Origin of the sequence: Pseudomonas sp. W4I3, from assembly GCF_030816195.1 — a bacterium.
Lineage (GTDB): Bacteria > Pseudomonadota > Gammaproteobacteria > Pseudomonadales > Pseudomonadaceae > Aquipseudomonas.
Window position 1 is genome coordinate 4,311,276 of the sequence record NZ_JAUSXS010000001.1, and the last position, 230,686, is coordinate 4,541,961.

General features: G+C 55.8%; 216 protein-coding genes, 1 tRNA gene and 10 pseudogenes (2 of these 227 only partly in view). 111 read left to right on the forward strand and 116 right to left on the reverse strand.

The genetic code is table 11. From position 1 onward, the window contains the following. From QF045_RS19460 to QF045_RS19495, 8 genes are all read right to left on the reverse strand, one after another. A protein-coding gene (locus tag QF045_RS19460) for a type II secretion system minor pseudopilin GspK (RefSeq protein WP_306493658.1) crosses the window boundary here: on the reverse strand, positions 1-217 show its start. It extends 485 nt beyond the left edge of the window; 217 of the gene's 702 nt are visible here — the first part of the coding sequence; its start codon is at positions 215-217; its stop codon lies beyond the left edge, outside the window. After that, a complete protein-coding gene (locus tag QF045_RS19465) occupies positions 214-822 on the reverse strand; it encodes a prepilin-type N-terminal cleavage/methylation domain-containing protein (RefSeq protein ID WP_306493659.1) in 609 nt (202 codons plus the stop codon). The genes QF045_RS19460 and QF045_RS19465 overlap by 4 nt, the downstream gene beginning before the upstream one ends. Continuing rightward, on the reverse strand, positions 819-1,151 hold the full coding sequence (locus QF045_RS19470; protein WP_306493660.1) for a type II secretion system protein: 333 nt from the start codon (positions 1,149-1,151) through the stop codon (positions 819-821). Before QF045_RS19470 ends, QF045_RS19465 begins: the two co-directional genes overlap by 4 nt. Beyond that, positions 1,148-1,573, reverse strand: a complete 426-nt coding sequence (locus QF045_RS19475) for a GspH/FimT family pseudopilin (RefSeq protein ID WP_306493661.1) — start codon at positions 1,571-1,573, stop codon at positions 1,148-1,150. The genes QF045_RS19470 and QF045_RS19475 overlap by 4 nt, the downstream gene beginning before the upstream one ends. A 7-nt stretch (positions 1,574-1,580) precedes the next feature. Next, entirely contained in the window at positions 1,581-1,991 is a 411-nt protein-coding gene (gspG, locus tag QF045_RS19480; protein WP_306493662.1) for a type II secretion system major pseudopilin GspG, read from the reverse strand. 21 nt (positions 1,992-2,012) lie between these two features. Next, on the reverse strand, positions 2,013-3,209 hold the full coding sequence (gene gspF, locus QF045_RS19485; protein ID WP_306493663.1) for a type II secretion system inner membrane protein GspF: 1,197 nt from the start codon (positions 3,207-3,209) through the stop codon (positions 2,013-2,015). Further along, on the reverse strand, positions 3,206-4,903 hold the full coding sequence (locus QF045_RS19490; protein ID WP_306493664.1) for a GspE/PulE family protein: 1,698 nt from the start codon (positions 4,901-4,903) through the stop codon (positions 3,206-3,208). The genes gspF and QF045_RS19490 overlap by 4 nt, the downstream gene beginning before the upstream one ends. A 226-nt stretch (positions 4,904-5,129) precedes the next feature. Beyond that, positions 5,130-6,170 (reverse strand): LacI family DNA-binding transcriptional regulator, encoded by a 1,041-nt coding sequence (locus QF045_RS19495; RefSeq protein ID WP_306493665.1) that lies wholly within the window; start codon positions 6,168-6,170, stop codon positions 5,130-5,132. A 208-nt stretch (positions 6,171-6,378) separates the two neighbouring features. Here QF045_RS19495 and QF045_RS19500 point away from each other — a divergent pair, with 208 nt between their 5' ends. From QF045_RS19500 to QF045_RS19510, 3 genes are all read left to right on the forward strand, one after another. After that, positions 6,379-8,571, forward strand: a complete 2,193-nt coding sequence (locus tag QF045_RS19500; RefSeq protein WP_306493666.1) for a TonB-dependent receptor — start codon at positions 6,379-6,381, stop codon at positions 8,569-8,571. 1 nt (position 8,572) lies between these two features. Continuing rightward, complete coding sequence (locus tag QF045_RS19505; RefSeq protein ID WP_306493667.1) at positions 8,573-9,916, forward strand: LLM class flavin-dependent oxidoreductase; 1,344 nt, start codon at positions 8,573-8,575, stop codon at positions 9,914-9,916. Between the two features lie 331 nt (positions 9,917-10,247). After that, positions 10,248-11,657: a site-specific integrase gene (locus QF045_RS19510; protein WP_306493668.1), complete on the forward strand. Its 1,410-nt coding sequence runs from the start codon at positions 10,248-10,250 to the stop codon at positions 11,655-11,657. 643 nt (positions 11,658-12,300) lie between these two features. Here QF045_RS19510 and QF045_RS19515 read toward each other — a convergent pair. The 3 genes and pseudogenes from QF045_RS19515 to QF045_RS19525 all read right to left on the reverse strand — a co-directional run. Continuing rightward, positions 12,301-12,750 (reverse strand): annotated as a pseudogene (locus tag QF045_RS19515) (SDR family oxidoreductase); the annotation flags it as partial. 83 nt (positions 12,751-12,833) lie between these two features. Continuing rightward, the gene (locus QF045_RS19520) at positions 12,834-14,165 is read right to left on the reverse strand and encodes an APC family permease (protein WP_256657896.1); all 1,332 of its coding nucleotides are present in this window, start codon (positions 14,163-14,165) and stop codon (positions 12,834-12,836) included. Positions 14,166-14,296: 131 nt separating this feature from the next. Next, positions 14,297-14,590, reverse strand: coding sequence for a hypothetical protein (locus QF045_RS19525; RefSeq protein WP_124403782.1), 294 nt, complete (start codon positions 14,588-14,590; stop codon positions 14,297-14,299). Between the two features lie 89 nt (positions 14,591-14,679). Between QF045_RS19525 and QF045_RS27800 the strand changes: the two are divergent. Together QF045_RS27800 and QF045_RS19530 are read left to right on the forward strand one after the other, a co-directional pair. Then, positions 14,680-14,904: pseudogene (locus QF045_RS27800) on the forward strand (beta/gamma crystallin domain-containing protein); the annotation flags it as partial. A gap of 3 nt (positions 14,905-14,907) precedes the next feature. Further along, positions 14,908-15,294 (forward strand): hypothetical protein, encoded by a 387-nt coding sequence (locus tag QF045_RS19530; RefSeq protein WP_306493669.1) that lies wholly within the window; start codon positions 14,908-14,910, stop codon positions 15,292-15,294. 744 nt (positions 15,295-16,038) lie between these two features. On the opposite strand, the gene QF045_RS19535 is transcribed toward QF045_RS19530, so the two are convergent. The 14 genes from QF045_RS19535 to QF045_RS19595 all read right to left on the reverse strand — a co-directional run bounded on the left by QF045_RS19535 (position 16,039) and on the right by QF045_RS19595 (position 33,106). Beyond that, the gene (locus QF045_RS19535) at positions 16,039-16,188 is read right to left on the reverse strand and encodes a hypothetical protein (RefSeq protein ID WP_164485249.1); all 150 of its coding nucleotides are present in this window, start codon (positions 16,186-16,188) and stop codon (positions 16,039-16,041) included. A 63-nt stretch (positions 16,189-16,251) separates the two neighbouring features. After that, positions 16,252-17,157, reverse strand: a complete 906-nt coding sequence (locus QF045_RS19540; RefSeq protein WP_124403780.1) for a cation diffusion facilitator family transporter — start codon at positions 17,155-17,157, stop codon at positions 16,252-16,254. A gap of 284 nt (positions 17,158-17,441) precedes the next feature. Then, complete coding sequence (locus QF045_RS19545; protein ID WP_306493670.1) at positions 17,442-20,012, reverse strand: fimbria/pilus outer membrane usher protein; 2,571 nt, start codon at positions 20,010-20,012, stop codon at positions 17,442-17,444. A 54-nt stretch (positions 20,013-20,066) separates the two neighbouring features. Next, positions 20,067-20,822, reverse strand: a complete 756-nt coding sequence (locus QF045_RS19550) for a molecular chaperone (RefSeq protein WP_306493671.1) — start codon at positions 20,820-20,822, stop codon at positions 20,067-20,069. A gap of 56 nt (positions 20,823-20,878) precedes the next feature. Beyond that, positions 20,879-21,463: a fimbrial protein gene (locus QF045_RS19555; protein WP_124403777.1), complete on the reverse strand. Its 585-nt coding sequence runs from the start codon at positions 21,461-21,463 to the stop codon at positions 20,879-20,881. A gap of 246 nt (positions 21,464-21,709) precedes the next feature. Next, a complete protein-coding gene (locus QF045_RS19560) occupies positions 21,710-22,183 on the reverse strand; it encodes a fimbrial protein (protein ID WP_306493672.1) in 474 nt (157 codons plus the stop codon). Next, positions 22,167-22,661 carry a hypothetical protein gene (locus QF045_RS19565; protein ID WP_306493673.1) on the reverse strand — a complete coding sequence of 165 codons (495 nt, stop codon included), beginning with the start codon at positions 22,659-22,661 and terminating at the stop codon, positions 22,167-22,169. Before QF045_RS19565 ends, QF045_RS19560 begins: the two co-directional genes overlap by 17 nt. A 98-nt stretch (positions 22,662-22,759) precedes the next feature. After that, positions 22,760-23,236 carry a fimbrial protein gene (locus QF045_RS19570; protein WP_124403775.1) on the reverse strand — a complete coding sequence of 159 codons (477 nt, stop codon included), beginning with the start codon at positions 23,234-23,236 and terminating at the stop codon, positions 22,760-22,762. A gap of 496 nt (positions 23,237-23,732) precedes the next feature. Then, positions 23,733-26,330 carry a fimbria/pilus outer membrane usher protein gene (locus QF045_RS19575; RefSeq protein ID WP_124429294.1) on the reverse strand — a complete coding sequence of 866 codons (2,598 nt, stop codon included), beginning with the start codon at positions 26,328-26,330 and terminating at the stop codon, positions 23,733-23,735. Positions 26,331-26,388: 58 nt separating this feature from the next. Then, a complete protein-coding gene (locus QF045_RS19580) occupies positions 26,389-27,132 on the reverse strand; it encodes a molecular chaperone (RefSeq protein WP_218565847.1) in 744 nt (247 codons plus the stop codon). A 48-nt stretch (positions 27,133-27,180) separates the two neighbouring features. Continuing rightward, positions 27,181-27,714 carry a fimbrial protein gene (locus QF045_RS19585; protein ID WP_124403773.1) on the reverse strand — a complete coding sequence of 178 codons (534 nt, stop codon included), beginning with the start codon at positions 27,712-27,714 and terminating at the stop codon, positions 27,181-27,183. Between the two features lie 1,810 nt (positions 27,715-29,524). Beyond that, a complete protein-coding gene (locus tag QF045_RS27805; RefSeq protein WP_373424459.1) occupies positions 29,525-30,385 on the reverse strand; it encodes a fimbrial protein in 861 nt (286 codons plus the stop codon). A gap of 741 nt (positions 30,386-31,126) precedes the next feature. Beyond that, positions 31,127-32,209, reverse strand: a complete 1,083-nt coding sequence (locus QF045_RS19590; protein ID WP_124403771.1) for a hypothetical protein — start codon at positions 32,207-32,209, stop codon at positions 31,127-31,129. A gap of 27 nt (positions 32,210-32,236) precedes the next feature. Continuing rightward, positions 32,237-33,106 carry an alpha/beta hydrolase gene (locus tag QF045_RS19595; protein ID WP_124406858.1) on the reverse strand — a complete coding sequence of 290 codons (870 nt, stop codon included), beginning with the start codon at positions 33,104-33,106 and terminating at the stop codon, positions 32,237-32,239. A gap of 175 nt (positions 33,107-33,281) precedes the next feature. Between QF045_RS19595 and QF045_RS19600 the strand changes: the two genes are divergently transcribed. Together QF045_RS19600 and QF045_RS19605 are read left to right on the forward strand one after the other, a co-directional pair. Further along, entirely contained in the window at positions 33,282-36,959 is a 3,678-nt protein-coding gene (locus tag QF045_RS19600) for an ATP-binding protein (RefSeq protein WP_306493674.1), read from the forward strand. 265 nt (positions 36,960-37,224) lie between these two features. Then, the gene (locus QF045_RS19605) at positions 37,225-37,653 is read left to right on the forward strand and encodes a response regulator transcription factor (protein WP_124362281.1); all 429 of its coding nucleotides are present in this window, start codon (positions 37,225-37,227) and stop codon (positions 37,651-37,653) included. A 124-nt stretch (positions 37,654-37,777) separates the two neighbouring features. Here the strand turns inward: QF045_RS19605 and QF045_RS19610 are convergent, their stop codons facing one another. The 30 genes from QF045_RS19610 to QF045_RS19755 form a co-directional block, all read right to left on the reverse strand. Continuing rightward, the gene (locus QF045_RS19610; RefSeq protein WP_306493675.1) at positions 37,778-39,235 is read right to left on the reverse strand and encodes a hypothetical protein; all 1,458 of its coding nucleotides are present in this window, start codon (positions 39,233-39,235) and stop codon (positions 37,778-37,780) included. A gap of 110 nt (positions 39,236-39,345) precedes the next feature. After that, complete coding sequence (locus tag QF045_RS19615) at positions 39,346-39,972, reverse strand: response regulator transcription factor (RefSeq protein WP_124362279.1); 627 nt, start codon at positions 39,970-39,972, stop codon at positions 39,346-39,348. 86 nt (positions 39,973-40,058) lie between these two features. After that, entirely contained in the window at positions 40,059-40,484 is a 426-nt protein-coding gene (locus QF045_RS19620) for a hypothetical protein (RefSeq protein ID WP_124362278.1), read from the reverse strand. Continuing rightward, positions 40,481-41,182 carry a hypothetical protein gene (locus QF045_RS19625; protein ID WP_124362277.1) on the reverse strand — a complete coding sequence of 234 codons (702 nt, stop codon included), beginning with the start codon at positions 41,180-41,182 and terminating at the stop codon, positions 40,481-40,483. The genes QF045_RS19620 and QF045_RS19625 overlap by 4 nt, the downstream gene beginning before the upstream one ends. Beyond that, positions 41,154-41,684: a secretion system protein gene (locus tag QF045_RS19630; protein WP_164484529.1), complete on the reverse strand. Its 531-nt coding sequence runs from the start codon at positions 41,682-41,684 to the stop codon at positions 41,154-41,156. Before QF045_RS19630 ends, QF045_RS19625 begins: the two co-directional genes overlap by 29 nt. Positions 41,685-41,713: 29 nt before the next feature. Next, on the reverse strand, positions 41,714-42,439 hold the full coding sequence (locus QF045_RS19635; protein WP_124362275.1) for an EscJ/YscJ/HrcJ family type III secretion inner membrane ring protein: 726 nt from the start codon (positions 42,437-42,439) through the stop codon (positions 41,714-41,716). Beyond that, the gene (sctI, locus tag QF045_RS19640; RefSeq protein WP_124362274.1) at positions 42,436-42,738 is read right to left on the reverse strand and encodes a type III secretion system inner rod subunit SctI; all 303 of its coding nucleotides are present in this window, start codon (positions 42,736-42,738) and stop codon (positions 42,436-42,438) included. The genes QF045_RS19635 and sctI overlap by 4 nt, the downstream gene beginning before the upstream one ends. Positions 42,739-42,808: 70 nt before the next feature. Continuing rightward, positions 42,809-43,072 (reverse strand): type III secretion system needle complex protein, encoded by a 264-nt coding sequence (locus QF045_RS19645; protein WP_124362273.1) that lies wholly within the window; start codon positions 43,070-43,072, stop codon positions 42,809-42,811. 20 nt (positions 43,073-43,092) lie between these two features. Beyond that, positions 43,093-44,262, reverse strand: coding sequence for a PrgH/EprH family type III secretion apparatus protein (locus QF045_RS19650; protein WP_164485246.1), 1,170 nt, complete (start codon positions 44,260-44,262; stop codon positions 43,093-43,095). 82 nt (positions 44,263-44,344) lie between these two features. After that, a complete protein-coding gene (locus QF045_RS19655) occupies positions 44,345-44,800 on the reverse strand; it encodes a transglycosylase SLT domain-containing protein (RefSeq protein ID WP_124362271.1) in 456 nt (151 codons plus the stop codon). Positions 44,801-44,948: 148 nt separating this feature from the next. Further along, positions 44,949-45,560 carry a winged helix-turn-helix domain-containing protein gene (locus tag QF045_RS19660; protein ID WP_256660166.1) on the reverse strand — a complete coding sequence of 204 codons (612 nt, stop codon included), beginning with the start codon at positions 45,558-45,560 and terminating at the stop codon, positions 44,949-44,951. Between the two features lie 237 nt (positions 45,561-45,797). Further along, a complete protein-coding gene (locus QF045_RS19665) occupies positions 45,798-46,058 on the reverse strand; it encodes a phosphopantetheine-binding protein (RefSeq protein ID WP_124362270.1) in 261 nt (86 codons plus the stop codon). A 50-nt stretch (positions 46,059-46,108) separates the two neighbouring features. Further along, positions 46,109-47,815, reverse strand: coding sequence for a hypothetical protein (locus QF045_RS19670; protein ID WP_306493676.1), 1,707 nt, complete (start codon positions 47,813-47,815; stop codon positions 46,109-46,111). A gap of 8 nt (positions 47,816-47,823) precedes the next feature. Further along, on the reverse strand, positions 47,824-48,894 hold the full coding sequence (locus tag QF045_RS19675) for an IpaD/SipD/SspD family type III secretion system needle tip protein (protein WP_124362268.1): 1,071 nt from the start codon (positions 48,892-48,894) through the stop codon (positions 47,824-47,826). Positions 48,895-48,938: 44 nt separating this feature from the next. Then, positions 48,939-50,150, reverse strand: coding sequence for an IpaC/SipC family type III secretion system effector (locus tag QF045_RS19680; RefSeq protein WP_124362267.1), 1,212 nt, complete (start codon positions 50,148-50,150; stop codon positions 48,939-48,941). A gap of 12 nt (positions 50,151-50,162) precedes the next feature. Then, complete coding sequence (gene sctE / locus QF045_RS19685) at positions 50,163-51,950, reverse strand: type III secretion system translocon subunit SctE (protein ID WP_164485245.1); 1,788 nt, start codon at positions 51,948-51,950, stop codon at positions 50,163-50,165. Then, positions 51,943-52,434 carry a type III secretion system translocator chaperone SicA gene (sicA, locus tag QF045_RS19690; RefSeq protein WP_124362265.1) on the reverse strand — a complete coding sequence of 164 codons (492 nt, stop codon included), beginning with the start codon at positions 52,432-52,434 and terminating at the stop codon, positions 51,943-51,945. The genes sctE and sicA overlap by 8 nt, the downstream gene beginning before the upstream one ends. Before the next feature lie 89 nt (positions 52,435-52,523). Beyond that, positions 52,524-53,555 carry an EscU/YscU/HrcU family type III secretion system export apparatus switch protein gene (locus QF045_RS19695; RefSeq protein ID WP_124362264.1) on the reverse strand — a complete coding sequence of 344 codons (1,032 nt, stop codon included), beginning with the start codon at positions 53,553-53,555 and terminating at the stop codon, positions 52,524-52,526. Continuing rightward, positions 53,556-54,332, reverse strand: a complete 777-nt coding sequence (gene sctT / locus QF045_RS19700; protein WP_124362263.1) for a type III secretion system export apparatus subunit SctT — start codon at positions 54,330-54,332, stop codon at positions 53,556-53,558. It lies immediately after the preceding gene. Between the two features lie 3 nt (positions 54,333-54,335). Further along, positions 54,336-54,599 carry an EscS/YscS/HrcS family type III secretion system export apparatus protein gene (locus tag QF045_RS19705; protein WP_124362262.1) on the reverse strand — a complete coding sequence of 88 codons (264 nt, stop codon included), beginning with the start codon at positions 54,597-54,599 and terminating at the stop codon, positions 54,336-54,338. An 11-nt stretch (positions 54,600-54,610) separates the two neighbouring features. Continuing rightward, positions 54,611-55,282 carry an EscR/YscR/HrcR family type III secretion system export apparatus protein gene (locus QF045_RS19710; protein ID WP_124429286.1) on the reverse strand — a complete coding sequence of 224 codons (672 nt, stop codon included), beginning with the start codon at positions 55,280-55,282 and terminating at the stop codon, positions 54,611-54,613. Beyond that, on the reverse strand, positions 55,272-56,189 hold the full coding sequence (locus QF045_RS19715) for a FliM/FliN family flagellar motor switch protein (RefSeq protein WP_124362260.1): 918 nt from the start codon (positions 56,187-56,189) through the stop codon (positions 55,272-55,274). The genes QF045_RS19710 and QF045_RS19715 overlap by 11 nt, the downstream gene beginning before the upstream one ends. Beyond that, the gene (locus QF045_RS19720) at positions 56,186-57,184 is read right to left on the reverse strand and encodes a hypothetical protein (RefSeq protein ID WP_124362259.1); all 999 of its coding nucleotides are present in this window, start codon (positions 57,182-57,184) and stop codon (positions 56,186-56,188) included. Before QF045_RS19720 ends, QF045_RS19715 begins: the two co-directional genes overlap by 4 nt. Next, a complete protein-coding gene (locus QF045_RS19725; RefSeq protein ID WP_124362258.1) occupies positions 57,172-57,627 on the reverse strand; it encodes a hypothetical protein in 456 nt (151 codons plus the stop codon). The genes QF045_RS19720 and QF045_RS19725 overlap by 13 nt, the downstream gene beginning before the upstream one ends. Positions 57,628-57,713: 86 nt before the next feature. Next, positions 57,714-59,006, reverse strand: a complete 1,293-nt coding sequence (gene sctN, locus QF045_RS19730) for a type III secretion system ATPase SctN (protein ID WP_124362257.1) — start codon at positions 59,004-59,006, stop codon at positions 57,714-57,716. Further along, positions 59,003-59,407 (reverse strand): hypothetical protein, encoded by a 405-nt coding sequence (locus tag QF045_RS19735; RefSeq protein ID WP_306493677.1) that lies wholly within the window; start codon positions 59,405-59,407, stop codon positions 59,003-59,005. Before QF045_RS19735 ends, sctN begins: the two co-directional genes overlap by 4 nt. Before the next feature lie 9 nt (positions 59,408-59,416). Then, positions 59,417-61,471, reverse strand: a complete 2,055-nt coding sequence (locus QF045_RS19740) for an EscV/YscV/HrcV family type III secretion system export apparatus protein (RefSeq protein ID WP_124429285.1) — start codon at positions 61,469-61,471, stop codon at positions 59,417-59,419. Then, positions 61,464-62,624, reverse strand: a complete 1,161-nt coding sequence (gene sctW / locus QF045_RS19745) for a type III secretion system gatekeeper subunit SctW (RefSeq protein ID WP_256660165.1) — start codon at positions 62,622-62,624, stop codon at positions 61,464-61,466. Before sctW ends, QF045_RS19740 begins: the two co-directional genes overlap by 8 nt. Continuing rightward, the gene (sctC, locus tag QF045_RS19750) at positions 62,624-64,249 is read right to left on the reverse strand and encodes a type III secretion system outer membrane ring subunit SctC (RefSeq protein ID WP_124429284.1); all 1,626 of its coding nucleotides are present in this window, start codon (positions 64,247-64,249) and stop codon (positions 62,624-62,626) included. Before sctC ends, sctW begins: the two co-directional genes overlap by 1 nt. A gap of 11 nt (positions 64,250-64,260) precedes the next feature. After that, on the reverse strand, positions 64,261-65,028 hold the full coding sequence (locus QF045_RS19755) for a helix-turn-helix domain-containing protein (RefSeq protein WP_164485244.1): 768 nt from the start codon (positions 65,026-65,028) through the stop codon (positions 64,261-64,263). A 1,005-nt stretch (positions 65,029-66,033) separates the two neighbouring features. On the opposite strand from QF045_RS19755, the gene QF045_RS19760 reads away from it, so the two are divergent. The 8 genes and pseudogenes from QF045_RS19760 to QF045_RS19795 all read left to right on the forward strand — a co-directional run bounded on the left by QF045_RS19760 (position 66,034) and on the right by QF045_RS19795 (position 74,070). Next, complete coding sequence (locus tag QF045_RS19760) at positions 66,034-67,173, forward strand: hypothetical protein (protein WP_306493678.1); 1,140 nt, start codon at positions 66,034-66,036, stop codon at positions 67,171-67,173. A gap of 1,216 nt (positions 67,174-68,389) precedes the next feature. Beyond that, positions 68,390-68,692, forward strand: coding sequence for a hypothetical protein (locus tag QF045_RS19765; protein WP_124403744.1), 303 nt, complete (start codon positions 68,390-68,392; stop codon positions 68,690-68,692). A gap of 232 nt (positions 68,693-68,924) precedes the next feature. Then, entirely contained in the window at positions 68,925-69,275 is a 351-nt protein-coding gene (locus tag QF045_RS19770; RefSeq protein WP_124362250.1) for a DUF3085 domain-containing protein, read from the forward strand. Between the two features lie 517 nt (positions 69,276-69,792). Further along, on the forward strand, positions 69,793-70,527 hold the full coding sequence (locus QF045_RS19775) for a hypothetical protein (protein WP_124429282.1): 735 nt from the start codon (positions 69,793-69,795) through the stop codon (positions 70,525-70,527). A gap of 114 nt (positions 70,528-70,641) precedes the next feature. Then, positions 70,642-70,859: pseudogene (locus QF045_RS19780) on the forward strand (AlpA family transcriptional regulator). Between the two features lie 12 nt (positions 70,860-70,871). Further along, complete coding sequence (locus QF045_RS19785) at positions 70,872-71,723, forward strand: ParA family protein (RefSeq protein WP_124406850.1); 852 nt, start codon at positions 70,872-70,874, stop codon at positions 71,721-71,723. Between the two features lie 103 nt (positions 71,724-71,826). After that, positions 71,827-72,507: pseudogene (locus QF045_RS19790) on the forward strand (ornithine cyclodeaminase); the annotation flags it as partial. Between the two features lie 147 nt (positions 72,508-72,654). After that, positions 72,655-74,070, forward strand: a pseudogene (locus QF045_RS19795) (amino acid permease). Between the two features lie 656 nt (positions 74,071-74,726). On the opposite strand, the pseudogene QF045_RS19800 reads toward QF045_RS19795, so the two are convergent. The 10 genes and pseudogenes from QF045_RS19800 to QF045_RS19840 all read right to left on the reverse strand — a co-directional run. Continuing rightward, a pseudogene (locus QF045_RS19800) lies at positions 74,727-75,459 on the reverse strand (LysR substrate-binding domain-containing protein); the annotation flags it as partial. A 26-nt stretch (positions 75,460-75,485) separates the two neighbouring features. Further along, positions 75,486-76,709: an MFS transporter gene (locus QF045_RS19805; RefSeq protein ID WP_256681673.1), complete on the reverse strand. Its 1,224-nt coding sequence runs from the start codon at positions 76,707-76,709 to the stop codon at positions 75,486-75,488. 59 nt (positions 76,710-76,768) lie between these two features. Next, entirely contained in the window at positions 76,769-77,287 is a 519-nt protein-coding gene (locus tag QF045_RS19810; protein ID WP_256660163.1) for an RraA family protein, read from the reverse strand. Between the two features lie 212 nt (positions 77,288-77,499). Then, the gene (locus QF045_RS19815) at positions 77,500-77,805 is read right to left on the reverse strand and encodes a hypothetical protein (protein WP_306493679.1); all 306 of its coding nucleotides are present in this window, start codon (positions 77,803-77,805) and stop codon (positions 77,500-77,502) included. Next, on the reverse strand, positions 77,798-77,977 hold the full coding sequence (locus QF045_RS27810; protein WP_373424491.1) for a hypothetical protein: 180 nt from the start codon (positions 77,975-77,977) through the stop codon (positions 77,798-77,800). The genes QF045_RS19815 and QF045_RS27810 overlap by 8 nt, the downstream gene beginning before the upstream one ends. Then, entirely contained in the window at positions 77,898-79,178 is a 1,281-nt protein-coding gene (locus QF045_RS19820; RefSeq protein ID WP_124362244.1) for a multidrug effflux MFS transporter, read from the reverse strand. Before QF045_RS19820 ends, QF045_RS27810 begins: the two co-directional genes overlap by 80 nt. Further along, the gene (locus tag QF045_RS19825) at positions 79,175-80,020 is read right to left on the reverse strand and encodes an alpha/beta fold hydrolase (protein ID WP_124362243.1); all 846 of its coding nucleotides are present in this window, start codon (positions 80,018-80,020) and stop codon (positions 79,175-79,177) included. Before QF045_RS19825 ends, QF045_RS19820 begins: the two co-directional genes overlap by 4 nt. A 34-nt stretch (positions 80,021-80,054) precedes the next feature. Further along, positions 80,055-81,347: an FAD-binding oxidoreductase gene (locus QF045_RS19830; protein ID WP_124362242.1), complete on the reverse strand. Its 1,293-nt coding sequence runs from the start codon at positions 81,345-81,347 to the stop codon at positions 80,055-80,057. 58 nt (positions 81,348-81,405) lie between these two features. Next, on the reverse strand, positions 81,406-81,828 hold the full coding sequence (locus tag QF045_RS19835; RefSeq protein WP_124362241.1) for a RidA family protein: 423 nt from the start codon (positions 81,826-81,828) through the stop codon (positions 81,406-81,408). A 33-nt stretch (positions 81,829-81,861) separates the two neighbouring features. Continuing rightward, positions 81,862-83,001, reverse strand: a complete 1,140-nt coding sequence (locus tag QF045_RS19840) for a tyramine oxidase subunit B (protein ID WP_124362240.1) — start codon at positions 82,999-83,001, stop codon at positions 81,862-81,864. 185 nt (positions 83,002-83,186) lie between these two features. Here QF045_RS19840 and QF045_RS19845 point away from each other — a divergent pair, with 185 nt between their 5' ends. From QF045_RS19845 to QF045_RS19870, 6 genes are all read left to right on the forward strand, one after another. After that, a complete protein-coding gene (locus tag QF045_RS19845; RefSeq protein ID WP_124365135.1) occupies positions 83,187-84,014 on the forward strand; it encodes a helix-turn-helix domain-containing protein in 828 nt (275 codons plus the stop codon). A gap of 169 nt (positions 84,015-84,183) precedes the next feature. After that, positions 84,184-84,912, forward strand: a complete 729-nt coding sequence (locus tag QF045_RS19850; RefSeq protein WP_124362239.1) for a response regulator — start codon at positions 84,184-84,186, stop codon at positions 84,910-84,912. Then, positions 84,909-86,000 carry an ATP-binding protein gene (locus tag QF045_RS19855; RefSeq protein ID WP_124362238.1) on the forward strand — a complete coding sequence of 364 codons (1,092 nt, stop codon included), beginning with the start codon at positions 84,909-84,911 and terminating at the stop codon, positions 85,998-86,000. Before QF045_RS19850 ends, QF045_RS19855 begins: the two co-directional genes overlap by 4 nt. 48 nt (positions 86,001-86,048) lie before the next feature. Then, positions 86,049-86,258: a hypothetical protein gene (locus QF045_RS19860; protein ID WP_124362237.1), complete on the forward strand. Its 210-nt coding sequence runs from the start codon at positions 86,049-86,051 to the stop codon at positions 86,256-86,258. Between the two features lie 42 nt (positions 86,259-86,300). After that, on the forward strand, positions 86,301-86,663 hold the full coding sequence (locus QF045_RS19865) for a hypothetical protein (RefSeq protein WP_124362236.1): 363 nt from the start codon (positions 86,301-86,303) through the stop codon (positions 86,661-86,663). Further along, positions 86,651-87,571, forward strand: coding sequence for an ABC transporter six-transmembrane domain-containing protein (locus QF045_RS19870; protein WP_124362235.1), 921 nt, complete (start codon positions 86,651-86,653; stop codon positions 87,569-87,571). Before QF045_RS19865 ends, QF045_RS19870 begins: the two co-directional genes overlap by 13 nt. Here QF045_RS19870 and QF045_RS19875 read toward each other — a convergent pair. The 9 genes from QF045_RS19875 to QF045_RS19915 form a co-directional block, all read right to left on the reverse strand. Beyond that, on the reverse strand, positions 87,560-88,501 hold the full coding sequence (locus tag QF045_RS19875) for a helix-turn-helix domain-containing protein (RefSeq protein WP_124362234.1): 942 nt from the start codon (positions 88,499-88,501) through the stop codon (positions 87,560-87,562). The two genes, QF045_RS19870 and QF045_RS19875, sit on opposite strands and share 12 nt — an antisense overlap. Positions 88,502-88,576: 75 nt before the next feature. Further along, positions 88,577-89,356: a 2-keto-4-pentenoate hydratase gene (locus QF045_RS19880; protein WP_124362233.1), complete on the reverse strand. Its 780-nt coding sequence runs from the start codon at positions 89,354-89,356 to the stop codon at positions 88,577-88,579. Then, positions 89,353-90,960 (reverse strand): bifunctional 3-(3-hydroxy-phenyl)propionate/3-hydroxycinnamic acid hydroxylase, encoded by a 1,608-nt coding sequence (locus QF045_RS19885; RefSeq protein WP_124403729.1) that lies wholly within the window; start codon positions 90,958-90,960, stop codon positions 89,353-89,355. The genes QF045_RS19880 and QF045_RS19885 overlap by 4 nt, the downstream gene beginning before the upstream one ends. 60 nt (positions 90,961-91,020) lie before the next feature. Next, positions 91,021-91,623, reverse strand: a complete 603-nt coding sequence (locus QF045_RS19890) for an amino acid synthesis family protein (RefSeq protein ID WP_124362231.1) — start codon at positions 91,621-91,623, stop codon at positions 91,021-91,023. Positions 91,624-91,638: 15 nt separating this feature from the next. After that, positions 91,639-92,106, reverse strand: coding sequence for a VOC family protein (locus QF045_RS19895; protein WP_124362230.1), 468 nt, complete (start codon positions 92,104-92,106; stop codon positions 91,639-91,641). An 11-nt stretch (positions 92,107-92,117) separates the two neighbouring features. Continuing rightward, positions 92,118-93,158: a YCF48-related protein gene (locus QF045_RS19900; RefSeq protein WP_124362229.1), complete on the reverse strand. Its 1,041-nt coding sequence runs from the start codon at positions 93,156-93,158 to the stop codon at positions 92,118-92,120. 12 nt (positions 93,159-93,170) lie between these two features. Beyond that, positions 93,171-93,965, reverse strand: coding sequence for an SDR family NAD(P)-dependent oxidoreductase (locus QF045_RS19905; RefSeq protein ID WP_124362228.1), 795 nt, complete (start codon positions 93,963-93,965; stop codon positions 93,171-93,173). A gap of 27 nt (positions 93,966-93,992) precedes the next feature. After that, positions 93,993-95,483 carry an aldehyde dehydrogenase family protein gene (locus tag QF045_RS19910; protein ID WP_124362227.1) on the reverse strand — a complete coding sequence of 497 codons (1,491 nt, stop codon included), beginning with the start codon at positions 95,481-95,483 and terminating at the stop codon, positions 93,993-93,995. 11 nt (positions 95,484-95,494) lie between these two features. Continuing rightward, the gene (locus tag QF045_RS19915; RefSeq protein ID WP_124362226.1) at positions 95,495-97,036 is read right to left on the reverse strand and encodes an acetolactate synthase large subunit; all 1,542 of its coding nucleotides are present in this window, start codon (positions 97,034-97,036) and stop codon (positions 95,495-95,497) included. A 291-nt stretch (positions 97,037-97,327) separates the two neighbouring features. On the opposite strand from QF045_RS19915, the gene QF045_RS19920 reads away from it, so the two are divergent. After that, entirely contained in the window at positions 97,328-98,086 is a 759-nt protein-coding gene (locus QF045_RS19920) for an IclR family transcriptional regulator (RefSeq protein WP_124362225.1), read from the forward strand. Positions 98,087-98,112: 26 nt separating this feature from the next. Here the strand turns inward: QF045_RS19920 and QF045_RS19925 are convergent, their stop codons facing one another. The 3 genes from QF045_RS19925 to QF045_RS19935 form a co-directional block, all read right to left on the reverse strand. Continuing rightward, positions 98,113-99,435 carry a hypothetical protein gene (locus tag QF045_RS19925; protein WP_306493680.1) on the reverse strand — a complete coding sequence of 441 codons (1,323 nt, stop codon included), beginning with the start codon at positions 99,433-99,435 and terminating at the stop codon, positions 98,113-98,115. 92 nt (positions 99,436-99,527) lie between these two features. Further along, positions 99,528-100,949, reverse strand: a complete 1,422-nt coding sequence (locus QF045_RS19930; protein WP_124362224.1) for an aldehyde dehydrogenase family protein — start codon at positions 100,947-100,949, stop codon at positions 99,528-99,530. Between the two features lie 97 nt (positions 100,950-101,046). Further along, positions 101,047-102,495 carry an APC family permease gene (locus QF045_RS19935; RefSeq protein WP_306493681.1) on the reverse strand — a complete coding sequence of 483 codons (1,449 nt, stop codon included), beginning with the start codon at positions 102,493-102,495 and terminating at the stop codon, positions 101,047-101,049. Positions 102,496-102,758: 263 nt separating this feature from the next. Here QF045_RS19935 and QF045_RS19940 point away from each other — a divergent pair, with 263 nt between their 5' ends. The 3 genes and pseudogenes from QF045_RS19940 to QF045_RS27820 all read left to right on the forward strand — a co-directional run bounded on the left by QF045_RS19940 (position 102,759) and on the right by QF045_RS27820 (position 106,490). Then, entirely contained in the window at positions 102,759-104,249 is a 1,491-nt protein-coding gene (locus QF045_RS19940; protein WP_124362222.1) for an MFS transporter, read from the forward strand. 375 nt (positions 104,250-104,624) lie between these two features. Further along, positions 104,625-105,632: pseudogene (locus QF045_RS27815) on the forward strand (HAMP domain-containing protein); the annotation flags it as partial. Positions 105,633-105,734: 102 nt separating this feature from the next. Then, positions 105,735-106,490 carry a methyl-accepting chemotaxis protein gene (locus QF045_RS27820; protein WP_372237495.1) on the forward strand — a complete coding sequence of 252 codons (756 nt, stop codon included), beginning with the start codon at positions 105,735-105,737 and terminating at the stop codon, positions 106,488-106,490. 66 nt (positions 106,491-106,556) lie between these two features. Here QF045_RS27820 and QF045_RS19950 read toward each other — a convergent pair. Then, positions 106,557-107,520 (reverse strand): annotated as a pseudogene (locus QF045_RS19950) (helix-turn-helix domain-containing protein). 212 nt (positions 107,521-107,732) lie between these two features. On the opposite strand from QF045_RS19950, the gene QF045_RS19955 reads away from it, so the two are divergent. The 14 genes and pseudogenes from QF045_RS19955 (at position 107,733) to QF045_RS20020 (ending at position 121,286) form a co-directional block, all read left to right on the forward strand. Further along, a complete protein-coding gene (locus tag QF045_RS19955; RefSeq protein ID WP_124362219.1) occupies positions 107,733-109,109 on the forward strand; it encodes an aspartate aminotransferase family protein in 1,377 nt (458 codons plus the stop codon). Positions 109,110-109,147: 38 nt separating this feature from the next. Beyond that, positions 109,148-110,602 (forward strand): aldehyde dehydrogenase, encoded by a 1,455-nt coding sequence (locus QF045_RS19960; protein WP_124362218.1) that lies wholly within the window; start codon positions 109,148-109,150, stop codon positions 110,600-110,602. Positions 110,603-110,700: 98 nt separating this feature from the next. Further along, positions 110,701-111,264, forward strand: coding sequence for a cytochrome b (locus QF045_RS19965; RefSeq protein WP_124362217.1), 564 nt, complete (start codon positions 110,701-110,703; stop codon positions 111,262-111,264). 317 nt (positions 111,265-111,581) lie between these two features. Next, on the forward strand, positions 111,582-112,331 hold the full coding sequence (locus QF045_RS19970) for a hypothetical protein (protein ID WP_124362216.1): 750 nt from the start codon (positions 111,582-111,584) through the stop codon (positions 112,329-112,331). Positions 112,332-112,446: 115 nt separating this feature from the next. After that, positions 112,447-112,671, forward strand: coding sequence for an AlpA family transcriptional regulator (locus QF045_RS19975; RefSeq protein ID WP_124362215.1), 225 nt, complete (start codon positions 112,447-112,449; stop codon positions 112,669-112,671). 4 nt (positions 112,672-112,675) lie between these two features. Beyond that, positions 112,676-113,521, forward strand: coding sequence for a ParA family protein (locus QF045_RS19980; RefSeq protein ID WP_124362214.1), 846 nt, complete (start codon positions 112,676-112,678; stop codon positions 113,519-113,521). 84 nt (positions 113,522-113,605) lie between these two features. Next, positions 113,606-113,815 (forward strand): hypothetical protein, encoded by a 210-nt coding sequence (locus QF045_RS19985; protein WP_124362213.1) that lies wholly within the window; start codon positions 113,606-113,608, stop codon positions 113,813-113,815. A gap of 14 nt (positions 113,816-113,829) precedes the next feature. Further along, positions 113,830-115,417 (forward strand): annotated as a pseudogene (locus QF045_RS19990) (ParB family protein). Further along, positions 115,414-115,962, forward strand: a complete 549-nt coding sequence (locus QF045_RS19995) for a DUF2857 domain-containing protein (RefSeq protein WP_124362211.1) — start codon at positions 115,414-115,416, stop codon at positions 115,960-115,962. Before QF045_RS19990 ends, QF045_RS19995 begins: the two are co-directional and overlap by 4 nt. Further along, on the forward strand, positions 115,959-117,146 hold the full coding sequence (locus QF045_RS20000) for an STY4528 family pathogenicity island replication protein (protein WP_124362210.1): 1,188 nt from the start codon (positions 115,959-115,961) through the stop codon (positions 117,144-117,146). The genes QF045_RS19995 and QF045_RS20000 overlap by 4 nt, the downstream gene beginning before the upstream one ends. A 222-nt stretch (positions 117,147-117,368) precedes the next feature. Next, complete coding sequence (locus tag QF045_RS20005) at positions 117,369-118,124, forward strand: PFL_4669 family integrating conjugative element protein (RefSeq protein WP_306493682.1); 756 nt, start codon at positions 117,369-117,371, stop codon at positions 118,122-118,124. Further along, the gene (locus tag QF045_RS20010; protein WP_306493683.1) at positions 118,121-118,636 is read left to right on the forward strand and encodes a DUF3158 family protein; all 516 of its coding nucleotides are present in this window, start codon (positions 118,121-118,123) and stop codon (positions 118,634-118,636) included. Before QF045_RS20005 ends, QF045_RS20010 begins: the two co-directional genes overlap by 4 nt. Continuing rightward, the gene (locus QF045_RS20015) at positions 118,636-119,076 is read left to right on the forward strand and encodes a single-stranded DNA-binding protein (protein ID WP_306494927.1); all 441 of its coding nucleotides are present in this window, start codon (positions 118,636-118,638) and stop codon (positions 119,074-119,076) included. Before QF045_RS20010 ends, QF045_RS20015 begins: the two co-directional genes overlap by 1 nt. Positions 119,077-119,317: 241 nt before the next feature. Next, positions 119,318-121,286, forward strand: a pseudogene (locus tag QF045_RS20020) (DNA topoisomerase III). Between the two features lie 44 nt (positions 121,287-121,330). Here QF045_RS20020 and QF045_RS20025 read toward each other — a convergent pair. After that, entirely contained in the window at positions 121,331-121,588 is a 258-nt protein-coding gene (locus QF045_RS20025) for a hypothetical protein (protein WP_306493684.1), read from the reverse strand. A 209-nt stretch (positions 121,589-121,797) separates the two neighbouring features. On the opposite strand from QF045_RS20025, the gene QF045_RS20030 reads away from it, so the two are divergent. The 12 genes from QF045_RS20030 (at position 121,798) to QF045_RS20085 (ending at position 131,330) form a co-directional block, all read left to right on the forward strand. After that, positions 121,798-122,139 (forward strand): helix-turn-helix domain-containing protein, encoded by a 342-nt coding sequence (locus tag QF045_RS20030; RefSeq protein WP_047882646.1) that lies wholly within the window; start codon positions 121,798-121,800, stop codon positions 122,137-122,139. 865 nt (positions 122,140-123,004) lie between these two features. Next, positions 123,005-123,586, forward strand: coding sequence for an STY4534 family ICE replication protein (locus QF045_RS20035; protein ID WP_306493685.1), 582 nt, complete (start codon positions 123,005-123,007; stop codon positions 123,584-123,586). Between the two features lie 70 nt (positions 123,587-123,656). Further along, positions 123,657-123,914: a hypothetical protein gene (locus QF045_RS20040; RefSeq protein ID WP_306493686.1), complete on the forward strand. Its 258-nt coding sequence runs from the start codon at positions 123,657-123,659 to the stop codon at positions 123,912-123,914. 100 nt (positions 123,915-124,014) lie between these two features. Then, complete coding sequence (locus QF045_RS20045; RefSeq protein ID WP_306493687.1) at positions 124,015-124,509, forward strand: JAB domain-containing protein; 495 nt, start codon at positions 124,015-124,017, stop codon at positions 124,507-124,509. Positions 124,510-124,561: 52 nt separating this feature from the next. Further along, complete coding sequence (locus QF045_RS20050) at positions 124,562-125,308, forward strand: ABC transporter substrate-binding protein (RefSeq protein WP_306493688.1); 747 nt, start codon at positions 124,562-124,564, stop codon at positions 125,306-125,308. A gap of 104 nt (positions 125,309-125,412) precedes the next feature. Beyond that, complete coding sequence (locus QF045_RS20055) at positions 125,413-125,955, forward strand: PilL N-terminal domain-containing protein (protein WP_306493689.1); 543 nt, start codon at positions 125,413-125,415, stop codon at positions 125,953-125,955. Next, positions 125,952-126,623, forward strand: coding sequence for a chemotaxis protein (locus QF045_RS20060; RefSeq protein WP_306493690.1), 672 nt, complete (start codon positions 125,952-125,954; stop codon positions 126,621-126,623). Before QF045_RS20055 ends, QF045_RS20060 begins: the two co-directional genes overlap by 4 nt. Positions 126,624-126,632: 9 nt before the next feature. Continuing rightward, the gene (locus tag QF045_RS20065; protein ID WP_306493691.1) at positions 126,633-127,352 is read left to right on the forward strand and encodes a TIGR03759 family integrating conjugative element protein; all 720 of its coding nucleotides are present in this window, start codon (positions 126,633-126,635) and stop codon (positions 127,350-127,352) included. Further along, on the forward strand, positions 127,334-127,882 hold the full coding sequence (locus QF045_RS20070; RefSeq protein ID WP_306493692.1) for a lytic transglycosylase: 549 nt from the start codon (positions 127,334-127,336) through the stop codon (positions 127,880-127,882). Before QF045_RS20065 ends, QF045_RS20070 begins: the two co-directional genes overlap by 19 nt. Then, a complete protein-coding gene (locus tag QF045_RS20075) occupies positions 127,879-128,394 on the forward strand; it encodes an integrating conjugative element protein (RefSeq protein ID WP_306493693.1) in 516 nt (171 codons plus the stop codon). Before QF045_RS20070 ends, QF045_RS20075 begins: the two co-directional genes overlap by 4 nt. An 8-nt stretch (positions 128,395-128,402) precedes the next feature. Further along, positions 128,403-130,508 carry a type IV conjugative transfer system coupling protein TraD gene (traD, locus tag QF045_RS20080; protein WP_306493694.1) on the forward strand — a complete coding sequence of 702 codons (2,106 nt, stop codon included), beginning with the start codon at positions 128,403-128,405 and terminating at the stop codon, positions 130,506-130,508. A gap of 90 nt (positions 130,509-130,598) precedes the next feature. Continuing rightward, positions 130,599-131,330, forward strand: a complete 732-nt coding sequence (locus QF045_RS20085; protein WP_306493695.1) for a TIGR03747 family integrating conjugative element membrane protein — start codon at positions 130,599-130,601, stop codon at positions 131,328-131,330. A 101-nt stretch (positions 131,331-131,431) separates the two neighbouring features. On the opposite strand, the gene QF045_RS20090 is transcribed toward QF045_RS20085, so the two are convergent. Both QF045_RS20090 and QF045_RS20095 read right to left on the reverse strand, forming a co-directional pair. Next, entirely contained in the window at positions 131,432-132,085 is a 654-nt protein-coding gene (locus QF045_RS20090) for a hypothetical protein (protein ID WP_306493696.1), read from the reverse strand. Between the two features lie 70 nt (positions 132,086-132,155). After that, positions 132,156-132,602 carry a hypothetical protein gene (locus tag QF045_RS20095; protein WP_306493697.1) on the reverse strand — a complete coding sequence of 149 codons (447 nt, stop codon included), beginning with the start codon at positions 132,600-132,602 and terminating at the stop codon, positions 132,156-132,158. A 209-nt stretch (positions 132,603-132,811) separates the two neighbouring features. Between QF045_RS20095 and QF045_RS20100 the strand changes: the two genes are divergently transcribed. Genes QF045_RS20100 through QF045_RS20140 form a run of 9 tightly spaced genes read left to right on the forward strand, consistent with a single transcriptional unit; the run spans position 132,812 to position 140,276 of the window. After that, entirely contained in the window at positions 132,812-133,147 is a 336-nt protein-coding gene (locus QF045_RS20100) for an RAQPRD family integrative conjugative element protein (protein ID WP_306493698.1), read from the forward strand. Then, positions 133,144-133,383 carry a TIGR03758 family integrating conjugative element protein gene (locus QF045_RS20105; protein ID WP_306493699.1) on the forward strand — a complete coding sequence of 80 codons (240 nt, stop codon included), beginning with the start codon at positions 133,144-133,146 and terminating at the stop codon, positions 133,381-133,383. Before QF045_RS20100 ends, QF045_RS20105 begins: the two co-directional genes overlap by 4 nt. Positions 133,384-133,400: 17 nt before the next feature. Next, a complete protein-coding gene (locus tag QF045_RS20110) occupies positions 133,401-133,772 on the forward strand; it encodes a TIGR03745 family integrating conjugative element membrane protein (RefSeq protein ID WP_060738069.1) in 372 nt (123 codons plus the stop codon). Between the two features lie 7 nt (positions 133,773-133,779). Further along, positions 133,780-134,193, forward strand: coding sequence for a TIGR03750 family conjugal transfer protein (locus QF045_RS20115; protein ID WP_306493700.1), 414 nt, complete (start codon positions 133,780-133,782; stop codon positions 134,191-134,193). After that, the gene (locus QF045_RS20120) at positions 134,190-134,834 is read left to right on the forward strand and encodes a PFL_4703 family integrating conjugative element protein (protein ID WP_306493701.1); all 645 of its coding nucleotides are present in this window, start codon (positions 134,190-134,192) and stop codon (positions 134,832-134,834) included. The genes QF045_RS20115 and QF045_RS20120 overlap by 4 nt, the downstream gene beginning before the upstream one ends. Then, positions 134,831-135,643 carry a TIGR03749 family integrating conjugative element protein gene (locus tag QF045_RS20125; protein ID WP_306493702.1) on the forward strand — a complete coding sequence of 271 codons (813 nt, stop codon included), beginning with the start codon at positions 134,831-134,833 and terminating at the stop codon, positions 135,641-135,643. Before QF045_RS20120 ends, QF045_RS20125 begins: the two co-directional genes overlap by 4 nt. Next, a complete protein-coding gene (locus tag QF045_RS20130; protein WP_306493703.1) occupies positions 135,633-137,150 on the forward strand; it encodes a TIGR03752 family integrating conjugative element protein in 1,518 nt (505 codons plus the stop codon). The genes QF045_RS20125 and QF045_RS20130 overlap by 11 nt, the downstream gene beginning before the upstream one ends. Then, positions 137,113-137,529: a TIGR03751 family conjugal transfer lipoprotein gene (locus QF045_RS20135; RefSeq protein WP_306493704.1), complete on the forward strand. Its 417-nt coding sequence runs from the start codon at positions 137,113-137,115 to the stop codon at positions 137,527-137,529. The genes QF045_RS20130 and QF045_RS20135 overlap by 38 nt, the downstream gene beginning before the upstream one ends. Then, the gene (locus QF045_RS20140; protein WP_306493705.1) at positions 137,529-140,276 is read left to right on the forward strand and encodes a conjugative transfer ATPase; all 2,748 of its coding nucleotides are present in this window, start codon (positions 137,529-137,531) and stop codon (positions 140,274-140,276) included. The genes QF045_RS20135 and QF045_RS20140 overlap by 1 nt, the downstream gene beginning before the upstream one ends. A gap of 24 nt (positions 140,277-140,300) precedes the next feature. Here the strand turns inward: QF045_RS20140 and QF045_RS20145 are convergent, their stop codons facing one another. The 3 genes from QF045_RS20145 to QF045_RS20155 form a co-directional block, all read right to left on the reverse strand. Next, positions 140,301-141,047: a zeta toxin family protein gene (locus tag QF045_RS20145; protein WP_306493706.1), complete on the reverse strand. Its 747-nt coding sequence runs from the start codon at positions 141,045-141,047 to the stop codon at positions 140,301-140,303. Then, positions 141,044-141,292 carry a hypothetical protein gene (locus QF045_RS20150; protein WP_306493707.1) on the reverse strand — a complete coding sequence of 83 codons (249 nt, stop codon included), beginning with the start codon at positions 141,290-141,292 and terminating at the stop codon, positions 141,044-141,046. Before QF045_RS20150 ends, QF045_RS20145 begins: the two co-directional genes overlap by 4 nt. 180 nt (positions 141,293-141,472) lie before the next feature. Further along, the gene (locus tag QF045_RS20155) at positions 141,473-141,730 is read right to left on the reverse strand and encodes a LasR-specific antiactivator QslA (protein WP_306493708.1); all 258 of its coding nucleotides are present in this window, start codon (positions 141,728-141,730) and stop codon (positions 141,473-141,475) included. Between the two features lie 158 nt (positions 141,731-141,888). Here QF045_RS20155 and QF045_RS20160 point away from each other — a divergent pair, with 158 nt between their 5' ends. The 5 genes from QF045_RS20160 to QF045_RS20180 all read left to right on the forward strand — a co-directional run bounded on the left by QF045_RS20160 (position 141,889) and on the right by QF045_RS20180 (position 146,441). Next, entirely contained in the window at positions 141,889-142,143 is a 255-nt protein-coding gene (locus tag QF045_RS20160) for a helix-turn-helix domain-containing protein (protein WP_306493709.1), read from the forward strand. 105 nt (positions 142,144-142,248) lie between these two features. Next, on the forward strand, positions 142,249-143,208 hold the full coding sequence (locus QF045_RS20165; RefSeq protein WP_306493710.1) for a TIGR03756 family integrating conjugative element protein: 960 nt from the start codon (positions 142,249-142,251) through the stop codon (positions 143,206-143,208). After that, positions 143,205-144,584: an integrating conjugative element protein gene (locus QF045_RS20170; RefSeq protein WP_306493711.1), complete on the forward strand. Its 1,380-nt coding sequence runs from the start codon at positions 143,205-143,207 to the stop codon at positions 144,582-144,584. The genes QF045_RS20165 and QF045_RS20170 overlap by 4 nt, the downstream gene beginning before the upstream one ends. Then, positions 144,581-144,889 carry a hypothetical protein gene (locus tag QF045_RS20175; RefSeq protein ID WP_306493712.1) on the forward strand — a complete coding sequence of 103 codons (309 nt, stop codon included), beginning with the start codon at positions 144,581-144,583 and terminating at the stop codon, positions 144,887-144,889. The genes QF045_RS20170 and QF045_RS20175 overlap by 4 nt, the downstream gene beginning before the upstream one ends. Positions 144,890-144,899: 10 nt before the next feature. Further along, complete coding sequence (locus tag QF045_RS20180) at positions 144,900-146,441, forward strand: conjugal transfer protein TraG N-terminal domain-containing protein (protein ID WP_306493713.1); 1,542 nt, start codon at positions 144,900-144,902, stop codon at positions 146,439-146,441. Here QF045_RS20180 and QF045_RS20185 read toward each other — a convergent pair. Next, complete coding sequence (locus QF045_RS20185) at positions 146,430-146,828, reverse strand: DUF3742 family protein (protein WP_306493714.1); 399 nt, start codon at positions 146,826-146,828, stop codon at positions 146,430-146,432. The two genes, QF045_RS20180 and QF045_RS20185, sit on opposite strands and share 12 nt — an antisense overlap. A 456-nt stretch (positions 146,829-147,284) precedes the next feature. Between QF045_RS20185 and QF045_RS20190 the strand changes: the two genes are divergently transcribed. Continuing rightward, positions 147,285-147,614, forward strand: coding sequence for a hypothetical protein (locus tag QF045_RS20190; protein ID WP_306493716.1), 330 nt, complete (start codon positions 147,285-147,287; stop codon positions 147,612-147,614). Between the two features lie 131 nt (positions 147,615-147,745). Then, a complete protein-coding gene (locus QF045_RS20195; RefSeq protein ID WP_306493718.1) occupies positions 147,746-148,705 on the forward strand; it encodes an ArdC family protein in 960 nt (319 codons plus the stop codon). 129 nt (positions 148,706-148,834) lie between these two features. On the opposite strand, the gene QF045_RS20200 is transcribed toward QF045_RS20195, so the two are convergent. Then, complete coding sequence (locus QF045_RS20200; protein WP_007901093.1) at positions 148,835-149,032, reverse strand: hypothetical protein; 198 nt, start codon at positions 149,030-149,032, stop codon at positions 148,835-148,837. A 223-nt stretch (positions 149,033-149,255) separates the two neighbouring features. Between QF045_RS20200 and mobH the strand changes: the two genes are divergently transcribed. Then, positions 149,256-150,986: a MobH family relaxase gene (mobH, locus tag QF045_RS20205; RefSeq protein ID WP_306493719.1), complete on the forward strand. Its 1,731-nt coding sequence runs from the start codon at positions 149,256-149,258 to the stop codon at positions 150,984-150,986. A 168-nt stretch (positions 150,987-151,154) separates the two neighbouring features. Here mobH and QF045_RS20210 read toward each other — a convergent pair whose 3' ends face one another. Continuing rightward, on the reverse strand, positions 151,155-153,299 hold the full coding sequence (locus QF045_RS20210; RefSeq protein WP_306493720.1) for a DEAD/DEAH box helicase: 2,145 nt from the start codon (positions 153,297-153,299) through the stop codon (positions 151,155-151,157). A gap of 6 nt (positions 153,300-153,305) precedes the next feature. Next, a complete protein-coding gene (locus tag QF045_RS20215; protein WP_306493721.1) occupies positions 153,306-154,919 on the reverse strand; it encodes a dsDNA nuclease domain-containing protein in 1,614 nt (537 codons plus the stop codon). Between the two features lie 512 nt (positions 154,920-155,431). Here QF045_RS20215 and QF045_RS20220 point away from each other — a divergent pair. From QF045_RS20220 to QF045_RS20235, 4 genes are all read left to right on the forward strand, one after another. Further along, a complete protein-coding gene (locus QF045_RS20220) occupies positions 155,432-158,098 on the forward strand; it encodes an AAA family ATPase (RefSeq protein ID WP_306493722.1) in 2,667 nt (888 codons plus the stop codon). Between the two features lie 72 nt (positions 158,099-158,170). After that, positions 158,171-158,986 (forward strand): hypothetical protein, encoded by an 816-nt coding sequence (locus QF045_RS20225; RefSeq protein WP_306493723.1) that lies wholly within the window; start codon positions 158,171-158,173, stop codon positions 158,984-158,986. Between the two features lie 5 nt (positions 158,987-158,991). Next, positions 158,992-159,789, forward strand: a complete 798-nt coding sequence (locus tag QF045_RS20230; protein WP_306493724.1) for a TIGR02391 family protein — start codon at positions 158,992-158,994, stop codon at positions 159,787-159,789. Positions 159,790-159,812: 23 nt separating this feature from the next. Beyond that, the gene (locus QF045_RS20235) at positions 159,813-161,369 is read left to right on the forward strand and encodes a hypothetical protein (protein WP_306493725.1); all 1,557 of its coding nucleotides are present in this window, start codon (positions 159,813-159,815) and stop codon (positions 161,367-161,369) included. 387 nt (positions 161,370-161,756) lie between these two features. Here the strand turns inward: QF045_RS20235 and QF045_RS20240 are convergent, their stop codons facing one another. Both QF045_RS20240 and QF045_RS20245 read right to left on the reverse strand, forming a co-directional pair. Further along, positions 161,757-162,053 carry a hypothetical protein gene (locus QF045_RS20240; RefSeq protein WP_306493726.1) on the reverse strand — a complete coding sequence of 99 codons (297 nt, stop codon included), beginning with the start codon at positions 162,051-162,053 and terminating at the stop codon, positions 161,757-161,759. A gap of 536 nt (positions 162,054-162,589) precedes the next feature. Continuing rightward, entirely contained in the window at positions 162,590-164,926 is a 2,337-nt protein-coding gene (locus QF045_RS20245) for an FdhF/YdeP family oxidoreductase (protein ID WP_306493727.1), read from the reverse strand. A 738-nt stretch (positions 164,927-165,664) separates the two neighbouring features. Between QF045_RS20245 and QF045_RS20250 the strand changes: the two genes are divergently transcribed. From QF045_RS20250 to QF045_RS20285, 8 genes are all read left to right on the forward strand, one after another. Beyond that, on the forward strand, positions 165,665-166,195 hold the full coding sequence (locus QF045_RS20250; RefSeq protein ID WP_124386572.1) for a DJ-1/PfpI family protein: 531 nt from the start codon (positions 165,665-165,667) through the stop codon (positions 166,193-166,195). 53 nt (positions 166,196-166,248) lie between these two features. Then, positions 166,249-167,001 carry an SDR family oxidoreductase gene (locus QF045_RS20255; protein ID WP_306493728.1) on the forward strand — a complete coding sequence of 251 codons (753 nt, stop codon included), beginning with the start codon at positions 166,249-166,251 and terminating at the stop codon, positions 166,999-167,001. 68 nt (positions 167,002-167,069) lie between these two features. Then, positions 167,070-167,816, forward strand: a complete 747-nt coding sequence (locus QF045_RS20260; protein ID WP_256657699.1) for an SDR family NAD(P)-dependent oxidoreductase — start codon at positions 167,070-167,072, stop codon at positions 167,814-167,816. An 87-nt stretch (positions 167,817-167,903) separates the two neighbouring features. After that, positions 167,904-168,920, forward strand: a complete 1,017-nt coding sequence (locus QF045_RS20265; RefSeq protein ID WP_124386569.1) for an alpha/beta hydrolase — start codon at positions 167,904-167,906, stop codon at positions 168,918-168,920. Between the two features lie 117 nt (positions 168,921-169,037). Beyond that, positions 169,038-169,886 (forward strand): alpha/beta fold hydrolase, encoded by an 849-nt coding sequence (locus tag QF045_RS20270; RefSeq protein ID WP_306493729.1) that lies wholly within the window; start codon positions 169,038-169,040, stop codon positions 169,884-169,886. Between the two features lie 59 nt (positions 169,887-169,945). Continuing rightward, positions 169,946-171,367 (forward strand): mechanosensitive ion channel family protein, encoded by a 1,422-nt coding sequence (locus QF045_RS20275; protein ID WP_306493730.1) that lies wholly within the window; start codon positions 169,946-169,948, stop codon positions 171,365-171,367. 97 nt (positions 171,368-171,464) lie between these two features. Next, positions 171,465-172,112, forward strand: coding sequence for a hypothetical protein (locus QF045_RS20280; protein WP_306493731.1), 648 nt, complete (start codon positions 171,465-171,467; stop codon positions 172,110-172,112). A gap of 69 nt (positions 172,113-172,181) precedes the next feature. Continuing rightward, positions 172,182-172,748 (forward strand): thioredoxin domain-containing protein, encoded by a 567-nt coding sequence (locus QF045_RS20285; protein ID WP_306493732.1) that lies wholly within the window; start codon positions 172,182-172,184, stop codon positions 172,746-172,748. Between the two features lie 21 nt (positions 172,749-172,769). On the opposite strand, the gene QF045_RS20290 is transcribed toward QF045_RS20285, so the two are convergent. Beyond that, positions 172,770-173,726 (reverse strand): LysR family transcriptional regulator, encoded by a 957-nt coding sequence (locus QF045_RS20290; RefSeq protein WP_306493733.1) that lies wholly within the window; start codon positions 173,724-173,726, stop codon positions 172,770-172,772. 99 nt (positions 173,727-173,825) lie between these two features. Here QF045_RS20290 and QF045_RS20295 point away from each other — a divergent pair, with 99 nt between their 5' ends. The 8 genes from QF045_RS20295 to QF045_RS20330 all read left to right on the forward strand — a co-directional run bounded on the left by QF045_RS20295 (position 173,826) and on the right by QF045_RS20330 (position 181,582). Continuing rightward, positions 173,826-174,584 carry an SDR family oxidoreductase gene (locus QF045_RS20295; protein ID WP_306493734.1) on the forward strand — a complete coding sequence of 253 codons (759 nt, stop codon included), beginning with the start codon at positions 173,826-173,828 and terminating at the stop codon, positions 174,582-174,584. Between the two features lie 34 nt (positions 174,585-174,618). Beyond that, on the forward strand, positions 174,619-174,879 hold the full coding sequence (locus QF045_RS20300) for a hypothetical protein (protein ID WP_306493735.1): 261 nt from the start codon (positions 174,619-174,621) through the stop codon (positions 174,877-174,879). Between the two features lie 207 nt (positions 174,880-175,086). After that, positions 175,087-175,284 (forward strand): hypothetical protein, encoded by a 198-nt coding sequence (locus QF045_RS20305; RefSeq protein ID WP_283190421.1) that lies wholly within the window; start codon positions 175,087-175,089, stop codon positions 175,282-175,284. 30 nt (positions 175,285-175,314) lie between these two features. Next, positions 175,315-176,724 carry a gamma-mobile-trio recombinase GmtY gene (gmtY, locus tag QF045_RS20310; RefSeq protein ID WP_306493736.1) on the forward strand — a complete coding sequence of 470 codons (1,410 nt, stop codon included), beginning with the start codon at positions 175,315-175,317 and terminating at the stop codon, positions 176,722-176,724. Positions 176,725-176,733: 9 nt separating this feature from the next. Further along, positions 176,734-179,331: a VPA1269 family protein gene (locus QF045_RS20315; RefSeq protein ID WP_306493737.1), complete on the forward strand. Its 2,598-nt coding sequence runs from the start codon at positions 176,734-176,736 to the stop codon at positions 179,329-179,331. After that, positions 179,328-179,987: a gamma-mobile-trio protein GmtX gene (gene gmtX / locus QF045_RS20320; protein WP_306493738.1), complete on the forward strand. Its 660-nt coding sequence runs from the start codon at positions 179,328-179,330 to the stop codon at positions 179,985-179,987. Before QF045_RS20315 ends, gmtX begins: the two co-directional genes overlap by 4 nt. A 225-nt stretch (positions 179,988-180,212) precedes the next feature. Next, the gene (locus tag QF045_RS20325; protein ID WP_306493739.1) at positions 180,213-181,091 is read left to right on the forward strand and encodes a hypothetical protein; all 879 of its coding nucleotides are present in this window, start codon (positions 180,213-180,215) and stop codon (positions 181,089-181,091) included. Positions 181,092-181,177: 86 nt separating this feature from the next. Next, positions 181,178-181,582: a hypothetical protein gene (locus tag QF045_RS20330; protein WP_306493741.1), complete on the forward strand. Its 405-nt coding sequence runs from the start codon at positions 181,178-181,180 to the stop codon at positions 181,580-181,582. Between the two features lie 151 nt (positions 181,583-181,733). Here QF045_RS20330 and QF045_RS20335 read toward each other — a convergent pair whose 3' ends face one another. After that, positions 181,734-182,450 carry a class I SAM-dependent methyltransferase gene (locus tag QF045_RS20335; RefSeq protein ID WP_306493742.1) on the reverse strand — a complete coding sequence of 239 codons (717 nt, stop codon included), beginning with the start codon at positions 182,448-182,450 and terminating at the stop codon, positions 181,734-181,736. 221 nt (positions 182,451-182,671) lie between these two features. On the opposite strand from QF045_RS20335, the gene QF045_RS20340 reads away from it, so the two are divergent. Continuing rightward, positions 182,672-183,292, forward strand: coding sequence for a tyrosine-type recombinase/integrase (locus tag QF045_RS20340; protein ID WP_306493744.1), 621 nt, complete (start codon positions 182,672-182,674; stop codon positions 183,290-183,292). Between the two features lie 881 nt (positions 183,293-184,173). Here the strand turns inward: QF045_RS20340 and mug are convergent. Both mug and QF045_RS20350 read right to left on the reverse strand, forming a co-directional pair. After that, positions 184,174-184,692: a G/U mismatch-specific DNA glycosylase gene (gene mug, locus QF045_RS20345; RefSeq protein ID WP_306493745.1), complete on the reverse strand. Its 519-nt coding sequence runs from the start codon at positions 184,690-184,692 to the stop codon at positions 184,174-184,176. Continuing rightward, positions 184,685-185,311 carry a TetR/AcrR family transcriptional regulator gene (locus QF045_RS20350; protein ID WP_306493746.1) on the reverse strand — a complete coding sequence of 209 codons (627 nt, stop codon included), beginning with the start codon at positions 185,309-185,311 and terminating at the stop codon, positions 184,685-184,687. The genes mug and QF045_RS20350 overlap by 8 nt, the downstream gene beginning before the upstream one ends. A 250-nt stretch (positions 185,312-185,561) precedes the next feature. Between QF045_RS20350 and QF045_RS20355 the strand changes: the two genes are divergently transcribed. Genes QF045_RS20355 through QF045_RS20375 form a run of 5 tightly spaced genes read left to right on the forward strand, consistent with a single transcriptional unit; the run spans position 185,562 to position 191,630 of the window. Further along, complete coding sequence (locus tag QF045_RS20355; protein ID WP_306493747.1) at positions 185,562-186,680, forward strand: HlyD family secretion protein; 1,119 nt, start codon at positions 185,562-185,564, stop codon at positions 186,678-186,680. Continuing rightward, a complete protein-coding gene (locus tag QF045_RS20360; protein WP_306493748.1) occupies positions 186,680-188,179 on the forward strand; it encodes a DHA2 family efflux MFS transporter permease subunit in 1,500 nt (499 codons plus the stop codon). The genes QF045_RS20355 and QF045_RS20360 overlap by 1 nt, the downstream gene beginning before the upstream one ends. A 19-nt stretch (positions 188,180-188,198) precedes the next feature. Beyond that, positions 188,199-189,653 (forward strand): efflux transporter outer membrane subunit, encoded by a 1,455-nt coding sequence (locus QF045_RS20365; RefSeq protein WP_306493749.1) that lies wholly within the window; start codon positions 188,199-188,201, stop codon positions 189,651-189,653. Between the two features lie 30 nt (positions 189,654-189,683). After that, a complete protein-coding gene (locus QF045_RS20370; protein ID WP_306493750.1) occupies positions 189,684-190,634 on the forward strand; it encodes an aldo/keto reductase in 951 nt (316 codons plus the stop codon). 60 nt (positions 190,635-190,694) lie between these two features. Then, positions 190,695-191,630: a LysR family transcriptional regulator gene (locus QF045_RS20375; protein WP_306493751.1), complete on the forward strand. Its 936-nt coding sequence runs from the start codon at positions 190,695-190,697 to the stop codon at positions 191,628-191,630. Between the two features lie 65 nt (positions 191,631-191,695). Here QF045_RS20375 and QF045_RS20380 read toward each other — a convergent pair whose 3' ends face one another. Continuing rightward, a complete protein-coding gene (locus tag QF045_RS20380; protein ID WP_306493752.1) occupies positions 191,696-191,968 on the reverse strand; it encodes a DUF2790 domain-containing protein in 273 nt (90 codons plus the stop codon). A gap of 721 nt (positions 191,969-192,689) precedes the next feature. Between QF045_RS20380 and QF045_RS20390 the strand changes: the two genes are divergently transcribed. Next, complete coding sequence (locus QF045_RS20390; protein ID WP_306493753.1) at positions 192,690-193,664, forward strand: alkene reductase; 975 nt, start codon at positions 192,690-192,692, stop codon at positions 193,662-193,664. A 38-nt stretch (positions 193,665-193,702) separates the two neighbouring features. On the opposite strand, the gene QF045_RS20395 is transcribed toward QF045_RS20390, so the two are convergent. Continuing rightward, on the reverse strand, positions 193,703-194,611 hold the full coding sequence (locus QF045_RS20395) for a LysR family transcriptional regulator (protein ID WP_124367008.1): 909 nt from the start codon (positions 194,609-194,611) through the stop codon (positions 193,703-193,705). A 1,151-nt stretch (positions 194,612-195,762) separates the two neighbouring features. Here QF045_RS20395 and QF045_RS20400 point away from each other — a divergent pair. The 5 genes from QF045_RS20400 to QF045_RS20420 are packed head-to-tail and all read left to right on the forward strand — an operon-like array spanning position 195,763 to position 201,080. Continuing rightward, the gene (locus tag QF045_RS20400; protein WP_306493754.1) at positions 195,763-196,452 is read left to right on the forward strand and encodes a class I SAM-dependent methyltransferase; all 690 of its coding nucleotides are present in this window, start codon (positions 195,763-195,765) and stop codon (positions 196,450-196,452) included. Positions 196,453-196,464: 12 nt separating this feature from the next. Next, positions 196,465-197,394, forward strand: a complete 930-nt coding sequence (locus QF045_RS20405; RefSeq protein ID WP_306493755.1) for a 2-oxoglutarate and iron-dependent oxygenase domain-containing protein — start codon at positions 196,465-196,467, stop codon at positions 197,392-197,394. A gap of 21 nt (positions 197,395-197,415) precedes the next feature. Continuing rightward, the gene (locus QF045_RS20410) at positions 197,416-198,783 is read left to right on the forward strand and encodes an NAD(P)-dependent oxidoreductase (protein WP_306493756.1); all 1,368 of its coding nucleotides are present in this window, start codon (positions 197,416-197,418) and stop codon (positions 198,781-198,783) included. Next, the gene (locus QF045_RS20415) at positions 198,780-199,883 is read left to right on the forward strand and encodes a mandelate racemase/muconate lactonizing enzyme family protein (protein WP_306493757.1); all 1,104 of its coding nucleotides are present in this window, start codon (positions 198,780-198,782) and stop codon (positions 199,881-199,883) included. Before QF045_RS20410 ends, QF045_RS20415 begins: the two co-directional genes overlap by 4 nt. Before the next feature lie 36 nt (positions 199,884-199,919). After that, positions 199,920-201,080, forward strand: a complete 1,161-nt coding sequence (locus QF045_RS20420) for an aromatic ring-hydroxylating dioxygenase subunit alpha (protein WP_306493758.1) — start codon at positions 199,920-199,922, stop codon at positions 201,078-201,080. On the opposite strand, the gene QF045_RS20425 is transcribed toward QF045_RS20420, so the two are convergent. Then, positions 201,063-201,968, reverse strand: coding sequence for a LysR substrate-binding domain-containing protein (locus QF045_RS20425; RefSeq protein ID WP_306493759.1), 906 nt, complete (start codon positions 201,966-201,968; stop codon positions 201,063-201,065). The genes QF045_RS20420 and QF045_RS20425 overlap by 18 nt on opposite strands. A 91-nt stretch (positions 201,969-202,059) precedes the next feature. Between QF045_RS20425 and QF045_RS20430 the strand changes: the two genes are divergently transcribed. The 5 genes from QF045_RS20430 to QF045_RS20450 all read left to right on the forward strand — a co-directional run bounded on the left by QF045_RS20430 (position 202,060) and on the right by QF045_RS20450 (position 210,263). Continuing rightward, on the forward strand, positions 202,060-202,995 hold the full coding sequence (locus QF045_RS20430) for a DMT family transporter (protein WP_306493761.1): 936 nt from the start codon (positions 202,060-202,062) through the stop codon (positions 202,993-202,995). A 37-nt stretch (positions 202,996-203,032) separates the two neighbouring features. Continuing rightward, positions 203,033-207,109, forward strand: a complete 4,077-nt coding sequence (locus QF045_RS20435) for an SDR family oxidoreductase (RefSeq protein ID WP_306493762.1) — start codon at positions 203,033-203,035, stop codon at positions 207,107-207,109. Then, complete coding sequence (locus QF045_RS20440) at positions 207,106-208,113, forward strand: NAD(P)-dependent alcohol dehydrogenase (protein ID WP_306493763.1); 1,008 nt, start codon at positions 207,106-207,108, stop codon at positions 208,111-208,113. The genes QF045_RS20435 and QF045_RS20440 overlap by 4 nt, the downstream gene beginning before the upstream one ends. Before the next feature lie 98 nt (positions 208,114-208,211). Further along, a complete protein-coding gene (gene cysC / locus QF045_RS20445; RefSeq protein WP_306494928.1) occupies positions 208,212-208,775 on the forward strand; it encodes an adenylyl-sulfate kinase in 564 nt (187 codons plus the stop codon). 27 nt (positions 208,776-208,802) lie between these two features. Further along, on the forward strand, positions 208,803-210,263 hold the full coding sequence (locus QF045_RS20450; protein WP_306493764.1) for an FAD/NAD(P)-binding protein: 1,461 nt from the start codon (positions 208,803-208,805) through the stop codon (positions 210,261-210,263). 711 nt (positions 210,264-210,974) lie between these two features. Here the strand turns inward: QF045_RS20450 and QF045_RS20455 are convergent. The 9 genes from QF045_RS20455 to thrS all read right to left on the reverse strand — a co-directional run bounded on the left by QF045_RS20455 (position 210,975) and on the right by thrS (position 218,433). Next, positions 210,975-211,051, reverse strand: a tRNA-Pro gene (locus QF045_RS20455). A 91-nt stretch (positions 211,052-211,142) separates the two neighbouring features. Then, positions 211,143-211,499, reverse strand: a complete 357-nt coding sequence (locus QF045_RS20460; protein ID WP_003174972.1) for a MerR family transcriptional regulator — start codon at positions 211,497-211,499, stop codon at positions 211,143-211,145. After that, the gene (gene ihfA, locus QF045_RS20465) at positions 211,480-211,782 is read right to left on the reverse strand and encodes an integration host factor subunit alpha (protein WP_002553164.1); all 303 of its coding nucleotides are present in this window, start codon (positions 211,780-211,782) and stop codon (positions 211,480-211,482) included. Before ihfA ends, QF045_RS20460 begins: the two co-directional genes overlap by 20 nt. Before the next feature lie 3 nt (positions 211,783-211,785). Beyond that, complete coding sequence (pheT, locus tag QF045_RS20470) at positions 211,786-214,164, reverse strand: phenylalanine--tRNA ligase subunit beta (RefSeq protein WP_306493765.1); 2,379 nt, start codon at positions 214,162-214,164, stop codon at positions 211,786-211,788. A 26-nt stretch (positions 214,165-214,190) separates the two neighbouring features. Then, complete coding sequence (gene pheS / locus QF045_RS20475; protein ID WP_306494929.1) at positions 214,191-215,264, reverse strand: phenylalanine--tRNA ligase subunit alpha; 1,074 nt, start codon at positions 215,262-215,264, stop codon at positions 214,191-214,193. A 53-nt stretch (positions 215,265-215,317) separates the two neighbouring features. Further along, complete coding sequence (gene rplT / locus QF045_RS20480) at positions 215,318-215,674, reverse strand: 50S ribosomal protein L20 (protein WP_005789679.1); 357 nt, start codon at positions 215,672-215,674, stop codon at positions 215,318-215,320. Positions 215,675-215,704: 30 nt separating this feature from the next. Further along, positions 215,705-215,899 carry a 50S ribosomal protein L35 gene (gene rpmI, locus QF045_RS20485; protein WP_002553160.1) on the reverse strand — a complete coding sequence of 65 codons (195 nt, stop codon included), beginning with the start codon at positions 215,897-215,899 and terminating at the stop codon, positions 215,705-215,707. A gap of 60 nt (positions 215,900-215,959) precedes the next feature. After that, complete coding sequence (gene infC, locus QF045_RS20490; protein ID WP_015884933.1) at positions 215,960-216,511, reverse strand: translation initiation factor IF-3; 552 nt, start codon at positions 216,509-216,511, stop codon at positions 215,960-215,962. Further along, entirely contained in the window at positions 216,511-218,433 is a 1,923-nt protein-coding gene (thrS, locus tag QF045_RS20495) for a threonine--tRNA ligase (protein WP_124387351.1), read from the reverse strand. Before thrS ends, infC begins: the two co-directional genes overlap by 1 nt. Before the next feature lie 366 nt (positions 218,434-218,799). Here thrS and QF045_RS20500 point away from each other — a divergent pair, with 366 nt between their 5' ends. Further along, the gene (locus QF045_RS20500) at positions 218,800-219,114 is read left to right on the forward strand and encodes a hypothetical protein (protein ID WP_124387352.1); all 315 of its coding nucleotides are present in this window, start codon (positions 218,800-218,802) and stop codon (positions 219,112-219,114) included. Between the two features lie 289 nt (positions 219,115-219,403). Then, positions 219,404-219,616 carry a cold-shock protein gene (locus tag QF045_RS20505; protein WP_003234260.1) on the forward strand — a complete coding sequence of 71 codons (213 nt, stop codon included), beginning with the start codon at positions 219,404-219,406 and terminating at the stop codon, positions 219,614-219,616. A 72-nt stretch (positions 219,617-219,688) separates the two neighbouring features. On the opposite strand, the gene QF045_RS20510 is transcribed toward QF045_RS20505, so the two are convergent. Both QF045_RS20510 and QF045_RS20515 read right to left on the reverse strand, forming a co-directional pair. Beyond that, positions 219,689-220,009 (reverse strand): I78 family peptidase inhibitor, encoded by a 321-nt coding sequence (locus tag QF045_RS20510; RefSeq protein ID WP_306493766.1) that lies wholly within the window; start codon positions 220,007-220,009, stop codon positions 219,689-219,691. A 144-nt stretch (positions 220,010-220,153) separates the two neighbouring features. Continuing rightward, positions 220,154-220,459, reverse strand: a complete 306-nt coding sequence (locus tag QF045_RS20515; RefSeq protein WP_306493767.1) for a hypothetical protein — start codon at positions 220,457-220,459, stop codon at positions 220,154-220,156. A 154-nt stretch (positions 220,460-220,613) separates the two neighbouring features. Between QF045_RS20515 and QF045_RS20520 the strand changes: the two genes are divergently transcribed. Further along, on the forward strand, positions 220,614-220,820 hold the full coding sequence (locus tag QF045_RS20520; protein WP_306493768.1) for a hypothetical protein: 207 nt from the start codon (positions 220,614-220,616) through the stop codon (positions 220,818-220,820). Positions 220,821-220,853: 33 nt separating this feature from the next. On the opposite strand, the gene QF045_RS20525 is transcribed toward QF045_RS20520, so the two are convergent. The 7 genes from QF045_RS20525 to QF045_RS20555 are packed head-to-tail and all read right to left on the reverse strand — an operon-like array spanning position 220,854 to position 227,821. After that, on the reverse strand, positions 220,854-221,882 hold the full coding sequence (locus tag QF045_RS20525; protein WP_306493769.1) for a nucleoside hydrolase: 1,029 nt from the start codon (positions 221,880-221,882) through the stop codon (positions 220,854-220,856). A 26-nt stretch (positions 221,883-221,908) separates the two neighbouring features. Continuing rightward, positions 221,909-222,313, reverse strand: a complete 405-nt coding sequence (gene rbsD / locus QF045_RS20530) for a D-ribose pyranase (RefSeq protein ID WP_306493770.1) — start codon at positions 222,311-222,313, stop codon at positions 221,909-221,911. Then, positions 222,310-223,227, reverse strand: coding sequence for a ribokinase (gene rbsK / locus QF045_RS20535; RefSeq protein WP_306493771.1), 918 nt, complete (start codon positions 223,225-223,227; stop codon positions 222,310-222,312). The genes rbsD and rbsK overlap by 4 nt, the downstream gene beginning before the upstream one ends. A 23-nt stretch (positions 223,228-223,250) precedes the next feature. Continuing rightward, on the reverse strand, positions 223,251-224,273 hold the full coding sequence (locus QF045_RS20540; protein WP_306493772.1) for a LacI family DNA-binding transcriptional regulator: 1,023 nt from the start codon (positions 224,271-224,273) through the stop codon (positions 223,251-223,253). Positions 224,274-224,276: 3 nt separating this feature from the next. Further along, a complete protein-coding gene (locus tag QF045_RS20545; protein ID WP_124387360.1) occupies positions 224,277-225,254 on the reverse strand; it encodes an ABC transporter permease in 978 nt (325 codons plus the stop codon). Next, positions 225,251-226,804, reverse strand: coding sequence for a sugar ABC transporter ATP-binding protein (locus QF045_RS20550; protein ID WP_306493773.1), 1,554 nt, complete (start codon positions 226,802-226,804; stop codon positions 225,251-225,253). The genes QF045_RS20545 and QF045_RS20550 overlap by 4 nt, the downstream gene beginning before the upstream one ends. 57 nt (positions 226,805-226,861) lie before the next feature. Further along, positions 226,862-227,821, reverse strand: coding sequence for a sugar ABC transporter substrate-binding protein (locus tag QF045_RS20555; RefSeq protein ID WP_306493774.1), 960 nt, complete (start codon positions 227,819-227,821; stop codon positions 226,862-226,864). A gap of 451 nt (positions 227,822-228,272) precedes the next feature. On the opposite strand from QF045_RS20555, the gene QF045_RS20560 reads away from it, so the two are divergent. From QF045_RS20560 to QF045_RS20570, 3 genes are all read left to right on the forward strand, one after another. Then, on the forward strand, positions 228,273-229,361 hold the full coding sequence (locus QF045_RS20560; RefSeq protein WP_306493775.1) for an asparaginase: 1,089 nt from the start codon (positions 228,273-228,275) through the stop codon (positions 229,359-229,361). A gap of 166 nt (positions 229,362-229,527) precedes the next feature. Beyond that, positions 229,528-229,779 carry a DUF1654 domain-containing protein gene (locus QF045_RS20565; RefSeq protein WP_306493776.1) on the forward strand — a complete coding sequence of 84 codons (252 nt, stop codon included), beginning with the start codon at positions 229,528-229,530 and terminating at the stop codon, positions 229,777-229,779. Between the two features lie 4 nt (positions 229,780-229,783). Further along, positions 229,784-230,473, forward strand: coding sequence for an endonuclease (locus QF045_RS20570; protein WP_057721559.1), 690 nt, complete (start codon positions 229,784-229,786; stop codon positions 230,471-230,473). 31 nt (positions 230,474-230,504) lie between these two features. Here the strand turns inward: QF045_RS20570 and QF045_RS20575 are convergent, their stop codons facing one another. Then, on the reverse strand, positions 230,505-230,686 hold the final stretch of the coding sequence (locus tag QF045_RS20575; RefSeq protein ID WP_306494930.1) for an SPOR domain-containing protein. 184 nt of this gene lie beyond the right edge of the window; only the last 182 of its 366 coding nucleotides appear in the window; its start codon lies beyond the right edge, outside the window; its stop codon occupies positions 230,505-230,507.

Sequence of the window (230,686 nt, forward strand, 5' to 3'; positions counted from 1 at the left end):
TCAGCGCGATAGCACGCCCGTCGGCCACCCAGTGCGGCTGCGCCATCACCATGGCGATGCCGGCCTGAGCGGCCAATTGCGTGCGGGTGTGCTGGCCCAGCCACAGCGCCTGGCGGCTTTGCAATTGCACCCAACCGGCCAGGCCGCCGAGCAGCACGCTGAGCAAGGCCAGCACCCACAGCACCAGCAGCAACGCCGCACCGCGCTGGCGCTTCATTCTTCCAGGCTGCCGCTGGAAAGGTTCAGGCGCAGCGCAATCACTTGGGTGACCCACGGCACCGGCCCGTTGACGCTGGCCGCGATGCGCACCGCATAAGGCAAGCGCCGGGGCCAGGGCCAGTCAGTGATCCAATCGGTAGGCTGGCCCAGGGGTGACAGGCCGCGGTAGCTGAACTGCAGGTGTTCAACGTGGTTGAGCAGTACCTGCGGTTCAACGCGGGCGGGGTTGATGCGCGATTCCAACTGCGCAAACTCTACCTGCAAGGCCTGGTCGACCCGCTGCAGAGTAAAGCGCTGGATACCGCCACCGAGCACACCGGGCAAGGTCGCCACAAACTGCAGGCGCTCGGGGGTGCCGCTGAAAAAACCATCAGCCTGGCTGTCGTCCTCGGTTACATCCAGGGGCAGCGCCTCGCTGATGGCGGTGCGCAAGAACTGCTGGGCGGCCCGCATTTCGTCCAGGCTGACGCTGTAGCGCTGGGCCTTGGTCACCGCACGGTTGGCGCCCAGCAGCGCCCCGCCGACCAGCACCAGCAGCACCGCCAGCAAGCTGAGCACCACGAGGATTTCCAGCAGGGTGAAGCCCTGTTCGCGGCGCTTCACAGACGTGCCTTCAAGGTGCTGAAGTGGGCCTGGTGCGGGCCTTCGCTGACGATCAGGTCGACGCGATACAGGTGCGGCGGTTGGCGGCTGAGCGTGAGTTGCCAATGGATGCCATCCAGGTCGCCTTGGCTGACGCCGCTGTCGAGGCGGCCGGCGGTTTCCTGATCGAGCACCGTGAGCGCCGCGTGGGTCAGCCGGTCGCTGCGCGCCACTTGTGCCAGGGAACGTGCGCTCTGACCAAAGGCGACCAGCAGCACCGTGCTGCACACCGCCAGCAGCGTCAGGGCGGCGAGCATCTCGAGCAGGGTGAATCCCGCCTGGCGCTTCATGGCAACGCCTTGGACTGCACGCTGCCGGTCAGCCAGCCGATATCGATACGCCAGCGCCGCGTGCCGTTGGCCAACAGCAGGTTGCCGCCCGTGGAGCTGCCGTCGGGGTAGAACTCCACCGCCGAGCCGACCTGCTCGGCGGTATGCACACTCAGTTGCAGGTCTTGCGGCCAATAGCGCGGCGCGCGGCCAGGTGCGCTGAACGCGCGGTGGGGCAGATCGAACTCGGTACGCGCCGCCTGGCCGCTGATAATCGCCGCAGCCCGGGTAGTGCGCAGTGCCTCGACCATCTGCCCGACCACACGACGCTCCTTGGCCGCTTGCAGGCCCTGGCGCAGCCCCACGCTGAGCAAGCCGGCAGCGAGGCTGATCAGCAGGATCACCACCAGCATTTCCAGCAGGGTGAAGCCACGCTGGGCCATCGGCTGCTTATTCCCAATTGCCCAGGTCGGCACTGTAACCCTCACCACCGGGCTGGCCGTCCTGGCCGTAGAAGATCAGGTCAAAGGCGCCGTGCTCACCGGGAAACCGATAGCCGAACGCGTGGCCGAACGGGTCTTTCAGTTCCGACGGTTTGGCGTACGGTCCGGCCCAACTGGAGGCCGCCGCAGGCTTGTCCACCAGCTGTTGCAGGCTGGTGGGCGGCGAGCCGACATCCAGCGCATAGCTGTCGATCTTCATGCTCAAGCCGGCGAGCTGCGCCTTGCCCGCGCCGTATTTGCCCTTGTCCACATTGCCGCCGACCTGGCGTACCACGATGGTCGCGACAATGCCCAGCAGCACGATCACGGCGAGCATTTCCAGCAGGGTAAAACCACGTTGGCGGCGTCGGGCATTCATCGTTTATAGCTCCTTGGAAGTTTATATATGGCTGGTGAGGCTCATCAGCGGCAGCATGATCGCGAGCATGATCACCGCCACCAGCACCGCCATGAACACGGTCAGGCTGGGCACCAGCGCGGCGAGCAGACGGTCGATGCCGCGCTTGGCCTCGACGTCGAAAATATCGGCGACCTTGAGCAACATGCTGTCCAGTTCACCGGCCTGTTCACCGACTTCGATCATTTGCAGGGCCAGCTCGGGCAGCAAGGGTTGCTCGCCAAACGCCCGGCCCAGGCTGCCGCCCGCCTTCACCGACTCGGCGGCCATCGCCACTTGCGCCTGCAGCGCACGGTTGCTGCAGACTTGCCGGGCAATCACCAACGCCGGCAGCAGCGCGACGCCGTTGCTGAGCAAGGTGCCGAGGGTGCGCGTCAACCGCGCCGCTTCGACCCGCTGCAACAGCGGGCCAAGCACACGCAGGCCGAGCACGCGACGGTCCCAGCGCTCGCGACGGCGTGGCTGGCGCAGGCTGATCAGCAGCGTCCACAGGATCGCGATCAATCCGGCCAGCACCAGCAGCCCATGGGCACCCAGAAACTCGCCAAGGCCCAGGATCACTTCGGTGATCAGCGGGATCGGCACGCCCAGGTCCTGGAAAATCGGTACGAATTGCGGCACCACGTATGCCAGCAACAGCGCCAGCGAGCCCAACACACCCACCACCAGGAACGCCGGGTAAATCAGCGCGTTGATCACCTCGCCACGCAGCCGCTGGCTGCGTTCCAGGTAGTCGCCGAGCTGGTGCAGGGTACGTTCCAGCGCGCCGCCGGCTTCACCGGCGCGCACCAGGCTCAGGTACAACGGCGAGAAGCTGCCGCCCTCCTGCTCCAGCGCGGCCGACAGCGGCTTGCCGGCCTTGACCTCGTCGCGGATGCGTTCGATCAAGCCGCGTACCTGGGGTGGGCCGGGTTGTTTGAGCAGTAAACCAAGGCAGCGCTCGAGGGGCTGGCCGGCGCCCAGCAGGGTCGCCAGTTGTTGCGTGAAGCTGACCAGGCCCGCACCTTTCAGCGCCCCGCGCACCGGGGTCAACAAGGGCCTGCCCGCCGTTTCGAGCTGCAACAACAGCAGGCCGCGCTTGTGCAGCGCGGCAACGGCAGCGGCGTGGTCCTTGGCCTGCAAGGTGCCGTTGTGGGCGACACCCTGGCTGTCGAGGGCGCGAAACTTGAACAGCGTCACGCGGGTTCCCCACGAGTGACGCGCAGCACTTCTTCGAGCGTGGTGATGCCCGCCAATGCCTGGCGCAAGCCCTCTTCATACAAGGTGCGCAGGCCGGCGCGGCGGGCAGCTTGCTCAAGGGTGGCGGCGTCGGCGTGGCGCATCAGCAGGCCGCGTAGTTCATCGTTCATCACCAGCAATTCGGTGAGGGCGCTGCGCCCATGGTAGTCGCCGTGGTAGAGCAGGATCGGGCGCTGGTCGGTCAGACGCTCCAGGCCATGTTCCTCGATCAACGCCGGTGGCGCTTCGAACGCCACGCGCGTGGCCGGGTCCAGGCGGCGCACCAGGCGCTGGGCCAGAATGCCGCTGACGGTGGAGGCGATCAGGTAGCTTTCCACGCCCATGTCCAGCAGCCGCGTGATGCTGGCGGCGGCGCTGTTGGTGTGCAGGGTGGACAGCACCAGATGGCCGGTGAGCGAGGACTGGATGGCGATGCGGCAGGTTTCCAGGTCACGGATTTCGCCGATCATGATCACGTCCGGGTCCTGGCGCACGATGGAGCGCAGCACACCGGCAAAGTCCAGGCCGATGGCGGGTTTTACCTGGATCTGGTTGATGCCTTCGAGCTGGTATTCGACCGGGTCTTCCACGCTGATGATCTTGCGCTCAGGGGTGTTGAGGCGCGACAACGCCGTGTAGAGCGTGGTGGTTTTGCCCGAGCCGGTCGGCCCGGTCACCAGCAGAATGCCGTGGGGCCGTTCCAGCAATTGAAGGAAGGTATCCAGGCGCTGGCCATCGAAGCCCAGGCTGGGGAAATCGAATTGCACGGTTTGGCGGTCGAGCAGACGCATCACCACCGATTCGCCGAAACTGGTGGGCACGGTGGACACGCGCAAGTCCAGCTCCTTGCCCTGGATGCGCAGCATGATGCGCCCGTCTTGGGGCAGGCGGCGCTCGGCAATGTCCAGGCGCGCCATGATCTTGACCCGTGAAATCACCGCCGCCGAAGAACTTGCCGGGGGAGCCTCGGCGTCGTGCAGAACACCGTCGATGCGGTAGCGCACCTTGAGCTGGTGTTCGAAGGGTTCGATGTGGATATCCGAAGCACGCTGTTCCACGGCGCGTTGCAGGATCAGGTTGACCAGGCGAATCACCGGCGCTTCGGACGCCATGTCCTTGAGGTGCTCGATATCTTCGACGGAGCCGCCCTGCTCGCCCAGGTTCTCCACCAGCGTGCCCATGGCGGATCGGCCCTGGCCGTAGTAGCGCTCGATCAGGCTGTCGACTTCAGTGCGTGGGCCGACGGCCAGCCAGATCGGCACCTGGCAGGCATAGGCCAGGGCCTGGAACGGATACACCTGGGAAGGGTTGGCCGACAGCACGCGCAACCCGCCATCGGCCCAACTGATGGGCACCAACTGGTAGTGGCGCAGAAAGCGCTCGGTCAACATGGGTAAAGGGTCGAGCAGCGGCGGCGCCGCATCAGCGTGCAACAGGGGCGCGTCGAGCAAGGCGGCCCAGGCGCGGGCCAATTCAGCTTCGCTGACCAGCCCCAGGCGCGAGAGCAGACCGAGCAGGTCAGCACCCTCGGTGGACAAGCGCCGGGCGCGTTCCAGGTCGACAGTCTTCAACCCGGCATGCGCCATCAGCCATGCACACACCTGCTCGGTGTGCGGGACAGGCATCTGGCAGGCATCGATAAGGGCTGACGACATAGTGGAGTGATATCTGATAAGCGAAAAGTATGGCTATTTGAAACTACCGAACAATGCCATTAGTTCGCCATTGCCCTGGCAGGAATTAGCCGGGGGTATCGACTGGAAGTTATAGCGCTAGTTCCTGAAGATGGGGAATAAAAATACAAAACATTGCTGGATGCACTGATTTAGAGCGCTGGCAGCCAATAGCCATTAGTTGCAATTAGCCATACTTATAAGTTGCTCATGCACTTTCTCGTTCAATTAACCGGCAGTGCAAAAGATTCAGGCGCTCAACTTCGCCCTCGACCGGTAATACACCCAAACTTTCCAGAACACGCGTGGCAGCTAATACCCCGATCTCCAGGGCAGGCGGCTGGAGGGTGCTGAGGCTGGGCAGCAACATCTGCGCAAACGGGTAGTCGCCAAAGCCCAGCACCGCGCAATCCTGGGGGATGCTCAGCCCCGCACGCTGCCCGGCCAGCAGACCGCCGGCGGCCAGGTTGTCATTGGCGAAAAAGATGGCGTCGGGTTTCAGGGTCTGGCTCATCAGCGCTTCCATGGCCTGTTTGCCGGCTTCGAAGGGCGCGCGGTCGGCGTCCGGGGCGAATACCCAGGGCGGCACGCCGAGTTCGGTGAGGGTCGCGATAAACCCATCGCGCCGCTCAAGCGCGCTGAAGTCCCCGGCCGCGCTGTTTTGCACGAAGGCCATGCGCCGATACCCTTTGCCATGCAAGTAATGCGCGGCCATGACGCCGACCTCGTAGTGTGAAAACCCCACCTGCAACGGCGTTCGCTGCGGCACGTAGTCCCAGGTTTCGACCACCGGGATATCCGCCTCGGCGATCATCTTTTCAGTGCCGGCACTGTGGAAGCGGCTGGTGAGGACCAATGCCGCCGGCGACCACCCGAGAAACGCACGCACCGCACTTTCTTCTTGCTCGACGCTGAAGTAGCTGGACGCCAATAACAGCTGGTAGCCGTGCCGGCTGAGGGTGTCGCTGAAGCCCTGCAGGGTGTTGGCAAAGATCGGCCCCGAGATATTCGGGATCACCATCGCCACGATCCGGCCCCGCGCAGAGGCCAGGCCACCGGCCACCAGGTTCGGCACATAGCCCAGCTGCGCGACGACCTGGGCGATACGCTCGCGGCGTTCGGGCGAAACCTGCTCCGGCTGGTTGAAATAACGCGACACGGTGATGGCCGACACCCCGGCCTGACGCGCTACGGTGTTAAGTGTGACGCGGCCGGCGCCACGGCGTTTGCGCGGTTGTGATGGGTCCACGGGATGATCCTGGGTAAAAACAAAAAGGAATATAGGGCTAGTTTTTTAGTATTTGACGCTCTAAACCAGAGCCTTCAATAATGCCGATGGTAGCGCTAACAAAGCGCGGTGTCTGCTACTCGCTCGAGCGAATGCCCACGACATCTCTACAGGCGCTGACGGTCGCAGAACCGCAGCGGACCAGGGCTTTTTTTCGAGCGGGCACTCTATGCACAACTTTCCACGGCACACATCCTTACTGCTTCTAGCCGGCCTGAGCGCCCTTCCCGCCCCCGGCGCTTACGCTGGCGACGAACAGCAACCTACGCTCGAAGCGGTGACGGTCACCGCCACCCGGCGTGAAGAGTCATTGCAGAAAGTGCCGGTGGCGGTCTCGGTGCTCGACGGCGAGCAACTGGAGCGGGACAACCGCAACGGTGTGGCGAGCATCGCGCAGCAAGTGCCGTCGCTGAATTTCCGCACCGGCGCTTCGAACAAGGACACCTCATTGTTCGTGCGCGGCGTGGGCACCATCTCCACCTCCCCTGGCGTCGAACCGACCGTGGCCACGGTGATCGACGGCGTGGTGTATGCGCGCCCCGGCCAGGCCACCCTCGACCTGCTGGACCTGGAGCGCATCGAAGTGCTGCGCGGCCCCCAAGGCACGCTGTTCGGCAAGAACGCGTCGGCCGGTGTGCTGAACATCACCAGCAAGGCGCCGACGGCCGACACCCACGGCTTTATCGATCAGTCGTTCTACAGCGGTAATGAAAGCCGCACCCGCTTCGGCATCGGTGGCAGCCTGGTACCGGAGGTGCTCAAGGGTTCGATCAGTACCCTGTTCGGCAGTTATGACGGCAACGTCGACAACCGGCACAACGGCCAGGAGGTCAACGGCTACAACCACAAAGGTATTCGCGGCAAGCTCGAGTTCACGCCCAATGACGACGTGAAGCTGACCCTGATTGCCGACTACATGCAGTCCCACGATGACGCGCCCAACGGCGTGGTCAGCAAGTCCCTGAGCCCGGCTTTCAGCAACGCCTTGAGCCCGGTGCGCGCCGCGAACGACAACCGCGACATCAACACCGATACCCGCAGTCATGTCGAAGACACCAACAAAGGTTTGTCGGCCCAACTGGACTGGAACCTGGGCGACTACACCCTGACGTCGATCACCGCCTGGCGCGGCTGGGACAACACCCAGTACCAGGACGGCGACCGCCTCGGCACGGTTACTGCTGCCTTTCCCGGCACCGCCGACAAGGGCGACCTGGCGTTCGACCAATACTCCCAGGAGTTGCGCCTGGCCTCACCCAAGGGCGAATTTCTCGAATACGTCGCTGGCCTGTTCTACATGCATGGCAAGGACGAGGAAACCTATCAACGCACCCTGACCACCAGTGCGCGCACCGACCGTGGCGTCGCCGACTACAGCACCACCAGCGACAGCTACGCGGCGTTCGGCGAGACCACCCTCAACTTCACCTCGCGCTTTCGCGGCATTGCCGGGTTGCGCTACACCCACGACGACCTGAAGTACGACCACCGTCGCGTGTCCACCTCGGCCACTACCGTCAGCGGCATTCAACCGGCCACCGCAAGTTCTGGTTCGGTGGACGAGGATGGTTGGTCCGGCAGGCTCGGTGTGCAGTACGACCTTACCGACAACGTCACCAGCTACCTCACTTACTCGCGTGGCTATAAAGGCCCGGCGTACAACGTGTTCTTCAACATGCAGCCGCGCGACACCGAGGCGCTCAAGCCGGAAACCTCCAACACCTGGGAAGCCGGGATCAAGGCCACCGCCTGGAACAATCGCCTGACCACCAACCTGGCGGTGTTCCACAGTGACTACGACAACTACCAGGCCAACTTTTTCGACACCGTCGCCGGCCAAGTGGTGACGCGCCTGATCAACGCCGGCAGCGTCAGCACCGAAGGCGTCGAGCTCGATTACGCGTTGCAGGCCACCCAGCAACTCAAGCTGTCCGGCGCCCTGGCCTATACCCGCGCGCGCATCGATGAATTCGCCTGCCCGGCAGGCGCGGCGGCCACCTGCAATGTGAATGGCAAGCCACTGCCGTACAGCCCGGACTGGAAAAGCTACGTGCGCGCCGATTACACGATCCCGCTGGACAATGGCCTGGATATCGAACTGGGCACCGACTACAACTGGCAGAGCGAAGTGCAATACGACATCAGTCAGAACCTGGACACCAAGCAAGGCGCGTACGGCATCTGGAACGCCAGCGTCGCCTTGGCCGACTACACCAACGGTTGGCGCGTGGCGCTGCTGGCGAAGAACCTCGCCGACAAATCCTACTCACCGCTGCTGGCCAGCGGCGGCAACTACATCTACCGCGCCGTACCCCGTGACGATGAGCGTTACTTCGGCGTGCAACTGCGCAAGGATTTCTAAGATGAGCCGCCAACTGAAACTCGGCGCCTTCCTGATGGCCACCGGGCACCACGTGGCCGCATGGCGCCACCCGGATGTGCCGGCCAATGCCGGGCTGGATTTCGCCCACTACAAGCACTTGGCGCAGGTAGCGCAAGCGGCAAAGTTCGACACGCTGTTCGTCGCCGACAGCATCGCCGCCGCCACCGGGGAAGTCGCCAGCCAGATGGCACGCTCGGATCATTTCGAACCGCTCACCCTGCTCTCGGCGCTCAGCGCCGTGACCGAGCATATCGGCCTGATCGCGACCGCCACCACCAGCTACAACGAGCCCTACCACGTGGCGCGCAAATTCGCCTCGCTGGACCACCTCTCCGGCGGGCGCGCAGGCTGGAACCTGGTGACCTCGGACAACGCCGCCGAGGCGCTGAATTTCGGCCGCGAGGAGCACCTGGGCCATGAAGAACGCTACAGTCGCGCGCGGGAGTTTCACCAGGTCGTGACCGGGCTGTGGGACAGCTGGGACGACGACGCCTTCGTGCGCAACAAGGCCAGCGGCCGCTACTACGACCCCGAAAAGCGTCACGTGCTCGACCACGTCGGCGAGCACTTCCGAGTCAAAGGCCCGCTGAACGTGGCGCGCTCACCCCAGGGCCAACCCGTGATCGTACAGGCCGGCTCCTCGGAGACCGGTCGAGAACTGGCCGCACAGACCGCCGAAGTGGTGTTTACCGCACAAACCTCCTTGGCCAACGCACAGGCGTTTTACAGCGACCTCAAGGCACGCCTGGGCCGCTACGGACGCACGGCGGACTCGCTGCTGATCATGCCTGGCGTGTTTGTCGTGGTCGGGCAGACCAAGACCGAGGCACAGGCCAAGTTCGAGGCCTTCCAGAACCTGGTGGAACCAGAGGTGGGCGTCGCCCTGCTGGGACGCATGCTGGGTAATTTCGACCTGTCCGGTTACCCACTCGATGGGCCGCTACCGGAACTGCCGCTGACCGAGAGCGGACAACGCAGCCGCCAGCAACTGCTGAGCGCATTGGCCCAGCGCGAACACCTGACACTGGCGCAACTGGGACGGCGGATTGCGGGCGGACGCGGTCATCACAGCTTGATCGGCACACCGGTTCAGATCGCGGATGAGATGCAGCATTGGCTTGAACAAGGCGCGGCGGATGGCTTCAATATTCTGGTGCCGCACCTGCCAGGTGGGCTGGAGGATGTGGCTCGGTGGGTAGTGCCTGAGCTGCAACGGCGTGGGTTGTTTCGACGGGAATACAGTGGCAGTACTTTGCGGGAGAATCTGGGGTTGGTTCGGCCGGGGAATCGGTTTGTGGGGGTGGGTTTGGAGAGGCTCGTTTAACGATGAGGCTCAGAATATTTCCGCGGTGCGTTTGACTTGGGGGGTCGAAATCGCAGGCACAAAAAAGCCGATCTAGTTGATCGGCTCAATTGCCTGATTTTACTCAGTGAATATGGTCGGGACGGAGTGATCCGAACACTCGACCCCTAGCACCCCATGCAGTTAAGCATTAGTCATCCATGGCTCGCGCCATTCCCCTATAGAATCCTAAAGCCCAGTAAAACAAGGCACCTTTAGCGCCTCACCCTTCCAACGACCTCTATCCTGATCTACCCTTAGCTGACGAATCAGTGGGAGTAAATGTGGGAGTAAACTTATCAGGAGGTTGATTATGGCCAAGCTCACTGCCAAGGAATTGGAAGCACTGACCGAGCAGGATGTCGGCATTATCATACGCGACGAAGGCAGCCTCGCGGGCAGAGTCTCACTCCGCAAAAAAGGTATCGCCATCCCTTTTTACTTCCAGTTTCGCTGGGCAGGGATTTACACCCGCTTCTCGTGCGGTACCTGGCCAAGCAAGTCGTTGACCGAAATCCGCAAGGAGCGCAACGAAGCGCGAGACCTTGTAGCCAAAGGGATCAATCCTAATGAGAACAAGCGCGCAGAGAAGGTCAGACTAAAAGCGGAACTGGCTGCACAACTCGCAGAAGCCGATCAGCAAAAAACTAAGGAGCTAACGCTGCTTGACCTAGCGGGAGAATGGCTTCGCGATGGCGTGGCACGAAAGGATGGTAATGCCGAGCTACGGAGAAAATTCGCGAAAGATCTTTACCCCGCCGTTGGCTCTAAAGTCCTCAGTACAGTCAGTGAACATGACTTGCGGGGCCTGGTGCGTTCCGTAATAGCTCGAGGTGCTACTCGGCAGGCCATCAGTCTTTTTTCGGATATCGTTCAGATGTTTGGATGGGCGCAGAAACGCCAGCCATGGCGAACACTGCTGGTCGACGGAAATCCAGCAGACTTGGTCGAAATCGATAAGCTTATACCCAGTGACTACCAGGAGGAGAGAACTCGGATCCTCTCTCCCACCGAACTTCAAGAATTACACCAACGCTTTCAGAAAATGACCACCGACTATGCAGCGCTACCTGCCGGCGAAAAGTACGATGGAATTCGCCCACTTAAACCAGAGTCCCAACTTGCACTTTGGATCTGTTTGGGAGCGTTATGCCGGATCGGTGAACTGCTTCAGGCCGAATGGAAAAACGTTGATCTGGAAAATGGCGTCTGGTTTATTCCCGTTGCAAACGTCAAAGGCAGCCGGAGAAAGAAGCAGGACCACCACGTGTTCCTATCTGCGTTTACAACCCACTATTTCAGCAAGCTTCGGCAGCTCACAGGACACTCTCAATGGTGCTTCCCCGCAAAGCATCATGATGGGCATGTCGATCTGAAGGTCGTCAGCAAACAGGTGGGGGACCGCCAATCACGTTTCAAAAATCGCAAGCCGCTTGCACGTCGCCGACATGATGACACCCTGGTGCTTTCCGGTGGTTTGAATGGGGAATGGACACCTCATGACTTGAGACGAACGGGTGCAACCATGATGCAAGCCTCGGGGGTAAGCCTTGATGTGATAGACCGGTGCCAGAACCACGTGCTGGCAGGTTCCCGGGTCCGCCGTCACTACTTACACCATGATTATGCTGCAGAGAAAAAAGAAGCTTGGAACCTGTTGAGCGAGAAGCTCATCGACATTTTGATCGGCCAGGATGGTTTGGGGGGACTTAAGACACAATAGGAGATGTCATCGCCTCCGCCATATTTGTACGTTAAAGCCCTGACTATTCAGGGCTTTTTCGTTTCTGGGGTTTGGCTGCAAAACCTCACAGCCCACACTCCAGCCCACACCTTGGATGAAGTCTTGCTTTTCGACCGGCGGCTAGTTTTTCGAATGCCTGTTGCCTGCAGCTACACTCCTGAGAAACGGGCTCAGGGGGTGGTTCTCGCAGAAAGCGCCGGAACGAATGTGGAGATCGCGACTTCCCATCGACGCAGCCCAACAAATTACACACAAACAAAAACGCCGCTCAGTAAGCGGCGTTTTTGTGTATTTGGAGAGGGAAACGAGACTCGTATCTGGCGTCCGACTCATTGAAATCTAAGGGGTTTCTTTTCTTTCCTGGGCAGGAAAAGACTTAATTCTGGACTTGTTTTCTGGGAGTATCAAGGCCTAGAAAGCAGGATCCCGGCTGTGCCGTTTCATCCTGTCCATCGCCATCAGGCGGACAGCATCCAAGCTGACCAGCAAGCGGACGGTACATGGTGTGATGGACAACGGTAACAGCGCTGCTAGTGCCTCTGCGGCATCGCCCCCCCCCCGTTGGCTGAGCCGCTCAACCAGAAAGTCGCCTACGTCGTCGTTATCGAATGCCTCGCTTCATTTAAAGAATAGGCTTGCCACCTGTCACGCCGTAACGTTCACCGGAGATATAACTGCCCTCATCCGACGCCAGCAGCACATAGATGGGCGAGACTTCGGCTGGCTGGCCGGGGCGCCCCAGCGGCGTATTGCCACCAAAACTCTTCACGGAGTCCTCGGTCATCGTCGATACGATCAATCGCGTCCAGATTGGCCCGGGCGCCACACTGTTGACGCGAATACCGCGCTTGCCGAGCATCTGCGCTAGGCCCGCAGTGAAGTTGGCGATCGCGCCTTTGGTCGCCGCATACGGCAACAGCGTGGGGTTGGGCGCATCGGAATTGACCGAGCTGGTGTTGATGATCGAACTGCCTTGGACCATGTGCGGCAGCGCGGCCTTGCAGATGCGAAACATCGCAGTGACGTTAACGTTAAAGGTCTTTAGCCAATCCTCGTCAGGGATGTCTTCCAGGCCGATAATTGCCTGCTGGCGGTGTTCAAGCCCTAAGGGCACTACAGGGATTTTTCAGCCGGGGATATAGATCAGATGAGTGGTTAGCCTGGGCCTACAGCCGGTGTCGCCAAGCGGTTGCATGCGTACAGCGCCATGCCCAGCAGCATCAGCGCGCCACCGCGCAGCCAGGTGTCCAGGCTTTGCTGGCTGAGCAGGATCAAGCACGAAACAATTGCCAGCACCGGCACCCAGGTCGGCACGCGAAAATGCTGTTCGGTGATGGTGTCGCGGCGCAGTACCAGCACCGCCAGGTTGGTGCTGAGGAACACGAAGAGCAGCAACAGCACGACCGTCTCGGCCAGCGCCGCGAGGGTACCCGTCAAGGTCAGGGCGATGGCCACCAGGGTGCTGGCGATGATCGCGACCCAAGGCGTACGCCGCTTGGGCAGCACGTGCGAAAGTGGCTCCGGCAACAGGCCCATGCGGGCCATGCCATAGGCCAGGCGGCTGGCCATTACCATGGTCAGCAGCGCACCGTTGGCGACCGCCACCAGCGCGATGAAGGCGAAGAGCTGGGGCGGGATGCTCAAGCCCGAGGCACGCACCACTTCGAGCAACGGCGCGGATGTGGCCGTCAGCTTGTCCATCGGCAGCACCACCGAAGCGGCGACACCGACCGCCATATATACGACGCCCGCCGTCACCAGCGCAGCAAACAGCGCACGCGGATACACTTTGCGCACGCCGCGTATTTCTTCGGCCAGGTTGGCCGACGTTTCAAAACCGACGAACGAATAGAACGCCAGCAATGCCGCGCCCAGTACGGCAAGCATCGGGTTGACTCCGGCCTTGAACTCCAGCGCGCGGCCGAGGTTGGCTTCGCCGGACTGTATGCACCAGGCCGCGGCCACCACCACCAACAGCAGCCCGGACAGTTCGACGCAGGTCATGACCATGTTGGCGCCCAGCGACTCCTTGATACCGCGCGCATTCAGAAGCGCTATCACTGCCAGGAATATCAGCGCGGCCAGGTGCGGTGACACCTCGATGAACGCCGCCAGGTAGTCGCCGGCAAACGCCAGGGACAGCCCCGCTGCGCTGGTGACGGCGGCCGCAAGCATGCTGAAGCCGACCAGGAATGAAATCAGCGGTGACTTGAATGCCCTCTCGGCGAACACCGAAGCGGCGCCAGCATGGGGGTACTTGGTCACCAGTTCCGCGTACGAGCCTGCCGTGAGCATGGCAAAAAACAACGCCACCAGCAACGGCACCCAGATCGCCCCACCCACCTCGCCGGCGATGGTGCCGGCCAGTGCATACACACCGGCGCCGAGCACATCGCCGAGGATGAACAGAAACAACATCGGCCCCGTCACGGCGCGGCGCAAGGACGGTTTGGAGGGTGCGCCTTGGGTCAGGCTGGATACGGGCATGGGCGGCTCTGGCGTGGGTTGCAATGAGCGATCATCCGGCGCGGGCCGGCTGACGCAGGGCTATCTACAATGGGAAATGCCCGCGCCGCCAAAGTTCCGTTTTCCGCTGGGAGACCAGCGCAGCGCCTCCGTCAATCGTCGTCGTGCAAATGCGCGTCAGCGCAGGGCAAGCGTCCCGATTCCCCGCCGGCAATCCGTTCCGCCTGATCGATGCCGCGTTTGAGCCCGTCGTGCACGGTCCATTCGGCGCCGGGCAGTTGCCTTGTGCGTTCGACCACGCATTGCCCCGTCGCGGTATAGACGCTGACCAACACTTCGATATCGGCGTCTTCGCGCTCCCGGGCCCTGACTTCGATATGGCAACCGTTTTCCACTTCCTGGGTAAAGCACTCTTCTTCCAGTGCCTTTTCTTGCGCTTTATCCAATTCCCTGCTAGGTTAATATCTGGAAGATTTACTCAAAAAGGAGCGTTATATGAAGGATCAAAAAAATAGCTCAATCGGCGCCACATTTTATCAACAAAAAAAATTTCAGTGGTACGCCGCATGAGTATAAAGAAAGGGAAGTAGTTTATGAGCTTCCATCGGAACTGAATGATACTTTTCTCTCTGTTAAAATTGGCAAACAAAGTCTGGTTCATGGATGGCGACACTTTCGGGACTCACAAGCTGATCAAATTTATAAAGTATGGACAGAGTCCACATCGGACATCACTGAAATTCAGGGACTTTCCAAATTTGTTGTGGCACCGAAAAATACGCAACTTCTGTCGATTAAACTAACGAACAGTTCAGAAAACACAGCGCTAGATTATGTTTTCGTCCAGACATATACCATCGATAATCCGGTAAATATTCTTGTAAATGATGATTTCCAGATTGTCGGGCTTATCCCCAATGATGGAAGAATGTATGTCACGTCTGTCATCCTGTTTGATAAAAACAAGGTTCCGATGGAAATTGGCGCAGCCTATTTTATGTATGATGCGCCGACAGATTCTCTAAATTTCATCACTTATCCTGAAACTTTCCCGGCAGGCTGGAAGCTGGTCAAACGAAAGGACTATCGCTTCGAACTTATCATCGAGAATATCAAGGAGAGCAGTAACGGCGTCGCATTTGTCCGTTAAACCTTAATCCCCTTAATCCCCCGCAAGAGAGCAGCGGATTAAGGGGTTTGTCGCATTGGACTGATCCAGTAATTGCAGATAGTTTTTTCGGTTCTCACACCGCTAGCTCTTCCGCCACCATCGGCGAGCGATAGCTCTTGTAACCGTAGCGCCTTGCGCTGTTGCAGTGCACCACATATAGGTTGATGTCTACCGGGGCCTTATACTCCGGGCTATAACCTCTCTAGGGTACCCATTCGGACTTCAAACTGCCAAAAAAGCTCAATCATGCGTTATCCCAACACTGCCCTTTTCGACACATGCGCTGCTTCAGCTTATGTGCTTGCAGTTCAGCCCTGAATTATTTGACTATTGTACTGACAGCCTTGGTGAGAATGAAACGGCACGCCCTCAGGCCGCCCTATCAATTCAACAGCCCTCCGCCTCATTTGCCAGTGCCGCATCGGCGCCCAATGAATACGCCCATCCCGCCATTCGGCCGCAAACGGATCCAAAACTACCGAGCGCGGATCCAGCGCTTACCGAGCTGGATATAGGTGACGTCCGCGAACGGTATTAGCTACGTAAACCTCACGCTCCAGCTCTGCTCAGCCACCAAAGACTCGACGTCTGAAGACTTGTGGGGCCTGCGTTGGCGGCTGGCGATCCCGACCTTCTTCATCAAGCTCAGAGCCATGGAACGCCCCACCTGATGACCTGCACCTCGCAGATCTTCAGAAAGGGAGTTACCTGGTTTTCGTACCACTAACTGGAGTTGTTCATCACCTCCGCCGGTATGATCCATAACCGCCGCTCCAGATCGAACTTGTCGGACAGCACCGACCACAGCTTGCCCGTGCGGACCCGGTCACCAGCAACATCGTAGAAGGTAAACGCACTATCGCTCAAACTCACTCGCATTCCCGCTGATTACGTCCACCTTGCAACTTGCCCACTTCAGTGACGACCACGTAGAGATCAAACAATCCACTTCCGGTCCCCCGTAAAACAAATCGTCAGCCACCGTGCCGAATCTGCGTGGCCCAATCTCGCCGAGATTTCGTCACGTAACGTATCCAGGTTCCCGACCGCTTCCACGTGATAATCAGTCGAGAGCACAATATGGATCTCGATAAATCGCGCTCGCCCATGCTTCTGTACATAAGAAACGTAATGCTCGAAGCCGTACTCGATTTTAATCGCGTCCATCACCTGTCGCACTTTGTTGTCCAATTGGTCTGGCGCCATGCCCAACACATCACGCAAGGCCGGACGCAGTATATTGAAAGCGGGAGGCAATATACTCAGTGCCAGCAAGATCAAAATCAGCGGATCGGCATATACGGCCAAATGACCATAGCCCCGTGACGTGAGCAACAACGCAGTGAGAAAGCTGACAAGCAGTCCTACCGATAACATCGCATCTACCAACCAGCTAATGTTATCGAACTGAATCAGCGTTGATTTAAGCTCACGGTTTCGATAACGGATGTAGAAAAAATAGGCGAACTCGACGACTGTAAACACTGCCGCATAGATGATCAGCATCCCTAATTCAATCTCACGACCGCCGTTGATGAATCCAGACACTCCGTTAAGAAATGCATAGATTGCGATCAAAAACAGAAAGCTGCCTTCGATCAGTAACACCATGGGTTCCAAATGCCAGAAGCCAAACTGGAACCGGTGATTACTTTCCTTGGCGATCAGTTTGGCTGTAATCAGCATTAATACTTTGATAAAGGTTGCAATCAACGAGAAAAAACCATCGAACAGGACGGATTGAGCGCCCGTAACGAAACCAGTAGCAATCCCAGCGATCGCTACTGCTAACATCATGACGGTAGATTGTTGGAGCAACGACTGCTCACTTCGGTTATTCAAGTAACTCTCTCTGTAAAATACCAATTAACTGCTGACTGCGATTACCGCTCAATAGTCTGATAACTAGCTGCGACCTGACAGATGAGCTGATAAAGCGGCGTGCCTTATACCTTCCACTTTGCGAAGTGCATAAGCACTCCGATCAAAATAATAGCACCACAAATTAAGCAACCGATAATTTCGCTTCCCATATTAACCCCCTAAACATTTAATATCTGTCGAGATGACTGATTAACACCTTCAACAAAAATAGAGACTGGCAATAACGCCTAAATTTACTCCCCTCATTTGCATGCTAACTGAACTTTATCAAATCTTGTATCGAGCTTTCGTGGTGCTAGAATATAATGTGCCTGGCAACTATCGCTTTTCCATTTTACAATCAGAGTCGATTCTTCCTGGTCAACTAAGGCAAGCGCCATACCTTTTGGATCTAGAACGCCTAGCACTTTGCCATTTTCATCCTGAACACTAGCCCCAAAGGGTATAGGGCTACCGTCTACGCTTCGAAACTCAAATTGTACTCGGCGCCCACTTTCCGCCGCGAAGCTAGCTAGTGTTATGGAACCGCGACGGGGAACCAGTTGTTGGGCGGTGGTCAGCAGCTCAGTATCCGCCCCGAGGTCACGGGCATCCAGAGTAAGCCAGTTGGTCCGATATATCTGAGCGCTGGGTACTACCGCGTAGCCGTTCCTTCCGGTGATAACCCCGGCGTGGCTGGAAAATTTTGCATTAGATACCCCAGACACCTCTGCAAGGGTAAATGTGTCGCCCACGGGTTGACCTAGATTAATTCCTCCGGCATGCGCTACTACCGAACCGGAAGCGCCAGCACTAAAAGTCTGATAATCACGACCTTGACTGTAACCAGCATTCACCCGAGCCACTGAGGTGACCGCACTCAGGCTTGCGGACCCTGAGCCCCCCCCGCTGCTGTCATGCCCTGCCTGGAGGTTGTAATAAGCATCATCTTGCCCCGGAAGATTGCCATTAAGCCCCATCTGTGTTGAATGACGCCCTTGATTGTCATAATTCAGATTGGAGCTGACACGCGACGATCGCTGTGAACTTCCCAAAGGCATAGAGATCGACAGAGCAACCTGCTTTTTATCATTTTTATAATTAGAGGCATCGTTACGGCTAAAGGAGGTGTCAATATTATAATTGATCGAGCCCCAGTTATTGCTATAGCCGACGCGAAGTTGCTGAGAACTGCCGGGTAAATTCCAGTAACGCTGTTCAGTTCCATTCAGATAAAACGATCCTCCCCTCGAGCCCAAACTCTGATTTATCGTTATATCAAAACGGTTTTTCGCACGCCCTCTGTGGTTACCGTCCATGAATCGCAGGTCGGTGACATGGTCGCCCAATGTCCGATAGTCTTCAGTCGAATAACGGTAAGTAGCTAGGGTAAAAGTCGTATTGGTAGCGGCGAGTGTTTTCGCATAGTTCAACCTGAGGCTTTGCCCTCGGTTTCGCTGCTGTCGGGTTTCACTATTTGATTGGGTGACATCTATCGCGAAGGCGCCAAGAGGCGTGTTCTGTGTGACGCCAACATTCGTTGCCCTGTAGTCCTCAGCCCACTGCACGCCCCCCACAAGGGTTGTGGCGTTGGTCAGGCCGTAGGCAAACCCTAAGGTCGCCAGTGAAGGCGCTGCGTCATCAGGATTGTTACTCGCATACTCGCCAGCGGCAGCGTTATAGCGCAGCATTCCGCGTCGTACCATCTGTGGTAGAGATGCGTAAACCTGGGTGAAACTACTGCGACTCCCATCCGCCTCGATCACGGTGATTTCAAGATCTCCATTTGATCCGCTGGGATAGATATCACTAATTTCGAATGGCCCGGGGGAAACCGTAGTGCTATATAGCAAGTAACCATTCTGGCTCACTTCAACGGTCGCGTTGGTTTGCGCAGTCCCGTGGATAACGGGCGCATAGCCCCGTTGGCTATCGGGAAGCATGGCTTCGTCTGAACTCAGTTGGATGCCGAGAAAACGCACACTGTCAAATGTTTGAGAGCTGGTGTAAGTTTCCCCCAGTGTCAATTGGCTTTTCAACGACGTGATGTCGCGCTCGGCAAAAATACGGTTGCTGGTAAAGCGCCGTTTATTTCCACTGCCATCCGACAAAGATGACTCGTTACGCAGACGCCACTGACCGATATTTAAGCCATTACGCAATCCCAAACTGTAATAGTCACTCGTGCTACCTGAGTTTTCACTGCGACGTCCACTGAATTGATAGTTTACGAAGCCAGCATTGACACCATAGTCCCAAAGGGCAGGATCAACATAGCCCCTGGCACTTCGCAGCATAGCCGCTTGAGGTATGCCAATATGCAGTTGAAGTCGAGCAGCATCGTATTCAACGCTGGCTTTGTCGATTAACTCACTCACGTCATAACAGCGGTCCGGCAGGCCCGTGTCAATCACACCATTACGCTTAAGCTTTTCCACATCCACGCCAAGTTTTTCGAGCACTTCCAGAGTCAAACAGGGTTTAGTCCTACCTGACTTATCAATGATATCAAAACGAATATCTCTGCGCCCAGTCAGAGCTCGGTTCACATAAATATCAACACGATAGGTTCCAGGCGCAACATTGTCCTGCCTGAGAAACTCGGCTAGGTCAAGCTGTTCGCCTCCGCCCTGAATAAAGGCAAGGTCGAACTCTGGAATATTTGCTTCGCTCCCCGTGGAATTAGCATAGGCCGCCCCCGGTAACGCTAAGGCAACTGCAAGAGCGAGCTTACGAAGTCTAAAACCTTTACCCGCCAAGTCGTGAGGTGCCGCCGTGTTTTCCTGCACGCGCGCGGACAGACCCGAGCGATTTTCAGCACTGATTTTTTTCATAAAAAACACAAGAACAAACCTTTCGACAGTACAACAGAACTTGGCGAATAAAAATTATTTGTCAGCCAATGTATTCGGCGTAGCGGAACTGACTTTATCTATATATAGATCAGCCGTATATGAGTTCTGTCCGCCGTAATCATTAATGACGTTGAAATTCAATTTGAGACTGGCAGCCGAAGCCATTGGATTGACTGGTATTTCTACATTCTCACTAGGGGCGACCATACGCCCCTCCCCCATTAGAAAATCATTGTAACCAGCGCCTCTCAAACTCAATCCAGTCAACGACACATGAAATCGACTTGGGTTCTCAACCTTCAGTACGGCAGTCTGAGAACGTTTATTTAACGTCCATTTAAGCTGAGTCGGTGCCTCTACCGCACTACCCGGCAACCCAGGCGGTCGAAAAAACACTTTAATCCGCTGGCGTACCGCAAGCTGCAGAACACTTTCCCCATTAGCTTTTTGTGGGATTTCCTGTACGTTCAGCCAAGCAATTGACTCTCGATCCAATGGAACTCCCTCTCCACTGTAAAGTATCCTTAGTTGTTGACGACCCTCTTTCGATAGGCGGGATAACGGTGGAGTGACCGCAAAGGATGAAATGTTAAAATCTGCTGAGTCAGACTCTAGCCAAGACTGGACCAGTACATCCTCACCACCTTGATTTAGCACAGACAACGAAGCTTCTTGATGCTTAGCGTCGAAAATCACTCGAGTGGCACCCAATGAGATGGCTGCCTGCGAATGATTGACAAAGAAGGTTAATAGAAATAATGAAAAACTAAATAGCGCCTTATTAAACACCTGATTCGCCTCCACGAAGCTACAAATGGGGAGATCATCCTCCCCATCGCAATTTTTTATTCGTAAGTCAGGGTAAAAGGCAGGGTCGCATTCCCAACACCAGCTTTAACATCATCTGATGCCCCATTAAGCGCATAAGCAGCGCGCATGCTCAGGTTAGCGGTAGCTTTCCCCTCGTCAACCTTCAGCGCTGCATCGATCGTTTCGTTGGCACTCAGGTTTAGAACTTGATTGTTGTCATTGAGAATTGCAATGGCGACACCTTTTGCCGCCTTTTCACTACTTTGCAGTTTAAGCAGGCGACCGTCAGCACTATCAATTCCAGAGCCAGAAAGCGGGTCAAACTTTACTTTTACTGTACTCAAGCCACCCACACCCGATGAACAATCAATGTCCAAGTTGATATGAGTAGCTGCAGTGACGCCCACACCGGGATCACCAACATCACTGAGTGAAACCTTCCCAAGATCTACGTTAATATTGCCATTGCTACCTGACGAACCAGCACCCGGTGCGACCGTACAGCTTGCCGCAATCAGCTCGCCAGAGAATTCAATTTTTCCACTACTTGCTGCATGCGCCACACCCACCCCACCAAGTAGAACGCAAGTTAACGCAGATACACCCCAAAGAAATTTCATAGCTTCGATCCTCGCATCCAATAAGACTGATATCAACCAAATAGCGTTATCCGCATCCAGCCGGCCAGCATGTAAATTTTTACACGCGAACGAGTGCGAGCCTATTGGAAAGCCCTGCGATCACCCTGGAAATTTCCCATGCACCTTGGGAAATTTCAGGCCGGCCTCGATTGATTAGAAATTGGCTAAATTTTTTACCTGGGGTTTCGCAATAGACTAGGAGGTCTGGACTAACCACTCTGGAGGCTACTGATAAGACATCGTGAACACTGCATTTGCATTGGCCGTACCGGATCCCGGTTTGGAAGACGCTGTGCGTTGATATTGAATATAAAACGGAATGAGATACCTACCTCCGGCGCTGCCTGTGGAACTTAAAACCTTGAATTGATTTAAAGCGCCCGCGATAGACGAGGCAGGACCTAAATTGATTGGGCTGTTGTCGCGTAAAATTTGATACCCTACACCCGTTGCATCCGAGCCGGGACTGAGCGACAGCACATTGCTAGTGTTTCCCGGGTTCTGTGCGTCGGTCATAACCATATGAACAGAAATCGAAGGATCGCAATTCATTCCAATATTAAAAGGCGTTCTGCCGGCAACCGATCCAACTTCCAGAAGGCGATTTAGCCCAATGTTTGGCATCTTGATATCAATATTGCCATCAACATCACAGGTCGACGCCTTTATGGTTGGAGCAGTGCTAATCTTGATATCCATTACGCCCTCTCTTAACCTTATCAATATAGGTCACATTGGCGGACGGAAATGCAGTTATCGTTCCAGAGCTGACGGGGCCGACTATCACGAGTTGCGCAGTCGCTTTCATGTGTTTTAATACATCCTGATTGGGTTTACAGCTAGCTCCAACACCAGAAACATCGAACGGAAGAGTACGCTGTACTGAAACTGCATCCCACGACGTCGCCCGAAAACGCACGCCAATGCCAGGATTATTAGTCTGATAAACATCCGAAAAGCCTGGAACAAGAGGGCCATTAATCGTTCCTATACTGCGCACCTCGTATGAACACTTCGCCCATACGCCCTGAGAACCAGTACTGGCTTTCCAGTTGGTGGTCGAGCCGACTTCCCTATCGCGCGCGAAAACAGCGCTATCGAGGGGAATATTTACAGCGGCAATTGATAGAGACGAGAAAGCCCCCAAAAATACCAGCGGGAGTATATAAAGATTCATCATTCAACCTTTTAGGTTTTGCCTCGCTAGAGCGAAACTTCAGTCAATTCATTCCTTTTCACCGCACAGTACTGACGCTTAATTGTGCGATTTGAATACTACTGATAAGACATGGTAAACACCGCAACGGCATTGGCCGTGCCTGTTTTCGGCCTCGAAGACGCCGTTCGTTGATATTGGATATCAAACGGAATCAGGAACCGGCCCCCGGTGCCACCTGTAGAACTTACAATCTTGAATTGATTTAAAGCGCCCGCAATAGACGAGGCATGACCGAAATTGATCGGGCTGTTGTCGCGTAGAATCTGATACCCCACACCCATTGCCTCCGAGTCGGAACTGAGCGTCAGCACATTCCCAATGTTACCCGGATTAAGTGCATCAGTGATGACCATATGAACAGCAATCGAAGAATCGCAATTCATTCCAATAGTGAAAGGCGTCCTTTCAGCGACCGCTCCGACGCTTGGGAGTCGATTTATTTCAATCCTGGGCATTGTGGCAATAATGTCGCCATCTACGTTACAGGACGATGCTTCTATAATACTTGGAAACGTGCTGATTTTCACGTTCATTGGCCCCCTCTCTTAAGAATCATAATAGCTGATGCGGGCGGTTGGAAATGACATAATAATGCCTGCACAGACCTGCCCCACCACGACGAGCTGTGCAGAAGCCCTCATATTTTTTATTATGGTGACGCAAGGTTAGCAGTCGGAGGGCCCATTCCCAGGAATATCAAATGGAAGCGCTCTTTGCTGTGAAGCTGAATACCAAGTAGTTGCTCTGAAACGGATACCTATACCGGGATTACTGGGCTGATAGGCATCTGAGTATCCAGATACAAGCGTGCCATTCACTATGCCGACATTACGCCCGCCCATGTACTGGCATAGCATCCCTACGCGCTGAGAGTTTGTGTTTTCTTTCCAGTTAGTGGTAGAACCAATCGCCTTATCCCGTGCAAAAATTGCGCTGTGAGCGGGATGCCGACATCGGCCTTGGAAATTGACGAAATAGAAAACAAGCAGACAGCGACTCATATTTAACCTTATAGTTCAACGGTAGCCATTACCTAAGCGCCACGGAGGTGCTTGATTGTTTAGTGCACAACGCGTCGACTTTTTCGAAATCCACTTTATCTTTGCGTGCTGCAGCTGACAGGGTGTACAAAACGCGACATTGACCGTCGAGCGTGTCTCCCCAACGCACTATCAGCTCACCTTTCGGCTCCGCTGCACGAATGAATGCTCGGCTCATTTGCCCAACCAAGGTCAGGCTATTGCCCTCAGCGTCCAGTACTTCGGCCCCCGTCGGCAACGCATTACCCGCCTCGTCACGCAGGTTAAGCAGAACCGGCGCCCCCTGAGTGGTTGGATATTTCAGCATCACGATTGCGCCATGACGCGGTGCGATATTCTGCGAACTCATTTCCAGCTCAACGTCCGCCGCCATACCTTTCGGGTCGATGACAACTTCATTATGACGATAAGGTATCAGGCCGCTCACCACTCCATACCCGCTGCTGCTGATTGCGCCTCCATTGCTGTTGAGCAGACTCGCGCCTTGTGCCCCCCTGGCCTCCACAATGACACGCGTTTCACCTTTGGACTGACTGAAGGTCACGCCGCCAGGATGGGCCACGATGCTGCCGGAAAGGCCGATACCGACTTGCTTGTACTCTTCCCCCTGTCCAATACTTCCCGATAGATTGGTCTTGGCCATACGGTATTGGGCATTGGCCCCCGTAGAGCTATTGCTGGCTCCGAAGGCACGATCATGCGAGCCATACACCCCATAACTAAGTTCGCTCTGCTCCCCCACAGAGCCAGACAGCCCAACCTGAGTCCCCACATCACCTTTACCCGAATAAGTCGTGGAGCTGGTGAGGTATGAGGTATGGCGATCTCTGCCAAGTGGCATCGAGAGCGTCAGCATGTACTGGGTATCGTCCTTGTTATTGCTACCCTGGGTACGGCTGGCTGAAAGACTCAGGTTTCCCCAGCTATAGCTATTGGAATACCCGGCCTGGAAGCTGGTATCGCGGCTCTTGGCGTTATTCCAGTGATTCTGCGACGACCCGCTCAGGTACAGGCTGCCGGCATCGCCAGGCAATGGCTGGTTGATGTTCACTTGAAGCCGACTGCGCTGGCGGTTAGGTGCCGGACCAGTCAGGTCTTGCGCTCGGGCATAATCGCTAAAGGACAGGTAGCCCTCGCTGGAGAAACGGTAAGCTGCCATGACGAAGTTAGTCTTGGTGCTATCGACGAGCTTGCTGTAGCTCAGTCGATAACTCCTTCCGCTAGCGGTGCTATCGAGTGGGTCAGTACCCTCATCGCTTGACTGCAGACCAGAAGCGTTGGACTGTGTGACATCGAACGCGAACGCTCCCACCGAAGTACTCAACGCCATACCGCCCTGTACCGCCAGATACTGGTCGGCGACGACGCTGCCAGTGTAGGCCGTCGCCTGGTTGGAAATGCCACGCTGATAGGTTGCCTGGACGAATGTTGGCACTTTGCGCAAGCGGTCATCACGGTATTGACCGGCAGAGACGCTGTAGCGCGAGGTCCCTGGGCGCAGCAATTGTGCCACCGAAGCAAAGGGCACAATGAAGCTGTGGATACGGCCGTCAGCCTCGGTCACCGTGACATCTAGGTCACCGGAATAGCCAGTACTGTAGAGGTCGTCGATGACAAACGGGCCGGGCGCCACGCTGGTTTCGTAAAGTATGTTGCCAGCTTGACGCACGGTCACTCGAGAGTTGCTTTGCGCCATGCCTCGGATGGAGGGCGCAAATCCACGCTGGGAATCAGGCAGCATGCGATCATCGGACGCCACTTGCACACCGGTGAAAGATACGCTGTCGAACAGCTCGGATGGCGTGTAGTAATCCCCCAGGGTAATTTGTGATTTGAGCGTGGTCAGGTCGCGCTGTGCATAGGTGCTCAGCGCGCTGTACTTACTCCGGGATTCGCCAACACTACTGCTGCGGTTGTAGCTTGCGTTGTGGCGCAGACGCCAGTCCCCCAGGTTCAAACCGCTATTGATACCCGTGTAGAACTCTGTGCTGTTGGAGCCGCGTGAATCGTTATGAAAGGCATTGCTGTTGTAGTCAACGAACGCAGCAGTCACGCCCCGGTCCCAGTCACCTGGATCAACGTAGCCTCGTGCTGCGCGGTTCAGGTAAGTCTGGGCAATGCTCAAGTCCAGGCGCAATGCCCCCAGGTCCATGTCGATATGGGCATCAGGGACCCAGAGGCCGATATCCGCGCAGTCATCGCTTTCAAGGGCGTGGCTTTCAGGCAGGCGCTTGAGGTCAATGCCCAGGCTGGAGACCTGCGCGGGAGTAAAGCAAATTCGCGACGGTTTCCCATCGCCGCCGTCACGCACCCGAATGTCCTGGCGTCCCATCCACTGCTGGTTGACGTAGACATCGAGGCGATATGAGCCTGGCATGGCCCCGTTCCCGCGTTCGAAGCGCGACATATCCAGACTTCTTTCCTGGCCTTGTAGAAAGGCCGGATTAAACAACGCGAGAGCAGCATTGCTTTCCTCGGCTTGTGCGAGGTTGTCGGGCAGAACCGCGCCGAGCGTCGTAACAAATAGCCAATGCCGGGCAGCAAAAAAACGGCCGGCATAATGCGGTGCATGAGTCGTCAAAAACATGGGATTACCTGAGCACGCGTATCGAGGTGATACCTGTCGGCACATCAGCTCGTCAATTTCAGTTCAGTGTGATGCTCTGTTCGGCGGTGGTGCCAAAATCACCGATCCAGCGGTAGAGCACCTGGCCACCAGTACTGCCGGTATGACCGGCGAGAGAAAAATCCTGCTGACTGAAGGGAGCAATCATGCCGCCGCCGGTTTCGTAGCGTTTGTCGCCCTGCTTCACTGACAGCTCACCAAACGACAGGTGATAAGGCGTCGGGTTATCACCGCGCAGGACATAGCCCTTATCGACTCGCTGCACAGACCACTTCATCCGACTCACGGAGCTACGAACATCGCCGGACAGAGCGACCGGGCGATAGAACATCTTCAGGCGTGAACGCACAGCGATTTGCATCATGTTCGCCCCAGCACTGGCACCTTGAGGAATAGGTGGGATTTCCAGGGCGTTGAACCAAAACAAGCTTTCCCTGTCCTGAGGCAGCGTTTCACCGGTGAACACAATGCGTACACTCTGGCCTTTTTGTGGGTCCAACCTGAAAATGGGTGGCGTAACGAGAAAGGGCGCGTCTGCATCTTGAAGTCGGCTCTGGGCGTCGCCACGATCAATCCAGACTTGCAGGAGCCCGGGGCTCTGGCCCTTGTTGGTCAGCTTTACGGTGACTTCTCGTTCCTTCGCGGAATAGATCACACGGGTGCCATCGATCATGACACCGGCAACAGCACTGGACATCGAGCATGCAGCAAGGAACAGCCCTGCCATCAAAGAGGGCAAGTGTCGAGCGGAGACAGGTGACATCAGGGGGTACCTCAGTGGTGCCCGAGGTGAACACCCCGGGCGAGTCGATTACTCGTAGGTCAGCATGAAATTGGCCATGACGGAAACATCACCGCCACCCGCGCTCCCCTCTTGGGAGAAGTACTGCGCGAAGTACTGCAAGCTGCCTTTTCCGTTGATATCCACGGCACGTGAAGCCTGGGAAGCATTGTCATCGGTATTGATATTGATGACGGTATGATTTTGATCGAGCAGTTGAACCTCGACGTTGGAGGCTTTGTTTACAGCGTTGTTTACCAAGTTGCCGTAGGGATTAACATTGGAATCAGGCAGAAATGCAGCAGAAACCTTGGCATCCTCCGGGCAGTCGGTCACCTGCAGCGTGAAGCCGGTACGACCGGTAGCGCTCTGAGCGCCAGCGAGCTGACTTTTGTCCACGGTCGGCAGTACAACGTTGACATTGGTGGAAGAAGCATCAAGTACGCAACTCGTTTCGATAATTCTGCCAGTGATGTTGATCTGTCCAGTCTGGGCGGCGAGAGCAAGGACGGGCAGATTTAGGCTGACAAAACAGACAGCAACAGAAAACACTTTGAAGTTCATTTATGCGGGTCTCGCAATAGACAAGTTAGAATAAACTGAGTTTTTTAGCCTTCAGATATTTAGGTGCTGCGATACCTGACAGGGCAGAAAATCTTAAACTCGGCCGTAAGCCCGTCACATCAGCACGCTCTCATTTCAAGTCAGAATTCGCTCGCCCTAGACCAGAATTTTCTCGGAGCGGGATGAATTGCTTCTAGCTCCCCACCAAAATCTGCATGCCCTCTCCGTCCGAATTGCTCTGGCTTCTAAGGTTTTGTAGGCCACATTGCCTGGTAGCCGGCGACCGGTGCCGGCCCTAAATGCGTAGACCCTGAGAGCGTTTTTTGAAATTAAGCCCCCTACATAAATTGTATATTTAGTATCAAGCCCAATACTAAGGTCCACTGAGCGCACCTGTAAGGCCTAAAACACCTGAAAATTGCAACTCTAAACTTTCTCACGCCAAAATACGGAAAACCAAACTACAACCATCACTATTTGACGTTCTATGAAAATATCCGAAAAATCAGCATATCATGCAATATCGAGCTTAACAGCCAAAACAATAGTTAATCAAAGAGTCAAAAGCGGGGACTTAAAAAAAACCATTAAAATAGTACGGAACAGCCATATAAAGCTATACAACTCCGCGAAAAAAAAACGAAGCAAGAGAATTTGTCAAACACATCCGCGAAATCCTTTATACACAAAATTCTAAGGCATTGAGGAGGAAAACCGAACTACTCAAGGATTTAGAAACATTAACGATGCGGACTCCAGCAGAAAAATCAGCCGATTATACAAGCTGTTTAATAGGGATGAAATTCAAACGGGAATACAGCTGGTCAGCGCTTCAAGCAAGAGGTCAGAAAAATTATGTTTACCACCACAATACTATACACTCCAAGTGCGCTAGGCCTGAGCAACCTGTAAAGGCACTATCCAAGCCAGCAATCGAAACCCTGCCCGCCAACGACAGCGCTGTGAACAAACGCTGTATGAGAGAAGATGATCATGCTAAGAGCATTTTTTATGATAAGGATATAAAGCTCACTCGAGAAAGACTGAACCCCACACCTAATGACACGAGCGAACATGGACCCAAAATGAGCCCGTTAGATTTTATTTACCCCGCCCCGCCCATTCCAAGAGCGCCAGTCGAATCAATGCCAGCAGCACTAAAATCGACGACCCGCTGGGATTGAAGAACCGCTGCATCCGGCTTCGAATAGCAGTATATTAGGCTGAATCAGATGGACAACTTCGTGAAATATCGAACGCCTTTATCCTTATTTCACCCCAAAAGGAAATGACTTGTCCGGATAATGTAGCAGACTTTAGCGCGCAAGGAAGTGGACTGGTATTATTGGAGGCAGATACCATTTCATTTATCCAAATCAAAGCGCCGGAAATAGGACAAGGTGAGAGGGCCTTTGGCCCTCTCACCCAATAAACGATCGGAGCCAAGCATCTAACCACCAAAGCTGGTTGCCGCCGTCGCCATGGCAGAAACTATTTCAGCGGGGCAGCAACCCTATGCCCCTCCTACAATCCGCCTCCTAACACCCCATGAACATCCTTGCTGACTGCAGCAGCAACACAGAGTGCAGAATAAAGAGCGCGGCTTAGTTTATATATGAATTTTAATTGGCTCGCCAACACCATTGCTTACTGACAAATCGCAGTAGGCACGAGTGTAGGGGGCATTACAATTTTAATCATCAACCACAACTGAGTATCGCATTCAAAGAGCACATTCAACGGCTCTATTATTGTTCGACAGCGGTTTTCTCGAAACACCTGGAGAAAAAAAGATGGCTTAGTCAAGAATTTAATCATAACTGATTATATAAGTAGACTGCGCAACAGCCCTACCCGGAATGAGATTACCGTCTCGAATATAACGAACTGACATGGGAATTAGGCCATCCGACTGAATATCGCCCAAGCCCCTTCTTTGCTTATACCTTACCAAAGAGCCGTCAAGCAACATCTGAAACCTAATCCCTTTTGCCGTCGAGCCCGCTCCTAATTCCAAAGACTCACCACTGTTAGATACATTGTTCGAGTCAGTGAATTCGGCGTATACCTTACTCGAGCTGTTACAGCTGACAGCCATAGTGAAGAATACCTCACCAAATGTTGCGCCTATGCTAGAAAGTTCAGAGCTGGTTACCGCCGGCAAAGGAACATGTATATTTGGGGTTGTAACAACGCACGTTCCGAGAATAGCACTACCAATTACTGCGCCTGGTTGGTCTGGTCCTAGCGAGACACCATCAGAATCTAGCTGTTTAGCCCGAATCCCGCCGGCATGTAAATCACCAGCCGCTACAGGACCCGCGCTGCGGACCAAATCAAAAGACACAAAGTAGTGATTAGCGGTGCGAGAATTGAAAAATCCCAGCCTTGCAGTAGTCCCATTTATTGGCTTCTCGTCGTAATAAAAAACAACTGATAGTCCACTTCCGACTTGTAGCTTTTGAGGCACCTCCAAATATGCAACCCCGTCCGCCCGACACCCCCCGTATGTAATAACCTGACGATGACTACTTAGTACAGTACCTACAGGAACATTACTCGAAAGCGCTATATCCTTTCCAAGTTTAAATTCGCCTGCACCACTTATGCTACAGGTTGCTAAGGCCTGATGTGAGAAAAAAATCAACGCTGCTAATACTATCGAACGCATCACCACAACAAACCTCTTTTAATGTACCATTATAAAACTCAAAATCGCCGAGCCTTAACATATCATCGCAACACATAATATTGCTCTCGTAAAACATGCTTGATGTGCTCTCTCACTACTAACGGCAGATATCAACAGTAAATTTTCTTACTGAATTATTCAGGGCGCCTTTTTAAACAGGCATTGCTCCTTTATGCCCTTAAAGAACGCACTAAATGACTGGAAGGCACATGGGAGCTACCCGACGCTTTACTCCAACCGGAACCAGACCTGCTCCGGCGGCAAAGTTAGGGACAACCACGCAGTCACGATGAGAAATAGGTTGGATCACACTTTTAGCCTACGGGCTCGTTCCAACTGTCTATAATTTTTTCACATCGAGATGCACCACAACATCAGACCGCTCAATGCAGCGGCAAGAATCTTCCTCGTCGGACGAGGAACTTTCTTACCTCTGAGATTCTGCACGAAAAAAACTATTTTTTGCCCTTTATGGTTCGATAACCAGTTACACATGCAGCTATTGCGGTATGACAATAGCTACCGATACAAACTCTGCAACTGTATGACGTTTGGAATTCGGCGCCACTTTTATATCTCGCTATAAGCGGATGCTATTTTAAGCCAAACCTCCGATGTATTACGGACTCTTCGTTATCCTTAGTACCACCCGCAACAAAACCAGCTCGCACTGCTTACGAAACAGTGCGAGATCCTACAAATCAATGATTGAAACGAATCTCAACTCTCCACATATAGACCCGCTTCCGGTGGAGATTTAAAGGATGACGTTTCCTTTAAAGGGACATTGCCATCATGGTGTAAATTATAGTCTGCAATAACGATCGCCAACGCGCTAACCGAATCGGCATTCATAAAGTTCACCATTACTTTGGTGTCAGCATCTTCATTATAAAGTTGCGTGAGCGTCTTTGTGTTATCTTTGGGAGCAATAGCGGAAAGAAATTCCTCACCTTCAATATGCTCTGCCACAAGCTTGGAGGATTGCTCAAAACCTCTGGCGAAATCTTTTATCTGTCTATGCAAAGGCAGTTCAGCATACTGATCATCCAAGCAAGACTTTTCACGAGAAAAATAATAGAAATCAAATTTATTACAGCAGAGATGCGCCACCTCATGCAAAAGCGCATTAACAGCGGGAATGGCGCATTTCTTAAAGAATTGTAGAGAAAACGCAATCCTTTGCTCGCCGTCTTGAACCAAGTTAATGGCGGCAGTGGGATCGGAATTGTCATACGGTTCCACAAGATAAATATCTTGCCCGCCCTCTTCCGTCATCCAAAGCAACATTGACTGCATCGCTCTGTAATTCTCCAACAGTCTCGGACGTATACTGGGATCCACTCCCCACTCAGTAAGCTTGGCATCAAATGTCGGATCATCAATACCTTTTAGAGACTCTATTACTGAAGTAACCACAGAGATCCCGTTATTAATAGTTCGCGTGAGAAATTCCCGCTTAGCCCCTTCTAGACTCTCGAAGCCTTTTGACACAACATCAAACCCAAAAGATTCGATATGTGTTTTGAATAAATCGTCTGACAATGGGTTCGATAATGGCGTGGCAAGCGCTCCGGGCGGACCTAACCAAGAGCCTGCTGATAACGATATTGAGGATAGCGCTAAAGTAACTAATCGAAAAATCGTAGCACCAACGGTCGGCGTCTTACCAGAAAAAACTAATTCGGCAGTGGTATTATGCACATCGCTTACAAGACGCAAAAATCTACGAGTATCTTCACGCCCAATCACAGTCCGCTCGTTACTCAGTAAAATCTCATTAATTGCAGCCACAGGTTCCATAGTTCTTCCTTGCTGTAGGTGTGGCGGTTAAAGATACATTCCCAGCCAGTTAATTTGATGTCTTAAAACTTTAAAATGAGTGTCACCTTCATAGACATCATAATGCCCAGCACCTTCAAGCATAATGATTGTCTTTTCAGCATGCAGCGCTTCATACAATCGGACTGCTTGATCCGGGGGATTAACAATGTCGTGTTCGGCAGCGACAACCAATACAGGCTGACGAACGCTCATGGCCATGATAACCGGTTTGTAGTTTATGATTTCCCGGACGGTTAAAAAGGGTATTTTTGTATTTAGCTGAGGATTAAACTTTTGATGCTTTTCGAAAAACACTCGAGACTGCTCATCATCCAGCACCATTAACGGAGGCACAAATAACTCCCTACCGCTTGATTCTTTCTTCTCCTGCATCCGATTTAATGTCGAAAATAGCTTACTTTCCTCTTTAATACTCATTGCGCTAGTGATTAATATTTCCCCGTCAGCAAAGGCTGTTTGGCTGATGATGCATTTGACCAGCGGGTTCTGCGCCCCAACCGTAATGACATGACAGCCACCTAGTGATGTTCCCCACAGACCAATGCGTGACGTATCAAATGACGGTTGCTGGCTTACCCAGTTAACAACGGCATGAATATCTTCTATCTGCATTTTGGTCTGAAGCCTGCCGCGCTCACCTCCACTTTCACCGAAACCTCGATAGTCAAAGGTAATGACATTGTAGCCAGCCTGAGCAAAAGCGAAAGCAAACTCAGGCAGAACAACGTTCTGGATGCCACAAAACCCATGGCACAGCACCAGAACAGGTGCCGGGATCACTGATGTGCTAGGATAAATTCGCACCGCCAATTGTTCCCCGCTGCTACTAACACTAACGCTCTCAAAACCACTCATTACACTACTCCTCAAATACTGGCCAAGTTACAATTCCCAATTCAAAAGAAAGGCATCGCTATACACACAAAACCTACAGCAATAGGCTATAGTAGTATTTCAAAAAGCGATCCTGCAACAAAGCCTCAACCATCCAAATATTCAAGTACTGTTCTACATTTGTAGAGGGGTTACCATGAAATCGATTCACCTAAGCGTGCAAATTAAAAAAAAACCAACACCAAAATACATATTCAGGAAGACGCTGTCGCTCAATATCTGTGCGGCGCTTTGGATCGCGCTATTCGCCGGGCCAGAAGCCCATGCTAGTCGTGTGGACAATTTAGAACTCTTCAGCCACACCAATGAAGATCACCAGAAGTTAAATTTAGACTACAACGGTTGGCGCTGGCTAAAGAAAAAGAAGACTTTGGTACTGGGTACGTCGCTTCCTGATTATCCGCCGTTGGACATATCAAGTTCCAATCGTGACTATGAGGGTATCACAGCAGATTACATGCAGATAATTTCTGGTTATCTTGGTGTAACCGTGGACGTTCGCCGTTACGCTACTCATATGGAAGCCGTGGAAGCACTGAAAACTGGCGAAATAGATTTATTGGGCAGCGCTAATCGAAGAGAAAAAAATAGAATAGATTTGGCACTGAGCAACAACTACCTCGATGATCGACTCGCTCTAATCGGCCGCATAGGCATTAGCCTGTCTTTCGACGATAAAGTCGCGCGTATTCGCTTGGCAATTGACTCCGACTATATTAGTGAGGCTGCGGCTCGGCGGATGTTTCCTCAAGCAAACATAGAAGTGTTCACATCGACAGAAAATGCTATCGCGGCAGTCGCCTTTGGACAAGCTGATGCATTTTTAGGGGATGCTATATCCTCTCAATACCTTATTTCGCGAAATTATTCCAGCCATCTCGATATTTTGGATATCGCCCCCCCGGCACAAGAAGGCTTCAGCTTTGCCATTAACGCTGATAACCCGCGTTTGCTGAACCTTATCAATACCGCCCTAGGGGCCGTGCCAGAACAGGTAAAAACTGAAATACAAACACGCTGGAGCGAAAAACTCTTATTCACGCTCCAGCCACTGGATTTAAGTGCAGACGAGAAAGATTGGATCAAGAAAAACCCTGTGGTAAATATAGCAGTGAGCCGGTACCTGGCACCCGTTTCATATTTCGACATCCATGGTAATTATTTTGGTATTACACGAGACTTGCTTAAGTTAATTGAGAGAAAAACGGGCTTAAAATTCAACATACAACCTCACCCCAACATTAGAGAAATGCAGGAAAGCTTAAAAGCGGGAAGAGTGCAAATCGCAACGGACCTGCCTAAAAACCAGGAAAACATGCAATCTTTTTTATTTGGACGTCCTTATTTAATCGCACCTTATGCACTTGTAGTACGCAGTCAAAGTGCATACCCAGATACGCTGGAGGCTCTGGCAGGCAGGACGTTAAGCGTTGCGCCAGGCCATGCGCTTCTGCCGATGTTACGCGAACATTACCCGCTCATTCGTTTAAAGAACGCAGAGAATAATTTTGAGGCCCTTGCTTGGGTAGAGGATGGCTCAGTAGATGCAACAATCCTACCTGCACCTATTGCCAGCTACAATTTGCGTAGCCGCGATAACTCACTGAAAATTGCATCGATTATAAACTCTGCACCTGCGACAGCGTCGCTCAGTGTACTTAAGGGGCAAGGTCAGCTTTACGCAATTCTCGATAAAACCATAAGAAGCATCCCGCCAGATGTTATTGATTCTGTTACCAACCGGTGGCGCACAAACGCAGTTATTGCGCCCCCATCATGGCGCGACTATCGTCAGATTATATTTAAATCCGTAGTTGGCACTATCACACTATTGACTATCGCATTGGGTTGGGGAATTTACTTACGTCGGCAAATCATGCAACGCAGAGCAGCCGAAAGAGAACTCAGCAATCAGCTTCACTTTATGGAAGCCCTGATAAACGGCACGCCGCATCCAATTTACGTGCGGGATTTAGAAAATCGCCTATTAATTTGCAATGACAGTTACGTAAAATCGCTTTCAAACGAGGGTGATATTGCTCGTGGTTTAAGTTCAGCAAAAACCTCATTGGAAAGGTCGGCGGCCTATGAAAAGGATTGCCAAACTGTATTGCAGACAGGCCAACCTCTTTTGCGTGATCGAGAAGTTTACATTGCTGGACGTCATCAAACTATCTATCACTGGATGCTACCTTTCTCTAACTCTGAAGGTGCCAATCAAGGCTTAATCGGAGGTTGGATAGATATAACTGAGCGGCACTTGCTTCTGGAGGAGCTCAAACAAGCCAAAAATGATGCTGATGAGGCTAATCGGACCAAAACTACATTCCTTGCGACTATGAGCCATGAAATCAGAACACCTATGAATGCGATCATAGGATTGCTGGAATTAAGCTTGAAACGCGATAAAGAAAAATATGACCGCTCATCAATAGAAGTCGCCTATCATTCCGCCCGCGGCTTGCTTGATTTAATTGGTGATATACTCGACATTGCCCGTATAGAGACAGGTCACCTTAGTCTGAATCAAGAGCGGGCCAACCTAAAGGACCTAGTAGAATCTGTTATTCGAGTATTCAGTGGACTGGCCAAGCAAAAGAACCTAACTCTAAAGTTAGACATTAACGAAAGTATAAATTACGACGTATTGGTTGACCCGCTGCGCTTTAAACAAGTACTTTCCAACTTAATCAGTAATGCGATTAAGTTTACCGAAAACGGCGGGGTCGATGTGGTTGTTCATTCTTGCTTATTAGCAGATGATCAATTACAGGTCGAATTTTCGGTCAATGACACCGGTATTGGTATATCTGCTAACGATATAGCGCGCTTATTCCAGCCATTTACCCAGATAGGTGGAACGAGACAGCACGCCCGCTCTGGTACAGGATTAGGATTAATGATTTCCCGTAATCTATGTGAAATGATGGGAGGCCAATTGGAGCTCAACAGCGAAATCGATCAGGGCACACAAGCCATTGGCCGACTGACACTGAACGTGCTCGAACCACAGCAGGAAAAGAAGGCGGAAGTATTAAACAGCTCCGCAGCCAACCCGGCTCCAATTTTAGGTGTATTAGTGGTTGACGACAACTACGCCAATCGATTGCTGTTGAGTGAACAGCTAATATACTTGGGGCACTCCGTGCATCTTGCTGAAAATGGTGCTGAAGGCCTTGCATTATGGAAACAGAAAATATTTGACGTCATCATTACCGACTGCAATATGCCAGTGATGAGCGGATATGAGCTTGCGAAAGCAATACGCGTGATTGAGAGCGCTCAAAACCGGGTGCGCTCTATCATTTTAGGATTTACTGCTAATGCTCAACGTGAGGAGCGCGAGCGGTGCATATCGGCTGGCATGGATGACTGCCTATTTAAACCAGTGGAGCTGGATACCTTAGAGCGTTTCATCAAACGCTCCGCAATAGCCATTCATGACGAAATTAATTATTCTGAATCCGATAAATTTGACTTGAATACCCTTGAGCACCTTACCGGTGGAGACCTCAACATATTAAAGCGTGTGCTGGATGGATTAATTAATAGTATCACCGATGATTTAGAGGAATTACGACGGCTTAATAAAAACAACAATCTGCGTGGCTTATCCGAGCTTGCTCATAAAATCAAGGGCAGTGCTCGCGTTGTTAAGGTTCGCAGTCTGATCAAGCACTGTGAAGCTTTGGAAGCTTCCTGTCACCTTGACCCGTCAGATTCTAATTTACCGGCCGTGGTCCTAGCCCTTGATCAGGCAATGGTAGGATTAGAACGCGATCTGATTCGCCAGAGAAAAAAACACTTTGAGTAGGTGGACTAAAGCGCCCTCTCCCGCGATGTACTCATTACGGCCGTAACACCGATCCTTGGATATAAGCGGCCAATTGTTTGCCCGCCTTACCGCTTAAAGGCACCTTAAACGTTGTATAAGCCCTGCCTACAACTGGCGCTATTATCTTTCCGCCGCGCGACACAATTAGCGCGCCTAGAATTTTCCTACTGTCTTTCAGCCCCTTCTGCCATTGCAAGTCTTACGAGTTCTTGTAGAATTCTTATTCCATCTAAGGTGTAGACGCATGATAGACTCGAACAGTGTGATAATTATTGATAAACACCCGATTGTGCGACTGGCAATCAGAGCGGTGTTAGAAAGACGAGGCATTAAAGTTCTGGCCGACGTCAGCGACGGAGTAGACGGTCTAAGACTTGCGAACCTGTATCATCCCGATCTTGTAACTTTTGATATTGGCCAAAATCAAACAGAGGGGTTAGCAATTATCAAACAAATGTCTTCGTTATCGAATGCTCCTAGCATGTTAATTTTTTGTACATATCCCGCAGTGCCTTGCGCAGAATATTGTTTACGGGCCGGCGCCTCCGGTTTTGTCAGTAAGCGCGCAGGCATACGCGACTTCCTTAACGCAATCGAAGCAATCTTCGCCGGTTACGATTATTTTCCATATTATGGCAGCGTCAAGCTTGGTCCAACCCCAGCAACGAAATAATCTAGAGTTCAGTTGACAGAGCTGGATGGGTATTACTCGCGCCCCATGCCATGAAGACAAGGTACGCGAGAAATTATGTAATGGATTACTTGGACTACATCAGCAGGACAAGCATAGGATATTCTCAGTGGTTTTTTTCTCGGTCTAACACAGACCCACCCATAGCCTTAATTTCCCCAAGCACAGCATCCAGGTTAACTCTTCCTGCATGACATTCAGCTCCAAGCTTTTCTGAGAGCTTTGCGTACCCATATATATAACTTCCTCGCGGATCGGGCATTATGGAACGTCCTCTTATTTTTTCTAGGACGGAATGATGGAATGTTTTTGAGAACCCCTCAATATCCTCTGCCACATTGGCGGAACCAAAGAAACCATTTCCACCTAAAAGTTCAAGTACTGCACGCTGTTTTTCGTGCGCAGTCAGAGTCCCCTCGGTATAAATCACGCTGAGCGGATTGTTAGGCCCCCCTTTCTCATTCTTAGCTGTGGCATCCGTATAAGGCGCAAACTCTTCAAACACTTCAACCGTAGTTGTCAATTTGCTGCACAGAGCAAGGCCGGCCTCGCTAAGCCGCCCGTTGTCAAAAAATAGAGTACCGAATTTCAGGGGATCTTCTTGTGCGCACTCCATCAACAGCCTATAAACTGCAGGCGCCACTGTGTACACAATTTTATTCGTGGGCCTAGCGAGACCGGATAGGTTGTTACGCTGTGTATCGCAAATGGCAAGAGTGTACGCCATCGCCACCATATCCTCGCATGCTGCATTATCCGGAATTGAAAGTGCACCACTTCTCAACAGGCCTTCAATGACAGTACCAAGCCCAGGTTTTCCGTCTCTACCTATATTTGGCATAAAATCGAAAGCTGTGCCGCTGGGAATAACCGCAGCCGCAACCCGGCAAAGACTTTCTTGCCCCGTAACGTCGACCCTTGCCTCTCCGGCCAAGGTCCCCAAGGCCGCAGCCGTGGCTATCTCATTCAGCCCCCAATGCAGTTGATTGCCAATGCCAGTGCCATCTTCTTGTAGTATTTGAACGTGATCATGAAAATATGCGAGAAAACCGGCTAGACGCTCGAAAGAATGCCCTTGGAAAAAATGCAGTACGTCACTCTGCATTTCTTGTGCGTGCGCCATTCGACCGCTTGAATGGGTAGCTTTGTGATAGGACAGACGCAACGCATTCAGAGCGCCATCTAATGCGCTCTGATCGAAATGACTTTGGATTTTTTCTATAGCGCGCTGCGCTTGTTCCAAGTCGATATGAGTCAGACTGGCCAGCAAATTATTTGTGAGGCTGCTGACAATTTTATGTTTATCACATTGGTCGGGCGTGACTTCGCGTACTTGTTCCAGTAAGTTCTCTAAGTGGCCCGCCATGATCGCTGATGCTTGCCTATCCGATGCACACAACGTAAGAATATTTCCAAAATGTTCGGAACAAAACTCATCTAGCTGGCGGCTGGGAATCCCTAGTACATTACGAATACTGCACGATGTTCGCACTGGCAGATCTGAAGTCGTTCTGGGAAACACGCCTACTGGCGGTGACCCGGCGACAACGTTTTTAACATTCATTTATTTTGCCTCAAGACGCCAAATGAGACCTGAAAGTATCAATAGCGTCTGAAGCAGGCTTTCAAATAGCGCTCATGACAGAGCTTTACCGCAAGCGGTTGTTTAAACGTTCATACCAGTGAATTTCTTTTCGCCAGTTCGGCCAAGCTTACAAGGCTAGAGGCGTTCAATTTTTCAAGCAAGCGTATTTTATAAGAGCTGATCGTTTTGTTGCTGATCAGTAACTCATCAGCTATTTGTTTATTCGTGTATCCCAACGCCAGATAACGAAGAACGGTGAGCTCTCGATCGGTCAGCGTACTTAACAATGTAGCCTCGTCAGATTTCCCTGCGTCATTGCGAACGTCATTGAGCGTTTGGCTAGGAAAAAAACTGTAGCCCGACAACACTGCACGCACACCAGCGAGTAGCTCCGCTGGGTCCTCCTGCTTAAACACAAAACCGGCAGCCCCAGCCCGCATGCACCTGTGGGCAAGGTAAGCAGGTTCCTGTGCACTTAGTACCAGGACTTTTGGCGGCGTTGCCAATGTCTGGATACGGGCGATTACCTCCAACCCATCGAGGTTCGGAATACCTATATCAAGCAGCACCAGGCCAGGGTTCAGCTCTCGAGCTAAACTGACACCATCGACCCCATTGTCCGCCTCCCCCACCACCTCGTGCCCGTCACGCTCCAACAACAAACGAACAGCTAATCGTAGTATCGGATGATCATCAACAATCAGTATTTTTCCCACTGTCTACACCTGATAATGGTATTAAAAGATCGACTGCGCCCGCGACCTCTGAAGTGATCAGGCGCGATGTCGTCAACATTGTGAGCTCACCATTCGGGCAGCTCTTCAGCCACCATGAATATTTGCTGCATATATTCCTGAACCATAAATTTCGTCGAAAAAACACGAGATTGAGCCTCTGTGACACTCTTATATAGCGCTGTATCTTGGAGACTATCCTCTTTAAGGCGCTGCAGGGTCAAGGCCAAAACTGCAGCCTGGGTTTCAGTGGTGCGATAAGGATGCGCTCCATCAGCCTCAAACGCGCGTAAGCACTCGTAAACTGTTGCGCCGCTCAAACCATCGTCTGCTATAGCCAATAACCTCTGGTAGAACGCTTCGAAATTAGGATCATCCAAAGAGGTTTTGGATAGCGCACCAACTTCAAGCACACGCTGATCCAGGTCAAGGATCGCTTCTTGAGCGGCGAGCACGGCCTGGCTACCAGCGGGGCGAATGGCACCAATGTTCATTCCGTGATCCCTTTATTCAAACAAATCGACTCATCCAACCCGGTAAACCGCAAAATAGCAGACCGGACCTCGCCGGAAATCCGCCCGCACTGCTCCGTCAATAGACCTAATTTCACCATCAATTCCGGGGCCAGTTCTTCGCCGATAGCCCGACCATTCAGTTCGGCAAATTGTTGGTCACAACGAAATCGGTAATATTCCCCGTCGACGAATTCGACATTCATTGTGCCACTCCAATGCAAGCGTAGACGAGCCACAAACTCCTCACCACACGCATCCAAGCGTTGAGGCAATACCACGGTCATAGCTTGGTCCGAGCTGGCGTCGGCTCTGCCCTCTTTCAGCCATCTGGCAAACATGGCCTCCAAACACTCAGGCCGGCCCAGCAAGTCTGCGACTAAATCAACAGCAGTACGATGCAAGATCACCTCTAGACGCTTCTGAAGAGCACTTGCTTGACCCACTGCATGTACGACATCTTGCGCCAGGGCGCAGACGCCCTTGTCATACCCTTGGCGAAAAGCATGCTGATGAATTGCATCCGCTTCGCACTGAGCCGCGTGGATACGGCTATTGGCTTGAGCAATCGCCTGGTCAAGAATGTCGACGGCCTGCGTTTGCTTCTGCAGATGCACTGAGGCGACCCAGACGCTATCCTCAATCAGAAGGTTATCGTGAATGGGAATAATTCTGATCATTTTGTAGAGCCAATTTAAAAATTAATAGATCAGCAGAAGGTATCGGCTGGGTTCCCTGCAGCTCGACTATTTTCTCAGGGAAGAGTAGCGGCAGCCGTGCTACCAGTGCCTCAGGCACCCACTCTCTCCACGCCAGCAATGCGGAAAGCCCACATGCCTGGACTTGGGCCACAGACACCAAAGACGTTTTTTCCTCTTCGCGGGCTTCACGAAGCTTACAGGCTGCGAAGGCCTGGGCTTGCTCAGGCAGGCATAACCAAGTCCCTCCTTGCGCCAGGTGTTGACGCAATTGCTGCGCCCCCAGAGCCAGAGCAATATGAGGCAGGCGGTGCCAATATCTCACCCAATGCGCATACACAGAATCAACCTCCGGCGTAGCCGGCATCGCATTGGGTAGTGCGTCAAGAAAAATCCCATTAAGCGCGCTCCGTTGCCGCGCAGAACTAAGATTGATTGTCCTGCTCAGACGACTTGGATGTAGGTAGGCCAAAGGATCAAACATGATATGTCTCAACCGCGGGGCAAGATCCATCACAGGTCCGCCTTAGTTTGGCGTCGCTTTACTGACCAATACCAATAAGCACTCGATAGGCCGCCTAATAAGACCATCAGAATCAGACCGCCCAGCAGGTAATTCTTATTATGATTCGTGGGTGCCGCTGAAGGCGCAAAGTGCTGAATTTCGCTTTTAGGTGAAAGCACAACTGAAATATCGTCGTAACTGACATCCGAAAAACTGTTTTTCAAAAACCGCTTGATATCACCGATCAATAGTTGTGAGTCTACACCCCGCTCATGCACGATCAGGGCAGAAAGATGTATGGGCGAAGCCTTACGGCCTCCTTCCCCGGCATCCAGGTCATAACTGACGTGCACCCTGGCCCGGACAATCTTTTCCAGTGTGGCCAATGTTTGTTCCAGGCGTTGCTCCAAGGCTGAGAACAATCTGGCTTTCTCTGCTCGGGGCGAAGCAACCAGCGAATCCTGTGGGAACATTTGTGCAACCTCAAGCCGAGGCTTGGGTGGCAGGTCATGCAATTGTAACAAGTCAACTGCAGCGGTAAAATCCAACTGGCGGACGTGGACGCTATAGCCATTCTTGCCCTGATCGACTTTGACCGCCTCAATATTGTTACGCTGCAGTACAGCGATAACAGCATTTATCTGGTGCTGATCTAATCCGTCCAGCAGATCCGCCTGACGACAGCCTACCAACCCCAAGAACACCAATCCGAGTAATAGCCACCGCAGTATCATGAGCGCATCAATGCCTCAACGGCCCCCACGGCCTTACGTGTAAGTGTACTGACCATGGAGATATCGAGATTATAATTCGCGGTTTGCTGTTGCAGTTCGAAGAGAACCTCTGGGTCGCTGAGCATTCCCGGACGCGACAAAATTGAGTTGATTGCGGATACATAGTGTTCTGCTTCCACGCTTTTTTCAGAAAAGGCCTGGATAAGCCGGCCTTCCAAAGATTCTGACGCATCACTGGCGGGGTTGTTTAAAAAGCTCACCTGTGCGCCAGGAGAAGCGATTAGTTCTAAGCCGGACATAAATACACTCTACACTTAACCAGCCCCGGTACGGGGCCCCAAGATGTGAAAAAAGGAGACCAATTAAGCACTAACGGAAGTTTTGAATAATCGCAGCATCAATATCTTTGAATACCTTTACGGTGTTCGATTGTGCGTTACGAAACAAATTATACTCCGACAACCGAGCTTGATAATCAGCAAGTAGGGAGGGATCTGAAGCATCACCCTTTAGCTTATCCAATGAAGCATCCAATGCCTTTTTAAGATCCGTCACCGACTCATCGAAATCTTGTGAAACTTCGGTCAACCAGCCGCTAGGCGCTGCCGGTTTAGGGCTATTAGTGTTTGCCATGTTTTATTACCTCAAATTTATTAAGTCGGTGCGGGAAAATACCAAGAAGACGGACTCATTTTTATATAACCTTGTGAACCTAGCTGATAGGACTTGCCTTTCAACCAATCGTCATCGAGTTCTAGCGCAAATGAAACATAACGTCCTCCCCATTGCTGATAAAACGACTCAACCAGCTCGCGTACGTTATTTAGTTCACCGTCATTCAACGCACCTCTAACCTTAAACGTGACGCCAGCCGGGTGATGCATTCGTTCAAATGGAACAGCCAAGCGCTGCAAACCATCTTTTGCCAGTGCCTCTAGCTCCAGGTCGCTGCGTCGCTCGATTTTTACTGACTGCACATAAGGCATGTCCTTTAACAAGAAAGTCCTAAGCGCCTCGCCAGCGGCCAAGTCTAAGTGAGCACGCTCCTTACTCAGAACCAGACGGGGAAATTCAGGATTACTCAGATCGAGTCGATGGAATGCTAAACCGGGGTAATGACGAAGCAACTCGCCTTCAACACGCTTTGCTTCCTCGCGTATCGACATCACATCGATGCCAGTACTATTGTTTCGCATCATGACCTGTCGCCCCCAGCTCAGCTCGCGCTCGCTTGAAGCAAACATGTAAATCTTGTCATCGCGGCCTTTAATAATTCTGTAAGGGCTGCTGACCCCGCCAACGACAGACTTCACACTCACCACTGGCGTTGGCCGGCTTTCCCACCAGAAGCAGGCGATCAATACTACGCCACTTAGTAGCATCGCAATTACGCTCTTCACCGAGAGCCTATTAGAAATTGTCCGTGCAAACGTTTCGGGCGCAGGCTCGTCAAACAAACCGTCAACCCAGTCTGCATCCAGCGGACGTAAAGCAATACGCAAACTACCTACACTGTGAATGACTTGATAAGTTAAAGATCGCTCTACTACTTCCTCACCGAATATACGCACCATGACGCCAGACTGTGCAGTTTCTTCAACAAGCACTTCAAAATTACTACTACTACCCTCCAGCGGTATATAAAATGAGTGCTCAGGAAAGGAAACGGCTGATTCATCGTTGAAAAATTCTCTTTCCATACCGACGACGAACAGGTTTTGTTTATCACGCAACTCATACTCACAGCCGCACAGCGGCCCATCCAGAACACGTAGCACGCAACCGAAGTCCGTGGTGCCTTGCTCTTTTTCGCCTAACAACATATTGCCCTTCCACCGTTTTACATCGCGCGATATGGACATAGATTAATGCCAACTCGATATTAAATCTTGATGGATAGAAGTATTATCCATCAAGATTCAAATCACTGCGCATCATGTGATAACGCTCCTGGACACGCTTGGCATAACGCTGCCGTGACGTTGCCCTAGAAGCAGAACCTCCAGCGTTGTAAGCGCCGACAGCTTCCCAGCTATAGCCAAAGCGCCCAATAAACTCTTTCAGTATTGAGGCACCCACAGCGATGCTCAAGCAGGGGTCATTTAATAGTCGGCCTTCGTCGATACCCATCTCACTGAGCCACGGTAGATGGCGACTATTGATTTGCATTAAACCAATATCCCGCGAACCATCATGGTTATGATTCAGCGCATCTGTTCGCAGCGAAGACTCGACTTGTGCTATAGCAAAAAGAAGCTCTGGTTCAATGTCGTAGGACGCTCCCACCTGTTCCCAGCAGAAAGCATCCGCCCAAGAAGGCCTTGTCAACAGTAGCAGGCCGACCAAGAGATATCGGGTCAAAGCAGCCTCCCCGCGAACCTGGCCGATTCTCGCAGGCGTCTTTGGCTGACAAGACAAACAGGACACTCTTCAAATAACCTGGATCCACCGGACAATGGTGCGGCGCTCGAATGGACTGCAAGTTCAACTTTTTTATATATTCTCATGCTTAGGCAGCACTCCGACTCGCCCCAGAAGTGAACCGTTCAATAGGCTCTGGAGCGGAGGGATTCAATCGGCGCAGTGTCAAGGTGCCGCACTGGTTGACCAGCTCTAAACACATACGTCGACCGTTCTGCAATCCACCCAGCTCATCCAGCATTTGAGTGTCGCAGATAAGTGCGGTGACAATAGACGGCGCGTGAGCGGAATCTGAACGACCACTACTGGCACCATTCGGGGTTAACTTCACAGAGTGCGCAATCGCGATCGAGTGCGTGGTTTCAGGTATGGATATAACAGGCCGAACAAACCGATAGCCTTTGCCATAGATGGTTGCGATATAACTTTTGCTATCTGACGAGCGCAGTATTTTGCGCAAGATATAAATACAACGGCTAAGAGACTCCTCCCCCACCGCCTGATGTGGCCAGATACTATCCAGCAACCTATCCTTGCTCAGCTCCCGCCCCTCAGAGGCAAGCAATAGTTCAAGGAGCCTGGATTCTTTAGGAGGCAAATGAACACACTCACTGCCTAACCAAAGACCTCTGTTTTTTCTCCAAACCCACTTCCCAAATGCCACATCTTCAGTAAAAGAAGGATTAACTATGTCAGTCACTTTTCTAACCTCGCCAGTATAATGCGCCGCCAAAACGACTACCCAAAATCGATGGAGCTATACTAGAGGCAAGAAAGGCGCCGGGTGGATAAGAAACGACCACAATAGCGCCGGAAACATCCAGTACGACACAAGAAATTTCTGACGCACTAGTAGCGCACAGGCTCATAGAATGATTGATGCTTAAGTTGCATAATTGGATTTTTTTATTATTTTAAGACGCTTTACGGCATTACTTTACGTATTTTCGTTCAGCGCGAGCGCTGTTTTAACGTGCAAATACATATCCTCCACGCTATGACTAGTCGCTACCAGCGACACATTCAAATCAATTTTAAATACCTCATTCAACTGCAAGCCTATATCAATTAAGTCTAACGAATCCGCCATAAGCTGCTCAATAATTAGTGTCTTGCTAGTTATCTTTTCTTGAGCAAGTCTGAAGTGATAGGCTAATAGTGCTCGTAGCATACTAAATACTGGATCAATTTCATTCACCCCCCGCCCTCCACCTCATATTACTGCGCTTGAACAAGCCGTGAAGTTGATCACTCAAGGAACGTGAATAATGCTTGCAGTTTTTCTATTGTTTGCCTCACGCTTTCATAGTTACGTCGCATTTTGATATTGTTATTTTCAAATGACTTCAACCCACTTTTCAGATCCAATGCAAATTTATTCATGCGGCCGCTGTTCAGCATTTGACTTAACGTCTCAAAACTGGCACTGGAAAGACTTTGGGTATCATCAAAGTTACTCAAATCTCGCTTAAGCAGGTTAACAGCATGCCGTTGGTTCTTCGTGTCAGTACTAGAAACCTGCAAAGAGTAACTCACAGCCTTGAGTATCGCAGTCAGGCTCTCGCGCGCATCGAGCATAATACTGCCGCGTTTACTAAAGTCCCGATCAGTCCAAGGTGCGTATGTTACATTTCCAAAACTCAATACACTCGCTGGCGAGTTTGGATTGAGTTTATGTCGGAGTTCAACATCATCATTTTTTTTATCGCGTTCAGGGCTGTTGAGAGTCACCCGATCAAGGGTATCATTTCGATCTCCGTCAAACTTTTCAATTAGCGCTCTAACTGAACTTTTACGATTCAACGGCGACTGTGACGGCGACGACGGCGGCGGCGGCGGCGGCGGCGGTAGCGAATTCAGCTCTGCAACATTCGTCTTATCGTTAACGTCCTGCGGCGTGTCTAGCGCATCAGTTCCAGCAGGTATTGATTCATCAGGCACGCTCTGATCTGAAGTTTTTTTATTTATGGCAGTTGGCTCATGGCTATTTGCCGCGCCTGCCAGAGCTCTCAATAAATCTGCGCTAATATTAATATTCTGCACATTTGAGTTCGTGATTCCTGGTGTGCCTGGCGCATTTTGGCCTCTTCTTTCGGGCGCGGAGGTCGAGCGATCAGTCCCAGAGCCACCGTCGCCCACCTGCTCTTTCGGCGATTTCTCAATCAGTGAACGGCGAAGATCCACCTCGGTCATTACGCACTTTACTACCTCAGATAGTGAAAAAAAATCCAGCACACCGCCAGTTTTACCCTCTGTATTCGTTCTCCTCAGACTATCCATTGTCTCAGCGGCCGCCTGGCTCATGATTTTATCTGCAGGCAACACAGTATCAGTAGGGATCGAAACCCCCCTATTTTTCAAATATGCAGAGATAGCAGGCTTACCAAAATTTTTATTAACATCAGCATAAAAACCGCTGGCTTCTTCATAACGCACCTGCTTCGCCACAGACTGTTTTAAAGCATCAAAACTTTCAACCAGCGAGGCAGACTTTGAGCCAGACGCAATAAGCGAGACTGCCCCTTTTAATTTATCTGCATTATCCTGCAAAAAGGCATTAAGCTCACTAAGTAATTTCTCGGCGACTGAAGGCATATTGGCGGCAGTCACAATTATCACCCGCTGCAAATCGTTCATTTCACGCAGCTGCGAAGCGCTAAGCTTCTGGTAACAACTATTGGCCTCGGGAGAAAAATGTGCCCGCCTGTAATTTGACGCTAACTCATCCAAAGCACCCTTCAAATTACTATGCTTTTCAAGTACTGAGTCCACTGACTCCGCGCCCACTAAATTTCTTAATTGATGTTGACGCACTGTAGCGCCAGCACCTGATGAAAATTTTACTTGTTTGTCTGTATTAACCCCTCTAGCCAACTTTCCACCGAGATAATTTTGGTTATAAGAGTTATCTCTGGGATACAGTCTGGCGATATTTGAAGGAAAAATTGATTCCATAGAGCCACCTACTTCAAATTACTCATAATCTGATTATTGGTCTGTTCGATTGCGCTAATGCTTGATGACAGCGTTTGAATAAAACTTCTCACCAAGCTTGCTGCAGAGTCCAGTTTGTTTGTGAACTGTTGAAGCGTATTTTTTAGCTCTTCCTCTTGGCTGCTAAAAGCTGTTTGCCAAGCTGAATACTTCGCTGAGTCAAACCGAAACCAGTCTCCCGGCTCCATATGACTACCGTGATTTGGCATCATGTCTATCATTTTTTTTAACGGAGTAAGATCCATCATTATTATGCATCCGCCGTCGTCATTCTCAATGATAACCCCTGAACCAAGCTCTGAGAGCCATTTCTCCGCTTCTTCGCGGCTTACGACACTTACATAGCCGTCTTCCTGAGGTGGATATAAAACACCTGTAGGTTGATCGCTATACTTTTCGATCATGGCGTCCAATGCGACCTTCATGGCACCAAATTCGATCCTCACTTCTGATTCGCCAATACCCTCGATCCAATGCGACATCTCTGCTGTAATTTTTTCATTAAAGTCAGAATAAAATTCAGCGTACTGCTCAACAATAAAGAAATAAGATGCTTGATATTCTTTATCCAACTGATCAATAAGTTCTACAATTTTATCCTCCAAAGTTTTCTCAACCTCACTGCTTCGCCCCATATCTGACGATCCTATAGAACTTAATTGCAACGCGCTATTTATCGGTTTTATATAGGCCTCAAGCCTCCCCAAATCAAAAGCACCAGAATACATTGCCTTCTTTAGATTTAACAGCGCACTGGTTTTAGACACAAATGCCTCTTCCAGCAATTCCCTCAGCTTTCGAGAGCCATCATCGTTATTTATATCAACCAATCTCAGCTTGTGCTGAAGTGCCTCGACGCTATTCGACCATAACTGTACACTGCGCAGAAGCTCGGGGCTTTTGTTCTCAGCCCGGCAGCTTTCCACTCCCCTTGTTGATTCGGCGCTAACCGCATCCGCGCGCACCGAATCGGTTTCACTTGCCCCATACACATTGGATGAGCGCGTCGAGGCCCCTGTAAAAACAGCTATATCAGACATACGTTACCTAATTTCGACCATACCAGCCGATAGTGAAGTTAAATTTAAATCTTGCTAGCAATATGATTCAAAGCAGCCACATCTGCTTTTCGATAACTATCATAAAGTTCAAGTAATTTCCTGATCAGATCGCGGCTATAGCCTTCTTCCGTACTAGACGACTGCGACAGCGAGCCCATCACCGAACTGGCCGCTTCTTTAATCATCTGATCTGCCTGCAGGGCCATGGCTTCAATCTGTAGTGCGCTGTTCATCGTCATACCCAGCACTTGCCCACTACTCATCAGCGTTTGCGCTACCAGCTTTAGCTTTTCCGCTTTGAGCATGACTTGCTGGTGCATCTGCTCCAGTTCATTAACACGCGCCTGATCATCAAGCAGGTCGCGCTTCATGATTGCTCGCTCTTCCGTTGTCGTCTGGTGCCCACTCGGCGCGAGTTGCATTTCTTCGGTGCCCGCTCCTTTGTGACGAGTTAATGATTTAAGATTATCTTGGGGATTAATTTGAAGTCCGCCGGAATCAATGGTCAGATTCTTATTTTGAATCTTCAGCCCCAGGTCATTCGCGGGCATTTTATTCTTTTTCAGCGTGACACTTTCTGTATGAATTGCTTTAGCAGAAGCGACAGCACCACCCACCGTCATCGAAAGCGACGTTGCACTGTTGGCAATGGCCGCATGAAACAGTTGTTTACCTTCTTGAACTTTGGCCGCCGCCTTTGATAGCATCTGTTCGAAAGACATGATCGCATAGGCTGATTTTTGTTTATCTTTGGCGGCCCTCGCCTCGAACTCGACAAACAATAACAGTTGATACAGCAGCGCTTGTCGCCCTGTCAGCGTCAGCGGGTCCAGGAACGCCTCAGTTTTTTCCGGTTTCTCAGTTGCGGCGCGAACGGCTTCTGCAAAATCGCTCTCGATGGATACCTCGGTTGCCTGGCTGATTTCCCCGACATTCCCGGTTTTAGGGCCGAGCTTGTCGGCCAGTCGTAAAGCCTCAGGCACCATCTCATACAATGCAATCCTGAGCTTTTGTTGCTCAGCCAGTGTGGGTAGCTCAGCGAGTCCGGCTTCCTTGATGAAGTTCAGCATTTTTTCTATTTGCGGATTTTCGACAGTTACCTGTGCACGAGAGATTACTGCATCGGAAGAAAGCGTCTCAGCGATCGCAAGACGGCTTTCGTTATGTCGGCTCGCATCAACCGCGTTGGTGTTTACAATGGGCCCTTGAGAGGCGGATCCAATATTAATAGACATAGACAAAGCTCATTAAACCGAACGGTTAATTTTATTAACGACTGAGTGCGCCACTGCGAACTGATTTTCCAGATTATCGATCGCTTTCATAAACTGACGCTGCACGTCCTGGACTGCCTCGTGGATCATTTGGATCAATTTAGTCAGCATCTGGTGAAGTTGCTCAATATCCGCGCGACTCAACTCAACTTCAGACAAGGCTTCAGCAGCCTTCATTTCACTGTGCCCCTTGACGACATTCATTGATGCCGTAGAGGTCGCGCCTACGGTTTGAACGCCCGTGCTCATACCATCAAGTATTTTCGAATATCGCTGTATTGAAGCCGCATCACTCTTGAGCCCAAAAAACTCACGCGCCTGGGTGCCGACCTTACTTACAGCTTGGCCCATGCCACGCCCGGCCCCACGTGCGAGTTGCTTGACTAGGTCCGGTACCAGCTTATCCATCAATTTGCCAAGGGCTTGCTCAATGCTCTTCTTGATGCTGCTCTGGGCTATCTTCGCCCCTACTTTGCCGGCAGCAGCGCCGCCCAGGACGACAGCGCCCACCATTGCTGCCGCAGCGAGAATGGCGCCGGTAATCATGCCGATCATCTCGGCTGCCGCCGAATCCACACCCACAGCTTTTAATAACTCGGTGATACCTTTGCCCAACGCTTGAACGATAGGGTTGAACACATGCTCCATGATTGGATTGAGTGCGGCCTCCATAAAGGAGAAGTCAAACAGTGCCTTGCTCACCATATCGCCGGCCATGAGTGCGAGCCCTACAGCTGCGACTGCCAGACTCGCGCCACCTGTGAATACCGCGCCCACGACACTAATTGCCGTAAGGATCCCACCCAATACTTTCCCCAGGCACCCCATGGCCTTTTGCATTTCTTCGGCCTTGCGTACCTCTTCCAGGTACTCGTCGGACTTTTTCTCCAGATAGGCTTGGCGTGCCTTGCTCATTGATTTGTTAAGTTCAAACTGCGCCTGGTTGTCCGCCTCGATCGCCTCCGACATGATTTGCGCAACGCTCAACATCAACTTAAGCAAGAGCCCGGTATTATTTAAGGTTTTTTCAGCGTTGGCACTGTCTGGCCCTGTCAGGCTTTGCTTTCCTTCCAGTTGCTCTTTCAGTGCTTCAGCTTCAGCCTGCTTGGCATTTGCCTTCACCAAAGCATCGTTGTGCGCCGAGGTAGCCGCTTTAACTTGACCGCTTGCCTGGCTCAGTTGCTTGGCTGCGTTATCACGCTTGGCCTGCGCCGCTGCATACAGCGGATCATCCGGATCCATTGCATCCAATTCGGCTTGCGCATGATCCAGCGCACCCTGGGCCGTTTTCTGAGCGCCGAGTGCGCTGTTCAGGTTTTTTTCAGTTTGTTCGGCATCCGTTATTGCTTCGGACGCAGCGTCCACGGCGCCTTGAAACTCCTCGGAACGCTTGGTGCTACTTTCTGCGTGCGCGGCGGCGAACGATCGCAGGATTTCCAGATTGCGCTTAAGGGTAGCCGTGGTGACCCCCTCGACAAGCTCCATGACAGCCGCGAGCACGAGCATGAAATGCTCCTGGGAACTCATGCCTTCTTTTTTTTCATTTTGTACCGGCATACGCAGCATCGGTGCAGACGGATCAAATCGGCCTTGCTCCGTGGACTGGCCCAAGACCACAGTCGCCAATTGCTGCGCCGAGTCTTGCGCCCGCCGGACAAAGTCCGGACTGGCGAAACTTGCTTTCTCGGTGTCCACACGCTGCTCCTGATTCAGGTATGCACCCACAACCCGCGTATCTCTCACCGCATTGATATTATTCATCATCATCCTCGTTAGCGCTGGTAGCTGCAGCCTGGCGCATCGCGTCCAGATAGATCTGTGCCTTTGCGCACAACTCAGCGGTTCCTCGCTCAATGACCAGTTCAAAACATCGTCGAGCCTTGCCCACTCTTCTCAAGGCAAGTTGACATTGCCCTGCATGCAGCATCGAGCTGTAATCAGCTTTGCTTTGTGCAAACACTACCGTGTACATATCCAAGGCTTTTTCGAAGCGCTTCTGCATTTGGTATACAGCGGCGAGCCCCATCCAGTAATCGGTATTGTTAAAGTTATAAATGCACAGGAACCGGAAAAACTTTTCCGCGTCTTCCAATCGTCCCTGACAGTAAAAATCATAGGCATAGCCGTAGAGGCTCTCCATTTGCCCTTCTGAAATACCATGCAGGTCCTGCAGGGTTGCGCCCTCCAGAACGGCTTGCATTACATCCGCTGCTACTTCGTCATCATCTGACATCTGCGAACTCATTTACGTAACTCCTTTGCCGGTTCGCCGGACAGGTTCATTAAGCCAAGCTCTAGCTTTTGGTTCATTCACAAATCACTCATACGGAGGGCTCAGGCGTTTTCCACCTGCTCAAGCCACAGCAACAGCCGCAGCACTTGCTCGACCTCGTCCAGTTTGATCAGGCTGTAACGCGTGTGCGTTTTGAAGATACGCCGCGCCAACGCCACATCAGCCACCACTGGCACCCCCACTTTTTCAGCGTAACGACGCACCGCCAAGGCTCGCTGATTGGTTTCCATCACGGAGATAAAAGGAATGGGCAGTACTTCTGGGTTCATATAAATACCCACCGCAATATGGGTAGGATTAGCAATGACTACCTTGGAGTTGCGTATATCTGATTTGATCTGCTCGGACAGTAACTCTCGATGCAGTTCGCGGCGCCGACCTTTCGTTTCAGGGCTGCCTTCTTGCTCCTTATGCTCATTCTTTACCGACTGCTTATCCATTCGATGTTCCTTGATGAACAGGAAATATTCGATCAACATATCCAGCAGTACGATCAGTACAATGCAGGCAAGCCATATAAGCATCAATGAAAGTAAGAGACTGCCCCATATAGCAAATAGCCCTCCAAGGGGCGCGTAGACGAGCGAAAAAATCCGATCACGTACAACCTGCCAAGTAACGCTTACCGCGACAACAAAGCTGATGAGGTATAACAGCGATTTAATCGCTTCCTTGACGGTACGCAGGCTGAATAGCTTTTTAAAACCATTTACTGGGTTGAGGGCCCCCAGGTTCAACTTCAGCGCTTCGGAGGCTAACTGGAACCCACTGAGCAATAAACTCGGCAGGCCGGACGCAAGCAAGCAAACTAGTATGATAGGCGCCACAACTTTAAACGCGTGTAAAGCAAGGTCCGTTATATAGACCGATGGGGCCAGGCTGAAACCGCTTTGAATATAGCGCCGGTAGAGCGCCATTAATTCCAGCAACGATACGCTGCCCACTAAAAAGGTAATGCCGCACAGCATCAAACAGGTAGTCACCAAGTCTTTGGACTTAAATGTCTGGCCGCGCTTTGCGGCGTCCCGTAGGCGTTTTGCTGTGGGCTTCTCGGTTTTTGAAGACGCAGACATTTAATCGACTCCCGCGTCTATCCAAGAAGCAAACCCAAGTGAATTATGAGCGAGTCGGAGAATTTCATCTGGCAAGTAAGCACCGAAATACAACAGAACCATCAATAGTGCGATACTGCCTTTAATCGTCAGCGACACTGAGAAAGCGTTCATCTGAGGTGCAAAACGCGACAACAAGCCGAGCACGACTTCACTGAGCAATAGTACGGTTACGACGGGTGCACTCAATAACAGGCTACGGGTGACCAAGCCGTCAAGCATTCCTAATACAGGCGGGAGGCCAGGCAGGCATGCCCCCAAAGGATCGCAGAGGTGATAACTTGCTTTCAACGTTTCAACCATCAGCAGCAAGCCGCCACCTTCAAGGTAAACCGCCGCTGCAAATAAATTGAAGAAGTTCGCCAGTTCTGAGGTATCCACACCATTAGCGGGGTCTACAGTACTGCTCAGCATGGCCCCGCGCTGGTTATCAATCAGACAACCGAGGGCATGCAATGCCCAGAACGGCCAGCAAAGTAAGCAGCCGAGGAGCACGCCGACGCCTGCCTCACGCAGCATCAACCCCATGTAGTGCAAGCTATCCATGGCCGGCAACTCAGCAGCGGAATACGGCCAAAGCGCAAATGCCACCAGCACAATTACAGCGTTACGAGCCACACCGGATAGCACACCGCTATTGAGGAATGGCAGCATGAAAAACACCGGGGCCAATCGTGCAAACCCAAGGGCCGCCCCGGCCAACCAGAGATGTAAATCGAAGAATAAGGGCAATACCATACATTAACCTGTATGGCGCAACGCCAAGCGGAACGCTTCACGAGAAAAGTTAAGCAACGTTTGCCCGTACCAGCCAGACAACATAAACATACATAAACTGACCGTCAGCAATTTGAAACCGAAGGGGAGCGTCTGTTCTTGCAACTGGGTCACTGTCTGGAACAAACCAACCAGCAACCCCACCACCGTCGCGGCAATCACGGGAGGGGCAGAAAGCATGAGGATCAAATAAAGCGTTTTGTTCCCGACAAACACCAAATCGTTCATTGGGCGTCTCCCTAAAAAGTCAATTCAAGATATTGACCAATCAGCCCTGTGGAAAGCAGGGTCCAGCCATCCAATGCAACGAATAGAATGAGCTTTATCGGGACCGATATAATTACCGGACTCATCATCATCATCCCCAACGCCAGCAAGATACTTGAAATTACAAGATCGACAATGACAAAGGGAAGATACAAATAAAATCCGATTTTAAAGGCACTTTTTATTTCGCTTAGCGCATAAGCTGGCAACAACGAAAATAAAGAGGCACGCGGCGCCTCGGCGTCGGCATAACCTTGCTCTCTCTCTACTCGATCCTCTCGCTCAAGCTGGGCGCGTTCAAAAAATTGCGTTAACTCAGGATCGGTGTATTTTTCCAAATAGGCACGGTATTCCTGCAGACCGGTATCGGTGAACTCGACGACTGCGTCGACGCTGTTGAAACTAACCGGGTGCTCCTGGTAATAGCTATAAGCTGACTGCACCACTGGCATCATTACGAAAAACGAGAGCAGCAACGCAACGCCGTTCAATGTCATATTTGAGGGTACTTGTTGCAACCCTAAGGCGTTACGCAGCATGACGAAAACGATCGAAAACTTTATATAGCAGGTTCCTGACGCAATCAGAAATGGCAACAGTGTCGCGAACGACAGCAGTGCAATCATTGAGATGTCATTCGACATGCTCGTTACCTTCAATAAACAACTCCATTAACTCAACGCCCAGGCTGCCATCGAGTTGAACTAATTCTCCTCGCGCCAAGCGAAGGCCATTGGCTCGCAGCTCAACACTCCGCTCAGCACCTGGCACGAGGGGCAGAATCCCTCCTTCGTTCAGTGCTTTCAGCTCGCTGAGGTCAAGTACGCTTTCTTGCAGCACAAACTCCAGGCGCACCGGTAAATGCCCCAGATCAACGACCGGATTAAGCCTGTTTTTTTCATGTGTCTTTTCGAGCGTGTGCACCTGTATTCCCTCTCCGGTTAGATCAAAGTGGCCAAGGCGACGGCCCGCCATGATGAAGTATTGCGCCTTATCGGCCAGTAACAGTACGCCGCCCTTAGCCAATCGACGCAGGATAGGCATACTCACGTCGGTATAGCCAAGTACCACACTTATAGGAAAAGATAATTTCGTTAGTCTGTGCTCAAGCGAGTTATTCATCGGTGTGAATATCTCAGGCAAGGCCGATAACCAAAGTTGACCAAATGGGGTCTGTATACTGGGTAATTTTTTAACGCCGTAGTCCGCTCCTCTTTGTATCTCGCACGAAATAACACGTTTAATCGCCAACTCATTAAACGGCAAGTCCAGCGGTTGGGGCGATGCAGCAAATAATTCAACAATACGTTCGTTAGTTACCCCCTGCGGCGCATAGCCTGCGAGGCCAGGTACTGCCGCAGCCAGCCATTCACGGGGTTCCAACAGACCACGCCAGCGGCCTTGCAGCGCCTCGGCCTCGAAATGCAAATACTGCGTAGCAGAGCACAGTGAAGCGGCCTTCAACTCATTACCAGCAGAACCCCAAAGTGCAAGTAGACGCTCGTCGTTGCGCTCTTTCGGATCGTAACGACGCAAGGACAATTGTCTCATCCGCTTTGCTCCTCGGCCGACTCTTCTTCTTCGTAGCGATGCCCGTTTCCTCCGCCCTGGCCTTGATCCTGAGTCAATCGCCAGGAGGGCTCACGCGCCGCCGGAAAGTGGTGTAATAGCTCACGATGAAGCCCTGGATCATTGCTACTGATCTGTAGCCGCATGCCGGAATCATGCTCCTGTCGTTGCACCACCACTTGGCCAAACGCTTTTGGAGAGTTGAACTCATAAACGAGTTTGCTCCCCCCTTCGATCGGTGCAGCTTCCGTTTGTATGCGCTGCTCCCCTGGGAGCTGCGTACGCGGCTGAGGCCCGACGATTTCGGAGGGAGTACTTCCAATACTCAAGTAAGCGCCTGACCGCGCAGCAGGGATCGACTGGACAAGCTCAGGTTGTGATGGGGTGTCATTAGTCGCGGTTTGCGCTGTGGCTAAGCTCCAGACGTCGAGGCCTTGGTGAATAACCACCTGGTCACCCGATGCCCGTTCCACGGGGCCATTCATTACTGGTATCGCTGCCGAAACTCGCTCATGTACTGGCTTTTCCACGGCGATCCTTTTCACCTTAGAGGCGGCAGCGCCCGCCTCTACAAAACGTTCAAGCGCTGGCCGATGAAACTTCAAGCGCGGCGCTGGGCTCTCCACCTGTTGGAACGAATCTACTGCGAACTTTGAGTGGTGAACATCTGATTCCAGTGCTTGCGTATTTGCCGGTGCTTTTATCGAGCTCAATGGACTCTTTTGTACATCGACACTCACCTGTACTTTTTGCGCCTTATCCAGCATATTTTGGTCGCCGCCCGCGAAGACAACAGGGACATGCGCCAACAGCGCTCTCAATGTTTCCGGCAGTTGATCAACTTGGTCTTTTATCAAGTCATCCTCCCTAACTGCGAACTCTAGAGCTTGGTCGAGCTGATCCGCAATAGCGTCACCCTCAACAGACAGTGGGACCACTTTAATGCTGGGGGACGGGGGGATATTTACTTCGCCCATGGGGTTAGCTCCTCCTGTTCTAGTTCATCACGGCACAATGCGGCGAGCCTACGCGCACGCTTAAGTTGCACCAGCCGATGTTGGTATTTCTGCTGCTTTTTCACACACACTAGGTACGCTTCACGGGCGTTGGCCAGTTCCGGTTCTACTATCTGCTTATCGGCCAGCAACCGAGAACGCTCTAAGGCGAGCACATGCATCTGGCGACGAATAACTGCTTGGCGGCGCTGGACCTCGAACAGCTCTCCCCTGTCCAGCCGTTTTGAGCTCGGATCATGAGAAGCTAATAACGCCTTCAAACTACATACACGCTCATCCATTTCATCTACTTGCCTTGAAAGACGCGTTATGCGCTCACTAATCCGAGCCATGTTGGCCTCGTGGCGCCGTTGGCGCTGCGCCACACCTCGCAGCAAGCGGGTCATACCATGAATATGGCTCACAGCTGCTCCTGTATCCGCCTTTCTCGGCAGCTAATACTGGGGGGTCAAGCCGCTTTAAGTCTTGATTGGATATTGATTGGGGAAAATCAACTCACCAAGCATTGCAAACTATCCAGTGTCTCGCTCCACGCACACTCTTCAGCCATAGGTTGGGACAACCATTCGCGTATTGCCTCCGAACGGTCCATGACGAAATCATTTTTAGCATCGAGCCCAGGCTTGTACTCGCCTAGATCGATCAGTATCTGCAGATCGTCAAGACGCCCGAGCATCTCCCGCAATTTCGCTGCCAAGCGCTGATGGTCTGTATCAGTAACTTGAGCCGCAACCCGACTGGCACTGCGTAATAAATCGATCGCGGGGTACTGGCCTTTTTCCGCAAGTGTACGGCTGAGGTAGATATGACCGTCGAGGATAGAGCGGATCTCCTCAGCAATAGGATCAGGTTCGTCATCGCTTTCCAGCAGTACCGTGCAAAAGGCCGTGATGCTACCGCTCTCTGTTACGCCTGGCCGTTCCAGCAGGCGCGGTAAACAATCGAATACAGAGGCTGGATAACCCCGCCGAGCGGGTGCCTCACCCGCCGCCAGTGCCAGGTCTCGCCGTGCCCTGGCATAACGTGTCATGGAGTCTTGGAACAACACTACCCTCCCCCCTTGATCGCGAAAGTATTCGGCAACGGTGGTTGCCAGCAGCGCAGCATTACAGCGATCAACGGATGCTTGATCAGAGGTTGCATAAACGACTATGCAGCGACTGCGCTTGGGTGAAAGGCGCAATGCCTCGACAAACTCCGTCACTTCACGACCTCGCTCGCCGATCAAACCGATGACGAAGACATCCGCCTGACAATGTTCAATTAACATATTCATCAAGGAAGTCTTACCCGAACCGGCGGATGCAAAAATGCCCACGCGTTGCCCGACACCGCAGGTTAAAACGCCATCGATCGTGCGTATGCCGGTTATCAGCGGTTCACGCACTGATCGGCGCTGAAAGTAAGGCGGAGGGTCAGCGTCCAGTGGTAGAAGCACGCTCTCCCTGCCGCTTGCCGGCTCCGACAGACGTTCGACAACTTGACCACTGGCATCAATGACCGTGCCCAATAATTGCGCGCTGCAATTGAGCTGGGCGCCCCCCCCCGTGGGCAATAAGATGGATTCGCGGGATAAACCTCGCGCTTCACCCAACAGGCTCAGTAAAACCGTATCCGCGCGAAAGCCTATGACTTGCGCCTTAGCGACGGACGTCTCATCCAACCAGTGTCGCCGCACCTCACAGAGCTCGCCAATAACCACATTGCGTAAACGCGCCTCTAGGATCGGCCCCGCGGCTCGTTGTGGATGAGCGCCGCAGCGCAGTATTGTGCTACGCTTCACCGACGAAGAGCTTCACTGCAATTTGTAAGACTTTCTAGGAATTGATCGAGCGCCGCGGCCATATGTTGGGGATCGCCCAATGCCATCTCACCGAGCAATACTCGCAGTTCCAACACACCATCAAGATTCAGCAGCTGTGCCTGCCGAGGACGCGCATAGTCGCAAGCACGCATCAACTCAGTCAGCAGCGCATCCGAACAGTAGGATATCTGGGAAGCAGAAAACTCACCCAGTTCAGACCAGATCCAAAAGTCATTATTTTCTGAACCAATATAAACGCTCGGCAGCCCGTCCAGCTCCAAGGCAATAGTAGAGTAACCATCAAAATTACCGATCTGGCCCCCAGTACAGCCACTATGTTCCAACGCTCCTCGTACGAGCATACCAATATCTAAATTCATGACTTATCCTTATATCTGTTGTAGAACATCAACCGACACACTGTCGGAAATTTCACCAAAGGACATAACATCTAATTCCCGATAACGCGCTTCAACAAGACGCTTAATATAGCGACGCACGTCGACAGAACAGAGAATCACCATATCCTTGTGCGGAATTTTAACTCGATCCATGGACAGCACTAGGCGATCCAACAATCCATCACTGTCGGTGGGCTCCAAGTTTAGAAAAGAACCATTTGACGTTTGCCGAATGCCCTTACGCACTACATCCTCAAAGTCTGCCGATAACATCAGGGCCCGCAACTTACCCTGCACGGTAAATTTATTACTGATGTAACGCGCTAATGCCCCACGTACGTGTTCCACTAACGTCAATACATCTTTTTCTCGAGAGGCCCAGTGGGCGATGCTTTCCAAAATGAGCTTCATATTGCGTACTGAAATACGCTCAGAGAGCAAACGCTGTAGGATTTCAGCGATTTTCTGCACGCTGGCATGCCGATAGACTTCCTTGAGCAAGTCGGGATATTTAGCTTCTAACTGGTCAAGTAATGTCTTGGTTTCCTGCACGCCAAAGAACTCGTTGACGTTGCGCGCCAAAAGCGCAACCAGGCAATGATAGGTTTCATCGTAGGCAGGCCTCAGGTCGTAACCCAGCGCGACGAGACGTGTCTTGTCTTCCATCCCCGCCCAAATCGAGACCTGCTTATTACTGTCCTGACCCACCGTAAGGTCCAGCCCCAGACCTTCAAGCTCATCAGAATGGTTAAGGACGCGCAACCGCTCAAAATGAATATCGAACTGATCTGCGCGCACCTCGTTGATCAGTACACATACCTGGTCAACGGGCATATTTTCGACACTTCGCAGGCTCAAGTCGGGGATACGCACTCCATAATCGATAAAGAACTGGCTACGTATGCGCTCTCCAAGGCGGTGCACGCGCAAGTCTTCTATTTGCGTCGGTGCGACCAAGAGAATAAGAGGAACGGTTTCACTCGCAGTGGCTTCCAAATCTTCGATCAAACCCAGTGCACCTTCCTCTCTGGCACTACCCTCTGCCGTACCCGAATCGGATGAGATACCGGTCTGCGCCTTGAGCGTAGCCCTGTGACGGAAAAAAAGTAATAACCCCAGCGCCAGTGCCAGTACGGCAAATGTCAGTGTAGGGAAACCAGGAAGCAAGCCTACAGCCAGGGCCAACACCGCAGTTACGCCGATCACAAATGGATGGCCAAGTACCTGGGCAACAATGTTTCGACCTAGATTCGCATCATCACCATTGACGCGGGTCACAATAAAGCCAGCGCTGATAGCGATGAGCAAAGCCGGTATTTGGGCGACTAATCCATCGCCGATGGTCAGCATGGTGAATGTCGAAAGCGCGGTTGAAAGGTCCATCCCCAGCTGCGCCATACCGACGGCGATACCGCCGATGAAGTTGACGAAAATGATGATTATCCCGGCGATAGCATCGCCTTTGATAAACTTCATGGCGCCGTCAAATGAGCCATACAGCTGACTTTCACGCTCCAGCACACTTCTTCGTTCGCTCGCCTCGTCAGAGGTGATTGCCCCGGCCTTAAGATCGCCGTCGATACTCATTTGCTTGCCAGGCATCGCATCAAGGGAAAACCGCGCTGCAACCTCTGCAACCCGCTCCGAACCCTTTGTAATGACGATGAACTGCACCACCGTCACAATTGAGAAAATGACGAACCCCACCACTAGGCTGTCGCCAATCACAAACTGGCCGAACGACGCAACGATATCGCCTGCGTCAGCCTGCGTGAGAATCAAGCGACTGGTGCTGATGGACAACGCCAAGCGAAACAAGGTTGTAATCAACAGCAACGAAGGGAATGTCGAGTAATTAAGAATCCTCTCAATATAGAAAGAACCCATGAACACCAAAATGGAAATGACGATATTCAAGCCAATTAGAAAGTCCACCAACGGTGTTGGCAGTGGAATGATCAACATGGCGATGATCATGATCATCAATGTCAGGATCAACAATTCCGGACGCGACTGAATATTGCGTAGCAAAGAATTAAACATAAGAGCGTAGTGCTTCCACGTTATAAACTTTCGGGCAGCAGCGCCGCCGGGCTAAGACTTCCGTTTCAAAAGCGATGCTCATCAAGACCTCAAACCGCTCTTGCAGCAAACCAGGTATCTCGTCATCCTCGTATAATGCTGGCGGCAAAAGAGAACATCCGCGTCGCACCGCCCCCAGTAAAGCCGCGCGTTGATGCGGTTCAGCCAGAATCACCGCCTCCCCTAGCACTCCATACAGCAATTCGTCCAACTCTTCGGGCGCCTGCAACAAGCCAATAAGGAACAGCAACCAGTCAGACTCGCAGCCGTTGTAACGCCTGGTTATTTCGTCTCCGAGCATCCGTCCCACGAATAGAAGATCAGCCGAGCGTAGGCATTTGAGCTGATTCAGCTTCTTCAGTAGCTCGCCAAACTCAGTTTTAGAACAGCTCGGTTCCTGAGCATCTATATCGGTTAGCAGCGCCGCCTCGATAAAATCCAGCACGATGGTACGCTGCGTATAACCATACAGCGCGATCCAATTTTCATAGTCCAAGACTGGCCCATGTTCATTTTCAAGAAACTCACGGTAGCTTTGGCGCAAAAAACCCGGCTTGAGAGCCATTGCCTTGCCAAACAGTTTTGCCTTCAACGCGCAATTGATACCCGCCCGCAGACGCTTGGGCGGCGCTTGGGCCACCAATGTTTCCAGCATCTGCTCAAGCTGTTTGCGCTGAGCCTTATCCAGATTTCGACGCCGCAATAATTCACTCAGAACCAGCGCCAGGTCGCTGTCATCAGCGAACAGGCTACGTGCTTTTTGAAGCAATAGTTCAAGCGACTGCCCGCCCGATTTGGCAATACTTAAAATCTGTTGGACCCTCGGAAGAAGGTCTTCTTCGAGTACACGCTCAAAACTATCGCTAAGACTTTCTCCTTTGCTCTCAAAGCGACGACGATTCAACAAACTGCGCATCCCTGTTGAAAGCTCATCAACGCTCTGCATAAATTTTTGCAGTTGCGCGCCTGGCGAGGTGTCCTCAATCTGGGAATCAGCTCCATTCTCGGCCGCTGCCTGAGACTGTTGCGCTTTCGCTTCTCGACTTTCTCGCTTGATATGCAGTTGCTGTTGATGCTGAGGAGAGCGCCCGGCCGAGGGTATAGAGGTAACCATCAGCGGCCTAACGCCTTCAGAAGCTTGGCATCCTCTGCACCCCAACGCCCGGAGTTCGCTGTCCCAGTCAGCACATCTCCATGTGATTCAAGAGGGGAAGTGATTTCCTTCGGTTCGATCAAAAAGACCCGAACAGTATTCGTTTGCCGGGACTGCCGATAACTAAACAAGCGCCCAATAAACGGAATAGAACCGAGCACAGGGATCCGCCCTATTTGCTCACCGCTCTCGTCTCGAGTGTAACCACCCACCAACAGGCTTTTACCAGCAGGCACACGCGCCACTGTACTAATATGGGTGCGCCCTACTGTAGGTAAAATAGCACCTTGGGTTCCGTTTTCTGCCTGCTTAACTTCATTGCCGTCTTCAATACTCAACGACATTTCGATCTGATTATCAGCAGAGAACCGTGGCAACACGCTGACCAAGGTACCGTACGTTATGTGCTGCAGCTCCACACTGCGTTCACCGATCAGCTGCGTATAGAACGTACGATTATTATCAAAGATGGCCGGCGTATTTTCCTGGGTAAGTAACACGGGACGTGAAACCACACGAGCCCGGTCTTTTCGCTCCAGTGCAAGCACCGATGCGACGAAGCTCTGACCATCTAGGGTACTGAGGGAACCTCCATTTAGGGAAACAGAGATATTCCCACCTAAGTTTGCCGAGCCCTGCCAGCTCACGCCTAACTGATCAAGATCTTCTTTTTGCAGATCAATAATCCACAACGCAAGTTCAACATGGCGTTTCTCTTCATCTAGGGCCCCTACAAGATTTTCTATAAAGCGCACTTGTTCAGGCAAGCCCTTGACCAAAAGGCTGTTATTATCTGGATAAGCCATGACACGAATATTCCCGGCCGCTAGTTCCCTTGGAATAATACGGGGCAGTTCGCTCGCGTCTTGCGGAGCTTTCTCTGCCAGCTCCTTCAGCGTAAAATCCGACAGCTTTGTTGAGCCCGGTCGGGTCGAATCCACCCCCTCAACCGCCCGCTGCTCATTACGCAACAAACCCTCAATAACGGTTGCCATACCGGGAATGACCACATTGTTGTCACGCAGCGCATACGAGCGGTCGCCGACGAATGTATTCTGCAGACGAATCACGCCAATACGCTGTCGCCCCAGTTCAAGATCCGAGCTGTTCTCATCCATCAGCTTGGCAGCTTGGCTAATCAAATCTACGTAAATGGGTGGCCCGGAAATATAAAAAGTACGTAGACCATCGCTGCGTAAAGGGAACCGCGCATCATCCAGGCCAGAACGTCGCAGAAAAGCATTGAGCTTCGTCACTGTTATATTATGCAAGGAAACAACCGCTCTCTTTGCCTCAGAGGCCTCATACAAATAGATCGATTGACCATCGTCATACCAGACCAAGCCCATTTGTCGAGACAGCTTTCCTAGCAAAACCTCAGGCTGCTTGAATACGAACTCTCCGGTAATTGTTCGGCGTGCAGCGCCTTTACTCACGACCACCGGCTTCCCCAGCTCGCCTGAGAAGGCCTCAAAAAAGGTTCGCAAATTATCTTGCCGCGCAACGTACCCGTCAGCGGCATATACACTGGTAACCGAGGTTAGAAAAAACAAAAACCCCAAGCCTAATCTAGTATGTAACTTCATTATAACACTGTTCATTTAGCTGCCAACTTGGTGATATCAGACAAGCCTCGCGGTGACACCCCAAGCAGCTCACTCATTTCCCGAGAAAAATGTGCGGAAGAAGAAAAGCCGTGATTCAAAGCAATCTCGACAAGCGTATGTTTACCTTCTGTCAAATCCATTAATGCACGGGCAAGACGCCAATCACGCAATTGGGTTTTGGTGGTTTTCCCAATAACTCGACGGCATAAGCGGCGAAAATGAGGCACTGACACCCCATAACGCTTGGCCAAACTGTGCAACTTTTCGGCACCGGTGCCACTACCCCATAAAAAGCTGACCAACCCATAGGCCTCCGTTCGGCGCAGGTAGGCCGCCAACCGCAAATAACTGTGCGAAGCACACCAACCTTGCTCTAGGTACCAAGACTCAATATCTGATTGCCAGTTGGTAATTTCCAGGGCAATAGAATTAAACGACTGCGATGTAATTACATCTTCGCCAGGCAGCACTCCCGACTGATCAATGAACAACTGCAATCGAGCCAACGTAGCGAGGCTCACAGACTGCACATGGCCTGCACCGCAAATCACCTCAAACCCGGTGCCGACCAGCAAGCCGTGCCACCCGGCGGAAAAATTGTAGTGCTCTTGGCATGCGTCCTCAGATGAAACATTGATTAGGGATATGTCTTCAGTCCCGACAGTCAAACGCCAAGCAAAAAGCCCATCTTTGACCGATGCGAAATCTGTAGGCCATGAGCTTCCCGTACGTACGGAAGAACCTTCATATATAGACATATTGATACCCATCAACCTAAGCAAACATAAGCAAACATAAGCATACTTATTAATCAGCAATAAAACTTGAGTAGATTATGATGACACCAAAAAAGTATGATGATCTAGCCAGCTCGTCCATCACTGAAACCTGCCCCCACCCCATCCGCAAGATACGAAACAATTCTTCCCCGGGGAACCTGAACACATAATTAAGAGATTACTAAATCATTGCTCGACCGCTCTCTAACCGTAGAGGCAGCTTTCACCTTGTTGCTCCTGACGGCGGCCATAAGCAACGTTAACAATACACCATCGGCCAGCTCATTAATTATTGCATGCAAATACCTGCCGCTCTATCGAGAAACCCCTATAATCGCTTCGGAAATTTCCCTTGACCCATGAGAAATTTCAACGCAGACGTCTCAGGGGAGCAGTTATCACAACTGCAACTGCAGCGGACGTATTCCACCAATAGAACAATCGCACCCCTTCCGCACACGAATAAAAAATTAGAATGGACACATGTTACGAGGAGTTAGATGTCATATTTTCCAAAGTGTGATTATGCACAGACCTGTGCTACTATGAACATGCGAGCCCACAGAAACCTCCATGCACTATATAGAAATTTCCTTGCTGAATCGAGAAGCGTCTCATACTCTTAGCGAAGGCACTACTCAAAAATTGAACCGCGTTAGAAATCCCACATCCTCAAGGATGGTTTCATTCATACGCATCATTCATGCAGGTATTAAAAACCGAGGTTTAACTAGACGCAAGAGCAATGCTAGCTGAATCGCTTTATGCAACTTTAAGTTTTTTGGCTGACACAATAGAAAATACCTGACGGAATTTACTGACCTATGCGACTTTATACTCTACCCAGGCCCCAAAACACAATTTAATGCTGCTTCGCCACAGCCAAGCATATGGACTTAACTCTATTACTGAAATATTGGAGAAATTTAAATAGTTTAGTACTTGCCTGGCTCATCAATTAACGAATCGAACAAGTGGGAATTTATGTCGCTAAGTGTCACAGATCGTATCAGCATCAAGTTTCACAACATAACGGGAGGCAACATTTCTTCAGGCAGAACGTTACGTATTGCTGAGGGCCTGAAAGAAACACAAAACATTCCCGAAAAAATCGTAAAGTTACTTTCGAGGAAAGTTGGAAAGCACCCTGAACTGAAGCAGTTTATGCCTCAAGAGGTCAATACAAATCTTGCGAAGACGCATGCACTTAGCGCTGTAGAAATATACAACAAAGGAATAACCCAAGCGAAAAATGAACTGACTGGACTGCAGAAAATGATGAATGGGCACCATGAGCATGTGCAGAAAATTTCAAATTCTATTCTTTACAACAATATAGGTATTGAATTCAGAGCTGAAGTTGGGGGGGTTTTGAATGAGTTGGGTAGTGGTTTTTCCAACATCCTTAAACTAGAAGAAAAAATCAATAACTTGAATGGGGATAAATATGCTATTAAGCAAAAAATAGCTTCGCATCAAAAAACTAAAAGCAACATAATCGACATGTATGGTGAGCGGGGCTCACTGTCGCCAGCCTGGGGTAATGCCGATAGAAGCATTTCAGCGCTTGAGGGGAAGATGTCAAGGAAAAATACCGAAATCAAGACTCTGGAAAGTAGCCTGCTAGATCACCGAGAAGTTTTAGCGCTCTCAGTTATTACGGTTGCCGAACGCAGGGAAGATCTCGTTAGTGACAATACCCAGCCACTGGTAAACTCATATAAATCAAATTTTTCGGAGCTGCAGTCTATTCCATATAAAGCCAATCTTATTGAAAAGAGTATTATTGAACTACAAAACCAACGTGAGAATGCGGTCGAACTCGCTGATAGAATCGATCATATACAGCTGTTACATATGACAAATAAAGTTATCACCGATACCAATACGATCCTAGAACTCACAAACAATAAAACTCTAAAATTAAAATCAAATATTGAAAACACTATGCAGGAGCAGCTTGCTAAGGCTAAAGAAATAAATATCGCCATTTCCGGCATTAAATCAAGCGACAAATTTAATGTATTCTCACAAGAAGCGCTGAGCTTACCGAACGTGCCAAATCACAAACCTGACACGACCTCAAGCAATCTAATTAAAAAACGAGCTGAACTAGCCAGTTAAGCCTTCGCTAGAATTGGAGTTGAAGAGGCATATCTTCTTCACTCACAAAACCGAATGATTGCACGTCGAGGTCTGAGCAGTCTGAGCTCTGTATACCACAGGATTAAGATCGTTTAGCGTCAGCCTGGTTCGCGCTCACCCATTACGCTCCTGCGGCAGGCCGGACTCAGATTGAAGGCAAAATATCTCAACTGAGAACGGCTGGCCAACTAACTAGACGTCATGTATAAAAATGCTCCTACCCGTCAGGAAATCACATACCTGAAATCAAATATTCTTCTCTCCCCGCTCGACTTAAGCTTAGAGATATTTGCAACAGGTCAATGGATAAAAACTGCTGAAGCAGATTCAATTCGGTACGGGCCAGGCTAAAACAAAGCCTCACATCAGGCATTTGCCCTAGCCAAACAATAAAAGGGACCTGATCATCTACGATAACGGGAGCTGTGATTTTTCGTACCGGCCGTTCTACCTCCTGCTCAAGCAGATGCACAAACCTGATTATCGCTAGGACATATATCCCCAGCAGTGATCAGCCCCTGAACCAATCGTCTTGACGGCGAGACAGTCCCAAAAAGAGCACTAGGAAACTCGCCAGCACGTACATGGCATGTAGCGCACAATAATTACATCGCCACAGGCAATCGCTCGCACCACTGCGTTGCCCATAGATCCAATATTCGCCAGCAAGGGCGATATCAATGCGCCCAGGGGATCCCCATGGTTGCAGACATCCTACGGCCATCCTCACCCGCCTGAGACATTTGCAGATGACCCGAGCATATGCCGGAATATGCCAATGGTCCTCTCGGCGCTGAAAGCGATTACCGGCACGCCGTATCGCATTGATAGACACGACCGCGATGAAATAGCGTTGGCCTTCGCAGCTATCACCTCATCGATAAACGCTATGTATTAGATAATTTTGGCAAAAGCCTCACGGTTCCAACACGCACCTCATGAAGAACAAACGCCATGCCAAATACGTCGTTATCCTGAAGCGGTGCGCTACCTGCTATTTGCGGTCAAGGAAACCAACCGTTCCGAACGCACAACGCAGCAGGAGTGGCGCAGTTACCTTCAACGAACAAAGTGTCCCCATTGGATTGGATACGTGCGGAGAGCCGGCCGACACCCTTCCCCCGGCGCGAGTGTGACGCTGACCGCCGCGTCGGGATATTTGCCCTGCTAAAGTACCGAGACCCAGCACCACGGAGTGTTTGCGCAGCGCCATGTGCGCTCCCCCAAGCCCCGTTTTTCCTTGGACGGCCTGAGCTTTTCCAGCTCTGTGGACGCCCTGATCCGACAGGACCGGCTCGACCCGCTACCCTATGTGCGCCGACATATCTGCGGTGATTGGGACGATGTGCGCGAAGAGCATCGACGCTACAACGGTGCGGCCGTGGCCCTCGGCGGCTACCTGCTGTCGTCCTACGCCGTCGGCGATGGATTCGACCTCCGTATCTTCACCGAATCAGCCCGGAACTTTACCGAAGTGTTCCTGCTAGATGAGTACTGACCGCCATAAACCGGTACGTCCCTCATGCGGTTTAACGGATGCCGGCTGCCACTCACCCCGACCACGCTGCCGCCATGTTCGCTGGCATCGCCAGCAACGTCCCAGGCGGTCAAAGCCTTCAAGACCGCGGTGCGTCAATGGCGTATCGGCCGCCTCATACCTTCATCCTTCCGTCAACCCAAGGGACGCCCACCCTTGCGGTAGGAGGTCCCGCTGTTGCAAGGAGACCTCCATGTCATTGTTCTTCAAAGGCAGCGATCTGAAGCCGGTGCTGGTAGAGGCCATCGCCAATCAATGCTGCATCATTTTGGTCAAGGACCAAGGTGTCTACTGGCTCGCCGAGCGGGGCGAGCGCCAAGCCGATGGACGCCAAAAAGTGATTGCCTACGCGGTCGGCTGCAATCCCGATATCGACGCGTTCGACGACTGGTGGGCGTTGGCCCGCAACGAGCTCGGCGGCGACGATTTCGGGGAATATTTCGATCCTCAGTGGGGGGCGTTCACACGCATCCTCAACGGTGAGGACGATCTTGAACTAACCGCAACATCGACCCGCCTGATGCTGTGGTCCGTCACGCCCTAATCTGACCCCGATGTCCCCACCAAACCTTGAGCCCCCGCCTGCCGGGGGCGCTGCGGTTCAGCCAGGCACCGCGCCCATTTTCGTTCTACTCCTAGGGTGCCGAATGGAGTCGTCATCCTATTCTCTTGCCTCATTCCCGTGCGCCCCGTCAGACGATGTTGCGTCCTGGTCCCCGCCACGCCCGCAGGATGATAGCTGTGGCGAGCCAGGTGACCGGCCGCTGACACGCATCGGCGCGGATTCGCGGTTGGCGTCGGTGTGGTCCTACGGCAACTTTTCCATGCGCTGCCGTTTGGAAAACCTGCACTTCCAGATGCCGCCAGGGGTATCGGCTCTTCGAGCATGTCTACCGGCCGCGTATTTGGCATTGGCCGGTATTTCGCCCCCCAAACTCCACCGTTTCGTTAGATGCTACCCGCGACGGCTGCTGGCACACGCCTCGTTTATTTCATTGTCAGCATGGCCGCCCAAACTAGGAATTGATTGATGACTTCACTTTTCATGCAAGGTATTGATCATGCGAAAACTACCTACTCCGTTAATCAAAGCCTATTACCACCCGATTGAAGCGGCAATCCGCTGGAGCAACCTGCACCGCTTCGAACCCTTGATCCTGGCCCAACTCGGAAGCCGTCTGCGCCCGACCCAGGACGACTTTCCACGCTGGCCAACGCTGTATTTGAATAGCGAGCGGCTTTACTGCGGGCTGCACAACGGTGATCTGCCCTTCGGCAAACACGGGGTCACTTGCCGGGACGTGAGCCTACTCGATGACCCGGGCCTGTGCGTATGCGAGGTGCATCTGAAGGCGTGGATGCAGCAAAACTACCCGGAAGAAAAACCGCGTTTCCTGTATGGCCCGGCCGAACGCCGTGGACTGAGTCGGGCGGCATTGCAGGAAATGTCCGCCAATCACACGGCCTTGAAAGTGCAGCTCGATATGTGCGCTGATAAAACCGCGCAGTTGAAGGAACGCAACACCCTGCTCAAACGTAGTTTAGCCGAGGTCCGGCGTTTGCCGCCGCCGGGCGAGGAACTCAGTGATCGCGGCCGCTCCGCACTGTTGAACATCATCGGCGGCCTGCTGACGGCGCTGCGCGGCAGCTCCCCCGGTGGCCAGCGTTACAGCCAGTTCGACAGTGACGCGGCGATCATCCAGACAGTCATGACCTACCACGGCGGGCGCGTGGGTATTACCGAGCGCACGATGCAAAAGCATTTCGCGGCCGCTCGCCGCAGCTTGGCCGCTTGAGCCTGCTGGCCGGTGCCGCACTTGCGGTGGGACGCGCCGTAGTTGCGGTAGCCGTCGGCTGAGGCAGGCTATTGAATACCGATCACCCTATACAAGCCTTCCGGAGTGATCACCATGACTGATAACACCTCCATAGCCTCCCACGCCGAGCGCCGGGTACTGCGCGCCGGGTGGATGTCGAGCATAAAACCGGCCTCAAGCGCGCTCACTTGTACGCTCTGATGCGTACCGGGCGCTTCCCTAAAAGCATTCCACTGGGCATCCGTGCGGTGGGCTGGGATTCGCTGGAGGTTGAACAGTGGATCGCCGAACGCCGCGCCGAGCGCAACTGAGGGGAGATGACCATGCGTGTTGTGTCCCTGATTTCCACCAAAGGCGGTGTCGGCAAGACCACCACGGCGGCTAACCTCGGCGGCTTTGTCGCCGACGCCGGCTTGCGCGTGTTGCTGCTGGATCTGGATGTGCAGCCGACCCTGTCCAGCTACTTTGCCCTGACTCGCCAAGCATGTGCCGGCGCTTATGAGTTGCTGGCCTTGAACGAGCATGACCTGCAGCGGTTGGTGTCGCGCACCAGCATTCCCGGCCTGGATCTGATCCTCTCCAACGACGAATTGGGGCAGCTCGGCACCTTGCTGTTGCATGCCCCCGATGGGCGCTTGCGGTTGCGCAACCTGTTGCCGACTTTTGAAGCGTATTACGATCTGCTGCTGATCGACACCCAGGGCGCGCGCAGTGTGCTGCTGGAGATGGCGGTGCTGGCGGCAGACCTGGCGCTGTCGTCGGTGACCCCGGAGATCCTCGCAGCGCGCGCACTGCGCCGGGGCACCTTGCAGTTGCTGGACGATATTGCGCCCTACCGTCACTTGGGCATCCAGCCGCCGCCGCTGCGGTTGTTGATCAACCGTGTGCACCCGGTCTCGGCCGATGCGCGGCAAATTCAACGGGCACTGCGCCAGGTGTTCGGCCATAGCGGCGGGGTCCAGGTGCTGCACACGGCGGTGCCGGCGATTGATGCCTATCCGCGCGCCGCTACCCAGCAGTGGCCGGTGCATCGGGTCGAATACCGTAAGCCGTCAGGCCGCGCTGCCCCCGCTGCTTTGGAAACAATGCGCGCATTGGCGGGTGAACTGTTCCCGGCCTGGATGGAGCGTTTCGCCACGGTCACTGGTCGTGGAGGACGCCCGCATGGACATTAATCGTTTGCCGCGCCGCCTGCGCCGCTTGATCTGATGGCGCTGCGCGAGGGCTGGTGGGTGCGGATCAGCCCCGACCTGCAACTGACCTTGCGCAAGCCCGGCCTCCCGCCGATCCACACCGGCACCCGCGCTCATTGGCAATGGCGCTCAGAGCGAGTTTCAGGCGCTTGCCTTCCATGAAATGCTGGGCATCAGCGAAATCCGCATCTTCGATATTGATCGCGATGCCTCACTCAAGCTGCTGCGTAACCTGGCGGCTTTCCCGACGATCAACGTGATTCACGCCGACTCCATACAGGAGGCGGTCAAGGGCGCGCACATTGTCACCACCGTGACCGCCGACAAGGCCTACGCAACGATCCTGACGCCCGAGATGATCGAGCCCGGCATGCATATCAATGCCGTCGGCGGCGACTGCCCGGGCAAGGCCGAACTGCACGCCGACATCCTGCGCAACGCCCGGGTCATCGTGGAATTTGAACCTCAAACGCGGATTGAAGGTGATATTCAGCAACTGGAGGCTGACTCGCCCGTCGTCGAGTTTTTCCAAATCGTGCAAGGCGACGTCCAGGGACGCGAGAACGATGAACAGGTGACGGTCTTCGATTCCGTGGGCTTTGCCCTTGAGGATTTCTCGTCGCTTCGCTACCTGCAGGCGATGGCGCACGAACATCAGGTCGGTCGGCACATCCACCTGGTCCCCACGCCTGAAAATATAAAGAACCTGTTCCAGATGCCGGATCAGCAGCCGGCCAAAGCCGCCCATCTGCGCACGGCCAGTTGACCTGCGAGTGACGCCCCCGGCATTTGAACTGGGGGCCGTCACTGTCCACATAAAACAACACCGTCACCCGCCATTGCCTCCTGACAATGGCGCTGGATATCCACTTTTCTGCCAAAACTCAAAAACATAAGATCAAGAGGTTTTGAAATGAAATCGAATTCATCAGAGCGGGCTGAGCAGCCTGCGCTGCAGCGCACGCTCAGCAATCGTCACATCCAGTTAATGGCCATGGGCGGCGCCATTGGCACGGGCTTGTTCATGAGCTCCGGAAAGATCATCGCCCTCTCCGGCACCTCGATCATCCTTATCTACATGATCATTGGCCTGTTCGTTTACTTCGTCATGCGTGCCATGGGCGAAATGCTGCTTTCCAACTTGAATTTCAAGACCTTTGCGGATTTCGCCGGCGCCTACCTGGGGCCCCGCGCCGCATTTTTTCTCGGCTGGTCGTATTGGCTGAGCTGGAGCGTTGCGGTGATCGGCGATGCCGTCGTGGTGGGAGGCTTTTTCCAGTACTGGTTCCCCCACCTGCCCGCCTGGATACCGGCTATCGGGATGCTCGCGACACTGTTCGCCCTGAACGTGCTGACGGTCAGGCTTTTCGGTGAAGTCGAATTCTGGTTCGCGATCATCAAGATCATCGCCGTGGTGACGCTTATCGGCGTGAGCATCGTGCTGATTGCCAGCTCGTTCGTATCCCCCAGTGGCGTTACCGCGTCCCTGGGCCACCTGGTGGATAAGCAGGCTGCATTCCCTCATGGCGTGCTGGGTTTCTTTGCCGGCTTCCAGATGGCGATATTTTCCTTTGCCGGCACCGAACTGATCGGCACCTCTGCGGCAGAAACCCGGTCTCCGGAGCGGACCCTACCCAAGGCAATCAACTCGATTCCGCTATGAATCATCCTGTTCTACGTGTTGGCATTGGGCTGCATTATTGCCGTGACGTCCTGGCAACAGGTGTCACCTGTAAAAAGTCCTTTTGTCGAACTTTTCCTCGTCGCCGGCTTTCCCGCAGCAGCCGGCATCGTTAACTTCGTGGTCCTGACATCCGCCGCGTCATCGGCCAACAGTGGCTTATTCTCCTCCAGCCGTATGCTGTTCGGGCTGGCGAATCAGGACAACGCCCCGGGTATTTTTCGGCGACTGTCGGGCAACAGTGTGCCGCTGCTGAGCCTGGCCTTCACCACCCTGTTGATGCTGGCGGGTGTACTCGTGCTGTTCATCGTTCCGGAAGTCATGACGGCATTCACCATCGTTTCCACCGTGTCAGCGATTCTGGTGATCTTCACGTGGTCGACCATCCTCGCGTCCTACATTGCCTATCGCAAAAAGCATCCTGAGCTTCACGCCAAGTCGTCTTACAAGATGCCGGGCGGCGTCCCGATGGCATGGTTCTCACTGGCTTTTTTGGGCTTCGTTCTGTGCCTGCTGGCATTAAGACCTGACACCCGCGTTGCCTTGATGGTCATGCCGGGGTGGTTCATATGGCTGGCAATTGCTTATCAGCTGACACGTAGCAGGAAGCCAAAAACCGCAGTTGAATCGGCAAGTCAATTCGGTTGAGCTGCTAACGAGGCCTCTGCGCCAATCCTGAACAGCACCCGCCGAACTGACAATGCAGATAAGCCTGCTTGCCCAGCATTGCGGTGTGTCGGTCAATAGATAGACTGAGCGACACACCGCAATCCCGAACACTCCTGGCCGCATCAAGCAAGGGAATACAACCCAGCGGTAGAAGGACCCATCCGAAAGTTGATGCACAAGGAATCGTAAAGGGCTGTGCCAGCGGTGTACTTGAATACGTACTTGAAAACCGTGGCTGGAGATGGATTTCAGTGGAATTCGGAAAACGAAAAAAGCGGCTCACGGATGCTATTTCCGTGGTACCGCACCTGAAAAAAGAGCAAAAAAAGCGACCTGTTAAGGTCGCTTTCTTTCGCTTCAAGGAGTTCAAGGGCCTCGAAGCTAAATATGGCGCAGCGGACGGGACCATTACTCACCCTCCAAATTCTTGAAAGTCTTAGGGTTTCAGAATGTAACAGTTTCTTTATGGCCTGAATTGTGTACTCATTAGCTGTCACTGTAAACAGTTCCCCTTAACCAACGCTGTCTCAGTATCGGAAGGGTTCGACAAGGTAATCCAAGAAGCAGCGCACCCGAGCTGGAACATGCGCTCCATGTGAGTCCAGATGAAAGTCGTTCCAACTTCCAGATCGCTCTTACAGGTCCGATGTTTGATGCGCAACATCCCGGTGCCTCGAAGATGTCTCCTGTTGAACTTCAGCGGCGAGCGACATCGATGCAGCTAATTTGGCGATCCACGTCAGGCACTGCTGCAGCAACGCCGACTCATCCCCTGCCCTGTAACTGACAATAATCGGCGAAGTCGCCAAAGGTTCCAACAAGGGCGAGTAGCCAATATCGTCGCGGTGCAAACGCTGCACCGAAGCCGGTACCAGGGAAATGCCAATACCCGCCGCTACTAGCCCGATGGCGGTCTGCAGTTCATTGGTCATTTGCGCCACACGGACCTTCAAGTCATGCCGGGCAGATAGCCGCAGCACATGATCGGCATAGCTGGGGCGAATATTGCCAGGATAGAGTACAAAGGGTTCGAGGGCCAATTGCTCCATGCTTACCGTCGCGCCCAGCAAGTGGTGCCCGGCGGGCAGCGCCACGACCAGGGGATCCTGATGTATAACTTTTTTGCACCACGGCGGCGTCGATGTGGATGCGCCCGAAACCGATATCGATACGCCCACTTTTCAGGGCTTCGACCTGCTGCAACATGACCATTTCCGACAGGCCCAGCTCGATACCGCCATCGCTGCGCAGGCGTCGGATAAGCTCAGGTAGCGCGCCGTACAGCGTCGACGGCGCGAATCCGATCCCCAACCAGCGCCGTTGCCCCTGAGCAATACGCCGGGTGTCATCGCAGACCCGCTCCAGCTTCTATTTCAGACTGCCCCTAGGGCACGTTACCCACGATTGGCGATTTCACGACCAATAACGATCATTAACAACAGTCCACCAGCTATGCCAAGCGTCAAAGGCGCCCCCAGGTGGGCCGCAATTAGTCCCGCAAACAGCCCCCCAATGGCCTCGAAACCGAAACGCAATGCGATGTAAAACGCAATGACTCGTCCGCGAAGTGCGCTGGGCGCGCCACTTTGCAGTTGCATATTACTGCTCACATTACTCACGGTGATCCCAAACCCGAGGACTGCCAAACACACTAACGCCAGCAGTAGATGGCCAGGCACAGCCAGCCCAAGCAAGCCCATTGCGCATAACACCGCTCCAGCCAATATAAAATGCTGCAACCTCGACGCTGAACCGCTTACCGCTAACACGACGGTCGCCAGGAAAGCGCCGGCACCTGCAGCGCCCCATAGCCACCCAAGCGTGCGAGCATCCCCCTCATAAACTGTCTTGGCTAAAATGGGCAGCAACGCGGTATAGCAGGACGCGAGGAGGTTGATAATCACGACACTGACCATCAACCGCCGAACTTCAAGCGTTCTCCAGAGATAACGCACCCCTTCTCGAAACACTTCACCTGTTGAGCCACTGGCTCTTGGGCTTGGCGTCACGCGCACTTTCATGAGCCCGATCAGCAGACACAGAAACGCCAGGGCAGTCAGTAAAAAGCAGCCTGCCTCCCCCGCCAAGGCAATCAAGGCACCGGCCAAGGGTGGCCCGACAAAGCGAGCCGCATTGATTAACATGGCGTTAAGTACGAGGGCATTGGGCAGGTCGGCCGGATCAGGAACAAAGCTTGCGATCAACGCCTGACGGAGCGGAGTCTCCACGGCATTGAGCAATCCGAGCAGCAAAGCCATGAGCGCAATAGTCAGGCCGTTCATCCATTGCCCATAGGCGAGAATCGCCAGTGCCAAGGACTGTAGAGCGAGGACGGTCTGCACGATAATCAGCAGGCGACGCTTGTCGTGCCTATCCGTCCAGGCGCCTGCCAAAGGGCCAATCAGCAGCTGTGGCGCCAGACTGAGGAAGGTAATAGCGCCGAGCAGCACCGCCGAGCCTGTCAGGTGATAGGTCAACCACGACAACGCGACTTGTTGAACCCACTTGCCTAGGGTGGAAACGGCTTGCCCTGCAAAATAGATTTGAAAATTGCGATGTGCCAGCGCCCTCACGGATGCAGGCCACTGACTACGGTGCGTGGTGTGGGGGTCAGGCAAGTCATTGCTCCTGATTGACAAGTAACAGTAATGCCCGCCCCGCACGCATCAATGGCAGATTACGGCAGCAGGCAACCTTTTTTCTTCAGCGATTCCAGTACCCAGGTACGGTCGTTGGTGCCTATAGCAATCTGCTCCATCTGCTTGCTCTCGGCGGCATGCTTGGCAGCCGCCCACTCATAGACTTCGCCGACTTGATCGAATGGCACACACAAGAGGCCGTCATCATCGCCAATAATCAGATCGCCGGGCTCAATCACCATACCATCGATCGCAATGGGCACGTTGATCTCACCCGGACCATCCTTGTAAGGGCCGCGATGTGAAATGCCTGCCGCGAACAAGGGAAAATCATCCGCGCCGATGACTGCCGAATCTCGAATCGCGCCATTGATAACGATACCCGCGACACCGCGCTTGATGGCGTAAGCAACCATCATTTCGCCGATCAAGGCATTGGATAGATCGCCCCCAGCATCGACGACCACCACATCACCCGGCTCCGCTATATCCAGTGCGTAATGCAGCATGAGGTTGTCGCCCGGACGGGCTTTGACCGCGTGCTGAGTGACGAGCATTCGCAAGTGGCCGAAGTGGGTTCCACGCAGGAGACCGCGCTGTCTGATCGTCTCGGTGCACATCTAGACTCGATGCTCGCTATTCAACTCGAGCGGATGGCTGATTGCTTCCGCCTCGCTAAAGTTGCACAAGCCTCATGTCAGCCAATACGCCTTGGCACCACCTGTACAAAATCAAGCGCTGGTATCGGTTGCGGTGGCATCAGCTTCAGTCATACCACACGCCACTCTGGCCAGGTCATCGGTGAAACGAGCCTCTGCCCTTTACCCAGACTCAGCTCTGCGACTTCGCCAGATTCAGGCCTCTCAATATCGGTGTAGTAGTAGTCACCACGCCAGAACGCGAAGAACTCCTCCTCCAGATCATCCACCCGCTCTTTGACCATGATCTGGTCGAGAACAACCGCCGCCCGCTTCAGTGCAGCGGTCGTTTGGCTGATAGGCACGCAATGGATCGCATTCGGCAACGCAGCAACGTTCCGACCGTCAGCGAAGTGATTCAGATTGCCATCATGCAAATCGGGCGATCGGCTTGCGGCGGCTCCATGTGCAGTACATCCAGCACGGTGCCGCCCAACTGGCAGCTGCAAGGCCGTCGGACACCGCGTTGTCATTCACCAACGGGACGTGCGCGGTGTTGATGAGCAACGCACCGGGTTTCGTCCGTGCAATCTCGGCAATAACGATCAGATAACGGGTATGCGGCGTCAGCAGGCATCGCCGGCGCGCACCGCGCAATGCCGTATGCCAAAAGGCAGCCAAGCCCGCAACAGCCCACCACCAGGCACATCGGCCATGGCGTGCCGTCCGCTATGCGGCTGACCCACAGGCTCGCCAGCCCCCCGAAGGCGAACTGCATTGAGATCCCCAGTGCGACGCTCGCCCCCGCCTGCGTCGGGAACATATTCATCAGGCTTGCCGTGCAATTGGCCCCCAGCAACCCGGTGACACCCATGTACAGCATTAGGCACAACACGATACTGGTCAGGCCGACCCACTGCGTGTATCCCGCGACCATTAACGCTAGCCCCGCTCCACCCGCCACAACTGCGCCAAACCCCAGCATACGTGGTGGCCCCAGGCGATTGACCCAGTGGGCATTGATAAAGCTCACCATGATGATGCCTAAAATATTTAGGCCAAACAGCGCACTGAACGTGCGCGGCGACACACCGAAGTACTCCACGTACACAAAGGGCGAAGCGGTGATAAAGGCGAACACACCGCCAAACGTCAGTGACATACATAGGATCAATGCCACTGCCCGGGGTTGACGGAGAATACTCGGATAGGCCGCAAACGCCGCTTTCACAGAGGTGCTTCGAGCCTGCGGCGACAGGCTCTCTTCTAAGCCCACGCTGACCATCAGCAGGCACAGCCCACATAGTAGGAATAGCACGGCGAATATGGTGCGCCAACCATCGATCAGTACCAGCCAGGTGCCGACCATTGGTGCGACCAGCGTCGCCATCATCGTCAGCATTTGCATCCAGGACAGCACCTTCGCGGCCTGCGCCAGGCCGTACAGATCTCTGGCCACAGTCCTGGCCAGCACCATTGCACCGGCCCCGCCAAGCGCCTGGATAAAGCGCCAGGCGATGAGTTGCTCGATGTTTGCAGCAAACAGGCAACCCAGCGTCGCCAGACCGTACAGCACCAGGCTTCCCAGCAGCAACGGGCGCCGCCCATAGCGGTCCGACAGCGGACCATAAAACAACATGCCCAGGCACAAGCCAGCGAGGAAAATGCTAATCGTATATTGCACGTGAGCAGTGCTGCTCGACAGTTCAACAGCAATCCGCGGCAGGCTGGGCAGGTAGGTATCGATAGAAAAAGGCACGAAGGCCGTCAGCGAGGCCAGCAGAGCAACCAAGCGCAAAGTGGGCTTCATTCGGAGCGCGCAAGGCTTGCAAGAAAGTCTGCAACTAGCGCATTGAATACAGCACCTTGATCGTCGTGAACATAGTGACTGGCGTCGGCGACCTCCACCGTCCGCACGTGCGAGTTGCTGGCCCTCATCGCCTGCAGCGCCGTGGGGGGCAGAAAGTCCGAGCAGCTGCCGCGAATGAACAAGCTTGGGCAATCCAGCGCGCGCACCGCTGGCCACAAATCCGTCGGTTCGATACTCAGCCGTGCCTCGGCGATCCCCTGCTGATCATGGCGCCAGGCAATCACGCCGTCACACTTTTGCATCGAATATGTCAGCCTCGACGCTAGGCCCTGCTCCGATAAGCCCGGGCGTGAAGCCTTCCAGAATGCGCGGGCCGCCTCCCAACTGTCGAAGTGCAACGGCGTCTGGCCCATCTCGCGGCGAATACGCGCAGCGCCATCGCCTTGGCTTGAGGAGCCGGGGCCAATGTCCTCGATGATTAAGCCATCCAAACGACCCGGATGTTGCCGCGCATACTCGAGAGCGTTAGCCCCACCCAATGAGTGCCCCAGCAAGACAAAACGCTGCAGATCCACATGGGCGATCAGGTCCTCAAGATCCTCAACATAAGACTGCGTGTGGTAGCTCGCGGCCGGGGCCCAGTCACTCAGCCCGCGACCGCGCTGGTCGAGGGCGTAGATGCAATAACCACCCCCCAACGCCTCGACCAACGACTCCCAGGTCTGTGCATAGGCGCGCAAGCCATGCAACAGCACCAGCGGCACGCCGCTCGGGTCGCCCCAACGTAAAAAATGCAAACGCAAGCCGGCGCGATTGGTGAAAAAGCGGCTGTCTGGGGACATGATTTTGCTCCGTGAGTGCAGGGCCTGGATCGACTTAGAAACGATCGAAGCGATAAGGGCTGGGATCGATGATGGGCGCGTGCCCGCTGACAATATCCGCCGCCAGGTGACCCGCCGCCGGTGAAGTACCAAAGCCGTGCCCGGAAAAACCGGTGGCCACGGTCAGGCCGGGAATTTGCGCGACCGGGCCTATTACCGGGTTGGAATCCGGGGTCACATCGATGGTGCCTGCCCAGGCTTGAGCGATCCGGGCTTGCTCGAATACCGGCCAGGCCGCCTTGAGGTTGTTCATCGCATCATTGTTCAGCCGCGGGTTGGCGGCGGGGTCTTGCGTGCGTACACGCTCGAACGGGCTGATGCTGTCGGCCGACCAACGCCGGGGCAGCGCCAGGTCGTTGAAAAAATACTTGCCCAGCGACACGTTCAACACGCTGCGCTGCGCACGAAATTGCGGCATGTATTGCTTGGCAAGCAACAGGTGATCGAGGGTCAGGAAGGCGTCCAGCTTGCCACGCTGGGTAATGATGAAGCCGCCGTCCTTGTGTTTGCGAAACGAAAAGTCCGGCGCGCCCACGGCAATTTCAGTAGGGCCCTGCATCGGATGGGTACGCAACACCGAGCAGGTCAAGGCCAGCGTCGGCAAGGACACACCGAGGTTGCCCAAAAAACGCCGCGACCACATACCGCCGGCGAGCAATACCTGATCGCAGCGGATCTCGCCTTTTTCAGTAACCACGCCACTGACTTTGCCGGCAGACATCTGCAGCGTACGCACCGCACATTGCTCGATGATCACCACGCCCAGGGCCATGGCCGCCTTGGCAATCGCACTGCTGGCCAGGGTCGGCTCCGCACGCGCGTCGGACGGCGTGTAGATCCCGCCGGCCCAGTCGCCCTCGCCGCCCGGCACCAATTGTTCGATCTCGCGTTTGCTCAGCAATCGAGAATCAAGGGACAGATGCTCGACCGACTTGAGCCAACCTTCATGCATGGCCATTTGCGTGTCGTTGCGGGCGACAAACATGATGCCTTCTTGCCGATAGCCCACATCCGCGCCCACCCGCTCGGGCATTTGCGCCCACAAGCGGTCTGCGGCCAGGGCCAGCGGTATATCGTGCGCGTGCCGGCTGGTCTTGCGCACCCAGCCCAGGTTTCGCGAGGACTGCTCGCCGGCAATACGGCCTTTTTCCAGCACCACCACCGGAATATTGCGTTCGGCCAGCGTCAGTGCAGCCGTCAAGCCGATGATGCCGCCGCCGATAATGACGACGCAGGTCGCAGTGGGAAACACGGTGGACGTATCCACGGGCGCAATCGTCGGGGCCATGATCAAGACTCGATAAGCAATTAAGGTCAGCCGCGCACGCGCACAGCCACGTAACGGGTTACTGCGACAGGCGAATGACGTCGACTTGCGCCTTGGAAGCGTTGCGATAAGCCGTCACTTCCAATTCCACCTTGTAGACCGTCGAGCCCAGCGGCGGGCACGTAACGGTGCTGGCCGGATCGACGCCGCGAAACTTCTCGCCGATCAAGGCCATCACCGCCGGCACATCCTTGGGGTCTTGGATGAACACGCGCGAGCACACCACATCGGCCAGGCTGGCATCGACGGCGGCCAGCGCGGTTTCGATGTTGGCGAAGACCTGGTGCGCCTGCTCGAGGACGTCTTCCGGGATCAATTTGGTTTGAGGGTTACGGCCGGCGGTGTTGGAAACATAGATCCAGTTGTCCACCACCACCAGGCGCGAATAGCTGGCTTGGTCTTCAAACGGGGAACCGGTCTTGAGCTTGATGATTTTTGTCATGTCGAAGGTCTCTTCAGTTGTATAGGAAATGGCTCAGCGCAGCTCCGGGGTTTCCCACAGATTCAGTTTCACGCCGATGCCTCTTTCGATTGCATTGCGGTACACCACGGTGCCCCAGGCCACGTCTTCCACGGGCATGCCGCCGACCGACATGATGATGATTTCTTCATCGTTCCTGCGCCCTGGGGCATCGCCGGCAATGATCTTGCCGATGTCTTCAAGCTGTTCGGGTTGCATCGTGCCTTCGGCGATCATGTCCATGAAACGCACCCCGATCACCGGCACGCAGTGGTGGGCAGGCTTGGGCAATTCTTCGAACCAGGCTTCGTAGAGGCCGGTGTTGTCCAGCACCTTGCGCACGTCGGCACGCTCCATCCCTTCATCCAGGGAGCAGGATGCCGGCATCGCCATGAAGGCCCCCGGTTTGACCCACTCGCGTTTAACGATTGGGTAGATTGAGGGGTCGCCCGTCTTACCGGAGCTACAATAAGTAACAAGGTCGGAATCACGGACCACTTCTTCGAGGCTATCGACCACTTTAATCGTGGTTACCTGGGGGTAGGTTTCCTTCACCCAGGCGATAAAATCGTTCAGGCTTTTCTCGCCTCGGCCCTTGATCTTTAACGTATCGATTTGCGGGCAAACGGCGATGAATGCGGCGAGCGTGGTCTTGCCCATCACACCCGGGCCGAGCAGACCGACCACCGTTGAATCCTTGCGGGCCAGGTGCCGCGCGCCCACGCCGGGGATCGCGCCGGTGCGATAGGCCGACAGCAGGTTGGCGGACATATGCGCCAGCGGCGCGCCGGTGTCGGGGTCGTTGAGGGTGAACATCAGAATCGAGCGGGGCAGGCCTTTTTCGCGGTTGGCAATATTGGAGCCGTACCATTTGACGCCCGCAGTGCAGAAATTGCCGCCCAGGTAGGCCGGCATCGCCATCATGCGCCGGTCAGCGGTGGGCTTGGGCATGTTCGGGAACGGCGAATCCTTCGGGAATATCACAATGGCGCCGTGGGAATCATTGTTCGGCCCGGCCATGCGATAGTCGCCGCTATACAGCAGGCCGAACATCTCTTCCATGGTGTTCACACAGGCGAGCATGTCGGTCACGCCAGCGCGGATCATGTCCTGCTCGGACAGGTAGATGAAGTCTATTTTTGTAGTAATGGACATAATTATTCTCGGACTGGAGGTAATATCGCTGCGGTAGGCGCTGCTCCCACGCTATCGACCTTGAGTATCAGCGGGCGAATTTCGGCGGTATTGTAAATTTCGGACATCACGGTGCATTCCGCGCGCACGTACTGGCGCGATAAATGCGTGATTATTCCCGGATGTCTCCACTTGAAGGTGCTATGATGGTCAACCTGTGCGCGCCGACGCTGCGGCACCACACCGCGTACGAACAACCCTGGTTCGTGCTCAACTCATCGCGGTATTCGGTAGTGCCTTCCGATCACCCGGCGATTTCGCATTTCTATGCCTTTGACGTTGCCGACTCGGCCGACCTGCTGGCGGTCCCGGATGGCTGTGTGGACATCGTGTTCGACTGTGATGCCACGCGCCCCAGCGTGAGGATTTGTGGCACGCCGTTGGAGGCGCAGCGGGTCCAGTTGCTGCAGGGTCATCATTACTTCGGCGTGCGCTTTTCGCCGGGGGTGATTCCGGGTTTCATCAACGTCTTGGCCGAGGACCTGACCGAACAGGAATGGGACCTGCTGGAAGTGTCTGCATTTGCCCAGCGCATTTTCGAGAGCATCGTCCAGGCCCCGCAGTTGCAGGAGCAAATGAAGCTGTTCAACGACTACCTGATCCCGCGCTTGATGGGCAGGACCTCAAAGCTGACGGCCATGGTCATTCAACAGGCGCTCGCCCACCGCGGCGACCTGCGCATCCAACAGCTTGAACACCTCAGTGGCTACACCAGCCGTAGCATTCATCGCCAGTTCAGCCAGGACACTGGCCTGTCACCCAAGACCTTCTGCCGGATCATCCGCTGCCAGGCGGCTCTGGAAACCCTGAATACCCAGCACGATGTATCGTTTTCGGAACTCGCCCTGGACCTGGGCTTTTCCGATCAGTCGCACTTCCTGCGCGACTTCAAGAAACTGGTCAGTACAACGCCCTGCGAATACCAACGCACAATGCTGCGAAACGCCTATAACGAGCGCATCAGCTTCGCCTGAAACCCCGCCCTCCCTTCCCTCGCCGGGAAATTAAGTTTCGGTCTCCATCATTTCTCCATAAACCCTACGCTGAACGTGCATGCTGATGAGGCATCATCCAATCCGTTGCTGAAAAACTGCGCACCGTTGCAGCATTGAGCCACGGCATAGCACATCGACCGAGCAGACCATGACTGAATCATCCCTTGCATCGAGCGCCAACCAGGCGCTGATCCTGATCGCCGAAGACGAGCCGGAGATTGCCGATATCCTCGCGGCCTATCTCAAGCGCGCCGGCTTTAAAACCGTGCATGCGCAGGACGGGCGGCGCGCGCTTGAGCTGCATCAGGCGCTCAAGCCCGATCTGGTGCTGCTCGATGTGCTGATGCCGAAGCTGGACGGCTGGATGGTGCTGGCGGAAGTTCGTCATCGCGGCAACACGCCGGTGATCATGCTGACGGCCCAGGATCAGGACATGGACAAGCTCATGGGGCTGCGCATAGGCGCCGATGACTACATCGTCAAACCCTTCAACCCGGCGGAGGTCATCGCCAGGGTCCAGGCAGTACTGCGCCGATGCGCCGATCAGGGACATGGCAGCGGCCACAGTGTGCTGCGCGTCGGCCCATTCGAGATCGACATCGACAACCATGAGGTAAGCGTGCGCATCGGCACGCAAAAACAGCCGTTGCAACTGACGGTGACCGAATTCAGGTTGCTCGCGCAGTTGGCAAAGTCGCCGCGTCGAGTGTTCAGCCGCGCCGAACTGCTGGTGCTCTGCTCACCTGAGAGCGACAGCCTGGAGCGTACGGTCGACAGCCATATCAGCAAATTGCGCCGCAAGATCGAAGACCTCGGCATGCGCGGCGTGCCGGCCAGCATCCGGGGCGTCGGCTACCGGTTCGGGAGCCAGGCATGAACGTCAGCAACAGCATGAGCCGGCAGATCATCTTGTCGATGACCGCCGTGGTGCTGTGTGTAATCGCACTCGCGGTCGTCGGCACCTACGTGTTCTATGCATTGCTTTGGACCCTGTCGCCCCCGACGCAGCTGGAGCTGGAGGCGGATGAATGGTTGCCCAGTGGCGTAGAATGGGCCTGGATGAGCTTGATTACCTGCGTCAGCCTGGGCGTCGGCGTGGCGGTGGCCGTCAAATTGTCCCGACGCATTCTCATGCCGCTGAACTCGGTGGCGGCCAGTCTGCGCAGCCTGGCCGACGGCGACCTGGATGCACGGGCAGTGGCGCCAGACGTTTCTCCGGGCGAAGCTGCCCGCCTGGTGAATGACTTCAATAGCATGGCGAACCGATTGAAACGCATGGCCGAAGAACAAGCCTTCTGGAACGCCGCGATTGCCCATGAACTGCGCACCCCGCTGACCATCCTGCGCGGCCGTCTGCAAGGCCTGGCCGAGGGTGTATTCAAGCCTGACACTTCGCAGTTCTATAGTCTCCTCAGCCAGGTCGAAGGGTTGACGCGCCTGGTTGAAGATCTGCGCGTGGTGGGCATGGGGGATAACGGCTACCTGAAGCTGGAAATCAAGCATGTCGAGCTGGCCGACGCGCTGGAGGCCGAAGCGCGGTTGTTCGAACCCAGCCTGAACAGTGCCGGTTTCGTCCTGCTGCTGGACCTGCGCAAGGGCCCCGTGCACTGCGATCCCGCCCGCATCCGCCAGGCCTTGCTGGCACTGCTGGACAACATCCGCCGGCATGCCACGCCGGGCAACGTCAGCGTTCAGCTCGGCAGTGACGAGCGCGGCAATTTCCTGAGGGTCGCGGATGAGGGTCCGGGTGTCGACGAGCCGTTCGCCGCCCTTATTTTCGATGCGTTTCAGCGTGGCGACAGTTCGCGTTCCCGCGCCCAGGGCGGCAGTGGCCTGGGCCTGGCCGTGGTGCGTTCGATCGCGCTGGCCCATGGCGGCGCCGTGGCCTGTCGAACACTTGTAAATGGCGGCACTTTATTTGAACTCAGTTGGCCAACGGCAACCCTTTTGAATATCGAACCCTGACAACCTTGAAGCGAAGTTTGCTCTATTAACACCCACCAAGGTGATGGCATGCGTCTCCGTATCTCTTTATTCAAAAGAGCAATTAAATATCGCCACTTTGCCTTACTGGACCTACAAGGACGTTGTATCGCATTCATGAGTTGCGAAGAAATCCCCAACAGAGGTGAATGGATGGAAGTCGAAGCAGTCAATCTCGCCTGGCTCAATCAAACGCTGCCAGGCCTTGAACGCCGGGCAGCGATCAGCCACACCGTGTAATGCCTGGCACCCTTGTTTAACGTTCCAACGTGGATAACTGTTATGCCGACACTGCATTCAGCGCGGATGCCTATCGCCCTTAAACAACTGGAAGCGTCACTGACGCTCTACACATTCAAACTCAAAAAGGTGCAGCGCTTCTGTATTCCCCTGCAAAAGTACGCGCCTTCTTGTGTCTTGGCCCTGTGGCTGTTGGGCGTATGTGCATCGCTGATAACCCAATCCTATTATCACTGGCTGCTGACAGCGCCGACCATCTGCATCCTGATCACCCTGGAAATCATCATCGAAGAAGTCCAGATCGATCTGTTGTTGATGACCGACGAAGCGCGTCATCGGCTCGGCATCTCCCGCGACTTTCATCAACGCGCAACGCGCGACACAGGTGCACCATGGCATCCGTAACACCGCCGATTCTGCTCGAAGAAAGTAAAAAACTGGGACAGCAATCTGCCAGCCAGACCCTCAAGGCCATCGCCAGGGCCTATCCCGGTAAATTGTTCGGCACCTTATCGTTGGTCGCACTGGAAAATGCGCTGCTGCTGGCCTACCCGCTGTTCGCCGGGTTTGCCGTGGACTCGATCATCCGCGGCGATGCCGCCAGTGCATTGTGGTATGCCGCCGTGGTATTGGGCTTCTGGGTGGTTGGCGCGGCGCGGCGGGCGCTGGATACGCGCACCTTTACGCGCATCTACGCCGACCTTGCGGTACCGGTAATTCTCAACCAGCGCCTGCAACGCCACAGCACCTCCAAGGCGGCGGCGCGGGTGGTGCTGGCGCGCGACTTCGTCGACTTTTTTGAAAAGCACGTGCCGACAATCGCCACCGCGCTGGTGTCGATCGTCGGGGCGGCGGGCATGCTGTTGGTGATCGAGCCCTGGGTCGGCCTGGCCTGTCTGCTGGCGTTGCTGCTATGCGTCACGCTCATGCCGGGCTTCGCGCGGCGCAACCAACGCTTGCATGAGCGCTTGAACAATCGGCTGGAAAAGGAAATCGGCCTGGTGGAAACGGTCGGGGCGCATACCTTGCACCGCCACTATCAGGTGCTGTCGCGGCTGCGCATCGGGCTATCGGACCGTGAAGCAGTGGCGTTCCTGTCCATTGGCATTCTGGCGGCGCTGCTGTTCGTGGTCGCGATCACCCAACTGGCCTTGGCGCCAGCGGTGAAAGCCGGGCATATCTACGCGGTGATGACCTACCTGTGGACCTTCGTCAGTTGCCTGGATGAAGCGCCTTCGATGATCGACCAACTGGCGCGGCTCAAGGACATCGGCAAGCGGGTGGACCCAGGCCTGGCGGATTCAGCGCGGTGACCTGCGCGTTTCCGACGGCGATTCGCCGAACAGCTCGCGGTAATGCGTGGCGAAATGGCTCAGGTGAAAAAAACCCATGGCCACGGCGATTTCACCGACGTTTTTCTTGCTCGGGCAGGTTGCGATCAGGCGTCGCCTGACCGCGTTGAGACGCAAATTGCGCAAGTACTCTACTGGCCGCATACCGGTCACTGCCTGAAAACTGTTCTGCAGGGTTCTGCGACTGACGCGCAACTGCTCGCAAAGGTCCAGGATGCTCAGCGGGGTATCGCCACTGGCAATGATCAATTCCTGGCTGCGTCTGACCAAATAGGCGCTGACCGCGAAATTGCCACGCCGGCCACGCACTTCGTCGCCTGCGTGGGTGAACAGATCGAGGAACGCACCGAGCAGCTCATCTTCCAGGATTTTTTCCGACGCCGGGCTGATGGCGTCCGCGTGTTCCAGAAAGTGACGAAACAATAGGTGAATGCGCTGACGAATGCGCAGCAGTGACGGTTCATCCACGTTAAGCGCGGGCACGCTGGTCAAACGCTTGAGCTGATCATTGGATAACTCGAAAGCCGCCAGTTTGGCGAAACGCACGGCATCGACGTTGAATGCAAAAAAATGCGTGCCTTGCGGCGCATGCAGCACGAACTCTTCGGCATCACGCAGCAGCACCACGCTTTGCGCGCTTACCCGTTGCCCCTGGACCACCGGAGGGTTGCCCAGTGACATGGCTGCGCACAAGCGGCCCTGGGGCGAACGGCCATGCTGCACCACCCGCTTGTCCAGCACCTCCTGGAAGATCTGGAAGCGATCACCGGTCAGTTGCCGCAGCTCACTGGTCAGGCAGCCGCGACCGAGCTGGTCATAGACCTGCTGCCAACCCTGGATCGAGCCGGCGTGCTGTTGAGAGTCATTGAAGGTTCGGACTTCAGCGAGCATATTCGTCATTCCTCGGCGGCCGGGTTCTTGCTTTTGGCCTGAAGGTGGCTCAGTCATCCGTGACATCGGTTGGCGTTACACAGGCGCAACGTCCGCCTGGAAAACCAAAGCCAGTTCCGTGCCAAGCATGTGCAGATGATAAGTGCCTGGGTGAATATCCATCGGCGCCAGTAGCGCACCGGAAAGCACCACCTGCCCGGCCTCTACGCGATGACCATCGGCCAGCAAGCGCCGCACCAGCCAGCACAGGTTGAACAGGGGGCTGTCTTCTCGGTCCTGGGTATCGCCGCTGCCCAGATACACACCCTCATGCTCCAAGTGATACGCCACGCACGCATGCCGGACAGGATCGAACGGCACAGGCTGCCCTACACAGTACAGTGCCGCGGCGGCGTTATCGGCCAGGAACGCGCCAAGCCCGAAATGCCAGCCCTGCCAGCGACAGTCGGCGATCTCGAACGCCGGCGCCACCTCGGCGATGGCCGCCAGAATCTCCTCATCCCCGTAGTCGCCCGCTACCAGCGTGCGCCCGAACACAAACGCCAGTTCGACCTCAAGCTTGGGCTGAATCAACCGCTCAAATGACACCGTGCTGCCCGGCTCGACCTCCATGACCGCCGTGAGGCCGCCATACACCGGCTCGTCGAGGCCAAAGCGCGCTTGCGCCGCGCGGCCTGCAAAGGCGACCTTCCAACCGCTCAGCCGCTCGCCGCCGGCCTGGCGCCGTGCCAGCCCCTGAAGCTGCAGACCGTAGCCTTCCAGCCGGTCCAGCGCCTCGGGCGGCAACGGTGCAATGGGCTGGGCGGTGCGCCAGGCCTCGTACAGTTGGCCGAGCAGTGCGTTGGCGCCACTCATGAAAGTTGCTCCGCCAGTTTGCGCAGTACGCCATCAAGCCGCTCCGGAGTGGTAATCGCCGCGACAAATCGGTCCGGACGCACCACCACGATGCAGTCACGCACCTTGGAGAACCATTCGCCCAGGCGGTTATCCACGTCCTCCACACTCACGGCGTCGCTGGCCGTCAACGGCTGGTTTCGGCCCACGCCGCTGCGCGACCGGTTGACCTGGATGAAACAGGTGCCCCAACGTGCCCAATAATCCGCCATCGGTTCGCTGAGGTGCTCGCGCGGATTCACGCGGTAACCCAGCACGGCATAGCTGTTGCCGAGGACTTCGTCCAGGCGCCGGCGCTGACCTTGCGCATCTTCGATATTCGGTTGGATGAACAGTTGCCCGACTAGATCATCCTCACGCAATTCGGCCCGCTCGTGATAGACCAGCCCTTTGGTGATGGTCGCCTTGGGTTTGAACTTGAACTCCAGCAAGTGCGAACGCAGGTTGTCGACGCTGTTGACTGCCTGGAACAGCCAGTCGCGCACGCCTGCCATCAGCGGGTTGGTCAAGCCAAGGACGGCGCCCATATTGTCGGCCAGGGCTACCAGTTCAGTGGCGTGACCACGGCGTTCCTGGTCGTAACTGGCCAGGATCGAGGGCGCCGCACGCCCCTGGATAATCGCCGCGAGCTTCCAGGCCACGTTGGCCACATCGCGCAGGCCGGAATTAAGGCCTTGCCCGGCCCAGGGCGGAGAAATATGCGCCGCATCACCCACCAGCGCCACACGCCCTTCGACAAAGCGCGCCGCGACGCGCGAGTGGTGGGTATAGGCACGAATGCGAATGACATTGAGGTCGTTTACGGCATCGCCGATATGCCCGTGGATCAGCTTGCGAATCGTTGCCTCTTCGCACATTTTCGCTTCGTCCTCGCCCTCCATCAGCATGAATTCCCAGCGCCGCTGCTGGTACGGCAAATAGATGCACACGAAAGGCCGCTGCGGATCGGCATGCAACGCGGTGTAGGGTGCGTCCAGCGTGTCGTTGGCTGTATCGACCACCACCCATTTGCGTGGATGGGTCAGCCCCAGCAGTTCGATACCGAGTTTTTTACGCACCGTGGAGCGACCGCCGTCGGCACCGATCACATAGTCGGCTTGAAGCTGGTAGGTCTCGCCGTCGGCACCGCGCACCTGCAGGGTCACGCCCTGATCGTCCTGCGCAAGTTCGAGCAGTTCGTGGCCCTGGCGCAACTCGACGCTGGCGCGCTGCCCGAGATGCTCACGCAAGGTGCCTTCGAGCAGTTGCTGCATGAAAATATTGCGCATCGGCCAGCCGTAGTGGGCAGCACTTGGCTTGACCTCGGCGAAACACACGCCGCGCGCGTTGTAGTAGCGCAGCGGCACATCGCAAATCATGTCGCGTACCGCCAGTTCGGCGATACCGATGCCCTGCAACACACGCAATGCCTCATCGTCCATGCCCACGGCACGGGGATAAGGCAGGATGCCGTCGGCCAGTTCAAGGACGATGCAGTCGATACCGTACATTCCCATATAGTGCGCGGCCGTGATGCCATTGGGGCCACCGCCCACGATGACAACCTGGGTCTTCTCCTGCTTCATCGCTATTCACCGCTTTCTTGTTGTGGTTTTGATCCAATACTGCTTGATGCTGCGCCTTTATCAGTGCAGCCCGTCAATACCTTTTACATCCTCGGCCTTCAGGCCGCCCAACCGCGCATGCAAACGGCCGCGGGTGGCGAACGCCCAAATCACCACTACCTCATCAGCCGAAGGGCCGTCACCGAACGTCAGGGAGAAGCTGTCGTAATGCGAACGCACGTACAGCGCGTCTTTGTGGGCCAGCGGTACGTCGATGGTCGAACCCGGCCCGCCGCGTTTGCCGGTCGAGGGCACCCACGACTTGCCACCGCCCAGGGCGACGCGGATCGGATCGGCGGCCGGGTTGGTGAGGAACGCGTTGCCGTGCTCGTATTCTCCCGCGCTGCCCACCAGGATGGCCTTGCCATAGCTGACAATTTCATGTGCGCCGGCCAATGCCTTGATGCGCCGGCCGAACTCTTCGCCCAGCAGCGGCGACGGCTCAGTCAATTGCGAGAGGTCCTCGCTGTAGCGCCCGGCATAAGGGTTGGCGATCACGGCAGCCACGGCGTATTTGAACAGCGGCTCGCCATCGGCCAGTTGGCCACTTTCGTTGGCCAGGGTTTCTTCGATGAAGCTGTACCATTTGCGGATGTGATAGCTGGCAAAATTCGCGGTTTTCATCAGGTGAACCTCGGTTCAAATCGGGTCAAGGGGGTCAAGGGGGTCAAGCGTGATGTTGCGACTCGGCGCACGGGCGGCCTTGAAGCGGGCCTTGCCGCACGCATCGTCATGCTCTGTCTCGAGAAAGAATTCCATGCGATTGCAATCGGGGTCGTTGAAATACAGGCCGTTGCCGATTTCATGATCGGTAATTTTCACCACCTCCACCCCCTTCTTCAGCAACATGCCGTAGAGCTGGCGCAAGGTGGTCATGTCACCTTCGATTTCCAATCCGTAGTGCTGCAGGCCCAGGCCGCCCTGATGGGCGCCCGGTTCTGCACGAATCAAGGCGATGTCGTGATGTTTGGTGCCAAACGCCATCATGACCCAGCTTTCGCCCCGGGCACTTTCGTGCATGCCCAGGATGTCGGCATACCAGCGCGCCGACACATCAGGATCACTCACAAATAGCGATAAGTGAGTCCGAAGGATTTTGACTTTCATCACCGATTTCCTCAGTTTTTCTTGACGATGGATTGATGCCCGGCCTTGATCTGCGCCACGGCAGGCGTCCAGAGCACATCCGCGATCTCACTGAATTCACGCCAGTGCTTCTGCCAGCCGTCCCCACCATTGTCAGAAGTGAACAAGTGCCCATACTTGGTGCCCGCCACGATCTGGCGCGGGTTGGCCGGGTTGAAGGCAATGGCCCAGACGCAGGAGTTGGGTTGCTGCGGCAGCGGCAATACCTCCCAACTGAGGGCGGCGTTACGGGAAATCAGGATTTTGCTGGTGGTGCCGGGAGTGCCGTCGGAAATGCTCAGGTACAGCGTGTCCTCGGTGCCCGGCGGCGCGTTCATGGCGCGTATGTAGTACAGGCCGAACGCTTCCCGGCCAACAATGCCGGTCCAGGTCAAGCCTTCATCAAGGCTGCGGTAGACCGCGTTGACGCACACCACCACGATGACTTTTTCGCCATGGTTGGGCAGCACCAGGATGTTGTGGATATCCGAGTTGAAGTCCCACAGCAGGCGGTCATCAACCCGAGTCCAGCTGTCGCCACCGTCGCGGGAATGGAACAGCCCACCCTCCTCCAGGCCGAACCACACCTGATTGCGGTCGGTGGGGTCGTAGGCGAAGGCCAGCAAACGTGGGCGACTGACGCCGTCGCAGAATTCCGGGATCTCCACCGGCGCGCGATCCCAGCTCAGGCCGCCGTCCAGGGTGCGCCACAGCACAGCGCGCGAGGGCGCACCGGTACCGACAAAGATCCGCTGGGCATCCTGCGGGTCCACCGCGACCTTCCACACCGTCTCGCCGTTGAACGGCGAATCGACGCGCTGCCAGTGCCCACCGGTGTCGTGGCTGACACACAAGCCCACGTCGGTGCCGGCATAGATTCGCTCGGGCGTGTCGGGATGCACGCTCAAGGAGCGGGTGATCGCGTCGAATTCCAGGTCTTGCCCCAGGCCCAGACGATGCCAGGTCTTGCCATCGTCGGCACTGCGAATCACCGCCTGCCCGACGGTGGCGACTAAAAGGGTTCCGTTACTCATCTCTGATACTCCTCAGATATAGATGCCACGGGTCAAACCACCGTCGATGCCGATGGACTCACCGGTTACCGCGCCAGCCTTCGGCGACGCCAGGAAGCCGATCAGCCAGCCCATTTCGATCGGTGCCAGGGTGCGGCGAATCGGCGTCGCGTCGATGTAGGCCTGTTCAACCTGTTCCGCGGTCTTGCCTTGCTTGACCGCTTCGCGCTCGTACAGCTCCTGGATATGCGGGGTATCCACCACGCCGGGGTGAATCAGGTTGACCGTGATGCCCGACGGACCGAGCTGGTCGGACAGGGTTTTGGTCATGTGGGCAATCGCCAGGTTGCGCATGCCCGAGAGCACTTTGCTGCTGCGCCCGGTGAGCCCGCCGATGTTGATGATGCGACCGAAGCCGGCAGCCTTCATGTGCGGGGTCACGGCCTTGGCGCAACGGAAGTAGCCGATCACCTTGGTGTTGAGGTCCGACAGCAACTCCTCGTCGCCGGCGTGCTCGATGTCATTGCGTACCACACCAGACGGCGCGGCAGCACCGTTGACGAGGATGTCGATGCGGCCGAAATGCTTGTACGCCGCATCGACCATCTCCGACACGGCCTTCATGTCATTGGTGTCACAGAACAGCGGCAGCACTTCATTACCGGTCTGTGCCGTGATCTCTTCGGCAGCCAGTTGCAGGAACGCCATGCGCCGCGCGCAGATCACCACCTTGCAACCTTCCTCGGACAGAAAACGTGCGACTTCCTTGCCGATGCCCATGCCGCCGCCGGTCACAATTGCCACACGGCCTTTCAATTCCAGATCCATTGCCATTTCCTCTTGTGATTGTTCGATTCAGGCGAGATCGACGAAGACGCTTTTGGTCTCGGTGTAGGCGTCGATCACGTTCTTGCCCATTTCCCGGCCCCAGCCGGATTGCTTGTAGCCGCCGAACGGCGAGGCCGGATCGACCACGTTCCAACAATTGATCCATACCGAGCCGGCCTTGAGCTGCGCGGCCACGCGGTGCGCCGAGCGCAGGTCGCGGGTCCACAGGCCGGCGGCAAGGCCATAGGGCGAGTCGTTGGCGCGCAGCACCAGTTCGTCGATTTCGGTCCAGGCCATCACGGTCAGCACCGGGCCGAAGATTTCTTCGCGGGCCACGCAGGCGCGCTCGGCGCGGTCCAAAAACACGCTCGGAGCAATGAAGTGACCACGCTCCAGGTGTTCGGGACGGCCGCCGCCGCAGATCAGTTCGGCGCCCTCTTCCTGGCCCCGCTGGAGGTAACCCTTGACGGTGTTCAATTGCCGCGCGGACACCAGCGGGCCCATGCTGCTGGCCGGGTCCAGGCCATCGCCGAGTACGTGGGCGGCGGCATGACGCTGCAGTTCTTCGAGCACCTGATCAAGCACACTGGCATGCACATACAGGCGTGAACCGGCCGTGCACACCTGGCCCTGGTTGTAGAAAATCCCATCGGCGGCGCCCTTGGCGGCGCGCACGATGTCGGCGTCGGGCAAGATGATGTTCGGCGATTTGCCGCCCAGCTCCAGGGACACCTTTTTCATGTTGCCGGTGGCGGCCTGGGCGATCAGCCGACCGACCTGGGTCGAGCCGGTGAAGGCGATCTTGTCGACGTCCGGGTGCTGCGCCAGTGGCGCGCCGGTGTCGACGCCCAGGCCGGTGATCAGGTTGACCACGCCCGCCGGGAAGCCTGCCGCTTCAATCAGTTGCACCAGACGAATCGCCACCAGCGGCGTCTGCTCGGCGGGCTTGAGCACCGCCACGCAACCGGTGGCCAGCGCCGGACCGAGCTTCCACACGCACATGGTCAACGGGAAGTTCCACGGCACGATCAGCGCACACACGCCCACCGGCTCGCGCAGGGTGTAGTTGAGCATCGGCGCGCCGCTGGCCGGCGAGACGGGCAGCGTGCTGCCTTCGATCTTGGTGGGCCAGCCGGCGAAGTAGCGAATGATGTTCGCCGCGCTGGCCGCTTCACCGCGCGCATTGGCGATCGGCTTGCCGTTCTCCAGGGTGATCAGTTGCGCCAGCTCCTCGCGGTGCTGGTCCAACAGATCGGCGAGGCGAAACAGCAACAAACCGCGCTGCGCCGGTGACTGCAAGGCCCAGGCGCCGGTGAAGGCTGCGCGGGCAGCTGCCACGGCCGCATTCACATCGCGCTCATCGCCCTGGGCGACTTCAGTCAGGGTCTGTTCAGTGGCCGGATTTTCCACGGCAAAGCGACGACCGCCGGCGGCGTCCTGCCAGGTACCGCCGATAAACAGGCGGCCGGGCTGGTCCAGGAACGCCTGGACGGCAGGCAATAATTGGAGCAGGTTCATGGTCGACTCCTTCACAGCGCCATTTCGATCAGGCAAGGCCCGGCATTGGCGGCGGCGTTGGCCAGCGCCCGTTGCAATTCGGCGTTGGTGTGTACGGTGCAGGACGGCACGCCATACCCTTTGGCCAGGGCCTTCCAATCGATACGCGGACTGTCGAGTACGGTCAGCTTAAGCGCCTGCGGGTCGAGCTCGGTCATGCCGAAACGGCGCAGTTCGTTCTGCAGGATCGCGTAGCGGTGGTTGGCGGCAATCAGGATCACCACCGGCAATTGCTCGCGGGCGATGCTCCACAGGGTCTGAATGGTGTACTGGGCGCTGCCGTCCGATTGCAGGCAAAACACCCGGTTGCCAGGCTCGGCCAGTGCGGCGCCAAAACCCACCGGAATGCCCTGGCCGATGGCGCCACCGGTATTGGTCAATACACGGTGCCGCGCGGCACGGGCAGAAGCGGTGAAAAACGGATAGCCGCAGGTGCCGCCCTCCACCGAGACAATGCAGTCGTCCGGCAGCGCGGCGGCCAACACTTGCCCCACCGACTGCGGGCTCAAAGCCGCCTCGCCCGGCGGCAGCTGGATGTCCTGCGGCGTCGGTACATAGGCCGGCGCATCCAGCGCATCGGCCAGCGCGGTCAGCGCCCCGGCCACATCGTCGCCCACTTCGGCCAGCGACAGCAGACGCTCACGCTCAGCCAACCGTGACGGAATACCTTCGTAGCCGAAATAACTGATGGGCTCCACGACACCGGCGCACACAACCTTGTCGTATTGCTCGAGGATCTCAATTGCCACTTCCGGGAAATACGGCAAGCGATCCAGGTCGGGCAAGCCGCCGCCGCGGTAGCTCAGGCGCGGGAAAGTCTCGGCAAACATCCGCACGCCGGGCAGTTGCGCCAGGCGCCCCGCCGCTTCCAGGCCGGCCACTGACAAGCCTTGGTCACCGACGATGAAGACCAGGCGCTGGCCATCGCGCAGCGCCTGGGCCACGGCTTCGATACGGTCGCCGGCAAAGCGCCGGACCGGCGCACGTAGCGGGCTGAACTGCCCATTGTGGGTCGCCGTATTGGATTGCAGGTCCATGGGCAGGATCAAGCTGGCGATCTGGCCTTTGGCTTGCCAGGCGGCGCGCATGGCTTCCTGCAAGTCCTCGCCCACACCGGACGCGGTGCGCGAGGTGCGTACCCAACCGGAAACAGTACCGGCCAGGGCCTGGATGTCGCTGGCCAAAGGCGGGTCGTAATTGACGTGCCATGACGCGTGGTCGCCGATCACATTGACGATGGGCGTGTTGGCGCGCCGTGCGTTGTGCAGGTTGGCGATGCCGTTGGCAAAGCCCGGGCCCAGGTGCGTCAGGGTCATTGCCGGTTTGCCGGCGATACGACCGTAACCGTCCGCCGCGCCGGTGCACACCCCTTCGAACAACGACAACACCGGCTTGAGGGCGGGTGCACTGGCCATGGCGGCCACCAGCGGAATCTCGGTGGTTCCCGGGTTGGCGAAGCAGTATTCGATACCACTTGCCGCTGCCGCATTCACTATTAGTTGTGCGCCATTCATTGTCAGCCCTCTCACTTGAGCGTTTTCTTTGATGAGATTTATCACATATAAAGACACTCATAACAAGATTTAATTTAAGTTAAATCTCTTATTTTGAGATTATGTGCAATTAATACGTTCTCAATATAGAGTGATGACGTGTGGGGGCGGGCTTGCTCGCGAAAGCGGCATGTCAGTCCACACAGCCGTCACTGAAGTACCGTTTTCGCGAGCAAGCCCCGCTCCACATTGGATCTGGGGCGTTTTCGCCTATAGTGCTTACCCGCACGCCTCCCCTTCTCTAGGAACGAAATGAGCAGTCTGAGTAAGTTGTTGAGTGTCCTGGACCTGTTCGGTCCACAGACGTTGAAGATCGACCCGGACACCATCGCCGAGCGCATGAGCCTGTCGCGCGCCACGGCGTATCGCTACGTCAAGGACCTGTGTGACGCCGGGCTGCTGACGCGCGTGGACGCCGGCAGTTACGGCCTGGGGCCCCGCGTGATCGAGCTGGACTGGATGATGCGCCAGTACGACCCCATCCTTCTCGCCGGGCGCGAACTGATGCATGAACTGTCGACGCAGACCGGCCTTGCGGTGTTCGCCAGCGTTTTCTATGACGGGCGCATCATCAACACCTACATCGCCGAACCGACTGACACTTACCACTTCTCCTTCGGGCGCGGGCACCCGCTGCCGTTTTTTCGCGGTGCGCAATCCAAGGTGTTAATCGCCTATCAGAAAGGTCGGCGCTTGCAACGCCTGTTCGAAGAACATATGGCCGGCGACCCGGAAAGTGCCTATGACTGGGCAAGCTTTGCAAAGGCCACGAAGAAGATTCGCAAGGACGGCTATTGCCTGACCCACGATGAACTCAACCTGGGCCTGACCGGCATCGCGGCGCCGATCATCCAGCCGGATATGGACGAAGTGGTGGGCAGCTTATCCGCCGTCGGCAGTACTCAAAGCTTCAGGCTGCTGCGCCAGGAAACCGTGATCGAGATGGTGATGGACACCACGCGACGGATTGCCGAGAACATGCGCAATCAGCCGGGCGCCGCCGCGCCCTGAAGTTGAGGCGCGACAGCCAGGGTGGATCAGAACGGTACGGCGACGGTCACCTGGCTGTATAGGTTGGTGCCATTGCCGACAGCCTGGTTTCCGCCCGTAGTGGAGTCCTGTTTTGGCTTGTAGAGACCGATCAGCGGCGTGATGATCAAGTGTGGGTTGACGGCCCAGTCGGCGTACAGGTCCAGCTCCCGCGCACTGAGATTCAGCGCATCGCTTTTGCGCAGCGTGTCGAAGTCGAAGTACAACGCACCCAGGGTCAGGTTTTCCAGCGGCGTGGCTTTGAGACCCACATGCTGGATGCGCGTGTTGCTGTTGAACGGCCCGGCATAGTTGCCGGCGACTTCGCCTTGCAGCCAGGTGCCGTAGCCGGAGCTCAGACCTGTAAACAGCGAATCCCATTTTTGTGAATAGCGGGCATAACGATAGGTAACCTTCGGTGCCCAGGCCACATCGGCAAAGGTATAACCGGCTTCGCCGTACCAGGCTTTTTCCGGTCCGCTGTCTTTGTCCTGCCAGGCGTATTCGAATGCCAGGCTGACGTTCGGCAGGCCCGCATCGCCTTCGCCGCGCACGCTATAGATATTCATACCCTTGCGCTGGCGCTGAAAATCACTCGCCCAGCGATCATTCACATCAATGCCACGCACCCAGGTCAACCCCAGGGTGCCGGGCTTGGTGGTGTAATCGAGCGTACCGGCGGCCACTTCGGTTTCAGCCTGGGCGCGGTTGTCGGACTTGAGCCACAACAGGCTGCCATGCAGGCCATCCTTGCCGCCCAAGCGCAGGAACGCGGTCTGATCGAAAGCATGGCGCGCCGCCAGGTAGTAAGCACCGCCCCGGTTCAGCTTGCCATCGGCCGGGCCCTTGCCCAGGTTCGGCCCGTCGTCGTTGATCAGGAAGCCACTGCCGAGCTTGACCACTTGGCGCCCACCGGAAATATCCACACCGTCCTGGCCCAATGCCGGGAACAGATCGCCGGAGCGCCACCCCAGGTAAGCGTCTTCGATTTTGGTGGTGCGTTCGGTGCCCAGAGTGTTGCCGGCCGGGTCGCCGTCGCCCCAAGTGGCGGAGCTGAGCAGGGCGAACGCACCATAGGCGGTGCCGTTGCCCGCCAGGGACTGGTCGCCGCTCAAGCCGTATTTGATAAAGCCTTCGCGCCAGGTTGAGCCACCCGACGTGCCGTCATAGTTCTTGCGGCTGTTGAACATACCGAATACGGCGGTCATGTCTGCGTTGAAATGGCGGCTCTCATCGCTGTACAGCTCGTAGGCCTGGGCCTGGCTGATGGCGCAGAGCGTCAGGGTACAGGCCAATGTACCGTTGAGAAATGAAGTGGAGGGATACCGCATGATCGAAGCTCCTTGAAGTGCGCCTTTAAAGGCTGTCTCAGGTAATTGGCATAACAGGGGCGCAGCCGCGCTGCGCCAGGTTCGCCGAGGCGTTACTCGCCCGCGCGCTTATTGACGAACAGCAACTGCTGGCCGGTGAACTCCAACAGACCTTCAAGGCCGAACTCGACGCCGAAGCCGGACATCTTGCTGCCGCCGAACGGCGTGTTCGGTTGGATCCGGGCGTGGCAGTTGACCCAGGCCACGCCGCTTTCCAAGCGACTGGCCAAGGCCTGGGCCTGTTCGACTTCCGGTCCCCATACCGAGCCGCCCAGGCCCATGTCACCGGCGTTGGCACGGCGCAGCACATCCTCGACGTCGCTGTAAGCGATCAGCGGCAGCACTGGTCCGAATTGCTCCTCGTCCACCAGACGCTGGCCGTCGGTCACATCCGCGACCAACGTAGGCGGATAAAAGAACCCAGGACGGTCCAGACGTGCGCCGCCGCACAACACCCGTGCGCCCTGGGCCCGTGCATCGGCGACCAAGGCTTCAACCAGTTGCAATTGATCGAGGTTCTGCACCGGCCCAAAGTTGACGCCGGGCTCCAAGCCATCACCCACCACCTGGCGTTCAGCAATTAGCGTGAGCGCATCGGCAAAGGCCTGGTACTGGGATTCGTGAATGTACAAACGCTTGAGCGCAGCGCAGGTCTGGCCCATGTTGAGGAAGGCGGCCTGAAAAATCTCCTCGGCCACCTCCTCCACCGGGGTGCTGGGCAATACGATCGCGGCGTCGTTGCCGCCCAGTTCAAGGGTCAGGCGCTTGAGATTGGTGGCCGCGCCGCGCATTACGCTCTGGCCGGTGGCGGTGGAACCGGTGAAGACAATTTTCTGGATCCCCGGGTGCGAGGTGATCGCACTGCCGAACCCCTGCTCGCCGGTCACGCAGTTGATCACACCGTTGGGCACATGCCGCGCAATGATTTCCACCAGGCGCAGGGTGCTCAGCGGCGTCAGGCTCGACGGTTTGCTGATCACGCAGTTGCCGGCGCGCAGTGCCGGCATGATGTGCCACACGGCGATCATGAACGGCCAGTTCCACGGAGTGATGGAAGCCACCACACCCAAGGGTTTGCGGTGCAGCTCAATGCGCTGGGTCGGGGTTTCTTCCACCAGTTCCACGCCAATCTGCTGTTCGGCGGCATAGCGGGTCCAGGCGGCGGCGCCCATGACTTCGGAAAATGCCAGCTCCAGCGGCTTACCTTGTTCGCGCACGATCAACCGGGCCAACTCATCGGCGCCCTGCTCGATATCCTCGGCAATCGCCAACAGACGCTCGCAGCGCTGAGCATGCGAAACATGACGCCATTCCTTGAAAGCCGCCTGGGCGGCGGCCACCGCATCGTCCAGTTGAGCCAGCGAGCCGGCCGGGCATTGGGCAAATGCGGCGCCGGTGGCCGGATTGATCACCTCGAACTGTCCGTTTTCACCGGCAACCTGAACCCCATCGATAAGCATCTTGTAGTGGTGCATGTGTCATCTTCCTTTAACGCTGGCGAGCCTTGCCGGACACCGGCAAGCGAACAGTCTATAGTGTGCAAGGTGCAGTGAGACGGTATCGCTCAATGCCTCAGAGTTTGTGGCTGCCCAGCGCCAGAAAACGCTGCGGCGATACCTTGCGCAGTCGCGCGGCGAGAAAAACCCCGCCCAGCAGCGCCGCTGGAATGACTGCGCATAAGGCGTAGGACAAGAGCTGGCTCGCGCCGGTAAGCACATCGAAATGCACCACCGCCAGCACCAGCACCATCAGCAAGGCCAGGCAGGAGAAAATCGGCAGAATACGCCCCCGCCAGATGCCGACGTTGAGTTCGGGATGCCGGTGGAAATACACACACACCGAGATCGAAGTCATCGCCATGAGCAAAATGACGCACAGCGTGGCGAGGTTGGAGAACCAGGCGAACAGTTGCAGGATCGGATCCGCATCCATGGCGGCGAAGATCAGCACCACGACTGCGGCGATCAGACTTTGCAACGCCGAACCCATATGCGGGCTTTGGTGCACACGGTGGGTGGTACCCAGCAAACTGTGCAGCAGACCGTCCCGGCCGATGGCGTAGAAATAGCGTGCCGCGGCGTTATGAAACGCCAGCAGCCCGGCGTAGATGCTGACCATGAACAGCACGCGGATAATTTGCGTCAGATAGGGGCCGACAAAGTGGTCCGACATGCCGTAGATGAAGGTGGTCGGGTCCTGCAAGGCTTGCAGCATCGACACGATTTTATCCGATCCTACGCCCACCACCATCGACCAGACTGACAGCGCGTAGAACCCGCCGATCAGCAGCACGGAGCTGTAGGTGGCAATCGGAATGGTGCGGTGTGGGTTTTTCGCTTCTTCGCCGTAAATCGTAGTGGCCTCGAAGCCGATAAAGGCCGCGAAGCAGAACAGCAGGCCGATCGACGGAGTACCGCTGAACACGTGCCGGCTGGTGAAGGAGTCGAGATTGACACCGCTGTCGCCGCCGGTCTTGAGAATCGCGACATCCAGGGTCAGGATCGCCAGGTATTCGGCAATCACCACCACCGACAATACGCGGGCCGACAGATCGATCTTGCGATAGCCGAGGATCGCGATGCTGACCATCGCCATCAGCGAGTAGGACCACCAGGGCAACACCAAGCCGTACACGCTCTCCATGGTGCCACTGACCACACCACCGAACATGCCATAGAGGCCAACTTGCAGGATGTTATAGGCAAACATCGCCAGCACACCCGCCGCCCCTCCGGCCAGGCCACCCAAGCCACGCGAGGTAAAGGCGTAGAAACCACCGGCGTTGGTGACGTGGCGAGCCATGGTGGTGTAGCCGACCGAGAACGCCACCAGCACCAGCAAGGCGAGCAACAACAACGCCGGGGTACCGGCACCATTGCCCAGCATGATGCCAATCGGGAATCCTCCTGCGATGACGCTGAGCGGACTCGCCGCCGAAATCACGAAGAAGATGATAAAGCCGACACCCAAGGCGCCACGCTTGAGCTCCGTGGAGCTGTTGACCGGGATAGATAGACTCATGTTCTTAACCTTATTGTATGAGGCAGTCGCTGTGGTGTAGGTCCGATCAAGGCGCTATCGGTACCAGGTAGCGCTTTTGTTTTTGGGATTGCACGCTGTATTCGATGCTATGCCCCCCCACGAACAACCCGCTATCCCAAATCGGTAACATCGCCGGTGTCACATCAGACCGACAGATACCGGCCTTCAGGACCGATTTGGGATAACGGAGCCCCTCTGCATTCAGGCATGCTAGGTCCAGCCCCCTATTCTGGATGCCAGCCATGCCCTTTACTGACTCCAAGCGCCGCTGGCTGATACTGGCCATAATCTCCAGCGCATTACTGCTTATCGTCATTGACATGACGGTGCTGTATACCGCCTTGCCCACACTGACACGAGAGCTAGGGGCCACGGCGTCACAAAAGCTCTGGATCATTAATATCTACGCGCTGGTCGCCGCCGGACTGTTGTTGGGCATGGGCACCCTCGGGGACCGCCTTGGGCACAAACGCCTGTTTATCGGTGGCCTGGGCGTTTTCGGCCTGTTCTCGCTGATCGCTGCATTCTCGCCGTCGGCCAGCGTATTGATCGGCGCCCGTGGTTTCCTCGCGGTCGGCGCCGCGATGATGATGCCCGCTACGTTGGCGCTGGTGCGTTTGACGTTTACCGACCCGCGCGAGCAAGCCATGGCGTTCGGTATCTGGGCCTCAGTAGCCTCCGGGGGCGCCGCATTCGGCCCCGTAGTGGGTGGGCTTTTGCTGGAGCATTTCTGGTGGGGCTCGGTGTTTCTCATCAATGTACCGATTGTGCTGCTGGCTCTGCTGCTCGCAGCGACAGTGATTCCCGATCACCCGGGGAATGCGCAAAGACGCTGGGACTGGCTGGGTTCGCTGCAGGTCATGATCGGCTTGATCAGCGTAGCTTATGCGGTCAAGGAACTGGGTAAACGGCACCCCTCCTTCGAAGCCATGCTGATTGCGCTCGTCTTGGGCACGTTATTTCTGACGCTTTTCATTCGACGTCAGCGGCGTGCCGATCAGCCGATGCTTGATCTGACGCTGTTCCGCGCGTCAGGCTTCAGAAATGCAGTGATTTCAGCAGTGGTATCAGCCGCCGCCTTGATCGGCATGGAACTGGTATTCAGCCAGCGCCTGCAACTGGTGCTGGGCCTGTCGCCGCTGGAGGCGGCGCTGTTCATCCTGCCGCTGCCGCTGGGTTCGTTCGTCGCCGGACCGCTTGCCGGGCATTACCTGCCGCGCCTGGGAGAGCAGCGTATGCTGTTCTGGACGCTGCTGCTCTCAGCCGCTGCGATGCTCACCTATTTGCTGGCGCACAACGCCGCAGCGCCAGTGCAGATCGTCAGCCTTGCGCTGCTGGGCTTTACGATGGGCGCAGCGCTGACCGCAGCGTCCAGCACGATCATGCTCAGCGTGCCCGCCGACAAAGCCGGCATGGCCGCCTCCCTTGAGGAAGTATCCTTTGAACTGGGCGGCGCCGCGGGCGTGACGCTGGCGGGCAGCCTGTTATCGGCAATCTACACGTACTCGGCGAGCCAGACGATTGCGCCATGGCTGGCCCTGAATCCCATGATCTTCGAGAGCCTCGACGATGCGCTGGTGGTTGCCGCGACGTCTTCGCCCGAACACGTCACGATGCTGACCGAGTTAGCCCGTGCGGCGTTCGACGCAGGTTTCGTCGCCGTGCTGGCGGCCTGTGCGGCATTGTTGCTAATGGCAGCGCTGCTGGTCAGGCCACGTAAACTGTTGTCATGAATAGGTGACAGCAGCCGATGTAGTGACACATCCAATAAAAAGTCGGTGGTCCCAAACCAACCGATGATCGATCAACACGCTGTTCACCTGTGAGATAGCCAAATGCTCGACGCCCTTTCCATCCGCTTGAAAATCGTCCTCTTGTCCGGTTTGTGCCTGCTTGGCGTGATCGGCCTGATCGTCGGCATGAACCTCTATCAGGGTAACCAGAACAACCGGTTGATCAGCACCTCGAGCAGCAGGATGCTGACCGAAAGCGGCGAAACCCTGCTGCTGGCCAGGGCCGCGGAGCAGGCAACGAACCTGCAAAGAGTCTTCGGCAATAGCCTGCAGATCATCAGCGCTTTTTCCGACCAGGCGGCCAACTTACGCACCATGGCCGCCCAGCGGGGGTTGGCGGCCGCTACATTGCGTGAGGAACTTAACCTGGCGCTCAAGACGACGTTCGAACGCAATCCGCAGGTTCTAGGGCTTTGGCTGGTTTACGAACCTGATGCGCTGGATGGAAAAGACCGTGAGTTCGCCAACGACGCCGCACGCGCCTCCAACGAAGATGGACGGTTTGCCAGCGCCTGGAATCGCGGCGCAGGCGAAGCGATGAATATCCTGATCCCTGAAAGCGACTTGCAGAAAACCGAACTGAGCATCAGCGGCACGCCTTATAACAGTTGGTACACCTGCCCACGAGATACCCGAAGCACTTGCCTGATGGCCCCTTATGCCGACACCCAGGCCGGACAGGTTCAACTGATGACCACGCTGTCGATGCCCCTGATCGCCGATGGCAAGGTCGTCGGCACCCTTGGGGTCGATCTCGCGCTCGGCGCTCTGCAAGCTGCCGCCAGCGATGCTCAGCGTACGCTGTTCAACGGTTCAGGGCGCATGCTGATTGTTTCCGACAGTGGTGTACTTGCCGCTTACAGCGCGGACGCGAGTCAGATCGGAAAAAACATCAGCGTTCCTTTGGCAGAGGATGGCAAAGCAGTGCTCACCGCATTGAAACAACAAAAGCCGGTAGTGCTGGCACGTGATGACCTGATTCGCGCTGTCTACCCCGTTGCGCCAATGCCCGAAGCGGCGGCGTGGGGAGTGGCTATCGACCTGCCGAAGGGCGTCCTGCTGGCGGACTCAATGAAGCTTCAGGCCTTGCTTGACCAGACGCAAACCCGCGACATACTGGAGTCGCTGCTGGTCGCCATCGGCGCAGGGTTGTTGGGCCTGCTACTAATCTGGTTCACCGCCTCCGGTGTGACACGCCCCATCAACAGTGTCGCTCGAATGCTCAAGGCGATTGCCAGCGGCGACGGCGACCTGACCCAGCGGTTGGATTACCGCAAGAAAGATGAACTGGGCGAACTGGTGAACTGGTTCAACCGGTTTCTCGACAAACTGCAACCCACCATCGCGCAGCTCAAGCAGAGCATCACCGCAGCGCGCGGCACCGCCGACCAGTCTTCGGAAATCGCGCGCCAGACCAGCGAAGGGATGCAGGTACAATTTCGCGAGATTGATCAATTGGCAACCGCTTCCCACGAAATGAGCGCTACTGCGCACGAAGTCGCCAACAGCGCGTCAAACGCAGCCCTGGCGGCCCGGGGCGCAGACCAGGCGTCCAAAGAAGGCATAACCATCATTGAGCGAAGCACCCGTGACATCAACGCGCTGGCCAGTGATGTCAGCAAGGCCGTAACTGAAGTCGAAGCTCTGGCGATCAACAGCGAACAGATCGGCTCGGTGCTGGAAGTGATCCGTAGCATCGCCGAACAGACCAATCTGCTCGCCCTCAACGCCGCGATCGAGGCCGCACGGGCCGGGGAAAGCGGCCGGGGTTTTGCGGTGGTTGCCGACGAAGTACGCAACCTTGCCAAGCGAACTCAGGATTCGGTAGAGGAAATCCGTTTGGTGATTGAGCGTATCCAGACCAGTACGCGTGGCGTAGTGGCAACCATGCACTCAAGCCAGACTCAAGCCCAGAGCAACGCCAGCCAGATCCATCAGGCCGTGGAGGCGCTCGGTAAAATCAGCAACGCGGTTACGGTCATCAATGACATGAACCTGCAGATTGCAAGCGCGGCGGAAGAGCAGAGCGCGGTGGCCGAGGAGGTCAATCGCAACGTCTCGACCATCCGCGGCGTGACCGAGACACTGACTGAACAGGCCGCCGAGTCGGCGCAGATCAGCAGTCAGCTCAACGAACGGGCCAACCAGCAAATGAAACTGATGGACCAGTTCCGCGCCTAGAACGTAGCGGGCATCGACCGCACTGCGCGGCCAGGCGTACGCTCAGCTCCACCGCCGCGCTGGTGTTCAGGCGCGCGCGCAGACGGGGATGGCAGCGCGAGGAGTGTGGGACGGCAACTCTGCAAACAGCGTCTGGTACTCTTCGGCAAAATGGCTGAGGTGGTAGAAACCCCATTGAGCGGCGACATCACCAATCGAAAGGTGGGACGCGAGGGTACACATCAGGGTGCGGCGCACACCGTTGAGCCGGACCGAGCGCAAGTAGTTCAGCGGCGTGGTCTCGGCTACCGAGCGGAAACTGTTTTGCACGGTGCGCCGACTTACCTGCAGGCGTTGGCACAACTCGTTAACGCTGGGCACGTTGATCATTTCGGCAGTCGTCAGCCGGTGGCATTTCTCGACAATGAAGCTGCGCGTGGAACTCGGACTGCGTTGCTGCTTGTCACAGGCCGGGTCGGTAAGCAATTGCAACAACTCACCGAGCAAGGCCCGTTCCAGCCCCTGCTCGCGCACGCTGTCGAGTTCGTCATCGATCTCAGCCAGGGAAAGCATCGCGAGCAATCGAAGCCGAGCCTGGGTGAAGCGCTGGGCGGACACTCGGATCACTGGCTGGCGCAGCAACCGAGTGATCTCACTGGCCGACGCCGTCTGCGCCAGCGCCTGTTCGAACCAATCGCGTTCGAAAGTGATGGACAGCAGCTTCCATGCCCATCGGCATATGGAACATGAACTCCTCGCCCCCCTGCAGAAAGAACAGGCTGCTGTCATCCACTTCGCGCCCCTGCATGCGCGTCGAACCCGGCACGCTGATCGGCACGGCGAAGCACATCTTGCCGCGCGGCGCCACACCGCGCTGCACCACCCGCTGGTTGATCTGCTCGCGGAAAACGTGGCAACGCGCAGTGGTCAGCTGCATCAGCGAACTTTCGGCCAGACCGGCGGTTAACTGGCTGTAATCCTGGTTCCACTCCTGAACGGTGGCCGCATGGACATGGATATCACGAAAATGGCTTATGTGGTGGTTTCTCATGATGTGCGAAAAGCCTCTGCCAATTTTTGTTTTTAGTTCGCATTCCTTTGCGATATTCGCACAAAGTTCAAATCCCGCGAAATTTCTTCTCAAATCCCCTTTGTCGAAAACTGCGGACGGCCGATTCATCTATTTGCCGATTCGGGCTAACGGTCAAGGACACTCCATGAGAATGATCCACACACTGAAACCGCTACCCCAGAGAGTGCGTCATGATCGAGTCCAAACTAGAATCCCTGCACTTCGCGGATGCCCCGCGAATTATTTCCAGCACCCTGCCCGGCCCCCTGACCCGCGAGGCCCTGGCGTTGTCGGCGAGCACCGAATCAATGGCGCGTGGCGGCGGCCGCATGCCTATCGCCATGGACCGCGCGTTCGGCGCGACCTTCAAGGATCCCGACGGCAACACCTTCATCGACCTGTCTGCGGGCGTAGGCGTCAGCAGCGTCGGTCGTTGCCACCCGAAAGTCGTGCAAGCCATCCGCGAACAGTCCGAAGTGCTGATGCATGCCCTGGAAATCAACAGCACCCGCCGCACCGAACTGGCCGCCAAGATGTCCGAGATCGCGCCCGACGGCCTGCGCGGCGACTGCATCACGTTCTTCACGCAAAGCGGCAGCGATGCGCTGGAAGCTGCGATCAAGTTCGCCAAACGCATTACCGGGCGCCACCAGATCCTCGCCTTCCACGGCGGCTACCACGGCGTGTGGAACGCCTCCGGCGCCCTGACCACCGGCACAGCCTACCGCAAGGGCTACGGCCCGATGATGGGCGGCGTGATTCACGCGCCCTACCCATACGCCTACCGCTTTCCCTTCGACACCAGGCAAAAAAGTGCCGAGCAAATTGCTGGCGACTATGTGGACTACCTGCTGAACAGTCCTTACACCGCCGCCGATGACGTGGCCGCGGTGATTGTGGAACCGGTGCAGGGCGAAGGCGGCTACGTGCCGCCCTCCCCCGAGTTCCTGCAACTGTTGCGCAAGGCCTGCGACCGCGCCGGCGCGTTGCTGATCGTTGACGAAGTACAGTCCGGTGCGGGCCGCACCGGCAAGATGTGGGCGGTCGAACACTCCGGTGTGAAACCCGACATGCTGACCTTCGGCAAGGGCATTGGCAGCGACTTGCCAATGGCCGGGTTGATCATGCGTTCGGACCTCGCCGCCCAGATTCCCGACGGCTCGATGCCTAATACCTTCGCCGCCAACTCGTTGTCTGCGGCCGTGGCGTTGACCAATATCAGTATCTTGCAGGACCCGGAACTCGGTCTGCTCGATCGCGCCCACACCCTGGGGCTGGAAGCGCAGGAACGTATCCGTGGGTTCAACAGCCCGTTCGTTGGCGAAGTCCGCGGCCGCGGTTTGATGATCGGTATCGAGCTGGTGGAAGACGCCGCCACCAAGACACCGCTCGAGGGCGCCAAGATTGGCCAACTCATGGGCTACCTGATGAACCATGGCGTACTGATGATCCCTTGCGGGCGCTACAGCAACGTGATGCGTGTGATGCCCTCGCTGACGATCACACGCTCGCTGTTCTTCAAGGCATTGGACATCTTTGGTGATGCGCTGGCTTCCCTCAAGGCATGAGGCGTGTCACCTCCGAACAATCACGCATGGACATCCACATGACTCAGCACCTGAACCACTTTATCCAGGGCGCGCCCTTCGAAGCCAGCGACGGCGCGCGCATCCCCCTTATCAATCCCGTGACCGAACAGGTGTACGGCAGTTGCGCAAGCGGCACCGCCGAGGATGTGGACCGGGCCGTGACAGCGGCGCGCGCCCAGCTGGAAGGTGGCGCCTGGAGCCGGCTTGACGGCGCCCAGCGCGGCCGGCTGTTATCGAAACTCGCTGACCTGGTGGAGCGCGACAGCGAATCACTGGCCGACATGGACGCCGACGCCATCGGCCGTTCACCGCTCGAACCGCGCCGGATGGACCTGCCCAACGCTATCGCCAACCTGCGCGCCGCCGCCGGCTGGGCCAACCAGCTTGAAGGACGCACCATTCCCACCGGCGGCTACTTCGGTCGCAAGACCCTCTCGTACACCGTACGCGAGCCAGTGGGAGTCGTGGGCGCCATCGTGCCGTGGAACTCACCGCTGATGATCACCGTGTGGAAGCTCGCCGCATTGCTGTCGGCGGGCTGCACCGTGGTTATCAAACCTTCGGAAGAAACCCCGCAATCGGCCCTGCATCTGGCGGCGCTGGCGCAGGAAGCGGGATTTCCTGACGGCGTGATTAACGTAGTCACCGGTTACGGTGCCCAGGTAGGCCGCGCCTTATGCGAACACCCGCATGTGGCCAAGATCAGTTTCACCGGCAGCCCCGAGGCTGGGCGTGAGATCCAGCGCACCGCGGGTGTGCTGTTCAAGCGTGTGGCACTCGAACTGGGCGGCAAAAGCCCGCAGATCGTGTTCGACGATGCGCCTTTCGATGAGGCGCTGTTCGGCTGCACCCTGGGCCTGTTCGCCAACCAGGGGCAGATCTGTGCAGCCGGCTCGCGCATCCTGGTCCAGCGCAGCCTCGCCGAGAGATTCGCTGGTGCACTGGCCGACGCCGCGCGCGCGGTCAAGGTCGGCGATCCTCGCCAGCCTGACGTGCAGATGGGGCCGGTGGCCAAGAAAGCGCAATTTGATCGCGTCAACCGTTACATCCAGCTCGGTATCGACCAAGGCGCCTCGCTGCTGGCCGGCGGCGTATCCACCCCTAACCAGGGCTGGTTCGTACGCCCAACGATTTTCGCCAATGCCCGCAATGACATGACGATCGCCCAGGACGAGATCTTCGGCCCTGTCGGCACGGTGATCACCTTCGACAGCGAAGAAGAAGCCGTGGCACTGGCTAACGACTCCGCCTACGGCCTGGCCGCCACGGTGTGGACCACCGACCTAGCGCGCGCGCACCGCGTGGCCGCAGCGGTAAAGGTCGGCGCCATCGGCGTCAACTGCTGGAGCCCGCTGGACGCCAACCTGCCGTGGGGCGGCGTCAAGGCCAGCGGCATCGGCCGCGAAGGCGGGCTGAGCGGCGCGCTGGTCTACACCGAGGAGAAAGTGATCACCGTGCTGCTGCCTGCCTGAGAGCAGTCACTGCACTTGCCATCCTCGCGGCCATGGCCGCGGAGGGTGGCATTCAATCGTGCGTTTTCAACGCCTTGATGATCAATGAAGAGACTGCGATGAACAACCAAACACAAACGGCAATCGATCGGTATCCCGTGTCCCTGCGCATCCTGCACTGGGTGCGTGCCGTCGTCATAGCCGGGCTGCTCTGGGCCGGCTGGCACATGACCGGGCTCGATGATGAAGTCGTGAGTAAATACACGCTCTACTACCCGTGGCACAAATCGTTCGGCGTGCTGGCGTTTCTGCTGGTGTTAGTACAGATCGCCTTGCGTGTTCGCACCCCCGCCCTTCCGCAGCCACCGCAAACACTGGCGGCGCATGAGCGTTTCCTCTCACGGTTTGTACAACGCTCCATGTACGTGCTGATCGTGGCCGTCCCGTTGATGGGGTACTCGATGTCAAGCACCTACACCATGAGCGACGGGGTATTCTTTTTCGGTGTGAACCTGCCGGAGCTGCTGACAAAGAATGACGATTGGTTTGTCGTGTTCCAATGGCTACACAAGGTACTGGCCTATACCTTGCTGGTGTTGATCGTGCTGCATATCGCGGGTGCGCTCAAGCACCGACTCTTCGACCGCGACCCTCGTAACAATGTGTTGCGCCGCATGCTATGAATTAATAACCTTCTCGATGCAAGCACAGGATGCGCCACCCCCCTGTAGAGCATGTAATAACAGTTGCTACCGGTCGGTGCCCTTAGATATCGGCCGAGGTGTAGCGCATAAGACATCCTCGCTGCAACTGTTCCAACTAACTTATACTTTCAAATCGGGATATAAAAACTGCGCCGGCAATATAATCAGTCAAATGGAATGACCTCACCGAGTCAACTTGAGTGAATCCGTCGCTGCAAATCAGCTATTAGCAGGTTCGCGATGTAAGAAGGTACTACGGGAGGCCCATCCATCCAGAAATGGAGGTCTACCAGTAGATGCCTACTAACTTTTCTAATCCGCAAACCAAGCTCTTCTATAGGCCCATAGAAGCGGCTCTGCGCTGGTGTAATCTTATTCATCATGAGTCTGAAATATTGAAAGCCGCTTGGCTGCAGCCAAATAACCTGCCTCAGCTGTTTTGTCGATGGCCAAGTCTTCAGGCAGCCGTAGAAAAGATCGGTGATGCTTTACGAAATGGAGAACTGCCTTATGGTTGCCTCGGCATTTCTGTTCCTTTGGGAAGCTATGTAGAGCCCTATCAGCTTACCATCCGCCATTCAGACTTACGCCGTTGGATGGAGATTCATTATCCCGACCATAAGCCCAGTTTTTTATTCGAGTCCGGTGAGGATGCACCTGCAAAGGTGAGCCTCGGAACTTTTCTCTCGTTGAAAGCAGATCGAGATGAGTTATCGAGAGCGTTCAAAGCGCAACAGCAGCTCATTCAAGAAATCTTGGGAGAACTCCAGTCGATTGGACTTGAGAGAGATGATCTCAAAGCCTTGGCCAAAACGAATGGTCAACTCAGCGAGCGCAGCGAACTGACCTATCACAACATCATTGGGGCATTGGTCAGCCTTCTCTTGGACCATTCGCCCGCCGGAAAACCTCTTTCGGTATTCACGAATCAAGCAGCCATCGTTGATGCCATTGTCGCTCGTCACAAAGATGTGCCCGGCCTCAGCAAGCGCACGCTGGATGAAAAGTTTGCCGTGGCCAATCGTAGCCTCAAAAAAAACAACTGATCCAGTCAATTGCGTTGCAATAGGCTTGATTGCAATGCAATGACTCATCCCGCCTTGTGCGATTCAATCCATGTCACTTCCCACCACGCGCCAATCGGCGCCAGGAGTGACTAGCATGTCCAACCAATCTGTCACCTCAGTTGAAGCACCTCAACCCCAACGCCACATCATGCGACGTGATGAGGTTGAACAAAAAACCGGCTTCAAACGTGCGCACATTTACAACCTGATGAAGGAAGGCAAGTTTCCGCGGGCGAAGCGTATCGGACTGCGCGCAGTTGGCTGGGACTCACTGGAAATCGAGCACTGGATTGCAGAACGCCTTTCGCAACAGGAGTGAGGGGATGCACGTGATATCGGTGGTTTCCACTAAGGGCGGGGTAGGTAAAACGACAGTAGCGGCCAATCTCGGTGGTCTGTTGGCCGATGCTGGCTTGCGCGTTCTGCTGTTGGATCTAGATAGCCAACCCACCCTATCCAGTTATTACTCATTGAGCCAAAAAGCTCATGCAGGTGCGTACGAACTCATTGCACTCAAGCTAACAATACCTGAGCGAATAATATCTAGGACTGCAGTCGTCGGTCTCGACCTGATTTTCTCCAACGACGATCAAGGTCGACTGAGCACCTTGTTGCTGCATGCCCCTGACGGACGACTACGCCTGCACAATTTGCTCAACGAGTTGTGTCTCAATTATGACCTGCTTTTGATCGATACTCAGGGAGCACGCAGTGTACTGCTGGAGATGGCCATCCTGGCCTCCGATCTCGCCCTCTCTCCCATCACGCCAGAAATGCTCGCTGCCCGCGAAATGCGCCGTGGCACCTTGAAGCTATTGAGTGAGCTCGAGCCGTTTCGCCACCTGGGCATCGACCCGCCGCCCTTACGGCTCTTACTGAACCAGGTAAACGTCAATCGAGTGGACACCCGGATGATCATCCGAAGCCTGCGCGAGACTTTCGCAGAGGCTACCAATATCTCGGTGCTAGACACCGTAATCCCGGACCGAGTGGCCTATCTCAATGCCGCCTCCCTCGGCTTACCGGTCCACCGAATAGATACACGCCCGTCGAGTAAACGTCGACGCTCGCAGTCTGCGCTAGAAATCATGCAGGCGCTGGCCATCGAATTATTTCCGGAATGGCGCGAAGCGATCTCATCGGTAATGAGGTGTGCGGAACCTCAATAAAACAAATTGCCCAATCAGCATTTCACCCAATTACTTTTGTTTGATCGACCTTGAAGCCAACAGGGCTTGGTAAGGAGTTTTCTAATGTTGGATCAGTTTCCTATCGTTGTTCAGCCTTCCATTCGACCCAGCGACGCGGCTTGCGAGGAGTACTGCACCGTGGTTTTTCGTTTGCAAGGGGGGCGCTCGGCCATGGTGTGGTTCCTCGCAGAACTCTCCCAACATTTCGAAGGTTCAGGGACTGCCGAAATCGTGAAATTCGAGGTCGGTGACCATTTGCGTAGCCGGCGTTAATCGAGGCGGTTCCGATGAAGAAGCTCAGTCAGGAGGAAATCACCGACAAGCTGCGCCAGGACCACTTCACTCAAGGTCCTGGACTGGAGCGACTGTCCGATCCAGTCATCGACACTCCCATGTTGGTCACTCTGGAACAGTTACGTCCCTACGAACACAACCCACGCTTCATACGTAACCCGCTTTATGACGATATCAAGGCATCGATCCGTGAACGCGGGCTGGATCAACCGCCACCGATTACCCGCCGGCCGGGTGAAACCTCTTTCATCATCCGCAACGGCGGTAATACGCGCTTGGCAATTCTCGGCGAGCTGTGGCAGGAAACTCGCGACGAGCGTTTCTTTCGGATCCACTGCCTGTTCCGACCTTGGAGCAATGAAATCACCGCCCTACTCGGTCATTTGGCTGAAAGCGATCTGCACGGTCAACTCACGTTCATCGAACGGGCTCTGGCGGTAGCCAAACTCAAAACCATGCTTGAGTCGGATGGCCCAGAGCTCTCACAACGGGAGCTGGCTCGACGCCTTGCCGCTGGAGGCTATCCGATTTCGCAGTCGCATATCAGCCGCATGCTAGACACCCTCGAACACTTATTACCCGCCATTCCACAAACTCTGTATGCCGGGTTGGGTAAGCCCCAGATAGAGCGTCTGATCGGTCTACGTAGTCAGGCTGAACGAACCTGGAACCGTTATCCAACTGCCACAGTTGCGTTTGGAGAGTTCTGGCTGGAAACCATGGGCTACTTCGATGGTGATCCTGACTCGTTTGATCTTGAGCAGATCCAGGACGAACTGCTCGAACGCATGAGCAGCTTGCTCGGACAGTCCTACCGTATGCTGGCCCTGGAGCTGAGCGATACCCAACGGGGCGCCCCGCACGCCTGGGGCTATCGTCACCACGCCTTCAGAAAGCAGTCATCCACCAAGCGAGCATGAAGCCGCGGCAGAACCGCCCTCCTCCGATGCGGAATCAAAATCAATCGAGGCCGAGAGCAGGATAGAGCCAATTTCAGAAGAACTGCTCGCAGAACCCGAAACAAATGCTTTACCAGCGGCCAGTCCTCGATCACGCGTTCAACAGATTCGTGAGCAAATCGATCGCGAGATAGCCACCGAAACGACGTCCCCAGTCGAAACCTGCCCAATCGACGACCTTTGGATCATCAAACCACTGATGGATACCCCCGAGCAACTGCGTTTAGCCATTGCCGGACTGGCTCGTGAAATGGCGGCCTATGCCGGAGATGCCGAGTGCATCATTGATCAAAAGCTTGGCTTGGGCTTCGCGTTGGACATTGAGCGACTCGATCTTTCAGCGCCTCGCTCGACCGGCGTTCACCTAATGCTCCTGGCCCTGCTACGTGCTCAAGACGAGGTGAACTGGGAAGATCGCAAGCAAATACCTTCCGCACTGTTCGGGCAACTGTTGTTAGGGGTCTATCAACTCCCTCTACCAGATCGACCAGTCACAGACGTGGGGCTGGAGCGACTGCCTGACAATCTGCTAATCAAACTGTTTCGCCTGATCCGCTTGGCCCGGAGACTAATCGACTTAACGCTCACCTCTGAAGAAAACTTACCGAAGGAGCTGAGATGAACCTGTCCTTCAATATGCTCAATCAAGCCATGCTAACCCAGGTACTGCACGAACTGCGCCTGGGCAACCTGCAACGCTGCAAGGCACTTGGACTGAGTGAGGATGACATTTTCTTGCTGCAATCCTTACCACCGACAACGCTATCGCGCCTAGCCCATGCCACTGTCCCTTGGCTTGAGGTCAAGATTGACTCGCCAGTGCTGCATCGATTGATCGAACAGGCTGACCGCGATGAACAGAACGAACGGTTGATCAACCGAGCGCTCAAACTCGGCGCCAGCAGCACCATCATGTACCAGTGCTTTGGCTTGGCGCATTCGGAAACCGCCATGCGCCGGCGTCTACTCAAGATAGAAACCCGTAAAGGCCGCCCCCAACATTTAAGCGAAGCGCAGGAGCATGCGTTGTGGCAACGCTGGTGCCAAATACGAACAGAGGACGGCACCGAGGATAAACTCGACGCCATGATGATGCTTGCCGAAGAACAGCAGATCAGCTTGACCATCGTTTGGCAGCAAATCGACCAGTACAGCACCAAAACATGAATGCTGTTCCTGCCAGTCGCTGGCAACGTGTCCTGCAGCAATGCACACAGCAGCTGCATGAACGCTGGCCAGCACGCCCTACCACTGAACAGCCCTCCAACCAGGCTCTACAGGCTGGCTTTCTGTTTAGTGGCCAATCACACGAAATCGTGCCACGTCGGCTGCTGTTGGATAATCGGCTGACGCCATTGGAGCGAAATGCCTGGCAGGTATTTCGACTCATGCTGCAAGGCCAGGGCGTGGTCACGCCGCGCTATGAGGATTTGCAGCCTTACCTCTCGAGCGTGCCCTACGGTGCGTCAGCCTCGCGTGAAACCATTGCTCGCGTGTTGACGATGCTCAGGCTCACTCGTTGGCTCAGCTTGGTTAGCCGCGGTCGCGATCAAATCAGCGGGCAGCTACAAGGTTCTTTGTATGTTCTGCACGATGAACCGTTAACCCCCGCCGAAGCCATGGAGCTCGATCAGGATTACCTAGAACTGGTCGGACATGCCCTCGGACATGCGACAAAGGCCGTGCGTATTGTCGCTCAGCACATTGTGGAGGAGGTTCGACAGGACACGAATATCGATCGGGGTCGGTTACCGACGCGGCTCGACAGCTGGGGCGAACAGTGGACGCAGCAAGGCTTGGATCAGCCGTCCGATGATGCATCCCACGATTCCGAACGGGGGGAAGATCACCACGTTCGGAATCGTGCAGGCCCTCGTTCGGATTCCGAATCAGGCTTGAGAGCTAACGTTTCCAGCACCGTTCGGAATCCGAACGCCGCCTGTACTGTATTAAAAGAAAGTAAATGTACAGTACCGCGCACGACCTCTAGTGTGGATAACCTGCACTGGCCCACTTCTCTGCACCTGAGCCCAAGCGAACGTCAGGCCGTCGCGGTGGCGCTGATCAAGCTCAACCCAGCGGATCAGCAGGCTGTGCTCAACGAGGTGGGAGCACGCTGTAAGGCCGGCGGTATCCGCAAGCCAGCGGCCTATCTGATGGGTCTGATCCAGCGTGCGCTGAAAGGCGACTTTCGTCCTTGGGCAAGTCAGGCCGAACCGTCACCCGTCGCAGAACTGCCCCCACCCGCTCCCTCGCGGCCGACTCGGAAAAAGGGCGAACCCGCATCAGCCCTCGCCCAAGCGTGTCTGAATGAGCTGCGCCAACTGCGTGGACGCGGTGGAACTCAATAGATTTGATGCCAGTGGCATCAAATCCATAGAGTCCCAATCTACGGAAATATCGGACCGAACCATGGAGCGTTTAGGGAAACGCCGGGACATTCTTCCAATAAACGTAGACGTCAGGAGTTTGCCCTCTCTCACCAAACCGAACAGACCGCGTTCAGCTTTTTGGCTGTCCTTGACCCTCACCTGTCGCAACGTTCCTGTCCAAGCGAATGCGAGGACAACACCGTGGCCGATCATTATCAACTCAACCTGGGTTCATTGCGCAGCAGCATCACCCTGACCCTGCACACTCACCACGCCGCCCGCATCTGGCAAGGTCGAACCGCACGCGAAGGCGTCCACTCCATCATGGGTATGGCCGGCTACATCAGCGTCACCAACCTGATCAAACAAACCGCGGCCCATGACGACCCCTATGCCGACTGGGCCATGGTGCAACTCGAAGAAAAGCTGATGCAGGCTAAAGCTGGGATGCTGGAATTGACCCAACAGCTGGATCGAATCAGACAAGACCTGCCGACACAGATCGACATGGGCGACAACCTCAACATCCACCCCGTCACTTTGCCGCTGTACATCGGCAGCCAGCTGGGGTTTCTAGCGGTCTACCTACTGACCGATTACGACACTCTGGTGCGCCGAACACTGTTGTCTCATCACACCGCCTTGATCGGTCGCAGGGACATGGAGGCCTGGATTGATGACGGCGCCCATCTGCTGCGCAGTCTGTTCGGCCAAGCGCAGCGCTATCGGCATGCTGGTGTCACACGCGATGACATGGCGGCGAACAACGCTCGCGCCCTGGCAGCCATCGATAAATTTGGTATGCCGCCCATGGACATCCTTGAGGGTCATCGCCGCTCCCAGTTCGCGCCCCCGATCATTCGCCGTGGCGCTGTGCCAGTGGATGACGATGACGCATTGGCAGAGAACGCGAGAGAGCCCTTCGCGACCGTGGATAAGCCGGAGGACGACGCATGAATCCCATGATCCCGGCTCAACCGAGGGACCTCGAAGCGGTGACATCTGGTGCCTATCGAGAGCTCGAACACGCTGCCTCACTAAAAGGCCTTTTAAAACCTTTTAAGGGTAAGGGGGAGTTGGAGCACTTGGCGCAGGTGGCGAGGGAAATCGAGGTGCAGTTATGTCACCTGATGGAGGCTGTGGTGCAGCAAGCCGGACAGCCTCCTTACTCACTGCTGGATATCCGATTGGTGCTGCAGAACACCAGCGCGGGCAGCACCTTTTTGCGTTGGCGCGCCCGTGATTTTACACGTATGGGAGTTGCAGTCTGGGAACGCCAGATTTGTAACAGCACCCTGCCGCAGGTCGTGCGCGAAAGATTGCACCGTTTCGAATGCGATCGCATTGCACTGAACCTACAGATGAGCGTGGTGCATTCGCTTTACCGCCAGGCCTCGACCTGTGCGATCAAAATGGCCAGTGCCGAACGGTTACTGCGCCAGTTCACACCCGCAGTGGAGATATCATGATGAGCACTTTTTTTGTCGGCGAAGGCAATATCGGCAGTGCGCCAGAGTTCCAGGAGTTCGCCTCAGGTAATGACGAACCACGGCGCTTGCTGCGACTGAATGTGTACTTCGACAACCCCGTGCCACGTGAGGGGAGCTATGAAGATCGAGGCGGCTATTGGGCTCCGGTTGAGCTCTGGCACCGCGAGGCTGAACACTGGAGCACGCTGTACCAGAAAGGCATGCGGGTCCTGGTCGAAGGTCGTACGGTACGCGACGAGTGGGAGGACAGCGAAGACAACGCACGAGTGACCTTCAAGATCGAGGCCCGTCGAGTCGGTATCCTGCCTCACCGGGTACACGGCGTGGTCATGCGTGAGCGCTCCAGTGAACCGGCGGCCTCTCAAAATACAGAGCAGGCCAGTACACCGGCGTCGAAACCCAAGAAGCGCAGAGGGTAGACACCTACGGAGCGACATACCCCAGGCATAAAAAAATGCGCTTTGCGTGAAGTTGCTGGCCTGTCATTACTCGCTGCTCGTAAAGACTCATCCTGTCGCCCACGCTACACCAAGGTAGCAGTCTCGGCCCATCCAAAGCTGCACTCACCGACTAATATGAGGAACCTGCCATTCAGGTTTCTCGTATCTCGCCACCGCTATTTCCAACAACGCTGCGCTGAACTCAATCCGGAGCAGTTCTATGCGCCTCTTTCTATGCGAAAAGCCTTCCCAGGGCCGGGACATCGCCAAAATACTCAGGGCCATTCGGCGTGGTGATGGTTGCCTGATCGGACCCGACTCCACCGTCACCTGGTGTGTCGGTCACCTGCTAGAGACAGCCCCACCTGAAGCTTATGGTGAGCAGTTCAAGAGTTGGTCGTTGGATCATTTGCCAATCATTCCCGCGCAGTGGCAGGTTGAGGTCAAACCCAAGACTGCCGCACAGTTCAAAGTCATTAAACGCCTACTCAGTGAAGCTACCACCGTGGTGATCGCCACCGACGCTGATCGCGAAGGTGAAATGATTGCCCGCGAGTTATTGGAGCTCTGCAACTATCAAGGCCCCGTTCAGCGCCTCTGGTTGTCCGCACTTAACGAGGCGTCGATTCGCAAAGCCTTGTCCACGCTGAAATCCGGTCAAGAGACCTTCCCGCTTTATCACTCAGCCCTCGCACGCAGCCGCGCCGACTGGCTGATCGGCATGAACCTCAGCCGTCTGTTTACCCTTCTCGGTCGGCGAGCAGGTTACGACGGCGTGTTGTCAGTTGGACGCGTCCAAACGCCCACTTTGCGCTTGGTGGTTGAACGAGACCGCGCGATTGCCAGCTTCGCCTCTGTGCCGTATTGGGTAGTGAATGTGCACCTGTCTTCAATGGGACAGCCATTCATCGCATCGTGGATACCGCCAAGTTCGGGACGTGACGAAGCCGGTCGCTGCCTGCAGCAGGCGCTTGCCAGTCAGACCGTCCAAGCGATTTCTAGCAGCAAGACCGCCACCGTAGTCTCGCTGCAGACTGAGCATTTCCGCGAAACGCCACCCCTGCCCTTCGACCTGAGCACATTGCAAGAAGTCTGTTCACGCAAGTTGGGACTCGGCGCTCAGGAAACCCTGAATATTGCCCAAGCCCTGTATGAAACCCACAAAGCCACCACCTACCCGCGCAGCGATTGCCGCTATTTGCCAGAGAGTATGTTCAACGAGGCACCTGCGGTACTCGATGCCCTGCTCAAAACGGATCCTGCACTCAGATCGGCATTCGGGAGCCTCGATCGATCATTGCGCTCCCGCGTATGGAACGATGCCAAAGTCACCGCGCACCACGGCATCATTCCCACCACCGAGCCGGCAAACCTTGTGCGGATGTCCGAACAAGAACGCCACGTCTACGAACTGATTCGTAGCCACTACCTCGTGCAATTTCTGCCGCATCACGAGTTTGATCGAACCGAGGTCGAACTGGAGTGCGGCGCCGAGCGTTTGACTGCGGTTGGCAAACAGATCGTCGTCCAAGGCTGGAAAGGCTTGCTCTCCGACAACCCCGAAGACGATGAACCCAGTCATAAGTCCCAGGTGTTGCCCATCCTGCAACAGGGTACCGAGTGCGCAGTGGACGACGTTGAACTCAAATCCATGCGCACCGCTGCGCCCAAATCGCTCACCGAGGGCGATCTAATTAAGGCGATGAAAAACGTCGCCAAGCTGGTCAACGACCCACGCCTGAAACAGAAACTTCGAGATACCACCGGTATCGGCACCGAAGCCACGCGAGCCGGCATCATCAAGGGGTTGATTGATCGCGGTTACTTGCTGAAGAAAAAACGTGCATTAACGGCCTCCGCAGCGGCCCATACCCTGATCGAAGCGGTACCCGCAGCAGTCGCAGATCCGGGTATGACAGCGATCTGGGAGCAAGCTCTGGATGAAATCGAAGCGGGACGCCTGACCCTGGATGCATTCGTTGCCAAGCAGGCGCACTGGATTACGCAGCTGATCGCGAACTGCGGAGCGCTTACCTTGTCGGTACCGGTCGAAGCCGGGCCTGGCTGCCCCATTTGCAACGCATCAATGCTCAGGGCGGAAGGGAAAATCAGGACCGTTCTGGACATGCGCCCACTACCCGGACTGCAAAGGTACTCTGCCGATCAGCAAAGGTAGGCGACACCCATGACACATCATTGGTGATCACCAAAATCTTGGAGTGGATGTACCGGGTCAGTGCGTCATCAATGGAGGCTGATCTTTCTCCAAGTCCATTAGCGGTTGTCCGATTTCACGAGCCAAAGCGATGCCTGTCGCGATCCATATCTGCCCCAGTTCGTTGAACGCTTTCAGGTGAGCAGGATCTTCGTTGAGCCAATGAACAAGGCTGTCGAGGTGTGCGGGGTTATCAGGGCAATCATGGATCTTGATGAACAGCTCCAGTGTTCGATCCCAGATCGGGTCCATGACGTCCTCGCGCTGCTCATCCATGCTCAACCCTGCCTCCGTTTGGCCCTATCAGACCGCTCAGTCTCACTGGTCACTTCGGGCTCTGATCCCTGGAGGAATAGATGTCACGTCGCGACAAACAGCAATTTCGGTCACTATAACAACCCTATAAGTCGATACTCAACCGTTAAGGATGTTCATGTCAATGGGTCTTTGCTCAACCATTCGGGTTGAATTGGAGAACTCATCACTTGGCATATAAACATCCAACCCAAGCCCAAATCGGACGCATGATCGCGAAGCACCGCACTCAGCGTAATCTGACCCAGGAAGAAGTGGCTGAACGCTTGGGGATCGGCAGCGAAGCCATTTCGCGCCTTGAGCGGGGTGTGGTGGAGCTTTCCGTGGTCAAGCTGATGCAACTGGCGGACATCTTCGACTGCCGGATGGATGAACTGCTGACGGAGTCGAGCAATCGTCCCAACGACCAGGGCCAGATGATCGCGGGACTACTGAGCGGCCTTCAAGAAAGCGACCGTGCCTTTATCCTGACGACCGTCGAACAGCTGGCCGCTCACCTCAGTAGCAAATAACCTCTTCGCCCACTGGCTTGACGTCGTCACACCCGCTCTGCTGTAGTGCCTCAGGATCATCGCTTACGGCGACCCAAGACCGATTCGCTCCGGGTAGCTCGGTCGGACTCCTTGAGTTCGGAGCCTTCTCTTCTGCGGAATTCCGTTCCCGTTTTGTGCTCGACCTGATCGTGGTGGCGGATGACCACTGTTGCCTCTGCCAGGCATCAGCGGTCATCCGCTACGGCGATCGCATTCAGTCCCGGAGCCCGCCGGGGAAACACTGGGCACCCTTTGTGCGCGGATGCGTGCCAGCGTGTTCCGACCCAGGCCACGACAAGGGTCGGTTGGCGGATCATGGCGCAGTTAAATCAAGTTTTGCGAGGAGCTTGTCGACTGCGTCAGACTGCCTAAGGTGGCTTTTCTATTCCCCGCCTGGCACCCCGTCAGGCCCACTCTTCACTTTCTTCAGTCCAGTAATTTCCACTGTATTCCGACCATAAAAAACCGGCTTGCGGCGTCTTGACGCTCCCCTATGACAGGCTTATACAAAGGGTGTGGTTCGCTGTCGTTGACAGCCCAGCCCAGGTAGCTTGAACCTTTAAGGCTACGCCACGCTTGTGGTGGTTTACCCAAGTGCGATCAGCATTCGGAGGCTCGCACGATTACCGCTTCAGCGGTGATGAATGCCCACTACCCCAAATCCGCAGACCACGACTGCGGATCGTTTTCTGCTGCATCACTATTCTCAAGCGCACCGTTCTGATCGTCATCGGCTTGCCGGTGCCGTGTCGTTCATCGCTTGCCTTCATCTTACCCACCCTGACGGGGCTCACTTCCCCGTCAGGGGCTGTGCGTCGCCGTTTCCCTTGAAAGGAGAATCACCATGGCCTACGCCAACCAATCCCAAGAAGCGACCACTTACTTCAATCTGCACACCGTCGGTATCGGCTACCTCAACCGTGTACGCGAGGTACAAGTCCGCCGCGGCCAGCCGTTCATGGCCTGCGATATCGCGGCTCTGCATGGCGCCACTGATGCAGTCGAGTACACCCGCTTCGACTGCAAGGTCGCTGGCGGCGAAGCTGAACGTTTGATTCGCCTCTATATGGACGCCGTCAATGCCGAGAAAAAGGTCTTGCTGTCGTTCCGTATCGGCGACCTGTGGATCGACCCATTTCTCTATGAGAAAGGCGCTAAACAAGGCCAGCCGGGCGCCAGCCTGAAAGGTCGTCTGCTGTACATCGACTGGATCAAAGTCAATGGCACGTTCGAGTACAAAGCGCCTGCCAGGCAGGAGGCAACAGCATCTGCTGAGCAAGCGCCAAACAGTGAGCCATCCCCAACGTCGGCTGATGCCGAAGCTGAGGATACCGACAACCCAACAGAGTCCAGGATTGAGCCTGAATCTGTACCCACTCCCCGCACGGCCCGCCGTGTCGCCACCCGTACTGTTCAGCCCGCCTGAACAATCCACGATGTTTACATCAAGGCGCTCAATCGAGCGCCTTTTTTTCAATCAGCACAGGAGAACCAATATGGAATCCTTCTGGCTTTGCGACGATTGCCTGTTCGCTGCGGCTTACGAGGACTACAGCACGTTATCGCTCTATTACACGACGGATGAGGTCGAGGAACGCATCGCCGGTCTCCATCGTGGGCTGGTTCGGCTAATGCCCATCAGTGCCGACTTCGATCCCGAAACTGGCCGTGGAATAAGAACCTACTCCCCATTGCCCTGCAACAGTTGTGATTCACACCTGAACGGACAACGCCACCGATTCACTCAGCTGTAAACAGCGCGTCATCGGGCAATGCCCGTCACTCTATATCCACCTTGGGGACAACACTCCCCTTGGGTGTGTACCCCCAGATTGTTCCCTTCGGAGGTATCCCATGAGCACCCAACTCACCCTCATCGAAACCTCGAATATCGAGGCTGATCGTATCGTCCTAGAAAACCAGCTGATCGACGAAGCGCTGCACATTCTGGATCGACGACTGTTCACCCGCGGCCCCAGCCTGACGTCACCTGACGCCGTGGCCTCATACCTAAAACTGCATGTTGCACCTCAAGAGCATGAGGTTTTCGGTGTGATGTTTCTCGATGCCCGCCATCGCGTTCTGGCATTCGAGATCCTCTTTCACGGGAGCATCGATGGCGCCAGCGTTTACTCCCGCCAAGTCGTCAAGCGCTCCTTAGCGCATAACGCAGCAGCCGTCATTTTTGTTCACAACCACCCTTCGGGATGTACAGAACCCAGCCAGGCAGACCGCGTCTTGACCGCACGGTTGAAAGAGGCCTTGGCCTTGATCGAGGTTCACGTACTGGATCACTTCATCGTTGGTGAAGGTCGCCCACTTTCTCTTGCCGAATACGGTTGGCTTTAACCCTTACAGGCGCCTTCGGGCGCCTTGTTCATTTTCATCTTGGAGAATAGTCATGAAATCCACTACCCAAGCCCCAGCGATGCTGGGGGCCTCAAACCCATTCGTTCGCGGCTATGACAATCTATCTATCGAACGGCTGCTGCTGATCACCTACGCGAACGACTGCCCTCCCTGCCTTCGCTCCGTACACGACTCACAAGCTCATCTGCCCGACGATGCGCTAGAACTGTTCCCCTGCCTGTTCTGCGATGATTTCGCCATAATCAGCGAAGACCAACTGATTCCGGATGAGTTGGATGAACGTTGCCAATCCACCGGGCTGGTGCGCCAAGTGATCTACGCCGTGAATGGTGAAATGCTCAACGAGCGACATCACGTCGGTGACCTGTACTCTCTGGAAGAAGCCCAAGCCATGGTCCATCGTTTGAGCTTCGACACAGGACACTACAGTCGAGCCTGGGAAATCAGTACCGCGCACCTCACTGACGAAGCACTGCGCCACCTGGAAAGCCGGGTTGGCAATGTCGACTCCAGACCAACCGGACTTCTGTTTGAGCCCTTTGCCCTGACAGACTGCAATGGCATCGGGTGTAAGCTGATCGGCACGCCCTGGACCGACGAGAACCTGATGAAGATCGAGGGCAGTCCTTACTCGTCGCTAAGGCAAGAGCAGCTCGACGCCGGTACGCCGGAAGCCCTGGTCAACGTACTGTATCTGGCGGCGTTGGCGGATGTGAGGTTGTTGATTTTCGATCCCGACGCTGCCGTCTTGGATGGGCTAGCCATTTTTGATGAGTAGCAGGGTCTTCAGCGTTAACACGACTCGCCTTGAATCAACTTTCTCACTGAATGGCTCCTTTATCCATGTCAGGTTCTGCACTGAATCTGACATGAGGTTTTTCCATGGAGCGCATTTTAACGCCTATTTGCCTGCTGGGTTTGTTGAGTGCCTGCACTGCGCAAACCCCCACCCCGATGCAGCCCCATTCAGAAATCGACAGTGGCTCCAATCAGGCCCAGCACTCGGGGGGCACAGCCGAAGAAAGCCATCCGACAGAACTTCGTTATGGCCGCTATACGCTGGTCAGCACCGAGCCCACCACGGAACAACGCGATCTTCTCGCCCAAATCATCGATGTGAGTATCCCATCCAACCTGAATCCTTCGGTGCAGGATGCGTTGCAGTACGTATTGCAGCGCTCGGGCTATTCGCTGTGTCCCGATACCGCAGCGGTGAAAGTGCTTTTTACTCGGCCCCTGCCTGCGGCCCATTACCGGCTGGGTCCAATCCCCTTGCGCAGCGCGCTACAAGTGCTGGCTGGCCCCGCCTGGCAACTCAAAACCGATGAAGTCAACCGTTCGATCTGCTTCGAACAGCAGAAAACGAAGGACGGTGTCGCACTGACCACACCCGTCTTGCCTCATCAGTCGGAGGCGCGATCATGAGAGCCTCGACGTTTCAAATCCTCATCATTGGATCGCTTTGCCTCTCAGTCGCCGGTCTGAGCGGTGGTTTGTATAACCAATATCAGCGCATGGCCGAACTGCAGGACACGGACACGCAATACCGGCAAACCCTGGACACCTTGCAGCGTGATTCAAGCACCCTCAAGGATGCTCAGGAAAAACTACAGTACGCACTGAAAGACCTGAAGCAGATGGTCGATACCGGTGAGCTACAGGCCAATACCCTCGATCCGATGTTGGATCAATGGGCGCAAGAAATACAGGAACTGCGCGACGGTCTGGCAGACCGCGCCACCGTGGCAGATCTGACAGCGCTACGTGCACGTCTTGAGCAGATCGAGCAGCAGCTTCTGGAGCTCAAGACCCAGCCATCACTCCCACCATCTACTTCTTCCGCGGCCAAACCGAAAAAGACCGCTCGCCGCAAGCCCTTTACGCTCTCTCCACCGTTCTCAGTGTTGAGTATCGAGTACCGCGGCGGCGAGCGTTTTCTGACGGTCGCACCTCCTGACAGTCGCTCGCTTGTGGATGTTCAGCTGCTGCATAGCGGCGAGCAGTTCGGCGCCTGGAGCCTGAAAGTGCTGGAGCCGAACGCAGCCATCTTCGCGGTGGCCGCTCAGCCAGACCAGATCGTGTACCTCCCTTGAGAAGTGATCATGAACAGAGCGCTACTGCCCTCCGCCGTCTGTATCGCTTCGCTACTGGCCATGGGCGTTGCGATGGGTAACCCCGTCACGACACCGTCACAGAACCAGAACACGCAGGTCGCGCCCTTGGGGCGCTCTGACTCTGAACAGGCGGCGAGCTGGGGCCTGACCGAGCAGGAGTGGACGCGCTTCGAACAGATCCAAGCCGGCCCACGCGGTTTCTGGAGCCCAAACCTCGATCCGTTGACCGCACTTGGGGTTGAAGCCCAGACCGACCCAGAGCGCCAGCGCTATGCCGAACTACAGGTAGCGCTGGAAGCCAAACGCGCCGAGCGCGAGTTGGCCTACCAAAACGCTTACACGGCGGCCTGGGCCAAGCTGTTTCCCGGACTGCTGCCGATCCAAGGCATGGCATCTTCGTCCCCTACCAGTTCATCGGTCGCGCCGCGCCCAGCCTTGTTTGTGGAGGACCACTGCCCGGCGTGCACCGCTGAAGCACAACGTTTGCAAAACAGTGACACCACGTTCGATATTTACCTGGTGGGCAGCCAAGGCGAGGATGAACGCGTCCGTCGCTGGGCTCGGCAAGCGGACATCGACCCGGCCAAGGTTCAACGTCGGCAGATCACCCTGAACCATGACCGTGGTCGCTGGTTCAGCCTGGGTGCTCCGGGGCCATTGCCCGCCACATTTCAACAGGTGAACGGACAATGGCAACGCATCGACTGAGTGGTATTGCGCTCATGCTGACGGTGCTCGCCGTCCAGGCTGACGAACTTCCGCCTCCGGCCTATCAACTGGCGGCGAATGACGCCGGCATCCCTTCTACGGTGCTGTTCGCGATTGCGCTGCAGGAGAGTGGGACCCGCATCCGTGGCCGACTGCTGCCCTGGCCGTGGACCTTGAACATCGCCGGAACGCCCTACCGCTTCGCCACTCACCAGGCCGCCTGTCACGCTTTGCTTCAGGCACTCGCCCGACATCACGCCAAGCGGGTCGATGTCGGTCTCGGGCAAACCAATCTGGGTTATCACGGACAAAATTTTTCCAGTCCCTGCGAGGCCCTCGACCCCTACCGAAATCTCGCCGTCACCGCCGCGCTGCTGCAGGAGCATCACGCCGCCACTGGTGACTGGGTGTCAGCTGCCGGACGCTATCACCGCCCAGCAGGAGGAGCGCCGGCGGCGCGTTATCGCGCTGGATTTTCCAAGCAACTCGTACGGTTGCTGGTTTCCGTCAAACAGGGCACACCGCCATGAAGCAAATATTCCTTACCTGTTATTTCATACTGTTCTTAGCACCTGTAGCCCAGGCGAAACCAATCGTAGCCAGGGATCCGGCTGGCGACCTCACCCAATCCCGTTTCCAGGCCACGGACCTGTCCATAAATAACAGAATTCAGGCTTCCCGGGCCGTGCATGCAGACCTGTCGAGGTTTGCCAATGAGAACTGGATATTACCGATCAGCAGTTCTCGGCTGAGCCCCGGCCAGATCACTCCCCGCGCCCTGAACATGGCTGGTTTGCAGCCATTTTTCCTGGTCGGTGACGATCCCCAGTCGCTGGCTTGGCTGCGTCAACACGCGGCTGAACTGCAGGAAATTGGCGCGGCGGGCCTCGCTGTCGAAGTGGCCAATGCTGAAGCCCTGGCCCGGATTCGAGCAGCCGCTCCGAGCATCACCATCCTGCCGGTCAACGGCAACGACATCGCCACCCGCCTGCAGATTGAGCACTACCCCATATTGATCACCGCCACCTCATTGGAACAGTGAGTCAGGTCATGGCCGAGCATGCGATGGAGTCCAAGCTCCGGCCAGCGGTGGAGCTGTACACCGTAGCGATCTGCGTCGCCGCCGCAGTGCTGTGCGTGTACTCACCCTGGGCGGTGGCGCTGTCACCCGAGATCGGTCAGGTTGCGGCGCTGGCCTATGCCCTGTTCGGCTTGACCCGCCTGCGACAGGCCTGGAAGGTGTTGCGCTATCGGCGCAATATCCGTCGGCTGCCCCGCTACGAGCTGACAAGTCGGCAGATTCCGGTCAGCCGAAAACGTCTGTTCATGGGCCGAGGCTTCCGTTGGACCCGTCTGCACACCCAGCGCTTGGTCGAGGCCCAGGATCCGGCGGTCGCTCACTATGTTGACCAACCGACCCACTACCGCCTGGCACGTGGACTCGAACGGCGCCTGGAGCACGCACCGTTTCCACTCTCGACACTGGCGCGTATCACTGCCTGGGACAGTGCCTTCAATCCATTACGCCCTTTGCCCCCCGTCGGTGGCTCGCCGCTGTTGCATGGGGTCGAGCCCGACGAAACGGAAGTCAGTCTGCCGCTGGGCGAACGGGTCGGACACACCTTGGTGCTGGGCACTACTCGTGTCGGCAAGACGCGACTCGCCGAGGTGTACATCACCCAGGACATTCACCGCGTCGAACATGAGGTGGTCATCGTTTTCGATCCGAAGGGTGATGCCGACCTGCTCAAACGCATGTACGTCGAAGCCAAACGCGCCGGTCGGGAAAAGGAATTCTATGTTTTCCATCTAGGCTGGCCAGAGATATCAGCGCGTTACAACGCCGTAGGACGTTTCGGGCGCATTTCGGAAGTGGCGTCGCGCATCGCCGGGCAGCTCAGCGGTGAAGGCAACTCGGCGGCCTTTCGTGAATTCGCCTGGCGTTTCGTCAACATCATTGCCCGGGCTTTGATCGAGTTGGGCAGGCGTCCGGACTACCTGCAGATCCAACGGCACGTGGTCAACATCGATGCACTGTTCATCGAGTACGCCCAGCAGTTTTTCGCTAAGACCGACCCGAAAGCGTGGGAGGTGATCGTTCAGCTTGAAGGCAAACTCACCGAGAAGAACATCCCCCGGCATATGGTGGGACGCGAAAAGCGGGTAGTGGCCATCGAACAGTACCTGGCGGTGAAGCGGGTATTTGATCCGGTAATGGACGGACTGCGTTCAGCGGTCCGATATGACCGTACTTACTTCGACAAAATCGTTGCTTCGCTGCTGCCACTGCTGGAGAAACTCACCACCGGCAAAACTGCTCAGTTACTGGCCCCTAACTACACTGATCTGGACGACCCACGTCCGATCTTCGACTGGATGCAGATCATCCGAAAACGCGGCATCGTCTACGTCGGTCTGGATGCGCTGACCGACGCCGAGGTGGCCGCCGCTGTTGGCAACTCCATGTTCGCCGACTTGGTCTCGGTTGCGGGTCACATCTATAAACATGGCATCGACCACGGCCTGCCTCAGTCAGGCAGGAGCAGTGACAAACTGCCAATAAACCTGCACGCCGATGAGTTCAACGAGTTGATGGGCGATGAATTCATTCCTTTGATCAATAAGGGCGGCGGTGCTGGTATCCAGGTAACCGCCTACACCCAGACCCTCAGCGATATCGAAGCACGTATCGGCAACCGCGCCAAGGCTGGCCAGGTAATCGGCAATTTCAACACCTTGCAGATGCTGCGGGTGCGCGAGACCGCCACCGCTGAATTACTCACCCAGCAGTTGCCAAAGGTCAACGTGCTGACCAAGACGCTGGTGTCGGGTGCTACCGACACCTCCGATCCTGAGGCCAATACCGACTTCACCTCGTCCTCACAGGACCGTGTCAGCAGCACCAGCGTGCCGCTGATCGAGCCTGCTCACATTGTCAGTTTGCCCAAGGGGCAAATGTTTTCCTTCCAGGCTGGTGGTCAGCTCTGGAAGGTCCGCATGCCGTTGCCGAAACCCTCCAACGACGATGCCATGCCCAAGGATCTACAGGAACTCACTCAGCGGATGCGGGCGGCCTACAACGAGCAGGCGGGGCAGTGGTGGAGTGCTAGTGGTGGCGGCCCAACTACCAACTTCGATCTGGATCAGGTGGGTTAGCTCTCCCCCGCCACAGGTTTCGATTCAGCAGAAAACGGTCCAGAAGATGTAATGCCCACATCAGCTCTGCAGCGCGTTATGGAGTGAACGATGGCGACTTCCGCTCAGAACACGCCACCACAACCGATCCAGCGTCCAGGACTGATCATCTCCACGATCAGCCTGGTAATGCGCATCATCGGTTTGCTGATCGCCTCGTTGCTGTTTTCGATCCTCGTCGAGTTCGCCGGTTTGCTACTGTTCTGGGGCGATCAGGGTTGGCGACACAGCCAAGCCATGTTCAATAGCGAATTGGAATGGCTCAGTGAGCACTTCAAATCCTCTCTCATCCTCCAACAACCCGGACAGACAATTGTTCAAGTACTGGACTTCCTAAATCATTGGCTGTTGGTCAAGACTGGCTTTGCGGATTTTGCCCGGCAGACGCGCGCGTCAAGCCAGGGCAACGGCATCTGGGGATGGACCAACCAGCTCTACGTAAGCATTGAGGATTTCGTGTTGGCAGCGGTGTATGTCACCTTTACCTTCGTGGTGCGCCTGACCATTCTGGTACTGGCCACGCCACTGTTCTTGCTGACCATGCTCACTGGTTTTGTCGATGGTTTGATACGCCGTGACCTGCGCAAATTTGGTGCAGGTCGGGAAAGTAGCTTTGTTTACCATCGCGCAAAACGGACTGTGGTGCCGCTATTTATTCTGCCTTGGATCATTTACCTATCATTACCCATCACACTCAACCCAATGGCCATTTTTCTTCCTTGCTCCGTCATGCTCGGCGCAGCCACGGCCCTGACGACAACAACATTCAAAAAATACATTTAACAAAATCAAATATCTTTAATATTAATTAAATAACTCACCACCCCCTATCCAAATTAACCAAAATAATTTAAGGAAAGCCTAAAACCAGAATAACATTCCACTTAGCGATTCCTCAGCTTTATGAAAAACCACCACTTAAAAAACAACACCCTCATTGATCTTAACAACCACGAGCGCGACTTCATGTTACCCTCACCAATTATTGACAATGAAGCTGTTGCAGCTTTGCCGCCTGCAAGAAAAGAAATAATACAAAATAGAAAATATTTTAAATTTTCATGTTCGTGACTCAGCTTAACTTTATCGACTAATTTTCCCAGCCTCTCATAGAGTTTACCGACCCGATCCCCATGGGCAGGCAGCGGGATATAATCTTTGCTTCCAAACTCCTGACTGTTTACCATTAAATGGGAGGGCGTTTCACGGCACACGCCGCTGACATTGGCATGAGAGCAAAAATAAGAATTTATTCTGGCGATGGCATTGGGACCCGGTAATGATTGCAACCAGGAATCTCCATATCTTCTCAATTCTGGCTCATCCCCGACACTATTAAACGATAGTATTGAATATACCTTGAAAGCGGTTTTGCAGACTGCATTTTCGGCCGCTGAAAAAGAGGTATCCGATAGACAGCTTTCTGTCAAGCTCTGATACCGAGCCTTATAAAACTGCAAGTAGTCACCCAGCAGCTTATTAGTATCTAACATCTGCTCCCGATCAGATTTTGCTTGAGAATCAACCACCAAGTACATGCAACCCACTAGACTTAACATGCACCACAGATGGTCATAGCCATGTTTAAATTTCGGACTCTTAAAAAAGTTAGCTACAATTAAAGCAATTGACCACCCAGAGACGAAGGGAGATTATAAAGTTTATTCCACTACTCCAGAACCCACCAATATATCCCGCCCCCAGATGAAACTCTTCAGGAATAAGCAACCACCAACTCGGTGAGACCCCAGCCAGTGACAAGACCCCAGGAAAAAGCACCATTAACAAGCCCACCATGCCCGACTTACGCCCTAAAACATAAGCCCCTCTAACAAATATAAAGGCCAACCAAACAAAGAACGTGAAAAAAAACAAAGAAATTGTTTTGACGCCAACGACGGGACTAAGATTCAACAACGGGTACGGTATGCCTGGCTCGTATATATTATTAAAATAACCAAACCACCCGATCCCTTCGAGGTTCTGCGCCACACCATAAGAAGCGATGAAAGATATCCAATAATACGGTTTTATAAACAGATAAAGCCATTGCATCAAACTGCCCCCCAAAATCCAACCTCATGTTCAGAACTGAGGGGTAGCCCCTCGGTACAACCTTACCGTCGTTACGTATGTGGACCATACAGACAAGAATACCCAAGAGGTCAATCGCCACCAAAAACGATTGTCTCTTCTTCAGTTTTCTCAGGGATTTAGCTGGTCATTTTCACAATCCTGCACGTGAGAATCCAGAGCCAATCGCCATGCCTACTCCCTTTATCCTCCGCCCTCTGATTTCCGTACTGTTGCTAGCGTCCAGCTGTGCCAATGCAGCATCTAGTCAGGACCAGATTGAGATGGTGCTCATTCAAAAACAGCTTGAGATTACAGAGCATCTTGTAAGTCGCGCAAACACAACCAATACACCAAATGAGTCCGCACGCTATCGCTTTGACTATCTCCGCCTAATTCAAGACATCCAACGCATTCGTCAAGGTGTGCAGGGCTATCTGTCACCCTCCCGCGCTCAACCTCGAGATCCTGGTGAACTGGTCGGTGATTACTACCTCGACGCTCTGCCCGAGGAACCTTCGCCATGAGCATGACCGACGCGCAGACAGCAGCTTTTAAAGACGCCTCCGGCTTCGCACCGCAGAGCAGTTCGACACTGTGGTTGTCCCTGGTTCTCGTTCTGGCTTTGCTTTGGTGCGCCTGGGTGATGTGGACGGCCTACCGGGGTTGGGCCACCGGGAGCGTGCGCTTTGGAGCCTTCGGCGGCAGCGCCGCGCGCGTCTTGCTCGCGCTGCTCGTACTGATGTTTTTCACCCTGTCCTAATCCAGGAGATCACCGTCATGCTCAAGTGCCTTGCCCCCTTGAAAAACAACCTGCGTGATCGTGCCAGTCAGCGCCTGATCGGTCTGTTGCTGGTGCTCGGTCCAAGCCTAGCGTTTGCCGAGCTCCCGACCATGGAAGCCCCTTCGCGGGGCGAAGGCTCCGGGTTGATCGAGACAATTAAAAACTACGCCTACGACGGCGGGATCCTGCTCGGTCTGCTAATCGCCCTTCTCGCTTTTCTCGGTGTGGCTTGGCATTCCCTGACCGTCTATGCCGACGTGCAGAACCAGCGCAAGACCTGGAAAGACCTCGGCGCCGTAGTCGGCATTGGAGCCCTGCTGGTGGTGATCATCATCTGGTTCCTGACCAAGGCCGCCGCGATTCTGTGAGGTCGACATGAACGACACTATCGAACGCCTTGCCGACGGCACCTTGGTCTTTCTGCCCGAGCGACTCAATCGTGATCCCGCCGTATTGCGCGGTTTAACCAATGATGAGATGTGGGTAGCGCTCGGCACCGGCGCCGTCATTGGCCTGCTGCTGGGCGTTCCTCTGGCGATCGCCACCGCCTCCATTGCAATGGCGCCGACCAGCATGATCGCAAGCATGGCGTTGGTGTTGTTCGCCGGTGGCACATTACTGCGCCGAGCCAAACGGGCCCGGCCCGAGACCTGGTTGTACCGCAAACTCGAATGGATACTCGTCAGCCGCTGGCGCCTGGGGCGCGGAATTCTGATCCTGCGCTCCGGCGCCTGGACGGTTCGCCGTTCGCGTCGACTGCGCCCTGCCCTACCCCGGTGGCAGCCATGAGCCGATTTCGGAACAAGGTAGATGCCCAACAGGCCCATATCTTCAGCCTGCGTATGGCAGTAATGATCCTCGCCCTGGTCTGCGTCGGACTCTGGTATGGCTGGCGCTCGGCACCGACCGATCTGACCGTGCACGTCCCCCCGGATCTGCGCTCAGGCAGCACACGCAAGTGGTGGGATATTCCCTCGGAGAATGTCTATGCCTTCGCCCTGTACATCTTCGGTCAGCTCAACCGCTGGCCTTCGGATGGCGAGCAGGATTACCGCCGCGCCATCTACAGTTTGCAGTCCTACCTGACACCCGCCTGTAAGGCCTTTCTCGATGGCGACTATGAGTACCGCAAGGCCGCCGGCGAGCTGCGCCAGCGGGTGCGTGGCGTCTACGAAATTCTGGGCCGAGGCTACAGCGAAGATCCGGAAATGCGGGTCAAGCAACTCGATCGCGACAGCTGGCTGGTCGCCCTCGACCTAAACGCCGATGAGTATTACGCCGCCGAACCGGTGATGAAACGGGTAGTGGTGCGTTATCCGTTACGCGTGGTGCGTTTCGATCTGGACCCCGAACGCAATAAGTGGGGGCTGGCACTGGATTGTTATCAGGGCACGCCGCAAAAAATCTCACTGCCTGGAGGTGAGCCATGAAGCGGATGTCTACCCTGGGACTCACCGTCGCACTGACGCTGTGGGGAGTCGCGGCACAGGCCGTCGAGCTGATGCACTGGGAACGCCTCCCCCTCGCGGTCCCACTGGTGATCAATCAGGAGCGGGTGGTCTTTGTCGATGAGGATGTTCGAGTCGGCGTGCCCTCAACGCTGACGGGCAAGCTGCGCGTGCAATCCACCGGTGGCACACTGTACCTGCGCGCGTCGGTAGCCATTGCCCCGACCCGCCTGCAACTGCAATCGGTCGCGACGGGCGAGATCATCCTCTTGGACATTGCAGCCACGCCTGGCGATCAACCGCTGGAGCCCGTGCGTATTCTCAAGAATGCCCAGGCGCAGGCTACCGAGGTTGAATCGAGCGCCGCCCCTGTTGCACAACGTACACCGATCCCGATCGCTTTGACGCGCTACGCCGCGCAAAGTCTGTACGCGCCTCTGCGCACCGTGGAGTCCCTGCCCGGTGTACGCCGCGTCCCGCTCAAGCTGCGCACCGAGTCGCCGACCCTGCTGCCGACCGAAAACGTGTCCAGCACACCCATCGCCGCCTGGCGACTCGGTGATTACTGGGTGACGGCGGTGAAGTTACGCAATCGTGGTTCGGAGACTCTGCAGCTCGACCCACGTCAGCTTCAGGCCACGCTGTTCGCCGCGGCCTTCCAGCATGTGTTCCTCGGGCCTGTCGGCAGCGCTGAAGACACCACGATTGCTTACCTCGTCACCCACGGTGCTGGCCTCGAACACGCCGTGCTGCTCCCGCCCGTAGCGCGAGGTGCTGACGATGAAGGCTAACGCCTTGCTCAAATGGCTGGTACCGGCTGCGCTGCTGGCCGTGGTGCTGATCATCCTGAAAACCTGGGTCGCGGGTGGCAGCAGCTCATCTCCAGAGAAACCGTTTGATCAGAGCAATCTTCAGTTATCCGCCGAGCAAGCCAAGTCGCTCGGCATTGCTGGCGACACCCCACGCGATACGGTCGCCACTCTTGTCGGCCAGGTGAAGGCCATGCGCAGCGACATGCTCGGTTTGAAGAAACACAACGATTCGCTGCAGACGGAGAACAACCGCCTGCGCGAGCGGGAAAACAGTGTCGATTCGCGTATCCAGACAGCGCTTGGCAGTGTAACGCAGCAGGTCGACGAAGGTCGCCGCCAGGCCAACGAGGCCCGACTCAAAGCAGAACAAGACAGTCGTCAGGCTCGTGGTCTGTTGACGCAATTGCAGGAACAGTTGTCGGGGCTGTCTGGCAAAGGCAAGGATATTCCGATCGGATTGGGGCTTGAGTCGGGCGACGGGGCGCAGTTTGGAGGGCAGCATTCTGCCAATGATACGCTGCAGTGGATTGAACCCTCGGATGCTCCGTCCACCGACGCCCGAAGCAACACCAAGACCTCCTCTGCACTGAGTCTGCCTACCGCCTTCAACTCACTGGAAGGCTTGAAAGATAATGCCATTGATCGTAGCCAGAAACAGCTACGCGCAGTCACCAAGGGGGAGCGTGACCTGACGCGATCCGTTGACCGTACTGAAGGCGCGAAGCCGGTCTACACCATTCCTGAAAACGCCACGCTGATGGGCTCGGTCGCCATGACCGCGCTGATCGGCCGAGTCCCGGTGGACGGCACAGTGAATGATCCCTACCCCTTCAAGGTGTTGGTCGGCCCCGAGAACCTGACCGCCAACGGCATCGACCTGCCGGACGTCGCGGGCGCCGTAATGAGCGGCACGGCGTCCGGCGACTGGACCCTGTCTTGTGTCCGCGGACAAGTCGAGTCGATCACCTTTGTGTTTACCGACGGCACAATCCGCACGGTGCCTCAGCCGAAGTCGGTAGCCAGCCGCAATGCCTCCACCACCCAGAGCTCAAACACCGACAAAATACGCGGTGGACTCGGTTACCTGTCCGATCCATATGGCATTCCTTGCATTGCCGGCGAGCGCCGCTCGAACGCCCAGCAGTATCTCGGTAGCCAGAGCTTGATCACTGCGGCGGGCGCGGGCGTCGCTGCCTTGCTCGGGAATGAGCAAAATAACAGCAGCGTGATCAGTTCGGGCGGCACTGCCTTCGGAGTCTCCAGCAGCAGTGGCAATAGCGCACTGAATTCAATTCTCAGTGGCGGGGTCAGCGACATCCGTGAGTGGATCAACAAACTCTATGGCGAAGCCTTTGCTGCCGTATACGTGCCACCGGCCGCCCAAGTCGCGTTGCACCTCGACCATGAAATCACCATCGACTACGAGCCCAAGGGCCGGAGTGTTCGCCATGAAAAAGATCATGCCTCCCTACCTAATCTGGATTAGCGTGTTCTGCTGGGGCATGGCAGGGTGTTCCACCGACAAAGAAACGCTTCTGCCCCATGGCGAGCAAACCATGCTGGACATCTGGAACGGCGCCGGTTCGCAAGGCACTCAGCAGCAACTGTTAGATGCTCGGCAGCAGCTACGCCGCCCGCTCGCTCAGGCGGATTTCTCCGTGTCTCTCCAGAAACCGTATACGCGCACCGCAGCGAACGAGATCCACAATTTGTTCCCTCGCCTGCCCAATCCCGATCTGGTGCTGTACGTGTATCCGCATCTGAGTGGTACCGAGCAGGCACCGGTCCCGGGTTACTCGACCGTCTTTCCGTTCTACCAACGTGTGCAGTACGCATTGCCGGGTGAACGTCAGGAAGACTTGTAATGCGTAGCGGCGATTCGGGTAACCGCACTGGCGCGTGGAAAGCCTGGCGCAACCCATTACGTCCTCGCGCCACGTTGGCCGATGACGCCGCACTCTATGCACACAACCCCAGCTTCACCGATCACCTGCCGTGGGTCGAGTACCTCGACACCGAGCAGTGTTTCCTTCTCGATGACAATCGCTCGGTGGGTGCGGTGTTCGAGTTGCTGCCCATCGGCACTGAAGGGCGCGAACCGGATTGGTTGATGGCGGCCCGAGATGCTCTTGAGGATGCCCTGCAGGATAGCTTTGACGAGCTGGATCAAGCGCCTTGGGTGGCGCAGTTTTTCTGCCAGGATGACAACGACTTCACCCCCTACCTGACCCAGCTCAACGATTATATTCAGGACAGCGCGCGAGGCACGGTCTTCACCGAGGCGTATTTAGAGCTCAGCCGTCGTCATCTGAAAGCCATCGCCAAGCCCGGGGGGCTGTTCGAGGATAAGGTGGTGACGCGCCTTCCCTGGCGTGGCAATAACCGACGGGTGCGCCTGGTGGTCTATCGCTGGCTTGAGTCTGACTCTGGAGAGACGGGGCTCACCCCGGTGCAATGCCTGCAACAGGCTTGCGAACGTATCGCGGCTTCGCTGCAGGCGTGCGGGGTGCAATCAACGCGAGTCGATGGCCGCGGTTTGTATGCCTGGTTGTTGCCCTGGTTCAATCCGGCGCCCAGGCTGACTGATGAAGCACCCGAGGAGTTCTACCGCCGCGTAGCCTATCCGGAGTCGGGTGACGATGGGTCGCTGGATCTGCCCTTCGATCATGACTTCGCCGAGCGGCTGTTCTTCAATGAGCCGCGTTCGGATGTGCAGCACGGACTGTGGCTTTTTGACGATCAACCTCACCGGGTCATGGTGGTAGACAAGCTGCGCCGAGCGCCCTTGATTGGTCAACTCACCGGAGAAACCCGCAAAGGTGACGCGCTGAATGCACTGCTCGACCAGTTACCCGAAGGTACAGTGATGAGTCTAACGTTGGTGGTCAAACCGCAGGATGTACTTGAGGATCAATTGAATCGACTGGCGCGCAAAGCCATCGGAGAAAACCTGGCCTCCACCCAGACTCGTCAGGATGTCGAAGAGGCTCGCGCGATCATAGGCCGCCAGCACAAGCTTTACCGAGGAACATTGGCGTTCTACATACGCGGTCACGATGAACAGCAATTGCACCAGCGCTCGGTCAGCCTGGCCAACGCGCTGCTGGGGGCGGGGCTGCAACCCGTACGCGAGGGCGATGAAGTCGCCGCCTGCAACAGCTACCTGCGTTGGTTGCCGATGGTTTACAACCCGGCTCGCGACACGCGCAATTGGTACACCCGCCTGATGTTCGCCCAGCACTTAGCGAACCTGGTTCCGGTCTGGGGCCGCAGCACGGGCACCGGCCACCCGGGCATCACCCTGTTCAATCGTGGCGGCTCGCCGTTGAGTTTTGATCCGTTGTCACGCCTGGACCGGGCCATGAATGGTCATCTGCTGTTGTTTGGCCCCACCGGTGCCGGCAAGTCGGCGACCCTCGTCACCCTGCTGATGCAGGTCATGGCGGTGTACCGCCCTCGCCTGTTTATCGTCGAGGCCGGTAACTCATTCGGCTTGCAGGGCGACTACTTCGCAACACAGGGCCTGTCGGTCAACAAGGTCCAATTAAAGCCTGGCGCCTCGGTCAGTCTCGCCCCGTTCGCCGATGCTTGGCGCCTGGTGGAGCAACCGGATCAGGTGGCGAGTCTGTCGATCGATGAGTGGGACGATGAGCTGATAACCAGTCGCGAAGACCAGCGCGATGTTCTCGGAGAACTGGAAATCACCGCCCGGCTGATGATCACCGGCGGCGAAACCAAGGAAGAGGCGCGCCTGAGTCGAGCCGATCGCAGTCTAATCCGCGAGAGCATTCTCGATGCGGCACAGACCTGCGTCACCGCGGGGTGTCAGGTGCTGACCCGCGACGTGCGCGACGCCTTGCTGCGCGTCGCCGCCGACCCGCACTTGCCAGAAAAGCGTCGTGAGCGAGCCCAGGAAATGGGCGAGTCCATCGACCTGTTTTGCCAGGGGTTCGAGGGGGAACTGTTCGACCGCGAGGGTACGCCTTGGCCCGAGAGTGATGTGACCATCGTCGACCTGGCCACTTACGCTCGCGAAGGCTACGAGGCACAGATGTCCATCAGCTACATCACCCTGATGAACACCGTGAACAACCTCGCCGAGCGCGACCAGTACTTGGGCCGACCGATTATCATGGTCACCGATGAGGGCCATATCATCACCAAGAACCCATTGCTGGCGCCCTTCGTGGTCAAGGGGACGAAGATGTGGCGCAAGCTCGGCGCTTGGTTCTGGCTGGCGACACAAAACCTTGCCGACTTTCCCACCGCGGCGCAGACCATGCTCAACATGATCGAGTGGTGGATTTGTTTGAACATGCCGCCCGCGGAAATCGAAGAGATCGCACGGTTCAAGAAACTCACGCCGGCACAGAAAGCCTTGCTGCTGTCCGCCAGTAAGGAACCAGGCAAATACACGGAAGGAGTGGTGTTGTCGAAGAAACTTGAAACATTGTTTCGAGCCGTGCCGCCCAGTCTTTACTTAGCCCTCGCCATGACGGAGCCAGAGGAAAAAGCCGAACGTTGGACATTGATGCAGGAGAACGGTTGGTCAGAGTTGGAAGCAGCGTATCGGGTAGCTGAACGGATCGATAGGATGCGAGGAATTAAGTGAAACGGAGCTTATTCTAGGTTTCGATCAATCCGGTAGCAGATCCGTGAACACCTTTTCCACATAGGCCTGCATAAACCAGTCAGGGACCTCACCAGCTCTGAACTCAAGGTCAGTTCCGTCCGTCACCTCAGCGAGCAGCACCAGATCAGCACCCGAGTTATCAAAGATATAAGCCCGGTTCGAGGCCGCGATGGCCGCAGGCAATAGGTTCAGACAGCGACCGTAGCGCTGGATAATTTTTTCCGTGGGAACTGGATGTCCGCCGGATGCAACACGGTTCTTGACCCGGTTGATATTGATATCAGGGTCTTCAGTGGCCACAAAATAGAGGTAGGTGCGATACCCCAACGCTCTTGCCTTGAGCATAAAAGCGATTTTGTCCTCGCTGGACATCACCGTTTCGAAGGTGAAAGACAGCTGGGCCTCGAGGAGCTTGTGCCGGATAAAATCAGAGAGCACGGAAGCAAAATAGGAGTTCATCGCTACGGACTGGAAATTCAGGCCGTTATTGCTGAAGCCTATTTTGGTTGCCTCTTCACCGAGCTGGGCCGATCGAATCAGTCGGTGCGCCTTGATAAAACCGAGAACCTCGTCGCCTTCGACTTCCAGTTGAAAATCGCTGAACTCCAGGCGTCCGCCTTCTTTGGCAGCCTTTTCGATTTCATCCGGATTGATATAGATACCAATCAGATGGGAGGGAACGGCACTTTTCATCGTGCTTTTGCCGGAACCGTTAGGACCGGCAAACACCCTCAACCGAGGAACGGTCATGAGCAGCGGTGAACCTTGATAACCCCGCCCAAGGTCACTTTATGCTTTGGCTTGGCCACTCGAATAACCTTGTGCTTACCATCGGCAGTCGTCTCAACGAGCATGCCGTCTATGACTTCCATCACGCTGCGTCCGGCCGCCAGCGCGTTGATATAGGCCGTATTGATCGCGCCTTCAGCCATGGCTGGAATTTTACCCTCCAGCCGGCTCACCAGATCATCACTCAACACTTGGTCGGCTTTCATATCGCGCTCCACGTTCTCAGAGCGTGCAGAATCTGCACTTATCAGAATCCTAGCTAATCTGTTTGTCGCAGACAACGCTACGTCTGTCAGGTATCCATTCTAGAGGAATGGAGGCTGAAACCATACCTTCCAACATATTTTTGTGCCGCAAGCCATGTCATCAGGACTGGAGCCGCACGGTTACGCTGACGCGCCCCGAAGCCGCTGTTGAATTCTCAGCAAAAAACCGGCTTCGAACGCATCTTGGCAGTCTCCTGCAGGGCAGGTTTTACGTGCCTGCGCCAGCTCCCACCACAGCGGTATCTCACTAGGTGTATCGAGCCATGTCTGGGCGCATTGCACGCCATGTTCGATTAGGGAAGCAAACTCGCTACCCCACGGTGTTACAAGGCTTGGGCAACCATCCGCCGCTGGAATTGAAACGTAGTTTTCGTCCATACACACCTTAGATTTCTGTTTATTTTTGATGTTGCGTCTGGTCTGAGCATCATAGAAACGGAGCTGTTACTGGCACCTGAGCTCTAAAAGACCCAAATCAGAGCCAATGTAGACTATATCCCGTGGATTGAGAGTCCCTCAAGGCGCAGTTTGCGCGCATGACTCAAGACTACGAACAGCTTCGTCTGCAACTGTCGGAAAATATCCGCTCGATGCGACGCCTGAAGAACCTTACCCAAGAGCAATTGGCGCTCATGGCCGAGGTGGATCGTACCTACGTCAGTCAAATCGAACGATGCACGGGCAATCCGTCGCTACTGGTCCTGTGCAAACTCGCCAACATTTTCGAAATTACCGCAGATCAGTTACTTGTGGAGCCCGATAGCTTGCGTAGCTCCCTTCCCGTCAAATAATAGTCTCACTTCTCACAATCCCGATAGATTCGCCTTCATAATTTCCGCTGACAGTCTTCAGACCCTAACCGAACCTGCCCAGGCCATACACAGAGAGCCTGGATCATGCCTGTTGCCCGCTCGCCAATCTCCTCACCTACGAAGCTACGGCCGTTAGCGCTGAGCGCCCTGCTGGCATGCGGCCCAAGCGTGGCACTGGATACCGCCAGCATTACCGCCTCCGTGCTTTCTCCAGACTGCCTCGAATACAGGGTCATCGGCATTTGTTTCTGGCTGCTCTGCACGCCCTTCGGCTGCACGGTTAAAACCTCCACCAAGGTTCGACATTTCATTCCTGAACTGGTGGTCTCGAGCTACGCCACCACCGGCAATAACCCCTGGACCGAGATGGCTCCCCTCTCCTCTCCCATTAGCGGTGCGGAAGGTGGTGGTAACCTGATCACGCCGAACACACAGCGCGATAACCTGCCTCGTTTCAAAAACGTTGATGGCATCGGTCACCCGGGTGGATGGGCCGCCACGCAACTAGCCTCGCAATCTGGTTACGCCTGCGCCAGCGGCGCCGCGGCGTTCATGCCCTACTACCTGAGTACTCTGGACTCACTGGCCTGGCGCCATGGCATCCCGGAAAGTCTTTACCCCGAGTCGCTCATGCCGGGGATCCGTGAAATTGGTCGTCAGGCTTTGGGAAATATGTGGGGCAACGTCTATCCCCGGCAGGGCTTTCTAGTACAGCCCGACGACTTCAAGGCAGCCGCGGTCATGGCGCAACGGGCCGGTGATGTGATTACCCACAACTGGCAGCCGCATGTGTACTTACCACTCACGCCCGCCAAACGCGACGGCTACTGGCCGCCTGGCCCGATCGTTGAAAACGACGCTTCGACCCACAAATGGCAATTGCTCTACCCCCAGGTGCAGCCAACGTGCGCCATCTTCCCCAGCGATCCGGTACAGAGCGCGGATGGCGGCTACGCCTGGTCGCTGTGGCGTCCCTATAGCTGCTGCAAACGTGAGGGACAGACCTTCCTGTTCAGCATCGACTTCGAAGGAGGTGCTTCATGAGTCGGCTCGCGCGGCACTGGTTGGGCACGATGAGTCTGTTGCTCTGTGGACTGCTCGCCATTGCCACACATGCCTACGCCGCCGAGGGTGGTTACCGTCTGGGTACTCAAGGTGAAGTACTCGACGACCGAGTGATGTACACCATTGGTGGCGGCTCGGCAGTCGGCTCACCGAGTTCGCTCTACCGACCCAGTGGTCTCGGTGTCGGCGGGTCATGGCGAGCGAACATGATGTGCGGAAACATGAGTCTTACCAACACCCTGCAAAACCAACTGAACGGCGTCACCGAAGGTTTCCAGCAAATCATGGGCAGCATCGTGCAGAACGCGACCCAAGCTGTGATGTCGCTGCCGGCGTTGATCATTCAGCGCGCCAACCCAGGCCTCTATGAGTTGCTCAGTAATGGGGTGATGCAGGGGCGCATCGACTTCGACCGCTCCAAGCTGACCTGCCAGGCCATGGCAGAAAAGATGGCGGACAAGGTCGGTCAAGCCGGCTGGGGCGCGCTGGCCAAGAACCAAGAAATGCAAGGCAACCTGGAGCAAACCGGCGGTGATGCGGTGGCCGCGGTGAAAAACACCGAGGCCCATAACGGCAACAATGGAGTGTCCTGGGTCGGTGGCTCAAAAGCCGGAGGTGACGGGCAAACACCCATTCGTGTGACTTCCGACGCGGTGCGCGCGGGCTATAACCTGCTGCATAATCGGTCAGTAGATGACAGCACCTCAATCAATAGCAGCGACTGCTTAGGTGGGACAATTTGTCAGACCTGGGCTTCGCCCCAAGAGGAAGCCGCATGGGCCGTCCGCGTACTGGGCGAGAGCGAAGTCGCGACCTGTGACAGCTGCGAAACCCTGCGCGTGACCGCGGGTAGCGGATTGACGCCGTTGATCCAGGAGGCCTACAGCGAGCGACTGAAAGCCCTGCAAGGGTTGCTGTCGGGCTCTCTGCCGCCTACCCCTGACAACCTGGCAAAAGCCTCAAGCCCAATGCTGCCGGTGACCCGTGGCGTGGTTGAAGCCCTGCGCGACGATCCCGACCAGGATTTGCTGGCACGACGCCTGGCCAGCGAGACAGCCTTGTCCAGCGTACTCGACAAGGCGCTCCTGCTACTGCGCACTATGCTGGCGGGAAGTCACGAACCGAACATCGCCTCCGCCGAGCCGGCCCAAATCGCCTTGACGAAAAACATCGACGCCCTGGAGCGCGAAATACGTCTGCTGCAGACCGAACTGCAGGTTCGGCAGATACTGGCTACCAACACCGCCAGCCTGGTGCTTGATCGACATGCGGGCGGTGCCGATGCTTCGCGCACCGTGGAGCAAGGCGACCCTGAGCCGGGCCGACTCAATGATGCTGACGCCAGGCAGCCATGAAACGCTCACCGCTATTCACTTTGCTTTCAGGTCTGGGGATTGCCGCGCTGATGATCCTGACCGCCGCACTGGTCGCCTGGGTCAGCCGTACTGCACTGGGTAGTTTCGAGGCTTGGCAGCAGGCATTCGAATCCGTACGGCCTTATCTGCGATGGTGGCGTGCCCTGCTCTACGGCGCTCTCTTTGCACTCTGGTGTGATCTGCTTCGGCGTTATCGACATCGACCACGGGATCGACTGCGCGTGAAACGCATCGGGGCAATAGGATTCGTGCTCTTTACCGTCGTCGAACTCACCCGGCTGTGAGGTCACCACCATGCTCATGAGCACCAACAGCTACCTGGAGTTTTACCTCTCTCTCCTGGCCTGGATCATCAACAACGGCCTCTGGAGCGTCCTGTCCGACACCGGGCTGTTCGCCGCGCCCTTCGGCGCGATCATCCTCCAAGAATGGCTATCGGCCCGTCAACAAGGCGCAGATGAAGGCAACAAGGGACTATTGTCGGTACCGCGAATCGAGAACCGATTGTGGCTGGCCTACATCGTCGTATTGTTCGGCTGCGCACCGGTCTTTCCGTTGAGTCTCACGTCAATGGCGTTCGATGATGCGGCGAGTCAGCGCTGCGGCGTGAGTGTGGCCAAGCCGGCGGAAACCGCTTGGGGGACGACTTTCAATACTATTGGCGAACGCTCCGCCAACGTGCCGATCTGGTGGTTTCTGGTGCATGCCTTGAGCAAAGGGGTAACCGCCGCGGCCACCGCCTCCATTCCCTGCGCACCGGATATCCGGCAGATGCGCATGGAGATCGACAGTTCGCGTATCGACAGCCAGGTCCTGCTGCAGGAAGTCGCCGACTTCACCCGCGACTGCTATGGCTATTCCCGTTCTCGGCTATTCACCAACCGTCCGCAGTTGGACAAGGCACAAAGTCATGACGCTTCCTGGATCGGTTCAAGCTATTTTCTAGACTCCCCCGGCTACTACGACACCGATCGCTCACGCGCACCGCGAGCCAGCTGGCCGTATGACGAAAACCGCGATGTCTCCTTGCCTCGGTTAGAGAATGGCGCAGGCTATCCCACCTGCAAGCAGTGGTGGAGTGATAGCGGTGTTGGGTTGCGCGAGCGCTTGATCCAGCAGGTCGATCCCTCGCTGCTGACTCAGCTGAAAGGTTGGTTGACTGGTCGTTCCAGCAACGATATCGAGGATGCCACCTTGCGTGAGCTGGTCAGCCCGCGCCAGCAATCGATGTCCATGTCGCCCGGACAGGTGTACCAGGACTATGGCTCCAGTGCCCGCGGCGGCTCGATCAATCAGGGTCTCAATAACCTAGCCACCAATACCGGATTGGCACTGGGTTCCTTCAGTAATTTTCCCGCAATGAATGCGCTACGCGCCGCCCTACCGATGGTGCAGGCCTTCCTGATCATGGGCGTCATCATCAGCTTGCCGCTGATTCTATTGGTCAGTAACTACCAGTTGAAGACCGTCATGACGGTGACGTTCGCACTGTTCACACTGCATATGCTGAGCTTCTGGTGGGAACTGGCCCGCTGGGTCGACTCCAGCATGCTCGATACCCTGTACAACCAGGTTTCGGCTTCCAATCAGGTGCTGTTGTCGCTGCCCACATCTGGGTTTATGGATGGGACGGTCACGGCACAGGTAATTGAGTATGTGATGGGGGCGATGTTTATCGTGCTGCCGATGCTGTTTCTAGGGGCCATGAGCTGGGCAGGATATTCAGTCGGCACCGGGATTCAAGGCATGTTGGCGAACGGTAGCAAAGCCGCAAGTGATTCAGCGAGCAAAGGTACGGATCAAATATTGGGTGCTGCTAAGCGCTCAATTAGATGACTTGCTGTCGCCTATATAATGCCCATTGTCGTCGAAGTCACCAATGTAGAGGTCCGCACCTAGGTAGTCTGGCCCTGGATTTTTCTCTTGTTGATCGGCACAAATAAAACCCCTGAGCCATAGCAAAGTAGTGACAGCCAGCATCATCACAATGAAAGTAACCATCCAAACACTAACAAAGAGCAATCCTCCGATCAATGCCAGTTTGGAAATCAAAAAGCTCCCGCGAACAAGAAATTTACCTGCGGGCATACCTACCGTCTCCGCACGCTCAACCACACGGGATTCAAACGTTTTCAACCTACGGTAACCACGCTTCACCGACATACCACAGACGTACGCCCAGCGGTGGGCACGTGAACTCTGAACAGGTTGCTGAATCGGCATGGTCTCGCCCTCTTCTGAGCGTTTTCATGGTTGAGACAAGAGCAATAGCGTACTACTGAAATCGGCCCGTGCCTGACCGTTTATCAGTTTGCCCCAGCCGAAAAATCTTCACTGGAAGACAGAAGACAATCCCCGTGAAACAGCGTCTCTACAGTGATTGACCCAGATAAATCGTCCGGCTAAATACAAGGTGCGGATAGCTGTTATCAACAGCACTTTCCCAGGTAGCCAGAACCTTCAAGGCTACGTCACTTCGATGATGGTTCCTCCCAAGTGCGATTAGCGTTCGGTGGCTCGCACAGTGACCGTTTCTACGGTGATGAACGCCTACTGCTCTTATGAGCGCCTTTTGAGCTCTGCTCGCGAGGTAAGCCCTCTTAATTTTCTTCAACCCATTGCGGGGAAATCTTTCTCCGCACGGGACAGGTTTCTTCGCGTTTTCGACGGAGACATGCCATGCCCGATTCACTTACACCGGAAACACTGAACACTCTTCGGTTACCCATTGTGTTCACCCCTGGCGCGTGGCAACGCGCAGTACTGCTCGAGCAATCCGATCACGCTGAGAAGCTGCAGGTCGATCGGTTGAGCCACGTATTGCGCGCAGCCTTCGAAGCTCACCTCGCCTCTCCACACGAGCCCTATGTGATGTTCGAGGTTGTCCGGGTTGAACCAACAGATCACTTAGACCACGACCCGTTGCTGCAATTGAGTCTGAGCCTACTCCAAGAACCGGGTCAGCCTGGCGCCTTGCTGATAGCGCTTGCAGGAGAACACCAGCGCTAAGCGCAATTGGCGGCGCCCACCTCCACATTCGGACGGCATGCAAGACCTGCATCAATCCAGCCCATCACCCAACCGGGGAACCCTCCCCGACGGGCACGGCGTTCCTCCGTTTTTCTCTCGAGGAAATTGCCATGCGCGATATCTACCAAGACGTGACTGACAAGATCGTTACCGCGTTAGACCAAGGCGTTGCTCCCTGGATCAAGCCATGGTCCTCAAGTGGCTCCGCTTACATCGGCCATCAACCCTACCCCATCAACGCCATCACGCGACGTCCGTATTCGGGCATCAATTTACCGCTGCTCTGGGCCGAGGCCCGATTGCAGGGGTTCACTCAAGATCGTTGGCTGACCTTCAACCAAGCCAAAAAGACCGGTGGGCACATTCGTAAGGGTGAGCACAGCACTCTGGCGGTGCTCTACAAGCCGATGGAGCGCGAGGAACAGACCGAGTCAGGCCAGCCCGTACTCGATGAAAACGGTCAACACAAGGTCGCTCACTTCGGCATTCTCAGGACACATTTTTTGTTCAACATCGAGCAAACGGAGGGGCTCGAAATGCTCAATGACACCCAGCTCGAGACGGAACAGAGTGATCCCTTCCAGCCCAACAGCGCTGCGGAAAATCTGCTGTTACGTTCGGGGGCACACATCGTTCATCGATCTGCCAACGAAGCCTTTTACCACCCGATCAGGGATCTCATCCAGCTGCCGACAAAAGCGCAGTTTCAAGACGAAGGTGGATACTACGCCACTGCACTTCACGAGCTGACGCACTGGACTGGGCATCACTCTCGGTTGCAACGCGAGGGTGTGACGTCATCCTGTCCTTTCGGCTCGCCAGGCTACGCGTTTGAGGAGTTGATCGCCGAGATGGGCGCTGCTTTTTTATGTGCCTACGCCGGTATACAGGGGGAGCTGCGGCACGAGGGCTACATCGACTCCTGGCTCGGCCTGCTCAAGGCTGACAAACGCGCGATCTTTCGCGCCAGTGGTCAGGCCCGAAGCGCCTCGGAGTATGTACTCAACCTGGAGCAGCAACTGAAGCAGATGGTAATGGATGACTCACGATGCATGAACGATGGAGTTTGATCGTTACCTCACCGCTGCAATCGCATCACAGGGCCCAACGCGAGTTGGGCCCTTTTTTCTGCGCCCAGAAAACCCATTCCGCGGGGCTCTGATGCAAAAAGTCAGGGATGGGAACACACCCGCAGCCTGTCATTCCGCATCCAGGTTCTGCGCTAGAAAATCCACCAGCTCAAGCGGACTTCGGCTGTCGATTACCTTGTAGATCAGATCACGCTTACTGCGCGGCAACTTCTTGACCACGCTCTTCGCCGAGGCCCGGACGGCTTCGTCGGTCCCATGGATACGTGCCGCGAGCAGCAGCACGAGCGTGGCGTCAGTGAGGTTCATGGCAAGACCCAAAAAATATGCACCGCAGTGTACCGACTCTTGTCTTTTCCGTACTAGCCCCCCAACAAAACGATGTTCAGCAGTATCCATATTTCGATTGCCGCACAAAGGGACACGCGCCAAAAGGACGGGTAAGGGTTGGAAGGGAATGGGGACTCAAGGGTAAGAGCGCTATCCGAAAAGGCTAAAAGGCCACTGACCCAACCACCGCCCGGAGGTCAAGATGCTCAGTCTATTTCGCCACAAAAGGCAGAAGCCCCCTCCACCACCGACCGTGAGCGTCGCCGAAGGTTACCTGCCCATCGAATCGGCCCACAGCTTGTTAGCCGCCGAGCACCGCCGCCAATTGCTCGATCGCATCTGGCAGTACACCGCCCTCTCCCACGCGCAGTTCATCCAACTCTATTTAAATCCGATCCATCGCTACACCGAACAGGTCCAGCAACTCCCGGCCAGCGAGACGCACCACCATGCGTATCTCGGCGGCATGCTCGACCATGGACTGGAACTGGTCGCGTGCAGTTTGAAACTGCGTCAGTCTTATCTGCTGCCCACCGGCGCCGCGCCCGAAGACCAGGCCGCCCAGACCGATGCCTGGTCGGCGGGTATTGCTTATGGCGCCCTGCTGCATGACATCGGCAAGATCGCCGTGGACTTGCAGGTCGAACGCCAGGATGGCGGTCTTTGGCATCCTTGGCAGGGTCCCCTGGATCAGCCCTACCGTTTTCGCTACCTCAAGGGTCGTGATTACCACCTGCACGGCGCCGCCGCAGGCTTGCTCTACACCCAGATTCTCGACCGCCCGATCCTCGATTGGCTGAGTGGATTTCCGTCACTGTGGGCCAGCCTGCTGTATGTCCTGGCCGGCCAGTACGAACGTGCCGGTGTGCTCGGTGAGTTGGTGATGCAGGCCGACCGCGTTTCCACCGCACAGAACATCGGTGGTAACCCGAGCAAGGCGCTGCAAGCACCGATTCATTCGCTGCAACATCACTTGATCAACGGATTGCGCCATCTGGTTCAGCACGAACTGAAACTCAACCAGCCAGGTGCCGCGGGATGGCTGACCCACGACGCACTCTGGCTAGTCAGCAAGACGGTCACGGACAAGCTGCGAGCCTATCTGCTGTCCCAATCGATTGAAGGCATTCCCTCATCCAACATCGCGGTGTTCGACGAGCTGCAGTCACATGGATTGGTTGAGTCCACGCCGGAAGGCAAAGCCATCTGGACCGCGCTTGTCGCGCAAGGCAACTGGCAGCAGAGTTTCACCTTTCTGCGCCTTCAACCGGCACTGATTTGGGGGAACGAAGACCGGCCCGAGGCTTTTAGCGGAACGGTGAGCATTGCGGCCCATGACCACTCAACTGATACCCCGGTACCAGTACCAGCGCCCGAGACAGGCAGTGCAGGATCAGGTCAAAGCCAACCGCAGCCGGATCCCTTGGCACTAGATGATGCCGATTACCTCGGCACGCTGCTGGACATGTTCGAATTGAAAGAGCCTGAGGCCAGTGACGCACTGTCAGAAAGTGCTGTCGAAACTTCAATGCTTCAATCGGATAACCCAGGCCAGGCATTCCTGAATTGGGTTAAGGAAGGCATTCTCAGCCACAAACTGATCATCAACGACAGCAGGGCTAAAATCCACACGGTGGATGGGAGCGTATTTTTGGTCACGCCTGGTCTCTTTCAACGCTATACGCAGGAATTCCCCGGTATCTCTCAGGGCGCCTGCCAAGAGATCGAAGAGTGGCGTTGGGTGCAAAAGCAGTTCGAGAAGCTGAATGTCCACAGGAAGCGCGACAATGGTTTAAATATTTGGGTCTGTCAGGTGGAAGGTCCTCGGAAGAAAGGAAAACTCCAGGGCTATTTGCTAGAAAAACCAAAACTATTATTCGAAGCTACGCCGGTGCCTTCGGACAATATTTTTTTAAAAATTGAAAAATCTTAAATGTCCGTAACATCCCAGACTCGACTCAGGCAACCAGGCGAAGGATTGCGCACTGCGCGTCAGTCCCTGTTGCCAGCTCAACGATTTAAATACATCTCACGGGGCACAAGTCGAAGCCGAACGCACCACGCTTTGCCCCTGCAGATGCTCTCTGCCAGCGCCTTAGAGCTACATCTCGGCAATCGCCCATTTCATAATATTTCGCTCAAACGGGGACAGCTGCATCCCATCCAGGCGGATCGCCAAGTGCCGTAACTTGTTCAGCAGGTCATTCAGGTTGTCAGATGGAAGAATTGAACTCTTAATACGCGTCGAGACCTGCGTGGGAATCCCATATTCGTCCAGCGCCGTCAGTAAGGGATCGTGAAAAAGGTTCTCCATCTGCTCAGAGAAGAAGCTGAAGTCTCCTGGCTCAATATTGCGCTGGGTGAAGACATCCGCCTGGATCTTGCTTATGGCCATAAAATCACGAGGAAGGCGATAGCACAGGACGTTACGGATAAACTTGAGACGAAGGTTGATCGCTTCGCTCGCAGTGGTGCCCGCTCGGTTAGTGTCGATTGCGTTCTGCAGATACGCCGAGAAGTCTTTCTCCATTCGGACAGAGTTGATATGAAAGGCGAGCTGAGGGCCTGAAATGATTCCATAATCCATCAGTTTGGTCTGAAGGTGATCACAGACTAAGGTGCACACGTATTCGAGCTGGTTTTGTTCAGGGTTTCCTTTCCAAGTGAGCATTCGGCGACTCACTGCAAGATTCCTGATAATTGATTCGGCGATCTCTATCTGCCGGTCAACCGGGATATGCCGATTTTCGACGAGGGTCGCAGTAGACAGCAACGGTGTCGCATACGCCCGATCCAGCCGCTGACGGGAGATATCCGTGAGGTACTCCGGCTCTAGCTTCATCAAAAGCCCCATCGGAGAATCTTCGTTCTGCAGTCCAATCGGGTAATCAACAGTGAGATCTTTTTCTTCCGGCGGAGCCTCCAGCATGTAAACCTTGCCGATGAAGTAGCGGTTCATGCGACCCGCGCGGCCAGAAATGTTCTTGAACGTGAAGAAATCGAACGGCGTGTTACTAACCCGGCGGTCATAAATGATGACGTTTTCTGCTGAAGTATTGACCCCCTCAATCATCGTTGACGTACAGATGATGTACTTGATTGTCCCCTCGTTGAAGAGCTTCACAAAATACTGTTGCAGCGCTCTAGGGACGCCACCATGGTGAATGGCGATACCAAGCGATATGGCCTTCGCGACGTTCCACTGGGGGTGGTATTCCTTCGCGATCCATTGAGCAATGTCTTGGGTCTGCGCGAGCGGCGAAAACCCACCCTTTTCGATAAGGAGCTGTGCAACCTTGTTAGCGCTTGCTGGCGACTGAGAGTAGATGAGCGTGGGGGTGGCAATTTTGCGGCAGAGTTCTAGGAGCTTGTCCTTGCGTGCATCTCCGTTGGTCGGCAAATTGAAATACTCAACATCGACGGCCACTGTGGAAAAGTTGGAGGGGATGAAATTGTACTCATAAGCGTCGAGACCGTGGATATTTTGGATATGCGGGCCGAGTAGATAGAACTGTGCCCCCTGTCTTGCCAGCTTGTGGAAAGCCAAGCTCAAATCAATTGCACGGCTGCCAGTTTCCGAGTCACTGCACAGGTCAAGTTTATAGAATTCATCTACGACGAAAAAGCCGACGTCCTGTAGATCGTCACGCTGGAGGACTCTCTCCTGGGTCAGCAGGTAAACGTTTACTCGGGCGTCGTCGGCTTCCTGAGTCGGATGCGTAATGACATTGCACCTCTGTTTGAAGCGCTTGACCAGACGTCGGCGCGTTTCGTCGATGAGGGCGATGGTTGGGACGATGACCACGATCTTGCGAAATTTTTCCTGGGCCAGAACGGCGTCTATCACCAAGCTTTTACCGACGCTTGTTGAGGCACTCAGCACGACGTTACGTCCTTGCATCAGCAAGCTGAACACATGAGCCTGCAGCCGATGAAAAACCATGCCCGCTTCAACTCCGTCCACCCGATGCACCTCATAGGCCAGACGGTCTGAAATCGATATTCCATCGAGGTACGGAGTGATGTAAGGGAATAGGCCCACCGCGCGGATCATACTCAGCAAAAGGGATTGCTCAACTTCACCAAACAAGGCGAATTTATCCAGCGCACGGATGACGAGGTCCCGTCCTTCCCACTCTGGGTTCCCCCGGTTCACGGCAACACTGATAGCTTGGAGAAGCTCGATCCTGGAGCTTGAATCTTCACCGAGCCGTTCGAGTCGTTCCTTAACTACTTCATATCTCATGTCAGCCTAAACCCTACAACGTGAGTTAAACTCTTTGATCAAGTTCTGGATGCTTTCGATAGGAACAAGGAACACAGCAATTCGGATTTGATCCATTTTCTTCGGCAGATGGACTTTCAATGAACTGTAGTGATCGTTGATCTCGTGCTTCAGCCGATCAATATAGTCGGAGAGGTACCCGGAGGATAAGGCATCACTGTCATAAGCCAATAACACAGGAAAGCACAGCACCTTCAGCATTTCTTCAGCAGGCGCGTTTCGTTCTAATGCTTTGTTCAACTCCTCCGAATTGGAGCGAAGGTGATTCGGTTCGCGCAGCGAGATAATGATCTCGCGCTCGTTGGTCAGTGCGGCTTTGTTAATTGTCGAATCCAGAGTGCTGCAAACCTGCGCCACAGTCTGGGCCATGGTTCCCACAGTAATCATCCTCGCCAACCCCAACCAGAGTTGATCAACCTCGCCTGAGCGCTGAACAATATGGGCGTTCCCGAACTCGGATAGGCCTGTCTTTGAGGCAAAAAATACTTTGCACGCTATAGGCTCGCTATTTTCCTTATTTCTCAAAATCACATGCAGGATTAGTTCTGCAATTAACTTATCGCGCTCCATACCATTCTGAGTGAACGTAGCAATCGCCTTCGACAGAATCGTCTGAGCATGGTGAACCTGAAAATTCACAATCTCGCTGGCTTGTAAACAGAACTCAGGAAGCCACTGAACCAGGTGCTCAGCAAGTTCCTTATGCCTCCACTCGCCAAAGTCATACTGAACGTCGTACCCAGTCAGGCTTCGTAGCAATCCCTCGTCGGTTGCAGCATGGAATTCGACCAGAAACGGCGGAGGCTTGGATTTATAGGGCTTCGAGTAAGTGATGTTTTTGCTATCAGCCGCCGCCAAGAGTGCATCAAGGCGATCCATGGCATCCGCGCGCGTAATGACCTTTTGGATAGGTTCTGAGATGACGTTTGCGGTTGCCGCATCATCTGCCCAGCTAAGAAATTCCGCGTAAATTGCCTGCTGTTGTTTGTGCGTAGGCCACGAGCCTTGCATGTCGATTATTTCTGCAAGCTTACGCAGATTCACTGACTCCAGCGCGTCCACATCGCCACAGATCTGCCACACAAAATTATCCGCCCAATAGCAAAAGTCACGCCCCATGGGTGATCGTGTTTTCTTAAACTTCTTAGCAAGGGCTGTCCCACGACTGGTCGCAAGATCAGGCTGAGTTCGCTTTTCAAGCTCTAACTTGAAGCAACTCAAAGCTTTGGCGGTATCGCGCTTGGTGACCATTCGAAACAGAGCTTTTCCAGGGCGGCAGTCACATAGCAGTGACTTCTGCAGTAGAGAAGTGTCAGCCCGACCGCTGTCCAGAGCTGTTGCTTCACTCTGGTTCCACTTGCTGTCACCTTCGGTGGTTTTGACCTGAATATATTCGTTAACCGTCTCACCAGACTGGCGAGAGACCAGCACGATGTCGTCAGCAGTCTCACACTCGACGTGCTGGTAACTGCTATCGCGAAGCATCTTCAGTATGAAGGAAACGGCAACGTGATCCTGGTACTTGAAACCTTGCCTTGCCGCAGGCCCACCTTTGTTCGATGGGATATTGATAAGCACCATGACGTCCCTGTATCGCTTGAATCGAGCCGGTCACGTCGGCATCCTGAGTCACTTAGGGATAGCAGACGCGCGTGTTAGTACGGAAGCTACCACTAATGGCAATTGGCCGATATCCCTATTCCTCAACCGCCTACCCTCGCAACGTAAGAGCCGCGGCACAGGAGCATTATGGAGAAAGCATGAGGACCACACCGCTAGGTAGAACGACCTTAAACAGGCGCCTCGCGATATACCTCGAAAAGCCTCCAGATATGAGGGGTCCCGTATGCACCGGCTTATGGAGTAGCCCAGGAAAGCCGCCCATTCAGGCTTGTTCGCTTCAAGCAGCGACAGCATGGCTGCAAATACTCGTTTATCTGTAGATTTGGAGCTTCGTATCGGACGGCTCGAGGCATCGCAGTTCGTACCCATATTCCGGCTGGCGCTTGAATTTCATACATTGCAAATGAAGACGCCATCAAGATGATATTACGCTAAGCTGGACGCAACGAGGCGGTACCAAAGGAGAGGATATGGCATCGGCCAGGCAGGATTTTGAGCGTTTTGTGGGATGGCTTTATCAGCCTGAAAAAGACATCCCTGCGAATGTCCGTCGTCTAGCTGCCTTGGTTTTGTCGAAATTCGATGAATTGGCTGGGACCTCGCGTCAACGAAGCCAGCGATCCATATACCTAGTTGAGCTGATTCGACGAGAACTCGAGGGTACCGCAGATATTGCTCCGGTCGCAGTTGCTCAGGCTGATCTCGGGACATGGCCTTGGGCGAAACTTCGACATCTGACACTCGGTCCATTTCGAGGCTTTCGAGCAGCCGAGCCATTCGACCTCACCAAGCAAATCGTCCTTTTCTACGGCCCCAACGGTAGCGGCAAAACCAGTCTGTGCGAAGGACTGGAGTACGCGCTCTTGGGAGATGTCGAAGAGGCGGGAAGCAAGCGCATTGCAGCCCGCACTTATCTCGCCAATGTCCATGATGGGCGATTCAACGCACCAATACTGAAAGCGACCGATCAGCAAGGGCGAGAAGTAAATGTCGTTGCCAACGCTGACACCTATCGTTTCTGCTTCGTAGAAAAGAACCGGATCGACGCGTTTTCCAGAATCGCCGCACGCCCTAATGCCCAACGAGCGGAACTCATTGCCACTCTCTTCGGCATGGATCAGTTCAATGAGTTCGTGGGCCATTTCAATGAGAGCATCGATGGGCAGCTTATCCTTCTCGGCGAACAACAGACCACATTGACTGCTCGCCGAAATGCATTGGCAGCAGATAGAACGACCGTTGAAAATGAAGCAGCATCCCAGCAAGCACTGGCGGAAGAAGAGGCAGCCCTAGCGAAGGAGTACGACGCCGAGATCACATATGACGTGCTTAAAGAGCTTATCGGTACCGCCGAAACTCCGGGTCGCCTTCAGGAGCTCGAAGCGATTTTGGAAGCGGTACCGCTTAATGTGCTCGGCGTAACGCGCCAGGGCCTTCTAGATGCTTTTGAGAAAACACACAAATGTGATGAGGAGCTCAAAGACATCGTTGAAGCTCTTCGCGCCAGAAGCGACCAAGTCTCTTTTAAGGCGCTTTATGACTCGGTCCTGGCCCTACAAGAAGTCGTGGGAGACCGGTGCCCGGCCTGTGACACCCCACTGAAAGGTCAGACTCACGTAGCTGCAGATCCATATCTAAGGGCGGGTGAAGGGCTTAAACAGCTTGAAGAGCTTGGCGTTCTCCAGGAGCAGCAGCAGGTTACGCAGACCACGTTTGGGCAAGCGTCACGTGAGTTGCGCCAGATGTTCAGTCCCGTCGCCGCTTTCATCGATGCCCAGCCCGGAGAAAATAAGGCCATTTCCCAGTGGATTGGTCAGCTTCCAGAAGAACCGGTTGAACGTTGGTGGTCAAGCATCTACCCCCAAACGATGGTGATTCAAGATGCACTACCGTCCCTTGATGAAATCCTGTCTGTGGTGGATCGCATGGCAGCCCAAGACGTTGCGTCATTGCAAGCTCAGCAGGATCGCCAGCCGCACATTACGGAGCGTCGACGGCTCAACGAATTCCAGCTCAAGGTTCAAGCCCAGGATCTTAAGAGACAGCAACTGCAAAAGAACGTTGAGGCTGCAAATAGCCGTATAAATGCATTCGACGAAACAAATGCTGAGCTAATCGCCCAAGCGAACCAAGAGATTCTCGACATAGAGCGGGATACCCCCTTCAAGGGGACTTATGACCGATTTCTTGTAGAACTAAGGTCCTACAGGGATCAGCTCCCGGGGCAGTTGATAGCGGGACTCAACGACGCAGCCAAGGATCTTTACAACGCATTCAATCGCAATGATCGGGATGAGGACAAATTATTCGCACTGCACCTTCCAATTGGAGGTGAAGGGAAGATTGAGATCTGCTTCCAAGGTAATCCGGGAGCTCGGGTCGATGCACTTCACATACTTAGCGAAGGCCATATTCGCTGCCTCGGGTTGGCAATCCTCATGGCTAAGGCGAAAAGCATAGAATGCCCTGTCATTGTCTTCGACGACGCCATTAATGCAATCGACCACGATCATCGAGGCGGTATCCGAGAAACAATCTTTGAAAGTGACCACTTTGCTCAAACTCAATTAATCGTCACCTGTCACAGCAACGAATTCATCAAGGACATCCAGCAACATCTCCCCGTCCAGAGACGCAATGGCTGCCAAGTCTATCTGTTACGCCATCATGACGGCAACTATCAACCCAGAGTGACCGGAAACGTACCTAGCGCAAACTACATCGCGAAGGCTAGGGCCGCAAGAGAGGCCCTGAATGATAGAGATGCCCTAGCAGCGTCACGCCAAGCCTTAGAAATGCTGTCTGAAAAGGTATGGCGTTGGCTCGGCAGTCACGACCAGGGTGTCTTAAATATCATGCTCGCCGGGGTTGGTGCCGAGCCCGGGTTGAGAAACCTTTGTGAAGCACTGGTCAAGAAGTTACGGGATGCACAAACATTCAACCATGCCAACAAAGACCCCCTGTTGACCGCCTATGATCGCATTTTGGGAATCCCAGCTACTAACCTAGTGTGGACCTACCTTAACAAGGGAACGCACGAAGAAGCTGACCGCGATGATTTTGATGCAGAGCTTGTGGAGTCAGTAGTTCACACCTTAGAAGAGCTTGATCACCTCGATCTACGGGCTGGACGCTAACGATGCAATGCCTGTGCCCTGCCCATCTTTGGTACCCCATTAGAAGTACTGATGCGAGTGTGAACATACCCTATGCGATCCAAGCCTTTTACTAGACCTACACTTATCGCTGCAGTCGAATTACTAGAGCAGAACACACAGGCACGCTTTAATCAGGTTGTGCTCCGGCTTGGCCTCGAGGATGAAATCACCTCAAGCACTAGCCTTAGCGTGGTCAAGAAATGCGATCTCCTCGGCCGCATCGTTGTGCAACGCGTTGAGACCGTAGTTCAGACGCTTGATGGCACCATGAGCTTGGGTGAGGCCGTGATTCGACAGGCCGCACAGCTGGAGCAACAGGATCAAACTCAGTCCTTGCATACAGCTTTCGCGCGGAGCTTGGCTCGGGACGGTTACGTGCTCGTCTTTGATGACTATGGGCTAAACGCCTCCATTCGCGCCGCCCTGCCCGGCGAGGTCCAGCTTCCTGAAACCGACGACGAGGTCCACCGCCTCCTGAAATTTTTCGGGTTCGTTATCCCTCTCGGTCATATTGACCAGGCGATTGAAGCCCACACACGCGGCGATTGGGCGGCCTGCAATAGCCAGCTTCGGACGTTCTTCGAAAGTCTGTTGGACGAGATAGCCCGTAATATCCGGCCGCTAGAGTCGGCTCAGCGCCCAAGCTCTGAGAACCGGCGCGCACTCCTTGCGGAGATCGGTTTTCTTGCTGTGGACCGTAACGAATGGACGCAGGATGGAAAGAACTACATCAACGGTCTCTTCAAGATGCTCCACTCGGAAGGCTCCCATCCGGGCCTTTCCGACGAGGATCACAGCACCTTCCGATTACATGTAGTGCTCATTACGGCGAGGACTTTCTTGCGTCGCCTATCAAACGGCCGGTGACCCCCATGGCTTTTTTCTCGCAAGATCAGTTAGATGCGATCGCCCGCGTGCTTGGCGATACCACTGAGGGTCTGAGCGGACCTGAGATCGAGCACCTGCTGGCCTCGTGCAAGATTGCCGATCCCGGACCTATGACGAAGCGCGTCCGTATCTACAACGCTTTTGCAGAATGCCAGAACACCAAACGAAACCGTACCAACATCCTCGAGTTCATTCGGCGCGCCTTGAAGCCCGCTCGCTACATTCACGAGCCTAACCGATACGAGCCAATGCGGGCTCGCCTGAACCAGGCGCTTGTGTTCGCCGGACTTGTGGTCGATGAGGCCGGCGAGCTGAAGTCGGCGGATTTAGCAAAGACCTTGCCAGAAGCTCTGCAGAGGGCTCGCGACTTGAGCGCGGACCTTGAAGGGCGAGGGGTTCACACAGACGACTTGAAATTCTGCCGCGCCGAGCTTCTCGTTGACAACTACTTTCATGCGGTGCAAGAAGCTGTCAAAAGTGTTGCTGACAAGATGCGTACCCGCACCGGAATAGCCGATGACGGATCTGCTCTGGTGGATCGTGTTCTCCCTGGCAATCCCCCTCTCATGACTATCAACGCGCTGTCGACGGCTAGCGAACGTAGCGAGCAGAGTGGGTTTGCCAATCTTGTCCGCGGTACATTCGGCATGTTTCGCAATCCGACCGCGCATGAGGCCCGAATACATTGGGCGATGACCAAGGAAGACGCACAAGACCTGATGTCGATCGTTTCTCTGATTCATCGACGCTTAGACATGGCGCAAGTGCTATCACGCGCATGATCATTAGAGGTATCGAGAGCTAAATGGCAAACGAACTAGAATCCGATCGCATCGGCCGCATTGGGGAGCGACAGTTCGAATTGCTCTGCGAACGCGCTGCTCTCTGTTGCAATAAGAGCGCCATCGACGTCATGGGTTGGGACTTTATCGTCGAATTCCCGATGGCGCTGGCCGGGCAACCGTCGTTGCCTCTCGATCAACGTCTAACCAATGCTGCTCGGGTTCAGTTGAAATCAACGCTCGGCCGCACCGGGAACCGTATCCGTCTAAGCCTTTCGGCCATTGAACGCCTGGCTAAGGATCCTCGGCCCGCCCTCATCATCGTGTTTTGCCTGAGCAGTGACGGCGAAATCCACACCGCGTATCTCGTCCATCTTATAGGGAAAGAGCTCGCACGCATTCTTAAACGGTTGAGGCTCGCGGAGGCTCGTAAGGCGCATGACATCAACCACACCGATATCAGCTACGCCTACGAAAAAATTGGGTTACGTTTCAAACCGACACCCGGGGGCTTGTTGGCCGCGATGAGTGACGCGTGTGGGCAAAATCCTAACGCCTACACAATCGAGAAGCAGCGGCAGCTTGTCAAACTCGGTTATGAGAATGGGCGGTACGAGGCAGAAGCCATTATTCAAATCGAAGGTCCGGAGCATTTCAGCAATATCCTACTCGGCCTTGCGCCGTTAAAACCGCGCCATCTCCAAGTGTTCGATAGCCGTTTTGGCATACGCCTTCCCTATCAAGGCACACTTTTTGACGACATCGAGGCGCTTTATCTTACGCCTCCCGCCCTGGGTTTCTGCGAGATTTCGATACGTGGCCTAGGCTTCGGACAAGCTGCACGGTTCGACGCTGAAATGTTTATCGGACCGCCGCTTTCAGAACTTCATGGACCGGAGCTTCTGATCCGCTCCGCAGAAATGATCATCCGTCTGACCCCAACGGGACTGAAACTTGAAAGCATCGGCTCGATCGATGATATGCAGCAAACCTTGGAGAAATGGGCAGAGCTACTTCGCGCGCTCACGCTCATGTCATCTGGTCGCGCGACCTTGACGATTACCGGAAACCGGAAAATTCCCGCGATCACGTTGCATGTCGATCAACCGGTCACAGTGCCGTACATCGAAGAACTACCGCTCATTTCCACATTCGCGGACGGGTGGTTGCGTCTTCTAACAAACGCTGGCATGCGCTCCACTGCTAGTTTGACGCTCGATGCTTTCTGGGAGGCGAATGAAGCACGGATGGCCGTTGACATCCTGCTAAACCCGCAGCCCGACGCGCGCTTTGAATTTCAAGCTATAGAAATTGAAGAGGCATTTCCCCCTGCGGAAGGGTTGTATTTCAACATCGCGACATTTGCCGATACCAGCATCGCTTTCAGCGCGAAGGCGTTTTTTGTAAAGACCGAAGATCCTGACTGGCAATATCGATCCATCCGCTTCGAGGCCCTTGATGTTCGACCGAAGGTAGATGACTTGGAAGAGTATGGGCTCGACCAAGCGAACGCCTCTGGTCTGAAATTGCTAATCGATCCAAGGAACATCACAACGGTGCCCCTGCGGAATGCAAACTAACCACCGAGCCCATGGACCTGCGTGCATCACTGAAACAGCATTGGCCCGAGTGATTGCCGCACTTTGCTTATCTGTTCGCTAACCGCCGCGCCACTCGGGTGAAAATGCGGGTGTATGACGGCTTTGGGGGCTGGTCAGCCGCTCCGCCGATTTAATCAAGGCATGTTTCTTGGCTTGGCATTCGCCACGGCTGCGAGATTGAACTAGACGGAATCTGCCAGTATGGACCAACATTGCCCTGGTTAATCCTCAACCGGGTGATTGGCGATTACCCGATAATAGATGGTGCGGCTTGGTCATTGGAATGACCCATCCGCATCAGGATTGAAGGCTGTGATAGCGAACCCAACGGCCCATGACCTATGATCGGAGGTCGAAGGTCGAAGGTTATTGGCTAGGGCGCGCCAGTAAAATCGGCTGGATGACCTCGCGTGCAATCAACTCAAGACCCGGGCCACCAAAGAACAAACCTGAGACCTTCTCGGAGTCCAGTACGCCATCTGCGTGGGCCCTCTGCATTTGCATGGCAAACAGCTTCATGGTGAGCTGGAGCACCTTCCATGCGATGGGAGTCAATCCATTATGCTGACTCTCGTCTTCCGCAATCAGAGAGCGCAGAACCTGTGGAGCCGGTTCATGACCTACCAACCAGTGCCCTTGCAACATCACACAGAACACAAGCATCTCGCGAATCAATTTCAGGATGGGTGCTGATAGCCAGACCCGACAACTCCGATCAAGGCTATCGACTTATTCCCCATATCCTCTTCCATACGACCACGGAGTTGCCAGATACGGGTTGCTCATCCAGTATACGGAGGCGCACTGAATACCAGCCACTGCCACCCCAGTCCGTGTCAGGAATCGCCATTCGCGATCGCTCGCACACCCAGTGCAATTGGGGGCAAAACTGGGGGCATAATTCTATTTTTTCGGGCTGTAACTACCGGTTTAGAGCCAAGTCAAAATGTTTTTTGGCGACCCTGAGAGTCTTTAGGCGTCGTTGGGCAGGCTGTTTGGCTGATCATTTTTGCCTTTCCATAACCATGGAGCTCCATTCACCTCCAGTGGATTGCTACATTGAGGGCATATTTGAGGGCATGCTTTGGATGGTTTGAAAAGGATGCCCCCAGCCCCGAGATGGCCCAGCTCCGCGAGCAATTGAGCTTCTTGGTAATTCTGACGTGTGCCTGGCGGTGTCCTTTTGGTTTTCCGCGATATCACGGAACCGAAACATAAGAAATCAAGGGGCCACCCGCCTCAACGGCCGACCTTACAAGTTTTATAGCGACAGACTTGGACGTTGGTGTGAAGGTTCGATGTCCGTAACTTTCCAATGGGACAAGTGGGTTGGTCTCGGGATAATAAGCAGCAGCCTGGCCTGGAGGTATGTCGTAGGCGATGAGCGTAAAACTGGTCACCCGACGCTCTCGCTTATCCGGCCAGAGCGAGACAATATCGACCTGTTCTCCCGGTTCAAATCCTAGCCGAGTGATATCTTCAGCGTTTACGAATATGACATGGCGAGTACCGTGAACACCGCGATAACGGTCATCGAGCCCATAAACAGTCGTGTTGTATTGGTCGTGAGAACGAAGGGTTTGCAGGAGAAGGTCTGCCCGATCGCCGGTTTCTTCTGCGAGAGAAGTAATCTGGTCGCCCGGCAACCGGTTCGAAATGAAGCGCGCCCTGGATGTCGAAGTGCGCCAGATACGCAGGGCAACGTCGTTGCCTAAGTGAAATCCGCCACGCGCTTTAAGTCGCTCGTTGAAACCGGCGAATCCGGGAATGACGTCGGCAATCAGTGCACGAATCCGACCGTAATCCTCTATCACCCAACTCCAATCGATTGGATGCGTGTCTAATACCGCTTTCGCCAATCCCGCAACTATCGCCGGTTCGGACTTGAGTTCAGACGACTGGGGGCGCAAAGGACCGTGGGACAGGTGGACCATGCTGAATGTATCTTCGACCGTGACGCCCTGTGGACCCGATGCCTGCATGTCAATTTCAGTCCGCCCCAGGCAAGGCAGGATAAAAGCGTGTTTTCCAGTGACCAGATGACTGCGATTGAGCTTTGTGGAGATGTGCACGGTTAATTCGCAGCGCCTGAGCGCAGCATGAGTACGAGACGTGTCCGGCGTTGCCTGCGCAAAATTTCCGCCCAGACCTATAAAGATTTTCGACTTGCCTTCCTCGAACGCCTTGATGGCGGCCACCGTGTTATGCCCCGAATGGCGCGGCACCTTGAACTGAAAGCGGGCTTCAATGGCATCCAGCAACTCTTGGGGTGGGAGCTCGTTGATACCCATCGTGCGGTCGCCCTGGACGTTGCTATGACCACGTACAGGACAAATACCGGCGCCGGGCCGTCCCATATTCCCGGTCAGCAGTTGCAGGTTGATCACCTCCTGGATTATGGCGACCGAATGGGCATGTTGAGTCAAGCCCATGGCCCAGCAAACGATCACATTGCTTGCCTTCTGGTAGACGCGCGCAGCCGCCTCTATGTCCTCCAGCGTCATGCCCGACAACGTGAGTATCTCGTCCCAATGCGTCGATTCAACGGTCTCCACATACGCTTCCAGGCCCGAGGTATGTTCTTCGATGAAGCGCTGATCAAACACCGGCTTTGTGCCGGTCGCCTGCGCTAACCTTTCCCACTGCAAAAGGAATTTCGCCATTCCGCGCATAGCCGCCATATCGCCGCCCAAGGCTGGACGAAAATACGCTGTACTGGTCGGCTTCGATCCATTGCTCAACATCTCCAGCGGATGCTGAGGATGCTGGAATCGTTCCAGGCCGCGCTCCTTCAGGGGATTGAACACGACCACCTGAGCGCCTCGAGTAACCGCTTCGTGCAGCGTCTCCAGCATCCGTGGGTGATTGGTCCCGGGATTCTGCCCCATCACGATAATCGCATCGGCCTTGGCGAAATCGTCCAGGGTCACCGTACCCTTCCCCACGCCCAAAGATTCATACATTCCAATGGCGCTGGCTTCATGGCACATGTTGGAGCAGTCCGGAAAATTATTCGTCCCATAGGCGCGGACGAACAGCTGGTACAGAAACGCGGCTTCGTTACTGGCCCGGCCGGACGTATAAAACTCGGCCTGGTCTGGGGACTCCAGCTGATTTAGCTGCTGGGCGATGAAGGCAAACGCCTCATCCCAACTCACTTCAACGTAATGACCAGAAGCCGCGTCGAACTGCATCGGATGCGTCAGCCGCCCTTGCTGTTCCAGCCAGTAATCACTTTGGCCGGATAACCAGGAAACGCTATATCTTCTGAAAAATGCCGGCCCCGCGTGCCGGTTGGTGGCCTCCCAGTTCACTGCCTTCGCACCATTTTCGCAGAATTTTACGGGACGCTTTTCAGGGCTCTCACCCCAGGCACAACCGGGGCAATCAAAGCCGTTACCTTGATTCACTGCCAGAAGCGCGCGGACATTTTTCATTGCATTACCACTTCGCATCCAATATTTCGCAACGGACAAAAGAGCTCCCCATCCTGCTGCGGGGCCGCGGTAAGGTTGATAACGCTTTTCGAAGCTCATTCCTTTTATTCTCCCGGATGTAGGACACTCAGACGTTCCCCACCACAAAGCTCAAATCTGCCCCTCGCTGCAACAGATCAATGCGGCATGTTGCTGAATAAGGCAATTGAAAAGAACTTGAATCTGTTCACTACAGTAATGACGATCACGGTCTTCCTCGTCAGTCCATACACCCATAATCGACCATTGGAATGCACTATGTGTCCAATAGCTTAATGCGTAATTAACGCATCCAGGCAACGATGCGAGGCGATCAAGGGCATCTTGCAGTTCAGGGCAAGGCCGAGGTGGACAGGCATGGAATTGCACCCGGATTTGATTATAGCTTACGAACACCTGCAGTTTTTCCGATGGCTCGTTCATTCAACACCTCACGGATTACCTTCACATATTCAATTGACGACATGCCGCCTTAGAAGGGTCACCGTGCAGATTGATCAACGAGTAAACCCTTTGCAGTTGGATCATATTTCCAAGCAGCGGAGAAGAGAACGCACGCCAGCATTTAGGACTTAAATGAATTTAGTGCTAATGCCGCTACGCTTTTAAAACTCTGGGCTGCACGCATTTACATCGCAAGAGTTTAGGTGTTAATCCGTAGCGCACCTGTATTTTTAAATGCGACAGGGTGATGCTCACTCCAGAGCTGCAGTCGGTGCAGCGGCTACAGGTAACGGCGATAGCCAATATGCATTTTCATACGACACCTTTAGTTGGCTGCATTGTTAGGATATATCTATGAAAAGCTTAGCCATCATTATCCCGCCGAAACGGATAGACGCACCGATGCTCTTGTCGTGCCTGGGTGTATGGCGCAAAGAATATAACCTGAAAATTTTCTCAGTCGATGCACGCACTACGCAAGGAATGACTTTTGAACACATCAAGACTCAAGATTTGGAAGAACTGTACAGCGAATGTTTCGATGCCATCGCTGTCATGGGGGGAGCGGGGACTAAAGAATATTTGTGGAATAACATCAATGTTATCGCTCAACTACAAGAATTCGATAAAGCCCGAAAGTTGGTTGCCGGCATCGGACTTGGCGCAATAGTGCTTGCCCAAGCAGGCATCTTGGTTGGAAAAAAAGCAACCATCAATAACTCCGTCGAATTGGTGATTCAGTTGAGTAATTATGGCGCGATATTTATGCCCGACGATGTTGTGGCCTTGAAGTGGATCATCACTGGCAATGGAAAAGACGTTGAAGCCTTTGCACAGGCCGTATCGAACTGGCTCCGAACGTCCCTACGGCAGACCATCAAGTAGCGTCGGGCAAGACTTCAAAAATACACCACCCGCGATCAGCATGAGGATTAAACATGAACTCTATTACTTCCACGCAGGACGCCATAACCGGTGATTTAGCCGGCAAAAATATTGTTGTCTTTGGGGGGACCTCCGGAATTGGCCTGGCTGTCGCGATTCAGGCCAAGGGTCGGGGTGCAAAGGTCATTGTTCTGGGTTCAGATCCGCAACGCGCAGAGCAGGCCGCCAAGACCCATGAGCTGGACGGCTGGCGTGCGGCCGATATCACCAAGCCCGAACAGATCCATGCCGCGCTGGCAGACATACAGCAGGTTGACCATTTGGTGCTGTTGGCAGGGACCTTCGTCGCCGGCAAAGTCCTCGAAGCGGACATCCCGTACTTGCAGCGCACTTTTGATGAGCGGATCTGGGCGTCGGTACATGCCTTGCGGGCTCTCGGCGATCGTCTTTCCAAAGAGGGCTCGGTGACTTTTATTTCAGGTGCGTTGGCAGATCGGCCAAACGCTTACGGCACCGCGGTGCTCGCCGCCGCATCGGCTGCCATGGAGGCATTGGCCCGTGGCCTTGCTCTGGAACTTGCACCTATCCGGGTCAACACCCTGTCTCCGGGGCCCATCAACACGCCGATCCTTGCCAAGGCCTTGGGCGATGCGCGCGATGGCTATGTCGCCGCGCTGGAGCAAGCCCTGCCGCTGCATCGCCTCGGCACGGCGGACGAAGCGGGTGCAGCCGTGGTGTTTCTGATGAGCAACGGCTTCATGAACGGCGCCACGATCAATGTCGATGGCGGTTCGCGGTTGGTTTGACGTCGAGACACCTCACGCGCTGCGTCGTCCTGACGTGGCCATGTCTTATTAGAAAAAGGGAAATCATGATGAGCAACGTCGTTCTTGTGACCGGCGCTTTAACCGGGATTGGCCGAGCCGCCTGCCTCGCATTTGCCCGCAACGGTGCATCAATCGTCGCAACCGGCAGGCGTACCGACGCGGGTGAGTCCTTGCGTAACGAACTGCTTCAGGAAGGGGCTACCGACGCAGACTTCGTTAACGTCGATGTTCGATTCGAGGACAACGTGGTGACGGCTGTGCAATTTATCGACGCCAAATACGGACGCCTGGATGTTGCCGTGAACAACGCAGGCATCGAAGGTACGTTCACCGACATCCACCAGATTACTGCAGAGATCTACCGCGAAGTATTCGACACCAATGTTCTGGGGCTGGCCCTCAGCATGAAGCACGAGTTGATCGCCATGAAACGACAGGGCTTTGGCAGCATCGTTAATTTGTCATCCATCGGCGGCAGCGTCGGCTTTCCCGGCAGCGCCCTCTATGCCGCCAGCAAACACGCGGTGGAAGGCTTGACCAAGTCCGCAGCACTGGAGGTCGCCACGATCGGCATTCGAGTCAATTGCGTCGCCCCTGGCCCGACCAACACGCCGATGGTTCACAGATTGGCCGAGATCGGCCTGACGGAAGAAGCGCTGAGCGGCCTGATCCCGGCCAAGCGTCTCGGGACCCCCGAGGAAGTAGCGCAGACCATTCTGTTTCTCGCCTCCAGCGCCGCCAGTTTCGTGACCGGACAAAGCCTGGCCGTTGATGGCGGTTATCTCGCCCAATAACCCCCCCATACGAGGCTGACCGGATGACACCGATAGTCGCCGTCGTTCTTACACGCTTCATACAAACCAATAGCTTCAGGAGGCAACATGAAACACGTCGTGAAAGCAGTGCCGGCGATGATCGCCCTATCGGTTGGGTCCGCAATGGCCGCTGGCAATCCAATACCGGAACATCAAACCCAAGCCTTTCTGAATGCGTTGGCGGCGGGGGGCGGCAAGCCGCTCGAGCAATTGAGTCCAACAGAAGCCCGCGCGGTGCTGACGGGCGCGCAAAACTCGGTAAAGGTTGATCTATCGGGCGTTGAGGTGAGTGACAAGACCATTACCGCCGATGGCAAGACGATCAAGCTGACGGTGGTTCGGCCTGAAAAAGCCAAAGGCGAGCTTCCAGTCTTCATGTTCTTTCATGGTGGCGGCTGGGTCCTGGGGGATTATCCCACCCATGCGCGCCTGATTCGCGACCTTGTCGTCTCCTCCGGTGCGGTCGCGGTGTACGTCGATTACACACCATCCCCTGAGGCCCATTATCCCACCGCCATTAACCAGGCTTACGCGGCCACCAAGTGGGTGGCGGAAAACGGCAAACAGATCAACGTAGATGGAAAGCGCCTGGCGGTGGCCGGTAACAGTGTCGGCGGCAACATGGCCGCCGTCGTGAGCCTGATGGCTAAAGAAAAAGCCACTCCGAAAATTCGATTTCAGCTGCTCCTCTGGCCGGTCACGGACTCCAACTTCGAGACGGACACCTACAAGCAGTTCGCTGAAGGCCACTTCCTGACCAGGAACATGATGACCTGGTTCTGGGACAGTTACACAACCGACCTGAAAGCCAGGGCGGAAATTCATGCCTCCCCGCTCAAGGCCAGCATCGATCAGTTGAAAGGACTTCCACCTGCCCTCGTACAGACTGCGGGGCTGGACGTGTTACGCGATGAAGGCGAAGCCTACGCGCAGAAGCTGGACGCGGCCGGGGTCGATGTCACGGCGGTTCGCTACAACGGCATGATCCATGACTATGGCCTGCTGAACCCGTTGAGCCAGGTACCTGAAGTCAAGGCGGCCATGAGGCAGGCGGGCACAGAACTCAAGGCTCACCTTAACTAAGCAAGCCTTGCGCATGCCGTTCACCCGGCCGGGTCCGGCATGCATCACATTGCACACCCGCCTTACGCTCCCAGGCTCGAAAGGCCCGGGTCAGACGGGACAAAAAAGGCACTCGCCATGACCAACCTGACGCACAAACGCGCCACCGTTAACGGTGTTCGACTCAACTACGTGGTTGCCGGGAAAGGCCCCGTGGTCCTCTGTATGCACGGCTGGCCACAAAATCATCGAGAGTTCATGCCGGTCATCGACAGGCTCGCACAGCATTACACGTTCATCGCCCCCGACCTTCGCGGCTTCGCCGACAGCGATAAGCCGTATCAAGGTTACGACCCTATCAATATCGCTAAAGACATGCTCGGTCTGCTGGAGGTTGAACAGGCTCATACATTCCACATCCTCAGCCATGACCTGGGAGGTCCGCCTTCGGTTGCCCTGGCCTACCTGGCGGCTGAACGCGCTTTGTCGTTGGCCACTATCGAAACACCTTTTTTTGGCCTGGATTTTCCAGGTTATGTCGATCCGCGGGTGCCCTACTGGCATCTGAGCATGCACATGAACATGGACATCAGCCGTGCCCTTATTGAAGGGCGGGAGGATATGTACCTGCAGCACTTCTTCAGAGATTTTGCCTACAACCCGACGGCAATGCCCGAAAGCGACATCGACTATTACGTCATGCAGATGCGCCAACCGGGCAACCTGCGCGCGAGCCTGAACCATTATGGTTCTATCCCGCAAATGGCGGAGCAGACCGCGCAACTGACCAAAGGGAAGCTAACGATCCCAGTGTTGGCCTGGGGTGGCGAAGTGTCATTTGGCGACCATTGTTTTACCTCGGCAAAACACATCGCCTTGTCGGCAAAAGGTGGGGTCATCGAGCAGTGCGGACATTGGGTATTCGAGGAAAAGCCTGAATTCATCAGTGCTGAACTCCACCAGTTCTGGCGCGGCGTCGCCGTTTAATCGCGTGTTCCGCCCTTGTGTGAAAGCACGAATGCACCAGACTCCTGGAGGGTCACATCGTGACACTTGAATGGCTGTGCGCCCTCCTCGGGGCGATATTAATCGCCGATATTATTGGTTGGTGGGTGGTTCCCCGAAGGCTGCAGGGGTTGCGCGTGGGCATTAATATTTGTCTCTACGCCTGTTACAGCGCTGCCATCTTTCTGTCCGGCAACTCACCCTTGCAACCAGTGCACGATCCTGACGCTGGTTCCTGGCAGTTGGCTGCAACACTGTTGGTGATCGTCTGGTGGTTTTTAAGCGCGCGGATGCTGACGGAGTTGCTCGGCGCAATCCTGATATCCAGAACTGAGGGAGGCGGTCGCTTGCTCAGGGAAGTGCTCGGCGCTCTAATTTTCCTCGTCGCCACCGTCGCAGCGGCAGCCTACGTACTGGAACTTCCCGTCAAAGGATTGCTCGCCACTTCTGGCGCGTTGGCTATTATCGTCGGCCTGGCTTTGCAAAGCACACTCAGCGATGTGTTCAGTGGGATCGTCCTGAATGCCACTCGCCCTTATCAAGTGGGCGACTGGATTCAAATCGATGGCATGGAAGGCAGGGTCACCGACATCGATTGGCGCGCCACGTTGTTGCTGACCTCGCAAGGCAGCACCGTCGTCATACCCAATTCGGTGGCGGCGAAAACCAAAATACAAAACATGAGCAGGCCCGAAGATCAACACGGGGTGACGATCAGCCTGCACCTGCCTCTGCGATTTCGCCCCGAACGCGTCCAGGAAATACTGGAGCAGGCGCTGCTGGGTTATTCAGCGCTACTGCCAGTTCCTGCGCCCAAGGTCATTCTGAAAAACATAACGGAGGGCTTATTGGAGTATGAGGCCATCGGTTTTGTCGGCACGCCTGCCGAAAAAATTGCAGCACGTAATCGCCTTTACGACATTGCTTACAGGCATCTACGCGCATCCGGCGTTGATATCGCCAATGCCGCTGAAATCCCGGTGGCCGGTATCACTCGCTTTGTGCTGGACGACGTGCGCATTTTCGCAAGTTTCACTTCAGAGGATAAAGACCGTCTCGCCATGAATCTACTATCAACCTGGCTGGCAACTGGCGACTTTGTGTTGAAAGCCAACGAAATCAGCGACCACCTGTTGGTTATCGGCAGTGGTGTGGTGTCAGTCCAGTTGTACGATCGGGCCCATTGGGTCGAGGTCGCGCGGATGGGACCAGGGGAAGTATTAGGCGAAGAAGGCGTCATGGATAACAAGCCAAACGGCGCGCAATTCATTGCGCTTTCGGCCGTGAAATTACTTCAACTGCACCGGGATGAAGTACGTCGGTGTATGGGTGAAAGGTCGCAATTACGCACGTCCCTCACCCGTCTCCAAATGCTCCGCCAGCAACATGCCCGCTCCATTCTTATGCAGAAAGCGCCGTCGGCGGTACCTGGAGGGTTTTTGAAATGGCTAAGGCACCACTGACCAGCTTCGAGCCTAAAAATCCATGACTTCGGGCAAACAACTGCTTTCAAATCGTCAGCAGCATCACGCCTGAACTTTAACGCCCCAAGAGATCGACATGATAAAACACGCATCCTGGCCGCTACTCACGGAGCTGCCCAAAAATACCATCACTCCGACTGAATATAACTACGAGCAATTGGAACGTAACGATATTGACCATCTATGCGCGCTTATCAAGTCGTGGTATCCGGACATCAGTGTCGGATCTGGGAAAAAGTATATTGACCCACGATTCTACGAGACGAAGGTTTACTTTTCGGGTGAAGAGGCGAAGGACGTTATCGTCTACATCGGTCGACACGGCGAGGAAATTGTCTGCGCCTTGTGCCTGGAAGTGGATCGAGACGCGCTGACTCTCCATAGCCGCTATGGTGTGTGCGCTCCGGCGCATCGGGGCACGGGGGCTACGCTTTTTGCGGCTTATATCGTGGATGCGCTGGCTCAAGCGATGGGTATCGCAATGGCTTTTTCATACGTCACGATGAAGTCGAAAGCCATGCAACAGTTCACTGAGCGTGCGGGGTTCGAACCGGTAGGTATCCTTCGATTTTCCGATGTCGAAATGGATGAAAACGGCGAGGTCCGGCACGTAACTGAAGCGATTTACGCCAAATATTTCAAAGAAGTCATAACACTTCAGAGCGTGTCTGAAACCAATATGACACTCAAGTTAAAACGGCTCTGGGATGTGCTCTATGCCTGAGTGTACTCAGGCTATTTTGTCTCCCGCAGGGGCCCCTCACTTCGTTCTGATTCACTGAAAGGTACTTTTATGCAAAAACCTGAAAACGACCGGCCAGTGAAAGTGGATACGCTTTCGTGGGGTCAGGGCCCTCACCTGTTTGAAGTTTTTCTCGAGCCTACCTGCCCCTATTCCGTCAAGGCGTTCCTCAAGTTCGATGCGCTCCTCGCAGAGGCGGGCGAAGACCGGATCACGTTGATCATTCGCCTGCAGTCCCAGCCCTGGCATATGTTTTCAGGCGTCATCATCCGGTGCATCCTTGCCGCAGCGACGCTTGAGGGCGGCAAAGAAAATGCCAAGAATGTCATGGCCGCTGTCGCAGCGCACCGGAGGGAATTCGAATTCGACAATCACGCTGAAGGCCCCAATCTGGACGTAACGCCCAAAGACATCATTAAGCGCCTCGAGCATTACAGTGGCATCAAACTGGCAGAGGCCTTCGCAATTCCAACCCTGGATCAGGCCATCAAATGGCAGTGCAAGTATGCTCGACAAAACGGCGTCCACGTTTCGCCCACGTTCATGATCAACGGGATTATCCGGCCGAACATGAGCAGTGGTGACTCGGTGTCCTCCTGGATCGAGCAACTCAACTGAGCGCTGCGCTGTCGAATGTCGTTAGCGCTGAGCATTACCCGCCGATTCGACTATCACATCCCAAGGGGCCGGTACCGGGAATACTTCTTGTAGGAAGTCTACAAATACCTTCACGTTTGGATTGCCTCTCCGGCTTTCGGGCCAGAGAGCGGTGATGACGAACCTGTCTACCGCATATTCGGGAAACACCGGTACCAACTCACCCCGCAGCACATAAGGCGCGGCAACATACGTCGGAGAGATACCAATACCGCCGCCTGCGGCGAGCGTCGCCGCGACTGCATCGCTTACATCAATTGTCATGGTGGCGTCGGGAGTGATCTCGACGACGCGCTCCCCCACCTGAAATGGCCAACGTAGCGCCTGCCCCGAACTCTGATAACGGAAATTGATGCAGTCATGATTGACCAGATCGTCGATATTGCGCGGTTTGCCCTTTCTCGCGAGATAGCCAGGCGATGCGAAGGTGCAGATTCGATGTGGGCCGAGAGGCTTGGAAACCAGCCTGGAGTCAGCCAGATTGCCGACCCGGATGGCGACATCTATCCCCTGCTCGATAATGTCGGCGAATTGATCGCCGAGCCGCAGGTCCACCACCAGCTTCGGGTAACGCTCACGGAAGGCCGGGAGCGCAGGAGCAAGAATGTTGACGCCGATGGGTAGCGGTGCGGTTACTTTCAAAGTGCCTGACGGCTCGCCCCTCGACGCTACCGCAGTCTGTTCAATGTCCTCGATTTCCCGGATCACCCGCAACGCACGTTCGTACAGTTCACGTCCCTCGGGAGTCAAGGTTAGCGAGCGGGTGGTGCGACTGAAGAGGCGCAGACCTAAATGTTCTTCCAGTCGCTGAACGCTTTTGCTGACGGCCGAGGGTGACACGGAGAGATCCCGTGCAGCGGCTGTATAGCTGCCCAGCGAGGCCGTGCGAGCAAAGGCAATAAGACCTGTCAGGCGGTCCAATCCAATTTGTGCTTTCATGGCACAATAGTAACCACTTGAAACCCTATTATCAACTTTGAAGGTTACGCATACGCTGTCCTCACAGCATCAATTCGATGCCTTGAGGAGCCAACAGTGATGATCGACATTTCCAACCCAAGCCATAGCAACGTACGCTCACACGCCCTTCTGGATCGAACCGTGGTAGTCGTCGGCGGCACATCTGGTATCGGCCTTTCAGCTGCAATTCAGGCCAAGGCGTCTGGTGCAAAGGTCTTCGTGATCGGCTCCAACCCAGACCGGGCACAGCAAGCCGCCAATACCCACGAGCTGGATGGCTGGCGTGCCGCTGATGTCACTAAGCCCGAACAAATCCAGGCCGCTCTGGCCGATATCCCAAAGGTTGATCACCTGGTGCTGCTGGCCGGTACGTTCGTCGCCGGCAAAGTGCTCGAAGCGGATGTGGCGTATTTGCAACGCGCTTTCGACGAGCGAATCTGGGCCTCGGTATATGCCTTGAGAGCGCTTGGCAATCGCCTTTCCAAAGACGGCTCCGTCACCTTTATTTCGGGTGCGCTTGCAGATAGACCCAATGCGCACGGCACGGCGGTGCTCGCCGCTGCATCAGCTGCCATGGAAGCATTCGCCCGCGGCCTGGCCCTCGAATTGGCGCCTATCCGGGTCAACACCCTGTCTCCAGGCCCTATCGATACGCCGATCCTCGCGAAAGCCATGGGCGATGCGCGCGATGGCTTTGTCGCTGCACTGGAGAAAACCTTGCCTCTGCACCGCCTGGGCACTGCCGACGAAGCGGCCGCGGCGGTGGTTTTCCTGATGAGCAACGGCTTCATGAACGGCGCCACGATCAACGTCGATGGCGGCGCACGCCTGGTTTAAACCTGCCATTTTCGTCAACACAAAGGAGATCCACATGGCCACACTGTTCGAGCCCCTGCGTCTGGGCGCCATGACATTACCTAACCGCATCATCATGGCCCCAATGACTCGGGCCAGGGGAACGCAGAATCACGTCCCTACCCCCATCATGGTCGACTACTATGCCCAACGTGCGACTTATTCCCCCCACTTTGGAATACATAATTTGGGGCTTTTCAGGTTTTTGCTACACGAATACCCCTCTCCGAGGGGTATTTTTTTGCTCTGCGAATGTGAAAGCCATACCGTGATCTAGCATGGTATGTAGGCGCCGTTCAATCCGATGTAACCCACGCGCACCATGGAAAACTGGATAGCAGCCTAGTCACGCGACACACAAACGTTGAGCAGAACTTAGCCTCAACCTCGTTGGTCGCAATGTCCGTCCTGCCCATTTCCATCGTCGCTAGCGCTTGCATTAGATTGCTTCGCATCTCACGACCTCATTGATTGGAGCAATGACATGCCTACCGGATACTACCTGGCGTGCCTCGAAACCTACCGCTATGTCTGGATCGGCTCGCTTGGCGACACAACGTCCGCAGTTGGTGTCGACACCGATCTCGTATCTAGCTTCTGCTTGGTTCATCGCGGCAAGTCGCTAGTTGTGGTCAGCGAGACGCACCAGGTCATTGGAGAAGGACAAGAATGGGAGATTTGACAAGTACATTGCGCAGATAGGTCAGATCTCATGTTTGTGACAGTCAAGGCGCGCGTCTATACAGATGCCACAGGTGTCTACACAGAACTTCCAGTGCTGCTGACGCCCGCTGGAGTGTTGGAACCGTTGCTCGACTATTACCTTTATCGCAGCCACGACCGCAGCCTGACGTGGATGACGAAAGTGGCTCGCTCAGTTCGGATGTTCCTTGAGTATCTACAAATAAATCCCGAAGAACGCGATACCTTTCGACTTTTTCAGAATTTCGCTCAACGCCTCTACACTGGGACATTCAACCGCGAGACAGGCCTCGACCCGAGCGAACTATGCTGGGTTCAGAGAACTCCTCAAGACGCTTCGCACATTATCACCCACCTGACTGACTTCTTCGACTGGCTCGGCGAGATGCGCCCCGAGGCTGCAAAGGTGAACCCACGCTATACGATTGGCGCCTTCGACCGACAGGCTGAAGAAGCAGCTTACCAGTACCGACGTAGTAAGGCTTTCCTTGGCCACACCTGGGCGGCAAACACCTCCCACGTCGAGACCGGACACCGTGTGCGAGGCCGGCGCCTGCCCAAGGTAGAGAAGCCCGAACCACCGGCTTTCCCGGAGGAGCGCTTTGAGGAGCTGCTATATAAGGGATTCTGCGTTGGTGGACGATACGACTATCGCGGGATGCTCATCACCTTGTTGCTGCACGGCGCGGGCTTTCGCGAGTTGGAGCCTCTTCATCTCTATATTCCTGACGTGATCCCTGAGCCCGCGAACAAGAGCAAGGCGAAGGTCCTCATCCACCATCCGAGTTACGGTGCAGCACCTGGGGATTGGCGCGATGAGCGAGGACGATCACGTAACGGTAATCGAGCGGAATACCTTGCCCATCAGTTCGGCCTCACGCCCCGTACTGAGCTAATGAACAGCCGTCACGCCGGCTGGAAAGGTGGCACACACGATGGCCCCTACTACAAGCAGGCATATTGGTTCTTGCCTGAGTTTGGCGAGTGGTTCCTGAACCTTTGGTACCGATACCTGGCACAGGTGGTGCACGTCGAGCGCGACCATCCCTTCGCCTTCATAAACCTTAGCCGCGAGCCCGTCGGTGCAATGTACACGCTCACCCAGTACAACAAGGCACACGCCGCCGCCTGCGAGCGTATTGGTCTCACAGTAGGCAAGGCTCTGGGCACGACGCCGCACGGCCACCGTCACGCCTATGGCCGCCGGCTGAGCAAAGCCGGCATCGACAAAGCGCTCATCCGCCGCTTCATGTATCACGCCTCGCTGGAAAGCCAGGAGGTATACACGCAGGCAAACACGCGTGAGGCTCTTGCATCACTGGAAATAGCTGCGCAGCTACTACGGAACAAATACGCCGGGACATTCTATACATTCTATACATCTGACTTATCGTTGCCCGGTATGGGACACAACGACTGAGGGACTCTCATGGCTGCCAGAACCAAAGTGATGCCAAAGCCCTCCAGCATTCCGACCGCAAAGGTAGTAGGAGTTACACGTGAAACGGACACGGCGCTTGGGTGGGTCGAACGCGAATACCCGGAACTGACCGTTTGGCGCATCTTAGCTGTTGACTGGCTAAAGGGTGAGATGACTGACGTAAGCGCCAAACTTAGCGGGTTGGTAGCCTTCCTAGAACGTTTTCTTATCCAACAGAATCTTCCGCTCGATCCGGCGGTAATTCTAGCGAGAGAGTCAGTTTTGCCTGACTTCTACCGGATGACGTGCCCCGACTCGGAAAGAGGTGTTAGGTACAACAACTATATTCACGCGTTTCTAAACTTCGTTCTGCTGCGGAATTTCAGTGAACTTGGGCACAACGATCAACCGGTAGTCTTAACCGGCTTCCACAATCCTGTGTCCCGCCTCTCATTCGCTGGTCTACGCAAACTAGACGAAAGTGTGCATTCACCGTTGCCCTACGGCTACATCGAGGAACTGCGGCAAATACTTGCCGCAGGGCCGCATTTTCGTGACTGGCATTGGGCCCAAGGTGGACTCAGCGAAGTAGCTGGTCTGTGCGGGCCCGGTGGGCCTGCCTGGTTCGAGGTAATCGAGGAGCAAATTGATCGGAGCGACCCGGATTGCGTATGGCGTGAGCGTTCGGCAAAGAATGGGAGGCGCTTAGAAATGTGGAGCCCGGTTCGCTGGGTAGCACTGCTGGTCAAGCTTATCTTGCCGCTCCGCACCTTCCAGATCCGTATGCTCGACTCGGGCGAAGCTGATACTCGGCGCTACGCAAGGGAAACTTGGGAGCCAAACAAGGGCCGACTCGCCCAGGGCAGTGAACGTAGACCAATTCAACAAGGTGTGTTCCGTTACCCCAGCCAGCTCGCCGATAGCGAAGGAGTTCCGGTTGTACTGTATATCAACACCAATAAGACCGCCGATATAGCCAAGCACGGTCCCGACAAAGGCTATTTACTTCCGTGGGCATTCGGTGGATCAGTGCATCAGGATGTGTACTACTGGCTTGAAAAGATGCGCAATTGGCAAGAAAAGTACAACCCCATCTCGCAGCGTACTTCTTGGACTCAGCTAGATGGCCGTCACATCAAAGCCAAGAGCGCACTGCAATTGGCCGGTTATTCTGATGCTTGCTTTCTGTTCCGTCTGGCGGAATCGCGGGCGAGCGAACGCCATCTTCCATTGACCTTAGATTCGTTAGAGAAACCTTGGTTTAACTTGCTTGAGGCGCTCGAACTGCGGCTAATCGAGCGTGGAGAAACCCATTGCAAAGGGCAGCCGATACGATTTCTTCCTCCCCTAGAAGAGCGAAAGTTATCCTCGAAGAAAACTCTTTTTCCTTTGCATAGCCTGCGAGTTTCACTCATCACCGCGCTCGCCCTGGAGGGGCTGGTGCCGTTCCCCATCCTACAAAAACTCGTAGGCCACAGCCGCTTACTGATGACGTTGTATTACACCAAGCCTGGCGCGACGTATATCAACGACGTGTTACTCAAGGCAGTAGAACGACTGGAAGCGAACAAAGAAGCGAGCATTCAAAACTTTCTTCTGGACACCGAATATGGCGAACTCTTAAATAAAACCATCTGCAACAGCGTTTCCAGTATTGCCGCAGCTATCCCCCAGCATCCGGCCGCGCGGAACGCAGTCGGCTGGATGCCAATGCACCACGGGCTTTGCTTGGTAGGCGGCAACACCAGCGAAATCGAAGAAAATGACTCGGTGGGCGGCTGTTACAACGGTGGCCCTCAAATCGGCTCACTTTGCTCGAAAAAACATGGCCCCGTGCCAGGCGGGAGCAGAAATTGCGTACGTTGCCGCTGGTTCGTGACTGAACCGCACCACCTGCCTGCACTGGCTGCCCACTTCAATACACTCGCCTACCACTTTGACGAGGCGCGTAACATTTGTATTGCCCACGAAAAAACGCTGCAGGACCTGAAAAAACAACGAGCTGACGCCGAGGAAGAAAACCAACCGTTTGCGCGGATCGACACATACCGGCAGGCAGAACGAATGTGGGAAAAAAGCATGAAGCGTTTCAGCGACCTTGCCGAGGACTTGGTAGCCTGCTGGCGCCTCATCGAACGATGTAAGGACGCCCTCAATGCGCCATCTAGCGATGGTACGCAATTGGTTGCCGCTGGCACGTTGGGTGATGCGAATATTGTCTTTGAAGAGACGGAATCGGAGTTGCTCCAGTTAGCGGGCGTATGCGAAAGCGTAGAGGTCTACCCCGACCTAGAGCCGGGCAAAGCAATATTCCGTCGCAGCCAATTGCTCGACGCGACCCTTTATCGCGAGGATCTTTCTCCCCTGTTCATGCTGTTAAGTGAACAGGAGCAACTTCTCGCCGGCAACGCTTTCATGCGCCACCTTGCGCAGAAAATGAACCCTGAAAATCCCGCACTTGGTCAACGCCAAGTCATTCATTTGATTGATGCGGGCGTGAGCCTCAGTCACCACTTCGATATTGACCTGTCTACTCTACTACCGACGAAAAAAGGCGTTCAGGCGGCTTTTTCCGTGCACCAAGTCCTCGCGGGAGATGAAACATGAATGGCAAAACGGACATCCACCCGGACGCGATCTTGGAAGTTTTAGTCGCTAAGGGCGGGCGATCAAACCGGCGCGCCAACCTAGTTAAGATGCACGAACTTTGCCGCAAGCAGTATGAGGCCAGCTCTCGAGACTTCTTGCTGCCAGCCATCGGCCGTCTGGCAGAAGCGGATGGCATCATAAAGGGCCGAGCGCTCTACAATGCTCAGTCTGCTGACTACCGAGTGCTCATCGAAGCCTGGGCCGCCTACGCGGGACCGCCCGCGCCCAAACCGGCAAAGATTCTCGCGAGCCACGAATATCTGATGCGTATTGAAGATCCAGCCATTCGCTCCATCATGCAAGCCATTATTGCCGAGCGAGATAAGCTCAAGGCACAGCTCAACGTCCTGAAGGCCAACACGCAAGTTACGGTGGATCGGCGTCCACTGGGGGCAACCATTGCGAGTGCGCCTGGAGCGCAGGTTGCAGTGCTCGCCCTTGCTGCGCAACTGACCCCATCTGAGTACGAAGCCTTGCTGAAGGCTATATCGCCCGAACACTTGGAAACATGCGGTCTGCGGGAAGGTAGCCACGGCGAAATTGTCAATGAGCGCGGACGGACGTTGTTCGACGTGGGTTTTGCTCGAGCGATTCGGAAGATACTGGGCAATTGAACCAGGATCCAAATTTAGGTCTGCAACAGATAAGGTCAACGGCAGTCAGGCTGGTTCTACCAAAAAAAAAGGGGATATTATATGGCCAAGACTCCACTAGATGATTTTATTGAGTTCATTGAACAAAAACATGGTGAAGAGATAATAAGGCGCTGAAATCGCTCATTTCGTTCGCTGGGACGGCGTGCCGCCGCCCCTTAGCTCAATCGTTAGGTGGAGCCGCACATGCAGTTTTGCACTGTAGAAGAAGCTAAAGAGTATGTTGTCGCTCTCACAAACAAAGCGAAGACACTTGAAGAAATTAACTCAACCATAAGCCATTATCAGGAAATGTTTGAGAGCGCACACAGTGAGGAATCTCGGGGCTTATGGCTAAGTGAACTGGAAAAATTGAAAGAATGGAAAAATAGCGATGACTTTAAGCAAGGAAACTATCCTCAGGGCATTGATGAATTAATTCTTGAACTCATCGAATGGCGAGCCATGGTGTATGCATTTCAAAATGTAGAAACAAAAAACAATCCATTCAAAGACAGTGGTTTTTATGCTCAATGGTATCTCGGCTCAATCTATGGTGTATTCACAATTATTGGAAAGCTTGTAAGCAAAGACAAACGCGACAACTCATTGCGCAAGTTATGGAAGCTTGCCTCTCCATTAATGCTTTCTAACGGCGCGTGCACTAAAGAAGAAGTCGACTATATCCACTCGGCAATGGAAATAAAATCCGGCCTCTTTACAAACGAAAACTCCAAGACATTATTATTCAGAAACAAGCTAGTTTCACACAACGAGGCAATGCCAATTGTCCAGTGGAGTGACGTTGACAACGACCTGCGCCTACTAGTTAGAGTGTGGTCGCTTTTAGTTTCTTGGAGTTCATTTGGTCTCTTTCAACCATTCCGAGCCGATGAGCAGGCGTTTCTGGGTTTAGGCTCGATGTTCGAGATCACAGAAATAAAGGAGCTGAAGTTAAAAAGGCAATGCTACTTTAAAATTGTTCAAGGTTGGAGCAAGTGCTATGCCCATTCAGGCATTGAAGATCCTGGGCGAGGAGCTTTTTCAACTCTGTCTGTAACAGCCGACATCGTTCACACCACCTAACAAATGGTTCAAATCATTCGCTTCGCTCACTGGGACGGGCTAAAGCCCGCCCCTTAACCAAACGTTAGTAGCCAAAGGAATGCTCCGTGTTCACCCAAAACCGACATCCAGACAGGCATATACTCGATTCAATAGTAAAACCCCTCGCCTCTAAGGGTTTTTTAATTTTTATTTCTTTAGCAGCCTTTGGCGCAGGAATTACTTTTTCATTAATTAATGAAAACTGGTCGTGGATGAATCGATTTGGCGCGGTGGTTATAGTGGTCGGCCTGCTTTTTACTATGTCACCTCTGTTTTCAAGCGGAGTTTATAAGTCACAATCCAGCGCTGGGCGCTTCGCTGACCTCCACACCGACGGCACGCCGATAATCACGACAGCAGAAGAACGGAGGATTGGTAATAATGTTGCACTAGGCATCGTTATTACTGCCATAGGCACGCTAACTAACGCCTTTCGCGACTTACTAGGCAATTGTGTATATGGTTTTTAACAATACGCAAGCGTCGCTCACTTGGCTTGCCAGACAGTCAAACGGTACGCTTTTGCCTGCCGTTTACCTGATCGTTAGTGCCCGCTTTGGGTCGCTTTTTGCCTCTTGGGATGGGCAGAAAACGGCCAGAAGCAGTCATTCGCGGCCATGTTCAGACCACTTTGCACGTCAACCACGCCCCCCAGAAAAGGCTGCTGAAGAAACGGGTAGCGTCTCCAAATCCGGCGTCATGCAAGAGTTTTTGAACCGCCGCCTCGGAATGTGGAGGATCAGCGCCTTGAAGGATTTTCCCAAGCTTGAGCTTCACTTCATCCGCGCTGGCTCCATGCTGCCGCCACCGCTGCCCCCAGGCCGCAAGCAGTAACGGCTGGCTGGCATAAGCGTATTGATTCCCCGCGACAATCAGCGGCGCACCCGGTTTTAGATGAGCCCGAATGGATCGTAAAATTTGTCGCTTGGTTTCATCTCCATCGAGATGATGGAGTACACCGATCAAGGTCGCTGCGTCGTATGACTCGTCTGCTGCCAGGTCTTCAACTTGCCCAAGATGCATGGCCGTTCTTTCAAGCAAGTTTTTTGCCTCTAATTGCTGCTTCGCAGCCTCCAACATCGGCTCGGATGGATCAACGGCCGTGAAGCGCCAACCCGGCTCAAGCTTGGCCATAGCAACAATTTCCTGCGCCGTACCGCCAGCGCCAACTACAAGTATTTTTGCCGAACTTGTATTGCCCAGGCTTGCCGCCAGCATGCACGCAGCCAAGTCTTGGCAGGCGTCATATCCAGCTAGTGCAATACGGCTCTGTCGTCCGTACTCATTGGCTCGTGAGGTATCAAATTTTTCAGCTGAGTTGAGAGGGGATGATTTCAAGGCGGTTCTCCATGTCCTGAAATCAAGCTACGCCAGACACAGCAATAATAAAAATTCATTAATTTTATGTGGCGTATTCCTGCACGGAATGCATGACTCAAAAATTGCTGTTTGCTTGAGCTGATTCAGCCTCTTGTCGACAGTCAACTTTGGGTCGAACTGCGACCACCGCTCGTTCTGACTGATCCACCCTTGTCCTCCATCAATATGGAGGACACGCCATGAATACCGCTACTAGATCCCGCCATCAGCCTTGGAACAAGGGAAAGCTTGTCGGGCAGAAAGCCCCGCTTCGAGTCAGAGATATCTGGGCCATCCGGATCAGACTCCAGCTCGCAGAGAAGACACGTGATTTGGCGCTTTTCAACTTGGCCATCGACAGCAAACTGCGTGCCTGTGACTTAACCATGCTACGAGTCCGAGACATCGCCCATGGGGAGCATGTGTCGTCACGGGCCATCGTGATGCAGCAGAAAACTCAGCATCCAGTGCAATTTGAAATCACTGAGCAAACCCGAACGGTATTGGAAGCTTGGATGCATCGGGCGCGTCTGCGAAGCGAGGACTTTTTGTTTCCGAGCCGATTGCACGACTCAGACCATCTTTCCACCAGACAGAACGCTCGAATAGTCAAAGCGTGGGTGACCGCCATTGGCCTTGACCCAACCATGTACGGTACTCACACGCTACGGCGGACCAAGGCATCGTTGATCTATCGCAGGACGAAGAATCTGAGAGCTGTCCAACTCCTGCTTGGTCATACGAAACTCGAAAGCACTGTCAGGTACTTGGGTATCGAGGTCGATGATGCTTTGGAAATGGCAGAGCAGACAGAGGTTTAACCAACACTGCGACGGTCTGGACCAGACCGTCGCTATCCGGCCGAGGCTGTGTAAAAACGTTTTTCAGCGCCACAGGTACTCAAAACCGGACTGGAAATCGCGCTTCTACGCAAAATCCACATCTGCTGACGTGCCGATAAATTTCAGATTTAACGTAGACGCGCACACCTCAATTTTGGCGAAGCGTTTTTACACACTCTGGGCCAAAAGCGGCCGCCGCAAATCATTAGAAATTCTCAGAACGAACAGCCAAACCACTCAGCAGTCGAGGAATATTTTTGCGGGCGGTAGTCTCCCGCTCATTCGCTGCATCCCATCATTCCTCGAATGCCTTTCCGTCACGAATTGAAGCCATCACCTCGGCTGTGGCGAAGGTCAGATCCACATGAGCCCGGCGCAGTTCCTCTTGAAAGGTTCCAGCCATCATCACCCCTGAATGGTGAGCAACCTGTGAGCACCCCAAAAGTATGGGTGCTATTTGAGCTAGGGCTGTCGAAGGCGTTATTCATCCGATAAACGTCGGCTATGGGAGTGCTGCCGCTGGGTGGCCTCAAGGACATTTGAGCAACTCCTCATTTAGATAGCTCTACCCGGCGCCATGTACGCTGATAACCCTAAGGGCCTTCCCAATCCGTGCTTTTAATAGAAGAGTATCTGGACGAACCATTTCAAGCTTACCCCTAGCTCATTTTGCAGGTTGAGCACGGTTTTGGCGCATTGACGCCATTTCGGCGATGCCGTCTTCGCGGTGTTGGCAAATGACTACCCGCGCGTTGCCCGAATGCTTTGAAGCTGATGAGCGATGAATCTAACAGCTCTGGATAGCAGCCATAGATCTAGTCCATGCGTGCACGAGGCATCACAATTGATGACGGGGCGCACTATTGATCCGGATCGATCGCCACCCGCCTGAGTTGCTGATAAGCAACCACGAGTTTCTCCAGGTTGAACGCCAGATTCCGCCCGCTGGGGTTGGGCAAGATCCATACAGCAGCTTTGCCAAAAGTCAGGCTCTGAAGCCCCCAATCCACTGCTCGCTGGCCGGATAGAGCCGAGTACGCCGCCTTCCCGAGAAACGCCACGTAGCGCGGTGCATAATGAGCGATCTTCTGTTCGAAAGCCGCCGCCGCTGCGGCAAACTCATGCTTTGACAACTGATCCGCCCGTGCCGTCGGTCGCTCGACCACCGCGGTCAAACCGCACTGATATAGCACGATTGTCCGGTCGTTTTCCGGGGGCAGTTGCGCCGGAGTAAACCCGGCCAGATGCAGAGTGCGCCAGAAACGATTACCCCTGCCCGCAAAATGATGCCCCAGGGCAGCAGCAGTCATCCCAGGGTTGATCCCGCAAAATACCACCGCCAGCCGCTCAGCCAAAATATCTTCAAGCCCCTCACTCACCGCAGATTACGCTCACCGCACCGCGCGCCAGCGCGGTTAATTCACCGCGGGATTTACCCGCCCGCGCCCGAATCGAGATGCTGTGCAGTAACGATGACGCCAGTACCGCCAGCGCCGCTGCGTCGACACCGCCTTTCAATTCGCCGGATTCAATGGCCGTTCGCAGGCGCACTTCCAGGTCGGCATCGAGCCGGCTGAGCCGGTCCGAAAGCACCGCGCGAATTTCCGGGTCGTCCACCGCTTCGGTGGTCGCCGTGCCGATCGCGAAGCAGCCGCGTGGTTGGCCTTCGCCCGAGAAGTAGATCGACAACTGTCCCTCATAAAAACGCAACAGCGCCTCACGCAACGTCAGGCCTGTGTCTGTCAGCGCCGCCTGCATTTCCGCGGAGGCCACTTCCCAATACTGCTCCAGCGCCTTGATGTACAGGGAATGCTTGTCGCCGAAGGCCGCGTAGAGGCTCGGACGATTCATCCCCGCCGCCGTGGCGATGCTGTCCAGGGACGCGCCGGAATAGCCGGTGCTCCAGAAAACACCGAGCGCTTGTTGCAGCGCCGTCTGCGGGTCATACGCGCGGGGCCGGCCGCGGCCTTTAGCCTCTGTCAGTTTATTTTGTGCCATGTCGTACAAATTCCTTGCAGGAAGGTGAATGCGGGGATATTTTTACACCATCGCACAAAAATAAGGAACCACAAATTCCTTGATCCATGTTTGTTCACGCGAAGCTCGAACCGGGTGTTGCAACGACGAAACAGAGGCGGCGGAGTGATCCTCCCAACCGCCTGCGGGTTTGCTTTCCAACAGCATTTATTCATGTCGGTACCAGGCGATGACGCCAGGCCCGAATTCCCGGTTAAAGGTGCTTTCGATCATGACGACACAAATCGATATCCCCGCTTCGCAGGCCTTTGAGGCCCAATCGCCCATCAAGAAACCCTTGAAGGAAAAACTGCGGCCCTGGCTGATGGTTGGGGTGCCTGCACTCTTCGCCGCCATTGGCTACGCCCACTACATGACGGGCGTGCCTTTCGTCACTACCGATAACGCCTACGCACGGGTGGCCAAGGCCTCGATCAACGCACGGATTTCCGGACAGGTGGTGGAAATCGCCGTTGAGGACAATCAGAAGGTCACCAAGGGCCAGGTGCTGTTTCGCATCGATCCCAAGCCGTTGCAGATCGCGATCAATCGTGCCGAAGCACAACTGAGCGTCGCGCGGTTGCGCATCGATGGCCTCAAGGCCAGCTATCGCCAGCAACAAGCGGAACTGCAATCGGCCAAAGAATCGGCGGGTTTCGATCAGAAGGAATTTGCCCGCAAGAAAGCGCTGGTGGCGACCGAGTTCGTTTCCCGCTCGCTTTATGAGCGCTCGGAAACCGACCTCAAAGTGTCACGGCAGCGCATCGCGTCCATCGAGCAACAGATCGCCAGCACCGTTGTGGCCTTGAACGGCACCCCGAACATCGAAGCCGATAGCCATCCGAGCGTTCGTGAGGCCAAGGCGCATCTGGACGAAGCGCAGTTGTACCTCGCGTACGCCACGGTTTATGCGCCGGCTGACGGCATCGTTGCCAAGGTCGATGACTTGCAGGTGGGCAACTACCTGAACAACGGCGCGCCTGCGTTTGCGTTGATTTCCGACCACGATATCTGGGTTGAAGCCAACTTCCGTGAAACCCAGGTCACGCACATGCGCCCCGGACAGGAAGCGACCATCCGCATCGACACCTACCCGGATCGCGTGTTCAAGGCCCACGTCACCAGCATGAGCCCCGGTGCCGGTTCGGACTTCGCCCTGCTCCCGCCGGAAAACGCCACCGGTAACTGGGTGAAGGTGGTTCAGCGGGTACCGGTTCGCCTTGAACTGGACGACGCCGACCCCGCCCTGCCGCTGTTTTCGGGCACCAGCGCCACGGTCAAGGTTGACACCGGTTACAGCACGCCATGGTGGCAACCACTCAAATCGTTGCTGACGGCAGGTAACTTCTAATGAACGCCCCTGCAGATACAACCCCGAATGCAAGCAGTGCGCGCTCGCTCAGGTTGGCCGTTCTGCTCGCGACTTACATGCAGTCGGCAAACCTGCCGTTGCCAAACGCGGTACTGCGGCTGATTCAAGGCAGCCTGTCGATGACCGACGACCAGGCGGGCTGGATTTTCACCGCGTACCTGGCGGCGAGCGCGATCACCATGCCAATCGCCCAATGGCTTGCCGGGCGCTTTGGCTTGAAGCTTGTGTATCAAGCCGCGCTGGCGTTCTTCGTGCTCGGTTTGCTGCTGGCCACTGTTTCCAGTACGCCGCTGGAGTTCATCGGTGCACGCATTATTCAAGGCTTGGCGAGTGGTGTGTTGGCGCCGCTGTCGATGGCGATTGCCATGGAGACGTTGGCACCCGAGAAGCGCATGAAGTTCGGCGCGACCTGGACCGCCATCGTGCTAGTGGGCATCGTCAGCGGCCCGAGCATCGGTGGCTGGATCGCCGAGCATTACGACTGGCGTCCGATCTTCTACATCAGCCTGCCGTTGTCGGCGTACATCTTCCTGGTCGTAGCGCTGTTGCTCACCGAAAAGAAAGCCGCGAAGGCGCCGTCTTTCGATTTCTTCGGCTTCGGCAGTTTCACGCTGTGCCTGATCAGCCTGCAAATGCTGCTCGACCGTGGCGAACGCATGGACTGGTTCGACTCGCCGGAAATCTGGATCGAGGCGCTGGCCAGCGGGCTGGGTTTTCACTTGTTCCTGGTGCATGTGTTCACCAAACAGGCGCATTTTCTCAACAAGAGCCTGTTCCGCGATCGCAATTTCGTGCTGTCGACGATCATCTTTTTCGCCGTCGGTTTCGTGCTGCTGTCGACCATGGCCCTGACGTCGCCGATGCTCGATGAAATCCTCGGCTATCCGCCTGACACCACCGGTGCCCTGACCATCCCGCGCGGTATCGGGCTGGTCGGCGCGTTCCTGCTGATGGGGCGTGTGCCGGAGCGTTTCGACCGTCGGTGGTTCGTGGCGGCAGGCGCGGGCGCGGTGATTTATGCCAACTGGTTGATGCTCGGCTATTCGCCGTTGATGGACTGGTCGCCGGTTGCGGTGACCGGGGCGATCCAGGGAATCGGCATCGGCATGTTGATGCCGTCGCTGACCAAGGTTGCGTTCAGCACACTCGACCCTGCGCTGCGTCCGGAAGGCACTGGTCTGTTCAATCTTTCCCGTGTTTACGGCAGCACCATCGGTGTGGCGATCGTGCAGATTTTCTTCTTCAACAATACGCAGGCGATGCATCTGGCGCTTGGCAACAACGTGACGCCCTATAGCACCGCCGCGCATTTCGGTACCGCGTCGTTGCCACTGCCGGCGCTTGAAGGGCTCAACCACCTGATCACCCACCAGGCTGCGTTCATCGCCGTTGTCGACCAGTTCAAGATCTTGATGGTGGCGATGCTGGTGGTGAGTCCGCTGATTGTCTTTCTTCGCAAACCCGCTGCGGCCAATTAGTTTTCGTGGAGTGTGCCCAATGAAATCCAGTCATTTGTTCCAACCGAAACTCACGGCACTGTCGGCGCTGGTTTTTCTCTCGGCCTGCACCGTCGGCCCTGACTTTAAAACTCCGGGTGCCAGCCCATCGCAGCACTACGACCAACAGGCCGAACAACATCTCGGCGGCCAGCAGCGCATCGCGCTTGGCCAGAAAGTCAGTGGGCAATGGTGGTCGGCCTTCCGCTCGCCCAAGCTCGACCAGGTGGTACGCCGGGCCATCGACGGCAACCTTGAACTGGTCGCCGCCGACGCCACCATTCGCCAAGCGTCGCAATCCGTAGCGGCGGCGCAAGGCGCGTTATACCCGCAGGTCGACTTCGGCGCGACGGCGGGTCGTCAACGGGTGCACAACGCCAAGGAGCCTTCGATCTCCAACTTCTACGCGATCGGGCCACGGGTCGGTTTCGACCTGGATGTGTTCGGTGGCAATAAACGGCTGGTCGAACAGCAGCAAGCGCTCACCGATCTGCAAAAGCATCGCTTTGAGGCGGCGTACCTGACCCTGACCGGCGAGGTTGCCAGCCAGTCGTTGTTGATCGCATCGGCCAACGCGCAAATCCAGGCCGTGGAGAAACTGCTGGCCAACGACACCAAGAACCTCGAACTGGTACGCGCGGCGCTGATCAACGGCGCGACCACGCAGATTGATGTTTCGCTGGCCGAGACGCGGCTTGCCCAGGACCGCACGCTGCTGCCGCCATTGGCCCAGCAACGTGATGCGGCCCGCCATGCGCTGTCGATCCTGACGGGCAACGGCCCGGCGGACTGGATCGCGCCGGACTTCCACCTCGACGAATTCGCCTTGCCGTCGAACGTGCCGGTCAGCCTGCCCTCGGAAATGGCCCACGACCGGCCAGACGTGCGCCAGGCCGAAGCCGAGCTGCACATCGCCAGTGCCGCCGTTGGCGTGGCGACCGCCAATCTCTATCCGCGGGTGACGTTGTCCGCGTCTCTGGCCCAGGCCGCTTCAGGCAATGGCGGTGCCGCGCTCTGGGGTTTTGCCGCGGGCCTGACGGCACCGATCTTCAACGGCGGAACCCTCAAGGCTGAGCAGCAGGCAGCCGTCGAAGGCTACAACGCGACGCTCGCCGGCTATCAGCAGACCGTCATCAGTTCGTTCGGCCAGGTCGCGGACACGCTGCAAGCGATCAACCACGACGCGGAAGAATTCCGTGCCCAGGAAGACGCTCTGCAAGCGGCCGAAACCAGCCTGCGTTTGAACCAGCAAGCCTATGCCCAAGGTGAAAACAGCATCCTCCAGGTGCTGGAAGCCGAGCGAGCCTACCAACAGTCGCTGCTGGGCCATATCCGCGTGAAGACCGCGCAGTACCTCGACACCGTGCAGCTGTTTGTTGCCCTCGGCGGCAATTCCATTGGCGTCTTCGAGCAACGGGTTGCCAGTCGCGAAGCCCTACAACGTTCGTATCAGTAGAGGCTGCGGCCTCGATATTGGAGTAATGACATGTCCTACGAAGCCTTTCACGATGAACTTCGCGATACAAAATTTGCGCTGAATCACGGTACGGGCAAGATGCCTGCCGTCGGCTTCGGCACCCTGTTCAAAGACCTCAGCGTCACTACCGAGGCGATTACCCACGCGCTGGAAACCGGGTTCCGCCATTTCGATTGCGCCGAGCGGTATCGCAACGAAGAAAGTGTTGGCGTTGCCTTCAAGGCGTTCTTGGACGCGGGCAAGGCGCGGCGCGAAGACTTGTTCATCACCACCAAACTGTGGAACACCAACCACCGTCCCGAGCGCGTGTTGCCGGCGTTCGAAGCCAGTTGCCGTCGGCTCCAGGTGGACTACATCGATTGCTACCTGATCCACACGCCTTTCGCCTTCAAGGCGGGTGACGATCAAGACCCGCGGGATGCTTTCGGGCATGTCCTCTACGACGGTGACGTGAAGCTGATCGACACCTGGCGCGCACTTGAGCAACTGGTGGATGAGGGTCGTTGCGGCGCAATCGGCTTGTCCGATATCACCCTCGAAGCGCTGAAAGAGATCGTGGCCGAGGCGCGGATCAAACCCGCAGTGGTGCAAGTCGAATCCCACCCGTACTTGCCGGAATGGGAACTGCTGGAGTTCTGCAAGGAGCATGGCATCGTGGTCCTCGCCTTTGCCCCGCTCGGGCATGGCATGGAGCCGAACGTGCTGGAAGACGAGGTGATTACCGGGATCGCCCGGCATTTGCAGCGCACCCCGGCCCAAGTATTACTGGCCTGGGCTGTGCAACGGGGTGTAGCGTTCCTGACTACTTCGGCGACACCGAGCCATATCCGCGAAAACTTCGATATCGCTACTTTGCCGCACCGGGCCATGCTGGAAATTCGCGAAGAGATCACAACGCGGATACGCTTCAATTCGGTGGTCGAGACGGGTGTGCCGGGATTCATCCCGCGCAAACAATAATGCACGACAAGGGACGGCACCGACCGTCCCTTTTTTTGGCTATACCTTGAGGTGAAACCGATGGATGTTTTCCAGACCATGCGCTGCTTCATGGCGGTCGCCCAAAGCGGCAGCTTTACCGCAGCGGCCCAGTTGCTGGACACCACCACGACCAACGTTTCCAAAGCGGTTTCCAGTCTGGAAGCCCGTCTGCAAACCCGCCTGATCAACCGCACGACCCGCCGCCTGGCGTTGACCGAGGCCGGCACACGTTATCTGCAACGCTGCGAGAGAATTCTGGAAGAACTGCGTGAAGCCGAGGAGGAAGCAGGCACCGCACAGATCACCCCTGTGGGCCGCTTGAAGATTCATGCGATGTCGGCCATCGGCAACCATTACGTGATCGACGCCATCGCCCAATACCGCGAGACACATCCCTCGGTCTTGTTTGATCTGACCTTGACCAATCGGCTGCCGGATTTGCTGGAGGAAGGCTATGACATGTCGATCGTGCTGGCGCGGGACTTGCCCGACTCGGGGTTTGTCGCACAACGGCTGGGCATCACATACAGCATTCTGTGCGCTTCGCCTGTGTACCTGAAGAAACGCGGAATGCCCGACACGCCGGGTTCGCTGGGTGAGCATGATTGCTTGAGGATCGTCAACACGGTCATGCCGGCCGAACACTGGATTTTCGAAGGGCCTGAAGGCGTGGAAACGCTGAATACACCCGTGTCGCCGTTCCACGTCAACACTGCTGATGCCATGACCGTTGCGATCACTTGTGGCATGGGCATTGGCATCCAGCCGATTGCGTCAGCCGTGGCCGGTCTCAAGGCAGGCACCTTAGTGCGGGTATTGCCGGAATACCATTTTGAGGAGTTGAACCTGTTTGCGATTTACCCTTCACGAAAATTCGTCGATGCAAAAATAAAAACCTGGGTGCAGTTTCTCAAAGATTATCTGCCAGGGTTGCTGGCGACCGATGACAAAATTGCGCGCTCGTCAAAACACTAAAAAAACAACTGAAAGTACACGTTCTGCCCAGATGGAGTGTCGACCCTCCACTTTCATCACAGCACTCAGCCGTTCGAACATCCGGTGCCCATGACTTGATATTGCAGGACATGCCGCTGACCTTGAGAATCTTCATAAGTCATTTGCGCCGAAACCGGGCCACACTCTGGCGGAACATCGGTTATGGAAATGACCTTTTTCACGTCCAGTTTCGAACCATAGGTGTAAGTCTCAACCATTGGCTGATTGGCCGACACCTTGGCGTGGCTTTCTTCGGCAGAGGCCTGCGCACCGATGTAACTGAGTGCCAGAAAAATCGCGATTTTCGAAATATTCATGGAGTTCACCGTCTCGTTCAGGTTGGATGACTGTTACCCCGTGAACCCGTGGGATGGGTTCAGTTGGTAGAGACGATGCTAGGGGTTTGCCCTGGCGCCAAACAGTGCAGCGCCGGACAAACACTGTGGACGAAATGAGAGTGAATGCACGACGCCATCGATTACGGAACTAGTCTGCATGACCGCATTTACCGGACGATTTTTCGCGAGCAAGCTAGCGCGCGGTCGGCTATCTACCGCTCAACAAGGCCTTGGTTCTCCCTAACGTGTGGATACCGTACAGAGTTGGATCAAATCCGATGTCATCCAGGCTTTCACTATTCGAGCGCACCACCTCGTGGAAAGATCGTCTAAGGCATGCAACCAGCTCGGGAATAAGAATTCCTCGCTCCGGGGACGCGCTTGGTGCAAGTTTGAACGGCTGCAGTGGGTCGTTCTCTGCCGGTCACCGCCACGACGCTGGTAGTCAAGTCCGATGCAAATGGCTGGTCAAGTTGAATGCAAACGGGTGGGCAAGTCTGTGCAACTACCCATCCTTCAGCCTGACTGGAAACACTGGGCCAGGGGCCGCGACTAGGGCTGTGGATCGGAAAATAAAAAAGCGCCGACGTAGCCGTGGGCGCTTAGGAATTACGATGTCTTAGGATGTATTTCTACATCGTAAGGCTAGGATGATTGAAAGCCAACACCTGTTAGACCTTCGGTCCCAGATGACAAAACTATGTACCGTTTAGGGTATAAGTCAGCGATGGCGGGGCTTATCATCAGCGAGGCGATCGGCATCAGCCAGCAAGGCCTGGGATGGGCCTATGCAACCGGTATCTGGTCCGCTGAGCAAATTGCCGGCTGGCGATTGATTACCGACGCTGTGCACGCTGGCGGTGGTCGAATAATTGCTCAACTGTGGCACATGGGCCGGGTGGTACATCCCAGCTTCCTTGACGGCGCACAACCCATAGGTCCCTCGGTGACGACAGCACCTGGACTGGCCCATACCTACGCGGGGAAACAACCCTACTCCCAGGCTCGAGCGCTACCGCTCGAGGAGATCGCGCCACTGATTGCCGATTTCGCCCAGGCAGGCAGGAATGCGTTGCTGGCGGGGTTTGATGGCGTCCAGATTCACGCCGCCAACGGATACCTGATCGATCAGTTTTTACGCGACAGCGGCAACTTTCGCACCGACGCCTATGGAGGCTCAATTGAGAACAGGGTCAGGCTGCTCAAGGAAGTGACGCAAGCGGTCGCGGGAGTCGTTGGAGCAGATCGGACGGGTGTTCGGTTAACCCCCAGCAGTCATGACCAAGGCGTGAGGGACAGTAATCCTGTGCCTTTGTTTACCCACGCCGCTGAAGTGTTATCCGAGATCGGTATTGCCCATCTCGAGCTTCGCGAGCCGCCGGCTGACGGGAGTTTTGGCGTCTCGGAATACCCTCCAAGCGCAGCCATCATTCGTAATGCCTTCAAAGGCACGCTTATCCTTAACTCAGATTACGATTCGGCTCGTGCCGAGGCGGTTGTGGAAGCGGGTATTGCCGACGCCGTGGCGTTCGGACGTCCATTTATCGCCAATCCCCAGCTGCCAGAGGTACTTCGCCGTCGCTTGCCGCTGGGGCAAGAGGATCGTTCGACGTGGTTCAGCCAAGGGAAGGAAGGGTACACCGACTATCCCGGGCTTTCTGTCCAGCTAGATTGAAGCAGATAGGTGTTGGCACAATAACGTCTGGCGCACGCCTAGGCGTGCGTCATCAACAGCGATTCACACTTATCTTTCAAGTACGCGTAAAGCAAACGAATCGCCGGGGTAAACTGTTTCCTGTGCGGGCAAACGAAACTCAAAGGGTAAAGCTCACCTGGAACCTCAGGTAGTAATACCTCCAAGTGACCGGCACTGACATCTTCACAAACGTCCATCCATGATTTGTACAAAATCCCCTCCCCCGCGATGGCGCATCGTCGAATGACGTCTGCGTCATCGCTTAGAACAGGGCCGTTTACAATAACGAAGTCGCTCTCCGGCAACTTGGGAAATATCCACCTGTCGTAGAGTTTTCCATTCATATGGAAACGAAGACACGCATGAGTCTTAAGATCTTCCACGGACTTGGGCCGCCCGTGCAGCGCTATATAAGCCGGCGATGCAGCCAGTACACGCCGATTGCCAGGCACTAAGGGCAAAGAGATAAAGTCGGCGTTTTGTACCGTGCCATACCTGACGGCTACATCTATCGGATCGCGAAAGATGTCCGAGACGCTATCGGACAACATCACTCGAAGCACCAGACCAGGGTTGTCTCGACGAAAATCGATCAGCCAAGGAAGCAACACATTTCTCCCGAAATCTGAGGCACTGGCGATCTGCAAGACGCCATGGAGTTTACGATCGTCCTGTTGTAACCCGGCTCGCCCCTCACTGAGTGTGTTCAAAACCTCCCGAGCATAAGGCAGATAACGTTCGCCTTCGGCTGTTAGGCGCAGACTTCGTGTTGATCTCGCAAACAGGCGCGTATCAAGTTCACACTCCAAGCGTTTGATAGCGGCGCTGATTTGAGCAGGAAAGAGATCCATTTCCCTGGCCACGACGGAGAAACTGTCAACGGTTGCCACACGCACAAAAATGGCTAGGTCGTTAAATCTGATCATTACTGCGCTCTCTTAATATGAAACCCCATAGACATTTAGTTAAAAGTCCATATAAGACGGCAGAACAAAGATAGGCATTCCACGTGAGGCATAATTTTTTGATCATTTCCCTGAATCAATTCATGTGCGTTAACCGCATACCCGAGGCTGCGTACTACGTCGTCACAGCCTGAACGCGCATTCCACCTCTGGACGCCAAGCGCTTTGCAGGGTTGATCAACAGTGGTCGAGCGCTACTTGAAGAATATCTCTCATCCTTCAAACACATACGTAGGCGTCTAAATTAGGGGTTTCCGGGAGCCAGGGAAATGCGATCAGATGGAATTTCAGACATGCCGCGATGGCACGAATGGGCTTGGTCACCGGTCCTGCCCGCCGCAGACGGTGTAAGCTATTTGGTACTAACGCTGATCTAACCTGCCTAGGGATGCGAGATCAGCCTATGGAAAGTGCGTCGCTCACTGCGACGAGCCACTTTGCAAGTGCTTAAAAGCCTTCGAGGATCGAGGCGCCATTCTTGCGAGTAGACGAAAGCCGCCTAGAGCACGGCGACTGGGGGCAAAAGTGGGGGCAAACAAAAGCTCTATTGACCTGAAATAGCCGCCCTAGAGCCTAGGCAAAATGTTCTTTGGCGACCCTGAGAGTCTTTGAGCGTCGTCAGGAAGCTTGTTCATCCTGATCACTTCTGTTTTTCGTAGACCATAGAAGTCCATCCACTTCCGGTGAATTGTTACCTTCGGGCCAGGGTTGAGGGCATGCTTGGGATGGCTTGACACGGATGCCCTCAGCCTCACGTTCAGTATTGCCCTCTCGAAATCACCCCCATTGATCTTCGCAAACACCGCTGAGTGAAGGTAGGCCGATGAGATTCGCTCCTCCGCCGATGGGCTTGAGCAACCGAGTGCTCCGGCGCGATAGCGACACATCAACCAACTGAACTTTGAAGTAGAAATACTCCGATAGCCCTTGGCTTGCGCCCCCCACGGGCAGACGGAATGTATAACACCTGGTTACCAATGTAGGAAAAAGACGAAGGATAAGTCGTCTATTTGGTCTTTACAGTGCGCCAACTGGCGAATAAGAATGAACACTCACTCACGCCACCACCCTGATTCATTCAACCTGAAAAATAATTTTCCGGAGAATACAGTATGGCCAGCGAAAATAACGCCACGAGAACTTCCGACGCCTATTGTGCGACATCGGTCAATCGCGCCCTGAACTTCAATCGCGACTACTTTCGCCTCAGGGATTACTATGAGACATGGTCTACTGATTACGACAACGATGTGTCAGAAGAGAACTATTGTGGCCCACTCGTGATCAGCGACCTGCTGACATCGCTGCTTGGCAACGCAGACACAAACAACAAACAACCTCGTAGCGCTTTGCGCATCATGGATGCCTGTTGCGGGACCGGATTGGTGGGGAAAGAACTGACCCAGCGAGGTTTTAGCAGCATAGAAGGATGCGACCTATCACCGGCGATGACAGAGTTGGCGCGTCAGACTCAAGCGTATGGGGCGCTCTACGGCGGCGTGGATCTGACCGAACACAACACGTTGATTGCGGACAACAGGTATGACGTAACCTTGTGTTGCGGTGCGTTCATCGAAGGTCACCTGCCCATAGAAGCCATTCACGAACTTATTCGCATGACCTCCCCCGGCGGACTTTTATTGTTTAGCACGCGCTGCACGTTTTATGCAGCAGAAAACTTTTCGGACCTGTTGGACAGTTTAGTCGCGGCAAGAAAACTATCCTCTCTACCGTCACTTATGAATGCTCCTTATTTAGATGAGGTACATGCTCACTACCTGGCATTTAGAGTTGCCCGATAAGGAGACTGTAGCATGGAAGCCTTAAATCGCATTTCACTTGAAATGCTTGAGTCTATTGATACGCCGCGCGAAGTACGCCGTCTACGTGAAACCTGTATTAAGGACGGTTTCTTTTATTTAACCGATCACGGTATAAATCCGTCGCTTATCGAACAGGCATTTATTGCGGCGCGACAATTCTTCGAACTGCCGCTGGAGATCAAGAATCAGTTTTCCCAAGACCACCAACAGGTCAGCCCCAAAACTTGTCGGGGTTATGTACATACCTTTGGCGAAACATTGCACGCGCCTACGGGCCCCGATTGTAAACAGCACTTCGACATGGGAAGGGAAGCCGCCCTGTGTGAAAAACCCTTCACCGGTCCGAACCTGCTCCCCGACGAGCAAATAGCTCCCGGTTTTGCCAAGGCAATGTTGGCCATGCAGGATCAAGTCATGCACCGCGTGGTGCCTGGATTATTACACGGGCTGGCGCTTGCACTGGGATTGAACAAGCTATTTTTCGAGCCCTTCTTTTCTGATCCGGTGCTGATCCAGCGCGCCCTGTACTACCCACCCCAGCGCAGTGGCGCGGGCAAACACACGGACAACGGCATATTCACCTTGCTTTTCCAAGAGGCCGGTGATGCCTGCGCGCTACGCGCTTTTTCCCAAGGACGTTGGATCGACGTACCGCCTCGGGGACACGAAGTGGTGATCAACTTGGGGGACATGCTGATGAAGTGGAGTAACGGCCTGTTTACCAGTACACCGCACCAAGTCATTCACCGTGCGGACAGCGCCCGTGTATCGCTGCCGTTTTTTGTGTACCCGAACGTGGACGCCAGGTTCAACCCTCTGGGCAGCGACCAGGTCTTGTCGTGCCAGCAAGTCATGCTTGAAAACTTCAACTCAATCTGGGTAACCGGCCAGGGTGCCGGCAGGGCCCGCGAACTCGCTTGATTACCCTCAAGAGGAATCGATATGCAAGCTGCCAAGCCGAAAGTCGGCTTCATCGGTACCGGCAATATGGGCCGTCCATTGATAGAGCGCCTGCTGAACGCGGGGTACGAGGTCCAGGTGCATGATATCGACCCCGCACGTGCGGGCCCGGTGATCGAGTTGGGCGCCATGTGGAAAGACACGCCTGCGCTGTGCGCTCACACATGCCAGATCGTGGTGACCTGCCTGCCGCTACCGCACCATGTACTGGAAAACATGACCGGCGAGCACGGAGCCCTGGCAGGCATGGCGCAAGGTACGGTGTGGATCGACACATCCACCACCGATTACCACAACACCCGTCATATCGCTGAATTAGCCTGGCAAAAAAATATATTCAGCCTGGAAGCGCCCGTCAGCAACCTGTCACATATGGGCGTGGATTTCGCCAATGTGTGCTTCTACATCGGCGGGGATGAGCGCGGCTACCGATTGAGCCAGAGCACGCTCGACACCATGGGCCGCAAGTCTTTCTACGTTGGAGAGATCGGCGCCGGCCAATCGGTCAAGTTGCTCACCAACCTGCTGTTCTACACCGCTACCGTGGTATGGGCCGAATTACTGGTCATGGCCAAGGCCCACGATATTCCGCTGCACTGGCTCTGGGACTACGTGAAAGTTTCGCGGGGAAACTGCTTTGTCAGCAACCAGCTGACCCCGTTCATATTCGACGCTAGCTACGATCATTCCTGTACGTTGGAGATCACCGTCAAGGACACGAGTCTCACTGAGGCACTGGCCGATGAACTGGGGGTGGCAATGCCGCTGGGACGCATCGTCGCCCAGCGCTATCGCCAGGCGGGAACGCTGTTCGACAGCCAGGATAATCATGTAAAAGTTGTGGCCTTGAGTGAGCGGGAAAACGATCTATCCCTCACCCTCCCCGATTTTCATGCACCTTCGCCCTATGGCGCCAACCGCGACTATTGCCACAGCGGCGAAGTGATTGAGGACCTCATGGGCCGTATCACACCAGCCCTCACACCGATGTTTCATTCAGGCCTGGTATTCACCGACAACAGCAAGATCAAGCTGGCCTCGCACCTAGTGGAGTTCTTGGCCTGCATCAATAAGGTCATCCTCGACGAGGCCTGGCAAATCGGCCGCGCAATAGGCCTTGCGGACGCGCTGATCGAGCAGGTGGTGAACTGGAGTTGCGGCCCCAGTTGGGTTGCCGAACACCTGGATAGCTATGAACCGTGCCTGGACAGTATCGCAGCGGTTGGCGAGCTCCAGCAGGCGTTGAGACTACCCGTCATCGAGCAAATTTTTCACCAGTTGATTTTGGGCGTTCCCTCCCATGCCCGCGCAGTCGGGCAGGCGCTGCGGCAGGGAGCGGTCGCGCCATGAAAATTACCTCTATCAAGGTCTATCAACTGGATATACCGCTCAAGAATAAATACAGCCTCAGCGGCGGTCGACTGCACTATGACTCACTCGACTCCACCATCGTCTTGGTCACCACGGACAGCGGCCTGGTGGGCGTCGGCGAGAGTTGCCCTTGGGGCGCCACTTACTTGCCGGCCTATGCCAAAGGCGTGCGGGCCGGCATTGAGGAATTGGCGCCGCATCTACTGGGTGAAAATCCACTGCACCTGGATCAGATCAATGCACGCATGGACGTGATGCTACCGGGTCACCCCTACGTGAAAACTGCAATCGACCTGGCATGCTGGGACATCCTCGGCAAACACTGCCAGTTGCCGGTATATGCATTGCTTGGTGGACGGTTCCAGGCGTCGATCGCCTTGCAAAGCAGCATCCCCACCGATGATACAGAGCAGATGGCAACCCACTTGGCCCTCGCTCGCAGCGAAGGCTATCGCACCCACTCCTGCAAGGTCGGCATCGGGGTGGAGGAGGATGTGGCTCAGATCCAGCGCCTGCTCGATCAGCGCCTGCCCGGGGAGGTCATCACTTTCGATGTTAATCGTGCCTGGACGGTTTCGGAGGCCGTCGCCGTAATGAACAGCGTGGAAGACCCCACAGTGTGCTTCGAACAGCCCTGCGAATCCTTGGAGCAATGCCGAGCGGTGCGAGAACTGACAAGGAACCCGATCATTCTGGATGAGTCCATTGTGACCCTTGGCGACCTGATACAAGGCCAGCGCCAGAACATCGCCCAACTGATCGGGTTAAAGATTGGCCGCGTTGGAGGCCTGACCAGAGCCCGACAGCTTCGGGACTTCTGCATCTACCACGGCATCCGGATGAATATTGAAGACGTTGGCGGCACCCAGGTCAGTGACAGCGCCGTGATGCATCTAGCGGCCTCGACCCCTGACCGCCTGCATCGTGCCAGCTGGAATTGCTGCCGACACCATGAGATGCGCGTGGCCGAGGTGGATTTTGAAATCAGCCAAGGCCGTGCCTACCTGCGTGACCGCCCAGGCCTGGGGCTGACGCTTGACTCCCGGCAGTTCGAGCACCCCGTCGCCCAGTACGGATAAATTTCACTGTCCTTCCAACTGATCCATGGAGGTTCCATGACCAGCGCCCCTTCTCCGTCGCTCCTGGCTCGCGGGTTCGACATCGACCCTTTTGCGTCTTTTACCTTGCCCAACGAACATTACATCGACAACCAGTTGTTCGACCGGGAAATGGAAGCGGTGTTTGCACGTACCTGGCAATACGTCTGCCACGTCTCCGCGCTGCCCAACGCGGGTGACTATCGAGTGCGAGACCTCGGTCGACGAAGTGCCCTGGTGGTCCGGGACAAGGACGGCACGCTGCAGGCCTTTCATAATGTTTGCCAGCATCGCGCGCATCGATTGGTCGAGGGCAGCGGCCATGTGCCTGGGTTATTGACCTGCCCGTATCACGCCTGGGCCTACAACACCCGTGGACAGTTGATCAGCGCGCGTAAATCCGAGCACCTCAAGGACTTCAGCACGGATCAGGTTCAACTCAAGCCGGTACGCCTGGAGGTGTTCTGCGGTTTCATTTTCATCAACTTCGACTGGAATGCGCAGCCCATGCAGGCCCTGCTACCCGGCCTCGAGTCATCGATCCGAACCTTTTCGTCAGCTCCGGAAAAGCTTTTCCACGCCTACTCCAAGGAATACGGCGTACAGTCCAACTGGAAGGTCTCCGTGGAAAATTACTCGGAGTGTTACCACTGCCCGATGTGCCATCCCACTCTCTCGACAGCAACCCTTGACCTGAAAAGTTATCACCTGGCGATCCACGAGCATTATCACGCCCATATCAGCAGCGACAGCGGCGCCAACCAGGGCTATACGATGAAGCAAGGCTCGGCCCGATCGCGCGAATTCGGCGCCTGGTACCTGTGGCCGAACTTTTGCCTAGAGGTCTATCCAGGAGGGTACATGAATGTGTTGCATCATTTGCCGGTCAGCGTGGACAAGACCTTGCAGGTGGTTGAATGGTTTTGCACGGCAGCAACGCCCTCCCACGAAGAGCAAGAGGTCATCGATTTCGTCGCCGTGATCCGTGAAGAAGACATCCCCCTGTGCGCCAGTGTGCAGCGCGGCCTGAACAGCGACGGCTACCAGCAAGGTCGCTTTATCGTTGACCCGGCACTTGGGGCCAACAGCGAGCATGCCGTGCACGATATTCAGAAAAAAACTCTCGCCGCGCTGGGACTGCTGCACACGGACCACCAGTCGTCAGTCTGCGAACGATGAACTCAACCATTCCAGCACCTGGCGAGCCGACAGGTTCAGGGTTTCATCACGCCATCTGTACACGCTCAGGGCTTCAGGGAGGTGTATGGATTCGGAAAAAGGTCTTACCAGATCACCACTGGCGAGCATCTTTTCACTGGTTCGACGCCACCCAAGGGCAAAACCCAGGCCTTCGACACACGCCTGCATCATGACCGGATAACTGTCATAGAACTTGCCCTTGAGTTCGCCGGGCCTGATATGAAACTCCCCCAGCCAGTCGCTCCAGGTGCTCCAGTACTGAGGCGTAGCGACGTGATGCAGCAAAGGCAGATCCACCAAGGTTCGCAAGGTCAGAGGGTGATCGCCCAACGAGGCCAGGTAGCCGGGACTACACACCGGAAACACGTCATCACTCAAGGTCAACAGCCGGGTGTGATCACCGGATGGGCGACCCGAGGTTTGGATGGCTATATCGAATTTTTCTGCGGTTTCGGTAATAGGTTGGATGGATGCATTAAGGCGAACTTCCAGGTCAGGGTACTTCCTGTGCAAATGCGTGATATTTGGCATCAACCAGTAAAAGGCTTCGCACAATTGAACCTCTAGGACGATTTCACTGTTATCTCGCCCTGACTTCAAGTCTTCGGCGCGTGAAGCAATGCCCAAGAACGCCGTGCGCACCGCGTCGCGAAACTCTGCGCCCGCCTCGGTTAGAAATACGGCGCGATTTCTACGCGTAAATAACGCGACGCCAAGGAATTCTTCCAGGGATCGTATCTGTTTACTGATTGCAGCCTGGGTGAGATGCAACTCATCCGAGGCTTTGGAAAAACTTTCCAGACGCGCCGCGGCTTCAAAGGGAACCAGGCTGGAAAGTGGGGGCAGTGAGCGTTTGAAGTTATCCATAATTTTCATTCCTCCTGCGTAACCATAAGTCACTTTAAATGCAATACGAGCTCAACCAGAATCCTCCAGGTCGATCACATCAGGATCCATCATGTCTGCAACCACAACCGTTACCGCCGCTGAAAACCGACAAAGCATACTCATCGTCGTAGGTTCGGTGTTCCTGTTGTCAGTGTCAGATGCTCTTATCAAGGCTACCAGCGCCGATACATCGATGTGGCAGCTCTACGTGATTCGTTCGGTACTGGCCATTGGTATGCTCGTCGTCTTGCTGATGTACCGCCGCGGCACAACTCAGCAAAGGCCGCTTTCCCCTTTGTGGATAGGCGCAAGAAGCCTGCTGCTTGCCCTGATGTGGATTGCCTTTTACAGCGCGCTGCCCTTCATCAGCCTGACCATAGCCGCATTGGCAATCTATACGACACCTTTGTTTATCGCTTTGTTCTCGGCAGTCACGCTGGACGAGCATGTCACACCGCGCAAATGGGTGGCCATTCTGGTGGGGTTCGCCGGGGTGCTGGTCACGCTCGCGCCCAGTCAGGCTGACTTCAACCTATGGACACTGCTGCCCGTGCTCGCTGCGATTTTCTATGCCCTCGCAGCGGTCGTGACCAAGGGCAAGTGCGCCAATGAGGTGCCCATGCACCTGGCCCTGGCGCTGAACATCGTCCTGTTGTTGATGGGGGTGGTCGGCAGCATTGTCGTTGCACAGACTGGCCCTCATCTGCCGGCCAACGAGGGCCTGCGATTTTTGGTAGGCGACTGGTCGCCCATGGCGATCAGCGACTGGGGCGTGATGGCGGTGCTGGCGATTCTGATGGTACTGGTCAGTACCGGCATCGCCCGCGCCTATCAAATCGGCGAGACCTCGATCATCGGCGCATTCGATTACACCTACCTGATCTTCGCGATTGCCTGGGGGGCGTTGCTGTTCAATGAAGTGCTCAATGGCCGGTCCGCGGTCGGTTTGGCCCTTATCCTGATTTCAGGCTTCATCCTGCTGAAAAAGCCCAACGCTACGCGCTGAACGCTTCACATGCACAGGCCTTAACAAGGAGCTGTTTATGCTGACGTCATTTGATTCCTTGCCCAATGTGATTCTGTGGGCGGTTTCCCGCAGCCGCTCTACCGCTTTCGAGCGGGCCGTGATGCAACATCCGGACGTCAGGGTGCTGCACGAAAGACTCTCCGAACCCTTTCTGGCCAAGCACTTTCCCGAAAAACATGCCCTGATTGAGCACACCCGCCGGACCAATAACGGACCGCCCGGCATTACCGGTTACGCCGAGGCGATGGCGTTGCTCGGCGCACGTCCAGCACCACCGCACCGCTTGCAATTCTCCAAGGAGATCGCTTACTTCGTCGACTTCGACTCGATCGATAGCACGTGGCTGGCGCAATTCAGGCATGTGTTCCTGGTCCGCCAGCCGCGGGATGTGATGCGTTCGCTGTATCGCGTCAGCCAGAGCGGTGGCACCACGTATTTCGATGCGGATGAATCCGGCTTCGATGAGCTGGCTCGTATCCATGAGCGGGTGCTCGAACAGTGTGATGCCAATCAGGTGCTGTACCTGGACAGTGATGAGGACCTGATGGGTGATACGCGAGGCACGCTGGCGCGCTTTTGTGATTTCGCCGGTGTCGACTTTTCGCCTCGCCTGTTGAGCTGGGCACCGGAAAAGGTCGAACAGTGGCAATTTTTCCAAGGCTGGCATGACGATGCCGAGCGCTCGTGCGGTTTCGCCCAAGTCGTGCACCCGGAAATCACGGTTCCGGATGCCGTCGAATCCACGGCACGGGACAAGCAACCCCTCTACACGTTTTTCCATCTGGCAGCTGCCTGGCAGCGCGTGCCCCCCACGAAGGATCACCTTGCCTGCCTTTATGAACCGGCGCAGGCACATCTGCGCGTTTTGTTGCTGGCATCGACGAGGCAGCAGCTCCTGCGTGCGTTGCAATGGGCAGCGCAATTGCCTGGCGACTATGCCGTTTGGCTATGGAGCAGCCCCACAGCCTGCCATTTCGACGCAATCATCCGCGAGATCGAGCAGCTGCAGGACCTGCCTCTGATGACGCTGACGACCTCTGAAGACCCGGTGTCGCTTGAGTTCGTACGCCGTCTGAGTCATCGCCAGCTGTGCCTGATCTGCCCCGACAGCCCGTACGCACGCCACACCGGGGTCAAGCTGATCATTGTCGATCGAGATAACCCGGCGATGAATGAAGTCAGCCCACAGATTTCTCAGTACCAGCGGGCGGCAGCTCAACACAGTCGCGAGCAGCAGATCACGACCCAGCGTCTCAACGCCCCGGCCGATGCAACAACGCCCTCCTGGCACACGCATCTGCGTCAGTTGCTGCGCGATGCCCCAGACAGCACGGTCGCCGCCAGCCCCCAACGAAGCCTGAGCGCCCGCGATCTGAATGACCAGGCCTGCAAACTGGCTGAGCGACTTTTGCACAGTTGCCCCCACGGCGGCTGGGTGGCTATCCGCCTGGACAAAGACCTGCGCACGCTAGTGACCATGACCGCCTGCAGCCTGCTGCGCTGGCCCTACCTGGACATCCCGCAATGGTACGGCCCCGACGCCACCGCGAACGTCCTGGCGAAACTCGATCCAGTGGTCGTGGTGGGCGATACACTGACTCTCCAGTCCCTGGCAGGCCGTTATCGCACGCTGCTGCTGGACCGCCTGCCGGAGCGCTGCGACGCTGCGCCAGAGGTTCGACCGCAGCCCTTCGGTGATGTGGCCTATGGCTTGCTGACCTCTGGTACGACGGGTATGGCAAAGGTCGTCACAATTGGCGAACACGCTCGCCTCGATTCACTCGCCTTCTGGCGTCAGCATTTGCGTCCCGGTGATCGCATCGGCCTCAATGCGTGGATGACCGGCTATGTCTACTACCCCATCTTCAGCGGCGCGGTGGCCTGCCTGATTCCGGACGCCATGGTGCTGGATCCCCACGCTCTCACAGGTTTTATTCAAAGCAGTCGTCTCTCTCAATTGATGATCACCCCCAGTCTTGTGGCCGGCCTGCTGCAAAACGAACAGGCATTCCAGCAGGCGTTTGCCAGTGTGCATACCCTGTGGCTGAGCGGCGAGCCGCTACCCGACGCGATTCGCGAACAGATCACGCGTTGCCTGCCCCACTGCAAGGTGCTCGATCTGTATGGCTCGAACGAAGCCGGGGACGTGGCCCTGGTCGGCCCGCAAGGCCGCTTGCACTTCACCCCTGGCACCGAAGCCTTCGTGCTGGACTCGACACTTGAATGCGTTCGCCTGGGCAGCCCTGGCGAACTCTACGTGCACACCCAGGGACTCACGCCGGGTTATCTGAAGGACGATACGGCCGACCAGGCGGCCTTCGTATCCAATCCGCTGCGCCCAACCCACCCGGACCTGGCCCGGCGGCTGCTGCGCACCGGTGATAGGGTGCAACTCACCGAAAGCGGAAATATCCACCTGCTGGGCCGCAGCAGCACGCATTTGAAATTGCGCGGGTTCAAGGTATTCAGCACCGATGTGGAACGCATCCTGATTGCTCATCCCGAAGTACGTACGGCCTTGGTCACCACGCGCGGCGACGGGCTTGACCTGCAACTGGTGGCCTTTATCGCCCCAGCGGATGCCGAACACCCGCCCCATGCCAGCACGCTGCGGCAATGGGCGAGTCAACACTTGCCGGCCTTCAGCGTTCCGGTGGCCTACTTCCTGACCCCATCGATCCCGGCCGGTGCCAGTCAGAAGCGCCTGAGTTCGCACATACTGCTGCAACTGCCACTGGTCCCTCTGCCAGATGACGAACCGCCGCTCACGCCCCTGCAATCCCGGGTCGCTGCCTTATGGGGCGACTGCCTGAACCTTCAGGGTGTGACCCTGGGCCCCGACAGTGACTTCCTCGACATGGGTGGCAGCCTGTTGCTGTTGGAATTGATAAACCTGATCAACCGGACTTTCCGTTTCGATCTCTCCGTTGCCGACATTACCCGCGACGCTACCCTGGCGGGCATTACGCAGCTGATCGCGCTTGAGCTTCAAGGCGAGCGCGTCAAGGAGCCCCCCTTCTCTGTCGAAGCCGAAACCGAGCTTTACCTGGGCAGGCTGCAAGCGCCTGTTAGGCATGTGCCTCCACGCGAGGCACGGCGCACGATACTGGTTACAGGAGCCACGGGGTACCTGGGACGGATGATCGTGCGCCACCTGCAACAGGCCGTGGGCGTGGAACGCATTCTGTGTCTGGTGCGGGCCGAAAACCCGGCTCACGCACAGCAGCGGGTTGCGGATCTTGGGTCAGTGGAGGCTGTCGTTGCGGACTTGGGCCAACCCCGGCTAGGCCTGTCACCCGAGGATTACCGTCGATTGTCTTCGGAGGTCGACTGCATCATTCATTGTGGTGCCGAGGTAAACTGGCTCAAGCGTTATGAACGCCTGGCCGAGACTAACGTGGGCGGCGTTCTGGAAGTGCTGCATCTGGCTGCCCTTGGCGGTGCCCGCGTTGTCATCGCCTCAACCTTGCCCGAGACGGTTCCGACCACAGGCTACAACCGAGCCAAGCTGGTGGCTGAAAGCGTGGCGATAAGGTTCCGTGAACAGACCGGCATAGATCTGCACATCCTGAGATGCGGGGACATCAGCGCTCCCCTTGAGGCCAATGCCTGCGACCGCATCAACCCCGACGACTATGTCGGATTGATGATTCGTAGCTGTGTTGCTCTCAAGGCCTGGCCGGCGCAAAGCGACTGGTCGCTGAATCTCACGCCGGTGGATCATGTCGCACGGATCTTCGTGCGCTGTGCCCTCGGCGGATTGATGACGCAATCGACGTCAATCCATCACCTTTACAACCCAGAAAACACCCGCTGGGAACAGATCTGCAGTTGGATCCAGACACTCTTGGGGACGGACCGGTTCACGGCACTCCCCCTTGCTCAATGGCGCGTCAGACTCGAAGCCCAGGCACCTGGCAACGCCGTGCTACAGCGCACGTTGCTGATCCTTCCAATGATCATCGAAGACTTCAAACACTTCAGCCACCCGGCCCCGTTGCAAGTCGCGCAGCTGGAATGCCCGGTGATCGATGCCGAATGGACGCAGCAGTACCTCACCGCACTCAACCTGGACACAGGAGAGACCCCATGACACAGACTACCACCGGATGGGCGGCCCATAGCCCAGGCTCGCCATTGGAGCCCTTTACGTACCCCCGCCTGGACCCGGGTCCCAATGAAGTCGAGATCCGGGTCACCCATTGCGGCGCCTGCACGAGCGACCTGCATTTGATCGAAGGAAACTGGGGCGAAGCCTCTCAATACCCGCAAGTGTGTGGTCATGAGGTGGTCGGAAAAGTAGTCCGCAGCGGGTCCTCGGTAACGGGGCTCGCCGCGGGGCAACGGGTCGGTGTCGGCTGGTACAAGGGGGCATGCCTCGCATGCGAGTGGTGCCTGAAGGGTGAAGAGCAGCATTGTCCAAAGGTGGTGCCTACGTGCAGCGATGGGCAGCGAGGCGGCTTCGCGGACTTTTTGACCTGTGACGCAAAGTTCGTATTCGCCATTCCCGATGCCCTACCCTCAGCCATGGCGGCGCCATTGTTTTGCGCGGGACAGACGGTGTTTACCGCACTGCTGCGTGGCACTCGCCCGGACATGCGGGTCGGCGTGCTGGGGATCGGCGGGCTGGGTCACCTGGCCATCCAGTTCGCCGCCAAATTCGGGTGCACTGTGACCGCGCTGTCGAGCTCTGAAGACAAGAAATCCCAAGCCATGGAATTGGGTGCCAGCCACTTCTGCATCCTGGACCCGGATACGTTGAAAACCCAGGAAAACACGCTGGATTTCCTGTTGGTGACGGCCTCCAACGATCAGGACTGGGCGAGCGCCATCGCCTTGCTGCGACCGCGCGGCACCCTGTGCTTTGCAGGCATGCCCAACCCGGTCACCTTGGATATCGCAGCCATGACCTACAAAACCCTGACCGTTTCCACCGCCAACGTTGGCGGGCGTCACGACATGCTGCAAATGTTGGCGTTTGCCAGCGAGCACCACGTCTGGCCACTGGTCGAGACATTTCCGGCGACAGGAATCAATCAGGCCCTGGATGCACTGCGCAACAATCAGGTGCGTTATCGCGCCGTCGTTGAGTTCTGACCCACACAAACTCCACGGAGATACCTCATGCCTTCTTCGCTGGCACTACCGCCAACCCTCCCAGTGCATGCGGACCTGGTCCCGCACACCCCTTCGAGATCGGGCGTCAGGAACATTCCGATCTGAAGGGCCACCGTTCACTCCTGTTGTGGTTCACCGGCATGTCCGGCGCGGGCAAGTCCTGCATAGCCAACCGGGTCCAGGCCAACCTGCACAAGCATCAATTGCACACGTGCCTGTTGGACGGTGACCGGCTTCGTCAGGGCCTGACCGCCGACCTGGGCTTTGTCGATGACGATCGCAAGGAAAACATCAGGCGTACCGCCGAGGTGGGCAAACTGATGGTGGATGCGGGCGTGATCACCTTGGTGTGCCTGATCTCACCGTTCGAACAAGAGCGTCGCATGGCCAGAGCTCTCTTCGCCCCCGACGATTTCATCGAGATATTCATTGATGCGCCGCTGGCAGTCCTGGAGCGACGCGACCCCAAAGGGCTGTACGCCAAGGCGCGTAAGGGCCTGATCAAGAATTTCACCGGTATCGACTCCCCCTATGAACGGCCTCCCTCCCCCGACATCTTGATCGATAGCGCAACGATCTCTGTCGAGCAGGCCGCGCACACCATCGAAGCATTCCTGCACAACCGCCGGTGCTGGAACTAACCGTTACACTCATATGGGGCAACCATTATGAAGACGCTCGTTATCGTCGGTGCCGGCTTCAGCGGCGTGGCCACTGCGGCACAGATCCTGCGCGGCGCAGACACCAAACTGCGCATAATACTGGTCAATCGTATGCGGGCCATGGCACGAGGGCTGGCCTACGGCACCAGCAGCCCCCTTCACCTATTGAACGCCAGCGTGGGGAAAATGAGTGCGCTGGATGATGATCCAGAAGATTTTTTGAGGTTCTGCAGAAGCCGACACCTCAACGTCGAGTCTACTTCGTACGTCAGTCGCAACCTTTATGGCGACTACTTGAACGATGTGCTCGACAGCGCTGAACGCTTAAACCCTGGCGCGCAGTTGTCACGGATTGTCGCGGAGGTCATACAGGTGCAGCCCTGCGGTGACGGCGCCCGGCTCAAGCTGTCGGATGGATTTACCCTCGAGGCGGATCATGTGATCCTCGCCTTTGGCAACTTCCCTCCCGCCGACTGCTGCAATTTGAACAAGGCCCTACGTCCGCAGACCTACGCGCATGATCCCTGGAGTCCTCCCCTATGCCTGGCGTCCGATCCAGACGCCGCAGTGCTGTTGATCGGCTCCGGCTTGACAGCGGTCGACATGGCGCTGCTACTGCTTCAAAAAGGCCATCGCGGCCCAATCCATTTACTCTCTCGGCGCGGGCTCTTGCCCCTTGGACACTCAACGGAGGCCATTGCCCCCCTTTGCGCCCCTGTGCACCTGGGGCGCGGCTCACCTCGACAGCTGATGGCGACACTGCGCAAGCGGGTCAAGGAGCACCAGCGCCGCGGAGGCGATTGGCGAGCCGTGATCGACAGCTTGCGTCCGTGGGTACAAAAACTCTGGTGCGCAATGGATACCACGCAGCAGCGACAATTTCTACGGCATGTCCAACCTTGGTGGGACGTCCATCGTCATCGTTTGGCGCCTACCACTTTCGACCACTTTCGAAACCATCTGGAAAGTGGACAACTGACCATTCATGCCGGCAGGTTGACCAATGTGGCGCTGCTGGGCGAAGGGTTGATTGTGGGTTTTAAACGGCGCAGCGACCAGGCAACTGTATCGCTCAGGGTCAGCAGCATCATCAATTGCACCGGGCCCAACCTTGACATCCAGCGAGTCGATACCCCCCTAGTCAACAACTTGCTGGAGCAAGAGCTTCTTAGCGCCGACCCTTGTGGCTTCGGGATACTTGTGGACGACCAATTGCGCGTGTTGGATCAGCAGCATCAGCCGATCCCTTGGCTTAGCTACGTGGGGCCCATGCTCAAGGCGCAGTATTGGGAAGCCACCGCCGTCCCTGAGCTTCGGCGCTTTTCGTTCAAGTTAGCCACCCGCATGGCCACCCTGCTGACAGATTTACCGGTTAGCAGTGGGCAAAACTCCAGGTTGCGCGTGACGGCTCAAGGTGAGCAAGGTGTTGCCACTGACCTAAAAAGCACTCCGGATGCTGCAGGGTGAACGGAGCGCTGCCGGCACTGCCGTAGAGGCGGTCCGGCTTCCGTCCATCCCCGCGCGAAAGTACATTGGAGACCACACCGTGATACCTCGATATCGTTAGAGCGTCATTCGTGAACGCTCATGTACGGCACGCGAATGGGGCAAATCTGGGCGCATATTTGAAATTATTCTGCCCGAAAGTGTTGATCTAGGGCCAAGTCAAAATGTTTTTCGAAGAGAACGACCTTGACTGTATTTACAGGCTTCGGGTTCACCACGCTATGTGGCGCGGCTCAGCGTCAACCGCAACCACCCAAGCACGGCATCGATAGCTCTAACAATCAGGTTACTGCGCTGATCGGCCATATGGCTCCATCACCAGGAAGTTCATAACACCCATCGACACGAACCTCCGCCGCTGGAATCATGTGATATTCCGAAGTCTGAGCGAATGCCCGGATCACTCATCAGCAACAGAGAGCTCCGCGTAACCTACAGCCATCGCCCAAAGCTTGCCTCGCGGACTGTCCAGATCGGCAACTCATTACGAACGTCTTCGCTTCTTCAGGTTCTTGCACCCGTAGGGGCTGTCCGGGGGGACACAAGACTCGAACGCCTCTCAGATGCATAGCTACCGAGATCCAAGATATCCGTGGGAGTAAATGTGGGAGTATTTTTTTCAGATATGAAAAAGCCCAACCGGCGAAGATTGGGCTAAGTCATTGAAAGATATGGTCGGGACGGAGTGATTCGAACACTCGACCCCTAGCACCCCATGCTAGTGCGCTACCGGACTGCGCTACGCCCCGACTAGGCGTGTTACTGGGTTTGCTTCTTAACGAAGCGAACCGGAATATACCGCAAGCTTTTGAAATGTGGAAGTATTTTTAAAAGCCTGAATCACTTCTTCAATACCACCAGCACATCTTCGAGTTCGGAGATCATCTGGCGGATCAGTTGCTTGTATTGGGTGGTGTCGTCTTTGGCTTCATCACCGGACATGCGCTGGCGCGCGCCGCTGATGGTGAACCCCTGGTCGTACAGCAACGCGCGGATCTGTCGGATCATCAGCACGTCCTGGCGCTGATAATACCGACGGTTCCCAGTACGTTTGACGGGGTTGAGTTGAGGAAACTCCTGCTCCCAGTAGCGCAGCACGTGCGGTTTTACCGCACACAGCTCGCTGACTTCACCGATGGTGAAGTAGCGTTTGCCCGGGATGACGGGTAGTTCGTCGTTATGACTTGGTTCCAGCATAAGCCTCAACTCGGGCCTTCAACTTCTGCCCTGGACGAAAGGTGACCACACGGCGAGCCGTGATCGGGATTTCTTCTCCCGTTTTTGGATTGCGGCCAGGCCGCTGGCGTTTGTCCCGCAGGTCAAAATTGCCGAAACCGGACAATTTGACCTGTTCGTTGTCTTCCAAAGCGTGCCGGATCTCTTCAAAAAACAGCTCGACCAATTCCTTGGCCTCGCGCTTGTTCAGACCCAGCTCTTCGTACAGACGTTCCGCCATCTCAGCTTTCGTCAAAGCCCCCATACGTCACTTCCTTAACGTGGCGTTCAACCTTTGTTCGAGCGAGGTGAGGATATTTTGTGTCGTGGTATTCACCTCATCGTCATTAAGAGTGCGCGATGGATGCTGCCAGGTCAAGCCAACCGCAAGGCTTTTTCTATGCGGATCAATACCTTTACCCTGATAGACGTCAAATAGCCTGAGGTCTGTCAGCCATTCCCCTGCATTTTCACGGATTACATCCAGAACGGCAGTGGCGGCGACTTCACGATCGGCGATCAGGGCCAGGTCACGACGCACTTCAGGGAAGCGCGACAACTCGCTGAATTTAGGCATCTTGCCCGACGCAACTTCAGCCAGGAGCAGCTCGAAAACGAAGACTGGACGGTCCAGACCGAGGGTTTTCGACAGTTCCGGGTGAATGGCGCCGACAAAGCCGACCAAACGACCTTCGCGCTCGATACGGGCAGTCTGGCCCGGATGCAGCGCAGGGTGTTTACCGGGCAGGAACGTGAAGGCATCCAGCGCACCGGCGAAGCCCAGCACCGCTTCCACGTCAGCCTTGACGTCAAAGAAGTCCACGGCATCACGGCCTTGTGCCCAGCCTTCCGGCAGCCGGCTACCGCAGACCACACCCGCCAGCATGGGCTCTTGCTTCAAGCCATCGAGTTGGCCCATAAAGCGCAGGCCGCTTTCGAACATGCGCACGCGGTCTTGCTGGCGGTTCAGGTTGTGAGACAGCGCCTTGACCAAGCCTGGCCACAGCGACGAACGCATGGCCGCCATGTCGTTGGAAATAGGGTTGGCCAGCAACAGCGGCTCAACGCCTGGGTTGAACAGCTCGAATTGCTTTGGATCGATGAAGCTGTAAGTCACGGCTTCCTGATAGCCACGAGCAACCAGCAGGCGACGCAATTCAGGCAGGTGCGCACGCGCTTCGGCCTTGGGCTGCGGTGCCAGACGCGCTTGCGGGTAGCGAACCGGCAGGCGGTTGTAACCGTACAAGCGCGCCAGTTCTTCGATCAGGTCGACTTCCAGGCTGATATCGAAGCGATGGCTTGGTACTTCAACGAGCCACTGCCCTTCCCCACCGGCGGAGATGGCCAGGCCGAGGGCCGACAGCAGTTGCTCGATCTCGGCAGGCTCGATCACCAGGCCGAGCATTTGCTCAACGCTTTTGGCACGCAGCGTGATCGGCGCAATGGACGGCAGGAACTGTTCGTTTACAGTTTCGGTGATCGGGCCGGCTTCGCCACCGGTGATTTCCAGCAGCAGGCCAGTGGCGCGCTCCATGGCTTCACGGGCGAGCTTCCAGTCTACGCCACGCTCATAACGGTGCGATGCATCGGTGTGCAGGCCGTAGGAACGGGCCTTGCCGGCGATGGCGATCTGGTCGAAGAATGCGCTTTCAAGGAACACGTCGCGAGTGGTCGCGGACACACCGCTGTGCTCGCCGCCCATCACGCCGGCGATGGCCAGGGCGCGGGCATGGTCGGCGATAACCAGGGTGTCTGCACGCAGGCTGACTTCCTGGCCGTCGAGCAGTACCAGCTTCTCGCCTTCTTCTGCCATACGCACGCGGATGCCGCCATTGATTTCGGCAAGGTCGAACGCATGCAGCGGCTGGCCCAGTTCCAACATCACATAGTTGGTGATATCGACAGCCGCATCGATGCTGCGCACGTCGGCGCGGCGCAGGCGCTCAACCATCCACAACGGGGTGGGTTTGGACAGATCGACGTTACGGATGACGCGACCCAGGTAACGCGGGCAGGCGTTTGGTGCCAGTACTTCAACCGAGCGCACTTCATCGTGCACGGCCGGCACGCTGGCAACCACTGGACGGGTGACAGGAACGTTGTACAGCGCGCCCACTTCACGGGCGAGACCGGCCAGAGACAGGCAGTCGCCACGGTTCGGGGTCAGGTCGACCTCGATGCTGGCGTCTTCCAGCTCCAGGTAAACACGAATGTCCTGGCCTACTGGCGCGTCGGCCGGCAGTTCCATCAAGCCGTCGTTGCCCTCGCCGACCTGCAACTCCGCCTGGGAGCACAGCATGCCGTTGGACTCGACGCCGCGCAGCTTGGCCTTCTTGATCTTGAAGTCGCCCGGCAGTTCGGCACCAATCATGGCGAACGGAATCTTCAGGCCCGGGCGCACATTGGGCGCTCCGCACACGACCTGAAACGTTTCCACGCCATTGCTGACCTGGCATACACGCAACTTGTCGGCATCCGGGTGCTGCTCGGTGCTCAGCACCTCGCCCACCACCACGCCACTGAATACACCGGCGGCCGGGGTGACGCTATCGACCTCAAGACCGGCCATCGACAGACGAGCAACCAGCTCGTCGCGATCTACCTGCGGGCTTACCCAGCCACGCAGCCATTGTTCACTGAATTTCATCCTGCTCTCCTAAAGATTCGTTACGACTAGCGAAATTGCGCGAGGAACCGCAAGTCGTTGTCGAAGAACAGACGCAAGTCGTTCACGCCGTAACGCAGCATGGCCAGACGCTCAACGCCCATGCCGAAGGCAAAGCCCGAAAACTCTTCCGGGTCGATCCCGGACATGCGCAGCACGTTGGGGTGAACCATGCCGCAGCCCATCACTTCCAGCCAGCCGGTCTGCTTGCACACGCGGCAGCCTTTACCGCTGCACATCACGCATTCCATATCGACTTCAGCGGACGGTTCGGTGAATGGGAAGAAGGATGGACGGAAACGCACCGCCAGCTCTTTTTCGAAGAACACCCGCAGGAACTCTTCGATGGTGCCTTTGAGGTCGGCGAAATTGATGTCGCGATCAACCAGCAGGCCTTCGACCTGGTGGAACATCGGCGAGTGGGTGATATCGGAGTCGCTACGGTACACACGGCCTGGACAGACGATGCGGATCGGCGGCTTGTTCGCTTCCATGGTGCGGACCTGTACCGGCGAGGTATGGGTGCGCAGCAACATGTTCGCGTTGAAATAAAAGGTGTCGTGCATCGACCGGGCCGGGTGATGGCCTGGGATGTTGAGCGCCTCGAAGTTGTGATAGTCGTCTTCGACCTCAGGGCCCTCGGCAATGCCGTAGCCAATGTGGGTGAAGAACTGTTCGATACGTTCCAGAGTCCGAGTGATCGGATGCAGACCGCCCGAGGCCTGGCCACGGCCAGGCAAGGTCACATCAATGGACTCGGCGGCGAGCTTGGCCGCAAGATCGGCCTCCTCGAGCGACGCCTTGCGCGCATTGAGAACCTCGGTGACGCGCTCCTTGGCAACGTTGATCAGCGCACCGACCTGCGGACGCTCCTCTGCCGGCAAATTCCCCAGGGTCTTCATCACCTGAGTCAATTCGCCCTTTTTGCCAAGGTAGTGAACCCGGATTTGCTCCAGGGCATTGATATCTTCAGCGCTTTGCACAGCCTCAAGAGCTTGAGCGACGAGCGCGTCCAGGTTTTTCCATGTACAGACTCCAGATACAAAATAGGGGAAGAGCTTGAAGGCTCTTCCCCTATTTATGACGTTTACCACCTTGGGCTACAGGAGTAACCCAGGGTGACTGTCGGGGGTACTTAAGCCAAGGAGGCTTTAGCTTTCTCGACAATCGCAGCAAACACCGCTTTTTCGTTCACGGCCAGTTCAGCCAGAACCTTACGGTCGATTTCGATGGACGCTTTTTTCAGGCCAGCGATGAAACGGCTGTAGGACAGACCGTTAACACGTGCACCAGCATTGATACGAGCGATCCACAGAGCGCGGAACTGACGTTTTTTCTGACGACGGTCACGGTAGGCGTATTGGCCTGCCTTGATTACCGCTTGCTTGGCAACACGGAATACGCGTGAACGCGCGCCGTAGTAGCCTTTAGCAAGTTTCAGAATTTTTTTGTGACGCTTACGGGCAATGACGCCACGCTTTACACGAGCCATGAGTTACTTCCTCTATTCTTGATCCAAAAATTAACGAAGGCGCAGCATGCGCTCGACTTTTGCCACGTCAGACGGATGCAGCAAGCTGCTACCGCGCAGTTGACGCTTACGCTTGGTCGACATTTTGGTCAGGATGTGGCTCTTGAAAGCGTGCTTGTGCTTGATACCGTTAGCAGTTTTCAGAAACCGCTTAGCAGCACCACTTTTAGTCTTCATCTTTGGCATGTTCGGATACTCCGCATTCAGTTGATAAACATAATCAGAAGGCCTGCCGTGCCCTGTTGATTACTTCTTCTTTTTCGGGGCGATGACCATGATCAGTTGGCGTCCTTCCATCTTAGGATGCTGTTCGACCGAACCGTACTCGAGCAGGTCAGCTTCAACCCGCTTGAGGAGTTCCATCCCCAGCTCCTGGTGGGCCATCTCACGGCCGCGGAATCGCAAGGATACCTTGGCCCTGTCCCCATCACTCAGGAAACGTACCAGGTTGCGCAGTTTTACCTGGTAATCCCCTTCCTCCGTCCCTGGACGAAACTTGATTTCTTTTACTTGAATCTGCTTCTGGTTCTTCTTCGCTGCGGCAACCTGTTTCTTCTTCTCGAAGATCGATTTGCCGTAGTCCATCACCCGGCAAACGGGTGGGATTGCATCGGCGGAAATTTCCACCAGGTCCAGCTTGGACTCTTCTGCAATACGAAGCGCTTCATCAATCGAGACGATGCCAATCTGCTCGCCATCAGCGCCAATTAACCGAACCTCGCGTGCCGAGATATTCTCGTTGATCGGGGCTTTCGGTGCAGCTCGTTTATCTTGTCTCATTTCACGCTTAATAATAATTACTCCGAATCTGGGCGACCACGCCGGGAAACCGCTTGCGCGAGGAACTCAGCGAACTGGGCGACGGGCATCGAGCCCAGGTCAGCACCTTCACGAGTACGCACAGCGACAGTCTGCATCTCGACTTCCCGATCTCCAATAACCAAAAGATAGGGAACCTTGAGCAAAGTATGCTCACGGATTTTAAAGCCGATCTTTTCATTTCTCAAGTCGGACTTGGCACGAAATCCGCTTTCGTTGAGTGTTTTTTCAACCTCAGCGGCAAAATCTGCCTGTTTATCAGTGATATTCATGATCACTGCCTGGGTCGGAGCAAGCCACGCCGGGAATGCACCCTCGTAGTGCTCGATCAGGATTCCGACGAACCGTTCGAACGAGCCGAGGATCGCCCGGTGCAGCATAACCGGGTGTTTACGGCTGTTGTCTTCGGAGACGTATTCGGCTCCCAGACGGATCGGCAGGTTAAAATCGAGCTGCAGGGTACCACACTGCCAGACGCGGCCAAGGCAATCTTTCAGCGAGAACTCGATCTTGGGACCGTAAAATGCCCCCTCTCCCGGCTGCAGATCGTACGCAAGGCCCGCGCTGTCGAGCGCTGCGGCCAGTGCAGCTTCGGCGCGATCCCAGAGCTCGTCGGAGCCGACGCGCTTTTCCGGACGAGTGGACAGCTTCATTTCGACTTCGGTAAAACCGAAATCGCGGTAAACGTCCATGGTCAACTTGATGAACGCGGCGGATTCAGCCTGCATCTGTTCTTCAGTACAGAAGATATGCGCGTCGTCCTGGGTAAAGCCGCGTACACGCATGATGCCGTGCAGCGCACCCGATGGCTCGTTGCGGTGGCAGGCACCGAACTCGGCCAGGCGCATTGGCAACTCGCGGTAGCTTTTCAGGCCCTGGTTGAACACCTGCACGTGGCACGGGCAGTTCATCGGCTTGATGGCGTAGTCGCGGTTTTCCGACTGGGTGGTGAACATATTGTCGGCGTAGTTGGCCCAGTGCCCGGACTTCTCCCACAGGCTGCGATCAACAACCTGCGGGGTCTTGATCTCCAGGTAACCGTTTTCACGCTGAACCTTGCGCATGTACTGCTCGAGCACCTGGTACAGGGTCCAGCCGTTCGGGTGCCAGAACACCATGCCCGGCGCTTCTTCCTGGAGGTGGAACAGGTTCAGACGCTTGCCGATCTTGCGATGGTCGCGTTTTTCGGCTTCTTCAATACGCTGGATATAGGCGGCCAGCTGTTTCTTGTCAGCCCAGGCAGTGCCGTAGATCCGTTGCAGTTGCTCGTTCTTCGCATCACCGCGCCAGTAGGCGCCGGACAGCTTGGTCAGCTTGAAGGACTTGAGGAAACGCGTGTTCGGCACGTGCGGGCCACGGCACATGTCGACATATTCTTCGTGGTAGTACAGGCCCATGGCCTGCTCGTCCGGCATGTCTTCCACCAGACGTAGCTTGTAGTCTTCGCCACGGGCGGTGAACACATCGATCACTTCGGCACGCGGCGTGACTTTCTTGATGACGTCGTAATCTTTTTCGATCAGCGCGTGCATGCGCTGCTCGATCGCCGCCAGATCGTCTGGCGTGAAAGGACGCTCATAGGCGATATCGTAATAGAAGCCTTCGTCGATGACCGGGCCAATCACCATTTTTGCGGTGGGGTACAGCTGCTTGACCGCATGGCCAATCAGGTGCGCACAAGAGTGGCGAATGATCTCCAGCCCCTCTTGATCCTTGGGCGTGATGATCTGCAGGGTGGCATCGGAGGTGATCAGGTCACTGGCATCGACCAGCTTGCCGTCGACCTTGCCGGCCACGGTGGCCTTGGCCAGGCCTGCACCAATGGATGCGGCGACCTCGGCTACGGAAACCGGATGATCGAACGAACGTTGACTGCCGTCGGGTAGAGTAATAGTTGGCATGGCGCCTCCTCTCCTAGTGGTGACCCCTACCAAAGGTCACGTGGGTTGGGATGAGCCAGTACAAGATCCAACACCAGGCCGCTCAATGCTGAACGCCTGCCTTACAGCGGCAGGAGCCTTTCGGCCAACCGATAATCGAACCAGAGTGACTGGATTGAACAAAAAAGAACCTGGCAAGGCGGCAAATGGCGCACCTGGAAAAAGCCAAGCGCTGGATGCTAGCACAGATGAACGGTCATCGCGCCGACGCGGCCTGCGGTAAAAGCAAATTCCATGCTTTATGGCGGCAAAAGTGAACTTGAGCTGTACGCCACGCCTCAAACACCCCGAGAATCGCCGTTCGTCCTCGACCCAAAGGAGCATCCCATGATGCGTTTTACATCGACCCTCGCCCTCGCCGCTTCCCTGGCATTCCTTTCGCTCGGCGCGCAAGCCGCTGCGCCTTCGAATTGGCCGGCGGGCGCCCGTGACGCCTTCGTCAACGACTGCAGCGCTGCGGCCAGCCAGAACGTCGACGTCAAAACCGCCAAAGCCCACTGCGAATGTGGCGCCGACAAGATCAACGCCGAATTGAGCACTGCGGAAATCAAGGAATTGATGACCAATCAGAACGCTAGCCCGGAGCTAAAAAACAAAGCGGTCGCGGCTATTTCGTCCTGCAAAGTCGTGAAGAAAAAGTAAGAACGCCCACTGATCGGGCGTCTTTTTCGCCAGAAAAACAGCCCTAAAACGGCTGTTTCTCACAAATTATGCAGGTTTTACGGCTTTTTTTAACAGCTGATATTTCGCACCAAAGCCCCGTAGATCGGGGCTTTCAGCCAAACCAGGCACTAAACGCAACGCTATTGATTAGCAAACAATGCCTTGGGGGGGCTCCCAAGCCGAACATTTCGACTATGATAGCCCTGTGTGCCCAGTTGGCCTGAGCAGCACAGCACTACTGAAAATATATGTTTCTTGGAGATACACCATGTCTAATCGCCAAACCGGCACCGTTAAATGGTTCAACGATGAAAAAGGCTTCGGCTTCATCACTCCTCAAGGTGGCGGTGACGACCTGTTCGTACACTTCAAAGCTATCGAAAGCGACGGTTTCAAAAGCCTGAAAGAAGGCCAAACCGTTTCCTTCGTGGCTGAGAAAGGCCAAAAGGGTATGCAAGCTGCACAAGTTCGCGGCGAGTAATACTCCGCTGAGCTAAAAAAACCCCGTCCATGTGACGGGGTTTTTTATGGGTGTTGCAAAAGCCATACACTATCAGCCGCAGTTGACCCGCGTGATCACCAGATTGTCGTCGGTGTTCAGGTTCAAGCGGTCGGAGCGATACTCCAGCGTGATCATGTCATTGGGCTTGAGGATACGGGCATTCTGCGCACCGGAACGCGCACGCGCCTGCTCCAGCAATTGAGGCGAGGCTTTCTGGCCGATCGTGAACTCGGCGGCCTTCGACTCACAGCGACTATGACCAGCATCGGTCACAGTGGCATCTTTGCCTGGCTCAGAGGCACCCGGGGTGCTGCAACCCGCCAACGCGAGTGCTGCCAACAAAGTACCGAATGATGCGAGCTTCCAAGGCATGAAGCCTCCTATGATAAAAAATGGACAGAGATCGTGCGACAGCGATTGAGTTGATTGGTTTCAAGACGTTAACGCCTCACACCCAAGTCTGCCTGACTCAGGCAACGCACGCGCCCAGTCAATCATGACTGGATATGAACATGCTCAGTAGATATCGATGTAGTCAGACGACGGCTTCGGCCAATTCTGCTTGAGCGCGTTGAAAATCTGCATAACCCAGACTTCATCATTCGCGGCCACGTTACCCACATAACCGGAACCCTTGGCCCAAGTCTCCAGGCGAAACAGCAGACCTCCGATATCGGCGCCCCCTACTACGCCAGAAGAGATGTAGGCGATGCCGGCCTTGGTGACCCGCAGCTGGGTGTGTTCATCGTCACTGGCGCTGGCAAGCAGTTGGCGCACGGCTACCAGCGTAAGATTTTCGGGGTTGTTCAAATCGATCTGCACTCGGTGTTTCTCGGCCAATAAACAGGGGGACAGTGTCGCACACCCCGCCCTCATGCCTAAGTCGCAGTGCCAATTCCCGTGCAAAATGCTTAACTGCGCCCGTTGCAGCCGCACGCCAGCGCAATGCCCAGTACCTACCGCCCGCGAGATTCCCATGACCACCGTAACGCTCCAAGCCGATATAAAAGCCAAATGGCCCCAAGGGCAAAGCTCCTACAGCCCCGGCAGCCCGGAAGAATTGGCGATCATCGGTATCGACCTGCTGGTCAAGGAACTCGGCACCCAGGGCGCCCAAGCCTTTGTCGGCCAGGTATTCGAGAAATACCCGACCGACCACCCGGGCGCGCAAGAGCGCGAATAAGAACCGGCCGGCGGACGCCGACCGGTAAGGGCTTTACTTCAAGCGTGCCAGGCGTTCGGTCAACAGATCGAAAAAGCCTTGGGCGTCGCCGTTCTCGACCCAGAATGCGTTCTTGTCCTGCTTCAGGCCATCGTACCAATCGACGATGGTCTGGCCGAAAGTCGGACCTTCACGACTGTCGACGACCACGTTGACCTGGCGACCGCTGAACAGCGACGGCTTGAGCAGGTAGGCGACCACCGTGGCGTCATGCACCGGCCCGCCAGGAATGCCGTAGTGCTCCATATCGCCCTTGACGTACTCGTTGAGAATATTGCTGACGACCTTGCTTGCATTGTTGTTCAAGTCTGCAATTTTCTTCAGGCGCGCCTCGCTGGTGAGCACTTTATGGGTCACGTCCAGCGGCAGGTAGGTCAACTTCACGCCACTTTTAAGCACAATCTCAGCCGCCACCGGGTCGGCGAACAGGTTGAACTCGGCCACCGGCGTGATATTGCCGCCATTGAAATGCGCACCGCCCATCACCACCACTTCCTTGATGCCCTGGGTAATTTCTGGTGCCTGGGTCAGTGCCAGGGCCAGGTTGGTCTGCGGGCCGAGCATGGCGATGGTGATGCTGTGGGGCTTGGCGGCAGTCAGGGTTTTGATCAGGTAATCCACGGCGTTGCCGTCAGCCAGGCCTTGTTTCGGCTCGTGCACGGTCACGCCGGAAATACCTTCCTTGCCGTGGATATTCTCGGCATAGATCGGCTTGCGCAGCAACGGCGCTGGGGCACCCGCGTAAACCGGGATATCCTCACGCCCTGCCCACTCACGCGCAAGACGCGCATTGCGTGATGTTTTGTCCAGGCGCACGTTGCCGGCCACGGTCGTCAGCGCGCGGATGCTCAACTCTTCCGGCGAAGCCATGGCGAACAGCAAGGCCACCACATCATCGGCGCCCGGATCGGTATCGATGATCAGGTCGATCTTTTCCGCCGCCTGGGCGCTTGCAGCTGTGAGTGCGGACACAAGCAGAACACTCCGGAACAGGTTTTTCAGGGATGGAAGACCACGTTGCATAAAACACTCCTTGTCGTAGGGGGACTCTAGAAGGTTACGCCGGATACCAGCGCGATATTGCAGTAAGGCTGACATTCGCCCGTGCGCACGACGGCACGCGCCTTGCCACTCAGCTGCTTGAAGGCGTCATGACTGAGCAGACGACGCTCGCCAAGGGCAGCTTGTGCGGTAAGAGCATCGAGTTCAATCAGCGCCGGCGGTTGCTTGAGCAGGATTTCTTCAGCCAGCACGTGGCTTTCTACCTGCATCTCGCTGAGCACAACGCGCAGGGTGCTGATGAAATCCGGGATGCCCTGGGTCAGCGCCAGGTCGATCAACTCGACACCGGGCGGCACCGGCAGACCGGCATCACCGATGACCAGAATGTCGCCGTGCCCCAGTGACGCGATCAGGCGGGACAGGGCGATATTGAGCAGAGGTGTCTTTTTCATGAGGGCACAAAACCTTGTACGTCGTGCAGCGTAGGAATGGAGGGCTGGGCGCCGGCACGGGTCACCGATAACGCTGCCGCGACCTGGCCGAAACGGATCGCTTCCGCTTCGCTGCTGCCAGCGGCCAGCGCTGCGGCAAAACCACCCACGAAGGTATCACCGGCAGCCGTGGTGTCCACCGCCCTGACCTTGGGCGCGACCAGGTGCGCGAAGCTGTCGCCGTCCGCAAACAGTGCGCCCTGGGCGCCAAGGGTAATGATGACCTTGCCGGCACCAGCCTTGATCAATGCTGTCGCGGCGAGCTTGGCGCTGTCGAGCGAGTCGACCGCGACACCGCTCAAGGCAGTGGCTTCACTTTCGTTGGGAATCAGGTAGTCAATCGAGGCATACCACTCGGCCGGCAAGGGCCCACTGGCCGGTGCTGGATTGAGGATCACCGTCTTGCCCAGCTCGCGACCGCGCTTGAGCGCATGGCCGACCGTTTCCATCGGCACTTCGAGCTGGCAAATGATCACATCGGCGGCCTGTAATACGGCATCACAGGCGGTCAACGACGCGGGGGTCAACTGACCGTTACTGCCCGCCACAATTACAATCGCGTTCTGGCTGCTGTCATCCACCACGATCAACGCGACACCACTGGAGCCTTCCACCGTGCTGACGGCCCGGCAATCGATACCTTCGTCCACGAGTGCATCACGTAATTGGTCGCCGTAGGCATCGGTGCCGACGCAACCGACCATCGCGACATCCGCACCCAGGCGCGCCAGGGCGACCGCCTGATTGGCGCCCTTGCCACCGGGAACGGTGGAGAACGTCTGGCCGATCAGTGTTTCACCGGCACGCGGCAAACGACTGGCGCGGGTGACCAGGTCCATGTTCAAGCTGCCTATTACCACTACTTTTGCGGGCATACTTCAGTACTCATCAATTCGGTTCAGCGGTATTGGGCGAACACATCGGCCAACGCCGCCGTCGATTCACGCAAGACAATACTCGGCGTCACGATGCGTTGATCGATCGGCAGTTGAGGTGTCGCTATACGTCGCAATAATAATTCGGCCGCGGTCTCGCCCAGTTGCACGATCGATTGCCCGACCGTGGTCAACGCCGGATAGACGTAGCGGCCCATTTGAATGTCATCGAAACCTATCACTGAGAGCTCGCCCGGCACGCGGATATTGTGCTCTGCCGCGGCACGCAGCACGCCAAAACCGATCATGTCGTTGCAGGCAAAAATCGCACTCGGCGGTTGTTCTGCGAGCAATTGCACGGCGGCGGCATAACCCCCGGTACTGGTGAAATCGCTTTCGCGGACGCGCTCAGGCGCTATTTCAACACCGGCTTCGCGCAGCGCACGCCGATAGCCTGCCAAACGCATTTGCGCCACGCGAGTACGGGCGGGGCCGGCGATGCAGGCGATGTCGCGATGACCCAGCTCAAGCAAGTGCCGGGTCGCCAGGTAAGCGCCCTCTTCATGATCGATGCGCACCAGGTCGACATCGATGCCATCCAGTGCCCGGTCGACAATCACCATCGGCGTGCGCACTGCACTCAAGCCAGCGGCAAGGCCACTGTCGTCGCCACCCACCGAGGTCACGATCAAGCCGTCGACGCGTTTCTCCAGCAGCACGCGCAAGTAGCTGCGCTGCTTTTCGGCATTGTCGTCGGAGTTGCAGAGGATCACGCAGTAGCCATTGCGCTCGCAGTAATCCTCAATGCCCCGGGCCAATTCCGCGAAATACGGGTTGAGGCTGTTGGGCACCAGCAACCCGATCGTCGCCGTGGTCTTGGCCTTGAGGGAGCGCGCGACCGCACTCGGCACATAGTCCAACTGCTTGATCGCCGCCTCGACCTTGATGCGCACCGGCTCGCTGACCGGGCGCGTCTTATTCACCACATGAGACACCGTGGTGTAGGAAATCCCCGCCAGCGCTGCCACATCCTTGATCGTTGCCATGGATCAGCCCCGCCGACTGGCGCGCTGGCTGCGGTAAGTGTCAAGAACCACCGCGATCACAATGACCGCACCCGTGATAATGCGTTTGGTAGGTTCGGTCGCGCCAATCTGCGCCAGGCCCGCGGCCAATACCGAAATAATCAGCACACCAAAGAACGTGCTGATCACCGAGCCGCGCCCGCCCATCAGGCTCGTACCGCCGATCACTACAGCAGCAATCACTTGCAGCTCAAGGCCCGAGCCAGCATTTGGATCCGCCGCTTCCAGGCGCGATATCTGGAACAGCGCGGCCACACCGGCCAGCAGGCCCATCAGGCTGAACACCAGGATCTTGTAGGGTTTGGGATTGATACCCGCTAGGCGCACCGCTTCTTCGTTGGTACCGATACCGATCAGGTAGCGACCAAACACGGTGCGGGTCAGCACCAACTGGGCGGCGATGATCACCAGCAACGCAATGATGAACGACGGCGAGATCCCGAACGCAATCGGGTTGGACAACCAGGCAAACGAGTCACCGATATACGCGGTGCGCGAGCCAGTCATCTGGTAGGCCACGCCTCGGGCCATCTCCAGCACACCGAGGGATACGATAAAGGAAGGGATCCGCCAGGCCACGGTGATGGAACCGGTAAGGGTACCGGCCAATGCAGCGCAACCCATGCCCAGCACGGCGGCCGGCAGCACGCTCCAGCCCCAGCTCAGAATCGCTACGCTGACCGCCGACGCTGCCAACGCCAGTACCGAACCTACCGACAGGTCGATGCCACCGATGATGAGGATGAACGTCATGCCCACCGCCAACACCATCAGGTCCGGAATCTGATTGGCCAGGGTGCTGAATGTGTCATAGGACAGGAAGTGATCGCTGAGCACCGAGAACAGCGCAATCATCGCCAGCAAGGCACCTGCCAGCCCAAGGTAAGTACCCAGGCCGTAGAAGTTGCCGCCAGTCTTACCGGGGGAAAGGGTTGTTTTCATGGGGTATTCCTAGGCGCTGCATCGTTGAGCAGCGCATCACGTTTCTGATAGCCGGCAAAGGCGGCGGCGAGCAATTCGTCCTGGGTCCAGCTGTCGCGCTCGAATGTTTCGATCAAGCGTCCGGCGGACAACACGCCGATGCGGTCACAGATCAGCATCAATTCGCGCAGATCACTGGAGACCACCACCAGCGCTTTGCCCTGGCGCGTCAACTCGCCGAGCAAGGCATAAATGTCGAACTTGGCACCCACGTCGATGCCTCGAGTGGGCTCGTCGAACAGCATCACCGAGCAATCGCGCTCCAGCCAGCGGCCAATCACCACCTTCTGCTGGTTACCGCCCGACAGCTCGGAGACCAACTGCGCCGGGCTGGAGCTGCGGATACGCATGGCGTCGATCTGGCGCTTGGCCAGGGACGTCTCATCGCGGCTGTTAACCAGCCCGCCAGCGGAGATCTCCGGCATGTTGCCCAAGGCGATGTTGGCGCTGATGGACTGGGTCAGCAGCAGGCCTTCGCCTTTGCGGTCTTCGGTGATCAGGGCGATGCCATGACCGACCGCGTCCGCCGGGGAGCGAATGCTCACCACATTGGCCTGCGGCCCCAGAGCCACGGTGCCGCTGTCGGCCAGGTCGGCACCGAAAATCAGGCGCAGCAACTCGGTACGACCGGCGCCGATCAGGCCGGAAATGCCATAGATTTCGCCGGCGCGTACCTGGAAAGACACATCGCGGACCTTGTCCGAGCGCGTCAGACCTTTGACCGTCAAGGCCGGCTCGCCGATGGTGCGCGGGCCCAGGTCGATGTGCTCGCCCAACTCGCGCCCCACCATCAGGGTGACCAGTTGCTCGCTGTTGTAATTGGCCATCGGCTCGACACAGACCAGCTGGCCGTCGCGCAATACCGCAATGCGTTGGGCCACACGGGCCAGCTCTTCCAACCGGTGCGAAATATAGATAATCGCCACGCCCCGGGCCTGCAGGCGGGTGATTTGTTCGAACAGCATCTCGACTTCACGGGCAGTGAGCATCGCCGTAGGTTCGTCGAGAATCAGTACGTGGCAGTCGCCGATCAGGTTGCGGGCAATCTCGACCATTTGTTGATGGCCAATACCCAGGCTGCCCACCAGCGTGTCCGGGTCGATGGCGTCCAGGCCAACCTGGGCCATGGCTTCGGTGGCGGCTTTGCGCAGCTGTTTACGGTTGATCCAGCCGCCTTGGCTGGGCAGGTTATGCAGGAACAGGTTTTCAGCCACTGTCAGCGTGGGCAGCAGGTTGAGCTCCTGCATGACCATGCGCACGCCCAGCGCTTCGGCCTGGGTGCGGCTGGCGGGCTGATAAGCCTGACCATTGAATTGCATGTTCCCGGTGGTCGGCGTGACCAACCCGCCGATGATCTTCGACAAGGTACTTTTGCCTGCGCCGTTTTCACCGGTCAGCGCCAACACTTCACCACGGTTGAGCGTGAGCGTGATGTCGGACAGAACGGGTTGGGCATAGGTCTTGCCGATACCGCTGACCGAGAGGACAGCGTTCGGGGCGGAAGATGACATAGGAAAATCTCCAGGCGCCCGCTCAGGACGAACGGGCGCTGTTGGCTACTGCCGCAATTACTTCTTGAGGACGAGTTCAACCGGGGTTTCGATCACGCCTTCGGTAGCATCGACCTTCTCGCCCTTGACCAGCTTCAGCGCGTTCTGGATACCGAACACGGCTTGCTGGGCAGCGGCCTGGTCGGCGGTTGCCAGCACGCGGCCGTCCTGCAGCATCGGCTTGATGGCTTCGATGTTGTCGTAACCCACCACCAGCACTTTACCGGCCTTGCCTGCCGCACGGACGGCGGAGACGGCGCCCAGGGCCATGTTGTCGTTACCGGCCAGCAGTGCCTTGAGGTCCGGGTATTCGCTCAGCATCGCCGAGGCGACTTTCTGGCCCTGGTCGATTTCCCAGTTACCGGATTGGGTGGACACGATCTTCATGCCGGCGGCATCCATCGCATCCTTGAAGCCAGCGGTGCGCTGCTGAGCGTTGGTGGTGGTCGGTACGCCTTCGATGATGCCAACCTTGTCGCCGGCAGCCAGTTGCTTGGCCAGGTAGTCACCGACCAGCTTGGAGCCTTTGCGGTTGTCCGGGCCTACGAAGGGGATATCGAGTTTTTTGCTTTTCAGCACGTCCGGATCCAGGCGATTGTCGATGTTGACCACCTTGATGCCGGCATCCGAGGCCTTCTTCAGCACGGTGACCAGCGCCTTGGAGTCGGCCGGTGCGATGACGATGGCGTTGACCTTGGCCAGAATCATCTGGTTGACGATGTCGATCTGCGCGCTGGTGTCGGTTTCGTTCTTGATGCCGTTGGTGATCATGTCGAAGTCGGCGGCGTGGGATTTCTGGTAATCCTTGGCGCCCTCTTGCATGGTCACGAAAAATTCGTTGGCAAGGGACTTCATCACCAGGCCAACCTTGGGCTTGGTGGCAGCATCGTCAGCGAAAGCAGAAGAGAGAGGCAGGGCAGCGGATGCGGCAGCAAGCACAGCGACAGCGAGAAGACGTCCTGCAAATGGCAGCTTCATGGATGTACTCCGATCTTATGATTATTGTGAGCAACGCTTGCACCGAAGAAACATCTCGCAAACGTTTGCGTTAACTGAACTATGAGAACCTTGTTGAGATTTGTCAACGGCAAGCACTCACCTTTCATCCTGAACCCGCCCATCAAGTTGCCGCCGTCTGAAATGACAGGATCGGCGCAGGTTTAACACGTATCCCGAGGCAAACCCCTTCAGAGTTTTCGGACAACCGAACACCGAAGCTTCTTGCGTTCGGAAAGCCGGACGATGCCGTGTGGGAGCAGCCCGGAATATCAATTTTAATTGTTTTAAATCAATAGGTTAATTTATCTACCCGGCAATCATGGGTTTGGTACAGATCCTGCTCTTTCCCAGCACCTCGAGGCGTTCAGAGTCGCCCGGGTGTTCTGGATGAACCTGCTACCGCACTCATCAAAAACCAGAGAGAAAAATAATGAAATCTGCATTGAAGACCTTTGTTCCCGGGGCACTCGCCCTGCTGCTGCTGTTCCCCGTCGCTGCCCAGGCGAAAGAAGTAGAAACCAAGACCAAGCTCGCCAACGTGGTGATTCTCGCCACCGGCGGCACCATCGCCGGCGCCGGCGCCAGTGCGGCCAACAGCGCCACCTACCAGGCGGCTAAAGTCGGCATTGAACAATTGATCGCCGGTGTTCCTGAGCTTAGCCAGATCGCCAATGTACGCGGCGAACAAGTGATGCAAATTGCTTCGGAAAGCATCAACAACGAGAACCTGCTGCAACTGGGTCGCCGCGTCGCCGAACTGGCTGACGACAAGAATGTGGATGGCATCGTGATCACCCACGGTACCGACACCCTGGAAGAAACCGCCTACTTCCTCAACCTGGTTGAAAAAACCGACAAGCCTATCGTGGTGGTCGGTTCCATGCGTCCTGGCACCGCCATGTCGGCTGACGGCATGCTCAACCTGTACAACGCCGTTGCCGTCGCTGGCAGCAAGGACGCACGGGGTAAAGGCGTGCTGGTGACCATGAACGACGAGATCCAGTCGGGTCGCGACGTAAGCAAGATGATCAACATCAAGACCGAGGCGTTCAAGAGCCCATGGGGCCCACTGGGCATGGTCGTTGAAGGAAAATCCTACTGGTTCCGCCTGCCGGCCAAGCGTCACACCATGGATTCGGAATTCGACATCAAGACCATCAAGAGCCTGCCTGACGTTGAAATTGCCTACGGCTACGGTAACGTAAGCGACACGGCCTACAAAGCCCTGGCCCAAGCCGGCGCCAAAGCGATCATCCATGCCGGCACCGGCAACGGCTCGGTGTCGTCCAAGGTCGTTCCCGCACTGGTGGAATTGCGCAAGCAAGGCGTACAGATCATTCGCTCTTCTCACGTCAACGCCGGTGGCATGGTGCTGCGTAACGCCGAACAGCCAGACGACAAATACGACTGGGTCGCAGCCCTCGACCTGAACCCGCAGAAAGCGCGCATTCTGGCCATGGTCGCCCTGACCAAGACCCAGGACAGCAAAGAGCTGCAGCGGATATTCTGGGAATATTGATTCCACGGTTTACCTGTAGGAGCGAGTTCGCTCCTACAGTTCCTCACAAAAGAATCACAGCAATTTTCCAAATTCGTTGTCAGACGGAATTCTTTGAATTTAAGCAGTTGCGAAATTACTTACAGTTAAATACTGTATGTGCGTACAGCTTACTAAGGAATACTCCGTGGCAAAGCCCTCCTCCGCAGCACCCGCAGCGCCAGATGCCTACCAGCGCCTGGCCATTCGCGTACAAAAAATCATCAATTCGACCAATGCCCAAAAAGCCAAGGCCGCGCTGATCTTTCGTTTGCCGGATGAGCCCGAGGACGACTGGGCGCGCTTGCTTGAAGAGATAGCGGAAAACGACAACGTCACCCTCGCCTATCGGGACGATGGTGGTGTGCAGATTTTCTGGGTTGTGCCGAAGGAAGATTGATTGAATGAGTGTCCGTTTTTTTGCTGTGTGCTGCCTGTTTTTTGCCGTCACCGCCAACGCCCAAGCCCCCCGAACCTTCAGTGAAGCCAAAAAAATCGCCTGGAAACTCTACGCCCCGCAATCCACCGAGTTCTATTGCGGCTGCAAATACACCGGTAACCGTATAGACCTGAAAGCTTGTGGCTACATCCCACGCAAGAACGCCAACCGCGCCGCACGCATCGAATGGGAACACATTGTTCCTGCCTGGCAGATCGGCCACCAGCGGCAGTGCTGGCAAAATGGCGGGCGTAAAAACTGCACGCGTCATGATGATGTGTTCAAGCGCGCCGAAGCAGACCTGCACAACCTGGTACCGAGCATCGGCGAGGTGAATGGCGACCGGAACAACTTCAGCTTCGGCTGGCTGCCGGTGCAAAGCGGGCAATACGGTTCATGCCTGACCCAGGTGGACTTCAAGGCCAAGAAGGTCATGCCGCGACCGTCCATTCGCGGAATGATCGCGCGCACCTATTTTTATATGAGCAAGCAATACGGCCTGCGCCTGTCGAAACAGGATCGCCAACTGTATGAAGCCTGGAACAAGACCTATCCCGTGCAGGCCTGGGAACGTCAGCGCAACCAGACAGTCGGCTGCGTGATGGGCCGTGGCAACGAGTTTGTCGGCCCGGTGAATCTCAAGGCCTGTGGCTGAAGCTGGGCGCAACGTGCGCCCATCCGCCCCGCTACTGCGCGACTTTGTGTTCGATGACCTCTGACACGGTGTCGTTTTTCTTGGCCCGCGCCATCTTTTCGTTGAGCAGTGCCTGCTTGGCTTCAGCCTCGGCCTTGCTGGCAAACGGGCCCAGCAGTACCTCATCCTTACCGTCGACCTTCACGATATAGAAATTGAAACCATGCTCCAGCA

Bases quoted from the DNA above. Each gene is read 5' to 3' on its own strand.
- QF045_RS19470 (WP_306493660.1), bottom strand. From the start codon at position 1,151: ATGAAGCGCCAGGCGGGATTCACCCTGCTCGAGATGCTCGCCGCCCTG.
- QF045_RS19475 (WP_306493661.1), bottom strand. From the start codon at position 1,573: ATGGCCCAGCGTGGCTTCACCCTGCTGGAAATGCTGGTGGTGATCCTG.
- gspG (WP_306493662.1), bottom strand. From the start codon at position 1,991: ATGAATGCCCGACGCCGCCAACGTGGTTTTACCCTGCTGGAAATGCTC.
- QF045_RS19490 (WP_306493664.1), bottom strand. From the start codon at position 4,903: ATGTCGTCAGCCCTTATCGATGCCTGCCAGATGCCTGTCCCGCACACC.
- QF045_RS19500 (WP_306493666.1), top strand. From the start codon at position 6,379: ATGCACAACTTTCCACGGCACACATCCTTACTGCTTCTAGCCGGCCTG.
- QF045_RS19505 (WP_306493667.1), top strand. From the start codon at position 8,573: ATGAGCCGCCAACTGAAACTCGGCGCCTTCCTGATGGCCACCGGGCAC.
- QF045_RS19510 (WP_306493668.1), top strand. From the start codon at position 10,248: ATGGCCAAGCTCACTGCCAAGGAATTGGAAGCACTGACCGAGCAGGAT.
- QF045_RS19520 (WP_256657896.1), bottom strand. From the start codon at position 14,165: ATGCCCGTATCCAGCCTGACCCAAGGCGCACCCTCCAAACCGTCCTTG.
- QF045_RS19545 (WP_306493670.1), bottom strand. From the start codon at position 20,012: ATGAAAAAAATCAGTGCTGAAAATCGCTCGGGTCTGTCCGCGCGCGTG.
- QF045_RS19555 (WP_124403777.1), bottom strand. From the start codon at position 21,463: ATGAAATTTCTTTGGGGTGTATCTGCGTTAACTTGCGTTCTACTTGGT.
- QF045_RS19560 (WP_306493672.1), bottom strand. From the start codon at position 22,183: ATGGATATCAAGATTAGCACTGCTCCAACCATAAAGGCGTCGACCTGT.
- QF045_RS19565 (WP_306493673.1), bottom strand. From the start codon at position 22,661: ATGAATCTTTATATACTCCCGCTGGTATTTTTGGGGGCTTTCTCGTCT.
- QF045_RS19570 (WP_124403775.1), bottom strand. From the start codon at position 23,236: ATGAACGTGAAAATCAGCACGTTTCCAAGTATTATAGAAGCATCGTCC.
- QF045_RS19575 (WP_124429294.1), bottom strand. From the start codon at position 26,330: ATGTTTTTGACGACTCATGCACCGCATTATGCCGGCCGTTTTTTTGCT.
- QF045_RS19580 (WP_218565847.1), bottom strand. From the start codon at position 27,132: ATGTCACCTGTCTCCGCTCGACACTTGCCCTCTTTGATGGCAGGGCTG.
- QF045_RS19585 (WP_124403773.1), bottom strand. From the start codon at position 27,714: ATGAACTTCAAAGTGTTTTCTGTTGCTGTCTGTTTTGTCAGCCTAAAT.
- QF045_RS27805 (WP_373424459.1), bottom strand. From the start codon at position 30,385: ATGCGTTCGATAGTATTAGCAGCGTTGATTTTTTTCTCACATCAGGCC.
- QF045_RS19590 (WP_124403771.1), bottom strand. From the start codon at position 32,209: ATGGAACCTGTGGCTGCAATTAATGAGATTTTACTGAGTAACGAGCGG.
- QF045_RS19595 (WP_124406858.1), bottom strand. From the start codon at position 33,106: ATGAGTGGTTTTGAGAGCGTTAGTGTTAGTAGCAGCGGGGAACAATTG.
- QF045_RS19600 (WP_306493674.1), top strand. From the start codon at position 33,282: ATGAAATCGATTCACCTAAGCGTGCAAATTAAAAAAAAACCAACACCA.
- QF045_RS19605 (WP_124362281.1), top strand. From the start codon at position 37,225: ATGATAGACTCGAACAGTGTGATAATTATTGATAAACACCCGATTGTG.
- QF045_RS19610 (WP_306493675.1), bottom strand. From the start codon at position 39,235: ATGAATGTTAAAAACGTTGTCGCCGGGTCACCGCCAGTAGGCGTGTTT.
- QF045_RS19620 (WP_124362278.1), bottom strand. From the start codon at position 40,484: ATGAACATTGGTGCCATTCGCCCCGCTGGTAGCCAGGCCGTGCTCGCC.
- QF045_RS19625 (WP_124362277.1), bottom strand. From the start codon at position 41,182: ATGATCAGAATTATTCCCATTCACGATAACCTTCTGATTGAGGATAGC.
- QF045_RS19630 (WP_164484529.1), bottom strand. From the start codon at position 41,684: ATGTTTGATCCTTTGGCCTACCTACATCCAAGTCGTCTGAGCAGGACA.
- QF045_RS19635 (WP_124362275.1), bottom strand. From the start codon at position 42,439: ATGATACTGCGGTGGCTATTACTCGGATTGGTGTTCTTGGGGTTGGTA.
- sctI (WP_124362274.1), bottom strand. From the start codon at position 42,738: ATGTCCGGCTTAGAACTAATCGCTTCTCCTGGCGCACAGGTGAGCTTT.
- QF045_RS19645 (WP_124362273.1), bottom strand. From the start codon at position 43,072: ATGGCAAACACTAATAGCCCTAAACCGGCAGCGCCTAGCGGCTGGTTG.
- QF045_RS19650 (WP_164485246.1), bottom strand. From the start codon at position 44,262: ATGTTGTTAGGCGAAAAAGAGCAAGGCACCACGGACTTCGGTTGCGTG.
- QF045_RS19670 (WP_306493676.1), bottom strand. From the start codon at position 47,815: ATGGAATCAATTTTTCCTTCAAATATCGCCAGACTGTATCCCAGAGAT.
- QF045_RS19675 (WP_124362268.1), bottom strand. From the start codon at position 48,894: ATGTCTGATATAGCTGTTTTTACAGGGGCCTCGACGCGCTCATCCAAT.
- QF045_RS19680 (WP_124362267.1), bottom strand. From the start codon at position 50,150: ATGTCTATTAATATTGGATCCGCCTCTCAAGGGCCCATTGTAAACACC.
- sctE (WP_164485245.1), bottom strand. From the start codon at position 51,950: ATGAATAATATCAATGCGGTGAGAGATACGCGGGTTGTGGGTGCATAC.
- sicA (WP_124362265.1), bottom strand. From the start codon at position 52,434: ATGAGTTCGCAGATGTCAGATGATGACGAAGTAGCAGCGGATGTAATG.
- QF045_RS19695 (WP_124362264.1), bottom strand. From the start codon at position 53,555: ATGTCTGCGTCTTCAAAAACCGAGAAGCCCACAGCAAAACGCCTACGG.
- sctT (WP_124362263.1), bottom strand. From the start codon at position 54,332: ATGGTATTGCCCTTATTCTTCGATTTACATCTCTGGTTGGCCGGGGCG.
- QF045_RS19705 (WP_124362262.1), bottom strand. From the start codon at position 54,599: ATGAACGATTTGGTGTTTGTCGGGAACAAAACGCTTTATTTGATCCTC.
- QF045_RS19710 (WP_124429286.1), bottom strand. From the start codon at position 55,282: ATGTCGAATGACATCTCAATGATTGCACTGCTGTCGTTCGCGACACTG.
- QF045_RS19715 (WP_124362260.1), bottom strand. From the start codon at position 56,189: ATGAGACAATTGTCCTTGCGTCGTTACGATCCGAAAGAGCGCAACGAC.
- QF045_RS19720 (WP_124362259.1), bottom strand. From the start codon at position 57,184: ATGGGCGAAGTAAATATCCCCCCGTCCCCCAGCATTAAAGTGGTCCCA.
- QF045_RS19735 (WP_306493677.1), bottom strand. From the start codon at position 59,407: ATGAATTTAGATATTGGTATGCTCGTACGAGGAGCGTTGGAACATAGT.
- QF045_RS19740 (WP_124429285.1), bottom strand. From the start codon at position 61,471: ATGTTTAATTCTTTGCTACGCAATATTCAGTCGCGTCCGGAATTGTTG.
- sctW (WP_256660165.1), bottom strand. From the start codon at position 62,624: ATGGTTACCTCTATACCCTCGGCCGGGCGCTCTCCTCAGCATCAACAG.
- sctC (WP_124429284.1), bottom strand. From the start codon at position 64,249: ATGAAGTTACATACTAGATTAGGCTTGGGGTTTTTGTTTTTTCTAACC.
- QF045_RS19755 (WP_164485244.1), bottom strand. From the start codon at position 65,028: ATGTCTATATATGAAGGTTCTTCCGTACGTACGGGAAGCTCATGGCCT.
- QF045_RS19760 (WP_306493678.1), top strand. From the start codon at position 66,034: ATGTCGCTAAGTGTCACAGATCGTATCAGCATCAAGTTTCACAACATA.
- QF045_RS19770 (WP_124362250.1), top strand. From the start codon at position 68,925: ATGTCATTGTTCTTCAAAGGCAGCGATCTGAAGCCGGTGCTGGTAGAG.
- QF045_RS19775 (WP_124429282.1), top strand. From the start codon at position 69,793: ATGCGAAAACTACCTACTCCGTTAATCAAAGCCTATTACCACCCGATT.
- QF045_RS19785 (WP_124406850.1), top strand. From the start codon at position 70,872: ATGCGTGTTGTGTCCCTGATTTCCACCAAAGGCGGTGTCGGCAAGACC.
- QF045_RS19810 (WP_256660163.1), bottom strand. From the start codon at position 77,287: ATGCTCGTCACTCAGCACGCGGTCAAAGCCCGTCCGGGCGACAACCTC.
- QF045_RS19820 (WP_124362244.1), bottom strand. From the start codon at position 79,178: ATGAAGCCCACTTTGCGCTTGGTTGCTCTGCTGGCCTCGCTGACGGCC.
- QF045_RS19825 (WP_124362243.1), bottom strand. From the start codon at position 80,020: ATGTCCCCAGACAGCCGCTTTTTCACCAATCGCGCCGGCTTGCGTTTG.
- QF045_RS19830 (WP_124362242.1), bottom strand. From the start codon at position 81,347: ATGGCCCCGACGATTGCGCCCGTGGATACGTCCACCGTGTTTCCCACT.
- QF045_RS19835 (WP_124362241.1), bottom strand. From the start codon at position 81,828: ATGACAAAAATCATCAAGCTCAAGACCGGTTCCCCGTTTGAAGACCAA.
- QF045_RS19840 (WP_124362240.1), bottom strand. From the start codon at position 83,001: ATGTCCATTACTACAAAAATAGACTTCATCTACCTGTCCGAGCAGGAC.
- QF045_RS19845 (WP_124365135.1), top strand. From the start codon at position 83,187: ATGGTCAACCTGTGCGCGCCGACGCTGCGGCACCACACCGCGTACGAA.
- QF045_RS19850 (WP_124362239.1), top strand. From the start codon at position 84,184: ATGACTGAATCATCCCTTGCATCGAGCGCCAACCAGGCGCTGATCCTG.
- QF045_RS19855 (WP_124362238.1), top strand. From the start codon at position 84,909: ATGAACGTCAGCAACAGCATGAGCCGGCAGATCATCTTGTCGATGACC.
- QF045_RS19860 (WP_124362237.1), top strand. From the start codon at position 86,049: ATGCGTCTCCGTATCTCTTTATTCAAAAGAGCAATTAAATATCGCCAC.
- QF045_RS19865 (WP_124362236.1), top strand. From the start codon at position 86,301: ATGCCGACACTGCATTCAGCGCGGATGCCTATCGCCCTTAAACAACTG.
- QF045_RS19870 (WP_124362235.1), top strand. From the start codon at position 86,651: ATGGCATCCGTAACACCGCCGATTCTGCTCGAAGAAAGTAAAAAACTG.
- QF045_RS19875 (WP_124362234.1), bottom strand. From the start codon at position 88,501: ATGCTCGCTGAAGTCCGAACCTTCAATGACTCTCAACAGCACGCCGGC.
- QF045_RS19880 (WP_124362233.1), bottom strand. From the start codon at position 89,356: ATGAGTGGCGCCAACGCACTGCTCGGCCAACTGTACGAGGCCTGGCGC.
- QF045_RS19885 (WP_124403729.1), bottom strand. From the start codon at position 90,960: ATGAAGCAGGAGAAGACCCAGGTTGTCATCGTGGGCGGTGGCCCCAAT.
- QF045_RS19890 (WP_124362231.1), bottom strand. From the start codon at position 91,623: ATGAAAACCGCGAATTTTGCCAGCTATCACATCCGCAAATGGTACAGC.
- QF045_RS19895 (WP_124362230.1), bottom strand. From the start codon at position 92,106: ATGAAAGTCAAAATCCTTCGGACTCACTTATCGCTATTTGTGAGTGAT.
- QF045_RS19900 (WP_124362229.1), bottom strand. From the start codon at position 93,158: ATGAGTAACGGAACCCTTTTAGTCGCCACCGTCGGGCAGGCGGTGATT.
- QF045_RS19905 (WP_124362228.1), bottom strand. From the start codon at position 93,965: ATGGATCTGGAATTGAAAGGCCGTGTGGCAATTGTGACCGGCGGCGGC.
- QF045_RS19910 (WP_124362227.1), bottom strand. From the start codon at position 95,483: ATGAACCTGCTCCAATTATTGCCTGCCGTCCAGGCGTTCCTGGACCAG.
- QF045_RS19915 (WP_124362226.1), bottom strand. From the start codon at position 97,036: ATGAATGGCGCACAACTAATAGTGAATGCGGCAGCGGCAAGTGGTATC.
- QF045_RS19920 (WP_124362225.1), top strand. From the start codon at position 97,328: ATGAGCAGTCTGAGTAAGTTGTTGAGTGTCCTGGACCTGTTCGGTCCA.
- QF045_RS19925 (WP_306493680.1), bottom strand. From the start codon at position 99,435: ATGCGGTATCCCTCCACTTCATTTCTCAACGGTACATTGGCCTGTACC.
- QF045_RS19930 (WP_124362224.1), bottom strand. From the start codon at position 100,949: ATGCACCACTACAAGATGCTTATCGATGGGGTTCAGGTTGCCGGTGAA.
- QF045_RS19935 (WP_306493681.1), bottom strand. From the start codon at position 102,495: ATGAGTCTATCTATCCCGGTCAACAGCTCCACGGAGCTCAAGCGTGGC.
- QF045_RS19940 (WP_124362222.1), top strand. From the start codon at position 102,759: ATGCCCTTTACTGACTCCAAGCGCCGCTGGCTGATACTGGCCATAATC.
- QF045_RS27820 (WP_372237495.1), top strand. From the start codon at position 105,735: ATGCAGGTACAATTTCGCGAGATTGATCAATTGGCAACCGCTTCCCAC.
- QF045_RS19955 (WP_124362219.1), top strand. From the start codon at position 107,733: ATGATCGAGTCCAAACTAGAATCCCTGCACTTCGCGGATGCCCCGCGA.
- QF045_RS19960 (WP_124362218.1), top strand. From the start codon at position 109,148: ATGACTCAGCACCTGAACCACTTTATCCAGGGCGCGCCCTTCGAAGCC.
- QF045_RS19965 (WP_124362217.1), top strand. From the start codon at position 110,701: ATGAACAACCAAACACAAACGGCAATCGATCGGTATCCCGTGTCCCTG.
- QF045_RS19970 (WP_124362216.1), top strand. From the start codon at position 111,582: ATGCCTACTAACTTTTCTAATCCGCAAACCAAGCTCTTCTATAGGCCC.
- QF045_RS19975 (WP_124362215.1), top strand. From the start codon at position 112,447: ATGTCCAACCAATCTGTCACCTCAGTTGAAGCACCTCAACCCCAACGC.
- QF045_RS19980 (WP_124362214.1), top strand. From the start codon at position 112,676: ATGCACGTGATATCGGTGGTTTCCACTAAGGGCGGGGTAGGTAAAACG.
- QF045_RS19985 (WP_124362213.1), top strand. From the start codon at position 113,606: ATGTTGGATCAGTTTCCTATCGTTGTTCAGCCTTCCATTCGACCCAGC.
- QF045_RS19995 (WP_124362211.1), top strand. From the start codon at position 115,414: ATGAACCTGTCCTTCAATATGCTCAATCAAGCCATGCTAACCCAGGTA.
- QF045_RS20000 (WP_124362210.1), top strand. From the start codon at position 115,959: ATGAATGCTGTTCCTGCCAGTCGCTGGCAACGTGTCCTGCAGCAATGC.
- QF045_RS20010 (WP_306493683.1), top strand. From the start codon at position 118,121: ATGAATCCCATGATCCCGGCTCAACCGAGGGACCTCGAAGCGGTGACA.
- QF045_RS20015 (WP_306494927.1), top strand. From the start codon at position 118,636: ATGAGCACTTTTTTTGTCGGCGAAGGCAATATCGGCAGTGCGCCAGAG.
- QF045_RS20025 (WP_306493684.1), bottom strand. From the start codon at position 121,588: ATGGATGAGCAGCGCGAGGACGTCATGGACCCGATCTGGGATCGAACA.
- QF045_RS20035 (WP_306493685.1), top strand. From the start codon at position 123,005: ATGGCCTACGCCAACCAATCCCAAGAAGCGACCACTTACTTCAATCTG.
- QF045_RS20040 (WP_306493686.1), top strand. From the start codon at position 123,657: ATGGAATCCTTCTGGCTTTGCGACGATTGCCTGTTCGCTGCGGCTTAC.
- QF045_RS20045 (WP_306493687.1), top strand. From the start codon at position 124,015: ATGAGCACCCAACTCACCCTCATCGAAACCTCGAATATCGAGGCTGAT.
- QF045_RS20050 (WP_306493688.1), top strand. From the start codon at position 124,562: ATGAAATCCACTACCCAAGCCCCAGCGATGCTGGGGGCCTCAAACCCA.
- QF045_RS20055 (WP_306493689.1), top strand. From the start codon at position 125,413: ATGGAGCGCATTTTAACGCCTATTTGCCTGCTGGGTTTGTTGAGTGCC.
- QF045_RS20060 (WP_306493690.1), top strand. From the start codon at position 125,952: ATGAGAGCCTCGACGTTTCAAATCCTCATCATTGGATCGCTTTGCCTC.
- QF045_RS20065 (WP_306493691.1), top strand. From the start codon at position 126,633: ATGAACAGAGCGCTACTGCCCTCCGCCGTCTGTATCGCTTCGCTACTG.
- QF045_RS20070 (WP_306493692.1), top strand. From the start codon at position 127,334: ATGGCAACGCATCGACTGAGTGGTATTGCGCTCATGCTGACGGTGCTC.
- QF045_RS20075 (WP_306493693.1), top strand. From the start codon at position 127,879: ATGAAGCAAATATTCCTTACCTGTTATTTCATACTGTTCTTAGCACCT.
- traD (WP_306493694.1), top strand. From the start codon at position 128,403: ATGGCCGAGCATGCGATGGAGTCCAAGCTCCGGCCAGCGGTGGAGCTG.
- QF045_RS20085 (WP_306493695.1), top strand. From the start codon at position 130,599: ATGGCGACTTCCGCTCAGAACACGCCACCACAACCGATCCAGCGTCCA.
- QF045_RS20090 (WP_306493696.1), bottom strand. From the start codon at position 132,085: ATGTACTTGGTGGTTGATTCTCAAGCAAAATCTGATCGGGAGCAGATG.
- QF045_RS20095 (WP_306493697.1), bottom strand. From the start codon at position 132,602: ATGCAATGGCTTTATCTGTTTATAAAACCGTATTATTGGATATCTTTC.
- QF045_RS20100 (WP_306493698.1), top strand. From the start codon at position 132,812: ATGCCTACTCCCTTTATCCTCCGCCCTCTGATTTCCGTACTGTTGCTA.
- QF045_RS20105 (WP_306493699.1), top strand. From the start codon at position 133,144: ATGAGCATGACCGACGCGCAGACAGCAGCTTTTAAAGACGCCTCCGGC.
- QF045_RS20110 (WP_060738069.1), top strand. From the start codon at position 133,401: ATGCTCAAGTGCCTTGCCCCCTTGAAAAACAACCTGCGTGATCGTGCC.
- QF045_RS20115 (WP_306493700.1), top strand. From the start codon at position 133,780: ATGAACGACACTATCGAACGCCTTGCCGACGGCACCTTGGTCTTTCTG.
- QF045_RS20120 (WP_306493701.1), top strand. From the start codon at position 134,190: ATGAGCCGATTTCGGAACAAGGTAGATGCCCAACAGGCCCATATCTTC.
- QF045_RS20125 (WP_306493702.1), top strand. From the start codon at position 134,831: ATGAAGCGGATGTCTACCCTGGGACTCACCGTCGCACTGACGCTGTGG.
- QF045_RS20130 (WP_306493703.1), top strand. From the start codon at position 135,633: ATGAAGGCTAACGCCTTGCTCAAATGGCTGGTACCGGCTGCGCTGCTG.
- QF045_RS20135 (WP_306493704.1), top strand. From the start codon at position 137,113: ATGAAAAAGATCATGCCTCCCTACCTAATCTGGATTAGCGTGTTCTGC.
- QF045_RS20140 (WP_306493705.1), top strand. From the start codon at position 137,529: ATGCGTAGCGGCGATTCGGGTAACCGCACTGGCGCGTGGAAAGCCTGG.
- QF045_RS20145 (WP_306493706.1), bottom strand. From the start codon at position 141,047: ATGACCGTTCCTCGGTTGAGGGTGTTTGCCGGTCCTAACGGTTCCGGC.
- QF045_RS20150 (WP_306493707.1), bottom strand. From the start codon at position 141,292: ATGAAAGCCGACCAAGTGTTGAGTGATGATCTGGTGAGCCGGCTGGAG.
- QF045_RS20155 (WP_306493708.1), bottom strand. From the start codon at position 141,730: ATGGACGAAAACTACGTTTCAATTCCAGCGGCGGATGGTTGCCCAAGC.
- QF045_RS20160 (WP_306493709.1), top strand. From the start codon at position 141,889: ATGACTCAAGACTACGAACAGCTTCGTCTGCAACTGTCGGAAAATATC.
- QF045_RS20165 (WP_306493710.1), top strand. From the start codon at position 142,249: ATGCCTGTTGCCCGCTCGCCAATCTCCTCACCTACGAAGCTACGGCCG.
- QF045_RS20170 (WP_306493711.1), top strand. From the start codon at position 143,205: ATGAGTCGGCTCGCGCGGCACTGGTTGGGCACGATGAGTCTGTTGCTC.
- QF045_RS20175 (WP_306493712.1), top strand. From the start codon at position 144,581: ATGAAACGCTCACCGCTATTCACTTTGCTTTCAGGTCTGGGGATTGCC.
- QF045_RS20180 (WP_306493713.1), top strand. From the start codon at position 144,900: ATGCTCATGAGCACCAACAGCTACCTGGAGTTTTACCTCTCTCTCCTG.
- QF045_RS20185 (WP_306493714.1), bottom strand. From the start codon at position 146,828: ATGCCGATTCAGCAACCTGTTCAGAGTTCACGTGCCCACCGCTGGGCG.
- QF045_RS20190 (WP_306493716.1), top strand. From the start codon at position 147,285: ATGCCCGATTCACTTACACCGGAAACACTGAACACTCTTCGGTTACCC.
- QF045_RS20195 (WP_306493718.1), top strand. From the start codon at position 147,746: ATGCGCGATATCTACCAAGACGTGACTGACAAGATCGTTACCGCGTTA.
- QF045_RS20200 (WP_007901093.1), bottom strand. From the start codon at position 149,032: ATGAACCTCACTGACGCCACGCTCGTGCTGCTGCTCGCGGCACGTATC.
- mobH (WP_306493719.1), top strand. From the start codon at position 149,256: ATGCTCAGTCTATTTCGCCACAAAAGGCAGAAGCCCCCTCCACCACCG.
- QF045_RS20210 (WP_306493720.1), bottom strand. From the start codon at position 153,299: ATGAGATATGAAGTAGTTAAGGAACGACTCGAACGGCTCGGTGAAGAT.
- QF045_RS20215 (WP_306493721.1), bottom strand. From the start codon at position 154,919: ATGGTGCTTATCAATATCCCATCGAACAAAGGTGGGCCTGCGGCAAGG.
- QF045_RS20220 (WP_306493722.1), top strand. From the start codon at position 155,432: ATGGCATCGGCCAGGCAGGATTTTGAGCGTTTTGTGGGATGGCTTTAT.
- QF045_RS20225 (WP_306493723.1), top strand. From the start codon at position 158,171: ATGCGATCCAAGCCTTTTACTAGACCTACACTTATCGCTGCAGTCGAA.
- QF045_RS20230 (WP_306493724.1), top strand. From the start codon at position 158,992: ATGGCTTTTTTCTCGCAAGATCAGTTAGATGCGATCGCCCGCGTGCTT.
- QF045_RS20235 (WP_306493725.1), top strand. From the start codon at position 159,813: ATGGCAAACGAACTAGAATCCGATCGCATCGGCCGCATTGGGGAGCGA.
- QF045_RS20240 (WP_306493726.1), bottom strand. From the start codon at position 162,053: ATGCTTGTGTTCTGTGTGATGTTGCAAGGGCACTGGTTGGTAGGTCAT.
- QF045_RS20245 (WP_306493727.1), bottom strand. From the start codon at position 164,926: ATGAGCTTCGAAAAGCGTTATCAACCTTACCGCGGCCCCGCAGCAGGA.
- QF045_RS20250 (WP_124386572.1), top strand. From the start codon at position 165,665: ATGAAAAGCTTAGCCATCATTATCCCGCCGAAACGGATAGACGCACCG.
- QF045_RS20255 (WP_306493728.1), top strand. From the start codon at position 166,249: ATGAACTCTATTACTTCCACGCAGGACGCCATAACCGGTGATTTAGCC.
- QF045_RS20260 (WP_256657699.1), top strand. From the start codon at position 167,070: ATGAGCAACGTCGTTCTTGTGACCGGCGCTTTAACCGGGATTGGCCGA.
- QF045_RS20265 (WP_124386569.1), top strand. From the start codon at position 167,904: ATGAAACACGTCGTGAAAGCAGTGCCGGCGATGATCGCCCTATCGGTT.
- QF045_RS20270 (WP_306493729.1), top strand. From the start codon at position 169,038: ATGACCAACCTGACGCACAAACGCGCCACCGTTAACGGTGTTCGACTC.
- QF045_RS20280 (WP_306493731.1), top strand. From the start codon at position 171,465: ATGATAAAACACGCATCCTGGCCGCTACTCACGGAGCTGCCCAAAAAT.
- QF045_RS20285 (WP_306493732.1), top strand. From the start codon at position 172,182: ATGCAAAAACCTGAAAACGACCGGCCAGTGAAAGTGGATACGCTTTCG.
- QF045_RS20290 (WP_306493733.1), bottom strand. From the start codon at position 173,726: ATGAAAGCACAAATTGGATTGGACCGCCTGACAGGTCTTATTGCCTTT.
- QF045_RS20295 (WP_306493734.1), top strand. From the start codon at position 173,826: ATGATCGACATTTCCAACCCAAGCCATAGCAACGTACGCTCACACGCC.
- QF045_RS20300 (WP_306493735.1), top strand. From the start codon at position 174,619: ATGGCCACACTGTTCGAGCCCCTGCGTCTGGGCGCCATGACATTACCT.
- QF045_RS20305 (WP_283190421.1), top strand. From the start codon at position 175,087: ATGCCTACCGGATACTACCTGGCGTGCCTCGAAACCTACCGCTATGTC.
- gmtY (WP_306493736.1), top strand. From the start codon at position 175,315: ATGTTTGTGACAGTCAAGGCGCGCGTCTATACAGATGCCACAGGTGTC.
- QF045_RS20315 (WP_306493737.1), top strand. From the start codon at position 176,734: ATGGCTGCCAGAACCAAAGTGATGCCAAAGCCCTCCAGCATTCCGACC.
- gmtX (WP_306493738.1), top strand. From the start codon at position 179,328: ATGAATGGCAAAACGGACATCCACCCGGACGCGATCTTGGAAGTTTTA.
- QF045_RS20325 (WP_306493739.1), top strand. From the start codon at position 180,213: ATGCAGTTTTGCACTGTAGAAGAAGCTAAAGAGTATGTTGTCGCTCTC.
- QF045_RS20340 (WP_306493744.1), top strand. From the start codon at position 182,672: ATGAATACCGCTACTAGATCCCGCCATCAGCCTTGGAACAAGGGAAAG.
- QF045_RS20350 (WP_306493746.1), bottom strand. From the start codon at position 185,311: ATGGCACAAAATAAACTGACAGAGGCTAAAGGCCGCGGCCGGCCCCGC.
- QF045_RS20355 (WP_306493747.1), top strand. From the start codon at position 185,562: ATGACGACACAAATCGATATCCCCGCTTCGCAGGCCTTTGAGGCCCAA.
- QF045_RS20360 (WP_306493748.1), top strand. From the start codon at position 186,680: ATGAACGCCCCTGCAGATACAACCCCGAATGCAAGCAGTGCGCGCTCG.
- QF045_RS20365 (WP_306493749.1), top strand. From the start codon at position 188,199: ATGAAATCCAGTCATTTGTTCCAACCGAAACTCACGGCACTGTCGGCG.
- QF045_RS20370 (WP_306493750.1), top strand. From the start codon at position 189,684: ATGTCCTACGAAGCCTTTCACGATGAACTTCGCGATACAAAATTTGCG.
- QF045_RS20375 (WP_306493751.1), top strand. From the start codon at position 190,695: ATGGATGTTTTCCAGACCATGCGCTGCTTCATGGCGGTCGCCCAAAGC.
- QF045_RS20380 (WP_306493752.1), bottom strand. From the start codon at position 191,968: ATGAATATTTCGAAAATCGCGATTTTTCTGGCACTCAGTTACATCGGT.
- QF045_RS20390 (WP_306493753.1), top strand. From the start codon at position 192,690: ATGTACCGTTTAGGGTATAAGTCAGCGATGGCGGGGCTTATCATCAGC.
- QF045_RS20395 (WP_124367008.1), bottom strand. From the start codon at position 194,611: ATGATCAGATTTAACGACCTAGCCATTTTTGTGCGTGTGGCAACCGTT.
- QF045_RS20400 (WP_306493754.1), top strand. From the start codon at position 195,763: ATGGCCAGCGAAAATAACGCCACGAGAACTTCCGACGCCTATTGTGCG.
- QF045_RS20405 (WP_306493755.1), top strand. From the start codon at position 196,465: ATGGAAGCCTTAAATCGCATTTCACTTGAAATGCTTGAGTCTATTGAT.
- QF045_RS20410 (WP_306493756.1), top strand. From the start codon at position 197,416: ATGCAAGCTGCCAAGCCGAAAGTCGGCTTCATCGGTACCGGCAATATG.
- QF045_RS20415 (WP_306493757.1), top strand. From the start codon at position 198,780: ATGAAAATTACCTCTATCAAGGTCTATCAACTGGATATACCGCTCAAG.
- QF045_RS20420 (WP_306493758.1), top strand. From the start codon at position 199,920: ATGACCAGCGCCCCTTCTCCGTCGCTCCTGGCTCGCGGGTTCGACATC.
- QF045_RS20425 (WP_306493759.1), bottom strand. From the start codon at position 201,968: ATGGATAACTTCAAACGCTCACTGCCCCCACTTTCCAGCCTGGTTCCC.
- QF045_RS20430 (WP_306493761.1), top strand. From the start codon at position 202,060: ATGTCTGCAACCACAACCGTTACCGCCGCTGAAAACCGACAAAGCATA.
- QF045_RS20435 (WP_306493762.1), top strand. From the start codon at position 203,033: ATGCTGACGTCATTTGATTCCTTGCCCAATGTGATTCTGTGGGCGGTT.
- QF045_RS20440 (WP_306493763.1), top strand. From the start codon at position 207,106: ATGACACAGACTACCACCGGATGGGCGGCCCATAGCCCAGGCTCGCCA.
- QF045_RS20450 (WP_306493764.1), top strand. From the start codon at position 208,803: ATGAAGACGCTCGTTATCGTCGGTGCCGGCTTCAGCGGCGTGGCCACT.
- QF045_RS20460 (WP_003174972.1), bottom strand. From the start codon at position 211,499: ATGCTGGAACCAAGTCATAACGACGAACTACCCGTCATCCCGGGCAAA.
- ihfA (WP_002553164.1), bottom strand. From the start codon at position 211,782: ATGGGGGCTTTGACGAAAGCTGAGATGGCGGAACGTCTGTACGAAGAG.
- pheT (WP_306493765.1), bottom strand. From the start codon at position 214,164: ATGAAATTCAGTGAACAATGGCTGCGTGGCTGGGTAAGCCCGCAGGTA.
- rplT (WP_005789679.1), bottom strand. From the start codon at position 215,674: ATGGCTCGTGTAAAGCGTGGCGTCATTGCCCGTAAGCGTCACAAAAAA.
- rpmI (WP_002553160.1), bottom strand. From the start codon at position 215,899: ATGCCAAAGATGAAGACTAAAAGTGGTGCTGCTAAGCGGTTTCTGAAA.
- thrS (WP_124387351.1), bottom strand. From the start codon at position 218,433: ATGCCAACTATTACTCTACCCGACGGCAGTCAACGTTCGTTCGATCAT.
- QF045_RS20500 (WP_124387352.1), top strand. From the start codon at position 218,800: ATGATGCGTTTTACATCGACCCTCGCCCTCGCCGCTTCCCTGGCATTC.
- QF045_RS20505 (WP_003234260.1), top strand. From the start codon at position 219,404: ATGTCTAATCGCCAAACCGGCACCGTTAAATGGTTCAACGATGAAAAA.
- QF045_RS20510 (WP_306493766.1), bottom strand. From the start codon at position 220,009: ATGCCTTGGAAGCTCGCATCATTCGGTACTTTGTTGGCAGCACTCGCG.
- QF045_RS20520 (WP_306493768.1), top strand. From the start codon at position 220,614: ATGACCACCGTAACGCTCCAAGCCGATATAAAAGCCAAATGGCCCCAA.
- QF045_RS20525 (WP_306493769.1), bottom strand. From the start codon at position 221,882: ATGCAACGTGGTCTTCCATCCCTGAAAAACCTGTTCCGGAGTGTTCTG.
- rbsD (WP_306493770.1), bottom strand. From the start codon at position 222,313: ATGAAAAAGACACCTCTGCTCAATATCGCCCTGTCCCGCCTGATCGCG.
- rbsK (WP_306493771.1), bottom strand. From the start codon at position 223,227: ATGCCCGCAAAAGTAGTGGTAATAGGCAGCTTGAACATGGACCTGGTC.
- QF045_RS20540 (WP_306493772.1), bottom strand. From the start codon at position 224,273: ATGGCAACGATCAAGGATGTGGCAGCGCTGGCGGGGATTTCCTACACC.
- QF045_RS20545 (WP_124387360.1), bottom strand. From the start codon at position 225,254: ATGAAAACAACCCTTTCCCCCGGTAAGACTGGCGGCAACTTCTACGGC.
- QF045_RS20550 (WP_306493773.1), bottom strand. From the start codon at position 226,804: ATGTCATCTTCCGCCCCGAACGCTGTCCTCTCGGTCAGCGGTATCGGC.
- QF045_RS20555 (WP_306493774.1), bottom strand. From the start codon at position 227,821: ATGAAGCTGCCATTTGCAGGACGTCTTCTCGCTGTCGCTGTGCTTGCT.
- QF045_RS20560 (WP_306493775.1), top strand. From the start codon at position 228,273: ATGAAATCTGCATTGAAGACCTTTGTTCCCGGGGCACTCGCCCTGCTG.
- QF045_RS20570 (WP_057721559.1), top strand. From the start codon at position 229,784: ATGAGTGTCCGTTTTTTTGCTGTGTGCTGCCTGTTTTTTGCCGTCACC.